The organism is Allofranklinella schreckenbergeri, from assembly GCF_003703475.1.
Taxonomy (GTDB): Bacteria; Pseudomonadota; Gammaproteobacteria; order Burkholderiales; family Burkholderiaceae_C; genus Lampropedia; species Lampropedia schreckenbergeri.
On the sequence record NZ_RDQM01000001.1, the window covers coordinates 173015 to 373681 of the forward strand.

The following is a 200667-nucleotide window of genomic DNA, read 5'->3' on the forward strand; positions in this document are numbered from 1 at the left end:
ATTCAACAAAGTTGCATTATTCCAAAAATCCTGACCAGGATTATTTATATCAGCGCCACGTTTGGTGCATAAAGCATGGCGACATTTGGTGAGATTCACCGCATTAAGCTGCGCCAAAAGCGGCGTGATCTCTTCCGCACCCTGGGGAAAATACAAGGTATTGATCGCCCGGCAGCGGCTAGGGTTGCCTGCGCTTTTCACGCAAACAGTTCCATTAGGCCCTTGGCGCAAAATATCCAGCTCTGCATCCTGCAACATGGCTTGGGCGGCTGAAAATGCACGCTGGTAATCGGCGTCATTGCTAATAACCATTTGATTGAACAGCGCCGAGCGCGAAGCCCACAACGCCAAAAGCATGCCCAGCAAAACCATCACCAATACGATGAACAATGCAACGCCGCGCTGGCGCGCTGCCGGGGGTGAATAAGGGGTGTAATGCGTAATCATGGCTACGACGATTGAAATGGTTTGAACCCAGTGCTGTTATCAGCCCAAAACGCCTTGGCTGCGTAGCTGGAAAACGTTGCGGTACACCTGATGCAGGCGATTTCCATAGTTTACTTGCGTATTCTGGCAGTTCATGTACCGAGAAGCTGCAGGCACATCCACAGGGCGCGAACCCACCATATCCAGACAGACCTCCACCGCAATCACATCAGCCCAATTGGTCACTTCAGAGGCTAAAGCCCGCTGAATCGTGGGTGTGCCGCTGGCTGCACCAGCCTGAACGTAATAGCGAACCTGAAAATCCGCGACATCCTGAATAATGGCTTGAGGCTGCCCCCCCACGCCACTGCAAACCAACTCGTTACCGCGCAAAGCAAAGCGGCTGATAATTCGAGGGAAATTGGCGCCACCGGAAGAAGTGGCGCCCCCTCCTTCTCCAAGGCAATCTCTAAATAAGCTCCCTGGAGCAGAAGCGCCTGTTAATCGTTCTGCATAGTTTTGGTGCCCTACACTCAACGCAAATTCAGTGGCATTAGGCGCATCTATGCCATTAATGATTTGGCTCCATTGGTTATAGCCAACCTGAAACGCCACCTTCGTATTCGGCGATAAACTAGCGCTGGTCCCTTGGCCGGTTTCCACATCCAAATTCAGCTCCAACGAACCTGCTTGGCGGATTTGCTGCCCCAGCACACGGAAAGCATACGAAGCCTGCTGCTGAAGCTGGGCCGCCTCGCTCACCGTAGTGGTCGCCCCACGGGACACTATGACTGCACCCATTGCCACCGCCACAATCAGCATCCCGATGGTGATACCCACCATCAATTCCACAAGCGTCACGCCAGCTTGATGCCTCACAAAAGCTATTTCAGAATGCTCTCTTGGCAGGCCCGAAGTTATCAAGGATTTTCGCAACATATCAATCCCCCACCAATAAAAAACTCGATTTCAGGAGTTGTTAATCTGTTTCACGCTGCCATCTGCACAGTAAGGCCGTGCAACGCCTGAGTTTGAGTTGGCAGTGCAGCGCGCCGCCAATTGAATGAATTGAAGATAGCAGGTGCGCCCTGCAGGGCAGGCAACGACAGCCCCGCTTGCATTCCGACTGGAAAGCCGAAAATATTTATTGAAATTGGTTTCCTCAGAGACACCAGCAGATTCATTTTCTCTCCAGGAAATCATGACGCCAAGCTGGCGATTATTTCCGGCAGATGTCCCGCTTTCATCATTCACAAAAAATACATTTGCATCCGCCAAAGGCAAAATTTCCGTCACATTTTTTTTCCATTGCTCAATATCCCATTGAGCCAAGGTTGCAGAATCGCACCCATTCGTGCAATTGACCTGCGTCCCATTATCTCCCCAGCCAACCAGATACTTGGATGCTGTGCCAGAGGAAAAAGAATTGGGATTCATGCGCAAACGCTCACTCAGGTTTTCAACCAACCGAATAGCTTGCGCTTGCCGCACCGCAGCCTGCGTATTGTTCATGGTGCGCATCTGCATACCCAGTATGCCCAGAATGCCTAAAGCCGTCACCAAAACGGCAACCAGGGCCTCAATCAGAGAAACACCGTTTTGGCGTGCAATGGAGGGGAAATTTGGCTGTTTCATAAATGACTCACCCAATAAGTAGCCAATTAACAAGTCGACCCTGCCGAAGGATGGACGCGAACAGTGCCGCCTGGGCTGATACAAATATTCATCGCAGAAGGATCGCTCACCGTCTTGCCCGCCGGCGTCACGCTAAAACCAAATGCAGCGCCAAAAGTTCCACGGGAATCCACTCTGATCTTTCCGGTATCCGTACCAGTACGCGTAATCGCCACTTTGGCGGGAGCGTCGTAGCGCTGCAAAATGGGCACGCCGCTGTCACAGGCTTCATCGCCATTGGTATCGACGCAAACCTGCCACCCGCAATTCCATCCATTTGCACTACACGAACCGCTTGGCAAGCTCTCGATCACGGCCCCACCGCGCTTGATGGCTTCGGAGCGAGCGAAATACAGCGTGGACTGAAAAATTTCGCTGGCTTGACGAACGCGCCAGCGCTCCATCAAGGGAGTGAAGTTGGGCGCTGCAATTGCAGCCAGTATTGCGAGAATGGAGATCACCGTCAGCAACTCCACCAGCGTGAAACCTGCTGGCGACTGGATACGGCGAGGCGACAAGTGAAATAAGACAGTGGGACGCATGGCAATAACTCTCTATATCCCGAGCATTCTCCCTACAAACCGCCTTGGCTAGCCATGCCCCACCGACTAGCGGTAGGGCCTGTGTGATGAGTGGGCATATGCGCTTTTGGTGCCCCTGCAAAAAATGCCCACCACTCAAAACACAGCACAGCCGCATTTGCCATAGGGCTTCACGATCAAGACTCGTGACGTTGAAAGCCCTCTTGCAGCGCCGCCCAGCTCAGCCCAAAGCGGGCCAGGTATTTGCGCAGGCGGTCGCTGTCGTTGGCGGTGCTGCGCCGGGTGCGCGAGTGGTTGAAGAGCTGGCGGCCGGCGTCGGCCAGGCTGGCGCTGCGCTGGCACAGGGCGATAACGGCGCGCAGTTGCAGGCGGTCGAACAGGTCCAGCGCGGCCAGCCGTTCGGGCCCGAGCAGGGCGTTCAGGCGTGCGTCCAGCGCATCTTCGCCGCTGCCGTGGTTGGTGGCAGTGCTATCGGCGTCATTGCCAGCGGGCGCAGCGCCGACCCCGGCCTTGCCGTGCCACAGCCATTCGAGGCGGGCGATTTCGGCTTCGACCAGGGCGCTGCCGATGCGGCCGCCTTCGGCCAGAGTGGCCAGGCGGGTGATGCTGGCGGCCAGGTCGCGGAAGTTGCCGCGCCAGGGCGCCCTGGACGATTGGGCAAAGGCGAGATAGCGCGCCCGCGCCTCGCTGCTCAAGCGCGCCAGGCGGCCGTCTTCGCTGGCGTGGCGCGCGAGCAGGTGGTCGATGTTGGGCTCGATGTCCTCGGGCCGCTCGGCCAGGCCGGGCAGGTGGTAGGTCCAGAGGTTGATGCGCGCGAACAAGTCTTCGCGAAAACGCCCGGCGGCTACCTCGGCGCGCAGGTCGCGGTGGGTGCCAGCGATGAGCTGGAAGTCGCTTTCCACTTCCTGGTCGCTGCCCATCGGGTAGAAGCGTTTTTCTTCCACGGCCTTGAGCAGCATGGCCTGCTCGTCCAGGCCCAGCTCGCCGATTTCGTCGAGAAACAGCACCCCGCCATTGGCGCTGCGCAGCAGCCCGGCGCGGTCGGCGGCGGCGCCGGTGAAGGCGCCTTTTTTGTGGCCGAACAGGGTGGAGGCGGCGCCATCGCCGCGCAGGGTGGCGCAGTTGACTTCGACAAAGGCGCCTTGCACCTGGTGGCGGGCTTTTTTCAGCTCGTACATGCGCCGCGCCAGATGCGATTTGCCCGCGCCAGTGGGGCCAGCCAGCAGGATGGGCGCGCGCGAGCGCACCGCCACGCGCTCGATTTCGTCGATCAGCGCATTGAAGCGCGCATTGCGCGTGGCAATGCCGCTTTTGAGGTGCGTGCGCGCCTCGTGCCGGGCCTGACGAAAGCGCTGGGCCAGGGCGTCGTAGCGCGAAAGATCCAGGTCGATCAGGGTGAAGCTGCCGGGCAGCTGGCCGTTTTGCCGCCGGGGCGGGCTGGTTTGCAGCAGCACGCCGGGGATGAAGCGCGCCTCCACCAGCAGGAACAGGCAGATCTGCGCCACGTGGGTGCCGGTGGTGATGTGTACTCGGTAGTCTTCGCGCGCGCTGTCGAAGGGGTAGCTGCGCGCCCAGTCGTACAGGCCGGCATAGACCTCGCCGAAGTCCCAGGGGTCGCTCACCTCCATCGGGACGAGCTTGACCTGGGTCGCGGGCGACAGCTCGGCAATGTCGGCCAGCACGCGGTCGGCCAGGCGCTGATAGCGGCTGGCGTAGAACAACTCCAGACGGTCCACCGGCCAGGCCGTTTGCTGCACCAGCGACACCGTGGGCCGCCATTTCTCCCACCGGCCCCGGCCGCCGCCTGCATCAAGCTGTGTGCCTAGGTAGCCGATGACGACGTTTTTCTTGCGCATATCGAATCTAGATTAAAAGATAGAAATGATGAATTGATTCGCCAATATTCTATTTTCAGCCATGCAGCCCATCACCCTTGCGCCCTTTCCCGCTTCGGGTCATAAAAATAATTTCTCTTTCAAATCAATGGGTTGAAGATGATTTGCACCCGTTTGGGGCGACCTGGCACGGCCTTTGCAATTCACCAGAGCGTCAGGCGTATGCACCAGTCGCTCGCAGGCCAGGGTTGGGGCCAAAGGCCCGCCCTGCCGGTGCCGGTGGCCGCCCGCTGAGGCTGATGAGGCCGACATGGGCGTTGCGCATCCGGTATGCCGCGCGGCGTAGGCGTCTGACACGGCATGGGCCGTTTGGGGCCACCTTCGTGTCCGGTTCGACTCCGGGCATGCCTCCACTGGTAGCTCAGTTGGATAGAGCAACGTGCTGATAACACGTGTGTCGCGGGTTCGACTCCCGCCCATCCTTCCCCAGCTGCAAGGCTGGCTACAAGTGAAACGGTCGCAAGACCACCCGCCGAACCGTGGCGGGCCGGGCAGAGCAGGGCCTTTGGGCCTTGAGCTGCACCGGCCAGCCACACGCCCTGGCGGCTTTGCGCTGGCGGCGTCCGGTTACGTGCTTACACGCAACCGGGCGCAGGCCGCGGGGCCGCGGCGGCATGGCCAGCCGGGCCGGATGCGCGTGTTTTGTCGCGCCATCCCACCCCGGCCCGCCATGCCCCGCGCCCGCGCCACGCCAGCCCGTCGCCAGAGCCTGCTCAGCGTCTCGGAGCGAGTGGGCAAGAAGCGGTTTGGGATGGGCTGCAAGGCGCAAAACGCAGCCGGGCCGGTTGGCCCGGCGAGGCTTTGCAACGCAGCAGATCGCCCAAATCCGCTTCATGGCCCGCCGTGCAGAGACGTTGAACAGGCTCTCGGGCGAGGTTCGGCACCCTTTGACGTTGTTGTTGCGAGAGAGAAGAAAACCATGAAAACCTACGGCTACAAAACCTTCCAGGTGAACAAAAACGAGCGCGGCCTGTTGCTGCGCGGCGGCGACTTCGCGCGCGTGCTGGGCCCCGGCAAGCACCGCATCTGGGCCTTGGGCGAGGCGCTGCAGGTGCAGCGCTTCGGGCAGGACGCGCCAGCCTTCACCCACCCGCTGGCCGACTACCTGATGGCGCACGAGCCCGAGGTGCTGGCCCAGCACTTCGTGCGCGCCGAGCTGGGCGAATCGGAAGTGGGCTTGCGCTACGAGGACGGCCTGCTGGCCGAAGTGCTGCCTCCCGGCACCCGCCGCCTGTACTGGAAGCACCTGCACGAAGTGCGCGTGGAGGTGCTGCCACTGCCGGCTGACGCCCGCATCGCGCCCGAGCTGGCCGCGCGCCTGCAACAAATGGCCGAGCGCCGCGGCCCGGCCAGCCTGGCCGGCGGCGTGCTGCTGACGCAGGTGCCGCAGTTCCACACCGGCCTGCTGTGGCTGGACGGTCAGTTGCAGGCCGCGCTGGCGCCCGGCGTGCACGGCTTCTGGCGCTTTGGCCGCAGCCTGGCGGTGGAGGTGGTGGACCTGCGCGCCCAAACCGCCGAGGTCGCCGGGCAAGACATCCTCACCCGCGACAAAGTCGGCCTGCGCCTGAACCTGGCCGCCGTGTGGCGCTATGCCGACGTGCAGGCCGCCTTCGCACAACTGCCCAAGCCGGCCGAGCACGTTTACCGCGAGCTGCAATTCGCGCTGCGCGCCGCCGTCGGCCAGCGCACGCTCGATGTCCTGCTGGACGACAAGGCCGCCATCGACAGCGCCGTGCTGCAAGCCGTGCGCGCCAAGCTCGCCGACTGCGGCATCGCGCTGGAGAGCGTGGGCGTCAAAGACATCATCCTGCCCGGTGAGATGCGCAGCATCCTGGCGCAAGTGGTCGAGGCCGAAAAGGCCGCCCAGGCCAACGTCATCCGCCGCCGCGAGGAAACGGCGGCCACCCGCTCCCTGCTCAACACCGCCAAGGTCATGGAAGACAACCCCGTGGCCCTGCGCATGAAAGAGCTGGAAACCCTGGAGCGCGTGGCCGAGCGCATCGACAAGATCTCCGTCGTGGGCGGGCTGGATCAGGTCTTGAACGGGCTGGTCAAGCTGCGTTGAAGGGAGGTTGAACGTTGAACGTTCGGCGTTCAACCTGCCCCGACAGTTTTTTTGACACACAAAGGATTTCAGGGCGCGCTGGCACAGAAGGGAGCGCCACTGCCAAAAATGTTTGTGAACAACCGGCAGTCCGGGTAACACCGGGTGCGGCAGGCAAGTTGGTTGGCGAGCAAGGTTGAGGATGCAGGTGCTGGCTCCGATGACGGGTCTGTCACTGGCGCGCGTTTCCAATCGCCGACTGGGCCAGTGGATTCGAACACCCTGGTTGCTGCACTGATGCGGGTTCGAATCCCGTCGCGTCCACCAACACCCACAAGAAAAACACCATGAGGCACGCCCATGAAAAGCGCACGTAAACCCAAGCGTACCACAGCGCCAGACTGGACGCCACAGGCCATGGGTCTGGCAGAAGACAAATACCAGGCAGCCTTGCGCTACCTGTTCGACCGACCTGTGCCTGCCCGGCATGGGCAAGAGTGGTACTGGAACTGGGATGGAACGGAGGCCCCGTTCGACGCCACCCCGCTGGAGTGGACGCGCATCCAGACGGTGCTGTTTGCCAACGCGGGGCGCGACTTGGCGCCCTACAGCGACGAGCAAGTCGGCATGGGCCTGCACCATGTCATGAGCAACGATGCGGGCGATATTCCACTGGCCGCCATCGACCCCAGCGTACCGCTGGCCGAAGCCATGCGCATGATGCAGGCCTTCCCCAGGCTCTGGCAGGACTGCATCGGCCCGCGCCTGGCGCATGCGCGCACCGCCATCGGCCATGAGCCAGGGCGGCTGGGCTTTGTCTGCTACATGTGGTTCGACGTCTGGCCCACTTTCTACCTTGCCAGGCAGCGGTTCGAGAACCTGTCCGCGGTCTCGGCGCGAGAGGGCAAGGTATGGCGCGATGCGATGTGGCACGTGCTCTCGGCCATGCTGGACATGCCTTGCCGCGCCGTGCAAATCGCCGCCTTGCATGGACTGGGGCATGAGGGAGAGCATCTGCAACGCGAGCGGGAAATCCATGCGCGCATCGACGGCTTCATTCAATCACTGCGCGGCCAGGACCAGGAACTGGCCGACTACGCCCGCGCCGCCCGGTGTGGGCAAGTGCTGTGAGTACTTGAAGTCGACCAGCCGTCATGACACTGGGCATGCTTCCTCCGCAACAACAAGCCCGGGCCGGCTTTTGCGGGCGGCGAACAGAGCGTGTGCGGCTTTTTCAGGGCGCTTCGCGCGCCAGCACCGCAGCGGCCCGGGTTTGCCAGCCCTTGCCGGAGGCGCGCCAGCGCGCCAGCGCGTCGGGATCGAGCCGCAGCGTGACGGGCGTTTTGTGCACGGCCGCCACGCTGCCGACCGGGCGGCCTGCCTTGCGGCGCGCGGCAATGGCCTCGGGCGTGTGCACGGCGGCGGCCTCGCCGCGCGCGGCCTGGGCCAGCCCGCGCTCCAGCGAAGCCAGCAAGGCGGCGGTGTCGGCGTCCATGCCTTCTTCAATGGCAGGGGAGGTCGGTGTTTTAGACATCGTATTTCTCCGCAAGGGCGCGCAGCAGGTGCGCGGGAATGTTTTCAATGCGGCCCTTGGTATAAGCCGTGATCAGCACCAGCTCGCCACGGGCATTGCGCACGTAGTAGATCACGCGCGCGCCGCCGCGTTTGCCCTGCCCCTTGGCCGCCCAGCGCAGTTTGCGCAGGCCCTTGCTGTGCGGGATCAGATCGCCCGCATCGGGATGGCAGGACAACCAGTCAATCAGCGCCCAACGGTCTTGTTCGCTCCAGATGCTGGCGGCGCTGACCTGGAATTCGGGGCTTTCAATGACGGTGAGCATAAATTGATTGTACATTCAATTAATATGAATCGTGAACCGGCGAAACGGCCCATCCGTTTGACGGTTAAGCCTTCAAGCTGGAAAAACAGCGCCGCGCCCAACGACGCCGCCCATGGCGTGCGCAGGTGCGTTGCTTTATTGAAGAACGAGAAGCCAATCAACAGCCATGAACGCCATGTCTTCCGCCTTGGCAGCTGCCATTGAGCACGCCTACCGTGTTTTCAGCGCCTGCCCGCCGCCTGCCGGGCTGCTGGACGTGTGCACGCGCTGCTGCGTCGATCCGGAGGTGGAACTGCAAATGCGTACCCTGCCGCTGCGGCAACTGGGGCGCGAGCATTTCTTTGACTACAACTTCTCGGCCAAGAGCGAGGTGCAGCCCGCAGCCGAAATCCGGTACCTGCTGCCGCGCATGCTGGAGCTGATCGCCCAAGGGGTGGACATTCACCACTCGATAGAGCTTTACTTGGAACGGCTGGGCCGCTGTCCCAGAGGCAGCCTCAGCCCTACGCAATGGCTGGCCGTGCAAGCCGTGGCACAGGCATTGTTTGCCGATTGCCTGGCCCGCTATCCGTGGGAGCGCGGCGGGCCTTGGAACGGTTGCACGCTGTTTGACGTGCTGCGCATGCTGCACATCGGCGGGCTTGACATCCAGCCCTTGCTGGATCTTTGGCTGCGCACCGCCACGCCCCAAGCCACGCTGCATTACGCCAACGCGGCCTGGTTCGACTACTGGCTGGACGGGGGGCGCGTCAACAACGCTTTTGTTAAGGATCGGCCCGACTACATCACCTGCGTGGACAAATGGATGCGCCATGAAGCGCACCGCCTGATCTTCGCGCAACGATTGCTGGCGCTGGAGACGGCGCGCATCCCGCATTTCGATCAATGGAAATGCGGCTGTCGATTCACCCCCGCACAAGTCATCCAGAACTGCATCGACGCCATGCGCCTGGATGGGCCCGAAAGCGCCCGCCAACAGCGACCGAGCGATGAAAAAAGAAGACCATGAAAAACCAAGAAAACCTGAACCCCGAAGCCATCCGGCAAGAGCGCCTCGCCCGCCGCCTGGCCTCCGCGCAATCGCGCCATGCGCCTGCTGAAGAAAAGCCGCAGCCCGAGATCGTGGAAATCCAGGGCGAACACGGCCAGCACCTGCAAATGCAGCAAGGCAGTGGCGCGCCCGTGAAGATGTGGACGCAAGGCGTGCCCGTGGAAGACGAAGCGCGCAAGCAGCTGCTCAACGTGGCCAGCCTGCCCATCGTGTTCAAGCACGTGGCGGTGATGCCCGATGTGCACTACGGCATTGGGGCAACCATCGGCTCGGTGGTGCCCACGCTCAAAGCCATCATCCCCGCCGCCGTGGGCGTGGACATCGGCTGCGGCATGATGGCCTGCAAGACCACGCTGACGGCCAGCGACCTGCCCGACAACCTCGCCCCTTTGCGCGCGGCCATCGAAAAAGCCGTGCCGCACGGCATGACGCCCAAAAAATACGGCCGCGACAAGGGCGGCTGGGAAACCCCGCCCGAGGAAATCGACGCCGCCTGGGCGCGGCTGGTGGATGAGTTCAACGCCATCTGCGACAAGCACCCGCGCATCCGCAGCACCAACAACTACAAGCACCTGGGCACGCTGGGCGGCGGCAACCACTTCATCGAAATCTGCCTGGACGAGGCGCAAAGCGTGTGGATCATGCTGCACAGCGGCTCGCGCGGCGTGGGCAATGCCATCGGCACCCACTTCATCGAGCTGGCCAAGAAAGACGCCGAGCTGCACCAACGCAACCTGCCCGACGCCAATCTGGCCTACTTCGAGGAAGGCGCGCAGTACTTTGGCGACTACGTGCAGGCCGTGGGCTGGGCGCAAAAGTTTGCCTCCGCCAACCGCGAGGTGATGATGACGCGCGTCATCCACGCGCTGCGCAACGTCATCGCCAAGCCCTTCGACACGCATGTGGAAGCGGTCAACTGCCACCACAACTACGTGCAGAAAGAAACGCACTTCGGGCAAGACGTGTTCGTCACCCGCAAGGGCGCGGTCAACGCCGAAAAGGGGCGGCTGGGCATCATCCCGGGGAGCATGGGCGCCAAAAGCTACATCGTGCGCGGCAAGGGCAACCCCGACAGCTTCAACAGCTGCAGCCACGGCGCAGGCCGCACCATGAGCCGCACCCAGGCCAAAAAGCAATTCACCGTGGCCGACCAGATCGCCGCCACCGAAGGCGTGGAATGCCGCAAGGACGAAGCCGTGATCGACGAAATCCCGATGGCCTACAAAGACATCGACGCCGTGATGGCCGCCCAGCGCGACCTGGTGGATGTGGTGCACACGCTCAAGCAGGTGCTGTGCGTGAAGGGGTAAAGCAGCGCGCCGCTGCCGCTGTTGTTTGGCAGGGCCAACATGCCTGTTTTGGAGCGAGTGGCCACAGAGCTGCAACTGGTTCAGTAACCCGCCTGCAACCCACTTTAAATTCCAATTCAAAGGATAAAAAAATACCTTGCTACGGCAAGGTATTCATTGATTCCATTTTCCTTATTGGAAAACACTAGACCACACGCCTATAAGCCCAGCATCCTGGCAAGCCAGCCCTTCTGCGGCGCCTCAACGGCGGCGGGCGCAACCGCCACTGGCTCGGGCTGTGGGGCGGGCGCCAGCCCTTGCTTGATGAGCGCTTTGCGCTGGTAGGCCAGCACCGCCTCCACATAGCCGTGGTCTTCGTTGCGGATGTGGTTGAACAGCCAGCGCGAGAGCATGCCATGCAGCTCCTCGCTCACATCCTCGCCGCTGTCAAAGCGGCTTTGCATCTCGGCCACCCTGCGCGTGAACAGCTCGTGCACCTTTTTATGCGGGCCGCTGAAGACGTAGCCTGCCTCCTCGATCAGCGCCTCCTCAAAAGCGAAGTGGGAAATGGTGTAGTCCACCATCTCCGCAATCACTTCGCCCAGGCGCTGGCGATCGGGCGTTTGCCGCACCTCGTGCAGCATGTTGATGTATTCGACAATGCGCCGATGCTGGCCGTCGATTTCGGCAATGCCGGTATCCATATCCGGCGTCCATTCAAGAGTACTCATGACAATGCTGTGGTGAAAACAAAAAGCGCGCACACGCACGCATCGGCATGCCACTTTGTGTCGCGGCGCGGATTTTCTTACATTTTTTTGACGTTCTTGCCAATGGCATACCTCGCTGCTCGGAGACTGCCAGCCAGCCATCGTGCAGTTGTGGTATGGGATAGCCCCCATCATGCTCAAGCTCACTTTTCTTGGCACATCCGCAGGCGTGCCCACACGCACGCGCAATGTCTCCGCCCTGGCCGTACATGTCCCCATGACCGGGCCAGGCTGGTACCTGGTCGATTGCGGCGAAGGCACGCAACAGCAATTGCAACGCGCCCATTTATCGCTGCACCATCTGGCCGCCGTGTGCATCACCCACGTGCACGGCGACCATTGCTATGGCCTGCCTGGCCTGCTGGCCAGCGCCGGGCTGGGCCAGCGCCAGCGGCCCTTGCACCTGATTGCCCCGCCGCCCGTGTGGCAGTGGTTGCAGGCCACCCAGCAATGCACGGACTTGCATTTGCCCTATGCCCTGACCTTCACCGACATCGTCACGCTGCGCGAGCAGCCCTTGCATCTGGCCGCCAGCGGGCCAACATCACTGCGCCTGAGCGCCCACCCGCAACGGCACCGCTCGCCCAGCCACGCCTTTCGTTTTGAACTGCAACAGCGCCAGGCCAAGCTCGACGCCGCCGCGCTGCACGCCATCGGCCTGCCCCCAGGCCCCGCGTGGCGCGCGTTGCAAAGCGGGCAGAGCGTGATGCACCAGGGCCGCCCGTTGCACAGCCACGATTTCGTGCACACCCACACGCGCCACCTGGCTGCCGTGCTGGGCGGCGACAACGCCCAGCCCGATGTGCTGCGCAGCGCCTGCCAAGGTGCGCAACTGCTGGTGCATGAGGCCACCTACAGCCAGGCCGCGCTGCAAAAAGCCGGGCCAAACCCCATGCACAGCAGCGCGCACGCGGCTGCCAGCTTCGCCCAGTCGGCCAACCTGCCCAATCTCATCCTCACCCACTTCAGCCCACGTCACCACAGCCAGGCCGAGCAACGCCTGCTCATGCAAGAGGTACGCGCTGCCTACGGTGGCAACGCCTTTTTGGCACAAGACTTTGATCAGTTCACGCTGGATTTCGATGGCGGCCTGCACCGACACACCCTGCCGGCGCAACCGGGCACGCAGCCCACAAGCGCCTGCGCACAACCGCGATAGCGCAACGCCCCATCGGTTTTTGGCAGGGCGGGCACAATGGCGGTTTTTTTCAATTTTTCCCCTCTCATTTCAAGCCTGTCATGAGCCAAAACCACGATACCCCCACACGCCCGGCAGCCTCGCCCATCCCCGCAACCGCGCCAAGCGCATTCCCCGCCGACATCTACACCGAGCCACGCGGGGATGTGGACACACTGGCCAATCTGGGGCCGCTGGCACGCATGGCCGGCGTCTGGCAAGGCACGCGCGGGGTGGATGTCAAGCCCAAAGCGCAGGGGCCGAAAACCCAAGACTATGTTGAGCGCATCGAGCTGCAACCCATCGACGCACAAACCAATGGCCCGCAGTTGTTCTACGGTTTGCGCTACCACACCCACATCACCAAGCCCGATCAAGTCAAGACCTACCACGACCAAACCGGCCATTGGCTGTGGGAACCTGCCACGCACACCGTCATCCACACCTTGAGTATTCCGCGTGGCATGGTGGTGATGGCGGGCGGCATCGTCGCCCCCGATGCCGATGAGTTCGAGCTGGTTGCGCGCCTGGGCGACCCGGTCTTTGGCATCTGCTCCAACCCGTTTCTGGACCACGCCTTCAAAACCGTGGAGTTCCGCATCCAAGTCGGCTTCAACGCCGACGGCTCCTGGTGGTACGACGAAGATACGGTGATGCAAATCCTGGGGCAAAGCGAGCTGTTTCACCACACCGACCGCAACCACCTGACCAAAATCGCCGATGCCACCCCCAACCCCCTGGCGTTGGCGGCACAGCAAGGTGCGCAATAAAACAAATCAAAGGAAATAATCATCCTTTATTAAAATACCGAAACAAGGATGTTTTATTTCCTTTGATATAGAAATACCTGAGCAAAACGCCATGCAGCCCTCCCTGCTGTGCGAACACCGCGTCGATCCTGAGCAACGCCAGCGCATTCTCGAGGCCCTGGCGCAGATTGAGCGCACGCACGACGTGCGCGTACTGTTTGCATGCGAGTCCGGTAGCCGCGCCTGGGGCTTTGCCTCGCCCGACAGCGACTACGACGTGCGCTTTATCTACGTGCACCGCCTGCCCTGGTACGTCAGCGTAATGGCGCAGCGCGATGTGATTGAGCTGCCCATGGACGCTGTGCTGGATGTCAACGGCTGGGATTTGCGCAAAGCCCTGGGCTTGCTGCACCAATCCAACCCCACGCTGCTGGAGTGGTTGCGCTCGCCCATCGTCTATCGGCAGGACGAGGCCGCCATGGCCGATTTGCACGCGCTGGCGCACACGCATTTCTCGCGCGTGCGCGGCTGGTACCACTACGCCAGCATGGCGAAAAAGAACTTCCGCGAATACCTGCAAGGCCCGCAGGTGCGCACCAAGAAATACCTGTACGTGCTGCGCCCGCTGCTGGCCGCGCGCTGGATTGAGCAGCACGCGACAGGCACGCCGCCCATGGTGTTTGCCGAGCTGGCGCGCCAGACGCTGGATGCGCAGCGCGACGCCGCGCTGCTGGAGGCGATCAACGATTTGCTGGCCCTCAAGATGCGCGCTGGCGAAGCGGCTTTAGGCCCGCGCCGCCCGGCGCTGCACGCCTTCATCACCCAAGAGCTGGAGCGCCACGCCGCCCATGCGCTGCAAGCGCCGGCTCCGAGCGGCGACGCTTCGGCTTTGGACGCCTTTCTCTATCGCCATGCTTGCCGCTTTGAAGCCCAGGCGACGACGCATGACAGCCCCTGAATTTTACAAAACAATATAAAAACTATTTGAATACAGAATTGCCTAAATAAGGCAATTTTTTGTATTTTTGATATAGAAAATAACCCGGGAATGCACCTCGCACCCTGGCGGGCACGGTGCGCGATGGCGCCATGAGTCGGCAAGGGCGGCCAAAGTTTGGCTACAGCCACTTCGCGCCAGCCAACGCTACGCCCCCTGCCCTCTTTCAACCAAGTGCAGCGCCAGGCCGTACTTCTCCCACACCAGCGCCTCTTCTTGCAGCAGAAAGTGCGAGCGGGGGTGCTGCTGCGCCCAGGCCGCGTCCACATGCACTTCCAGGCGGTTTTTGCCCAGACGCCAGCCGATGGCGTCCAGCTCGGGCATGCGGCGCGCGTGGCACAGCAGCACGGCCAGGCGCAGGCACAGCAGTTGGCGGGCAAACACGGCATCGGCGGCGATGTCCTGCGCCACTTTTTTCAGCTTGCCGCGGTGGCCCACGATCAGGCTGGCCATGCGCTCGCGCTCGGAGGGCAAAAAGCCGGGGCAGTCGCCAAAGCGCAGGATGTAGGCGCCGTGGTGGTGAAAGCGCTCGTGCGCGATGCTGATGCCGATTTCGTGCAGTTGGCTGACCCAGCGCAGCAGTTGCAAATCGTCCGCCCGGCCCTGGCCGTCGTCCACTGCCAGCCAGATGGCCTCAGCCACTTCGGCCACGCGCTCGCCCTGGGCTTTGTCGTAGCCAAAGCGCTGGATCAGGCTGGCTACGGAGTTGTGGCGGATGTCGCGCTGTTTGGCGTCGTGGTCGTCGCGCTGCACCAAATCGAGCAGCGCGCCCTGGCGCAGCGCGCCGTCGGAGGCTTGCATGGCCTGGATGCCGAACATGCGCATGAGCGCCAGCAGCAGGGAGATGCCCCCGCCTATCACCGGCTTGCGGTCTTCGCGCAGCCCTTCAAATTGCAGGCGATCGACGTGCTGGGCTTCGATCAGCAGGCTTTTCAGGCGCTCCACGCCCGCGAGGGTGAGGCCCGGCTCACCCAGCGATTGCAGCACCTGGTTGACCGCGCCCATGGTGCCCGAAGCGCCATAGACGTGCTGGCGGGGATAGGGGTCAAAGCGCTCCAGGTATTCCTCGATCACCGCGCTGGCGGCCACTTCGGCTTTGGCAAAAGCTTTGGCGCTGAGCTTGCCCTCGGCGAAAAAACGCTGCGACCAGGAGACGCTGCCAAAGGGCAGCGAGACGGCCTCCAGCGAGCGCTGGCCCACGCCAGCGATGACTTCGGTAGAGCGCCCGCCAATGTCGATCACCAGGCGCTGCTCGTGCACGTTGCGCGGCAGCAGATAGGACACGCCCTGGTAGATCAGGCGCGCCTCCTCCTGCCCGGAGATGACTTCGATGGGATGGCCCAGCAATTGCTGGCCGCGGGCGATGAATTCGGCGCGGTTTCTGGCCTCGCGCAAGGTTTGCGTGGCCAGCGCGCTGACTTGCTCGGGCCGAAAGCCGCGCAGCCGCTCGCCAAAGCGGGCCAGGCACTGCCAGCCGCGCTCCATGGCCTCGCGGCTGAGGTAGTTGTCACCATCCAGGCCAGCGCCTTGGCGCACCGTCTCCTTCAAATACTCCACGCGCTGCAAATGGCCGTTGTGCAAGATGCTGATTTCAAGGCGGAAGCTGTTGGAGCCCAAGTCCACCGCCGCCAGGCGTTCGCCGTCTTTCATGGCTTTTCAAGGGGCAAAAGCGGCCGATTCTAGAGCGTGTTATGAACTTTGCGCCCCCCGAGAAAACGCCCAGCCGCGCCCGGGGCGATTTGCCCACATTCGCGGTGCAAAAAGCTGTGGATAAGGGGTTGGTAGCGCTGGGATGGCCCTATGAGCGCAGTTGGCGTGCCGCTTTTTTAGGCAGGGCTTGCGCAAGCGCTGCCTGCCTGGGCCAGCCTTGGGCGCCTTGACCGTTCAGCGCCCTTGCAGCAGGCGCTCTTTGCGCTGGCGCTCGGCCTCGGCTTCGGCCAGGGCGGCGGGCGTCATCAGGCGCGTGGAGGGCAAATCGATTTGAAAGCACGAACCTTCGCCGACGGTGCTCTGGATGCGCAAATCCCCGCCGTGGCGCTGGGCCACGTGTTTGACGATGGCCAACCCCAGGCCGGTGCCGCCGGTTTCGCGCGAGCGGCTGCGATCCACCCGGTAAAACCGCTCGGCCAGGCGCGGCAGGTGCTCGGGCGCGATGCCCGGGCCGGTGTCGCGCACGGCAAAGCTGGCGCTGCCGTCGGGCCGCCAACGCCAGAGCAGCTCGATCACGCCGCCCGCAGGCGTGTAGCGCACGGCGTTGGCCACCAGATTGGCAAATGCGCTGTGCAGCTCTTTTTCCACGCCTGCCAGTTGGCCCATGACGGGCCAGGCCTGCGGCTGGGCGGCATCCAGCGCGCTCAGGTCGTGGCGCTGGCCGCGCTCATCTTCGTAGTACAGGTGCACGGCGTGCACGGGGGCATCGGCCTCGGGCGCAAGCGCGCACGAGAGGGCCTGCGCCTCGTCACGGCAACCGCGCAGCAGCGCGGTCATGTCCACGCATTCGCTCAAATCGGGCAGCGGGCTGCCTTCCAGGCGAGAGAGCATGAGCAAGTCTTCCACCAGCAGTTGCATGCGCCGCGCTTGCTGCTGCATGCGCGCGTAGTACTGCTCGCGCTCGGCCTGCTCCAGCGGCAGGGTTTGCAGGGTTTCAACGTAACCGGCAAAAATCGTCAGCGGGGTGCGGATTTCGTGCGAGACGTTGGCGATGAAGTCGCGCCGCATGGCATCGGCGTGCTGCAAGTGGGTGATGTCGCTGGAGAGCAGCAGGCGCTTGCCGCCTTCGCCATAGGGGAAGATCTGGATCGCCAAGCGCCTGCGGCCCATGTCCGAGAGGCTGACGCTGCGCCCGTCCATCCTGAGCACTTCGCGAAAGTCGCCCACCGCGCAGTAGCTGGCCAATTCGGGGTCGCGCACCAGCGTCAGCAGGTTTTGGCCTTCATCCCTGGGGTTGAGGCCAAAGTGCTCGCAACTCATGCGGTTGAGCCATGCGATGTGCCAATCGGCTTCGAGCAGCACCACGCCGTTGGGCGAGGCTTGCACTGCCATGCGCAGCTCATCAAGGCTGGAGCTCAGGCGCTCCAGGCGCACTTGCTGCTTGCGCTGTTGCTTGCGCCAAAAGTATTGCAAATCGGCCCACAGGCCCACGAAGCGGCGCGGCGCGGCGCCCTCCTCCCTGGCCCAGCGGTGAAAGTGCATGCCCTGCCACAGCCAGCCCAGCCACCACAGCCACGCCGCCGCCAGCGCCGCCGCCAGAAGGTGCAGCCAGGAGGGCGACCACCACAGCGTCGCCAGCACGGCAACGATTTGCAGGATTACGAAGTTCATCCACATCATGGGCACATCCTAATCGCGCCAGGCCCGGCCCCGGGGCGCGCCAGGGCGTGCAGCGCGCCAAATGGGCGCACATAGCCTGCCAACGCCACAGCCCGCCAGGGCTCTTATTTTACAAATCAAAGGAATAATAATCACCCTGTTTTGGCAACATGGCAATCAAGTTGAATTCACTTTGTTTTGCAATCATTACAACTCCAGGCCACCCTGCTGGGCCGGGGGCGTTTTGCGGCGCACGGCGCGGGGTTTGGGCACCTGTAGCGCCACTTGCCCTTGCGCCAGGCGCGCTTGCACCGTCTGCCCGGGCTGCAAGGCGGCCGCATCGCGCACCACCTGGCCTGTGGTTGTGGTCAGGATGGCATAGCCTCGCTCGAGTACCTGCTGCGGGTCGAGCATGCGCAGGCGCAGGGCGGCTTGCTCCAGCGCCCGGGCCTCTTGCAGCACGCGCTGCTGCGCGCCCGCCTGCCAGCGCTGGGCCAGCGCCTGCAAGGCCTGGCTGTGCTGTTGCCCCTGGCGTTGCACCTGCCATTGCAGGCGCTGGGCGGCGCTGGCCAGCGCGCTTTGGTGGCGCAGCAATGCCAGCGAGGGGCGCGCCAGGGTGCGGGCGGCTTGCTGCAAGCGCTGGCTGTGGCGCTGCAAAGGCTCGTCCACCGCCTGCGCCAGCCGGTCGTGCGCCTGCTGGCAGGCTGCCAGGGCCTGGGCCTGTGGGATGGCCGCCAGCTCGGCGGCGGCTGTGGGCGTGGGCGCGCGCACATCGGCGCACCAGTCGGCGATGGTGACATCGCTCTCATGCCCCACGCCGGCGATCACGGGCACCGGGCTTTGCACGATCAGCCGCGCCAGCGCGGGGTCATTGAAGGCCCACAAATCTTCCATTGAGCCGCCGCCGCGCACCAGCAAGATGGTGTCCACCTCCACCACGCCGCCGTCTTGCCGGGGCCAGCGCCGCTGCGCGTACAAGGTGCGCAGCGCCTGGCACAGCGATTGCGGCGCCCCCGCGCCCTGCACCAGCGCGGGGGCCAGCAGCACGGGCACGTGGGGGGCGCGGCGGCGCAAGGCGCTGATGACGTCGCGCAGCGCCGCCGCGTTGGGCGAGGTGACCACGGCCACGCCGCGCGGCACGGCGACCGGGGTACGCTTGCGGGCGGTGTCGAACAAGCCCTCTTGCTGCAAGGCGTCTTTCAGGCGCAAAAACTGCTCGTACAACTGCCCCAGCCCGGCGCGGCGCATGTGCTCGACCACCAACTGCAAATCGCCGCGCGCGCCATACACGCCCACCCGGCCCTGCACGACGACGCGCTCGCCCTCGCGCGGAGTAAAGCCCAGCAGGCTGGCCGCGCGCCGGAACATGGCGCAGCGCAACTGGCCTTGCGCATCTTTGAGGGTGAAGTACCAGTGGCCGCTGCCCGCTTGCGTCAGGGAGCTGATTTCGCCCTCCACCGCCACGGCGCCAAAGCGCGCCTGCAAGGCATCGCCAATGGCCAGGCACAGCGCGCCCACGGGCCAGATGTGGGGCGCGCCTCGCGCGGCGGTGGCGGCGGTGGCACCCTCGCCCGGGCCCCAAGGGTTATGCATCATCTTGGGTTTCGTCCTTGTTCAAGCTTGGTGCGGCCGCCCGCCCTTCGGGCAAGTCACCGGGCAGATCTCCAGGCAAGTGGGCGCGCGGGTGGGCGGCGTCGTAGATTTTGGCCAGATGTTGAAAGTCCAAACGGGTATAGACCTGGGTGGTGCCGATGTTGGCGTGGCCCAGCAGCTCCTGCACGCCGCGCAAGTCGCCGCTCGATTGCAGCACGTGGCTGGCAAACGAGTGGCGCAGCATGTGCGGGTGCACGGGCGCGCTCAGGCCCGCCCGCTGGCTGCGCTGGCGCAGGCGCTTCCAGGCGTTTTGCGCGCTCAGGCGCTGGCCGCGGCGGCCGATGAACAGGGCTGGCTCGTCCGCACTGCCAGGGGCCAGCAGCAGCGCCCGCGCCGCGCGCCAGGCCTGCAACGCCTGCATGGCCGCGCGACCAATGGGCACGCTGCGGCGCTTGCTGCCTTTGCCGATGACGTGGGCTTGCGCATCGTGCCAATCCACCCAGCCGCGCCCCTGCTGCTCAGCCGCTGCGCTGGCTTGCACATCCAAGCCCAGCAGCTCGCCAATGCGCAAGCCGCTGCTGTAGAGCAGCTCGGTCAGCGCCGCATCGCGCAGCTCCAGCGCCTGTTCCTCTGCGCTGGCTGCCGCGCTTGCATCGCCGCCCGCACTTGTTCCTGCACCTGTAGCCGCAGGGCTGCGCCAGGCGGCCAGTTGCACCGCCTCATCCACCCCCAGCGCCTTGGGCAAAGGCCGCGGGGCTTTGGGCGCGCGCACATCTTGCACCGGGTTGGCTTGCAACCAGCCCTGCCGCACCGCCCAACGGTAAAACCCGCGCCAGCCGCTCAAGATGAGCGCAATGCCGCGCGCACTGCGCCCCTGGCTGTGCATGGCCGCCACCTGCTGGCGGATGTGAAAGGGCTGCAAGTGCAAAACATCCACCCCGACGGCATTGGCTGCCTGCTGCAAGCGCAGCAAATCGCCGTGGTAGAGCGTGACGGTGCGCGCGGCCAGGCGTTTGTCCACACGCACATAGTCCAGGTATTGCCGAAGCTGCGGCGCCAGCGGCGGGGGGGACGGGGGCGGTTGGTCGTGGCGCTGGGGCGCCCGGGAGAGGCGGTTTTTCATGGTCGGGCATCTTGCCATTGATGCTGGCCCTGAAACGCTCAACGGTGATGTCGGCAGTGCGGCCCCTTTCGCACCCGCACCAGGATGTCGGCCTTGGCAGGCACGGCAAAAACAGCCCGCTTATGCCCAATACCTTTGCGCTAGCATCGCGCCCCTATGTTGTTCACCTCACCCCCTCCCCTCTCCCGCCGAGCCCTGCTGGTTGCGGGCGCAGCCTGGCCTTTCATCCCCGCCACCGCGCAACACGCGCCAGGCCCCAACGCGCAGGGCGCACAGCCGCAGCGCCTGAGCCTGCACGAACTCACCCACGATGCGCTGCTGCCCACGCTGGGCAACCCACAAGGGGACGCCACCATCGTCAAGTTCTCCGACTTTCAATGCGCTTACTGCAAGCGCAGCTACGCCAGCCTCCAGACGCTGCTGGAGCAGGACGCCAAGCTGCGCGTGGTGATACGCGATTTGTTTGTGTATGGCGAAAGCTCCCGCCATGCCGCCCGCATGGCGCTGGCCAGCGCCCAGCAAGGCCGCTATGCCCAGGTGGTCAAGGCGTTGTTCTCGCATTCGGGCCGTTTGAATGAGGAGCGTGTCGAGGCTTTACTCACCGCGCAGGGCGTGAACGTGCCCGCCGCCAACCAGTGGGTGGCCAGCCAGCGCGACCGGCTGGATGCCTTGTTTGATCGCAATGTGGAGCTGGCGCGCACGCTGGGCTTCAGGGGCACGCCCAGCTATGTGATTGGCCGCGTGACGGTGCCCGGTGGCATCCCGCAAGACAAAATGCGCGAGCTGGTGGCGCAGGCGCGCACAGAGCTGGCGGCGCGATAAAACACGCCCTTGCCCCTGCCTGCGCTCCAAGGGCACGGGATTGTTGAGCAGCCCGCCCGGACTGCACCGAACAAGCGCGGGTTTTGCTCCACAATCGCGCCCTTTTTCTGTAGAAAACTGTCAACCTGGGCCGCCCCAGGCCCACAAAGGCGGGCATCGCATTAGGATGCCCGCCTTGTTCGCTTCATCTTCCCCAAAAGAGACCAGCCGTGAATAGCGAGAGCCGCGAAAGCCAGACCTTCAACCAGCGTTTTGACCAGTACGGGCAGTGGCGTGCCTCATTCGGGCAGGAGCTGGCAGGCTTTGCCGGCTGGCTGGAAACCCAGGGCCTGCTCAACAGCGCCACCCAGGAGCGCCTGAGCCGCCTGCAAGAGCAAGCGGCGGCAGACAAAATCACCGTCGCCTTCGTGGCCGAATACTCGCGCGGCAAGTCGGAGATGATCAACGCGCTGTTTTTTGCCAGCTACGGTCGGCGCATCATGCCCGCCAGCGCCGGGCGCACGACGATGTGCCCCGTGGAGCTGACCTGGGACGCCTCCTATCCCCCCGGCGTGCGCCTGCTGCCCATCGAAACGCGCAAGCTCAGCGCCAGCCTGGCCGACTGGAAACTCAAGCCCAGCGCCTGGGACAACGTGGCGCTGGATGCGCGCTCGGCCGACAGCGTGGCCGACGCCTTGCAGCGCGTCACCGAAGTCATCGAAGTCAACCAGGACGAAGCCCGCCGCCTGGGGTTCTGGAACGATGAGGACGCATCGGACAACCCGCCCGTCAACGCCGCAGGCGCCGTCGAAGTGCCCAAATGGCGCCACGCTGTCATCAACTTCCCCCATCCGCTGCTCAAGCGCGGCATGGTGATTTTGGACACCCCCGGCCTGAACGCCATCGGCGCCGAGCCGGAGCTGACCGTCAACCTGCTGCCCCAGGCGCAAGCGGTCATCTTCATCCTGGGCACGGACACGGGCGTGACCCGCTCGGATCAGCAAATCTGGCAAGAGCACCTCTCGCGCCATGTGGACTCGCTGGGCCTGCGCCTGATCGTGCTCAACAAAATCGACATGCTGTGGGACGGCCTGACCTCGCCCCAGGAGCAGGCCGAGCAAATCAAGCGCCAGCGCCGCAGCGTGGCGCAAACGCTGGGCGTGCCGCCCAACCACGTCATCGCCGTCTCGGCGCAAAAAGCGCTGCTGGCCAAGATCAACAAAGACGAGCAACTGCTGCGCGCCAGCTCCATCCGCCAGCTTGAATCCATCCTGGTGGACACCCTGCTTGGCCAGCGCCACGTCATCCTCTACCGCGCGCTGCTGCGCGGGCTGAGCGACATCCGCAACGAAGCCAAGCAACTGCTGGGCTTTCGCCTGCGCGATTTGACCGAGCGCATCCAGGAGCTGGGCAGCCTGCAAGGCAAGAACAACAGCGCGCGGCGCAGCATCCGCATGCGCATCGCGCGCGAGCGCAAAGAGTTCGACAACAGCGTCAGCAAAATCCTCAGCCTGCGCGCCGCGCAAAACAAACTGCTCAACGACGCCTTCCACCAACTGGGCGCCAAAACCATCAAAAACGAACTCAACCAGCTTGGCGAAGCCCTGCAAGGCAAGATCCTCACACTGGGCTTTCAAAAGCGCTTTCTGGAGACGTTTGCCAACCTCAAGGAAGTGATCGAGAGCTGCCAGGCCATTGCCGACCAGATGCAGCGCATGCTGGCCGACTCCTACGACAGCCTCAATACCGAATTCGGCTTTGCGCTGCAACCGCCCACGGAAGTGGATTTGCGCCAGTTCATGCTGGACCTGGACAAAATCGCCGACGGCAACAAGCACCACTTCAGCGTCACCAACGCGCTGAAGTTTTCCTCCAGCGAATTCAGCGCACGGCTGGTTTCGGCCATCTCCATGCGGCTGCGCTCGGTGTTTGAAGCCGCCTCCAGCGAGCTGGAGCTGTGGAGCAAGACCGCCACCGCGCCGCTGGATGTGCAGCTCAAAGAGCGACGCCACAACTTCATCAACCGCAGCGAAACCATTGAGCGCATCGAAAAGGCCGACCTCGATTTGACCGAGCGCCTCAAGGAATTGCACGAAGAAGCAGGCGGACTCAAACACATCGCCGACCAATTGCAGCAGCGCTGCGAGCAGCTCGAACTCTCGCTGCACACCATCACCCGCACGCTCAACATCGAAACCGGCGCCAGCGCAGCGCAGCCCGCCCCAGCACAGCCGCGGCCACCAGCAGAGGCATAGCGCACGATATCCAAATTTACAAATCAAAAAGACACAAAATCACCCAATTTCGGCAACGCGGCATTAAAATCAAATTTCCAATGAAATGGAATTGATGCACCCGATGCCGCGCCACGCCCCTTGCCCATGCCCCCCGCGCCCCTGCCCTCTTTTGCCACCCGCCTGATCGACTGGCAACGCACGCACGGCCGCCACGGCCTGCCCTGGCAAGGCACACGCGATCCCTATCGCGTCTGGCTCTCGGAGATCATGCTCCAGCAAACCCAGGTGCAAACCGTGCTGGCGTACTTCCCGCGCTTTATCCAGCGCTTTGCCGATGTGCAAGCGCTGGCCGCCGCCAGCGCCGATGAAGTCATGCAACTGTGGAGCGGCCTGGGCTACTACAGCCGCGCGCGCAACCTGCACCGCGCCGCCGGGCAAGTCGTGGCGCAGTTTGGCGGGCAATTTCCCACCCAAGTCCAGGCCCTGCAAAGCCTGCCAGGCATTGGCCGCTCCACCGCCCACGCCATCGCCGCCTTTTGCGCGGGCGAGCGCGTCTCCATCTTCGATGCCAACGTCCAGCGCGTCGTCGCCCGCTACCTCGCCTTTGAGGGCGACCTGGCGCAAGCAGCCCATGTGCGCCAGCTCTGGGCCTTGGCCGATGGCCTGCTGCCCGCGCCCGATACCGATTTGCGCCAGGCCATGCCCGCCTACACCCAGGGCCTGATGGATCTGGGCGCCACCACATGCACACCCCGCCGCCCGCAGTGCCCGCGCTGCCCCGTGGCGCAAGACTGCCGCGCGCTGCGCACCGAGCGCGTGCTGAGCTACCCCGTCAAAACCCGCAAACTCAAACGCAGCAGCGAGACCTGGTACTGGCTGGTGCTGGCCGACGGCCCATTGCACGCGCCCGGCACGCATGTGCTGCTGGAAAAGCGCCCCGAGCGCGGCATTTGGGCGGGGCTGCATTGCTTTGCCGTGCTGCCCAGCCAAGAGGCGCTGCTGGCCCGCCTGACCCATTACACCGAAGCCGCTGCCCTGGCCGGTTGGCCTGGTTGTGCCGGTGGCGCCGATCAGGCGGCGCGCCCGGCCCCTGCGGTGCAATGGCACAGCGGCTTTCGGCATGTGCTCACGCACAAGGATTTGCTGCTCATCCCCGCCCTGGCCCGCCTGCCGCACGCTGGCGCACAGCCCCGCCCCGCGCTCTGCGTCGGGCCGCAAGAGAATGGCGCGCCGCTGCGCTGGGTGGCCGTGGGCAACATCCTCAGCGGCGCTGTGGCCACGCCCGCGCCTTTGCTGGCCTGGCTGAAGGCGCAGCAGAGCTGCACCAGCAGCAGAATTACCAATCAAATTTGAATAAAAAAACCGGGAATTTCAATACCATATTGCCAAAGCAATGATTGAACATTTCCTTTGATCGGGAAAGCAGCGCCACCAGAATCAACGCCGCCAGAACGAAGGCATGAGCAGCACCATCATGCTGAGAATCTCCAGCCGCCCCAGCAGCATGGCGAACGAGCAGACGGTGAGCTGGAAGCTGTTCATCACCGCATACGTCGAGGATGGCCCCACCAGCCCCAGCCCAGGGCCGGTGCAGTTGATGCTGGCGATCACGGCGGAAAAGGCGGTGACCAAATCCAGATCGGTAAACACCAGCACCAGCCCCAGCAGCACGATGGCAGTGATGTAGAACATCATGAACGCCAGCACGGAGAAAATCACCTTGCTCTCCACGATGTTCTGGTTGAGGCGCACGGGATTGAGCACGGTAGGATGCACCAGGCGCGTCAGCTCCCGCGCCGCCTGCTGCACCAGAATCAGCACGCGCAGCATTTTCACTCCCCCGCCCGTCGAACCTGCGCTGCTGGCCACCCCCGAGAGCAGCAGCATCAGCAGCGGCGCAAACGCGGGCCAGCTCAAATAATCCGTGGTGGCATAACCCGTGGTCGTCGCCAGCGAAATGGTATTGAACATGCCAAACCGCAGCGCATCGGCAAACGCATAGGTATTCTTCGACCACAAAAACAAGCTCACCAGCAGGCCCGAGCCGACCAGCGCCAGCAGCGTCGCGCGCAGCTCCGCATTGCGCCAGGCCCCGCGCAGGCTGCGCTTGCGCACCGCCACGAAATACAACGCGAAGTTGCAGCTTGCAATGAGCATGAAACCTACCGCAATGGCCTCCAGCAGGGGCGAGTCGAAATAGCCAAAGCTCGTGTCGTGCGGCGACAGCCCGCCCAGGCTGACGGTGGTGAACATGTGCATCAGCGCATCGGCCGCATCCATGCCGCCAGCCCAGAACGCCACGAAACACGCCAGCGACAGCCCCAGATACACCGACCACAAGCCCTTGGCCGTGTGGGTAATGCGCGGGGTGAGCTTGGTGTCCTTGATCGGGCCGGCCACCTCGGCCTTGAACACCTGGCTGCCGCCCACGCCCAGCATGGGCAGAATCGCCACCGCCAAAATCAGAATCCCCATGCCGCCGAGCCACTGCATGAAGGTGCGCCACAGGTTGAGCGACAACGGCAGCGACTGCAAGCTGCTGAGCACCGTGGCGCCACTGGTGGTCAAGCCGGAAACGCCCTCGAAAAATGCGCCCGCAAAGCCCGGGTCCTGCCCCACCTGCCGCAAGGCCAGCCAAATCGGCACGCTGGCAAACAGCGGCAGCAGCAGCCACACGCAAGTCACCAACAGCACGCCGTGGCGCGGCTGCAATTCCTGCCGGTGCCGGCGCAGCTTGTAAAAAACCACCCCCCCAATGGCGCAACCGCCCAGCAAACTGCCCGCGTAATCCAGCCACAAGCCATCTTGCTGCCAAAGCGATACGGCCAGGGGTGCACTCAGGCACAGGGAAAAAATCACCAGCAAACCAGCAAACAGGCGGGCTACGGGTTTGACATCACTCATGAAAGACCACTATTTCTATAGCAAGCGCAACGGCGCTGGATTGTCGCCGCTGCCAGGGCTTTGCCGGAGCAAAGCTGCCCCATCCGTCACAACGGCGCGCCAGGCGCTGCAAAAGGCTGTAGCGGGGACGATGACGGGGATGCTTGCAGGCAGGAGGCGTGCAGCCCGCCTGCGAACGCGCTTGGGTAACGCCATTGCAGGCCCAGCTCGCGCTTGATGCGGGTGTTGGGCAGGCGGCGCGATTCGCGCAAAAAGCTCATGCGGTTTGCGCCCAGCGCCTGCTCGGCCTCGGCCAACGAAAGGCGCGGCGGGCGCGGCAGGCCCAGCACGTCTGCGGCCTGATCGAAAAACTCGCCCAGCTTCATCACGGCATCGTCCACCGCGTTAAACACCCGCATGGCGCGCACACGCCAGACGGCCAGCCAGCAGGCACGGGCCAGGTCGTCGGCGTGGATGCGGCTGATATACACATCCTCGCGCGCATGCAGCACCGGCGCGCCGCTGCGCAGGCGTTGTGCGGGCGAGCCGAGGGCGCGATCGGGGGCGTAAATACCAGGCGCGCGCAAGATGGCCACAGCCACGCCACGGCGGGCCAGCGCACGCATGCGGCGCTCGGCATCGACGCGGCGCACCGCCCGCGCGCTGCCGGGGGCCACGGGGCGGGTTTCGGGCGCCCAGTCGCCGCCGCAATCGCCATACACGCCGGTGGTGGAGACATAGGCCAGCGCACGCAAGCCTGCGGCCACAGGCGCGCCAGAGCGTGTGTGACGGGCAGAGGCAGAGGCAGAGGCAGAGGCAGAAGCGGCAGAGGCAGCGCGGTAGCGACGCCATTGGCGCACGAAGTGGGTGGCGCGCTGGTCCGTCACGCCCGTAGGCTGCGGCGGCGCCAAATAAAGCACGCGGGTGGCCCATGCGGCCACGCGGCGCAGTGAGGCGGGTTGGTCCAGATTGCCCAGCACCGGAGTGATGCCCGCCGCACGCAGCAGGGGCTGGCGCGCAGCCTGGGAGGTCAGCGCCAGCCAATGCGGGCGGGCGGGCGCGGCAGATTGGGCAAACTGGCGCACGGCGCGCAGGCCCACATCGCCGCACCCAATCACCAGCACCCGCTCGCGCCGAAAACGCGCGGGCAGGCCGCGCCTGGGCCGGGTGCCTGGGGCGGAGCGAACAGCAGCGGAGCGGGCAAACCGGCGAGTCAAACGGCCAGAGGCAGGCATGGCAAGACGTGCAAAAGGGCGGCAAAAAGGGGCAAAGGGAGGGGTTGAGCCAAAAGCCTGTTCAAAGGCAGGGCCTGCGGCGACAAATACCCATCAATCAAATCAAAGGAAAATCAAACTCAACACCATCATGCCGAAATAGGCATGAATTTTTTCCTTTTGATTGATAAAAAATCACACTCAAAGGCACTCCAAGCCTGCAAAAGGCTGAACGGGCGCCCGCCCCTCCTTGCGCCTTATTTCTCGGCAAAGGCGCGTTCGACCACGAAATCGCCCGGCGTGGAGGTGTTGCCCTCCACAAAGCCGCGCTGTTCGAACAGCTCTTTCAAATCCGCCAGCATGGCCGGGCTGCCGCAAATCATGACGCGGTCTTCCTCGCGGCTGATCTCGGGCAGGCCCAGATCGGCAAACAGCTTGCCGTTTTCGATCAGCGTGGTGATGCGCCCCTGGTTGCGAAACGGCTCGCGCGTGACGGTGGGGTAGTACAGCAGCTTGCCCTTGATGTATTCGCCCAGCAGTTCATGCTCGGGCAGGGTGTGGCAAATCAGCTCCTGATACGCCAGCTCGTTCACAAAGCGCGTGCCGTGCACCAGGATGACTTGCTCAAAACGTTCGTAGGTTTCCGGATCGCGGATGGTGCTGAGAAACGGCGCCAGGCCGGTGCCGGTGGAGAGCAAATACAAACGCTTGCCCGGGCGCAGGTAGTTGAGCAGCAGCGTGCCCGTGGGCTTGCGCCCCACCAGCAGGGTGTCGCCGGGCTGGATGTGTTGCAGGCGCGAAGTCAACGGGCCGTCGGGCACTTTGATGCTGAAAAACTCCAGATGGTCTTCGTAATTGGCGCTGGCAATGCTGTAGGCGCGCAACAAGGGCTTGCCATCGACGCGCAGGCCGATCATGGTGAAGTGCCCGTTGGAAAAACGCAGCGACGGATCGCGCGTGGTGGTGAAACTGAACAGCGTGTCGTTCCAGTGGTGGATGGAGAGGACTTTTTCTTCGTTGAATGCGCTCATTGGTCAGGCTTTCGGAAGGGACGCCACGGGCGTCAAAACAGGCGCGGATTCTCCCCGTTTTTAGGTGTTCTTTTGCCAGAGAGCGCATTCGCGCCGTGGTCTTTCCCTCCCCCTGGCGCAGCCATGAAAAACGGCGTGTTTCAGGCACGCCGATCAGGCCAAAAATGAGCGCCTGCGCAAAGGCTCACTTCAAGTTGCCAGACAGGAAGCGCGCCAGGCGCTCGCTGCGCGGGTTGCTCAGCACATCCCGCGGGCAGCCCTGCTCTTCCACCAAGCCCTGGTGCAAAAAGACCAAGTGGTTGGAGACTTCACGCGCAAAGCCCATTTCATGGGTGACGATGATCATGGTGCGCCCTTGCTGCGCCAGCAATTGCATGATGCGCAACACCTCGCCCACCAGCTCGGGGTCCAGCGCGCTGGTAGGTTCGTCAAACAGCATGACCTCCGGCTCCACCGCCAGTGCGCGGGCGATGGCCACGCGCTGCTGCTGCCCGCCCGAGAGTTGGCTGGGGTATTTGTCTTCATGCCCTTTGAGGCCGACCATGTCCAGGTAACGCCGCGCGGTTTCGATGGCGGCGGCCTTGGGCTGCTTGAGCACATGCACGGGCGCTTCGATGATGTTTTGCAGCACCGTCATGTGCGCCCACAAGTTGAAGTGCTGGAACACCATCGTGAGCTTGGTGCGAAAACGCTGGAGCTGGGCAATATCGGCCGCGTGCAGCTCGCCATCGCGGGCATCGCGCTGGAGGGCCAGCTCCTCGCCAGTGAGCACGATGCGCCCTTCATTGGGGCGCTCCAGCAGGTTCATGCAACGCAAAAACGTGCTTTTGCCCGAACCGGAACTGCCAATGATGCTGATGACATCGCCCGCCCTGGCGGCCAGCGACACGCCTTTGAGCACTTCGTTGGCGCCGTATCGCTTGTGGATGTTCTCCACCTGGAGCTTGATGTCTTTGGGGGATGGGGTCATATGCAGGTGCTCAATGCTCCAGATAAGAGGTGTAGCGTTTTTCCGCCAGACGGAACAAGGCCATCATGGCAAAGGTAATCGCGAGGTACAGGCCCGCCGCCACGAGGAAGGCTTCGAACGTCAGATAGTAGTCGCTGTTGATCGTCTTGGCCGCGGCGGTGATTTCCAGCAGGGCGGGCACGGTGCTGGCCAGGCTGGTGCCATGCATCATCTGCATCACTTCATTGCTGTAGGGTGGCAGCGCGCGGCGCATGGCGCTGGGCAGGATGATGCGGCGCATGGCTTGCCAGCGCCCCATGCCCATGGCGTAGGCAGCCTCCACCTCGCCACGGCGCGTGTCGCGAATGGCGCCGGCGAGGATTTCCGCCAGATAGCCGCCGTGGTTGAGGCTGAAGGCCAGCATGGCGCAGAACACGGAGCTTTTGAACAGGCCGAAAATCCACCAGTCGTCCCACAGCGCCTGCACCCAGGCCAGTTGGGCAATGCCGTAATAAATCAGGTAAATCTGGATCAGCAGCGGCGTGCCGCGGATGACGTAGGTAAAGCTCGACGCCACGGCCTTGAGCGCCCGCGAGCGCGACACCAGCATCAGCGCCCCCGCCACACCCAGCACGCCGCCAAACACCAGCAGGCCCGCCAGCATGGCGAACGTGCCCCACATGCCGCGCAAATAAAGCTGCCAGGTGGCGCCTTCGGAAAAAATGCTCCAGTCCATGAACGGCTCTCCTTACAGGCGCACTTCTTCCGTGCCCAGGCTGTAGCGCGCGTGGATTTTGCGCAGCGCCCAGAGCGAGACGGTCGTCATCAGCAAATACAGCACCGCCGTCATCAGCACAAAGCTGAAAGGCTCGCGCGTGGCCGCGCCGGCTTTGTTGGCCAGATAGGTCATGTCGTGCAGGTTGATCAGGCTCACCAGCGCCGTGGCCTTGAGCAGCGCCATCCAGCTATTGGTGAAGCCGGGCACGACGTAGCGAATCATTTGCGGCAAGGTGATGCGGAAAAACACCTGCCAGCGCCCCATGCCAAAGGCCAGCCCGGCCTCGCGCTGGCCTATGGGGATGGCCTTGATGGCGCCACGGAAGTTCTCCGTCATGTAAGCGCCGTAAATAAAACCAATGGTCAGCACCCCCGCCAGCATCGGGTTGATGCGCACGCCGGCGCTGTAGCCCAGCTTTTCCAGCGTCAGATTCAGCACGGTGCTGCCGCCGTAGAACACCAGCAGCATCAAGATCAGCTCCGGAATGCCGCGCACCACCGTGGTGTAGAGCTGGCCCAGCAGCATCAGCGGACGATTGCGCGAGAGCTTGGCCGCTGCCCCCAGCAGCCCCAGCACAATGGCGACGGCCAGCGACAGCAAGGCCACCTCCACGGTCACGAGCGCGCCTTTGAGGATGGAGAGGTAATAAGCGGAATGGATCACGGCAAGGCCATCTAAGTCAGGGCGCCAAGTCTGAAAAAGGAAAAAGGGCGGGCATAGGCACCCGCCCAGAGCAAGCGCTTACGCGCGCACCGGCAAGGTTTCAACCCGTAAAGGGCTTAATCCGTGCCGTAGGGGTCGAAGTCGAAGTATTTTTTCGCAATTTCGGCGTATTGGCCGTTTTCGCGCAGCTTTTTGATGGTTTGGTTGAGCTGCTCTTTCAGCTCCGGCTGGCCTTTGCGCAGGGCGATGCCCATGCCGGCGCCGAAGTATTTGTCGTCGAACAGGTCATTGCCCACGGTGGTGTAGCCCTGCCCTTCGGGCTTGCGCAGGAAAGCGCCGGTGACTTCCACCTTGTCGGCCACCGTGCCGTCGAGGCGGCCGGCGTTGATGTCCAGATAAACCTGGTCTTGCGCTTCGTAGGAAACGATCTTCACGCCTTTGGGCGCCAGCTCGCCGTTGGCGTAGCGCTCTTGCGTGCTGCCTTTGAGCACGCCCATGGACAGGCCCTTGAGCGATTCATGACCTTTGTAGTCCAGCGTTTTCTTGACCACGATGGCGCTGGGCGTTTTGTAGTAACGGTCGGTGAAGTCCACCACGCGCTGGCGCTCCTTGGTGATGGACATGTCGCTGATGATGACGTCGTAGTGACGGCTTTGCAGGCCGGGGATCATGCTGTCCCAGACCTGTTCGACGAAGACGCATTTGCGCTTGAGTTCGGCGCACACGGCTTCGGAGAAATCGATGTTGAAGCCGACCAGCTTGCCTTGCCCGTCCTTGTACACGAAAGGCTCATAGGTGGGATCGACGGCGACGCGCAAATCCTGCGCGGCAGCGCCCAGCGATACCGCAGAGAGTGCGCCCAGCAAGACGGCCTGGATGATGTGCTTTGTCATGAAAACTCCTGTGGGAGGGTTGCGTAATAAGCCGGCGATTCTAGTGCGAGCGCGACACGCCCTGGCCCGGGGAAAACCGCTAGAGCGTGTTCGGCGTCTTGGCGCGCAAGCTCAGCGGCCAAATGGGCCATGCGGCCATGCGGCGCAGCGCCTGGCCACTTGCTCCAGGCGTGGCAAGCCGTACATTTCATCTATCAAAAGGAAAACAAATGCCCTGTTTTCGGCAAGATAGGCAAGCACCCTCTTTTCCTTTGATTGAAATTTCAGAATAACCAATCAAAGGAAAACCAGCTTCAATCACAACATGCCGAAAACGGGCGGTTTACTTTCCTGATGATCTGGAATAAGAAACGGATTTTCAAACCTGGCGAAGCACTTGCGCGGGCTTGAAGCCGAAGTCGCCCTTCTTGCCCTTTTGGCCGCGCTTGCCCTGGGCATTGGCGAGGCTGCGCAGCTCCAGCGTTTCCTCGCGCTCCTTGCCGCCGCGGCCCACGCCAGCGATGCGCACGCTGCGCGCGTAGGCGGCGGCGCCGGCCAGGCGGTCTTGCGCCTCCAGCGACAGCAGCAGCAGGCCGCGCCCGCCTTTGGGCTGGTGTTTCAACTCGGTCAGCGCAAAGGTCAGGATGCGCCCGGCGGTGGAGACGGCGCACACGCTGCTGGCTGGTTCGGCCTGGCCGGGACTGCCCGCCAGCGAGGGGGCGCACAGGCTTTCGCCTTCGGCCAGGGTGACAAAGACTTTGCCCGCTTTCTGGCGCGAAACCATGTCGCCCACTTTGGCCAAAAAGCCGTAGCCGCCCGAGCTGCACAGCAGCAGTTGGGCCTCGGCCGGGCCGGCGAAGTAGTGCTGCACGGCGCTTCCAGGCTCCAGCTCGATGAAGGCGGTCAGGGGCTGGCCGTCGCCGCGCGCGCCGGGCAGCGCGGCCACGGGCACGGAGTACACGCGGCCATTGCCGCCAAAGGCGAGCAGCACGTCCACCGTGCGGCATTCGAAGGTGCCGTAAAGCGCGTCGCCCGCCTTGAAGTGAAAGCCTTGCGGATCATGGCCGTGGCCGCTGCGCGCGCGCACCCAGCCTTTGCGCGAGACGACGACGGTGACGGGCTCGTCGATGATTTTGATCTCGGCCACGCTGCGCTTTTCTTCCTGGATCAGGGTGCGGCGCGCGTCGGCGAATTCTTTGGCATCGGCCTCGATTTCCCTGACCATCAGGCGCTTGAGGCTGGCGGGGTTGGCCAGCACGTCCTCCAGCTTGGCTTGCTCGGCGCGCAGCTCGGCCAGTTCCTGCTCGATCTTGATGGCTTCCAGCCGCGCCAGTTGGCGCAGGCGGATTTCCAGGATGTCCTCAGCCTGGCGCTCGGTCAGCGCAAAGTGCGCCATCAGGGCGGCTTTGGGCTCGTCGCTGTGGCGGATGATGGCGATGACTTCATCGATGTTGAGCAGAACGAGCTGGCGCCCTTCGAGCACGTGGATGCGATCGCGCACCTTGCCCAGCCGGTGCTGGCTGCGCCGCTCGATGGTGCGCTGGCGAAAGGCAATCCACTCCTGCAACACCTGGCGCAGCGATTTTTGCGCGGGCTTGCCATCCAGGCCCACCATCGTGAGGTTGATGCTGCATGAGCTCTCCAGGCTGGTGTGCGCCAGCAGCGTGCCGATCAGCTCCTGCGCGCTGGTGCGGCTGGATTTGGGTTCGATGACGATGCGCACGGGCGCATCCTTGTTGGATTCGTCGCGCACGCCATCGAGCACGGCCTGCACCGTGGCCTTGAGCTGAAGCTGCTCTTGCGTCAGCGACTTTTTGCCCGCCTTGAGCTTGGGGTTCATCAGCTCCTCGATTTCTTCGAGGATGCGCCGCGCGCTCACATTGGGCGGCAGCTCGGTGACCACCATTTGCCACTGGCCGCGCGCCAATTCCTCCATCACCCAGCGCGCGCGCACCTTGAGCGAGCCGCGCCCGCTTTGGTAGGCGGCGGCGATCTCGCTGGCGGCGCTGATGATGTGGCCGCCGCCGGGGAAATCCGGCCCGGGCAGCAGCGCCAGCAGGGCCTCGTCGCTCACATCGGGCGTTTTGATCAGGGCCACGGCCGCATCGGCCACTTCGCGCAAGTTGTGGCTGGGGATTTCGGTTGCCATGCCCACGGCAATGCCGCTGGCGCCGTTGAGCAGCGTAAAGGGCAGGCGCGCGGGCAGTTGGCTGGGCTCCTCAAACGCGCCGTCGTAATTGGGGGTGAAATCCACCGTGCCCTGGTCGATCTCCTGCAACAGCAGGCGCGCGATTTTGCTCAGCCGCGCCTCGGTGTAGCGCATGGCGGCTGCGCCATCGCCATCGCGGCTACCGAAGTTGCCCTGGCCGTCGATGAGCGGGTAACGCTGGCTGAAATCCTGCGCCATGCGCACCAGCGCGTCGTAGGCGGCGCTGTCGCCATGCGGGTGGTATTTGCCCAGCACATCGCCCACCACGCGCGCGCTCTTGACCGGCTTGGCCGCCGTATTGCCGCCATAGGCCAGGCCCATTTGCTCCATCGTGTAGAGAATGCGCCGCTGCACCGGCTTTTGCCCGTCGGCCACATCGGGCAAGGCGCGGCCCTTGACCACCGAGAGCGCATATTCCAGATACGCCCGCTGGGCATAGGCGGCCAGGGAGCTGTCATCGCCATCGCCCACGCGCGGCGGCTGCGCCGCAGCGGGCGGCCCGGCGGCATCGCGCTCGCTTTCAGCCAAAAAAACAGGCGCATCCTCGGCGCCCAGGGCCTGCGCGGCCTGATCGGTATTCATCGTTTGCATGCAATAGGGGGAAATCCGCCGCCCGCTGGCGCAGCCAGCCTGGGCATGAATTGAACGCGGCAATTGAAGTGCGGCGATTGTAGTGACACGCCCTGCCGGGCCAGACGCCCCGCGCCAGCGCAACCAGAAAACCCCTTTCAACGCATTTTGATGCTGCTTGACCATGAGGCGGCGTCAACCTCTGGCGCGGCTTTTGCGTTTTTTTGCACTGCAACATATATTTGTATTTTGCAAAAGCGCCAGGGAGGGACTGGCCGCTTTTTTGCCCTTCAGCAGGCCATTGGCCACAAGCCATTCAATGCCTGCGCAAGGTTCACCGTTCTGACCCCATAACGCACTATGCCTGAAGTGAAAACACCAACGCCAACCACCAACTCCTCCGCCCCCGCAAGCGCCAAGCAGGCCGCTGCCCCGGCACCCGCGCAGACCACGCCCGCTGCAACGCTCAAGGAAAAGCCTCAGCCGCTGCACATCCCCATCCGCTCGCTGGGGCCTGTGCATCGCCCGCAAATCCTGGAGCATTTGCTGAACCTGAGCGACCGCGACCGCTATTTGCGCTTTGGCTACCCGGCCTCCAACACGCAAGTGGAGCGCTACGTGGAAAACTTGGATTTCCAGCGCGACGAGATTTACGGCATCCACAACCGCAAGCTGGAGCTGATTGCCATGGCCCACTTGGCCTTTGACCCGCCTGCGGAGGGCAAACCCCGCGCGGCGGAGTTCGGGGTATCCGTCTCGGGCGCTTACCGTGGCCGCCATCTGGGCAAGCGCCTGTACGACCGCGCCATGATGCACGCCCGCAATGAAGGGGCGGAGATCATGTACATCCACGCCCTGAGCGAAAACGCGCCCATGCTCAAGATCGCCCGCAATGCCGGTGCGGTCGTGCAGCGCGAAGGGGGCGAATCCGAAGCCTATCTGCGCCTGCCGCCTGCCAACCTCAACTCCCGCCTGACGGAAGTGTTCGAGGATCAATTCGGCGAAATGGATTACCGCATGAAAGTGCAGGCCTACCAATTCCAGGCCTTTCTGGACGGCTTGCAACGCTGGAGCGACCCGGCCCGCCTGGGCAAGAAAAAAGAAGACGAAGCCCCAGACCAAAACCCATAACGCCTTCGTTCAGCCTGCCGCCACGCCCGCGCCCAGCGGGCGTTTTTCATGGACGCGCACCATCGCGCCAGCGCTCCGCCCCCGGTTTGCACCGCCTTGGCCGGTGCGAAAATCGCCCCTCATGAAAAACATCGTCATCCTCATCTCCGGCACTGGCTCCAACATGGCAGCCATTGTCCAGGCCCAGCGCCAGCAGCAATGGCGCGAGCGGCACCAGGCCGAAGTCGTCGCCGTCATCAGCAACCGCGCCGATGCCGCCGGTTTGCAAAAAGCCCAGGAGGCGGGCCTGGCCACGCAAGTGGTGGAGCACAAGAGCTTCCCCACCCGCGAAGCCTTCGATGCCGAGCTGGCCCGCGCCGTGCAAGCCTACGACCCCGCCCTGGTGGTGCTGGCGGGCTTCATGCGCGTGCTCACGCCCGTGTTCGTGGAGCCGTTCGAGCGGCGGCTGATCAACATCCACCCCTCGCTGCTGCCAGCTTTTCCCGGCCTGCACACCCACCAAAGGGCGCTGGATGCAGGCTGCCGCTTCACCGGCGCCACCGTGCATTGGGTCACGCCCGAGCTGGATGCCGGCCCCATCATCGACCAGGTGGCCGTGCCCATCCTGCCCGGCGATACGGCCCAAAGCCTCACGGCCCGCGTGCAGACGCAGGAATACCTGCTCTACCCCCGCGCCATTCTTCAGGCGCTCCAGACGATTACAGCCTAACCACCCAATCAAAGGAAAAACAACTCAATACCCATCATGCCAAAACAGACATCTTTGTTTTCCTTTTGAATTATAAAATCCTTCGCTGCCTGGCGCAGCCATGCCACTGTTACTCTTTTTATGATCCCTGCCACACCCACTTTCGTCCTGACCCTCTCCTGCCCCGATCGCAAAGGGCTGGTGCACGCCGTCTCCGGCTTTTTGCTCGAGCAAGGCGGCAACATCGAAGAAGCCGCCCAGTTCAACGACCACAGCACCGGCCTGTTCTTCATGCGCCTGCAATTTCGCGCCCCCGAGCGCAGCCTGGAGCAATTGCAGCAAGCCTTGGGCGAATTCGCCCCGCCGCTGCAAATCACCTGGAGCCTGCACGACGCCTGCACACCCGTGCCCACCGTCGTCTTCGTCAGCCGCGAGGGGCATTGCCTCAACGATTTGCTGTTTCGCTTCAAAAGCGGCCTGCTGCCCATCGACATCCGCGCCATCATCAGCAACCACCGCGATTTCTACCAACTGGCGGCCAGCTACAACGTGCCCTTCCACCACATCCCCGTCACCAAGGACAACAAAGCCCAGGCCGAAGCGCGCCAATACGAAATCATCCAGGGCGAAGGCGCCGAACTGGTGGTGCTGGCGCGCTACATGCAAATCCTCTCGGACGATTTCAGCCAGAAACTCGCCGGCCGCGCCATCAACATCCACCACAGCTTCCTGCCCAGCTTCAAAGGCGCCAAGCCCTATTACCAGGCGCACGACCGCGGCGTGAAGCTCATTGGCGCCACCGCCCACTACGTCACCGCCGATCTGGACGAAGGCCCCATCATCGAGCAGGACGTCGCCCGCGTGGACCACAGCCTGACCGTGGAAGACCTCACCGCCATCGGCCGTGACACCGAAAGCCAGGTGCTGGCGCGCGCCGTCAAATGGCACAGCGAGCACCGCATCCTCATCAACGGCCAGAAAACCGTGGTATTTCGCTAAGGCGCATGGGAGCGCAACGCAACGCATGGCCCGTAAAATGGCCGATTTTTTCGGCCCGCCATGCCCGCCAAAGCCCGCGCCCCGCTGCCCAGCACCTACGAAGCCGCCCTGGAGGAACTGGAGCAATTGCTCGCCCAAATTGAGTCCGGCCAATTGCCGCTGGAGCAGTTGCTGGCCGGCTACCAACGCGGCGCACAATTGCTGGCGTTTTGCCGCAGCCGGCTGCAAGCGGTGCAACAGCAAATCCAGGTGCTCGATGGCGACATCGCCCGCAGCCTGGACGAAACCGCCATCGCCGCCCCCGATCAAGCCGCTAATTAACCGTTGATGAATTAACCGCTTGATTGACCTCTGGTCAACCGCCGCTTCGCCCTGCAGACCGCCGCCGTGCCGCAGCGCCGCCTGCCCGCCACGGGGAAAGGCCGCAACTGCCACGCCCCATCACACAGGAACCCCGCTTTGAACCCAGCCGCCCCCACGCCACCCGCCCCCGACAACGGCCCGCGCGACTTCGCTGCCTGGATGCAGGCCCGCCGCGCCCAGGTCGAGGCCGCGCTAGAGCAAAGCCTGGCCCCCGCGCTCTGGCCCGCCGCGGTTGCGCCTTTGGTGCAGGCCATGCGCTACGGTGCGCTCGGCGGCGGCAAACGCCTGCGCGCCCTGCTGACGCTGGCCGCGCACGAAGCCCTCTGCACCCAGGCAGACATCCCCAGCGCGCAGCGCAGCGCCTGGGCGCAAACCGCCATCCGTGCCGCCTGCGCTGTGGAGCTGATCCACGCCTATTCGCTGATCCACGACGACATGCCCTGCATGGACAACGATGTGCTGCGCCGTGGCAAGCCCACCGTACACGTACAGTTTGGCCAGGCCACCGCCTTGCTGGCGGGCGATGCCATGCAGGCGCTGGCGTTCGAGTGGCTGACCCCCCCCACGGACGCCACGCCCACTGAAACCGCCCTGCCCCCCGCTCAACAATGGGCGGCCCAGGCCCGCCTGTGCAGCCTGCTGGCCCGCGCCGCTGGCCCCAGCGGCATGGCAGGCGGCCAGGCCATCGACCTGGCCCACGTCGGCCTGGCCATGAACCAGGCCCAACTGCAACACATGCACGAACTGAAAACCGGCGCACTGCTGCTGGCCAGCGTGCAAATGGGCGCGGCCTGCGCCCCCAGCGCTTCGCCCGCCATCGGGCAAGCCTTGCACCAATACGGCCAGGCCCTGGGCCTGGCCTTCCAGGTGGTGGATGACGTGCTCGATGCCACCGCCGATTCGGCCACGCTGGGCAAAACGGCAGGCAAGGACGCTGCCGACAACAAGCCCACCTACGTCTCCATCATGGGCGTGCAAGCCGCGCGCGCCTATGCGGACGAGCTGCATGCGCGCGCCTGCGCCGCGCTGGAGGCCGCACCCGCCCTGGCCGCCTCCCCCTTGCGCGGCCTGGCCGATCTGGTGGTGCAGCGCGCGCACTGAGCGCAGCCCCCGCCCCATGCGTTGACGCATCCGCCATGCCACCTTCCCCCGCCGAGCCATCGCACAACAGGACTCCCCACATGACCGGCCCAGCCAGCTCCCCCCTCGACGCCTTTCCCCTGCTGGAATCCATCAACGACCCGCAGGACTTGCGCCGCCTGCCGCGCGAGCGCCTCAAACCCCTGGCCGAGCAGTTGCGCGCCTTCTTGCTCGCCAGCGTCGCCCGCACCGGCGGGCACCTCAGCTCCAACCTCGGCACGGTGGAGCTGACGCTGGCGCTGCACTACGTCTTTGCCACACCCCACGACCGCCTGGTGTGGGATGTAGGGCACCAGACCTACCCGCACAAAATCCTCACCGGCCGGCGCGAGCGCATGGCCACGCTGCGCCAGTTGGGCGGCATCTCCGGCTTTCCCGTGCGCAGCGAAAGCGAGTACGACACCTTTGGCACCGCCCACTCCAGCACCAGCATTTCCGCCGCCCTGGGCATGGCGCTGGCCGCCGCGCGGCGCGGCGAAGACCGCTGGAGCGTGGCCATCATTGGCGACGGCGCGATGACCGCCGGCATGGCCTTTGAAGCCATGAACAACGCGGGCGTGGAGCGCGACGCGCGCCTGCTGGTGGTGCTCAACGACAACGACATGAGCATCAGCCCCCCCGTGGGCGCGCTCAACCGCTACCTGGCCCAGTTGATGAGCGGCCAGTTCTACGCCGCCGCCAAAAACGTCGGCAAAGCCGTGCTGCAACCCGTTCCGCCCCTGTTCGATCTGGCCAAGCGCCTCAAGCAACAGGCCAAAGGCATGGTGCTGCCCGCCACGCTGTTCGAGAAATTCGGCTTCAACTACATCGGCCCCATCGACGGCCACGATCTGGACGCGCTCATCCCCACGCTGGAAAACCTGCGCCAGCTCAAAGGCCCGCAGTTTCTGCACGTCGTCACCAAAAAAGGCCAAGGCTACAAACTGGCCGAGGCCGACCCTGTGGCCTACCACGGCCCCTCCAAATTCGACCCCGCCGTAGGCATCGTCAAACCCCAAACGGCGCCCAAACCCACCTTCACCCAAATCTTCGGCCAATGGCTGTGCGACATGGCCGCGCAAGACGAGCGCCTCATCGGCATCACCCCCGCCATGCGCGAAGGCTCGGGCATGGTGGAGTTCCACCAGCGCTTTCCCGAGCGCTACTTTGATGCGGGCATTGCCGAGCAACACGCCGTCACCTTCGCCGCAGGCCTGGCCACGGAAGGCTTCAAACCCGTGGTCGCCATTTACTCCACCTTCTTGCAACGCGCCTACGACCAGATGATCCACGACGTGGCGCTGCAAAACCTGCCCGTGGTGTTCGCGCTGGACCGCGCGGGCCTGGTCGGCGCCGATGGCGCCACCCACGCCGGGGCCTACGACATCCCCTTCGTGCGCTGCATCCCCCACATGGCCCTGGCCTGCCCGGCCGATGAGCGCGAATGCCGCCAACTGCTCAGCACCGCTTACGCGCAAAACCACCCCGTGTGCGTGCGCTACCCGCGCGGCGCAGGCGCAGGCGTGGAGCCACTGGCCGACCTGGAGCCGCTGCCCTACGGCAAGGGCGAAGTGCGCCGCACCTCCAGCCAGCCTGCCCGCAGCCAGGAAAGCGGCCAGGAGCACACGCCCGGCCAGCCCCCGCGCATCGCCATCCTCGCCTTCGGCACCCTGCTCTACCCCGCGCTGCAAGCCGCCGAGCGGCTGGATGCCACCGTCGTCAACATGCGCTGGGCCAAACCGCTCGATGAAGCCCTGCTGCACGAGATCGCCCGCACGCACGACGCGCTGGTCACACTGGAAGAAGGCGCCCTCATGGGCGGCGCAGGCAGCGCCGTGCTGGAATCGCTGCACCAGGCCGGGCTGCTGCGCCCCGTACTGCAACTGGGCCTGAAGGACGAATTCATCCCCCACGGCGACCCGGCCAAGCTGCTGGCCCTGCAAGGGCTGGATGCGTCAGGCATCGAGCAAAGCATCCGCAGCCGGTTTCTGGCCTGAAAGCGGCCTGAGCGCCACTGGCGTAAGAGGCTGTTCAAAATCTCGGCGCGAGTGGACAAGAAGCGGTTTGGGATGGGCTGCAAGGCGCAAAACACAGCCATAGCGCCCGCTATGGCGAGGCTTTGCGGGCGCCGCAGACCGCCCAAATCCGCTCTCTTGACCGCCGCGCAAAGATTTTGAACAGGCTCTCAGAGGCTGCGCACGCTGGCAAACGCTGGCAAGGGCAGCGCCGCCCCTGTCAGCGTCGCTGACTGAACACCCGCCTGCGCCGGTGTGACGAGAACAAGCGGCGCGTCTTGCAGGAAATGTCTTTATGAGAATCTACAGGTCGACCTGCCAAGGGTCGATCACGGCCACGCCTGCCGCTTTGAATGGCGCGGTGTCGCGGCTGCGACTTGACGGCGCCTTCCAGGATGCTGCGCACCTCCGCCTCGGTGCTGCGCCCATGCTCGGCCGCACGCTGCGGCAGCGCCAAGCCAGCGACGTGATCGAGCAACTGCTGGCCCGGCTCGGGTAAGGGCTGGCCGCCGGAGCTTTTTCGCCGGGGCCAACCGCATGCCCAGCGCCGCCGTGGGCGTGAGCGGTAGCGCATGCGCTGGCAAGGGCTTCGCCTGTTCACACCTGCCACCATCGCCGATCTTTTGCTGCACAGTAAAAATTGCCATTTAAATAAATATTCGATAGATTCGTCGTGTTTACTGAACAGAAAATCATCTAAACCACTGGCATGCAGCAATTCCCCCCGACCGAACAGGCGCTGATCGCGCACTTGCTCGACGCCCTGCGCGCGCTGCCCGACGTGCGCGCTGATCTCTCCCCGGAAGCGGCCGATCCGAAAGGCCCACAAGGCCAGCCCAGCGGGCGCGGATACGACGCCCGGCTGGAGCTGCACCTTGCCGGGCAGTCCTTGCTCCTGCTGCTTGCCGTCAGAAAGGCCGTTTTCCCGCGCGATGTGCGCCAACTGATCTGGCAGCTGCAGGCCACCAGCCACGGCACGCCCACCGCACAGGGGGCAAACGCCTTGCCACTGCTCATCGCCCAGTCCATCTCCCCCGGCGCCAAAGAAACGCTGCGCAGCCAGCGCGTTGGCTACTACGACAGCGGCGGCAGCCTGTACCTGTGCGCACCCGGCGTGTATGTGTACATCGACAAACCGCCGCCCAAAAGCCTGGCAAAAACCGTGCGGGCGCTGTTTGCCGGGCGGCGCGCCCAGGTCCTGCACGCCTTGCTGATGCAGCCGCAGGACTGGTTTGGCGTCACCGAGCTGGCCCAGCAGGCCATGGTCTCCACCGCCACCGCCTCCCAGGTGCTGGGCGAGCTGGAGCGCCTGGACTGGCTGGCGGTGCGCGGGCAAGGCCCTGGCAAGCAGCGCCAACTGCGCGAGCCAACCGCCCTGCTGGACGCCTGGGCCAAGCAGCTGGCCACCCTCCCGCCCCAGGCTGTGCAACGCTACTACGTGCCGGGCGCCAAGGCCGACACGCTGGCCACGCGGCTCGGCCGGGTTTGCCACGCCTACCAGGCCCCATACGCCATCACCCACGAAGCGGCCGCGCAGCGCCTGGCGCCCTTTCTCTCCCATGTCCCCCAAGTGCGGGTGCGCCTGCCAGGCGGCGCCAGCGCCGATGCTGCGCTGGCCGAGCTGGGCGCGCGCCCCGTCCACGAAGGCGCCAACCTGGGAATCATCGAAACCAAGCCGCCTGGCGAGCTGCTCTTTAGCCAGCCAATCGACGGCCTCTGGCTGGCCAGCCCCATCCAGATCTACCTCGACCTGCTGCGCGGCGAAGGCCGCGCCAAGGAAATGGCCGAACACTTCCGCCAGGAAAGGATTGGTTTTTGATGCCCAAGCCCGCAACACTTGGCGGCTACAGCGACCGCTACACCGTGGACTGCGAGCGCGTCCTCGTCACGCTCCTGCGCGGCCTGGGGCCGTGGAAGGAATCGGTCTACCTAATCGGCGGGCTTGTGCCACGCTATCTCGTGGCCGCGCGGCCACCTGCCGTGCCAGCGCATGCGGGCACGCTGGACGTAGACATCGTGATCGACCTGCACATCCTGGCCGACACCGAGGCCTATCACACGCTGGAGGACAACCTCAGAAAAATGGGCTTCGAGCGCGCCGAAAACGCCGCTGGCCAAAAGCTCTCGTGGCGTTGGCAAACCCGCACCGAACACGGCGCGCTGATGGTGCTCGAACTGCTGACCGATGCACCGCACCTCAGCGGCGGCAAAGTGCGCCCACTGCCCACCGAAGGCGCCATCTCGGCCCTGAACATCCCGCATGCGTCCATCGTCTTCGACCTGCACCAAGTCACTGAAATCCAGGCCGAGCTATTGGGCGGCAACGGCATCGCCAGCGAAAAGGTCAGGCACGCCAACCTCGTCAGCTTCACCTGCCTGAAAGCCTTTGCCTTCGAGCAGCGCTTTGCGCGCAAGGACGCACACGACCTCGTCTACTGCCTCGAACACGCCCCCCGGCGGCATGGACGGCGTGGCCCAGGCCTTTCGCAACGCACGCGGCGGCCGGCACCGCGCCGTCATCGACGCTGCGCTGGCCGTCCTGCACCAACGCTTTGCAAGCGGCGAAACCGCCGAGGGCTACCGCAAGGATGGCCCGGTATCGGTCGCCAAATTCGAGCTGGGCGAAGGCCATGCGCCAGAACTGCGCGAAGCCCGGGCGCTGCGGCAGCGGCAAGCCAGCGAGGTGATCGAGCAACTGCTGGCCCGGCTTGGGTAAAGGCTGACCGCATGCCCGCCGCCTTCGACGCCATCGAGGCCGCCGCCCGTGAAGCGCTGTCCACACCAGCGCTGCCAAGGGCCGCGCCTGTTTTCACCAGCCCAGCGCTACAATCGTCCATCAAGCGATGAACAAACGAGGTACAAAATGGCAAACAGTGTATTGATCAGCGTGCGCATCGATCCGGCCATCAAGCAACAAGCCAGCGAGGTGCTGGCCGGTGCGGGCCTGAGCATTTCCGACGTCATGCGCATGACCCTGACCAAGATCGCCAGCGAGCGCCGCTTCAGCTTCGAATACCAGCCCAACGCGCAAACTGCCGCCGTCATGCAGGCCGTGCGCGATGGCCAGGCCCCCATGCAGCGCGCCGCCGACATCGACGCCCTGCTGGAGCAGCTCAATGCTGCCGATTGACTACACGCGGGCTTTCAAACGCGACTTCAAAAAGCAGGCCACGCTCGCCCTGTCGCACCACTGGATCGAAGCGCTGTACTGCCTGTGCCAGCGCCAGCCCCTACCCGCGCGCTACCGCGACCATGCCCTGGGCGGGGATTGGCAGGGCTTTCGCGACTGTCACATCGAACCCGATTTGGTGCTGATCTACCGCCAGACCGAGCAGGCGCTGGAGCTGGTGCGCATCGGCAGCCATGCCGAATTGTTTGGCTGAGCGCCTTTTTACCCCCCTCTGCAAAGGCGCTCTCAGGCATCCCCTCATGCCCAAATGCCTGGCGCGACATGCATCGGTTTTATTCGTGCAGTTATCTGCGGGGCAGCACACCAAAACAATTGGTTTGGCAAGTGTGAGCGCCGCCTGGAAATCCCTTTAATACAAGGCACTCTGCCTCAAGCCTGTCCTTCTCAGCCGGGTTCCTGATCAACTCGACAAGGTTTCGACACTCCTGCATGACATTTCTGTACAAGCTCTGGCATGCCTGCTGGCACGGGTATCTTTCCATGCTGATCACATGGCCCCGATGGCTTTGTAACGGGGGGTAGTAAGAGGCACAGCCAGCAACCATCGCCAGCAAGCTAGAAAGTGTGGCGCATTTCAAAAAACAATTGATCATTTTCATCAAAGCCTCCTTCCTGCAAACACCTCGCCCTTTTCTCAAGAATAAACGGCTGGCCCGCATTATTCTCGCGCCTTGCAATTTTGAGCGCCTTTTCCGTGCAAATGGAATAGTGATTGTTGATTCTTTGCTCAAAATCCCTTAATGCAAATTCACCATCTATATTGTTTCGGGCAATAAAATCATTGACACGGAACATCCTGTACTCTACCCGCCCATTCCTTACCACTCTGACCTCAAGCTCCCCGGTATCATGGTTGACTGAAGTCACAAAACGCCCAATACCCAGGAGTTCATAAGTCCGCATCATTTCTTCCCTCTCATCGGAGCCCTGATGATCCGCATGCCCCCTCAAGAACTCCGATTCAATGCTCTTGCATTCATCGGCATTCGATCCAAAAACAATGTTTTGAATCGTGCCGGTTATTTTTAACTTTACATATTTCTTCCTGAAGTCCACATGATAGATGGATGGGTCGGCAGGGTTCAAGACGCAAAATTCGTCGCTATCGACAAAAAAAGCATAGTTTTCCCCCTTGCTCTCCACCAGAAGGAATGAGCCCACTGATTTCTCGTCAAAATCCGCCGAAGGCTCTGAGCCATAATGCGCACGATAGAAAATCCGGGTAAATTCCTTGAAGTCCACCACTGGCGCTTGCGCCCCCATTTTGAGGCCGTTTCTGGCAACCCTGGATTCCAGCGCAATCATCGCCTTCCCGTCAGAAATGGAAAAAACAGCAGGCAATCGGGGAAAGCTTCTGATAGGGAGCGCCACAGTGCCAAAAGCAGAAGCCAAATCAAGCAAACTTCTTGCCACGCGAGCAGGCTCCGATGTATCCCACTCCTTATTCAGGAAACCCAAAACTGAGGCAGCGACAATAACAGGCCCCAAGCCCCATGCCCATTTGGACGCAGACATACGATTCCCTCCAAAAATTGCACCAGATTTTTCAAGCCCCCACAGCGGCGGGCATGGGGCCTCGCTTGCCGCTGCGGCGCTGCGCGCCCTGGGCTGAAAAACACCCCAAGGCGGCTGCGCCGCCCCCAATCACTGACTGGCTCGCACCAACCGCACCGGACCACCGCCGCCGACGTAGCGGTGGAGGTGGTAGTCGACGAAGCCGCTGCCGAAATAGACGAACCAGGCGCGGCGTGGAGCACGTCCAAAAGGCGTCGCTGTCAAATATTCCATATCCATACCGAATGCGGTATTCGGGAATATGGCGGCATCAATAGCCGGATTCACGCAGCTTCGGTCCGCTAGGCTGGAGAGTTCCTTCACGTTGGGCAGGCGCCAGCCTGCCTGCTCTTTGGCGTGTGCCAAGGCGGCTTCATGTGTCATTCGGCTGGCCGTGCCGGTGCAAGTCATGCCGTCCCAACTCTGGCCCACGCTGCACCGCGCCCAGGTCAGGCCGGTTTCCATGTCTTTCACTTCATTGCCGTTGACACCTGTTGGCACAAAACGCCCCGATGCGCTGCTGGGACACGTAGCTTGCACGGGGGGCGCTGCGCCACGCACTAAGCGAACCGCCCCCTGTATGTAGCCACGGCTATGGCGCTCAAGCCAGCTTGTGGCCCCGTGTCTGAAATCGACGAACCAAGCGTAGGCAGGTTCACTTGCATATGAGTCTGAAGCCCAATGGGCAGCCCAATAGGTGTTGGAATCATCCCAAGTGTGCGGGAACCAGTCCGTGTTGATAGCGGGGTCGGGGTAGGGTTTGCTGTAATCCACCAGGCCTTGCAACTCCCGCACGGTGGGCAGGCGCCAGTCGTTGAAGCCGCACAGGCCCTGGGCGTTGACCTGGGCCACGTATTCACTGGTATCGCGCGCTCGGCCGTCGCCATAGTTGGTGTAGCGCTTGGCGTAATGGCGCAGGTGGCTGCTGTCATCGACCTTGCCTTCCCAGATCAGGCCGGTGACCGTGTCCTTGACGCATTCGGTCTTGTCGTAATGGCCGCCGCCGGGCTTGGGTACGTGGGCATAGCTCATGGGGTTGATGTGGCGGCGCATGCCGTCTTGTTTTTCCCCGCCGCTCAGGGCAATGGCCTCGGGGCTGTCGCAGGCCACCAGGTTGTGGCTGCCCGCCTCGTAACACTGCTGGTCAGTGATGCCGGTGTGGGGCAGTTTGGGGACGAAAGGTGGCGGTGGCGGTGGCGGCGGCGGTGGTGGCGGTGTGAACGATTCGGCGGTCACGGTGTAGACGCCGTCGATGAGTGTGCCGCCGTTGGCCTGCTCATCGGTGCGCACGCGCGCGAGGCGCTGGCCAGGCTGGCCGCTCAGGGTGCAGCTTTGCTTGAAGCCGCTGCCATCGGGCTGCACGTCGGTGGGGGCTGTGCAGCGGGTTTCGGGGATTTGCAGGGTGGCCGTGGCGGGCAGATCGCGGCCTTTGACGGTAAAGACGGTGGCATGCCCGAGCGCGACGCGCCAGGGCATGATGCTGTCGAGTTTGGGGATGGGGGTGGGTTGGGGCGGCTGCGGTTCAGGGTTGGGGGCCGCGCTGGTGGCCTGGATGGTTTTGCGGTCGATGGCCTGGCCGCTTTCCGCGGTTTGCACGGTGGCCGTGCGTTTGCCTGCATCGCCGCCCAAGGTGCAGTTTTGGGTGAAGCCGCTGCCGTTGCATTGCACTTGTACGGGGGCGTCGCATTGGGCGTTGCCAATGTTCAGCCGTGCGGTGCTGGGCAGGTGTTGGCCCCGGATGGTGAAGCGGGTGGCTTGCCCTGCCTGGGCTTGGTCGGGGGTGAGGCTGGCCAGTTGGGGCTTGGCTTGTGTTTGGCGCAGGGAGTCGCTGGGGGCGGCGACTTGGCCGCGCATGAAGTCGCGCACTTGCTCGGGCGTGGGGACGACGGCGGCGGTGATGGCCTGCATCCATTGGCGCACGGTTTCTTCGTCTTTGGCGTCGTAGGTGGCTTGCTGGTTTGTGCCGTCCAGGTCGGCATCGACGGTGCGGGTGAAGAAGTTGGCGGCGGCCAGTTTGTGCTCGATGGCGCGTTTGTCGTCGTTTTGCGCGCCTTGCAGGATGCGGTAGGCCAGGTCGGCGGCGCTGTAGCGCCCGTCACGGTAGCCGTCGATGTAGTGTTGTTTGCCTTCGGCGTCGGGGGCTTTGCCAAAGAGGGCCTGGTAAATCTTGTCGATGGCATCGCCGATGGTTTCTGGCGTGATGTCGCCGTAGAGGCGCTTGGCTTCTGCGGAGTTGCCAAAGTCGGCCAGGATGGTGGTGATGTCGCCTCCTGCTTTTTCTGCCCAGTAGCGCAGCCCGGCGGGGTCGCCGGGGCGCAGGTAGAAGGCGAGGTAGACGGCCTGGATGTCCTGGTAGCCGCTGGGCAGGGGCTGGGCGACGCAGGTGGCGACGCTGATGGGCGATGCGGCAGGCGCAGCGGGTTGGGTGGCGGTGCTGGCGACCTGGGCGGACAAGGCCAGGCCAGCGCCAAGCGCGGCAACGCTTAACCCGTGGCGGCGAAATGGGGGGATGGACATGGCGAAGACTCCTCCTTGATGGTGGGGCGGTCAGGGTTGAGAGGGAAGGCGCGAGAGCGAAGCGGACGCAAGAACCCGGCGACGCCTATGGCGTGGCCGGGTGTGTAGAGAGCAATCCAGTGGAGTGTAGCGATTGCTTGTATGCGGGTAAGTTCTGCAAGCTGCTTTTTTGCCGATGAAGAGGTCAGGAAAACCCTGACGCCCTGGCGCCCCCCGGCACCCTGCCCTCTCTATTGCCGGCGGGAGAGGGCTTGGCAGCTACCAAAGCGATCTTTTATTTCAAATCAAAAGCAAAAAAATCACTCCATTTCGGCAATTCAGTTATGGAGTTATTTTTATCTTGATATGAAATTCTTGAGAGGATGCATGCAAGCTCACACCAGCACCAGGTTATCGCGGTGCACCATCTCCGGCTCAGCCACGTAGCCCAGCAGGCCTTCGATGTCGTCGGAGCTGTGGCGGCAGAGTTTGCGCGCCTCCTGATCGTTGTAATTGGCCAGGCCGCGCCCGATCTGGCGGCCCGATTCGTCTTCGATCGCAATCACTTCGCCGCGCGTGAAGGCCCCGCGCACAGCCACCATGCCCACGGGCAGCAGGCTTTTGCCCTCGCTGGCGATTTTGCTGACCGCGCCTGCGTCGATCACCACCGCGCCGTGCAGTTGCAAATGGTCGGCCAGCCATTGCTTGCGCGCTTGCAGTTTGTGCATGGGGGCGTAGAGCAGCGAGCCGATGTTGTGCTCGCCGCCCATCAGGCGCGGCAGGATGTCGCGCTCGCGCCCCCAGGCGATGATGGTGGATGCGCCCGAGCGCGCCGCGCGCTTGGCCGCCAGCACTTTGGTGAGCATGCCGCCGGTGCCGATGGCTGAGCCGGCCCCGCCCGCCATGGCCTCCAGCGCCACATCGCCCGCCTGGGCCAGATGCACCTTGGTGGCCTCGGGGTGCTTGCGCGGATCGGCGGTGTAAAAGCCGTTCTGGTCGGTGAGGATGATGAGCAAATCGGCCACCACCAGATTGGCTACCAGCGCCGCCAGCGTGTCGTTGTCGCCAAAGCGGATTTCGTCGTTGACCACCGTGTCGTTCTCGTTGATGACGGGCACGATGCCGCGTTTGAGCAGCGTCAGCAGCGTGACGCGGGCGTTGAGGTAGCGCTCGCGGTCGGCCATGTCGGCGTGGGTCAGCAGCACCTGCGCGCTGCCGAGCTGGTAATGGCGCAGCATGGTTTCGTACATCTGCACCAGGCCCATTTGCCCCACGGCGGCGGCGGCTTGCAATTCGTGCAGCTCGCGCGGGCGGCGGGCCATGCCCATGCGCTTCATGCCCTCGGCAATGGCGCCGCTGGAGACCATGATGACTTCGCGCCGCTGGCCATTGTCCGTGCCCTTACCTGCACCGCCCTGCGGGCCGCCGCGCACGATCAGGCTCAACTGCCGCGCCCATTCGCTGATCGCCGCCGCATCCAGCCCCTGGCCCTGGTTGGTGACCAGGCTGGAGCCGACCTTGACCACGATGCGCCGTGCATGGCGCACCTGATCCCAGGCGTTGGCGCCATCGGTGGAGGGATGGGAGTGAGAAAAAGCCTTGTCCTGCTGCTGCATATCCATCATCGGCTGGCACCTGCTGCACCCGTCAAGCATGGGGGGCAGCAGGCGCAAATATTGCGAAAAAAGCCCGCGATTCTGGCATAGGGCTTGACTGGCGCCTGCAAGCCAGAGCGTGTGCTGTTTTGCAGGTGATGGCGATTGATTCCGCTTGCGCAGCCTGAATGTCCGTCTGGATTTGGTCGAGCGCGAGCGGTTCAAGCTCGCCAGCGCGTGCAGCGCGCATGGCATCGGAGAGCGTCAACCCCATGACTGCCAGCACAGCCGCTGCTTCTTTCTTCACCTGTCCGTTGATGCGGGCCTGAACCACCGGGTCAGAAGTCAAAGCCATTTTTCTCCTTCTGCAACCATCATGCAGCTTTTTTTGCAAAACAAAAGGATAAAAAATCAACCTATTTCGGCAATATAGTAAATTAATCTAATTTACTATTGATTTGCAATTCATCCATACACCATCTGCACCCCAACGCCGCCGTTGAGCACGCGCAGGGCGTGCAGGGCTTCTTCACTGGGGAAGATGGCCTGGGCGGGCGGCGCAAGCAGGGCGACGGTGGCGCTGTCTGTCCCGGCCTGGCATTGCATGTGCAGGCGCAGGCGCACGCCTGCCGGGCGGGCGGGGGCATCCTCCTCCGGGTGGACTGTGCTGGCCGGGGCTTCTTCCTGGGCGATGGCGTGCAGGATGGCGTTGGGGTCCATGGGGGCGTCGCCTTCGGCTTCGGCAAGAACGGCCAGGCGGGCGTCGAAGGCGTCTTCGGGGGCCACGGTCTGGGGGCCGGAAGCGCTTGGGGCCGGGCCGGGTTTGGCGGGCGCTGCGGCGGCGGCTGGCCGGGGGCGGTGCGCTTGCAGCCAGGCGTCCAGTTGTTGCAGGGCATCGGGCTTGGTGGCGATGGCGTCGTCCCAGTCCAGGCGCAGCCAGCGGCCAAAGGCGCAGCGCGCCTGGGGCAAGTCCATGACGTCGATAACGCTCAGGCGCGGCTCGAAGCCGTTGCGCCCGGGCTGGTAGCGGACGTTGAGGATGACGAGTTCGTCTTCGCGGATGTAGTCGCCGCTGCGCGCCATGAGGGCTTCGTCCACCACGGCTTCGATGCCGCCGCTTTTGTCATCAAGCTGGAAGATGAAGACTTTGCCGCGCTGGCCGTTGACGCTGCGCAGCTCGCCAACGATGCCTGCCACGCGTTGGGGTTCGCGGCTGTCTTGCAGGTCGGCGATGGGGGTGCGGGCGAATTGGCGCACTTCGGCCTCGTATTCGTCGAACAAGTGGCCGGAGAGGAAAAACCCCAGCGCGGTTTTCTCGTGCAGCAGGCGCTCGCGCACGCCCCAGGGCAGCACGGTTTGCAAGGGCGGCTCCTGGCCGCTGGCACCGATGGCGTCGTCGCCGAGCATGTCGAACAGGCCGCCCTGGTTGGCGTTGGCCAGTTGGGTGGCGGCCCATTCAAAGGCGATATCCAGCGTGCCCAGCAAGGCGGCGCGGTTGGGCTCCAGGCGGTCGAATGCACCGGCTTTGATGAGGGCTTCGACGGTGCGCTTGTTGATCTTGTGCTTGTCCACGCGCAGGCAGAAGTCGAACAGGCTTTTGAACGGCCCGCTTTGGCGGCCTTTGTCGCCTTCGCCCCGGCCTTCGCGCGCGGCGATGATGGCTTCGATGGCGGCCTGGCCCGTGCCTTTGACGGCGCCCAGGCCGTAGCGAATGAGGCGGTCGCTGACGGGTTCAAAGCGCCAGGCGCCGTGGTTGATGTCGGGCGACTCGAAACGGATGCCGAATTTCTGCGCATCGGCCAGCAGCACGGCGAGTTTGTCCGTGTCGTCCATTTCCACGGTCATGTTGGCGCAGAAGAATTCGGCCGTGTAATGCACCTTCAGCCAGGCCGTGTGGTAGGCCAGCAGCGAGTAGGCGGCGGCGTGCGATTTGTTGAAGCCGTAGCCGGCGAACTTCTCCATCAAGTCGAAGACTTCGTCGGCCTTGGCCTCGCTGATGCCGTTCTTGGCCGCGCCCTCGCGGAAGATCAGGCGGTGCTTGGCCATTTCCTCGGGCTTTTTCTTGCCCATGGCGCGGCGCAGCAAGTCGGCGCCGCCCAGCGAGTAGCCGCCCAGGATCTGCGCGGTCTGCATCACCTGCTCCTGATAGACCATGATGCCGTAGGTTTCGCTCAGCACCTTCTCCACCAGCGGGTGCGGGTACTCGACCTCCTCCTTGCCGTGCTTGCGCGCCACGAAGCTGGGGATCAGGTCCATCGGGCCGGGGCGGTACAGGGCGTTGAGGGCGATGAGGTCTTCCAGGCGGCTGGGGCGCGCTTCCTTGAGCATGCCTTGCATGCCGCGGCTTTCGAACTGGAACACGGCCTCGGTCTTGCCTTCCTGAAACAGCTTGTAGGTGGCCTTGTCGTCCAGCGGCAGCTTTTCAAAGGCGAAGTCCTGCTGGCCGGGGTGGCGGGCGATGATGAACTGGCGCGCCAGCTCCAGGATGGTGAGCGTGGCCAGGCCCAGAAAGTCGAACTTGACCAGGCCGATGGCCTCCACGTCGTCCTTGTCGTACTGGCTCACGGCCGCATCGCTGCCGGGCTGCTGGTACAGCGGGCAGAAATCGGTGAGCTTGCCCGGCGCGATCAGCACGCCGCCGGCGTGCATGCCGATGTTGCGTGTCAGCCCTTCGAGCTTTTGCGCCATCTCGATCAGGGATTTGACTTCCTCCTCGTTCTTGATGCGCGCGGCCAGCAGCGGCTCGGCGGCGAGGGCGTATTTCTCCTTGTCGGCCTCGCTGAGGTTTTCCGGCGGGTATTGCAAGGTGACGGGCTTGCCCGGCTTGTTGGGGATGAGCTTGCTGATGCCGTCGCAGAAGGTGTAGCTCATGTCCATCACCCGGCCCACGTCGCGGATGGCCGCGCGCGCGGCCATGGTGCCGAAGGTGGCGATCTGGCTGACGGCCTCGCGCCCGTACTTTTGCTTGACGTACTCGATCACGCGATCGCGGTTGGTCTGGCAAAAGTCGATGTCGAAGTCGGGCATGGAGACCCGCTCGGGGTTCAGAAAGCGCTCGAACAGCAGGTTGTATTGCAGCGGGTCCAGATCGGTGATGGACAGCGCATAGGCCACCAGCGAGCCCGCGCCCGAGCCGCGCCCCGGCCCCACCGGGCAGCCGTTGGCCTTGGCCCACTGGATGAAGTCCGACACGATCAGGAAGTAGCCGGGAAAGCCCATTTTCAGGATCGTCTCCAGCTCGAACTCCAGCCGCTGCACGTAGCGAGGGCGCTCGGCTTCCCGCCGGGCGGCGTCGGGGTACAGCAGCGCCAGGCGCTGCTCCAGCCCGGCGTGCGATTGCTGGCGGAAGTAGCTCTCGATGGTTTCCCCCTCGGGGATGGGGAAGTCCGGCAGGCGCGGCTTGCCCAGCACCAGCGTCAGATTGCAGCGCTTGGCGATCTCCACCGTGTTGGCGATGGCGCTGGGGATGTCGGCAAACAGCGCCTGCATTTGCGCGGCGGTCTTGAAATGCTGCTCGGGCGTGAAGCGGCGCTGGCGCTTTTGATCGCCCAGGATTTCGCCCTCGGCAATGCACACGCGCGCCTCATGGGCCTCGAACTCATCGGCATCGAGAAACTGGATCGGGTGCGTGGCCACCACCGGCAGCCCCGCCTTGGCCGCCAACTGCACGGCCTGGGCGATGTAGCGCTCGTCATCGCGGCGGCCCGCGCGTTGCAGCTCGATGTAAAAGCGCCGGGGGAAGATGCGCGCCAGCTCCATCGCCCGCTCGAACGCCTGCGGGAAATCGCCATTGAGCAAGCTGCGCCCCACCGCCCCCTGCTGCGCGCCCGAGAGTGCAATCAGCCCCTGGCTGTGCTGCTCCAGTTGCGCCATGCTCACCTGCCCCATGCCCTGGGCCTGCGCGGCGGCGTGCTGCTTGTCCGTCCAGGCCAGCGCCAGCAGCGCGTTCAGGCTCAAATAGCCCTGCCAGTCCTGCACCAGCAGCAGCAGCCGCGTGGGCGCATCGCCAGGCGCCCCGGCCACCACCACCTCCGCGCCCAAAATGGGCTTGAGCCCCTTGCCGCGCGCCTTGGTATAGAACTTGACGGCGCCAAACAGATTGTTCAAATCGCTGATGGCCAGGGCCGGCTGCCCATCCTTGGCCGCACGCGCGACCACATCGCCAATGCGGGCCGTGCCATCGACGACGGAAAACTCAGTGTGCAAACGCAGGTGAATAAACATGGGGCGCGATTGTAGGAGGGGGGCTGGCCTGCCGGAAAAGCAAGGCATCACGCCGCCCACAGCGCGGGCTTGTTCACCATCAGCCAATACACCAGCGCCATGGCGATAAAGGCCGGGTAGCCCAGCGCCTCCCACCAGCGGGCCAGGCGTGCGTATTCATGGGGCAGGGCGCTGCCGCTGGCGTGGGCGGCCTGGGCCATGCGCGCCATGCGCAGTTGCAGCCACAGCACGGGTAGCCAGCAGGCGCCGGCCAGCGCGTACAGCGCCAGCGAGGCGGCCAGCCACGGCGTGCTCAGCGGCCAGCCGGCCCAGTAGGCCAGCAGCACGCCGGTGACGGGCTGCACGATGACGGCCGGCGTGGTGAACCAGGTGTCGGCGCGCACCACCAGGCGGCTGACCACGGCCTGTGCGGCCACGTTGCCCGAGCGGTTGGCGAAAAACATGTAGAAGGCCGAGCCAAAACCCGTGCCCACCATGAGCACGCTGCTGAGGATGTGCAGCCATTTGACGATGAGGTAGCTGTTCATGGGGCGCTCCGGTAGAGGACGAAAAGAATGGCCAGGATGGGCAGGTTCTTGCTCAGCGGGCCGATGGGGTGCAGCCACAGCGTGGGCAGCAGTGCGGTGGCGGCCAGCGTCAGGCCCAACACGGCCAGGGCCGTGAGGGCGTAGGTGGCGCGGGTGGGCCGCCAGGTCAGCGCCAGCGCCAGGGCGATGTCCAGCGCCACGCCGCTGCCGATGAGCGCGTGCGCCAGCGGCCCCGGCGGCACGCCGCCGGCGCGCAGCAGCGCCAGGCTTTGGCCGTTCCACTCGATCAGGCTGGCGGCCACGGTGAGCCAGCACACGGCGATCAGGCTGGCGCGCAGCAGGCGCAGTGCGCCAGGGGCGTGGAGGCCATGCGGGCCGTGGCTGGCGGGGCCTGCGGGCGGGGTTGCAGATGGGGCTTCGAATGGGGTTGCAGGCGTGCGGCGCATGTCAGCCTCCGGCGAATGCGGCCAGGCCCGCGATGAAGCGCGCCGGGGGCGTGGCCGGGCGGCCCAGCAGCGCGGGCAGGGTGTGGGCGTCGGCCACGTTGTCGCTGGCCAGCAGGGCCAGCGATTGGCTGCACCAGGGGGAAAAGGGCAGCGCATCGCCCAGGCGCGCGCTGGCGCGGGTCAGCCAATGGGGCAGAGGCCAGACCCGGGCGGGGCGGGCGGGGCCTTTGCCGCCCTGTTCGCCCAGTTGCGTGCGCAGCAGCGCGATGTACTCGGCCATCGTCATGGCCTGCGGGCCAGCCAGATCGGCCAGGCCGGTGAACGCGGCGGTGCCGTCGGTGGCGTTGTTGGCGGTGAAGTCAGTGGTGGCGCTTGTGCCCGTGGCGATGCCAGCGGGCGGCGGCAGCAGGCGCGCCACGGCATCGGCCAGGTCCCACACGGCCAGGGGCTGCACGCGCGCTTGCAGCACCGGGCGTGGTAGGGCCAGCCAGGGCAGGCGCGCCAGCGCCATGAACAGGCGCGTGCTCTCGCCGCCCGCACCAAACACCAGGCTGGGGCGCAGTACCACGCCATCGAGCTGGCCGGCCTCGGTCAGCGCCAGCAGGTGGGCGTCGGCGGCGCGCTTGGTGCGGGCGTAGGCAGTGTCACCGTGGGCGATGCCCAGCGCGGAGATCTGCACCACGCGGCGCAGGCCGTGGGCGGCGCAGGCGTCGAACAGGGCGCGCGGGGCGGCATCGTGCACCAGCGCCATGGGCCGTGCGCGGCTGTCGCGCAGCAGGCCCACGGCGTTGACCACGGCCTGCACGCCGTGCAGCAGCGGCGCCCAGTGAGCTGGCGTGCTGGCCTGGGTGAAATCCACGGCCGGGCTGCTGTGGCGGCTGGCGGCGCGCACCTGCCAGCCTGCGCGGCGCAGGGCCTGGGCGATGTGGCGGCCGATGAAGCCGTTGGCGCCGCACAGCAGCACGGTGGGGGCGGTGGATGGGGTGGAGGATGCAGGGGCGGTCATGGCAAGGCTCCTTTCAATGGCGTGGAGGGTGAACAGGCCCTACTTTGGGGACGGTTGACGGGGCGCGCCGCTTTCATCCAGTCGGCAAGCGCCCGCCGGGCCGCAGCGCTGGCTGGCATGGCGGGCGGCGTGGGCCTGTGCCTCCTGCAGGGGCTGTGCCAGGGGGCGCGCGAACAGCCAGCGCGCCAGCGAGCGGGGCAGGCGCTGGCGGTGGCGCGCCAGGTGCGGGTAGAGCGCGCGGGCCAGCCGGCCCAGCAGCGGATGGCGCAGGGCGCTTGCCACGCGGTGGCGGCCCACGGCGGCGTAGGCGGCCTCGAACGCGGGCACGCCCACCAGCACGCGGCCGTCGGCGGTCTGGGCGTGCATCAGGCGCATCAGCTCGGCCTGGGTGCAGCCGGCGGGCGCGCCGTCAAAGCCGGGGGGCGAACAGTCCACCAGCCGCAGGCGGCCGTGTGCGTCGCGCTGCAAGAGCGCGTGCATCTCCGCTGCGCACAGCGGGCAGGAGGCGTCGTAGTACAGCGTCAGGGGGTAGGTGGCGGGCATGGTGATCTCCTTGGTTTTTAAAAATGGATATTTCAGAAAAAAGTGAAATCAAGGCGCAAAAAAGGGGCGCGGCGGCTTGTGCTGCTTTTGCTGCTTTCGCGGCCTGGGCATGGCTCCAGGCTTTCGGCCAGGCGCTTGAGGGCGCGCAGGCGCTGGCGCGATTGGCGCTGCACGTAGCGGCCCACCAGCGGCGTGAGCAGCCAGGCCACGGCCCGGTGCAGGCGCAGGTGGTAAGTGAAGTGCACGCGGCAGCGCCCCGGCCCATCGGGCACGAAGCGCCAGCTGCCCGCCAGCGCGGCAAACAGCCAGGGCCCGCGCAGCAGGCGGAAGGCGGCCACGCGCGGGCGCTGGAAGCTGACGTAAGCCACGTCAAACGCCATGCCCAGCGGGGCCGGGCAGTGCGCCACGCGCGTGCCGTCGGCTGCGGTGGCGGGCCGGGCGTGCGGAGTCAGGCTGTCCCACAGCGGGCGCAGGGCGTAGTCCTGGCTCAGATCGAAGCAGGTGGCGGCGCTGGCCGCGATGTCGATGTGGGTCTGAATGCGCATGGGCGGCTCCTGGTCGGTTAAGGGTTCAGCGCACCAGCTTCTGCACGCTGGCGCCGAGCTTGAGCACCTTCTCCAGCGTGCTGGGCGACAGGCGCAGCATCTCCTCGCTCCAGGCGCCCAGCGCCTGCATGAAGCGCAGGGTCTCGCGCAGGCGGTCCTGCGCGTCTGGCGGCTCGGCGGCGAAGTCCTCGCGCGCCACCAGCTCGGCCAGCAGGCGCGTGGTGGGGTCGAACTCGCGCTCCTTGCGTTCGCGCACGATGGTGCGAAACAGCGCCCACACGTCGCTGGAGGTTTCAAAGTAATCGCGCCGGTCGCCCAGCACATGGGTGACGCGGATCAGGTTCCAGTTTTGCAGCTCCTTGAGGCTGTTGCTCACGTTCGAGCGCGCCACGCCCAGGGTCTCGGCCAGCGCCTCGGCATGCAGCGGGCGGCCGTGGATGAACAGCAGCGCATGGATTTGCGCCACCGTGCGGTTAACGCCCCAGGCGGAGCCCATTTCGCCCCAGTGGACGACGAAGCGGCGTGCGATGTCAGTTAGTTCCATAAGCCGGGAATGTATAGCAACTGAAATTTCTGTCAAGACAGAAATTTAGTACTGATAGGGAGGCAAAATCTTGAAACCATCGTCATCCAAGAGCACGTTGCGAACTTTGCGTCCACCTGCTGGCCCGAAACCGTGTGATCGCAAGGCTGCACATACCGCCAAAGCTGAAGGTTCCCACGCCCAAACCTACCCAACGCAAGCTTGTTTTGCTTCTTCTACACCACAGTTCACACTGACACCCTCTGGTTTGGCAGGTTCGTCCTCATGGCAGTCTTGCCCAACTGGAGCTTGCGTCGCTAGACTTCGCACTTTCGTTTTGCGCCTTGTGCGCCCATCCTCCGGCCATGCCCCACTGCGCGGGCTGCGCCTTCACCCCACGTTGCAAAGGAGCTTCCCATGACCCGACGCCATGCCATCGCACTTTGCAACCTGGCTGCGCTGGCCGCCGCCTGAAAACCTCCGCGCCTCCACTACCTTTTGCGCTCGCAAGCCAACGCGGCTTGACCGCTTGGCCTGTCTGGTCGGCGTTGGCCGCTGCACCAAGCAGCGTGGTTTTCAGCTTTTGCGCCCGCATTTTTACCAATCAAAGAAAACAAAATCCATTGCTTTCGGCATGATAGCAATAGATTGATTTTTACTTTTGATTGGTAAGTGCATCAGCCTCACATTCGCTGCCGCATGCCTGCGTCTGGCTTGCGTCTGCCCAGGTTGCCCTGTTTCTTTTTTGATTTCCCTTTCATTCAAGGATTTCTATGGGCAATTCTTTGCAGGCAAACCTGCGCGACAAAGTGCGCGTGTTTGCCAATCAACAAGTTTGGCTGGAAGCCAATGCCGTGGCGCAGTTACGCACCACGGCGCAACTGCCGCACATGCACGCAGCGGTCGGGCTGCCGGATTTGCACGCGGGCCGCGGCTATCCCATTGGCGCGGCGTTTTTCAGCATCGGGCACTTCTACCCCGCGCTGGTGGGGGGCGATATCGGCTGCGGCATGGCCTTGTGGCGCACCGATTTGAAGGCGCACAAAACCTCCCCCGCCAAACTGGAAAAGCGGCTGGGCAGCCAGGAGGGGCCGCTGCCCGAGGCGCTGCTGCACGAAGCCCAGGCGCAAGCGTCCTGGCGCGCAGTGCAAGCGCTGGCCGATGCCAGGGCGTTGCCGAGCACGACGGCGATGCTGGAGGGCAGCCTGGGCACCATCGGCGGGGGCAACCACTTTGCGGAGCTGCTGGCGTGCGATCGCCTCTACCCCGATCCCGCCAATGGCGATGAGGGCAGCGCAGACGGCGCACCGGCTCTGGCGCTGGATCCACGCGGCGTGTATCTGCTGGTGCACAGCGGCTCGCGCGGGCTGGGCGGAGCCATCTTGCGCGAGCATGTGCAAGCCCACGGCCACGCGGGCTTGCGTGCGGGCAGCGCGGCCGCGCAAGACTATTTGCGCCAGCACGATGCCGCCCTGGCTTACGCCCAGCTCAACCGCGCCTGCATCGCGCAGCGCTTTTTGCGCGCGTTGCGCGCCGAGGGCGAGTTGCTGCTGGATGTAAGCCACAACCACGTGCACGCGGCCTGCATTGATGGCTTGCCAGGCTATCTGCACCGCAAGGGGGCCACGCCTGCCGATGCGGGGCCGGTCGTCATTCCCGGCTCGCGCGGCGATTACAGCTATGTGGTGCAGCCCGTTGCCGGGCGGCACGAAGCGCTGGATTCGCTGGCCCACGGCGCGGGGCGCAAATGGGCGCGCAGCGACTGCGCGGGGCGGCTGGCGCGCTTTCATGCCGACGATTTGCGCAAAACGCGCCTGGGCAGCGCCGTCGTGTGCAGCGACAAGGAGCTGCTGTTCGAGGAAGCGCCGCAGGCGTACAAGGAAGTCGATGCCGTCGTCGCCAGCCTGGTCGAGGCGGGCCTGATCCGGCTGCTGGCGCGCCTGCGCCCTTTGCTGACTTACAAGAAAGGCGCCGCCCCATGCTGCTGATCCAAATCACCGCCGCCCAAGGCCCCGCCGAGTGCGAGCTGGCCGTGCGCCTGACTTTGCGCGAATTGCTGCGCGATGCCGAGCGCGCCGGCGTGCAGTTGCACCAAGTGCAGGCCGTGCGCACGGCGGCTGGCTACAAATCCGTGGTTTTGCAGGTGCGGCCTGCGCCGCAAAGGCATGCCCGGGGGCAGGCGCAAGATGACGCCACCCTGCTCCAGCCCTGGCTGCAAAGCTGGCTGGGCAGCATCCAATGGGTGTTCGCCAGCCCGCTGCGCCCGGGCCATCGGCGCAAAAACTGGTTTGTGGCCGTGCAGCGCTGCCCGGATTGGGAGCCAGGCGAACAGCCGCCCGACCACGCCGATGCGCAAGGTATTGGTGACGATGCCATCGTCTTTACCGCCTGCCGCGCAGCGGGCAAAGGCGGCCAGCACGTCAACACGACCGCCTCTGCCGTACACGCCGTGCACCAAACCAGCGGCATCGCCATCAAGGTGATGGCGGAGCGCAGCCAGCATGCCAACAAAAAGCTGGCCCGCGCGCTGATCGCCCTCAGGCTGGCCGAGCGCGCGCAGGCCGCCCAAGCCCACGCACGCCAGGCCCGCGCGCAACTGCACTGGCGCGTCGATCGCGGCAACCCGGTGCGCGTGTTCCACGCCAAAGCGCCGCTGTAGAGGCCCCAAGCGCCCCGGCGTCCGGTCGCCGGGGGCGCTCTAGAATCGAATCACCGCAATCACCGCCGCTGCCAGCGGCATTGTTGCCATTGCTATTGCTACCGAAAGGAGAACACCATGCTTTCACCACAAAAGCTCACGCGCTGCACCGGCGCTGTTTGGGGCAGCCTCGCCCTGGCCTGCGCGCTGGCGGGCTGCTCCAGCGTCCCCGCGCCTACGGCCGAGATGGCCGTAGCCCGCTCCACGCTGGATCGCGTCGTCACCCAGCCTTCGGTCGCCGCCGCCGCGCCTGTGGAGCTGCAACAGGCCCGCGAAAAGCTCGCCCGCGCCGAGCAGGCCTTGGCTGAGAAAAAGCACCTGCAAGCGCGCCGCCTGGCGCAAGAAGCCCAGGCCGATGCCCAATTGGCCGAAAGCAAAGCCAACGCCGCCAAAAACCAGGCCGCGCTGGATGAAGTGCGCCGCGCCAACCAAGCCCTCAGCGACGAGCTGCTGCGCCAACCCGCACGCTAGAGCGTGTTATGCACTTTTCGCCCCCCGCGAGAGCGCCCCGGCGTGTGCAGTGCAAGGCGCCGTCCCCGCCGCAGCCTGATGGGCTGCAAGGGGACGGCAACGCCGCAATGCGCATGCCGGGGCGCTTCTCCCTTCGGGCTGGCCCCGAAACCATGCACTCGCCGCGTTGCCACGCTTGCCAAGGCAGCCAGCCTTGGCGGCGCGTGACGCCTTGCGATTACACGGTTTCGGGGCCAGCGCGGGGGAGCGCAAAGTGCATAACACGCTCTAGAAGCCATTCCATTCCCCGGTTCTCACATCAAAGGAGTGCACACATGAACAAGCCTATGCAATGGACGCTGTGGGCCGCCGCCGCTGCCGTCCTGACCGCCTGCGCCGCCACAGGCGTCAACCCCGCGCTGGAGCAAGCGCGCCAGCTCGTGACCGCCACCGGCTCCAATGCCGACGTGGCCCGCTTCGCGCAACTGGAGCTCAAATCCGCTTCCGACACCATTGCCCAGGCCGACCGCATCTGGCGCAAAGACGGCGACGAGGCCGAAGTCCGCCACCTGGCCTACCTGGCCACCCAGCAAGCGCAAACGGCCCAACTGGTGGCCCAGGCCCGCTCGGCCGAGCAAGCCTTTGGCCAGGCCCGCAGCGAAGCCGACCGCCTGCGCCTGCAAACGCGCACGCGCCAGCTCGAATCGGCACAGGCCGCCGCCCAGGCTGCGCAAGCCGAAGCTGCCTCCGCCCAGGCCAGGGCCGCAGCCGCCCAGGCGGAAAACGAGGCGCTGCAAGCGCGCCTGCGCGAGATGCAGGCCGAGCAAACCGAGCGCGGCCTGCTGGTCACGCTGGGCGATGTGCTGTTCGAGTTCGGCAAGAGCGATTTGCTGCCCTCAGCCAACCCGCGCATGGACAAGCTCGCTGCGTTCTTGCAGCAATTCCCCGAGCGTCGCCTGCGCATTGAGGGCTATACCGACTCGGTCGGCTCCGAGGCCTTCAATCAGGCCCTCTCCGAACGCCGCGCCGCCGCCGTGCAATCGGCCCTGGTCAGCCGTGGCGTCAACCCCGCACGCATCACCGTGCAGGGCTATGGCAAAAACCACCCCGTCGCCAGCAACGCCACCCCCGAAGGCCGGGCCATGAACCGCCGCGTTGAGGTAGTGATTGCCGACGAACAGGGCAATTTGCGCTCGCGTTAAGCACGCACTGCACGCACACCACGCCCTGCACATGAAAAAACCGCGCCAGGCCAAGCGCCCGCGCGGTTTTTTTTCGTGGTTTCTCCATCCTCTCAATTACTCATCAAAGGAAAATCAACTTCAATACTATCAAGCCTAAATATGGCTATTTTTTATTCCTTTTGATTTGTAAATACATGCTTATTGCGTAAAGACATGCCCACCGCCCTGGCGCATCGGGCCTTTGATGGCTGGCTCCAGCGCGCCGGGCTTGGGCTGAGTGGGGGGTGTGGGTTTGAAAGCGGGCAGCTCCAGCTCCAGCTCCGCGCCCTGGGCAGGCTGCAAATAGGCTTTGCGCCCTTGCAGCTTGCGCAGATACGGCCCGCCCTCGCCCACCTGGGCGCCCACGCGGTACATGCGGGCGCTCTGGCCGTTGATGGCAATCAGCGCCGCGCCTTGCCCGCTGGCCGTGCCTGCCATCACGCCCACCAACTCGTAACGGGCATCGGGCATCGCCTCGGTGGCGGGCGCTTGCGCGGCAGCCGCTGGGCCTTGTGCCCCCAGCAGCGCGCGCAAGCCCTGAGCATCGGCCGTCCAAAACTGTTGGCCGGCCACAGCAGCGGGCGGGCCATCTTGCAAGGCGGGCTGCACCAGCACCCAAAAGGCGGCGCTGCCCCCCGCCAGCGCCCAAACGGCGCTGGTGAGCAGGCGTTGCGCCCACGGCGATTGAAGAAAAGGCTTGCGCATGGGGCGCGATTATGATCGACGGCCATGCGCCCCCGCGCCAGTCAGCAGGCCTTCAGCGCCTGCCCAGCCAGGGTCGATTGAGGCCAGATCGAGGCCCATTTGTGGGCCAAAATCACGCCCCTTGCGCGCTGGCCGCGCGCCCAACAGCCTGTTTTTGTCATGACTTTTCCTGCCTCCCCCCTGCCCGCCTCCGCCCCCCGCCCGCACTGCAGCGCGCGTTTGCAGCGCGGTTTCACGCTGATTGAGATCATGGTGGTGGTGGTCATTTTGGGCGTGCTGGTCGCGCTGGTAGCCCCCAACATCCTGGGCCGCACCGACGAGGCGCGCCAAACCGCCGCGCGCGCGCAAATCAACACCATCGTCACCGCGCTGAAGTTCTATCGCAACGACAACATGCGCTACCCCACGGCCCAGCAAGGCTTGCAGGCGCTGATCGAGCGCCCCACGACCGAGCCTGTGCCCGCCAAGTGGAGCCGCCCGTATCTGGACAATGGCAAGCTGCCGCTGGACCCCTGGGGCAACCCCTACCAATACCTGCAACCGGGCCTGCATGGCGAGGTGGATGTGTTTTCCTACGGCGCCGATGGCCAGCCCGGCGGCGAAGGGGCCGATGCCGATATCGGCAGTTGGCAATAAGCGCCGCCGCCCTTTCCCGCCCACCTCACCCCGCCACCACCCCAATCAAAGGAAAACCAACTCGTTTCAAAATATGCCGAAAAGGCATATTTTGTTGCCTTTTGATTGATAAAAACACCCTCCCACCGTAGCCTGCAAACGACGCAATGACCCTCTCCCCCCCCGCTTCCGCCTGCTCCCCTTCCGACCAGCCAGCCCAGTTGCTGGCCAAATCCGACGACAACCTGATCTGGCTCGATTGCGAGATGAGCGGGCTGGACCCCGAGCGCGAGCGCCTGCTGGAAATCGCCGTCATCGTCACCGGCCCGCAATTGCAGCCGCGCGTGGAAGGCCCCGTCATCGTGCTGCACCAAAGCGACGAGGTGCTGGACAAGATGGACGCCTGGAACAAAGGCACGCACGGGCGCAGCGGCCTGATCGACAAGGTGCGCGCCTCCACCATCGACGAGGAGCAGGCCCAGGCGCAATTGCTGAGCTTTCTGCGCCGCTATGTGGGCAAGAACAAATCGCCCATGTGCGGCAACACCATCGGGCAAGACCGGCGCTTTCTCGTCAAATACATGCCAAAGCTGGAGGCGTATTTCCACTACCGCAACGTGGATGTCAGCACCCTCAAGGAGCTGACGCGGCGCTGGCAACCCGAGATCGCCCAGGCCTTCAAAAAAGCGCAAAAACACACCGCGCTGGCCGATGTGCACGAATCCATCGACGAGTTGCAGTACTACCGCGCGCAGGTGATGAAGATTTGAGCGCCCGCCAAGGCGGCCCGCTCGGGGGGCGGAGAGTGCATAACACGCTCTAGAGCGTGTTATGCACTTTGCGCACCCCCGCGCTGGCCCCAAAACCGTGTAATCGCAAGGCGGCGCGCGCCGCCAAGGCCGGCTGCCTTGGCAAGCGGGCCAACGCGGCGAGTGCATGGTTTTGGGGCCAGCCCGAAGGGAGAAGCGCCCCGGCATGCGCATTGTGGCGTTGCCGCCCCCTTGCAGCCCATCAGGCTGCGGCGGGGACGGCGCCTTGCACTGCACACGCCGGGGCGCTCTCGCGGGGGGCGGAAAGTGCATAACACGCTCTAGAATGCGCCTTTTGCTTTTACCCCTCTCTTCCCCTCTATGGCATCTCCTGCAACGGCCCTCACTGGCAGCATCGTGGCCCTGGTCACCCCCTTGCACGAAGACGGAAGCGTCGATTTCGACACCCTGCGCAAGCTGGTGGATTGGCATATCGACCAAGGCACCGATTGCATCAGCGTCACCGGCACCACTGGCGAATCCCCCACGCTCACGCATGAGGAGCACCAGGAAGTCATCAAAGCCGTCGTCGAACACACCGCCAGGCGCGTGCCCGTGATGGCTGGCTGCGGCTCCAACGCCACCGCTGAAGCCATCGCCCTGGCCCGCTACGCCCAGCAAGTCGGCGCCGACAGCCAACTGCAAATCGCCCCCTACTACAACAAGCCCACGCAGGAGGGGATGTACCAGCACTTCAAAGCCATCGCCGAGGCCGTGCCCGAGCTGCCCATGTACCTCTACAACGTGCCCGGGCGCACAGTGGCCGATCTCCAGCACGACACCGTGCTGCGCCTGGCGCAAATCCCCAGCATCATCGGCATCAAGGAAGCCACGGGCGACATCGCCCGCGCCCAGCGTCTCATCCAGGAAGCGCCCGAGGGCTTTGCCATCTTCTCAGGCGACGACCTCACCGCCATCGCCCTCATGCTCTGCGGCGGCCACGGCAACATCAGCGTCACCGCCAACATCGCCCCCGCCCTCATGAGCCAACTGTGCAAAGCCGCCATTGCAGGCGATGCGCCGCAAGCCAACGCCATCCAGAAGCGCCTGATGCCACTGCATCGCCACTTGTTCAACGAGGCCAACCCCATCCCGCTGAAATGGGCCATGCAACGCCTGGGCCTGTGCGGCGGCACCTTGCGCCTGCCGCTCACGCCCCTCTCGCAGCCCCACCAGGCCCCGCTGGAAGCCGCGTTGCGCAGCGCGCAGTTGCTGGCATAACCGCTGGCCTGAGGCTGACCTGACGCAGGCTCAACACAGGCAGAACGCGCCGTGGCATCCCGCACTGCAAACGCCAGCGCTGCCCCGTCATTGCCCTCCCCTGCCCTATGGCCCTGGTCCGCCCTTTTCCTCATCCATCGGCAGCGGCGGTGCATGGCACCCGCCGCACCGCCACCCGCCCTTTCGCCCTGAACCCATGACCAGACCCATTGCCCAGTCCATCCGCCCTGTTGCACGGCACGCCCTCACTCTGGCCGCTGCGCTCTCCCTTGCGGCCTGCTCCGTCATGGAGGGCGACAAGATCGACTACAAAAGCGCCTCCCGTGGCACCGCGCTGGAAGTGCCCCCCGATTTGACGCAACTGACCCCCGACGCGCGCTACACCCTCTCCGGCGGCGCAGTCTCCGCCAACGCCTTGCTGGCCGCGCAAATCCGCCAAGGCCAAAGCGGCAACCAGGTCGCAGGCGACCAAATGGCCGATGTGCGCATCCACCGCGAAGGCAACACCCGCTGGCTCAGCGTGCCCCGCAGCCCCGATGCGCTGTGGGATCCCGTGCGCCAGTTCTGGCTCGACAACGGCTTCACCCTGGTGATGGATCAGCCCGCCATCGGCATCATGGAAACCGACTGGGCGGAAAACCGCGCCAAGCTGCCGCAAGACATCATCCGCAACACGCTGGGCAAAGTCATCGACGCGCTGTACTCCACCGGCGAGCGCGACAAATTCCGCACCCGCCTGGAGCGCCGCCCCGATGGCGGTACCGACATCTACATCACCCACCGCGGCATGGTGGAAGAATTCACCGACCGCACCCAGCAACTCACCATGTGGCAGCCCCGCAGCGCCGATGCCGAGCTGGAAACCGAATTCCTGCGCCGCCTGATGGTGCGCCTAGGCGTGAGTGAAGAACAATCGCGCGCCATTGCCGCCGCCAGCGGCCAAGCCACCCCTGGCGCGAGCGCCAGCACCTTCACCGGCGCCCAAATGGTGCAGCTCGCCGCCGCGCCCGCCCTGCAACTGCAAGACGACTTTGACCGCGCCTGGCGTCGCGTCGGCACCGCGCTGGATCGCACCGGCTTCACCGTCGAAGACCGCGACCGCTCCCAGGGCCTGTACTTCGTGCGCTACATCGCGCCCGACGCCCAGCGCGAAAAACCCGGCTTCTTTGGCCGCCTCATCGGTCGCGAAGCCTCGGCCCCGCAACCCGTGCGTTACCGCATCTTCGTGCACACACAAGGCGGCGCCTCCTACGCCCAAGTGCAAACCGAAGCCGGCCAACCCGCCCCCGCCGAGCAGGCCCAGCGCATCATCGGCCTGCTGCACGAAGACTTGAAATAAGCGCCTATTCAAAGCCCTTGGCTTGAGGATGCCAGGCAGGCAGCGGCCGCGCCGCGCCGGCCAGACATCCTTTTTTTACAAATCAAAAAGATAAAAAATACCCATGTTTCGGCAACATGGGTAATAAGTTAATTTTTCATCGATTTGGAATTGAAACCCCCTCCCCCATTGCGCTTTCGCAGCCTGGCCAGCGGCAGTTCAGGCAACGCCACCTTGGTGCAAGGGCGTGCAGCCGATGGTCAAGCCCCCTTTTATGCCCTGATCGACTGCGGCCTGCCGCTGCGCCAACTGCGCGCGCAACTGCAAACCTGCGCACTCACGCCCGAAGATCTGCATGCCATCTTCGTCACGCACGAGCACGCCGACCACGTTGGCCCCTGCTTCGATCTGGCGCGCCGCCTGCACATCCCCATCTGGAGCAGCTACGGCACCTGGCTAGGCGCAGGCCGCCCCGATTGCGACGGCATGTGGCAGTGCGCGCGCGACGGCCAAACCATCACCTGGGGCCGCATGCAAGCCCTGCCCTTCACCGTCCCGCACGACGCGCGCGAACCCCTGCAACTGCGCATCAGCCAAGAGGGCCTGGACATCGCCTTGCTCACCGACCTGGGCCACATCACCCCCCACGTGCTGGCGCACGCGCGCGATTGCCAAGCCCTGCTGCTGGAGTTCAACCACGAGCCCGATTTGCTGGCCGCCTCCCGCTATCCCCCCTTTCTCAAACGCCGCATCGCCGGGCCGCAAGGCCACCTGGCCAACGCCACCGCCGCGCAATTGCTGTCGCAAGTCCTGCACAGCGGGCTGCAACACGTCGTGGCCGCCCACCTCAGCCAGCAAAACAACCGCCCCGAGCATGCCTTGCGCTGGATGCAACAGGCCATCGGCACGCACCCCATCGCCTTGCACATTGCTACCCAAGAGGCTGGCTGCGATTGGATCAACCCCTCTTCGTGATGGCATTTAACCTCAAACAACCATCAACCAACATTAAAATGCGATAACTTTGTTGATGCATAAAAAAAAATTTAAAAACCCCGCATTGCCACTTCTCAGCAAGACACCACATTGTTAATTTTTTATTACAATACCGCCTGAAAATTTCATCACAGGCGTGCAAACCGATTACCCCCTTTGACCGAGTAAAGCAGAAAATGAGAATCGCAATATTGGATGATGACCCGCTGGTTCAGGGAATGGAACGCGCCACCGTCGAAAAAATGGGCCACACCGCCTATTTGTATGGCGATGGAACCAGCCTGTTAAAAGATTTGCGTCGGCAAACGTTCGATTTAATCATTATCGATTGGATGCTTCCCGATATGGATGGCCCCGCCGTGGTTGACGCCATCCGCAAAAGCATTGGCTCCAGCACACCCATTTTGTTTGTGACGCAGCGCAATAGCGAAAGCGACGTTATCGCGGGCTTGAGCTGCGGCGCGGACGACTTCATGGCCAAACCCATTCGCATCGGCGAACTTACCGCCCGCGTAAGTGCCCTGTTGCGGCGCGCTTACCCCGCCTCGCAAAACGGATCGGGCATTTTGGAGTTCGGCATTTACACCTTCGATACCGAAAATCGCACGCTGGCCGTGCGGGGCGAGCCCGTGGAAATGAAAGCGCGGGAATTCGATTTGGCCCTGTTCATGTTCCAAAATGCCGGGCGCCTGCTCTCGCGCGATCATGTCCGTGAGCTGGTTTGGGGCCAGGCCAACCAAGTGCCCTCGCGCTCGCTGGATACCCACGTTTCGCGCTTGCGCACCAAACTGGGGTTGCATCCTGAAAATGGCTACGTGGTCAATGCCGTATATGGTGTTGGCTATCGCCTTGAGGCCTGCAAATCGGATACCGATCACGCCTGATTTTCAAATCCAGAAAAATAAAAAACCGATTTTCACAATTGAAAAAGCCGCTTGATCAAGCGGCTTTTTTCTTTCAGGCATTGAAAAACGCGAAAAAACTCAGAGCGCGACCACTTTATAACCAGCCTCCTCAATCGCCGCAATCAACGCGCTGCGCGGCTGTGTTGTGCCCACGCTGACCAGGCCCGTGCCCAAATCGATTTGAATCTTCGCCGTATTGTCCAGACTGAGAACCGCTTTCTGGACCGCATTGACGCAGTGCTGGCATGTCATGCCTGTCACTTTGAATGTCTGATTCATTGAAACCTCCTTGAAAAAGGCGATACGCCATTAACGAACAATCAGGCAAAGGCGGGCTGATCCACGCTCTGCACGCTTGGAGCCATTGTAGGCAGAGTTCGCCAACCCTCACCCCTACAATCGCGCCCCATGATCTCTTTCTTGCGGCTTTCCAGTTGTTGCAGGCGTCACAGACGTTATGGGCGCATTTTTCCGATTTTGCTGGCAGCGTTTGCCGCCATCGCCCAACCGTGTTTGGCCCAAGATACCAAAGCGGAAACGCCGCCATCCGTGCCCGCAGCCGAAACCCTGACCGATGCCAGCCCGGCTGCCCAGCGCGTCTATGCCCAGGCGCGTGAGCAATTGGTGCAAGTGCGCACGCTGGTCAAAGGCAGCGATAGCCAAAGCAGCGTTGGCTCGGGTTTTCTGATTGAGGCCGACGCCAACGCCCGGCTACTGCTGACCAATTACCACGTCATCAGCACGGCACTGCTGGAGCCTCAGCGCCACCGCCTCGTTTACACCACCGGTGCAGGCCAACAAGGCGCCTTGAGCATTGTGGCGTTCGATGTCGTGCACGATCTTGCCCTGTTGCGTATCGAAGGCGAGCATTTCGCCCACACACCGCCTTTGCGTTTCCGCCCCGCTCACCAGGCCATGCAGCGCGGCGAGCGCATTTTTGCCCTGGGCAATCCGCTGGATGTGGGTTTTGCCGTGATGGAGGGGCATTACAACGGTGAGGTCGAACGCGCGTTTTACCCCCATATTTTTTTCGGCGGCTCGCTCAGCGGCGGCATGAGCGGCGGGCCTGCGCTGGACGAAAACGGCCAAGTCATCGGGGTCAACGTCGCCACCCGCCGCGATGGCGAGCAGATCAGCTTTCTTGTGCCCAGCCAGTTCGCGCAGCCTTTGCTGGAGCGCGCGCGCGCCGCTTTGGCCACCAGCTCCACGCCAACGCCGCTCAAGGCCTCGCAAGCCTATGCCGAAATCACCCGGCAACTGCTGGCCCACCAGGAGCTGCTGACCGAGCGTTTCATCGCCCTGCCTTGGCAAGCCCAGCCCGACGCAGAAGCGCCCAGCCGCTACCAGGCGCCCATTCCGCAGGAAGTCTTCATGCGCTGCTGGGGCAACTCCTCGCGCGACGACGAGACGGACATGCGCTCGCGCGAGTCGGAATGCACCATGGATTGGGGCATTTTCGTGCGCCGCAACAACACCCTGGGCACCTTGAACGTCAGCCACACCTGGCTGGATGGCCGCACCATCGGGCCTTGGCGGTTTGCGCAGCAGTATTCCGACTTGTTTGGCAGCCAGGTCGCCGACAACTACAGGGGCAAAGACGTGCCCCGCCGCTGCCATGAGCGCTTTGTGGAGCACAACCACCTGCCCATGCGGGCGGTGCTGTGCATCGACGGCTTGCGCAAGCTGCCCGGCCTGTACACGCTGCACCTGATTACCGCCTCCGTCAACCAAGACACCCAAGGCCTGCTCAGCTCCTTGCAGGTCGAGGGCGTGAGCTACGCCAACGCCATGCGTTTGACCGAACATTTCCTGAAGGGCTTTGCATGGAAAGACTAGGCATTCTCGAAGTCCTCGACCGCGACGGGCACGCGCGCAGCAGTTGGCCGCTGCACCAGTGGCCCGTCACCGTCGGGCGCGATGTGGGCAACGATGTCGTCCTGGACGACCCGCACCTGGCCGCACATCACTTCACCCTGGAGGCCACAACGGCTGCGCCCGACAGCCCCCAGCCTGGCAGCGTTGAGCCGGATGAGCCGGGCGCAACACCCACGCCGCCGCACATTGTTGCCACCGTCTCCGCCAGCACCCGCAACGGCCTGCGCCAGGGGCGCAAGGTGTACCGCGCCGGCCAGCTCCTGCCCTTGCACAGCGGCAGCGAATGGCACGCGGGCGCCACCCGCCTGCGCCTGCGCCTGGCCGGTGCGCCTGTGAGCGAGGAGCTGCCGCTGCTGACGCGCACCTGGTGGTCGCTGCTCAACCCTGCGCTGGCCTTGCTCGGCATCGTTTTGCTGCACGCCTTGCACGTTTACCTGCAATACGACGAGATCAGCACGCGCCTGGTGCTGGAAGAAACGATGCCCAACCTCATCACCCTCGGCGTCTGGGCACTGCTGTGGGCCATCGTCACGCGCATCTTCCGCCACCAGATGTTTTTCTGGCGGCACACCGGCATCATGTCCTGGGCCGTCCTGGTCATGCTGGCGCTGAACTACGTCATGGCGGGCCTGTCCTTTAGCTGGTCGCTGCCCTGGCTCAACATGGCTTGGGAAGAATGGGAATGGCTGCCGTTGGCCGTCGCCGTCTGGGCGCACCTGCGCATCGTGCTCTACACCCGCACTCGCGTGCGCGTGGCCACCGCGCTCGTGCTGGCCCTTGCCCTGGCGCTGGCGCTGATTCCGCCGCTCCTGCGCTACGCCGATACGGGCCAGCTCTGGACGCCCTGGTATGGCAAATCCCTGGGGCCGCCCTGGCTGCGCGCCAGCCCAACCATCAGCGTTGAACAATTCCGCCTGGAAGCCGAGGAGCTGGAAGCGCCGCTGCGCCGCAAGCTGGAAAAACTCAACGCAAAAGAAACGTCCAAAGACCTGCCATGAACCCTGCCGCCCTCCCGCCCAGCCCACGCCCGCTCATCCTTGGCTCCACCTCGCCCTACCGGCGCGCCTTGCTGGAGCGGCTGGGCCTGCCCTTTGACATCGCCCGCCCCGAGGTGGATGAAACCCCCTTGCCCGGCGAAGCCCCGCAAGCGCTCGCCATCCGCCTGGCGCTGGCCAAGGCGCAGGACGTGGCCGCGCGCCACCCCGAGGCCATCGTCATCGGCAGCGACCAAGTGGCCGATTTGAACGGCCAAAGCCTGGGCAAGCCCCACACCCACGAGCGCGCCGTGGCGCAATTGAGCCGCATGAGCGGACAAACCGTCGTTTTTCACACCGCCATCGCCGTGGTCTGCCAGGCCAGCCATTTGGTGTTGCAGGACCTGGCTGCCGTTCGTACCCGTTTTCGTCCGCTGGATGCCGCCGAGATCGAGCGCTATTTGCGCGCCGAACAGCCCTACGACTGCGCAGGCAGCGCCAAAAGCGAGGGGCTAGGCATCAGCCTGCTCGATGCCATCGACAACGACGACCCCACCGCCCTCATCGGCTTGCCCCTGATCCGCACCTGCCGCATGCTGCGCGCTGCGGGTCTGGCCATTCCCTGACGCCTGCAAACCATGACAACGCCCCCCCGAAAAGGTCGGCTGCTGCTGGTGCCCGCGCCGCTGGATTTTGGCTGCGCCCAGCAAATGCCCCTCAGCCACACGCTGCCCGAGCACACCCTGCGCCAAGCCGCCGCCACTGGCCACTGGATTGTCGAAAACGCCAAAACCGCCCGCGCCTACCTCAAGCGCATCGACGCGCTCTACCCCTTGTGCCAGCCGCTGCAAGCCATGCAGATGGCCGAGCTGCCGCGCGAAATCCATAAAAGCGGCGACCACGCAAGCGCGCCATCCAGCGCTGGCAACCCACGCCAGACCAAGGGCATGAAAGGCCAAGCCGCCTTGGGCAAAAACGCCAGCCGACACCACCAACACCAACACCGCGCCATCCCAGAGCGCGGCGTGGGCTACGACCCCGCCGCCCTCTTGCAACCCGCCCTGGAGGGGCACGACATCGGCCTGCTCAGCGAAGCGGGCATGCCCGGCGTGGCCGATCCTGGCTCCTCCATCGTGCGCGCCGCGCATCAACTGGGGCTGTGCGTCGTGCCGCTGGTCGGCCCCGTTTCACTGCTGATGGCGCTGGCCGCCTCCGGGCTGAACGGGCAGAACTTCGCATTCACGGGCTATCTGCCCGTGGCCGAAGGCGAGCGCGCCGCGCGCATCAAGCAACTCGACAGCTTCAGCCGCCACAGCGGCCAGGCGCAAATCCTCATCGAAACGCCCTACCGCAACGCCCGCCTGTGGCAAGCCTTGCTGCAACACCTGCGTCCAGACACCTGGCTTTCCATCAGCGCCGGCCTGAGCCTGGAGAGCGCCATCAGCCAAACGCGCACCGTCGCCCAGTGGCGCCAGCACAGCCCCGCCTGCCCGGCCGACGGGAAAACGCCTGCGGTGTTCGTTTTCGGCTGCTGAACTGCGCTCTGCGTTTTCCCCCAATCGATAGGAAAACACACACATTGCCTATCAAGCCGAAACAGGCGATTTTTCAACTCCATCGAAATGGAAATTCTGCCTTGCGCCGATTTCCCCAATACAGATCAAAGTAAAATCACCATACCAACCACCATGCCGAAAGAGGCATGTTTGCATTCCGATGGTTTGGAAAACTGGGAAGAATCACCCAACCCCCGGCAAAAAATCGCATCCTGCGGTGGTGTGGGGCAGCCCCCAATGCGCCTCGTAACGCGGCCCCAGAAAGTACAGCCCGTCGGGCGCAAACGTAGGCGCCGCCGCATCGCGCGAGCGGGCCGCCAACACCTGCGCCATCCATTCGGGCGGATATTGCCCCTGCCCAATGGCGACCAGGCAACCCATGATGTTGCGAATCATGTGATGCAAAAAAGCGTTCGCCTCGAACTCGAAACGCCAATAACACGTAGGCACGCGCGTGAATGCCTTGGCCGCGCTGGCCCCGGCCGCCTCCCGCACAATTGGCGCGGCAGGCGCTGAAGTCGGCCAATGCCCGCGCCGCAAGGGCGTGGCCGTAATGGCGGCACGCAGCATCGTCTTCACCGGCGTATGCGACTGGCACGCCGCAGCGCGAAACGAGCTGAAATCGTGCTCGCCCAGCAAATACGCCGCGCCTTGGCGCATCGCCTGCCCATCCAGCGGCAAAAACGTCCAGCCCACGCGCCCGGCCTCAATGCTGGGCCGGACGGGCGATTGCAGCAGCACGTAGGCATAACTGCGGCTTTGCGCCCGGTTGCGGGCGTGGAAGTCGTCGGGCACGACGCGCGCCCATTGAATCGCTACATCGCCGGGCAAATAGCGGTTCACGCCACGCACCCAAGACATTTCCTCGCGCTGCACCGGCGAATCGAAATGCACCACCTGCATCAGCCCGTGCACCCCCGCATCCGTGCGCCCCGCACACACTGTGGACACTCGCTGACCAATGAATTGCGCCAGCGCCGCCTCCAGGCGATCCTGCACGGTTTGCCCATCGGGCTGGCTTTGCCAACCGTGGTAAGCCTTGCCGTCGTAACTCAAGCCCAATGCTATACGCATAGAAAATCAGGATAAAGTCGCAGAGTTATCAATCAATAGGAAATTTTATATGCATGTTAAGGCAATTCCATCAATGATATGAATTTCCTATGATGTGAACATCAATGCCAAAAACAAACGCCGAAGCGCATGCGCTTCGGCGTTTGTTTTCAAGGGCAAAAGACTGTGAGAGCCTCTGGCCCCAAGCGCTGTTTCAAGTCAGCCCCGGTTTTGAAGTCGACTTTCAGGAATTCAACCCATCCAGCATGGCTTGCGCCTTGGCCTTGAGCGGCCCATCCGCCTGGGCAATCACCTCTTGCAGCAAAGCACGCGCGCCTTCGCTATCGCCCAAACCCTGAAATTCGCGGGCCAAAGCGAGCTTGGTGGCCAGCGGATCTTCATCGGCCATCGTTTCGGGGCCCAAATCCAGCTCACCCAGGAAGCTGCGCTCGCCCTCCAGGGGATTGACCGTCTCCATCGGCCTGGACTGCGGCTCCGGCTCAATCGGCGGCAGGCTGAAATCCATATCGGACAGATCAAATTCCAGCGAACTCTTAGGCCCTTCCTCGCTGGGCGACTCGAGCTGCGACACGCTCGCGGGTACGGTAGAGGAAGTCTCCTCTTGCGCGCTTGGCAAGGTGGGGATAGCAGCGTGCGCAGCGTCTTCATGCGGCAGTCCGGCGGAAACCGACGAGGGCGCTTCGATATCGCCCAGGTTCAGATCCAGGCCCAAATCCGCCAACCCGGCCGGAGATGGTGCAGACGCGGGGCCAGTAGGCCGCTCGCCTTGCTCGGTGTCCGGGCCATCGCTCACCGGCGCGAGGGAAGATTGCTGGAAGTCGAAATCCAGGCCAGAGAGCGGCCCAAAGCCCGACAGCAGGCTGGAATCGGCCCCGGCATTGGGATCTTCCACGCCACCAGCTTCTTGCTGGGGGGTTTGGTAGAGCGGATTGGTGGGATCCAGATTGCGGCCCAACTCGGCCACTTTGGCCCAATCGGTGCCCGTTTGCTGCGTCAGCTTGGCCAGCTCGCTGGCCTTGGCTTCAAACAGCAAACGATCTTGCCGCGAGGCATAGATCTCGGCCAAGCGCACCTTGATGGCGGCGCGCGTCGGATTGTTGATTTCCGCCTCCTTGAGCACTTCTTCAGCCTGCTGGTCGCGGCCATAGGCCAGCAGCACATCGGCTTCCAGCACCGGATCGCCCTCGCCCGTCGCATCGATCTGGCTAGGCGAATACGACATGGAAGACACGGCAGTGGACAAGCCCGACGAAGCCGACTGGGTTGAAGCGGCAGAGGAGCCGCCCTGGGTGTCGCCCCCTCTGCTGCTGGCGAAGAAGGAGTCGGGGATGTTGCTGTTTTCGTACACCACATCATCCCCGCTGCGCCCTTTGCGGTAGCGGTAGTACAGCCCCAAGCCGAGCAGCGCGAGCAAACCGCCGCCCATGTACGGCAGCCAGGGGTTGGCCAGCAAGGAATCCAGGAAGCTTTCCTCCACCACAGGGGCTGGCGCGGGCGCTGGCCTGGGCTTCTCCGCAGGCTTAGGCGGCTCTGGCGGTGGCTCGACGGGTTTGGGCGGCTCCACTGGCTGCACAGGCTCGACGGGTGCGGGCGGCTCAGCAGGTACTGGCTCAACGGGCACGGGCGCAGGCTCGGGGATTTCGACCGCTTTGGCAGGCTCTGCCGGGAGTTTGACCTCATCCATAGGCACTGCGTCTGACGCAGCCGCGGGCGTCTCGGCGGGCGTTTCAGTAGGTGCCTGCGGCAGCGGCACGGGCGGCGGCGCTTCAATGGGCACAATGCCCGCCGACTCTTTGGCAGCGCCAGCGCCATTGCCGTTGAGTTCCTTGGCTTGCTCCAGCAGCTCCTTGGCCTTTTGGGCATTGGTTTCGGCTTCCAGCCTGCGGGCCTCGTCCTCCTCTTTCTGGCGCTGCATGACCAATTGCTGCTCCATGCGTTTTTGCGCCTGTGAGGCTTGCTGCGACGAAAGCTTGAGCGTATCGCCCTGCGGTGCGGCAGGTGCCGTCACAGGCGCAGTCACTCGGCCCACGGTGGTGTCGCTCTTGTGCTTTGCCGTGGGCACGGTGGCGACGCGGGCGGCCGCACGGTTGCGGTATTGATTGAAGTCGCGCGTCTGGGCCACGATCTGGCGGCGCGCATCATGCGCGGAGACGGCCTGCACTTCGGCGAGATCGGGGATCTCCAGCGTCACACCCGAGCGCAGCAGGTTGACGTTATCGCGGATGAAGGCATGGGGGTTGGCGCGTTGCAGGGCAACCAGCATTTGATCCAGCGATACGCCGCTGGGCAAATGGCGGCGAGCGATGGAGCTGGCGGTGTCGCCGCGCCGCGTCCTGACCGCGCCCTCTGCACCTGCTGCGGGCATGCTGCTGGCCCGCGCTTTGCCACCTGCACGGCTCGCCGCCGCACGGGATGGCTTGGGTGCGGGCGCCACCGCGCCCGAGACCGTCTGGCCCTGGCTTTGCATCCAGTTCCTGGCGCGCTGGTACACATCATCGCCTTGTACACGGGTAGAGGTGCGCGGCGCTACGACAGGCGCCATTGCGGGTGCGGGCCGCGTCGGCATGGTGGTAGCCACAGGTGCCTCTGCGGGCGTCGCCGCGGATTGCGCGCCTGCGCTGCCAGCCGCTGCACTGCGCTTGGGCGAGATGGGGGGATCCAGCAGTACAGCGTAGCTGCGCACCGCGTTGCCGCCATTCCAGGTGGCGCTAAGCACCAGGTCCACAAACGGCTCGTTCACCGGCGTGGGCGTGCTGAGCAGCAACTGCGCCGAGCCATCGGCTTTGCGCTGCAAGGTCACTTGCAGGCGGGTCATGATGCTGGAGTAGTTGGCGCCGTGGGCGTTGAAGACGTCGGGGGAGGCCGGGTTGGCCTGGAGGGTCTGCGCCTCGTCTGCCGTGAGATTGCTCACTGGAATCGTGGCGCGCAAGGGTTCGCCCAAGTGCGACTGCACACGAATTTGCCCCAACGTCAAAGCCGCCGCAGGTCCATGCAAGCCAGCGGTTAGCGCCACTGCAGCGGCCAGGGCAGAGTGTTTCCAACGATGCATGTTTGCCATTTGCTTCTTTATAAATGTAAAAAAATGATTGGTTGTGCTCTTGGCGTGGCAGGCTCAGGTTGGCCCCGCGCCGAAGCCGCCCCACGCGGCCAATTCACAGTTGTGTCGTTCGACGATAACAGTATTGAAATGCACTGACAAGGAGATTACCCGAGTTTCAATGTTACGATTGAAAACACTTTGTGGCATGTTGCCCCTCGACAACGCATGCCCCAAACCTTTTGAAATCATGGGCTTACCTTGGGTTTCTCGAACGTTTTTGAGCTTGGAGCGCGTGATGCACTTTGCGCCCCCGCGAGAGCGCAAAGTGCATGACACGCTCTAGAGCCGATATTTCAAACGCAAAGTGCTTTGCAAACGCTCGGCTTCGGCCAATGCGCCGCGCAGCACGCGCTGCTCCAGGGGGTTGAGGGCGCTGGCGTCGATGCGGTTGTCCAGCGCCTGCCCCGCTTGCAGTTGCTGCTGGTGGTGGTGCAGGCGCAGTTGTTGCAGATAGTTGAACGCCTCTTCATAGGTTTGCGCCCGCACTTCGGGCAAATGGCCTTGCTGGCCCAGGCTGCGCAGCCGCTCCACCGTGGAGGCGGCGCGGATGCCGTGCCCCAGCGCCAGAATGCGCACGGCATCCACAAACAGCGCCAGCGCCTGCGTTTTCAAATCAATGGTTTGTTCGCCGCCGCCCAGTGCGTGCTTGAGGCGATGGCGCAAGCCGCCGAGCTGGCTGGCCGCAGGCGGGCTGCGATCGAGCGCCTGGGCGGCCATCAGGCGCAAAAAGGCTTCGTCTTGCCCGGCCGTTTGCAGCGCATGGGCTTGTACTTCGGCCAGCCCGGCGTCATCGCCCCAGACCAGCCGCTGATCGAAATAAATCGTCGAGTGCAGCAAATCCTGCGGGCTGCCGCTGAGCACCATGCGGTTGTAAAACGCCTTCCACTGGAAATCGGCCAGGCACAAATCGGGGTTGCTGGCCATCACATTGCCTGTGCACCAGCTCATGCCGCACGCGTCCAGCGCGGTGTTGATGGCGTGAGCCAGCGGCAGCAGCCGGGCCTGGCAGGCGCGCGCTTCCTCCACATCGCTGGCGCGGAAGATGATGCCGTTGTCCTGGTCGCTCAACAGGGTTTGCTCGCCGCGCGCCTCGCTGCCAAAGGCAATCCAGCCAAAGGCGATGCCGGGATCGCCGTGCTCGGCCAGCACCAGCTCGATCACGCGCGCGACGGTGTGGTCATTGAGCTGCGTCACGATGCGCAGCAGTTGCTCGGCGCTGGCGCCGTGCGCCAGCATTTTGGCCACCAGCTTGGGGATTTCGCCGCGGATGGCCGTCATGGCCTCAACCGATTGGGCGCTGCGGATGGCCCTGGCCTGATGCACCAAATCCACGCGTTGCAGGGCGAACAAATCGCGCTCGGAAATCACCCCGCGCAGCCGCCCGTCCTCCACGATGCAGACGTGGGCGAAGTGGTGCTGGGCCATCAGCTCCGTGGCGTCAAACGCCGTGGCCGTGGGCGGCAGGTGGTAGGGCTTGCGCGTCATCACCTGCTCGATGGGCCCATCCAGATTGGCTTGCGGGTCGATCACCAGGCCGCGCAGATCGCGCAGCGTGAAGATGCCTGCCAGCCGCTGCTGAGCGTCCACCACCGCGATGCTGCCCGCGCGCTTGTCGTGCATGCGGCGCACCGCCTCACGCACGCTGGTCTCGGGCGTGCAGGTAATCGGTTCGCGCGTGAGCATCTCCGCCAGCGGGGTAGCCAGCGATTCGCTCTCGCTCAAGGTCTGCGCCGCGCTGGCCTGCAAGCGGTTGCCGATGCGCCCCAGCAGGCTGCTGACGCCGCGCATGGCGTATTGGCCGAAGGCTTCGGAAGTTTCCGCCAGGCGTGCGAAATCGGGCACGGGCAATTGCAGGCAAAACGTATCTTCCACTGCAGTGTAGGTGCGGCGCGAGGCGCGCTCGCCGATGATGGCGGCAAACGGAAAGCCGTCGCCAGGCAGCAGGTTCAGCGGCACATCCGGCTCCTCGCGGCCATCGCCGCGCAAGCCCTGCACATGGCCCTGGCGCACCACATACCAGAACCGCACCTTGCCATCGGCGGGGGTGATGATGGGCTGGCCTGCGGCGAAAAACACCAACCGGCTGCGCTCGAGCAAAAACAGCACATGCGCCTGCTCCATCGCGTCAAAAGGCGGGTAGTGCTTGAGAAAGCCCGCCAGCGCCTGGATGTTTTGCGCCACGGCCTGCTGACCGGCTTTTTGCAGGCTGGGCGTTTGGGGATGGGTCATGAGGCGGTCGCTCCCGGAGAAAGTTGGCTGGCCTGCCCGGCAGGCAGGGCGCGGGCAGGAGCGCAACATTGTTCCACGCCCCATGCCGCCAAACGCCTTGCGGCACAATCGCCGTTTTGCATTTTTTCCAGGGAAATCGAACATGGCCGAGGACATCGTGGTTTTCACCGGCGCGGGCATCAGCGCCGAGAGCGGCTTGCGCACCTTCCGCGATATGGACGGCTACTGGAACGAGCACCGCATTGAAGACGTCGCCACCCCCGAGGGCTACGCCGCCAACCCCGCGCTGGTGCTGGAGTTTTACAACCAGCGCCGCCGCGAAGTGCGTCAGGCCCAACCCAACGCGGCCCACCTGGCCATTGCGCAATTGCAGCAGCGCCACCGCGTCACCGTCATCACGCAAAACATCGACGATTTGCACGAGCGGGCTGGCTCGCGCAACGTCATCCACGTGCACGGCGAAATCACCAAGGGCCAAAGCAGTGTGGACGACACGCTGATCGTGCCGCTGCAAGGCGCCGACATCGCCCTGGGCGATCTGGCGCCCGATGGCAGCCAACTGCGCCCGCACGTGGTGTGGTTTGGCGAGGCCGTGCTGCGCCTGGATGAGGCGCTGGAAGCCATCTGCCAGGCCGATCGCGTGCTGGTCGTGGGCACCTCGCTTTCGGTCTTTCCCGTCGCCGCGCTGGTGCAGGAAGCGCCCGCGCACGCGGAGAAGGTGCTGATCGCGCTGGAGATGCAACGCACCCCCGCCCACTACCACTTCCTGCAAGGCCGCGCCACCGATCTGGTGCCACCGCTGGTGGCGCAGTGGCTGCCTTGATCCTCGAAATTTCAAATCAAAAAGAAACAAAATAACCTTGTTATGGCAATACAATCAATCCATAACATTTACAATGATTTGTAAAAAACACAACCCCGCCCGTGGCCATCCCGCAAAGCTTTCTGGACGAACTCAACGCCCGCACCGACATCGTCGAGGTCGTGGGGCGTTACGTCACGCTGAAAAAAGGCGGCGCCAACCTGCTGGGGCTGTGCCCGTTTCACGAGGAAAAATCCCCCTCCTTCACCGTCAGCCCCAGCAAGCAGTTCTATCACTGCTTTGGCTGCGGCGCGCACGGCAACGCCATCCACTTCCTGATGAACTACGCGGGCATGGGCTTTGTCGATGCCGTCAAGGAGCTGGCCCACCACGCCGGCCTGCCCATGCCGCAGCAAGAGCGCCTCTCGCCCGCCCAGGCGGCCGAGCGCCAGCAGCAGCGCGAGCAAAAGAAAACTCTGGCCGAGATCAACGCCCAGGCCGCGCGCGCCTACAAAAACTTCCTGAAAACCGCGCCCGAAGCCATCCTCTACCTCAAAGGCCGAGGCGTGAGCGGGGCCATCGCCGCGCAATTCATGCTCGGCTACGCCCCGGCGGGCGAGCATGCGCTCTCCTCCGTCTTTGCCGACTATGCCGACCCGCTGCTCGAAGAAGCGGGCCTGGTCATCTACAAGGAAGAAACCGGCCGCCGCTACGACCGCTTCCGCGAGCGGCTGATCTTCCCCATCCGCAACGTGCGCGGCGAAACCATCGGCTTTGGCGGGCGCATTCTGGGCAGCGGCCAGCCCAAATACCTCAACTCGCCCGAAACGCCCATCTTCCACAAAGGCCAGGAGCTGTACGGCCTGTACGAAGCGCGCGCAGCCATCCGCAGCCAAGGCTACGCGCTGGTGTGCGAAGGCTATATGGACGTCGTCGCCCTGGCCCAATGGGGCTTTGCCAACGCCGTCGCCACGCTGGGCACCGCCTGCACCGAAGCGCACGTGCAACTGCTGCTGCGCCACACCGAGCACATCGTCTTTGCCTTCGACGGCGACACCGCCGGGCGCAAAGCCGCCGCCAAAGCCCTGGCCTGCGCCCTGCCCTTTGCCAGCGACACGCGCAGCATCCGCTTTCTCTTTCTGCCCAAAGAGCACGACCCCGACAGCTACATCCGCGAGCGCGGCCAAAACGCCTTTGCCGAACAAGTCGAACTGGCCCTGCCCCTGAGCCAATACCTGCTGCAAGTGGCCAGCCAGGACTGCACCCTCGCCACCGCCGAAGGCCGCGCACGCATGGCCCACCAGGCCTACCCGCTGTGGGCCTTGCTGCCCGAAAGCGCACTGAAAATCCAGATTCGCAGCGAAATCGCCCGCATCGCCCAGATGGAGCGCGACGACTTGCTGCACCTGTGGCAAAGCATGGCCGCCGACCCGCGCCACGCCCCCAGGCGCAGCCAGCCACTGCGCCCGCCCAGCCCGTCCAGCGCCCCCGCCGCTGGCGAGCCCCCCTCCGACGCTGACAACATCCCCCCGTCCGCCTGGCTGGATGACAACCTCGAGCCGCTCGACCCGCTGGAGACTTTCGCGCCCATTGAATCCTTGGAGCCGCCCCCCGCGCCTGACTGGCCCCCGCCCGGCCCCGATGCCCCCCCCGCCAGCGATTACCACCCCGCCGCCTGGCCCAGCCGCCATGACGGCGAGCGCCGCTATGGCGACAGCAGCCGCCAGGAGCGCGACACCCGCTTCAGCCGCCGCGCCTTTGAGCCGCGCCCGGCACGCCCCCCCCGCGCGCCCCTGCGCCAGCGCCCGCTGCGCCGCGAAGAACACGCCGCCAGCATCCTGCTGGCCCACATGCCTCTGGCCGAACGCCTGGGCGAGCGCAACATGACGCTGCTGTGCCGCCTGCCCGAGCCGGACGGGCGCCTGTTCGCCTGGGTGGACGACCACCTCCAGCACCACGGCGCGCAACCCTGGGCCGAGATCAAGCCCCTGCTGCAACAAGCCGCGCTCGCCCCCATCCAGCGCCTGTTGCCCCATATCGAAGATTTGGCCGCCCAGCCCATGGAAAACTACCGCGACGAGCTGGACAACGCCCTCAAGCACATCATGATCCGCCAGCTCCAATACGAAATCGAGCAAGTCACCCGCCATTACGACACCGACAGCCAGGCCGGCGCCCGCCTGCGCCAGCTCACCGCCCACCTGGCCACCCTCAAATAAACCCGAACCGAAGTCCGCACCAAAAAATCCAACCAAAGGAAAACCCGCTTATTGCGGGACATACCGAAACAGAGCAAATTCATTTCCTTTGAAATACAATTTTCCAGCCCTGAGTCACACCACCATTAGCAAACCAAAGGAAAACACACCCTTTTCCCAACTTGCAAAAACAAGGCGATTTCATTTCCTTTTGATCAAGAATAAAAAAGCAAAAACCACCGCAATCAGCCGCCCACCAAGCCCCGCACGCTTGCCCCTCGACCTCCCACCAGCGCTTTTTTCATGCCCCCCTTCTTGAGCGGCCTGGCCGCCAGCCTCTCCATCGCCACGGGCTACTTTCCCGTGGCCATCTCCTTTGGCCTTTCTGCCGTCGAAGCCGGGCTGGCCCCCGGCATCGCCGTGCTCATCTCCGTGCTCGTCTATGCGGGCGCCAGCCAGTTCTTGCTCATCAGCCTGCTGGCCTCCGGCGCGGGCCTGCCCGCCAGTGTTTCCACCATCTTGCTGATGAATGCCCGCCACCTGTTTTACGGCCCGGCGCTGGCCCGCCTGCTCCAACCCGCCTTGCCCGCCAACGGGGCCAACACTCCCGCTCCCCTTGTTCCCGTACCCGCCCTGGCCTTTGGGCTGACCGACGAAGTCTTTGCCACCGCCATGAGCCGCATAGGGCGCATCCCGCCCGCCGCGCGCCCGCTGTGGTTTCTGGGCCTGTCCTGCGGCTCCTACGCCGCCTGGGTGCTGGGCAGCGCCACGGGCGCTTTTGTGGTGGGCGATATCAGCCAATGGCCACTGTGGCTGCGCCAGGCACTGGGCTTTGTGCTCCCGGCGCTGTTTTTCACCCTGTTGCTGGAAAACGGCATCCGTCCCTGGCGCTTTGCCATCGGCGCAGCCGCCCTTTGCGCCCTGGCCGCGCTACCTTGGTTGCCCGGCCACCACGCTTTGTTGCTGGCCATTGCGGGCGGGGCCATCGGCCATAGCCTCGCCCTGCGCCTGGGCCATGCAATCGCACCTGCACCATCCTCCATCGAATCCGCCCAACCATGAATACCGTCTTGTGGATCATCGGCTTGAGCGCCGCTGGCACCTTTGCCCTGCGCTGGCTGCCGCTGCGCCAGGCCCTGCGCCCCCGCCCCGCCCAGCCGCCAAGCAGCGCCCCCCAGCCGCTGCGCCGCCTGCTGCAATCCTTGCTGGCAGGCGTTGGCCCGGCGGCCATCACGGCGCTGCTCGTCGTCTCCCTCTGGGGGCTGGCTGGCTCCGGCGCTGGCGCAAGCCCATCCGTGGCGGCGCTCATGGCCATCATGGCGGGCCTGTGCGCCTTGCTGCTCACGCGCCGCTGGGTCAAAGGCATTGCCGCGCCCACCCTGGCGGGCGCGTGCGTGTATGGGCTGTGCATGCAGTGGCTGATGGGGTGAGGCGGACCGCCTGTTTGCCGACTGGCTCAGCGGCCAAAGGAAGGGGCGAAATTGGCATAAGCTCCCGCACTTTCGCCTTGGCGCTCTGGCGCCAGGGCTTGTTCAACCCATTGCGAATTTTTGCGAGGTCCCTCCATGTTCCAAAAACTCATCACCGGCGCGGCCATCGGCCTGGCCAGCCTGAGCCTGCTCTCCAGCGCCGCGGCCCAGAACACGCAGCCAGACGCCCAGGCCAACAGCGCCCAGAACTGGCCCGCCAAGCCCATCCGCATGATCGTCCCCTTCCCGCCCGGCGGCGGCACCGACACCTTGGCGCGGCTGATTTCCGCCAAGCTCGGCGAGGCCAAGGGCTGGAACATCGTGGCCGATAACAAGCCCGGCGTGGGCGGCACGCTCGGCATTGGCGAAGCGGTGAAAGCCGCAGCCGAAGGCTACGACTTCGTGCTGGGGCAAAAGGACAACCTCGTCATCGGCCCCTGGCTGTATAAAAACCTGAGCTGGAACCCCGTCAAAGACCTCACCCCCATTGCCCACGTGGCTTACTCGCCCGTGCTCATCTCCACCAGCGTCGATTCCCCCTTCAAAACCCTGGCAGACGTGGTCGCCGCAGCCAAAGCCCAGCCTGGCGCCATCACCTACGGCTCGCCCGGCAACGGCACCTCCATCCACCTGGCCGGGCAAATGCTGGAAACCGCCGCGGGCATCGACCTCATCCACGTGCCCTACAAAGGCTCCAGCCCCGCGCTGGTGGATGTCATCGCGGGCAACGTGCATTTGATGGCCTCCTCCGTGCCCTCGGCCATGTCGCAAATCAAGGCCGGCAAGCTGCGCCCGCTGGCCGTCACCTCCGCCACGCGCAGCTCCTCCCTGCCCGATGTGCCCACGGTGGCCGAATCGGGCATTGCAGGCGTGGCCCAATTCGATGTCAGCACCTGGTACGGCGTCATGGCCCCCGCAGGCTTGCCCCAGCCCATCGCCGATGCCATGCACGGCGCCGTCAATACGCTGCTGCAAACCGATGCCGTGCGCCAAGCCATTCAGAAACAAGGTGCAGAAGCCAAAGCCATGGGCCGCGCCGAATTCGCCGCCTTCCTGAAACAAGACTACGAAGCGTGGAAAAGCATCGTCGAAGCATCGGGCGTTCAACTGGATTGACGCCTCTCAAAATTCCATATCAAGAGAAATAAAATACCTGTATTTTGGCAAATTGGTATTTATTCCAATATTCTCTTGATATGGAATATGGCATAAAAAAGCGACGCTGCGCATGGGGCCAACATAGCGCCAACACAGGCGCAGCCCCAGGCAGCGCCCGTGTTCACAGGCAAGCCAGCAGCGTCAGGTAAAAACCCAGCTCCCCCACCTGCTGCGCCGCGCCCAGCCCATCGCCCGTAAAGCCGCGCAAGCGCACTTTCAAGCGCCAGCCCACCCAAGCCGCGCCCACGGCGCAGCCCAAGGCTGGCCACCACCACGGCACGCCAGGCGCCACCCAGCACAACGCCAGCAAAACCCCGCACGTAACACCCGTCGCCAAAGCCAAGGCAGGCCACGTCACCCCCTGCGTCACGGATTGGGATTTGGAGAGCGCCGCCACCCCCGCATACGGCAGCCACGCCGCAATCCACACCGGCGGCAGGCGCGAGAGCACATGCCCGCCCACCAAGGCAGCACAAGGCAACAACCACCCCGGCGCGGACAAGGCGGAGGAAGCCGCCGCCAGCCATTCGCCCGCCCCGGCCGCCGGCAACGCCTGGCCCGTCGCCCGCACCGCAGCGGCCTGCACCAGCGCCGCCAGCAAAGCCACTTTCAAGCCCAGCGCCACCACCAAGGCCATGGCGCCAAAAGCCCCGATGCGGGAATCCTTCATGATCTCCAGCGCGCGCTCGGCGCTCGCCCCGCCGCCCAGGCCGTCGGCCAAATCGGCCAGGCCATCCTCATGCAATGCGCCGGTCACCAGCAAGCCGCCCAGCACCGCCAGTGAAGCCGCCACCCAGGCCACCGCAGGCACTGCGCCCACCGCAGGCAGCAGTGCCAACGCCAGCGCCAGCGCCAGCGCCGAGAGCAAGCCCACCAGCGCGCCCACCAGCGGCAAATGGCCAAAGGCGCGCGACAGCATGGCAGGCGTATAGCCCACCCATTGCGCCAGCGCGCCGGTGACGGGAAGACGGGTGAAGTACTGCACAGCCAGCAACCAATGGCGTAGCGCTTGCATAAAGGGCTATTGCATCAAGAGCTATTGCATGTGGGAGTTGGGGAGCCGGTGCGCGGGCGCGCGCAGGTTGGCGGGCAAGGCTGCCAAGCAGGCTCCCAAACAATTGGAAATTTCAATCAAAGGAAAATATAAACACCATCCATCATGCCAATATAAGGTTATTTTATTTCCTTTGATTTATAAATTAAGCAATAAACAACGCCTCAAGCACTCTGCCCGGAAACCTGGGCCGAATCAAAGCTGGCCATCTCGCGCAAGATGCGGCAGGCCGACTCCAACAGCGGCCAAGCCAGCGCCGCGCCAGAGGCTTCGCCCAGGCGCATATCCATTTGCAGCAAAGGCTTGGCATCCAGCGCTTGCAGCATCAGGCGGTGGCCCTGCTCATGCGAGAGGTGCGAGAACACGCAGCGTTGCAGCACGTGGGGCTGCATGCGCGCGGCCACCAACACCGCCGCGCCGGTGACGAAGCCATCCACCACAATCACCCGCCGTTGCAGCGCCGCCTCCAAAGTCGCCCCCACCATGGCGGCAATTTCCAGCCCGCCCATGCACGCCAGCACCTCCAGCGGCTCGCGCACCTGGGCATGGCGATCCAGCACTTTTTGCAGCACCTGCAATTTGCGCGCAAAAGCCTCGCCCACCACGCCCGTACCCGCACCCGCACAGACGGCGATGGGCTGATCGGTCAAACGCGCCAGCAACAAAGCCGCCGCCGAAGTGTTGCCAATGCCCATTTCGCCCAACAGGATGGCATTGCCCGGGCAAGCGCGCACCGCCTCTCGCCCAGCCTCTATCGCGGCCAGGCACTGCTCTCGCGTCATGGCCGGGCCTTCGCTGGCATCGGCAGTGCCCTGGGCCACCTTGAAATCAAACAAGTCCGCATGGGCAGGCAGCGTATGGGCCACGCCGCAATCGACCAACTTGAGTGCAATGCCATGCTGGCGCGTCAACACGCTGATCGCCGCCCCGCCCGCCAGCATGTTGTGCACCATCTGCCAGGTCACATCGCTGGGAAAAGCCGACACCCCTTGGCGTGCCAGGCCGTGATCGGCCGCAAAAATCAGGCAATGCGGCTGCTCCAACACAGGCTCAGCCGTGCCCAGGATGCAGCCCAACTGCGAGGCCAAATCCTCCAAACGCCCCAACGAGCGCAAGGGTTTGGTTTTGTTGTCCAGCAAGTGGCCGATGCGGACAGCCAATTCGGTTTGCGAGAGATCGTCGATGACGGGTAAAGATGCTTGGGTCATGAATGCTCAAATGGCGTTGGAAGTGAACGACAGGCGCCACTTCTCGCCCCAAGCGGAAGCGGCGCAAAACAGGCAGCGAGATGCGTTTTGCAACGCTTCAAAGTTTTTTGGCTGGCCTCACACCCGTTTCCAAACGGGCTGGGCTGCATCGTATTGCTCTTGCGGCACATCAAAAGGCAGGCGGGCCAGCGAAACCGCAAACTTTTTATTTGCAGTGTGAATACTCCAAATCACTTCCACCAATGCTCGGTTATTCAACAAAGGCTCACCGCCCAAAATAAACCAATAACCGACCTCATTCACCCAAAATGGCACCATCGTCGTGCTGGGCAAAAGCATATCGATGCCATCGTAAAACGAAATCGAGCTATTGCTATTCCAGCCACGGCGTTTTTGGCGACGCATGAACTCGAAAAACTCCACCGTAATGGCAGAGAGAATTTCCGCTTCGGACGCGTCGTAACCAGAGCGAGCCAGGCAAAAACCATCGTCCGATGCCAGGGCCGCCATGCGGGTACTGGATAAACCCGCAATGGCATGGGGCAAATAATGATCCAGGCGCGCATCCGGCGCCTGAAGTTCGCGCTCGACCTCATGCACCCACCCCTCTTGCATTGCCTGGGTTAATACAGCTTCATGCTCAGGCGCTTGTGCCAACCACACACTGCGCCGCAGCGCTGTAGAGGCAGGCAAAAGGGTTTGCAAGACGGTGGCGGTTTGATTGGGCGTGCGCTCAGCATGGGCATACATGGCACCCGTGGGGGTAAGCATCAAAAACGGATCCTCTGCCACCGATGCGTCTGTGCCCGTACTGCATTCATTCATCTTGCTATCCATTTGAACCGTTGAAAGGGTCGATGCTGAATATCAACGATTTCACCAAAGCCGCCATGTGAGGACGGCTGCGCGCGTCGATATCCATCACGGTGGGTGGCAGCCCCATTTCACCCAAAGCCTTGGACAGCTCCAGGCGCGGTTGCGGGCCACTGACATCGGTATGGGTAACCCCTACGACCAAGGCTGTTTGGTCAATGAATTCACGAAACTCATCCACATACAACCGCAAATCGGCCACAGGGTCTTTCGCACTGCCATTGAGCATCAACACCATGCCCAAGGCATTTTCAGTGAGAATTTCCCACATGAAATCAAAACGCTTTTGCCCCGGCGTCCCATAAAGCCGCACCTGGTCGCCACTGGCCAATTTCATCAAACCATAATCCATGGCCACGGTCGTCGTCTGCTTGAGCAAACGGATTTCATCCGAAGCGTTCGCTTCCGTGCTAACGACTTCAATATCGGAAAGCGTCCGAATAGCTGTGGTTTTACCCGCTCCCACGGGGCCAGCAAATACAATTTTGTAGGTATTAGGCATAGTTCAATGAAACCATCAATGCGCTGTAGCGTACCAGCGAGACAATCACCCTCAAAAAAATTGATAATCAGACCGTATCACTGCAATTAAAACAATTTATCCAGCAGCGATTTGAAAAATCCACGGCGAACGGCGACTTTTTCGCGTCCGCTCACGGAAACAGGCTGTTGGGGGGCAGATGGCTGCGCTGGCATAGGAACCACTGCCGCAAGCCCGGAAATGACAGACAAAACGATAAAGCGCAAAACGTCTTGCTCGTTTTTCGGAAATGCGCGCACCAAATCCTCAATGGATTGCGGCATGCGCGCGCAAATGGCAGCCAGTTGCACATCCAAAGGCCCCACTTGTTCGATTTGCGAAAAGTTGGGGAACCGCCGCAATTGGAAAGAAAGGTTTTCTTTGGCCTGGAGCCGGACATCCAGCAAGGCGTCGCTTACCAACTCCCACACCAAAACATCCAAGGGTTTGCGGTTGCGCGCATTGCTTTTACCGAAATGTTGACGGGCCACGTCTTCTGCCACGATAGAAAGCAAAGGCTGCATTTCCATGGCCTCTAACACGCCTGGCGTTTGCACCATTTTGCGAATAGAGGAAACCGAAGACAGGGACACAATCCAGCCCGCCTGACTATCCAGCACAAAGATGGAAGGCCCCACGCGCAGCAAATACGCTCCGCCTAATAACTTGCCAATAAAGCGCACCAAAGCCATTTGGCGCAATGCGGGGAACACAGCCTGCAAACGCTCCAGCACATCCTGATTGATCCCACGCGCTTCAACCGACAGGCGCACAACAGGCGGAGCCACGGAAAGAGAAGCCTGAGGCTGACGTGTGGCTTCAGCCTTTTTACCCGTACCCAGCAACTCCTCTGCTCGGCTGGCAGGCGTCGCAGGTTCTGGCTTTTGGGGCACAGCGACGGCGGGCGCTGGCGCGGGCGCCGGCGTCGCAGAAGGAGGCGTTTCCTCCGCTGGCTTGCGCCCAACCATCAACAAGGCGCGGCGCCAAGCGGGCATTTTGGCCTGCTCGTCCGCTTCTTTTTGCGCTTCGGAGACTTCGGCGGGAGCGGCTGGAATGTCAGGCGCAGAAGCGCCTTTCAGAAGAGAACGCGTCAAAGATCCGGGGCCAGAATGGATCACCGCAGGGGCTGGTTCAGGTGCAGGCGCAGGCGCAGGCGGCTCGGAAGCGGTCGTAAAGGCCTCTGTCCTGATCGACTTGAGCGCATCGCGCAACCCCATACTCGTATAGGGCATAGCCAGCCAGGCCAGTTGCTGCCCCTCTTGCAGCGGCAACTTGGCCTCTTGCCAACCGCTGGTGCTGCCTCGAAACAGCAAGACGGCCGAACGGCCATCCAGAAATTCCAATAAACGCACTTGGGTTTCAGGCGTGTGCTTTCGCATCCCCAAGCTAAACAAGTCAACAACGCAATAGCGGCAAGCCAAGGCTTGAGGCGTTTGTACAGGAGCGCTCATCGTCAAATCGCGCTTGAGTACAACGCATTTATTGTCACGCCACGTCATGCCAATCATGATCTCGATGGCTGCCGCTTCGTGATCCGTCAGTCCTGCCAATAAGACGTGTTTGTCATTCAGTACGTGCTTATTCATTGGTTTATCCTCTTTTGCAAAGCTTCCATGACTTCCTCCCACTGCGGGGAAAGCGCCCTGCCGCGGCGCCCAAGTTCCTTTCTTGCGAGCATGAAAGCCAGCACATCGTTGGAACTGACACAATGGTCAAGGAAATGCATCTCCGCCTCCACATCCCCCTCCAACAAAGCCTGTATGGCATTGGCCACAATGGTGCGAGAGTCGTCCGTACCACATAACAGCGCACGCGGCGAAACATCCAACGACGGCGTAGCCAACACACACCAACGCGTAGCCAGCTTATTGACTCTGGGCAGCGGCTCACCGCTGCTGACCTGCGCCAGCATGGCCCCTAAAACCAAAGGAGACAAGCGCTCCTGCACTTTGCGTTGCAAGAACACTTTCGACAATGCCGAATCAGACGCACATCCCACCAGCATATCGACCAGTGCGCCTTGCAGCGGCTCCACGCCATCCAACGCCAATGCCTGCTTGACCCGATCCTCGTGAGCTAAGCGATCCGCCGGTTTTTGCAATACCAGGCGACTGGCCCGTCGAAAGAACAACCGCGCCGCCACTGCGGCTGGCAGCGGCGGCGTATGGATAGTTTGTTGGGTCATAGCCTTAGGCCGAGATCGAAATGACCTGACTCAATCGAGCAAGGTTTCCATCAAATCGATCATGAACTCGGCATCTTCAGCCGTCATGCTTTCAAAGCCGCCAGAGATGCCCAGCTCGTCCAATACGGGCTGGCCATCGGGCGTACCCGTCAAGCCCGTGAGCGCGTCCTGGATCAGCTTTTCATGCTCAATCGCCTTGGCACTCATCAAGAACACATGCACGATGTCCGTGAGCTTGCTTTCAATCAAAGGCTTGAGCTGCGTTTTTGTCAAACGCGACAGAGAGTGGTAGGCCTCCGCCAAGAAGAAGCTGGCATCGACCTCGCCCTTGATCGCCAAGCGGGCCGCAGCTTGGTAGTTCTCCACCAGTTGCCACTGCACATCGGCTTCCGTCAAATCGGCAGGCTCAAGCAAACGCAAGCCAATGAGCTTGACATCCTTGTTATCCGTCAAAGCGATTTTGCAACCAGGCTTGAGGTCTTCCACCACATTCAAAGCAGAGTCAGCCCCCGTTGCGATCACCATCTCATCGGATTTGCCAACCGGGCGAGCTACCGCCTGGTAGCCAGAGTCACGCACCATCGAAGCAGCGTCGAAAGGGTTGGCATAAACCATGTCCACATCACCCTTGGCAATCAGATCGGCTTGTTCAGCCGCAGATGCTGGTGTGAGCAAATGCAAATGCAGACCCGATTTCTTTTGCAGCAATGTATTGAGCATATGCCAGCCAGCAAAACGCTCTGGCGAAAAATCAGGGGCAATCAATAGGTTCAACGTCATTTCATGCTCCCTTTTCAGCAGCCAACCATTGTTTATACAAAGCCGTCATTTCTTCGATTTTCTTGCGCGAAGGCTTGCGACGCACAGAGGTGTAACCCACCACCTGGCCGCCGCGCTTATTGGGAACGGCTGTCGCGTAAACCCAATAATGCGAGCCGTCTTTGCGCAAGTTTTTGACGTAACCATGCCATTTCTTGCCTGCCAGCATGGTTTCCCACAAATCCTTGAATGCGGCTTTAGGCATGTCAGGGTGGCGCAAGATGCAATGCGGCTGACCAATCAGCTCTTCACGCTCATAACCGGAAAGCTCAATAAACGCATCGTTGGCATGCGTCAAAATGCCATTGAGATCGGTGCGCGAAATAATCAAGCGCCCCTCCGGATACGGGATTTCCCGGTCGCTGACTTTTACCGTGCGAGTCGTGCCGTCGTAAAACGTAATTTCGTGCGTATGCACCGCATCTGCTGCGGGCTGCTGAAGTGGCATTGCCATAGCTTGCCCCCCTTACACGAGCTTAGACAGCGCCTCGGCGGCACGCTTGATGTCCAAGAACAACAGACCCAATTTGGCGTTTTGCTTGGCCAACACCGTCAGCACGGCCTCGCTGCCGGCCGAACTCATGATCACATAGCCACGCTCGCCTTGCAGCAACACGCGCTCCAGCGTGCCGCGCGCCAGCTCACGCGCTGCGCGATCACCCAGAGAGAGCAGCGCAGCCGACATGGCGCCCACGCGGTCCTCGTCCATGCCTTGGGGCAGCGCCGAGGCGATCATCAAACCGTCTGTAGAGATCAGCGCCGATGCTTCCACGTCAGCAGACGAGCCTTTAAGTTCTTCCAGCACTTGCTGGAGCATATCTGTACGCATAGGGTCGTTCCTTTTCAACGTTGTTGTGAGTCCTTGCACCAAAGGTGGCGCAAAGGGGTTGCATTTAAATACAAATTGAAGACAAATGAAATATGTCCATGTTTCAGGGATACAACATTTAACAATTTTTAAAAAATAGTATCCCTACTACCTTCTTCAAAAAAGCGCTCCCTCTCAAGCCAGGCAGCATTCCGCTTTTCCGAAAGAGAGGGCAAAACCCAGTAGCGCCTCTGAATACTCGATTGCCTTGGAGCCTGACATTAGCCACGCACATGAACCCGCGCAAACTTGCGCTTGCCCACTTGCACTACATAAGTTCCTGCTTCCAGCTTCAAGGCCCGGTCCCTGACCACACCGCCATCAATACGCACGCCTGCGCCATCAATCAAGCGATTAGCCTCGCCGGTAGAAGCCGTCAGGCCCGCCATTTTCAATACCTGCCCCACACCCAAAGGGGCTCCACTCAACTCGACATCAGGCAAGTCATCTGGAACGCCGCCTTTGCTGCGATTGATGAAATCCTGCTCAGCAGCATCTGCAGCCTGCGCAGAGTGAAAACGAGAGGTGATTTCTTTGGCCAGCATCACCTTCGCCTCTTTGGGGTTACGCCCTTGCGCCACCTCTTTCTTCAAAGCATCAATCGCATCCAAAGAGCGGAAAGAGAGCAGCGTAAACCAATCCCACATCAGCTCATCCGAGATGGAAAGCACTTTGGCAAACATGCTATTGGCATCCTCCGTGATGCCAATGTAGTTGTTCTTGGACTTGGACATTTTGTCCACTCCATCCAGGCCAACCAGCAAGGGCATAGTCAGCACGCATTGCGGCTCCTGCCCGTATTCCTGCTGCAAATGCCGCCCCATCAGCAAATTGAACTTTTGATCGGTGCCGCCCAGCTCCAAATCCGCCTGCAGCGCCACCGAGTCGTACCCTTGCATCAATGGATAGAGAAATTCATGGATGCTGATGGATTGCCCGGCATGGAAGCGCTTGTGGAAGTCGTCGCGCTCCATCATGCGCGCCACGGTGTATTTAGCTGCCAGGGAAATCATGTCCGTCGCGCTCAGCTTGTCATTCCACTGGCTGTTGTAGCGAATCTCAGCCCGATCCAGATCCAGCACTAATCCCGCTTGCTGGTAATAAGTTTGCGCATTGGCCTCGATTTGTTCGGCCGTCAAGGGCGGCCGCGTCGTATTGCGCCCCGATGGATCACCGATGCGCCCCGTGAAATCCCCAATCAGAAAAATGACCGTGTGACCCAAGTCCTGCAGTTGCCGCATCTTGTTGAGCACGACTGTGTGGCCCAAATGGATATCGGGCGCCGTAGGGTCCAAACCCAATTTAATGCGCAGCGGCTTGCCCGACGCTTGGGCACGTTGGAGTTTTTGCAACCAATCTGCCTGCGGCAGCAACTCCTGAACGCCCCGCATGGTCACGCGCATGGCCTCCTGCACGGCGTCGCTCATAACGGGGGATAGGGGATTTTCAGAAGCAGGCATAAGAAGGCGTTTTGATCGAAAAAAAATGCAGCTTTGGGTATATAGGCCAAAGCTTTGTAAAGCTGCTTGGCAGGAAAGCGTTTTTGACTATACTGCCAAGGTTTTTGCGGGCTTATTGTATGAAAGCCTAGGCTTTGCATAAGCGATAGCCGCATTTTTTTGTGATTTCGTCCAAGTTTGCATTGATCGCCCTTTGGCCAAGCCAACGGAGCGATAAAAAGGCAAGCGCAAAACATTGATAAGAGGGAGCACTCCCGCCCCGCCGGGAGTGCTTTTTATTGTGTTTGCGCGCATGCCCAACACCTGCAAACTGAGGCCATCTGCTAGGACTTTCCCTTGAACTACGAGCAGCCTGAATCCCAACATCCAGCAATGCCCATCGTCCAGGTCGAAAGCAAAGATCCCCCGCCAGATGGTCTATCCGCCGCGTCATTGGCATCTTCGGCGGATACGGCAGGTGAAGTCCTTGCCCCTGAACAATGCGCTCCTGCACTTGCATCGGCACCCTCTCGCTCCACTTCGAAATACCTGGCTGCCGGCCTTCTGGCCTTGCTGGGCGGCGGCGCGTTCGCCGTGGCCAATATGCAAGTCACCGATCAGCCCATCTTTCAGCGGCTGAGCAGTCACGACATCCCTTCGCTTGTCTCTGGCCGCAACTTGGCTAGCCTCACGCCGGAGAAAGACCATTTCCTGCTCTATCGCAGCGCGCGCGTGCGGGCCAATGAAACCGCCGAGGGCCTGCTGGAGCGCCTGGGCATCAGCGATCCTGCCGCTGCCACGTTCCTGCGGCGCAACCCTCTCGCGCACAAAAACCTCTGGGGCAGAAACGGGCGCTTCGTTACAGCCGAAGCCAACGCCGACCATGAGCTGGTGCGGCTGACAGCCCGCTGGGTGACCGATAGCGACAGCACGGATTTTCAGCGCCTGGTGGTCAGTCGCGATGAGGACGGCCAATTCACCGCCGTACTGGAAAAAGGCCAGCTCAAGAAAAACGTGCGCATGGCCTCAGGGAAAATCCAAAGTTCCTTGTTCGCCGCCACCGATGCGGTCAACCTGCCCGATCCCGTCGCCGTGCAAATCGCTGAAATGTTTTCTACCGATGTGGACTTTCACAAGGATTTGCGCAAAGGCGATCGCTTCACCGTCGTGTACGAAACGCTGGAAGCCGACGGCGAACCTTTGCGCAGCGGTCGCGTTCTCAGCGCTGAATTCGTCAACAAAGGCAAGGCCTACCAGGCGCTGTGGTTCCAGGAAGACGAAAGCGCCAAAGGGGCATATTACGCACTGGATGGCTCCAACCTGCGCCGCGCCTTTCTGGCATCGCCGCTGGAGTTTTCGCGTGTCTCCAGCAGCTTTGGCAGCCGGTTCCACCCCATCAAAAAGACTTGGCGCAACCACAATGGCATCGACTACGCCGCCCGCCCCGGCACACCCATCCGCAGCGTGGGCGATGGCGTGGTGCAGGAATCGAAATGGAGCGATAGCTACGGCAACGTCGTCTATATCGACCACGGCGAAGGCCAGGTCACCGTATATGCCCACATGACGCGCCGCGATGTGCAAAAGGGCGACAAGGTCAGCCAGGGCCAATTCATCGGCACCGTAGGCTCCACGGGCATGTCCACCGGGCCGCATTTGCATTTTGAGTTCCGCGTCCATGGCGAATTCAAAGACCCGCAAATCATTGCCCAGGGCAGCGCCGCCGCCGCCCCCATCACCAAGAAAATCCGCGAACGCTTTGACGCCCTGGCTGCCGAGGCGCGCCTGAATTTCGAGCACGCCCCCTTGATGACGCAAGCCAGCGTCGAATAACGCAGGCGCCCTGCCCCAAACCCCTTGCGCACAAAAAAGGTCGGTTTCATCCGACCTTTTTTACAAATCAAAAAGAAAAAAAATAACCCTATTCCGGCAACGTAGAAAAATGCCGACTTTTCTTATGATTTGAAAATCAAGAGGCGCCTTGCGTACCGATGCGCCCATACGTGTCCTCAAAGCGCACGATATCGTCCTCGCCCAGGTAGCTGCCCGATTGCACTTCGATGATCTCCAGCGGCACCTTGCCCGGATTGCGTAGCCGGTGCACATTGCCCAAGGGGATGTAGGTGGATTGGTTTTCTGTCAGCAACGTGACTTTGTCGCCATTGGTGACTTCGGCCGTACCGCTGACGACCACCCAATGCTCCGCGCGATGGTGGTGCATTTGCAGGCTGAGCGAGGCGCCAGGGTTGACCACAATGCGCTTGACTTGAAAGCGCGCGCCAACGTCCAGGCTGTCGTACCAGCCCCAGGGCCGGTACACCTTGCGATGGGTATCCGCCAGCCCCTGGCCCGCTTGCCTGCCCTGCCGCAGCGCGCCAACGATTTTCTTGACCTCTTGCGCGCGGCTTTTATCCGCCACCAGCACGGCATCGGGCGTCTCCACCACCACCACATCCTGCAAGCCCACGCCGGCAATCAAGCGACCGCTGGAAAACAGCAGCGTGCCGCTGCACGACTCCAGCAAGGCGCTGCCGCGCGTGGCATTGCCTTGCGCGTCGTGCGGCAATACATCCCACAGGGAATCCCAAGCGCCCAGATCCGACCAGCCCGCATCCAGCGCCAGCACGCCTGCGGGCACGCCCGCCGTGCTGTCGCGCGGCAAGCGCTCCATCACCGCATAGTCGATGGAATCGCTGGGGCAGGCAGCAAATGCAGCCTCGTCGGGGCGGATGAAATCCAAATCCCGCCGGGCTTGCGCCATCGCCTGCTGGCAGGCTTGCAGGATATCGGGCCGGTACAGGCCAATGGCTTTCAGCCACACGCTGGCGCGCACCATGAAAAGCCCGCTGTTCCAGTAATAGCGGCCGCTGGCGATGTATTGGCCGGCCGTGGCCGCATCGGGCTTTTCCGTAAAGCTGGCGATGTGATGGCCTGCGCCCAGCGCGTGGTCGGAGCGCTCGATATAGCCGTAGCCCGTTTCCGGCGTGCGCGCCACTACGCCGAAAGTCAGCATGGCGCCATCCGCAGCCAGGGGCAGGCCGGCCTCGACGGTGCGTAAAAAAGCCGCCTGATCCGTCATCACATGATCGGCCGGCATGGCCAGCAAGATGGGATCGCACGTCTGCTGCGCCCCCACCTCGCTGCCTTGCGTGGCCGCGAGCGCCGCCAGCGTCAACGCAGGCGCTGTGTTGCGCCCTTCAGGCTCCAGCACGATGCTGGCCGCCGCGCCTGCGCCTTGCGCTTGCAGCCATTCCTGCAACTGGCTGGCCACCAGAAAACGATGCGCTTTGTTGCACACCAGGATGGGCGCTTGCACATGCGCAGCTTGCGGCGAAAGCCCCTCCAGCCGCCGCAGCGTTTGCTGCAACATGCTGTGCTCGCCCACAAGGCTCAGGAATTGCTTGGGATAGGCCTCGCGCGAGAGCGGCCACAGGCGCGTGCCCGAGCCGCCACACAAGACGACAGGGGCCAGGGTGAGTGTGTTCATGAACGACCCGAAAAACTTGGCTCAAAAGTGCCGCAGACTATAACGCCTGTTGCCACCGCGCCGCCCTTGCCCGCCTTACTCACGCGTTGGCTTCAAAGCATTTTTTATACTTCAAAGGAAAATAAATATTGGCATTTAGGCAATTCATAAATGAAATTACTTTTCCTTATTGGAAAACCAACTCCTGCCAGCGCCGCCCTCTCTCCCAAAGCAAAAAATGGCATGCATAGGCTTGGGCAGAAGGCCCATGCCACGACCCTTTGATGTGCAAGCTCACCCGGCGGCACCCAGCCGCATGCGCCTGCGCGCATGGTGCAATCGATAAAATCTGCGCATGCTGGATGAACGCGCCAAGGTTCTGCTGACCACTCTGATCGAACGCTATATCGAAGACGGGCAACCCGTGGGCTCGCGCACGCTTGCCAAGTCTTCCGGGCTGGAGCTTTCGGCGGCCACCATCCGCAACGTCATGGCCGATCTGGAGGACTTGGGCCTGGTTGCCAGCCCCCACACTTCAGCAGGGCGCGTGCCCACCCCCAAGGGCTATCGCCTGTTCGTCGATGGCCTGATGACGGTGCAGCGCGAGCAACTGCCCGGCGCGCACCTGCACACGCCCCATGCGCCCCAGCTCTCGCCTGATCAGCCCCAGCGCGTGATCGCCAACGCAGCGCAAATGCTCTCGGACATGTCGCAATTCGTCGGCGTGGTCGTAGCGCCGCAGAAAAGCAGCGTTTTCCACCATATCGAGTTTTTGCGCCTCTCTGCGCAACGCGTGCTGGTGATTTTGGTCTCGCCCGATGGCAATGTGCAAAACAAGGTGGTGCTCACCGATGCCGACATCGCGCCAGAGCATTTGCAGCAAGCGAGCAATTACCTCAACGCCCACTACTGCGGGCTGACCATCGACCAGGTACGCGAGCGCCTGCGCCGCGAGATCGACCGCCTGCGCGCCGAAATCGCCTCGTTGATGGAAGCGGCCATTGGCGAGCCTGCCGACGCGGGCGAAGACGCGCAGCAAGACGTCGTCATCTCTGGCGAGCGCAACCTGCTGGCGGTAAGCGATTTCTCCCGCGATATGGACAGCATCCGCCGCGCCTTCGATCTGTTCGAGCAGAAAAGCCAAATCCTGCAACTGCTCGACGTCACCGGCCAAGCCCAGGGCGTGAAAATCTACATCGGCGGTGAAAGCCACATCGTGCCTGTTTCAGAGCTTTCCGTCGTCAGCGCGCCTTATGAAGTCGATGGCCAAATCGTCGGCACGCTGGGCGTGATTGGCCCCACACGCATGCCCTACGAGCGCATGGTGCACATCGTGGACATCACCTCGCGCTTGCTGACCAACGCTCTAAGCCGCTCCAAATAACGCCTGCCCTTATGCCCCCTAACGACGACCCCATCATCGACATTCCCGCCCGCGAGATCGACCCGGAAACCCTCGATGGCCTGCGGCTGCTGAGCTGGATCAGCTATGGCATGCATCTGGCGGTGGCCGTTTGCGCCGTGGTGCCTGGGCTGGAGCCCAGCATGGTGCTGCTGCTGTTGGCGCTGGTGCTGGATCTGGTCAAGCGCGACGACGCCCTGGGCACCTGGCAGTGCAGCCATTTCGACTGGCGTATCCGCAGCGTTGGCTGGGCCATCGTCTGGTACGCCCTCACCTCGCCCCTGTACCTGCTGCTTTACGTACCCGGCAAAATCGCCTGGTTCTTCGTCTCGCTGTGGTTTCTGGTGCGCATCGTCAAAGGCATGATCGCCATGAACCAGCAGCAGATCGTCGAGAGCACCTAACTCCGCATCACGCACGCGTGCCGTTTGGGAGGAACTGAAAAACGGCACGACCTTTGCGCCACACCCTCTGGCCGAGGGAGAGGCGCGCCACTACCAACCTGAGAACACAAGATGGACAAAAAGAAAAAGCACACCATCAACCTCGCCCTGCAAGGCGGCGGCTCGCATGGCGCATTCACCTGGGGCGTACTTGATGCCCTGCTGGAAGATGGGCGCCTGCGCTTTGACGGCATCAGCGGCACCAGCGCTGGCGCCATGAATGCCACCGTGCTGGCCAGCGGCTTTGCCGCCGCTGCCGAGCTGGGCCTGCCGCGCGAGCAGGCACAACAACACGGCTGCGAACTGGCTCGCAAGGCCTTGCGCAAATTCTGGGAAGCCGTCGGCACGCTGGGCACCTTTTTTGCCGCCACCCCTTCCAACGTTGCCGCGCAATGGATGCCCTGGCTCAAGCCCTTCATGGCCCCCTCGCTCACGCCCGCGCAGAGCAACCCGATGGACATCAACCCGCTGCGCTCCCTGCTCAGGCAAAACGTGGACTTTCAAGCCATCGCACGCCACCAAGGCAAAGGGCTGGTGCCGCGCCTGTTCATTGGCGCCACCAACGTGCGCACCGGGCGCAGCAAAGTCTTTCAAGACAGTGAAATCACGCTCGATGCGCTGATGGCATCGGCCTGCTTGCCCCAAATTTTCAACGCCGTGGAAATTGATGGCGAGCACTACTGGGATGGCGGCTACTCCGGCAACCCCGCCATCTACCCCTTGATTTACAACACCAAAAGCGACGACGTGCTGCTGGTGCAAATCAACCCCATCGAAACCGGCGCGATGCCCCAAACCATGTCGGAAATCCAGGAGCGCATCAACGAAGTCACCTTCAACTCCAGCCTGCTGGCCGAGCTGCGCGCCATTGAATTCGTGCGTCGCCTGCTGAGCGAAGGCCGCCTGGACGACTCGCGCTACAAAGACATGCACATGCACCGCATCGACGGCGGCGCCTTTTTGCAAACCTTTGGCAGCGACAGCAAGCTGCGCGCCGACATCGGCTTTTTGCACAAGCTCTTTGCTGGCGGCCGCGCCTGTGCCGAGCAATGGCTGAGCGCCCATCGCGGCGATCTGGGCGTGCGCTCCACACTGTGAGCAGCCGTGCCCACCCGCCGCTCGGGAACGCCTCCACAAAATTCAATCAAAGGAAAAACAGCTTTATGCCTATCATGCCGAAACAAGGTTGATTTATTTCCTTTTGATTGATAAAAAGCATCCCTTCCGCGTTCTGGCGGTTTCGCCATAGCGCCCCTGCAAACCCCGCAAAATATCGCCCCCAAGCATGGCCCGCACAAGCGGGCCATGCGCTTTGGCAACTTCAACCTCTCCCCCACCCCCTGCCACGCCCATGTCCGTCTTCAACTTCACCTTCGTCCCGTGGTTTCGCTCGGTTGCGCCCTACATCCACAAATTCCGCAACCAAACCTTTGTCGTCGGCGTATGCGGCGAAGCCATTGCCGCAGGCAAGCTGCAAAACCTGGTGCAAGACCTGGCCCTGCTGCACAGCATGGGCTTGAAAATCGTCCTCGTGCACGGCTTTCGCCCGCAAGTCAACGAGCAACTGCTGGCCAAAGGCCACCAACCGCGCTACTACAAAGGCCACCGCATCACCGACCCCGCCGCGCTGGACGCCGCGCAGGAAGCCGCCGGGCAATTACGCTTTGAAATCGAAGCCTGCTTCAGCCAGGGCCTGCCCAACACGCCCATGGCCGGCTCCAAAATCCGCGTCATCTCCGGCAACTTCATCACCGCCCGCCCCATGGGCATTCTGGACGGGGTGGACTTTCAACACACCGGCAAGGTGCGCAAAATCGACGTCGACGGCATGCGCCATGCGCTGGAGACCGACTCCATCGTGCTGCTCTCGCCCTTTGGCTTCTCGCCCACGGGCGAGGCCTTTAACCTGGCGATGGAGGAAGTGGCCAGCTCCATTGCCATCGCCCTCAAGGCCGACAAACTGCTCTTCGTCAGCGAAGTGCCCGGCATCCGCGAAAAACCGCAAGCCGCGCCAGGCGAAGACAACCCCATCGTCACCGAAATGACGCTGGCCGACGCGCGCGAGCTGCTGCAAAACACGCCCGAGGCCGAGCACCCCACCGACGCAGGCTTTTATCTCAAATACTGCATCAAAGCCTGCGAAGGCGGCGTCGAGCGCAGCCACATCATCCCCTTTGCGGTCGATGGCTCCATCCTGCTGGAAATCTACGTGCACGACGGCATCGGCACCATGGTGGTGGACGAGCGGCTGGAAGAAGTGCGCCAAGCCACCGCCGACGACGTGGGCGGCATCCTGCAACTGATCGAGCCGTTTGAAAACGACGGCACGCTGGTGCGCCGCAGCCGCACCGAGATCGAGCGCGACATCGCCAGCTACACCATCATCGAGCACGACGGCGTGATTTTCGGCTGCGCCGCGCTCTACCCCTACCCCGAAGCGAGCACGGGCGAAATGGCCGCCGTCACCGTCTCGCCCCACGTGCAAGGCCAGGGCGACGGCGAAAAGCTGCTGCGCCGCATTGAGCAGCGCGCCCGCGCGCTGGGGCTGAAAAGCATTTTCGTGCTGACCACGCGCACCATGCACTGGTTCATCAAACGCGGCTTTGAAGCCGTCGATCCCGACTGGCTGCCGCAGGCGCGCAAGGACAAATACAACTGGGATCGCAAAAGCCGCGTGCTGGTCAAAAAGCTGTGATGCGAGCGCGCCCTGCACGCACTGACCATGGAAAAGAAAGAGCAAGGTCGGGGGGCGCAAGCCATATGGACCGTGATGGCAACAGCAGGCTACGCCTGCCCTCTCTTCTCTTTTGCCACCGACTGCATGCCGTGTTTCTGCACGCAAGCCGAAAGCAACTGGAATGCCCTGGAGTTCTTGGCTCAATGGATTTTGTTACGCTGCCAGTAGTCGAAGGCTTCATCGGCTCCGCCCACTTGCATGTAGCCTGCAAACAGTTCCTCTCTTTTGGGGCGCACGTGGCGTGACTTCAACAGCTCCACCGCCACATTCGGCCCATATCGGAGCGCCTGGAGCAGGCTTTGCTCAGCCTCTTCATCCCGAGCAAGCTGCAACAGCGCCACTACTTTGGAATAAGCCATGTCCGGCCCACAATCCTCGGGATAACGCTGGCTCAACTCAACGGCAGCCTGCCAATCTTCGGTTTCCAAATAACATCCCATCAACACATAGCGCGCGCCCAAGTTGTCATTGGGGCAAACGGATACCAGGCGAGCGAGTATTTCCATCGCTTCCGCCATCGCCCCATCGCCATGCTTTTGCTCCAACAACGCCAAGGCCAGCGCGTGGCAAGCTCGCAGAAATGCGCGGTTTTCAAAAAAACCCCATTCCAGGCGGCTGCGCAACCAAGAAAACGATGGAGGCAAGGCCGCCTGGCCCAGGCGCACCGCCTCTCGCCAGCAAAGATAGGCTTGCTGCGGGCGCTTTTGCGCAACCTGCATCAAACCCAGCTGATGCCAGACATCAAGGTCGTCCGGACAGGTCTTGAGCAAAGTCCAAAGCGCCTGCTCGGCTTGCCGCCGCTGACCGTCCTCCCATAGTTCCATCGCAGCCTCAAACGCCTGCTCTGCCTGATCTGGGCGCTCGCAGTCCATGCGCCAGGAGTTTGGGAACACTTCGGTACAAGTCAGCATATTGGCACCCGCTTTCACAATGTCTTGAAATCAAAAATATAAATCAAAATAAAAATTAAATATCAAAAACATTGCCAAAACAGGCCATTTTCATTTCTCTTGATTTGCAAAAATCAGCCCCGCTGCGCCGCCAACTCATCTGGGCGCAACACCGGCGCCAAGGCGTGCAAAACGGCGTTGACGTATTTATGGCCATCCGTGCCGCCAAAGGATTTGGCCAGCTCCACGTATTCATTGATGACGACCTTCCACGGCACGTCCAGCTCATGGCGGTATTCGTAAACCCCCAGCCACATGGTGGCGCGCTCGATGGGCGAGATTTCGGCCAGCGGGCGGTCCAGCACCGGCTCGATGGCTGCGTCCAGCGACTGGGCCTCATCAATGCAGCCGTACACCAGCCGGTCGTAGAGCACCGAATCGGCTTTGTGAAAGCCGCTGAGCTGGCGCGTGAACATATCGATGGCGCGCGCCTCGTTCTTGCCCACGATGTGCTGGTACAGCGCCTGCAAGGCGAATTCGCGGGCGCGGCTACGGGCACTTTTCTTGCTGCTGGTGCGCGGCGCACGCGGCATGGCTTTGTCCATATCCGCTTTGTTCGCTTGGCCCGCCTCGCCCGGGGCCTGGGGTGCAAAGCCCGCCGCGTCGTTGGCGTGCTCAGGGTGATCGGCAGGCATGCTCATACGCCCCCATCCACCATGCCGTTGGCCTCTGCGGCTTGCAGGTACACCGCGTTGCACAACTGGGCCATTTCCACCGCCACACGGGCGGCGTCGCGACCTTTCTCCTCCTGGCGAGCCTGGGCTTGCGCCAGGTTTTCCACCGTCAAAATGGCATTGGCAATGGGGATATCCAAATCCAGCCCCACGCGCGTCACGCCCGCACCCGATTCATTGGCCACCAATTCGAAGTGATAAGTCTCGCCACGGATGATGCAGCCCAGGGCGATGGCGGCGTCGTAATCGTCTGCGCTCAGCAGGGCTTGCAGCGCGATCGGCACTTCCAGCGCGCCGGGGACGGTGACGTGGGTGATATCACCTTCGGCCACGCCCAGAGCCAGCAGCTCGGCGCGGGCGGCGGCATACAGGGCGTTGGTGATGTCTTCATTGAAGCGCGCCTGCACGATGGCAATGCGCATGGCTTCGCCCTGCAATTGCGGGGCGGCGCCTTTGTTGGCGTGGAGCATGAGGGATTCCTTGAATAGGGGGAACAAAAAAAGCCGGGCCTACACGGCCTGGCTGTGAAGGGGGTTGAAGCTGCGCTCAATCCTTGTGGATAAAGCGCGTGACTTCCAGGCGATAGCCCGCTGCCATGCTAGGCAGGCGGCGCGGCTGGCCAAGCAAGGCCATGCGCGCCACGCCGAGGTTGCGCAGGATTTGCGCGCCAATGCCGTAGGTGCGCAAATCCATATTGCCGCGCGCGGGCGCATGGCTGGGCACGGCGCGGCCTTCGAGCTGGGCCAGGAGTTGGGCGCTGTCTTCACCGCAATTGAGCATCACCATCACGCCTTTGCCGTGCTGGTCGATGTAGCGCAGGCTTTCATGCAGGCTCCAGGAGTGCATGCCGCGCTGGGCGTCGAGCACGTCGAGCACGGACAGCGGCTCGTGCACGCGCACGGGGATTTCTTCCTCCCCCGTCCACTGCCCCTTGACCAGCGCCAGATGCAGGGCGTTGCTGGGGCTGTCGCGGAAGATGTGCACGGTGAACTCGCCCCAATGCGTTGTCATCGGGCGGCTGCCTGCATGCTCGATCAGCGATTCGTGCGCGCTGCGGTACTGAATCAAATCGGCAATGGTGCCAATCTTCAAGCCGTGCGCGGCCGCGAACAACTGCAAGTCGGGCAGGCGCGCCATCGTGCCGTCGTCCTTCATCACCTCGCAAATCACGCTGGCGGGCGTCAGGCCCGCCAGGCGCGTGAGGTCGCAACCCGCTTCGGTATGGCCTGCGCGCACCAGCACACCGCCATCCACCGCCTGGATGGGGAACACATGGCCGGGCTGCACCAAATCGGTGGGCTGCACATCGGGCGCCACGGCCACGCTGACGGTGCGGGCGCGGTCAGCGGCGGAGATGCCGGTGGTCACGCCCTCGGCCGCTTCGATGGAGACGGTAAAGGCCGTGTCAAAACGGGTGCCGTTTTTCTTGGCCATGGGCGGCAGGTTGAGGCGCTCGCAGCGCTCGCGCGTGAGCGTCAGGCAAATCAGGCCCCGCGCGTGTTTGGCCATGAAGTTGATGGCCTCGGGGGTGACATGCTCGGCTGCGATCAGCAAATCGCCTTCGTTCTCACGGTCCTCTTCGTCCACGAGGATGACCATGCGCCCGGCGCGGATGTCGTCAATGATGTCTTCAATAGGGGAGATGGCAGCGGGCTGTAAATCGGTCGCGGGAGCGGTCACGGGCATGGCAAAGAGCAGAAATGGGGCTAAAACAAGGCGCGAATTGTAGCCAAAGGCTAACCCGCCTCCCGGGGCAAGGAGGCATTGCCCCCAGCGGCGCCAAGCTCTCTCCCGTTTTCAATTGCGCCTTCAAATTTCAATCAAAGGAAATCTGCATGTATGAAAAATATGCCAAAAAAATATCGTTTTTTATCCTTTGATTTGGAAAAAATCAACCGCCACGCTTCAAACGGCGCGCATTCGCCGTGGCGCGGCGATGCACGGGCGCCAAGCCCCGCGCGGCGGTTTCCAGCGCAGCCTTCTCCAACTGCTTGCCTGCGCCCGTGGAGAGCTGCCCCAGCGTTGCCCAAGGCTGCATCCAGCCGCCCGCCACCCACTGCCACCAGGCGCTGGCCCACCACGTCATCAGTTGCTGCTGTTGCGCCAGGCTATGCACCGCCATGGCCTGCCACGATTCGTTGAACGCCGCCAGCTTTTCCGCCCCCATGCGGTGAAACTCGCGCCGATCGCGCGCGCTCGGCACAGGCCCGGCCGTCATCATGCGCCCCAGGCGCATCGCCACAACCTGCGGCGCCGCCTGCGCCAGCTCTTGCGTTTGTCGCGCCAACTTGGCTTTTTTCGTCTGTGTCCGTTTTTGCATGGCAGCACTCCTTTATCAATGACCAAGCGTGATTTGAAAAACCACCCTCATTCGCCCATTCTCCATTTAATCCGGAAAACGATACACCAAAAATGCAAATAATCCATTATTTAATTCAGAAACTATAAAAACCATTTCCCATACATCTAAAATTCAGCGGCTTTGCGCCCGGTTTTTCATCGCTATACTAGCTGCCGCATTCTCCCTGGCGGCGGCCATGTGTTGGCGATCTGTTGGCACTGTGGCCGGGCCTTTTCCTTTCCCCCTTCCCTCTTTGTAGGAAATCAGCCCATGACCATCAAACTCGGCATCAACGGATTTGGCCGCATCGGCCGCAACGTGCTGCGCGCAGCCGTGCAAAGCTTTGACGACATTGAAGTCGTCGGCATCAACGATCTGCTCGAACCCAACTATTTGGCCTACATGCTGCAATACGACAGTGTGCATGGCCGCTTCAAGGGCGAAGTCGCCGTCGAAGGCAACACCCTGATCGTCAACGGCAAGAAAATCCGCCTGACGCAAGAGCGCGATCCCGCCGCTCTGAAGTGGGGCGATATCGGCGCCGATGTGGTGCTGGAATCGACCGGCCTGTTCCTGACCAAGGAAACCGCGCAAAAGCACATCGACGCAGGCGCGAAAAAAGTCATCATGTCCGCCCCGTCCAAGGACGACACCCCCATGTTCGTCTTCGGCGTGAACTGCAAAACCTATGCCGGCCAGGCCATCATCTCCAACGCGAGCTGCACCACCAACTGCCTGGCGCCCGTGGCCAAAGTCCTGCACGACAAATGGGGCATCAAGCGCGGCCTGATGACCACCGTGCATGCCGCCACGGCAACGCAAAAAACCGTCGATGGCCCCTCCGCCAAAGACTGGCGCGGCGGTCGCGGCATTCTGGAAAACATCATCCCCTCCTCCACTGGCGCGGCCAAGGCGGTGGGCGTGGTGATTCCCTCGCTGAACAAGAAGCTCACCGGCATGTCCTTCCGCGTGCCCACTTCGGATGTCTCCGTCGTCGATCTGACCGCCGAGCTGGAACACCCCGCCAGCTACGAAGACATCAAGGCCGAAATGAAGGCCCAATCCGAAGGCGCGCTCAAAGGCGTGCTGGGCTACACGGAAGATGCCGTCGTCGCCACCGACTTCCGTGGCGATCCCCGCACCTCCATTTTTGATGCCAATGCCGGCATCCAACTGGACTCCACCTTCGTCAAAATCGTCGCTTGGTACGACAACGAATGGGGCTACTCCAACAAATGCCTGGATATGGTGCGCGTGGTCAGCAAGTGATTGCGATAAGCGACTGGCAATAGCGCCAACATCGAAAAGGGCGTGCACAGCACGCCCTTTTTTATCTCCATCTCCCCAAAAACGGCAGCCCAAGGCTGCCGTTTTCTTGTTCATCCGCCATCAAAACCAATCAAAAGAAAAAAAACCACCCTGTTTCGGCATGATGACAAACAAATTATTTTTATTTTGATTTGAAAATCAACGAGGCGGTATATTCAACCCCCGCTGAACGGCAGGCCGCTGCAAAAATGCGCTTAACACGCGCTGCACCTGCTTGAACTCGGAGAAGCCCACCAATTCACCAGCCTCGTAAAACCCGATGAGATTATTCACCCACGGGAAAATGGCAATATCGGCCACACTGTAAGCAGCTTCGCCTTGCCCCAGCATCCAGTCACGCCCTTGCAAATGGCGATCCAGCACCCCGAGCAGGCGGCGCGATTCGCTGACATAACGATCACGCGGGCGCTTATCTTCATATTCGCTACCGGCGAACTTATGGAAAAAACCCAACTGGCCAAACATCGGCCCCAGCCCGCCCATTTGCCACATCAGCCATTGCAGCGCCTGATAACGCAGCGCCCCTTCTGCCGGCAATAAGCGGCCCGTTTTTTCTGCCAGGTAAATCAAAATGGCCCCGCTTTCAAAAACCCCCAGCGCCTCCCCCTGCGGGCCGTGGGGATCGATCATGGCGGGGATTTTGTTATTGGGATTAAGCGATAAAAACTCCGGCGTCAATTGCGCCTGAGTGGAAAAATCCACTTTATGGGCTTCATAAGGCAAGCCCAATTCCTCCAGCGCAATGGAGATTTTCACGCCATTGGGCGTTGCCAATGAATAAAGCTGAATGCGATCCGGATGCTGGGGCGGCCACTGCTTGGCAATAGGAAAATCCGCTGGAAATGAAGACATCAAACACTCCTCACAATTGAAAAAAGGCTTGCGAAAGGGCACATTAAGGGCGCATTACGGGCACTTTACACAAATCGCACAGGCCCAATGGGCAGGGCAATTGGTGCAGAAGTCTCTTGAATGCAAATCGGCCCGCCTAAAGCGGGCCGATGAAAACAAGCTCCAAGCCATTTGTGCTTTCCATTGTTCATGGCGTCGGCACCCATCACGCCAGCAAACTGCCATGTAGGGAAAGGAGGGAGCTCGCCACAAACACAAGCGCCCTCTTTTCTCGTGATTGCGTTATGGCTTGGCTTCTTCAGCCGCAGCGGCCGCTGGTTTGCCATCAGCCGTATTCGCTGCGGGAGCTTGCGGCTCCGCTGTCTGGGCAGAGGCGGCCTCGGCAGGCTTGTCGCCAGCAGCAGGCTGCTCAGCGGGTGGTTGGGCAGGCGCTTTCTCTGCCTCTGCGGTGCTGGCATTGGGCGTTGCTACAGGCGCGAGCACCGACCCATCAGCGCCAGGGATGGCCGACGACGCAGCATTGTCCGGCTGGGGCGCGGTGAGCGGCACGGCGCTGTCAAACACGCTGGCGCCACCACTTTCATCCGGGGTGCGCTGCATGCCCGAGCTGGCCATGAACGCCATCAACAAGGTGGAGGCAAAGAAAACCGTCGCCGCCACAGCCGTCATGCGCGAGAGAAAGTTGGCGCTACCGGAAGCGCCAAACAAACTGCCCGCGCTGCCGCTGCCAAATGCGGCGCCCATATCGGCGCCTTTGCCATGCTGCACCAGAATCAGGCCACTCATCACCAGCGCAGCAATGATCTGCACCATGAGCACTACCGTCATAGACATTTGCATGTGTGTACCTCTGAATTGACTCAAATACTGAAAATCGGTTGATGAAAGACAGGCTCAGCCGCAATGCTTCAGCCCGCTGCTGCCACGATGGCCAAAAAGTCCGCCGCCTTGAGCGCTGCACCGCCAATCAAGCCACCGTCGATATCGGGCTGCGCCAGCAGCTCTGCGGCATTGCCTGGATTCATGCTGCCGCCGTAGAGAATGCGCACCTGCGCAGCCTTCTCGCCCAACACGGCGCGCAACTGGCCGCGCAGCGCTGCATGCACTTCTTGCGCCTGCTCCGGCGTGGCCGTGCGGCCCGTGCCAATGGCCCAAACGGGCTCATAGGCAAGCACTACGCGGCTGGCATCGAGCTCCGGCACAGCCAATACGGCTTGCAACTGGCGCTCGACCACAGCCAATGCCTGGCCAGCGTCGCGCTCAGGCAAGGTTTCACCCAGGCACACAATGGGGGTCATGCCCGCCTTCTGGGCGGCAAGGGCTTTTTGCGCCACGGCAGCATCGCTCTCACCTTGGTATTTGCGACGCTCGGAATGGCCCACGATGACGTAGGCCACGCCAAACTCCTGGAGCATGGCGGACGAAACGTCGCCCGTGAAGGCGCCGCTCGCATGTGCGGAAACATCCTGCGCGCCCAAGCACAACAGCGCCTGCCCATCGGCGCGGCGGCTGCGATCCTGCCAGTCCTGCACCTGCACCAAGTATGGGAACGGCGGGCAAACCGCCACATCGCATTGCGGCGGCTGGGCCTGCAAACCGGCCAGCACTTCGTCCAGCAAGCGTTTGTTGGCATCCAAGCTGCCATTCATCTTCCAGTTGCCTGCGACCAATTTGCGGGCCATGGTTTGCCTTTCTTGCGAATGCTGTTGCGATTAGGGAAAGATGAGAAGCGCCAAGCACAGCCGCCCAAGCGGGCTGCCTTGGCGCGGCCGGGGATCAAGCCTGGGAGTCGGCGCTGCCGTCCACACGAGGCGGCTCGCCCCGCTCAGCGCGTTCGCCGCGCTCGGGCCGTTCTGCACGTTCGCCGCGTTCCTGGCGCTCGCCCCTCTCGGCCCGCTCGGCCCGCTGTTCTGAACGCTCTGCCCGCTCGGCACGCTCAGGCCGTTCCAGCAAAGCCTTCATCGAGAGCTTGATGCGGCCCTTGTCATCGGTCTCCAGCACCTTCACGCGCACGACCTGCCCTTCTTGCAGGTAATCGCTGACTTTCTCCACACGCTCATGGGCGATTTGACTGATGTGCAGCAGACCATCCTTGCCGGGCAAGATGTTGATGAGCGCGCCAAAGTCGAGGATTTTGGTCACCGGCCCTTCATAGATCTGGCCAACTTCAGCTTCAGCCGTGATTTCTTCGATTCGGCGTTTGGCTTCATCAGCGCGTGCCGCCTCAACCGCAGCGATGGTGATGGTGCCGTCTTCGGCGATATCGATGGTGGTGCCGGTTTCTTCCGTCAACTGGCGGATGGTGGCACCGCCCTTGCCGATTACGTCGCGGATTTTCTCGGGATTGATCTTGAGCGTATAGAGCTTGGGCGCCCAGGCGGAAACATCGGCCTTGGCCTCACCCATGGATTCACGCATCTTGCCCAGGATGTGCAGGCGCGCTTCTTGCGCTTGCGCCAGGGCCACTTGCATGATTTCACGCGTAATGCCTTGAATCTTGATATCCATCTGCAAGGCCGTGATACCTGCGGTGGTGCCTGCAACCTTGAAATCCATATCGCCCAGGTGATCCTCATCGCCCAGGATGTCGGTCAGCACGGCAAAACGGGTGTCGTCTTTGATCAGGCCCATGGCGATACCAGCCACATGGGCTTTGAGCGGCACGCCCGCATCCATCAAGGAGAGGCAGCCGCCGCACACGGAGGCCATGGAGGATGAGCCGTTGGACTCGGTGATTTCCGACACCACGCGCATGACGTAGGGGAACTCATCGCGCGAGGGCAGCACGGCTTCCAGCGCGCGCTTGGCCAGGCGACCATGACCAATTTCGCGGCGCTTGGTCGAACCCATGCGCCCCGCCTCGCCTGTCGCAAACGGCGGCATGTTGTAGTGGAGCATGAAGCGCTCTTCGTACTCGCCGGCCAGGGCGTCGATGCGCTGGGCGTCGCGGTCCGTGCCCAGCGTGGTTACGACCAAAGCCTGCGTTTCGCCACGCGTAAACAGGCTGGAGCCGTGCGCACGCGGCAGCACGCTGTTGCGGATTTCAATGGGACGCACCGTGCGCGTATCACGCCCGTCGATGCGCGGCTCGCCATTGAGGATTTGGCCGCGCACGATAGCCGCTTCCATATCAAAAAGAATGTTATCGACGTGGACTTCGTCGAACTCCACACCTTCAGCACCCAAGGCTTCTTTCACTTGCGCATAAACGGCGCGCGTGGCCTGCACACGCTCTTGTTTGGAGCGGATTTGGTAGGCTGCACGCAGACCTTCGCCGCCCAGCTCGCCCACCTTGGCGATGAAGGCGTGGTCTTTTTCCGGCGCCTGCCAATCCCAGACGGGCTTGCCGGCATCGCGGATCAGCTCGTGAATGGCTTCGATAGCGACCTTGCCTTGCTCATGACCAAACACCACGGCGCCCAGCATCACGTCTTCGCTGAGCTGATCGGCTTCCGATTCCACCATCAGCACAGCGCTTTCCGTGCCGGCCACAACCAGATCCAGGCGGCTGTTCTTGCGCGCCGTCTTGCCCGGGTTGAGCACGTACTGGCCGTTGATATAGCCCACGCGCGCTGCACCAATGGGGCCATTGAAAGGAATGCCCGAAATACCCAGCGCCGCGCTCACGGCGATCATGGCCGCAATGTCGGCATCCACCTCCGGATTCAGCGACAGCGTGTGCACGACCACATGCACCTCGTTGTAGAACCCTTCGGGAAACAGCGGACGGATAGGGCGGTCGATCAGGCGGGAGGTCAAGGTCTCCAACTCGCTGGGCTTGGCCTCGCGTTTGAAAAAGCTGCCGGGGATCTTGCCTGCGGCATAGGTTTTTTCGATGTAATCCACCGTCAGTGGGAAGAAATCCTGCCCGGGTTTGGCTTGCTTGCTGGCCACCACTGTGGCCAACACCACGGTGTCCTCGATATTGACCAGCACCGCGCCTGTGGCCTGGCGGGCGATCTCACCCGTCTCCATGACGACCTTGTGGTCGCCCCATTGAAATTCCTTAACGACTTTATTGAAGATAGACATATTCGGTGTTCCTTTCACTCACATAAAACAGGGCGCGAAGCCTGCATCAAGCCGAGATTTGCAACAGAACACGATGCCATTCCAGCATGGCCTTGGTCGCATCAAACAACCAAGGGCATGTTGGAATGACACAGCTTCGCTCTGCAACAAAACAACGGCACACACCCGCAACCCAATCTCACAACACGGCGTAACGCCTGCGCCAACATGCAAAACGCCTGAGCGCCAGGAGCACCCCTTTACAGGGATACGCCCTTGGCAAACCCAGGCGCTTGCATTGTCATGCGCGCAGCTTCACGCAGCTTATTTACGCAGACCGAGCTTGGCGATCAAAGCGGTGTAACGGTCGGCATCCTTGCGCTTGAGGTAGTCCAGCAGCTTGCGGCGGCGGCTGACCATACGCAGCAGGCCACGGCGGCCGTGGTGGTCCTTGGCGTGTTGCTTGAAGTGGGGGGTGAGTTCGTTGATGCGCGCAGTGAGCAAAGCCACCTGCACTTCAGGGCTGCCTGTGTCGTTGGCGGCACGGGCGTTGTTCTTGATGACCTCTGCTTTAGCGGTCGATGTAATCATGATGAGAGCTTCCTGGATAAGACTGCGCCCGCCATGAATCACTCACGAATAGGCGCATCGTTGCACATGCGCCGCAACTGGAAAGGGTCGCGGCGTGAAAAACGGCGGATTATAGCTTGAATGCGTTGCCGTACCGCCCGCCATCCGCCTCCAAGGCAGGTAGCGCCGCACTGCCCGCAGGCACGAAGAGCACGATGGCTTCATCGCCCGTCGGGCGCTCCACACGGGCCAACGGCCGCCAGCCCGCCGCCTGTAAAGCAGGCTGCACCGCAGACAGTCGCGCAGCCGCCACCATGCTCCAGCGGCAGGCTTGCTGTGCCTTCTCACCTGCTGCCACGCCCTGTTGAGGCAACGCCAGCAAGGGCCAGGCGGCCTGCATCTTGAATGCCGCCAACTGCGCGCGCGAAAGGCCATACGGCCAAATGCAATCGCCCCGGGCCAGGCTTTGGGCCGTGGCTGGCGCATCCAAACCTTCGGGCAGGTGCGCGCGCATTTTTTCAATCTGCGGCTGATAGCTGCGGCCGTAATCGAGCATGGGCAGCCACAGCGTCATCACCAGCACCAGGCACCAAGTTGCGCCCCCTGCGGGCAGCACCAGGCTTTTCCACAGCGCGGCGCGGTGCCGCCCCGTACGCCATACCACCACCGCCAGCCAAACCAGCGTCGCCAGCAAGGCCAACGCCAGCAACCAGGGGGAGAACACGGGCACGTACTCGGGCGCCAGCTTGGCCACATTGGCGGCGGGCTTGGCAGGAAAGCCCGTTTGCGTGGCCATCCAGATCACCCAGATGGCCAGCCCGCACGCGGTAAAAAACAGCATCGTGAACCAATCGATGAGCGAGGACACCGTGCGCCGCATGGTCGGCAGCGCAAACGCCGCCAGCGTCGCCGCCATGGGCAGGCTTAAAAACAGCATGCGGTCGCGCGCGGCCCCTGCGGCGCACAGCGCCCAGGCCAGCGTCACCAACAAAAAAACCAGCGGCAAGGCCAAATGCCAGCTCGGCTTGCGCGTGAAAACATGCTTGCGCCAGCGGTACAGCGCCCAGCACACCAAGGGCCAGGCTGGCCACCCGAACCAGATCAAAACGCGCGCCGTGCTTTGCCAATACGCCCTGTCAAACGCGGGCCACGCCAGAGGCCAACCGGGCGTGGCGCCCTGCCACGCGGCGGCGGCCAATCCCGACAGCGCCAACAGCCCCAGCACAGGCAGCCAGCGCCGAGGCGGCTGGCGTTGCACCGCCAGCCACCCCAGCGCCAGCGTGGCACATACCGACAACATCCAGAAAAACGCCCCGCTCAACGCCAGCACGGCCGCGCCCAAAGCGCCCACTGCATAGGCCCCTGCGCCGCGCTGGTGGGCGGCCAGCGCCAGAAAAACCGCACTGCCGCCAAACAGTTGCACCACGCTGGCCGTCGTCTCATGCGAAAACTGCACCAGGCCAAAACACGCCACCAGCGCCAGCACGCTGCCATCGGCAATGGCGCGGGCGTAATCCACAGGATGCGCCTCGCCCCCGAAGGCAAATGGCACGGGCTGCGCTTGCGGGCGGCGGGCCAGGGCGTACGTGGCGTGCCAGGTCGCCGCAAAGCCCAGCCACATCAAGGCCATGAAGGGCAGGCGCACAACGAGTTGCGGATCGGCCCAGGCCGGGCTTAGCAGCAAGGCCCACGCCCCCAGCCATACGGGCAACAAAGCGCCTGCTGGCTCCAACGCCTGGCCGAGCAACTGCGGCTCCAGCCAGCTTGTATGGCCTTGCGCCAGGGCTTGCATGTAGCCATAGGCCGCCATGTCCTCGCTTTTCCAGGGGTGGCGCCCCAGAAAGCCTGCACAGACATAAACCAGAACCAGCCCCCACAAGGCCGGGCGCGGGAGCGTGCGCACGGCGTTTTGGCTGACGATGGCGGGGGATGGGCGGCGCGGGGCGTTCACGGCGATCAGCAATGCAAAGGGGCGGGAGAAAAGAAAGCGGGCGATTATGGACTGGTGTTCGCACCGCAGCGGGAGCGCTTTTAGAGCCCTGCTTCAACCGCCGCCCCGGGCCATCAGGAAAAAAGAATTTATAAATCAATAGAAAAATAATTTATTTACTATCATGCCAAAATAACATGATTTTATTTCCTATTGATTGATAATTTTTATCCATCGAGCGCAACACATGCGCAGCATGCCTTAGAACCTGTTCAAAATCTTTTTGCCAATTTGTTTATGCTCGTTGCATGAGAGCGAAATACCCAAGCGACATCAGCCCAGAGCAATTTGAGCATGTGCGCCCTTTGCTGGAGAGCGCGCGCAAAAGCACCCGCCCGCGCACGGTGGATCTGTATGAGGTGTTCTGCGCCGTGCTGTACCTGCTGCGCACAGGTTGCCAATGGAGAGCTCTGCCGAGTGACTTTCCCAAATGGCGCACCGTACACGCCTACTTCCAGATCTGGAGCCAGCCCAATGAACAAGGCACCAGCTTGCTGCAGCAGGCTTTAAAAAAATCAAGTTGGCGCGGCCCGCGAGAAACAGGCGCGCAACGCATGCAGCGCCTTCTTGATCGTGGACGCACAGAGCGTCAAGGGCAGTGACACCGCCCGCCACAAAGGCTATGACGCAGGCAAGAAAGTCTCGGGTATCAAACGTCACATCGCGGTCGATACCCAAGGTCTGCCTCACGCCATTGCTGTGACCACAGCCAATGTGACGGATCGCCAAGGCGCGCTACAGGCGCTCATGCGTTGTAGCCCCGCACTCAAGCGCGTACAAAGTTTGCTGTGTGACAGTGGCTACGTGGGCAAGCCTTTTGCACAGGGCGTGCAAGCCATTTTGGGAGCGCACGTCAATGTGCAGATTGCCAAGCGCAGCCAGTTGCACACCTTCAAGGTGATGCCCAAGCGCTGGGTTGTGGAGCGCAGCTTTGCCTGGCTGGACAAGAACAGACGCTTGTGGAAGAACTGCGAGCGCCTGCTCAATACCAGCTTGCAGTTCATCCACTTGGCTTTCCTGGCGCTTATCCTAAAAAGATTTTGAACAGGCTCTTAGAGCGTGTTATGCACTTTGCGCTCCCCCGCGCTGGCCCCAAAACCGTGTAATCGCAAGGCGGCGCGCCGCCAAGGCTGGCTGCCTTGGTAAGCGGGCCAACGCGGCGAGTGCATGGTTTTGGGGCCAGCCCGAAGGGAGAGCGCCCCAGCATGCGCATTGCGGCGTTGCCGTCCCCTTGCAGCCCGCCAGGCTGCGGCGGGGACGGCGCCTTGCACTGCACACGCCGGGGCGCTCTCGCGGGGGGCGAAAAGTGCATAACACGCTCTAAATAGCTTGCCCCGCCACGAGCGCCGCTTGCTCGCCCGATGCGGCATGGCGCGGCGGCGTTGGCAGGGCCTGCAAATGCCCTACATCGCCCCAGGCCAGCAGGCGCAGATGCTGGGGCGTCCACAGCATGCGGTGGATGGAGGTGTTGTCGATCGCCCACGTGCGCGGGGCATCCAAGGGCAAGCCCGTCGCCTGGCGATACAGCGTATCGAGCACGCCGCCGTGGCTGACGATGGCGATGTGCCCGCCCAGGTGCGCGGCGGCCAGGGTGGCGATGGCAGCCAGCACACGCGCCTGCAATTGCAGCAGGCTTTCACCCTCGGGCGGCTGGTAGTGCGGATCGCGGGCGTGAAAGGCCTGGGCCTGCTCCGGCGCTTGCGTGCGCAGGGCCTCCAGCGTCAGGCCTTGCCAGCGGCCAAAGTGGCGCTCGCGCAGGCCTGCATGGGCCTGCAAAGGCTTGTGGCTGCGCTGGTGCAGCGCCTGGGCGGTTTGCCACGCGCGGGCCAGGTCGCTGCTGTAGATGGCGTCGATATCGCTGTCGGCCAGCGCCTGGGCCATGCACTGGGCCTGGGCCAGGCCCTGGGGGTTGAGCGGCACATCGGTATGGCCCTGGATGCGCCGATCCTGGTTCCACGCCGTTTCGCCGTGGCGGATGAGGGTCAGGCGGGTGCTGGCGTGCGGGGCGGGCACGACGTGGGCATGCGATACATCTTGGGTGGGCATGGGGTGTGATGAGAGAGCAAGCAAAGAGCAATGGCAAGAGCCATCAAAGGCAGCACCATAGCGACACGAAGAAAAGGCACTGTGCCAGAACCGCGCTGGCGGGCGGCGCAGCTTCACCGATAATCCTCGGCTTTGCCAGCGCGCGCTGGCGGCAGGCCCGCCGCTGTGGATCGCTCCAAAAATTCCATTTCAAAAAAATAAAAAAAAGAAAAAATACACCCGTTTCGGCATGACTGCATTAAAGCGGGTTTTCTTGAGATTTCCCTTGATTTGAAAGATAAAGCAGAACCGCCATGTCCCAATTGATGATCGTTTCGATGCTGATCTTCTTTGCCTTGTCGCTGCCTGTGGCGGTGGCCATTGGTTTGGCGAGCCTGACGGGGATTGCATTCGCAGGCATCAACTGGCTGGTGTTTCCGCAGCAAATTTTTGCCGCGCTGGACAAGTTCCCGCTCATGGCCATCCCCTTTTTCATCCTGGCCGGGCATTTGATGGAGGCGGGCGGCATCTCTCAGCGCATGGTGGATTTCGCCAAAAGCCTGGTGGGCGGCATCCAGGGCGGCCTGGCCATGACCTGCGTGCTCACCTGCATGATTTTTGCGGCCGTGGCCGGCTCCAGCGTGGCAACGACCTTTGCGGTCGGCGCCATCCTCATCCCGGCGATGGTGCGCCACGGCTACCCCACGCCGTTTGCCGCCTCGCTGCAAGCCACGGGCGCCGAGCTGGGCGTCATCATTCCGCCGTCCGTGCCGATGATTTTGTATGCCGTCTCGACCGAGACATCCACCGGCGAGGTGTTCATCGGCGGCATCCTGCCGGGCCTGCTCATCAGCGGCGCCTTGATGCTGTATGTGTGGCTGTACGCCCGCCGGCACGGGCTGGGCCAGCGCGATGGCGAAGATCGCCTGCCCGTGCTGAAAGCGCTGGCGCGCTCCTGGCTGGCGCTGTTGATGCCCATCATCATCCTGGGTGGCATTTATGGCGGTGTTTTCACGCCGACGGAGGCCTCCGTCGTCGCCGTGGTGTATGCGCTGGCGCTGAGCCTGTTCGTGTACCGCACGCTGCGCTGGCGCGCGCTGGGGCAGGTATTCCACCGCGCGGTGGTGGGCACGGCCATCATCATGTTCATCATCGCCAATGCGGGGGTGTTCAGCTTTTTGCTCAACCGCGCAGGCGTGCCCGATGCGCTGGGGCAGTGGCTGGGCAGCCTGTTCGAGAGCAAATACCTGTTTTTGCTGGGCTTGAACGTGGCGCTGCTGGTCATCGGCATGTTTATTGAGACTTCGGCCTCCATCGTCGTGCTGGCGCCGCTGTTGATGCCGGTAGCGCAGCAGTTCGGCATCGATCCGGTGCACTTTGGCATCATCATGATCGTCAACCTGGCGCTGGGCATGGTCACGCCGCCCATGGGGGTGAACCTGTTTGCCGCCTGTGCCATCGCGCGCATTTCGCTGGAGCAAATGGTGCGCCCGTTGCTGCCCTTCGTGGCGCTGGTGCTGGGCTGCCTGATGCTGATTACATACGTGCCCGCACTGTCGCTGCTGCTGCGCGACTGGGTGTATCGCTGATTGGCCGCCCTGCTTTCCCCGTCTTTCGCCTGCCGCCCTCGCTGCCAGCCGCCATGTCCGAACGCTTGCGCCCGCCATTTGCCATCTTGCGCCCTGGCGACCCCTTCCCCGACTACGGCTCGGTGACGGAAGCGCAAGGGCCGCTGGCCATTGGCGGCGATCTTTCCACGGCGACGCTCAAGGCGGCTTACAGCCGCGGGATTTTTCCCTGGTTCAGCGAGCCGCCCGTCCTGTGGTGGTCGCTCAATCCGCGCATGGTGCTGCGCACCGAGGCTTTTCGCCTGCACACATCGCTGCGCAAAACCATCACCCGGCTGCACCGCAGCGGCCGTTTGCTCATCCGCATGGACTATGACGTCGCCAGCGTGCTCGCCCATTGCGCGCATATCGCACGCCCCGGGCAGGATGGCACCTGGCTCAATCGTTATATGCAACGCGCGTATCTGGACTGGCACGCCGCAGGGCATGTGCACAGTGTGGAGACATGGCTTGACGGCCAGCTCGCTGGCGGGCTGTATTGCGTGAACATCGGTCAGGCGGTGTTTGGCGAATCCATGTTCAGCCTGCAACGCGATGCATCCAAAATCGCCTTGGCGGCTCTGGTGGCCTTTTGCCGCAAGCACGGCATCGGCTGGATCGATTGCCAGCAAAACACACCGCATCTGGCCTCGCTGGGCGCTGGGGAAATCCAGCGCACTGGCTTTTTGCACCTGCTGCGCCACAGCCTGGTGCAACCCGCACCCATCTGGCAATGGGCGGCGCAAGATTGGCGCTGGCTGACGCCAAGCATCACCGATCAAGCCCTTTAAGAGCCTGTTCAAAATCTTTGCACGGCGGCCAAGAGAGCGGATTTGGGCGGTCTGCTGCGTTGCAAAGCCTCGCCATAGCGGGCGCTATGGCTGTGTTTTGCGCCTTGCAGCCCATCCCAAACCGCTTCTTGTCCACTCGCGCCGAGATTTTGAACAGGCTCTAAGAACAATTTAATTACAAATCAAAAGAAAATTAACAACCCCTTTTTGGCAAAACTGCACTCAAAGGAAAAATACATTGATTTGTAATTAAGGCATATCTTCCAACGGCATCACAACCGGCGGCTCAAAGCTGGCATCTGGAGTCTGAGCGGCGGTTTGGCAATCTTCCTGCATTTCACGCACGACCTGGCCTGAGGCAGTCTCGAACCACACACCCACACGTTGGCCCTGGCTGTTGACGGCCTGGGCACGCCAATTACGGCCATGCACACGGATCTCATGCACACGCCCATAACCCGCCTTTTCCAAGGCCAAGCGTACTTGTATCGGCGTCATTGGTTGCTGCGCTGTGGGAGCGGCGGCTGCCACCGCAACCGCCGTTTGACGCAGGCAACGTCTTTTTTCTGCGAATGCCACAGCCGAGAAAACGAATGCAATCACGATGATCACGCCCAGCACGCCAAGGGAAGCGGTCTTGGGGAGATGTCCCATGTTGCGCGCAGCTAAGGCTTAATCGTCCCTGCGCTCTCGCAGCACGGCCCCCGAGTGGGGATCGATGCGCAAATCCACGCGCTGCCCCGCCCTGTTCACGGCATCGGCCTCCCAATAGCCGTCGTCGTCGTAATCCACATCATGGATGCCTGTGTAGCCAGCTTTTTCCAACCGCGCGCGCACTTGCTCCGCCGTCAAGGAAGGCGCTGCCGCACGGGCCGGTTGCTGGGCCAAAGGCGTGGGCTGCGCAGCATCGCGGCGCGATGAGCGCATTGCATCGTCATCGGGCTGCTCGCGCAACACCGTGCCCGTGCGCGGATCCACACGCAAGTCCACAGCCTGCCCTGCAGCATTGACGGCATCGGCCTCCCAATAGCCATCGTCGTCATAGTCCAGATCGTGCACGTGGGTGTAGCCCGCTTTCTCCAGCGCGCCACGCACTTGCTCAGCACTCAAACCCGAGGCGTACGCCGCAGGCAGCGCCACCAAACTTGCACTCAGAACCCACAAGGTCAAAGGTTTCATGGTCATTTCCCTCCAATATTTGCTGTTTTCAAAACTTTTTTATGGCCCGCTCAAAAGCGGCTGCACTTAATCGTCCAGGTGCTCGCGCACGACTGCGCCAGTAAACGGATCAACGCGCACATCCACACGTTGGCCTACGGCGTTGACCGCTTCAGCCTCCCAGTGGCCGCCTTCAAACTCCAGATCGTGAATGTGGCGATAGCCTGCATTGGCCAGCGCGGCGTAGATTTGCTGTGCGGTCAACAGCGGGTTGCCCACGCCGGGCACCGCCGACCCCAAGCCGTCAATCTTGTCGTTCAGCACCTCCAGCGTCAGCGGGTGCAACACCAATTCGACTTCGAAGCCAGCGAGGTTGCGCGCTTCCGCTTTCCAGAAGCCATCGTCCATTTCCACATCGTGTACGTTGCGGTAGCCCAGGTTGTACAAATGCTGGGTCACGCGCTGCCAGCCCACTTGGGCAGCGGTTGCCGCTGTCACTTCGCTCACGTGGTTGTTCGCGTCCAGCAGCAAATCGACGCGCGCGCCAGACAGCGTGGTGCCTTCGGCCGTCCAGACGCCGTGGCGCAGCTCAAGGTCGTAAATCGCCTGGTAGCCCTGGGCCTGGAACGCCTGCAGGGCTTCGACCGCATTGGTGGCAGCCTGAGCCTGACCGGCAAAAAGAGTGGCACCCAATGCCACAGCAGCAGCCAAACGCAAGGAAGTTTTTTTCATGAGAGGACTCCTTTAAAAAGCAGGAACAAAAACGTGATGGAAGCCATTGTGCAAAGCCCCCGCTAAACGCTGCTTGAAGCGGTTATTCATGCTTTGTTTAAGAAGGCCCGCCATCATGCTCGGCCATGCGAAATTGCCCCCTTGTCTGCCTTGGCCTTGCGCTTTGCGCCAGCATGAACTGCGCCGCAGAGTCATACCCCGTTGCATCGCCTGTTGCCAGTGAACAACACAGCGTGCGCCAAGCTGTCTCCAGCGGGCGCTACAAACCTCTGGCAGAAATCCTGCGCACGGTGGAGCGCCATGTCCCCGGGCGTGTGGTGGAAATCGAGATCGAAACGCACCCACTGTATGGCACGGTATACGAAGTGGAGGTGCTCGACGCGCAACACCGCAAACGCGAAGTTTCCATCCATGCAGAAACAGGCCGACTGGTGGAAATCGACGAGCGCCCCGTCACGCCCGAGCGCCTCATCCCCCTGCCCCAATTGCTGGAGCAATTGCACAAGCAGTACCCCGGCTATGTGGAGGATGCCGAGTTGGAGTTAAGCGGCGATGGGCGCAGTCTTTACGCCATCAAAGTCATCCAGCCCACGGGCCAGTTGCTGGGCGTGCTGGTGGATGCCAGTAGCGGCAAAGTGCTGCAAACCTACCCGCCACTGGGCAGCACCCCTCAGCCCATGCGCCCGCTGCATGAACTGCTCGATGAAGTGCTCAAGCGCTACCCCGGCATCGTGCAGGAAGCCGAAGTGGAACGCCAACGCCACGACAACCGCTGGCACTACGAAATCGACATCCGGCAGACCGACAATACCGTCACCCTGCACGTAGACCCCTACAGCGGCCACGTTTTGCGCGAGCAGCGCAAAAAACACAAATAGCCCTGCCCCACTGCCCCTTCCCATGCGCATTCTGATCGTAGAAGACGATGCCGCCCTGGCCGCCAGCTTGCAACAAGTGCTGGGCCAGGCAGGCTTCGTCGCCGAAACCTGTGCCGACGGCAACGAAGCCATCTTCCTGGGCGAAACCGAGAGCTACGACGCTGCCGTGCTCGATTTGGGCCTGCCCGGCATGGATGGCATTTCCGTGCTGCACCACTGGCGCGAAGCGGGCTGCCACATGCCCGTGCTCATCCTCACAGGGCGCAGCCGCTGGAGCGACAAGCTCGCGGGCTTTCAAGCCGGCGCTGATGACTACCTCACCAAGCCTTTCGTGCATGAGGAAGTCGTGCTGCGCCTGCGCGCCCTGTTGCGCCGCGCCGCGCCTGCGCCCAGCCAGGGGCAGGCATTGCTCAAAGTGCGCGAGCTGGAATACGACACCCTGGCCCAGCGCGTCAGCCTGGCCGGGCGCAGCATCGCGCTGACGGCGCAGGAGCTGAAAATCCTCGCCTATCTCATGCACCGCCCCGGCGTCACCGTCGCCCGCACAGAGATTGCCGAGCACGTGTACTCGCGCGATCTGGATCCCGACTCCAACTCCATCGACGTACTCATTGGCCGCATCCGCCGCAAAATTGGCGCTGAGTACATCGAAACCCAGCGCGGGCTGGGCTTTCGCATGATCCAGGGCTAGCCCCCCCCAGAGACGGTGACAATGACACGGTGATGTTTGCATTCAGAAACGGCATCAGCCTCACCACGCGGCTGCTGTGGCTAGGCCCGCTGCCCGCCATGCTGCTGCTCATCGTGCTGGGCAGCCTGCTTTACAACCGGCTGAGTGAAAGCCTGCACGGCGGTCTGGTACAACGCCTGGAGGAGAGGGCCGACGCCCTCCAGGCCGATTTCCTCCTCACTCCCAACGGCCAGTGGAAATACCAAGACGGCTCGCGCGATGGTGAGTTCACGCAAATTTTCTCCGGCTGGTACTGGGTGCTCCAGCCCCTGCCGCCCACGCCTGCCGCACAGTCCGGCCAGCCCCAAAGCACCTCGGCCGCCGCCATCTCGCAAAACACCTTGTACTCGCGCTCGTTGTGGGACGGCAGTCTCAGCGGCCCGCCCCGCCCTGCGCGCGCGGGACTGTTCAGCCAGACTGATCCGCGCGGGCGCCCTTTGCTGGGCATTGCCCGGCCTGTCAGCATCGATGGCCCTGCCGGCCCACGCCACGCCCTGTTGCACGTTTACACCTTGGCTGAGCCGCTGCACGGCGACCTGGCCCGCATTCGGCGCAGCCTGTGGCTTGCCCTGCTGCTGTTCCTGCTCGGGCTGGCCGCCAGCACCTGGCTGCAATTGCGGGTGGGTCTGCGCCCCTTGCAGCAATTGCAGCAGCGCCTCTCACGCATGCACGATGCCAGTCAGGCCGAACTCGAGCGCCTGGGCCAGGGCTACGGCCCCGAGCTGGATCCGCTGGCGCAGGAAATCGACGCCCTGCTGGAGCGCAACGCCCGCATGCTCGCACGCGGACGCACCTACGCTGCCGACCTCAGCCACGCCATCAAAACCCCGCTGGCGCGCCTGAGCGCCCAAGCCAGCGCCCAGCCCAGCCTGCCCAGCGCGCTGGTGCTGGAGCAGGTACACAGCATCCACGGCTTGATCGAACGCCACATGAGCCGCACCAGCAACGCCAGCGATAGTGCGCCAGGCCTGCTGCAACGCATTGCCGTGCTGGAGGTGGTGCAGGCGCTGGTGCAGCTCATGCAGCACATCCATGCCGAGCGCGCGCTGCAATGGCAGGTGGATGCCGACGCGCTCGCCCACACCCTGCGCTGGCGCGGGGAGCAAAGCGACCTGGAAGAAATGTTGGGCAATTTGCTGGACAACGCCGGGAAATGGGCCCGCAGCCAAGTGCGCGTGCACCTGGAACTGCAAGCGCCCCCCACGCCCGGCGCCCGCCCCACGCTGTGCATTGGCATTGCCGATGACGGCCCCGGCATTGCCGACGAAAACCTGGCCCTGGCAGGCCAGCGCGGCCAGCGCTTTGACGAGCGCACCCCCGGCAGCGGCCTGGGCCTGAGCCTGGCGGCGGAAATCGCCCACAGTTGGGGCGGCGCCCTGGAGCTGGGCCGCAGCGCCGATCTGGGCGGCTTGCAGGCGCGACTACGCCTGCCCACGAGCTAGCGCCTGCCCTCAATAGGCCACCCAATCGATTCAATCAATAGTAAAAACAAACCCAATACTATCATGCCTAAACAAGGTTGTTTTATTTCCTATTGATTTATAAATAAAAAGCCTTCCGTCTTTAAACAGACCCCCAACGCGCTCACGTCGCCCCCAACAAATCCTTCAGCGCATACAACTGCGCCTGCGCCTGGCGGGGCGAGAGCGCATCGATATCCAATGCGGCCAAGGCCTGCTCCACCGCGCTGGGCGCTTGGGCGCTTGCGCCCTCCTCGCCCGCTGCCCCATCGGCTCCCCACGCCGGCGCCCCATCGCCCGGCCCGGTCGCAACCAGGCCATCGTCCAGCGCGGCGCTGAACAAATCGCCCTGCGCCTGCGTGCCTTGGCTTTGCAAATGCTCCAGCGTGGCGCGCGCGTGCTGGATCACGCCCGCAGGCATTCCCGCCAAACGGGCGACGTGGATGCCGTAACTGCGGCTGGCCGGGCCGGGCTGCAATTCGTGCAAAAAGACGATGTGCGAGCCTGTCTCGGCCGCCGCCACGTGGGTGTTGATAGCGTGTGCCAGCTTGGCGGGCAGCTCCGTCAGCTCGAAGTAATGGGTGGCAAACAGGGTGAACGCCTGGGTTTTGTCGTGCAAATAGGTGGCAATGCTGCCCGCCAGCGCCAGGCCGTCGTAGGTGCTGGTGCCGCGGCCGATTTCGTCCATCAACACCAGCGAATGCGCCGTGGCGCTGTGCAGGATTTGCGCCGCCTCGGTCATCTCCAGCATGAAGGTCGATTGCGCGTTGGCCAGGTCATCGGCCGCACCGATGCGGGTGTGGATGGCATCGATGGGGCCGATGCGGCAGCTTTGCGCGGGCACGTAGCTGCCCATGCTGGCCAGCAAGGCGATCAGGGCCACTTGCCGCATATAGGTCGATTTGCCGCCCATGTTGGGGCCGGTGATGATTTGCATGCGCCGCTTGCCGCCCAGGGCCGTGTCGTTGGCGATGAAGCTGGTTTGCGCGGTTTGCGCCAGCCGCATTTCCACCACGGGGTGGCGGCCTTGCACGATGTCGATGCACGGCTCGATGGCAAATTGCGGCGCGCACCAGCCCAGCGTGGCCGAGCGCTCGGCCAGCGCGCACAGCGCGTCCAGTTGCGCCAGCGCCCCGGCGATGCGGTAGAGCGCGGGGATGTGCGCCTGCAATTGCTCCAGCAGTTGCTGGTAGAGGTGCTTCTCGCGCGCCAGCGCACGCTCCTGAGCGGAGAGGGCTTTGTCCTCGAACGTTTTGAGTTCCGGGGTGATGAAGCGCTCGGCGTTTTTGAGCGTCTGGCGGCGCTTGTAATCCACAGGCACGCGGTGCAACTGGCCTTGCGAGACTTCAATGTAAAAGCCGTGCACCTTGTTGTATTGCACGCGCAGGTTGGCAATGCCGGTGCGCTCGCGCTCACGCGCTTCCAGCGCCAGCAAAAAGGTGTCGGCGCTGTCTTGCAGGGCGCGCAGTTCATCGAGCTCGGCGTCAAACCCTTGGGCGATGACGCCGCCATCGCGCACCAACGCGGCAGGCTCTTGCACGATGGCCGCTTGCAGCAGGTCGATCAAGCCTTCGGGCGCAGCCAGTGCGGCCAACAGGCTGTCGAGGCAAAAGGCGCTGTTCTCCGTCGCTGCGGTGGCTTCGGCAACTCCGGAGGCTTCGGCAACCTCGGCGCTCTGGCGGCCATTGGCCAGCGCCAGCGCCTGGCGCAAGGTGTTTTTCAGCGCCACCAGCTCGCGCGGGCGCACCTGCTCCAGCGCAATACGGGCGCTGATGCGCTCCACATCGGCCGCGCCCTGCAACGCGCCGCGGTAGTGCTGCCACAGCGGCAGCGCCGCGCCTGCGCGCAAGGCGCCAATGCGCTCCAGCCGCTGGGCGGCGATGCGGCGATCGCGCGGCGGGTTGAGCAGCCATTGCTTGAGCTGGCGGCTGCCCATGCTGGTGGCGCAGGTATCCAGCAGGGAAAACAGCGTCGGGCTGCTCTCGCCGCGCAGGGTTTGCACCAGCTCCAGATTGCGCCGCGTGGTCGCGGGCAGATGCAACGTGGCGTCGTCGCGCTCGACTTCGATGCCTTGCAAATGCTGCAAATCGCGCCCCTGGGTGTGGGCCGTGTAATGCAGCAGCGCAGCGGCGGCGGCGTGGGCCAGGGGCAGATCGGCCGCCTCCCAGGCGTGCAGGCTGGCCACCTGCAAATGCCCGGTGAGCTTGCGCACCCCCAGCGCCGCATCAAACTGCCAGGCGGGCAAGGCCTGGGCGGCGCTGCCCTGGCCGCTGAGCTGGCGCTGGGCCAGCAGGGCATCCAGGCTGCGCGCGCTCTGGGTCGGCGCGCCTGCGCTGTACAGCGTCTCGCTGGCGCCAATGCGGTCCAGCCAGCCGTTCAACGCCCCCGCGCTGCATTGCGCCAAATGCACCACGCCCTGGGTGATGCTCAGCCACGCCAGGCCATAGCGCGCCTGCCCCTTGGCCTGGCGGCCCTGCGCTTCGTGGATGGCCAGTAGCACCGCCTCCTGCTTGTCGGGCAGCAAGGCCGCATCGGTGAGCGTGCCGGGGGTGACGATGCGCACCACCTTGCGCTCCACCGGGCCTTTGCTGGCCGCCGGATCGCCAATTTGCTCGCAAATGGCCACCGATTCGCCCAGCTTGATCAGCCGCGCCAGATAGGTATCGACCGAGTGAAACGGCACGCCCGCCATGGGCACGGGCTGCCCTGCCGATTGCCCGCGCTGCGTCAAAGTAATGTTCAACAACCGCGCCGCCTTGTGCGCATCTTCGTAGAACATTTCATAAAAATCGCCCATGCGGTAGAAGAGCAGCGTGTCCGGGTGCTGGGCTTTGAGCGCCAGATACTGGGCCATCATCGGCGTGTGGCCGCTGAAGTCGTTGGCAGCGTTGGAGTCGTGGGTAGAAGCAGCGCGCATGGGCTTTCGGGCAATGCAAAAGGGTGGCGATTGTAGGCAGCGCCACTGGCGGGAATTTTTCAGCGCTGGCCGTCCAGGCTTTGCAGCATCGCCATTTCCAAATCGTCAAAACCAGCCTGCAAACGCGCCTGCATATTGAACGGGCCTTTGATTTTGGCGCGCAAATAGCCCGTCAATAAGGATTCAAAGGTTTTTCGATAATCCAGTTGGCGCTGCACACAGCAGTATTTGAACCAATGCGAGCCAATGGCAACGTGGCCGTGCTCATCACGGTAAATCACATCCAATAACCGGGCGGTGCGGTTCTCCCCCGCCTGGCGTAGTTTCTCCTGAATATGGGGCGTGACATCCAGCCCGCGCGCCTCCATCACGCGCGGCACCAGGGCCATGCGCACCATCACATCGTGCTCGGTTTCCACGCAGGCTTCCCACAAACCGGCATGGGCGGGGAAGTCGCCGTAATCGGCGCCCACATCGCGCAAGCGTTGCAGCATCAGGCTGAAGTGGTAGGCCTCCTCCTTGGCCACGCGAATCCAGTCGCGGTAAAAATCCTCCGGCATATCCTGGAAGCGGTAGGCCGCATCCAGCGCCAGATTCATGGCATTGAATTCAATATGCGCAATGGCGTGCAGCATGGCCTGCAAACCTTCCACGCTGCCCAGCCCGCGCTGGCGCACGTCGCGTGGCGCCACCAAGGGCGGTTTGGCAGGCCGCCCCGCATCGGGCACGGAAACCACCGGGATTTTCTCGCGGTGAAACAAACCATCGCGATAGCCATAATAAATGGCGTAAATCTGGCGGATTTTTTCATCCACGTCGCAACACATCAGTGCGCGATAAAGGGCTGGATAAAGATTTTCAGTCGTCATTCAAGAAAAAATCCCTGCATATTCAGGCCGCCGCAAGCGGCGCGCGCACTATAGATCAGCTCCCGGGCCTTGGATGGGTTTATGCCCGGCTATGGCAAACTCGCGCGTTTTTCTTTTTCCCCACCGATTGCCCATGTCCTCTGCCCCTCTCGCTGACGCAGCCCAACAAGCCATCCACCGACTGATTGCGCAGGAGCTGGGCGCGGCTGTGCGCCAGGTCGAAGCGGCCGTCAAGCTGCTGGACGAAGGCGCGACCGTGCCCTTCATCGCGCGCTACCGCAAGGAAGCCACCGGCGGGCTGGATGATGCCCAACTGCGCACGCTGCAAGAGCGCCTAGGCTACTTGCGCGAGCTGGAAGAGCGCCGCCGGGCGGTGCTCAAGAGCATTGAGGAGCAAGGCAAGCTCACGCCCCAACTGGCCGCCTCCATCGCCCAGGTGCAGACCAAGCAGGAGCTGGAAGACCTGTACCTGCCCTACAAGCCCAAGCGCCGCACCAAGGGCCAGATCGCGCGCGAAGCCGGGTTGGAGCCGCTGGCAGATGTGCTGTTTGCCGACCCGAACCTCACCCCCGCCGAGGCCGCGCAGCCCTACGTCAAAGCCGAAAAAGGCGAGGACGGCAGCGACTTCACCACCGTGCAGGCAGTGCTCGACGGCGCACGCGACATCCTGGCCGAGCGCTGGGCCGAGGACGCGGCGCTGGTGCAGGCCATGCGCCAGTGGCTGTGGGAAGGCGGCGTGCTCAGCAGCCGCTTGATCGAGGGCAAGAACCCGCAAGACCCCGAAATCGCCAAGTTCAAGGACTACCACGAATACGACGAGCCGATCGCCCAGGTCCCCTCACACCGCGCCCTGGCCGTGTTCCGTGGCCGCGCGCAGGACATCCTGCACCTGCGCCTGGCCCAGCCGCAAGAACCCGAAGCGGGCCAGCCCAGCCTGGCCGAAGGCCACATCGCCCTGCAACTGAAGTGGAGCCACCAGGGCCGCCCGGCCGACGACTGGCTGCGCAAGGTGGTGGCCTGGACCTGGCGCGTCAAGCTCAGCCTGTCGCTGGAGCGCGATTTGTTCGCCCGCCTGCGCGAAGCGGCCGAGGCCGTGGCCATCAAGGTCTTTGCCGACAACCTGCGCGATTTGCTGCTGGCCGCGCCCGCGGGCGCGCACACCGTGATGGGGCTGGATCCGGGCATCCGCACCGGCGTCAAAGTCGCCGTGGTGGACGCCACCGGCAAGCTGCTGGACACGGCCACCGTCTACCCGCACGAGCCGCGCCGCGACTGGCAAGGCAGCCTGCACACCCTGGCCGCGCTGTGCGCCAAGCACCAGGTGGCGCTGATCGCCATCGGCAACGGCACGGCCAGCCGCGAGACGGACAAGCTCGCCGGCGAGCTGGTCAAGCTCCTGGCCGACAAGGCCGGCCAGCGCGTGCAGAAAGTCGTCGTCAGCGAGGCCGGGGCCTCCGTCTATTCCGCCAGCGCCTTTGCCAGCGAGGAAATGCCCGACGTGGATGTGAGCCTGCGCGGCGCAGCCAGCATCGCCCGCCGCCTGCAAGACCCGCTGGCCGAGCTGGTCAAGATCGACCCTAAATCCATCGGCGTGGGCCAGTACCAGCACGATGTGAACCAGACTGAGCTGGCCCGCACCCTGGGCGCGGTGGTGGAGGACTGCGTCAACGGCGTGGGCGTGGACCTGAACACCGCCAGCGTGCCGCTGCTCTCGCGCGTCTCCGGCCTGAGCGCCTCGGTGGCGCGCTCGGTGGTGCGCTGGCGCGAAGCGCACGGCGCGTTCAAGAACCGCCAGCAACTGCTCAAGGTCACCGGCCTGGGGCCCAAAGCCTTCGAGCAAAGCGCGGGCTTCTTGCGCATTCGCGGCGGCGACAACCCGCTGGACATGACCGGCGTGCACCCCGAAACCTACCCTGTGGTGCAGTCCATCCTGGACGGCACGGGCAAATCCGTCGAGCAAATCATGGGCGATACCGCCTTGCTCAAAAGCCTCAAGCCCGAGCAATTCGCGCGCGAAGGCTTTGGCGCCATCACCGTCAAGGACATCCTCGCCGAGCTGGAAAAGCCCGGCCGCGACCCGCGCCCGGACTTCGTTGTGGCGCGCTTCAACGAAGGCGTGCAGGACATTGCCGACCTGAAACCCGACATGGTGCTCGAAGGCACGGTCAGCAACGTCGCCCAGTTCGGCGCCTTCGTCGATCTGGGCGTGCACCAGGACGGGCTGGTGCACGTGAGCCAACTGGCCAACAAATTCGTCGCTGATGCGCGCGAAATCGTCAAGACCGGCCAGGTCGTCAAAGTCAAGGTGTTGGAAGTGGACGTGCCGCGCAAGCGCATCAGCCTGACCATGCGCCTGGACGCCAGCGCCGCCAGCCACAGCCAAGGCGCTGGCGCGCGCGGCGAACGCGGCCGCAGCCCCGCTGGCGCGCGCAACGCCGCGCGCCAGGCCCAGCCGCAATCGGCCATGCAATCGGCCTTTGCCAAGTTGCAGGGGTTGAAAAAGTAAGCGCGCCCAAAAACGCAAAACACCAATCAAAGGAAAATCAATATCAATGCAGAATTGCCGAAACAAGTTGATTTATTTTCCTTTGATTGATAATAAAAAGATATTACACACACTCAATCTGCCTTTCACCCCATCCGCACCATGAAGGCCGCATGCACGCCACCGCTGGAGCATTGCCCTGAACGCAGCTTCTCAGTGGCGGATTTCCACCAGTTCGGCCAGCGCAACGCATTCGGTTACCGCTTCCCGCAACTGGACGCCGCGCTGGAGCGCAAGGGCTGCGACCCCGCCCACTGCTGCGTTGCCAAGGGGCGGGTGCTTGAGTGTGCGATTCGCCCTGGCCTGTGCCTGGTGCTCTCGGACATTGACGTGCTCCAGCCCTATCAGTCCACTTCCCAGGTGCACAGCGAATTCGCCGTGTGCTTTCTTCTGCAAGGCCAGGCGGACGTGCGCTTGCACACCCGTGAAGAACAAATCCTGCGCCTTCAGCCCAGCCTGGCCATGAGCGCCCAGTACGGCGAGGGCGCTGCCATCAGCGGCCTGCACGCCGCCGGCCAGCGCCTGCGCAGCGTCTCCGTAGCCCTCACCGATGCCCACGCCTTGCAGGAAGACAGTGCGCTGGCAGCCTGTGCACATCTGGCGGCGTGCCATACCAGCCGCCCCCAGGTTCGCGCCTGGCGCACCAGCACCCACGTGCGTCAGATCGTCTCCGGCCTGCTCCAGCCCCCGTGGCACGGCCCCCTGCAAAAGCTCTATATGGAAGGCGCGACCCTGCAATTGCTGGCCTGTGGGCTTGGCCACTGGGTGCAAGGACAGGCTCAAGGGCAAGGGCCTGACCTGCCCGCAACGGCTGCGCGCGCCGGCGGTTCGCCCACGGCGCGCGACATGCGACGCCTGGAACAAGTCCGCGCCCTGCTGCACGAGCAGCCCGAGCAAGCGCATTCCCTGCACGCCCTGGCCCGGCTGGCCTGCATGAGCGTCAGCACCCTTGGCCTGAAATTTGCGCAGGCCTATGGCTGTTCCGTGTTTCAGTACCTGCGCAAGCGCCGATTGGAGCTGGCGCGCGAGCAGCTCCAGCAGGGCATCAGCGTGGCCCAGGCCGCCGCCAGCGCGGGCTACCGCCATCCGGCCAGCTTCTCGGCAGCCTTTCGCGCGCATTTCGGGCACTCCCCCACCGCAGCATGCAAGCGGGCGTGGGTGGATAGCCTGCCTTGCCGGGCCTGAGCAGGCCGCCAGCCACGCTTTCCGGGCCTTGCGCCCCTGCCCCAACAATGCGCATTTTCGGGATTGCGCCATGTTTTTTCGTGTTTGCGCCAACGTCGGCGCACAGGGCAATTTTTAGAGTCAGGGATCCCCTATCGCCTGCGGCGCACGCGCATCCACTCGCGCGCGCGGACACCGCAGCTTTTTCGATCCCCTGCACCTTGATCTGCCATGTCCCCGACATTTGCTGCCTTCCCCTCCATGCATCCCGCTCCCCCCGTCCCCCCTGCCGCGCGACGTTTGTCCGCACTGGCCTGCGCATGCGCTTGTCTGGCTGCTGGCGCGGCATGGGCGCAAGCGGACCAAAGCGCTGCATCGCCTGCCATGCCATCCCTCGCGTCACCGCAGCAGCGGATCGGGGCGCAAACGCCTGACGATCAGGCCAGCGTCGCAGGAGTCCTCCAGGCTGTCACCGTCACCGGCAGTTTTCTGACCACGGAAGGCACGCCTTCCTACACCGCCACGCTGACCAATTCCACCACCGGCATGGCGCAGGAGCTCAAGGACAGCACCCAGTCGGTCAGCATCATCACCAACCGCCGCATGCAGGACCAGCCCGAGCTGGGCCGCATCATCGACGTGATTGGCAACGCCACGGGCCTGAGCTTGCAGCAAAGCGAGACCAACCGCTTCAGCATCTCCTCGCGCGGCATGAACGTGAGCAGCGTGTCCTACGACGGGGTCACCACCTACTACGACACGCGCTTCAACTTTGGCGACAACCTGATGGACACCGCCCTGTACGACCGCGTGGAAGTGGTGCGCGGCGCCACCGGCTTCATGACCGGGCCCGGCAACCCGTCAGCCTCCATCAACCTGGTGCGCAAGCGCGCCAGCTACCGTGGCCCAGGTGTGCAAGGCAGCGCGGCGCTGGGGCTGGGATCATGGCAATTGCGGCGCGGCCAGCTTGATGCGTCCACAGCCCTGACTACCGATGGCAGCGTGCGCGCCCGGCTGGTGGGCGCCGCGCAACACCGCAACGGCTTTCTGCACCGCCACGGTGAGCAACGCCATGTGCTGTTCGGCACGCTGGAAGCCGATCTGGGCGCCGCCACCCAGCTTCGTCTGGGCGCGGACTGGCAGCGCAACCGCAGCCACGGCGTCATGAGCGGCGGCCTGCCCCTGTTCTACAGTGACGGGAGCCTCACCCATTTCGACCGCGCCACCAACATCGCCCCACGCTGGGCCGAAGACCATAACCACAACCGCAGCGCCTACGTCGTCGCATCGCACCAATTCGCCAGCGGCTGGAAGGCCGAAACCAGCTACACCCACGCCAGCGCCAAGCGCGACTTTGACAATACCTATGCCTTTGGCAGCCCCGCCCCATTGACGCATACCGGGCTGCAAACCTCTGCCATGAACCGAATCCTCGGCAGCCGCGTACAAAGCAGCTGGGATGGCAAGCTCAACGGCCATTTCGACGCCTGGGGTCGCACCCACTTCGTGCGCCTGAACGCCAGCTTCAACCGCAACCGCTACCACAACGCCTACCACGCCCCCTTGCCCGGCCAGTTACCGCGCACGTGGGGCGACTTCACCCAACCCGGCTTCGATTTGCCTGCACCCCAATACCAGAGCGAGAGCTTCACCACCCAGCGCGGCACCCGTACGCAGTACGCCCTCTCTGGCATTACCGAGCTGTCCGTGACCGATGCCCTGGCGCTGACCCTGGGCCTGCGCCTGAGCCGTTATCAAGTGCGCGACGACAGCTTCGGCCCCTACTTCAAGCCGCACAACCAGCGCCTGAGCCAGCCCTCGCGCTACCTGGCGCTGAGCTACAAGCTCACCCCGGAACATTCGCTTTACACCAGCTACACCGACATCTTCCAGCCCCAGACGGCCATGGATGCCAGCGGCGCTTATCTGGAACCCGTGATGGGCCGCAATTACGAAGTCGGCTTCAAATCCGGCCTGTATGGCGGACGGCTCAACACCGCCATCGCCCTGTTCGAAATCCGGCGCGACAACGTTGCCATCGCCACCGGCGACACCGGCCCCGGCGGCCAGGCCATCTACCGCCCGGTCGATGGGGCCAGAACACGCGGGCTGGATGCCGAAATCTCAGGCGCCATCACACCGCGCTGGAATGTGCAAGCCGGTTTGACTACCTTTGTGGCCCACGATGCGCAAGGCCAGCGCATCAGCCGCGAAAGCGCCAACCGCAGCTTCAAGCTCTTTACCACCTATACCTTTGCTGGCAGCGCCCTGCACAACCTCACCATCGGCGGCGGCTTGAACTGGTACGGCCCTACCCTACGCAGCGTGCGCAACCCGGCACGGCAAAGCGTGGACATCCGCCAGCCTTCACGGGCCATTGCCAGCTTGATGCTGCAATACCGGCTGCACCCGCAGGCCATGCTATCGCTGCACGTCAACAACCTGTTCAATCAGCGCTACTACACCAGCTACGGCGCATTCACGCAGTATCAGTGGGGCACCCCACGCAACGTGCAGCTGGGATTCAATTACAGCTTTTAGAGCGTGTACGCACTTTCGCCCTTGGCACGGAAGCCCACGGACACGTATCACGTATCGCTGGCAGCGCCACACACGCTCACGCAAAACTTATTGCTGTGCTGACCGGGCGTGTGTAGCGTCCTGACCGCTGCGGCGCTGCAAGCCGCCGCCCAGGGCTTTGTAGAGATCGGCCAGGTTCTCCAGTTGGGTCAATTGGGTGGCCAACAGGCCCATATTGGCGGCGTAGCTGCTGCGCTCGGCGTCGAGCAAGTCCAGCGCGCTGGCCACGCCGTGCTGGTAGCGCAAGCGCACCAGATGCAAGGCCTCGGTGTAGGCCTGGCTTTGGCGGCTGGTGGCTTGCAGGCGTTGTTCGAGCTGCGTGCGGGCGGCCAGTGCGTCGGCCACGTCGCGGAAGGCCGCTTGCACGGCGGCTTCGTAGTTCACCACCTGGATTTGCTGGCGGACTTTGGCCACATCCAGATTGGCTTGCAGGCTGCCCCAGTTGAAGATGGGCAGGTTGATGGAGGGCATGAAACTCCAGGTGCCATTGCCACCGCTGAACAACTGGCCCAGCTCATTGGAGCCAGCGCCCACCGATCCCGTCAGGCGGATGCTGGGAAAGAACGCCGAGCGCGCTGCGCCAATGTGGGCGTTGGCCTGTTTCAGCGCAAATTCGGCCGCGCGGATGTCCGGGCGTTGCAGCAGCACTTCGGAGCTGAGGCCAGCGGGCAAATGCGCCATGGGCAATTGCTGCGCCAAGGGCAGCGCCTCTGGCAGATCTGCGGGCACCGGCTGGTTGATGAGCAGCGCCAAGGCGTTGCGCGCCCGCTCGCGCGCTTGCACGGCGTTGGCATAGTCGGCCTTGGCCGATTCGATCAGCGCTTCTTGCTGGCGCAAATCGATGGCGGAAACCACCCCGGAGCGGTGTTTGAGCTGTGTCAGCTCGTAGGTCTGCTCGCGGCTTTTCAGCACGCTTTGCGCCAGCGCCATGGCGTTTTCGGCATAGCGTTCGTTGAAATACGCTTTGGCCACCGAGGCCACCAGGCTCAAATGCGCGGCGTCCTGCATGGCGGCGCTGCCCAGGTAGCTTTGCAATGCGGCATCGTTGGCGCTGCGCAGCTTGCCAAACAGGTCGATTTCATAAGCGGCAATGCCCAGGCCCACGCTGTAGGAGGCATTGATCGCCGAGCGGCCCGTAGGACTGAGGTCTTGCGCCACACGCATGCGCGAGCCGCTGGCGGTGCCCGCCAACTGGGGCAACCTATCGGCCCGCGTAATCAGGTATTGCTGGCGCACGGCCTCGGCATTGAGGGCAGCCTTGCGCAAATCGGTGTTGCGCGCAAGCGCCAGCTCGATCAGGCGGTGCAGGCGCGCATCGGCAAAAAAGTCCTGCCAGCCCAGCGATGCGGCCTGGATGCCGCCTGGCTCGTCGCCGGGCTGCGTGGCGTAGGAGAAGGTTTGCGGCACATCAACCGCAGGTTGTTCATAGACCGGCGCCAGGGTGCAGCCGCCCAGGGTGCACAGGGCCGCCACTGCGACCAGACCAAGGGGGGATCGGGTGAATGTCATGGATGAAATCCTCCTGGGGCCATCAGGCCGCCGTATCAGGCTGCACACGCGCACCGCCCTTGAAGAGCTTGCGCACGACGACGTAGAACATCGGCACGAAGAACACCGACAGCAAGGTGCCCACCAACATGCCCCACAGCACGGGCGTGCCGATGGCGCGCTGGCTGGCGGCGCTGGCGCCGCTGGCCAGATACAGCGGCACCACGCCCAGGATGAAGGCCAGCGATGTCATCAAAATGGGCCTGAAGCGCAGGTGCGCGGCTTCCAGTGCAGCCTCCAGCGCGCTGCGGCCGGCTTGCTGCAAGTCTTTGGCGAACTCGATGATGAGGATGGCATTTTTGGCCGACAGGCCAATGACCGTGATCAGGCCGACCTGAAAATAAATGTCGTTGAGGTAGGTTGCGGGCAGGCCGAAGAGCTGGGCGTTGAACCAGTTGCGCCCCAGCGCGCCCAGCACCACGCCCAGAAAGCCCAGCGGCACCACCAGGATCACCGCCAGCGGGATGGACCAGCTCTCATACAAAGCGGCCAACGCCAGGAACACGGCCAGGATGGCAAAGCCGTACAGCAGCATGGTTTGCGTGCTGCCCTTGGCCTCCTCGCGCGATTGGCCGGCCCACTCCAGGCTGAAGCCGGGCATTTCATCGACCAGGCGCTGCACCTCGGCCATCAAATCGCCCGAGGAATAGCCCGAGCCGGGCCGGGCCGCGCCTTCGAGCTTCATGGCCGGATAGCCGTTGAAGCGCACGCTTTGCTGCATGCCCTTTTGCCAACTGGCGCTGGCGATGGTGGCCAGCGGCACGGCCTGGCCGGCGCTGTTGGGCACGGTCAGCGCCAGAATGTCCTCGGGCTGCATGCGCGCCGTGGCCTCGGCCTGCACGATGACGCGCTGCAAGCGGCCGTTGTTGGGAAAGTCGTTGACGTAGGACGAGCCCAGCGCCGTGGCCAGCACGCTGCGGATGCTGGCGAAGTCGATACCCTGCGCGGCAGCGGCCTCGCGGTTGATCTCGATCTTCACCTGCGGCGCGTCCTCCAGGCCGGAGGCGCGCGTTTGGCTGGGGTCGAACATGGGGTTCTGGCGCAGTTTGCCCAGCAGCTCATTGCGCTTGGCCAGCAGGGCCTCGTGGCCGGCGTTGCTGCGGTCTTGCAGGTACATCTCAAAGCCCGAGCTGTTGCCCAGCTCGAAGATGGCCGGCGGGTTGATGACCAGCGCAAAGCCATCGCTGACGCTGCCCATCAGCGCGCCGGTGAACTTGCCCGCCACCGAGGCGGCGTCGCTGCCCGGCGCGGTGCGCTGCTGCCAGTCGGTCAGGGTCAGAAAGCCCATGCCGGTGTTTTGCGCCGCGCCCGAGAAGCTGAAGCCGGAGACGCCCACAAAGCTCTGCACTTCCGGCAGTTTGTTGGCAATCTGACTGGCCACGGCCAGCGTGGCGTCGGTGCGCTCCTTGGTCGCGCCCGAGGGCAGTTGCACGATCATCATCAGCGAGCCTTGGTCTTCCTCTGGCAGGAAGGAGGTGGGCAGGCGCGTGAACATCCACGCCGCGCCAGCGGCCAGCGCCAAATACACCACCATCAGGCTGGCCGAGCGGCGCAGCAGCCGCGCCACCACGCCTTCATAGCCGTGGTTGAGCTTGCTGAAGTTGCGGTTGAACCAGCCGAAAAAGCCGCGCTTTTCCATGTGGTGGCCCTTGGCCACGGGCTTGAGCAAGGTGGCCGCCAGCGCGGGCGTGAGCGACAGCGCCAGAAAGGCCGAGAAGGCAATGGCCAGCGCCATGGTCAGCGCGAACTGGCGGTAGATGTTGCCCGTGGCGCCGCTGAACATGGCCAGCGGCACGAACACCGAGATCAGCACCGCTGTGATGCCGATCACCGCGCCAGAGATCTGGCCCATGGCCTTGCGCGTGGCTTGCAGGGGCGGCAGCCCCTCCTCGCTCATGATGCGCTCGACGTTTTCCACCACCACGATGGCGTCGTCCACCACGATGCCGATCACCAGCACCATGGCAAACATGGTCAGCACGTTGATGGACAGGCCCAGATACCAAATGCCCGCAAACGCCCCCATCAGCGAGATGGGCACGACGATGGTGGGGATCAGCGTGTAGCGGATGTTCTGCAGGAAGATGAACATCACGATGAACACCAGCACGATGGCTTCGAGCAAGGTCTTGACCACCGCCTCGATGGAGAGCTTGACGAAGGTGGAGGTGTCATACGGGGCCGACCATTGCAGATCAGCGGGGAAGAACTTTTGCAGCTCCTCCATCTTCGCACGCACTGCCTGGGCCGTGGCCATGGCATTGCCGCTGTTGGAGAGCATCACCGCCATGCCCACGGCCGATTGGCCGTTGAGGGTGGTGGAAGAGCCATAACTCTGGCTGCCCAGCTCGATGCGCGCCACGTCCTTCAAATACACATTGGCCCCGCCCGTGGTGGAGCGCAGCATGATGTTGCCGAACTGCTCGGGCGTGCGCAACTGCCCGTCCACGGCCACGGTGGCCGTGATGGTCTGGCCCTGGGCCACGGGTTGCTCGCCAATGGCGCCAGCGGAAATCTGCGCGTTCTGCGCGGCGATGGCCGCCGTCACGTTGGCAAACGAGAGGTTGTAGTTCTGCAGCTTGGCCGGATCGACCCAGACACGCATGGCCCGCTCGGAGCCAAACAGCCGCGCCTCGCCCACGCCGTCGATGCGCTGGATGGCGGGCTTGATATTGCGCTCGATGTAGTCGGAGACTTCCTCGCTGCCCATGGTTTGCGAGGACATCATCAGCACCATCAGGAAGTTCGAGCGCGACTTGTTCACCCGCACGCCGTTTTGCTGCACGGTGGCGGGCAGCAGGGCCGTGACTTCAGAGAGCTTGTTCTGCACGCTCACCTGCGCCAGGTCTTCGTCGGTCTCGGGCGTGAAGGTCAGGCTGACCGAGCCCGTGCCGTCCGCCGTGGCGCTGGTGCTCATGTAATCCAGCCCTTCCAGGCCGTTCATGTTGCGCTCGATCACGGCCAGCACGCTGTCCTCCATCACCTGGGCCGAAGCGCCAGGATAGGCGGCCGACAAGGTGATGGTGGGCGCGCCCACGGCCGGGTATTGCGACACCGGCAGATTGCGGATGCCGATCACGCCCGCAATGACGATGAAAATCGAAATGACCCACGCAAAAATGGGCCGATTGATGAAAAACTGGGCCATGCAAGCTCCTGACTCTGAACGGGGGGCGGTATGGCCTGTTTACTGCGCGGCGGCGCCGGGCTTGGCCGCTGCGTCTGCGCCAGCCGGGGCGGCGCCTGCGTTGCTGGCTGCGTTAGCGCCAGGGGCAGCGGGCGCCGCCGCGCCGGGGGGCGTCCACTCGCGCGTTTGCACCTGCTTGGCGCCGCTCATGCCCGCAATCATGGTGCCATCGACGATCACCTTGTCCCCATCCTGCAGGCCGCCGGTGACGATCCAATACGCGCCCTGCTGGCCGCCCACCGTCACCATGCGCAGTTGCATCTGGCCTTGCTCATCGACGATCAGCGCCACATCCTGCTTGCCGCGCGTGATGGCCTGCTGCGGCACCAGGAAGGCATTGCCGATGTCACCCTGGGGCAGGCCCACGCGCACGTACAGGCCGGGCAGCAGCACGTTGTCGGGGTTGGGGATTTCCGCGCGCAGCGTCACCTGGCCGGTCGATTCATTGACCGTCAAATCGGCAAACAGCAAGCTGCCCTTGTGCGGGTACTCCTTGCCGTTTTCAAACTTGATGCCCACCTGCATCGCCCCATCGACCAACTGACGCTTGCCATCGGCAACGTCCTGCTTGAGCTGCATCACCTCGTTGGCCGATTGCGTCACGTTCACGTACATCGGGTGGGTCTGCTGGATGGTGGCCAGCTTGTTGGCGTCACCGGCCGTCACCAGCGCCCCTTCGGAGACGTAGGACTGGCCGATATAGCCCGAAATCGGCGCCGTGATGCGCGAATAGTTCACATTGATCTGCGCCGACTTGATCGCCGCATGGGCCGCCTTCACGCTGGCCTCGGCCGAGCGCTGCGTGGCCACGGCCGAGTCGTACTCCTGCTGGCTGATGGCATTGGCCGCCACCAGCGGCTTGTAGCGCAGCAAATCGGCCTTGGCCTTGGCCAGCGCCGCCTGGGCCGAAGCCAGTTGCGCGCGGGCGCTCTCCAGCGCCGCCACGTAGGGCGCGTCATCGAGCTGGTACAGCGCCTGCCCGGCCTTGACGTAGCTGCCCTCCTTGAACAGGCGCTTTTGGATGATGCCGCCCACGCGCGGCCGCACATCGGCCACGCGGTGCGCAGCCAAGCGACCGGGCAAATCGGTGTGGGTGCCCACCGATTGCGCACGCACCGTCACCACGCGCACCTCGGGCAGCCGCGCCTGCCCTCCTGGCCGTTGGCCTTGTTGCTGGCCTTGCTGGGCCTGCTCCTGCGGCCCGCTGGCGCGGCTCTCGCCACAGGCGCAGAGAACCAAAGCGCCGGAAATCGCCGCCACCACGACGGCCATGCGGCCCAGTTGAGGGGAAAGAGAGAGCGCCATAAAGCTATTTCCTGTTCTTGATTTTTTCGCTGCGGGTGCGAAGGGTTGTTGTGTGTTTTGGTTGTGTCGCCCGCAAAGGGCGTGGCGCAGGCGCTGCGCCCGCCCGTGCGACCGTGGCGCGCTACAGAGAAACCCAATAAAGCTCCCATGCAGCCCCCACGCAGCAGCCCCTTCGGGCATGCACCCCATCTCACAAAAAACGGGCATTATACATACATGACTGCATGTATTGTCGCGACGCAGTCTGCCTTCACAGCAAGCCGCCCACCCGCATTATTATCCATCAAAAGAAAATCAACCCCATGTCTATCATGCCAAAACAAGGTAATTTATTTTCTTTTTGATATGAAATAGAAGCGCAAACGGGCTTCAAACGGTAAAACGCCCGCGCGCTGGCAAGCCTGCACCACGCCCGGCGAAGGGGAGTGGAAACGATAAACTAGCCGCCTTCATCCCTTCCCTCCCTGGAGTACACGAAATGGCATTTTCTTGGAGCCGTTGCACCGCCAGCATTGCCGCTGCCTGCCTGGCCGCCCTGGGCCTGAGCGCCTGCGGATCGGGCGACGTGGTATCGGCATTGCAGCCTGCGCGCATCGTTTCTTTTGGCGACGGACACAGCGACATTGGCCAAAGCGGCACGCGCTACACCGTCAACGGCGCCAGCGACCACTTGAACTGGACCGAGCAACTGGCCCACGAATACGGCCTGCGCCTGCAACCGGCCGCGCAAGCGGGGTTGTCCTACGCCCAGGGCAATGCCCGCATCCAGGCCAAGGCGGATGGCGCGGGCCAGGCCAGCGCGGCCACGCTGGCCGAGCAAATCGACCAATTCCTGGGCAACCAGGCCATTGGCGAGCGCGATTTGCTGCTGGTCAGCGGCGGCACGAGCGACCTGATCGCCCTGGCGCGCGCTGCGCTGGACGGGCGCATCACGCGCGTGCAAGCGATTGCCCAAGCCGCCGAGGCAGGCCAGGCTCTGTCCGCCCAGGTACAACGCCTGATTGCCAAGGGCGCGCAGCATGTGGCGGTCATCGGCACTTACAACCTGGGCGAGTCTTTGTGGGCGAACCATCTGCGCGAAAAAGCCTTTTTGACCGAGCTTTCGCGCAAGTTCAACGAGAGTTTCAAAATCGCCATGGATAAAGAAGGCTTTGGCAACAGCGCCTTGTATCTGGACTTTGAATACTTCATCAACAACATCGTCAACGGCCCGCAATACTTTGGCATCGAGCACATGGATCGGCCGGTGTGCACCTCCATCGACGCTGGCGCGGGCATCGGCATTGGCGCGGGGCAAATCAACTCGGGCCTTTGCAACCTCTCCACCGTTGCCTCTGATCGCATCGACCGCTACGGCTTTGCCGATTGGGTGTACTTCACCCCCACCGTGCAACGCCAATTCGGCATTTGGGCCACAGGGCGGATTCGCGACCGCTGGTAAAGCCAGGCCGCCCGCCCAGGGCGGCAGTACTGCCCCGGCAGGTGCTTCACGCAAGCGCTTGGGGCTTCTGGCCGAAACCCAAATCATCAATCAAAAGAAATAAATCATGCCTATTATGGCAACATAGCATTGAAATCAATTTTCTTTTTGATTGAAAAACAAAAGCCGCTGGCGACCCAGCGGCTTTTTGCCTGCATCTGCGAGGATGCAGGCCCATTACTCCAGCAAAGAAATCTTCTTGGCCGTATAGACGTTGGAGCCAGAGCGGTCGAACTCCACGCTGACTTTCTGCCCCGCCTGCAAGGTGGCAAACGACTTCAGCGCGCCGCCGTAGGCCGTCTCCGTCGTGGTCTGGAAGGTGATGCCCGCAACCACCAGGGTTTGGTTGCTTTGGTTGGCCACATCCACACGCCCTTTCAGGGTTTCGGCAAAGCTGGCGGTCGTGGCGCAAGCGGCCAATAACACGCCAGCCAGCGCGATCGCGGGCTGTTTGGGGGAAAAACGTTGCAGGGAAAAACGCATCTCTTGCTCCTCTCTTGCGTCAAAGTCTCGCGTGAAAACCGCGACTTTTGGGGCATCGATTGTGCCCGCGAAAGTCAATCCTTAGAAACCGACACCACCACGTAGCGCCCGCCATCGCGCTCGAACTCCAGCCTCACGCGGTCGCCCTGCTTGAGCGTCTGAAACCCGCCCCCGTCGTACTGGGTATTGCCCGTGGTCTGGAAGGTGATGCCGTTGAGCTGAATGGTTTTGGCGCCGCTATCCACCGCGTCGATACGCCCCTTCATGGTTTCCGCAGCGGCGCTGGTGCACACGGCAACAGATGCGGCCAAAGCGGCAATGCGAATGGTGTTGGGGATGCCCATGGCGATACCTCCTGCAAAACATGGCAAAAACACAGCGCCCGCGCGGGGCGCTGCAAAAATTCTAGCGATGGCGCGCAAGCCGCTTTGGCCCGCATGCAAAGCTGCGGTAAAGCCGCCCTGCCCCGTGGGCAGGCGCTGTCACTTGAACCACAGCAGCATGGAATCCCACATGCGGCCGAAAAAGCCCGCTTCTTCCACGCTTTCCAGGGCCACGACGGGCACTTCCTTGACCACCTTCTGGCCTACGCTGACTTTGAGCGTGCCCACCGATTGGTCCACATGAATGGGCGCCAGCAAGGGATCGGGGCGCTCCATCGTGGTACGCACCTGGCCCGTCGTGCCGGTGGGCAAGGCCAGGTAAACGGCTTCATGGCTGCCGACTTTGACCGTGTTTTGCGCCCCTTTCCACAGCTCGGGCGATTCCATCGACTGGCCAGCATCAAATAGCTTGACCATGTCGAACGCGGTATAGCCCCAATTGAGCAGCTTTTGGCTTTCATTGGCGCGTGCGGCTTCGCTGGCCGCGCCCAGCACGATGGAGAGCAGGCGGCGGTTGCCCACGCCCGGAAAATCGCGCTTGGCGGTGGACACCAGGCAAAAGCCAGCGGCTTCGGTGTAGCCGGTTTTCAGGCCGTCCACGCTGGGATCGCGAAACAGCAGCAGGTTGCGGTTTTTGGTGTTGGCCGCGGGCGTGCCGGGATAGCGATACTCCTTGGTGGCGTAGTAGTGCATGAACTCGGGGAACTCGCGCATCAGGCTGGTGGCCAGGATGCTCAAATCGCGCGCTGTCGTCAGGTGTCCAGGCGCCGTCAGGCCCTCGGGGTTCATGTAGCGCGTGTTGTTCATACCCAGCGCTTTGGCCTGGTTGTTCATCAGCGTGACGAAATGCTCCACCGTGCCGCCCACGCCTTCGGCCAGCGCCACCGTGGCATCGTTGCCCGATTGCACGATCATGCCTTTGAGCAAATCGTCCACGCTCACTTGCATCTTGGGGTCGATAAACATGCGAGAGCCGGGCATCTTCCAGGCCTTTTCGCTCACGGGCAGGGTTTGCTCCAGCGTGACCTTGCGCGCGCGCAGCGCGTCGAAGACGACGTAGGCGCTCATGAGCTTGGTCAGCGAAGCCTGCTCCACCGGGGCATCGATGTCCTTGGCCGCCAGGATCTGGTTGGCCGTCACATCCAGCAACAGGTAATTGCGCGCCACGATTTCCGGCGGTTGCGGCATTTGCGCCTGCGCAGGCGCGCCCGACAAACAGGCTACGGCGGCCACAAAACCCAGCACACCATTGCGGCAATATTTCAACAAATTCATAGAGTTACAAAACAACATCAAAGACCCATGCAGGCCGCTTCAACACAACAGGGGGGCGTTCAGAGGGCTATCGCCAAGGGTGCGCTGCACGCCCCTGACCTATCACCTTTGCGCGCCCATGCAAGCCACCGCCTGCATATGCCGCACCACCAAATCCTTGAGCTGCACCTGGCGGCCGTGGAAGAAATGCTCGCACCCGGGCAAGACCAGCATCGGCAGCGATTGCGCTCGCGCCCAATCCATCACCGGGCCGATGGGCACGGTGTCGTCCTGCTCGCCATGCACCACCAGGCTGCGCACATGCAACGCGGCGGGGATGGGCTCGACCTGGAAGCGGCTGGCCGCAGTGCCCACAAAAACCACGGCTTGAATCTCCCGCTGCGCATGCACCTGCGCCAGCACCCGGCTGGCCACGTAAGTGCCAAAGGAGAAGCCCGCCAACACCAGCGGCCCTTCGGGCGCCGCCTGCTCGATCACGCGCAGCAGGTCTTCAGCCTCGCCCACGCCACCATCGTGCTCGCCAGCCGAGAGGCCCACGCCACGAAAATTGAAACGCCAGGCATCCCAGCCCGTGGCGACCATCGCGCGCGCCAGGGTTTGCACCACTTTGTTGTTCATCGTGCCCGCAAACAGCGGGTGAGGGTGGCAAATGATGGCTGTGCCCTTGCGCTCTGTGCCCAGAGCCAGGTCTTTCAGGGCTTCGATCGCGCCAGCGGCGCCGTTCAGCGTGTGTTTTTCAGTCTGCGCGTTCACGGTCGGAGAAAAAGAGGGAGTCGAGAAAAAAAGGGCTATGGCCATGCAGGCGCACAAGGCTTAGCGCACAGGTGTATCTGGCGCATCCGCCGCAGGCGAAAGCGGCGCGGCAGGCTCCACAGGTTGGGCAGCGGGTGGCTCTGGCGATGGTTGCGCCGGGGCGGCGGTTTCGGCCTGGGCATCGGGCGTGACGACCGCAGCGGCTTCATCGGCCTGGCCGGGCAAGTTGGGCTGCCCGGCGGCTGGCTCCGCCAAGGCAGGCGGGGCAGGCGGAGCGGGCTGGGGCTGGGGCTGGGCCGCGTCCAATTCGCCCGCCGCAGGCTGATAGCGGTCTTGCGGCGCGGGCGCTGGTTGCTGCTGCGGCGGCGGTGGCGGTGGCTCGACACGCAACAACCGCCCGTTCGGCCCATCGGTGAGCACGTACAGCAAGCCGTCATGCCCTTGGCGTACATCGCGCACGCGCTGCCCCTTGGGCAAGCTGAACCAGGCTTCCTCCTGCACGGCCTGGTCCTGCACCCGCAAGCGCACCAAAGCGCCGTGCTGCAACGATCCGGCCACAAAACTGCCCTGCCATGCCGCGCCGTAACGTTCGCTGTGCATATACAGCAGGCTGGAGGGCTGGATGGGCGCGCGCCAGTAATGCACGGGCGCGATCATGGCTGTTTGGCGCGCCCGCGCCGCGCTGGCAGCGTAGCCACGGCCAAAGGTCTGCGCGGGCCAGCCGTAGTTGCCGCCAGGGCGCACCCAATTGAACTCATCGCCGCCTTGCGGCCCAGGCTCGTGCGCCCACAGTTGGCCTTCGGGCGTCAAGGCAATGCCTTGGGGATTGCGGTGGCCCCAGCTCCAGATTTCCGGCTTGCCGCCGCCTTTGCGGGCGAAGGGGTTGTCTGGATGGGGTTTGCCATCGGTTTGCACCCGCACGATCGTGCCCAAATGGTTGCTGGTGCGCTGGGCTTGCTCGGGTGCAATCGAGCGCTCGCCCAGCGTCAGAAACAGCGAGCCATCGCCGCTTTGCACAATGCGGCAGCCAAAGTGCGCGCCGCTGCGCACGCGTGGCATTTGATGGAACAGCACGCGCACATCCTCCAGCCGGTCGGCGCGTTCGGACAGCGTGGCCGATGCCAGCGCGGTGCTGCTGCGGCTTTCATTGCCGGGGTCAGGCTCGGCAAAGCAGAAGAACACCCGCCGGTTGGCGGCAAAGTCGCGGTCCAGCACCAAGTCCAGCAGGCCGCCTGCACCTTCCGCCGCCACGGTCGGCACGCCTTGCAGTGTAGGGCCTACGCGGCCATGGGCATCAACGATGCGCATCGCGCCTGCGCGCTCGGTCACCAGAAAGTCCCCGTTGGGCAAGGGGGCAAATGCCCACGGTTGGCGCAGGCCGTAGGCCAGCTCGGTCACAGGCAGCGGCTGCGCCTTGGCGGCATCGTAGGTGGAGGAGCTGGGTTCGGAAGGGCCTGGGCCTTGTGCCGCCGCGCTGCCCCAGGCCAGCGGGAGCGCAAGCGCTGCAAAAGCGAAGGTGGGCAAAGCGCTGGCGCCTGAAGCCTTGCGCCATCCATGCAAACGGGCGAAGCCAAAGAGATGGCGTGTAAGTGAGAGGCTGAATGTTTTTTGCATACCTTTTGCCGCACGTGTCGGCCCTTTTGGGGCGTGGCGCGCCTGTGTTGTGGCGCTGCCCATCATGGCGGCGGGAGTCACGAAAAGGCGCCCATCCTAGCGCAATGCTTCGCCCCACCGCGCCAAGTACCGTCGCCACACGCCCTGCGGCATTTCACAATGTTACAAATCAAACTGAATTCGACTTGATTACCAACATGCCGAAACAGGCATTTTTTATTTCCTTTTGATTGATAAAATTAATCAACCCCACGGCGCCAATAGCGCGGCGCATCCTGGCGCAGGCAGTCCAGCGCCTGCGGGCGCTGCGAGTGCCAGGCCATCGCCCCGCACTGGGCCGAGCTGCGCAGGGCCACGCCCGCCGCCTGATAGCGCTGCACCACCTGGGCATGCGGATGCCCGAAGCGGTTGCGATAGCCCGCCTGGGCCACGGCGTGCCGGGGCTGCACGGCCTGCAAAAACGCCTGCGAGGAAGAGCTGCGGCTACCGTGGTGCGGCGCCAGCAGCCAGTCGGCGCGCAAGCGCTCGCCGTATTGCAGGCGCAGCTCCAGCTCCTGCAACCAGCCGATATCGCCCGTGAGCAAGGCCGCGCGCCCATCGCCGGCCTGCACGTGCAGCACGCAGCTATAGGCGTTGCGCGCGCCGCTGGCGGCCAGCGCACCCGCAGGCGCTGGCTCCGCCACTTGCAAACGGCGCTGCAACGCCTGCGCGGGCGGGGCCAAAAAGGCAAAACGCACGCCATCCCACTGCCAGGCCACGCCCGCGTGGCACAGCCGCCAATCGGCCGCCGCAGCGCCCGCGTGCGCCAGCGCGCCGGGGGCGAACGAGGCATACACCGGCCCATCGACGCCATAGGCCAACACCGCCGCAGCGCCGCCAATGTGGTCGCTATCGGCATGGCTGAGCGCCAGGCCCTGCAAACGCCAGCCCTGGGCCTGCAAAAACGGCACGATCACGCTCTGCCCCGCATCGCTGCCGGGGCCGTAGCGCGGCCCTGCGTCGTAGAGAAAGCTATGGCCGTGCGTGCGCACCAGCACGGCCGCGCCCTGCCCCACATCCAGCGCCACAACCTGGAACTGCCCTGGCGCTGGCACGCTCGGACGCCATAGCAGCGCGGCCACCAGCCACAGCCCCCCTTGCACGCGCAGCCAAGGCGGCAAACGGCTGACCGCCAAAGCCGCGCCCGCCAAACCCAGCGCCGCCCAGAGCACGGGCAACTGCGGCCAATGGCTGGCGGCATGGGGCCAGCTCGCCATCCATTGCAGGCATTGCAGCAAGCCTTGCATCGACCAGCCCGCCAGCGGCAGCAGCGGCTCGACCACGGCAGCCAGCAAGGCCAGCGGCGTCACCCACAGCGTCACCAGCGGAATCGCCACCATATTGGCCAGCAAGCCCACCCAACTGACTTGCCCGAACAAGGCGATGGTCAGCGGCATCAGCACCAGCGAAAGCCGCCATTGCAGCTGCCACAAGGCCAGCGCCTTGCGCCCCAGGCTCAGGCCCAGTTGCCGCACCCAGGCCCCCAGCCCAACCAGGCGGCGGGGGCGCAACGCCGAGCCGGCACTGCCGCTCTGCCCGGCAGCCGCCTCAGCACCGGCCGACTCCTCCAAGGCCATCACCACACCGGCATTGCGCGCTGGCGCCCAAGCCCCCGCCCACTGCTGCGCGCCCGCCACGCTGGCGGGCTCGGGCGCCAGCCGCAGCAGCACCGCCACCGCCACAAAGCTCAGCCAAAACCCGGCCTGTTGCAAAGCCCAGGGGTCGATCACCAACACCACGGCCGCCGCCAGCGCCAGCGTGGCATGCCAGGGCCAGCGCACGCCCCAGGTGCGCAGCGCCACCACGGTGGCCAGCATCCATATCGTGCGTTGGGCGGGCAACTGCCAGCCGCTGAAGACGGCATAGGCACACGCCAGCGCCAGCCCGCCCCACTGCGCGGCCGTGGGCGCCGCCGCCAGCCGCATGGCCAGCGGCCATTGTCGCCACAAACGGTTGAGCAGCCCCATCGCCAGCCAGGCGAACAAGGTGATGTGCAAGCCGGAAATGGCCATCAAATGGCTGACGCCGGTAATGCGGAAAACCTCCCAGTCGCCCGCCTCAATGCTGCGCTGATCGCCCGTGACCAGCGCCGCCAGCACGGCCGCACTGCGCTGGGCCAGCGGATCGGCCTGCGCTGCTGCACCCGGCCCGCCCAGGCGCGCCAGGATGCGATCGCGCACCCGCTGACGCCAGCGCTCGATCCGGTAGCGGCCCGAATCCCCCAGCAACGCCGCCTCGCCCCCATCGCGCACCACCGCCGTGGCCTGCACGCCTTGCAGCCACAGCCATTGCTCATAGTCGAACAGGCCCGGATTGAGCCGCCCCGCAGGCATGCGCAAACGCAGCCGCAACCGCACCCGATCGCCCGCCTGCAAGGCAGCAATGGGCGCGGCAGACGGGCGCGGTGCGGGCTGCGCGTTGGGCGTTTGGCCGGTTGGATTTGCTGGATTGGCTGGTTTTGTTTGGATCGGCGCGCCTGGCGGCGATTCACCGTGCGCTGGGGCAGCCTGCGCGCTTTGCGCCGGCGCGCGCTCGCCATACCAGGCCACATCCAGCCGCTGCACCAGCGCCACCGGCCCCTTGGGTGTTTCCGCCGCATCTGCCCATTGAGCCGATTCCGGCTGCAAGCGAAAGCGCACGCCATCGGCCTGCCAGCGCGGCATGGCCGCCACCACGCCGATCACATCCACTTCCTGCCCGGCCCACGCAGGCGGCAATGCGGTGCGCTGCACCCAAGCCGCGCGCAGCCCGGGCCAGGCAAAGCCCGCGCCCAGCGCCGCCAGGCACAACAGCACACTGCTTAGGAATGTGACAGAAAAAAACGTCGCAGAGGCCGCAGCCCCCTCGGGCGCCAATGCCATGCCGCGCCGCCAGAGCAGGCACGCCAGCCCCGCCGCGCCACAGGCCGCCAGCAGCCCTGCATACACTGCCAACGGCCACAGCCGGGGCTGCTGCCATTGCCAAGCCATGCCCAAAGCCAGGGCCAGCAATAACGCCGGGGCGCGGCCCCCATAGCCCGCCAGGCGCTGAAAAAGCTGGGAAAGCTGAAAAAAAACGGCGGCGGACATGCTGCTGTGCCCCCTTCATCAAGCGTGTGCAGCAAGGGCCTCCAGAGGCGGTTGCTGCCTCAGCCGCCCGCGATGGTCATCCGTTCGATCAGCACGGAGCCGGTGGTCTTGGCGCCGTAGTTGTAAGCGTCCGCGCCAATGGCGGCGATGCCCATGAACATCTCTTTGAGGTTGCCCGCGATGGTGATTTCCTGCACGGGGTAGGCAATCTCGCCGTTTTCCACCCAAAAGCCGCTGGCGCCGCGCGAGTAATCGCCCGTGACGGCATTCACCCCATGCCCCATCAGCTCGATCACGAACAGGCCCGTGCCCAGCTTTTGCAGCATGGCGGGCAGCTCGTCATCGGCCTGGGTGTGCTTGGAATTGAGCGTGAGGTTGTGCGAGCCGCCTGCGTTGCCCGTGGTGCGCATGCCCAGCTTGCGCGCGGTGTAGCTGGAGAGCAAATAGCCCTGCACGCGCCCATCGCGCACCAGCTTGCGCGGCTGCACGCGCACGCCCTCGGCATCGAAAGGCGAGCTGCCCTTGCCGCCGAGGATGAAGGGGTTTTCCTCTACCTCCACATGCGCGGGGAAAACCTGCTTGCCCAGCGAATCCATCAAAAAACTGCTTTGGCGATACAGCGCGCCGCCGTTGATGGCCTGGGCAAACGCCCCTAGCAGCCCGGCCGCCAGCGGCGACTCAAACAGCACCGGGCACTGGCGCGTGGAAATGCGCCGACTGCCCAGGCGTGAGAGCGCACGCTCGGCCGCATAGCGGCCCACCGCCTCGGGCCGCGCCAGGCGCTGGGCATCGCGCATGGAGCTGTACCAGTGATCGCGCTGCATCGCCTCGCCCTTGCCCGCAATGGGCGCCACCGAAATGCCGTGGCGCGAGCTGGCATAGCCGCCCTCGAAACCATTGGTGTAAGCGGCATAAAAATGGCCGTGCTGCGCCGAAACCGACGCGCCTTCGCTGTTGGTGATGAGGCGGTCGGTCGCCAGCGCCGCCTGCTCGCAGCGCAGCGCCAGCGCGACCGCATCCTCACTGCCAATATCCCAGGGGTGGTACAGATCCAAATCCAAATGCGTGCCCGGCGCGGCAATATCGGCTGCATCGGGCAGCCCCGCGTGCGGGTCCTCGGCCGTGTAGCGGGCGATGTCGTAAGCCGCCTGCACGGTGCGAGCGATGGCCGCCTCGGAGAAATCGGAGGTGTTGGCGCTGCCCCGGCGCTGGCCCAGATACACCGTCACACCCAGACCCTTGTCGCGGTTGCGCTCCACCGTCTCCAGCTCGCCCATGCGCACGCTCACGGACAGGCCACTGCTCTCGGACACCTCCACCGCCGCATCGCTGGCGCCCAGGCGCTTGGCGTGCGCCAGCGCCTGGTGCGTCAGGGCCTGGAATTGTTCGCGCGTGTACGCAAACGCCTGAAATGATGGCGCTGGCGCGGCCTTCGCCTTGCGCCGGGGGCGCGCAGGCGCGCCTGTGGCAAAGCCGTCGGCCAAAGGCTCGGAAGAGGTCAAAGTGTGGCTGGCATGATTTTTCATGGCCGGTATGATACTTGGCGCATTTAGACGCTGTATTTGGGCGCCGTATTCGTGCGCTGATTTGGGCGCTGCCTTGGCCAAGGCGGCGACTGCCTCCCTCCCCCCACTTCCCCATTTTGTGCAGCCGCCAGCCGCGCTGGCCCTGCCCTCTTGTGTTTTCTTATGAGCAGAAAAACCCGCAAAGGCTACTTCGTGCGCGGCCAATTCATTGCCGAAGGCAGCGAAGAAGACCTGCAATTCAAAGCCGAACTCAAAGGCCGTGACACCAGCAAAAGCGACAAAAAACGCGAAAGCCAGGCCTTGCAGGCCCTGGGCGAGGAGCTGCTGAGCCTGCGCAGCGACTTGTTCGACGCCCTGGAGCTGGATGAGGAGCTGGTCGATGCCCTGGCCCAAGTGCGCCGCATCAGCGACTTTGAAGGCCGCCGCCGCCAACTGCAATACGTGGGCAAACTCATGCGCCGCCTGGACGAGGCGGAGATCGCCGCCATCCGCGACGCGCTGGACGTGCAGCGCCAGGGCAGCGCCGAACAAACCCAGGCCCTGCACTGGGCCGAGCAGTGGCGCGAGCGCCTGATTGCCGACGACGCCGCGCTGGCGCAATGGCTGCAAGAGCACCCCGACGACGAAATCCAGCCCCTGCGCGCCCTCATCCGCCAGGCCCGCAAAGATGCCGACGCTGTTGACCCCGCCAGCGTCAGCATGGGGCTGGCCCCGCGCAAAGGCAAAGCCTATCGCGAGCTATTCCAGTGGATTCAACGCGCCCAGCAGCGCCAGACTACGCCAGAAGCATCAGAATAGCTTCCAATCACAAATCAAAAAGAAATAAAATCACTTGGTTTTGGCAACATGAGCATTCAATTCAATTTACATTGATTTGTAAAATAACCCTCTTGCCTAACCGCCTTCGCCCGCCCCGTTGCGCCCCCATCTCTCGCCCTTCTGCCCCGCTTCTTCTCCCACCCTGACCCATGCCCCCCGATTTGCACGCCCTGGCCCGCTGGCCCGCCATGCTGGCCGCCGCCGTGCTGCTGGCCCTGCTGGGCGCTTGCAGCAAGCCCGAGCCCACGCCCCCTGTGGTGCGCGCCGTCAAACTGCTCACCGCAGGCGCTTCCCCCCACGTGGCGCATACGGAATACGCAGGCGTCGTCACCGCCCGCAGCGAGGCCACGCTGGGCTTTCGCGTGGCGGGCAAGCTGCTCGAGCGCCCCGTGGCGATGGGCCAGGCCGTGCGCAAAGGCCAATTGCTGGCGCAGTTGGATGCCAGCGATTACCGCCTCTCCGCCGCTGCGGCCGCAGCCCAGTTGCGCGCCGCCGTCACCGAGCGCGATGTGCTCGCCGCCGACCTCAAACGCTTTGAGGCGCTGCGCGCGCAAAACTTCATCAGCGCCGCCGAGCTGGAGCGGCGCAGCGCCGCGCTCAAAGCCGCGCAATCGCGCGTCGCCCAGGCTCAGGCGCAACTGACCGCCCAGGGCAATCAGACCGAATACACCCGCCTGGTGGCGCACGCCGATGCCATCGTCACCGCCACCCTGGCCGAGCCGGGCCAGGTCGTGGGCGCTGGCACGCCCGTCGTGCGCCTGGCCCTGGACGGCCCGCGCGAGGTCAGCTTCGCCGTGCCCGAGCAGCGCCTGGCCCAAGTGCAGCCTGGCCAGCAGGTGCAGGTGCGCGCCTGGGGCGGCCAGGCCCAACCACTGTTGCCCGCGCGGGTGCGCGAAATTGCCGCCAGCGCCGACCCGGCCACCCGCACCTTCGCCGTGAAGGTGGAAATCCTGGGCGAGCGCCAGCCGCCGCTGGGCGCCACCATCACCGTCATCTGGCCGCAAGCGGCCAGCGACAGCGCGCCCCTCATCCACCTGCCGGGCACGGCGCTATGGCGCAACCAGGCCGGGCGCAATGCCGTCTGGGTGTTCGAGCCGCAAGGCGATGGCAGCAGCGGCACTTTGGCGGAAAGAGAAGTCGAGCTGGCAGGGCCGGATGCCAACGGCTGGATCGTGCGCAGCGGCCTGCGCGCGGGCGAGCGCGTAGTCGCCACAGGCGCGCATGTGCTGCAAGCGGGCGAACGCGTGCGCGTTTACGCCAGCGGCCCCCAGACCCATGCAGGCGCTATGGGCACTACGGGTGCTGCGGTCGAGGCCGATCAGGCAATCGCCGCCCAGCCCACCCCGGCCAGGGAGCAGCCATGAGCAGCCCCAGCCCCCCGGTTTCGCGCCACAACATCTCGCGCTGGGCGCTCGAGCATGCGGCGCTGACGCGCTATCTGCTGGTGGTGCTGATGCTGCTGGGCAGCCTGGCGTACTTCCAGCTCGGGCAGGATGAAGATCCGCCATTTACTTTCCGCGTCATGGTGATCCAGGCGCACTGGCCCGGCGCCACCGCGCACGAGGTGGCCGAGCAAGTCACCAGCCGCATCGAGCGCACCTTGCAAGAGGTGCCCTATGCCGACACCATCAGCAGCTACTCCAAGCCTGGCCACGCGCAAATCCTGCTGCAACTGGCCGACCACAGCCCGCCGGGCGAGGTGCCGCACCTTTGGTACACCGTGCGCAAAAAAGTCGGCGACATGCGCGCCCAATTGCCCCAGGGCGTGCACGGCCCCTACTTTCTCGACGACTTCGGCGATGTGTATGGCGTGATCTACGCCCTCAGCGGCGAGGGCTTCAGCGACGCCGAACTCAAAACCCAGGCCGAGGCCGTGCGCCAGCGCTTGCTGCGCGTGCCCGATGTCGCCAAGGTGGAGCTGTTTGGCCAACAGCAGGAGCGCCTGTATATCGAAGCGCCTCAGCGCCGCCTGGCGCAATTGGGGTTGAACATGAACGCCGTGCTGGCGCAGCTCGGCCAGCAAAACACCGTGGCCGACGGCGGCTATGTGCAGGCCGATGGCGAACAGGTGCGCGTGCGCGTGCAAGGCCCTTTTACTGCCATCGAGGAGCTGCGCGCCATGCCTATCCGCGCCGCCAATGGCCAGCAACTGCGCTTGGGCGATATCGCCGAAATCTGGCGCGGCTATGAAGACCCCGCCGCCATCACCGTGCGCTTTGGCGGCCAGCGGGCCATCGCCCTGGGCATCTCCATGGTCAAAGGCGGCGACATCGTGGCCCTGGGCCAGGCTCTTCGCGCCGAAGCCGAGCGCATCGGCCACAGCCTGCCCGCGGGCATGCAATTGCAAAACGTGCAAGATCAGCCCAAGGCCGTAACCAGCGCTGTCAACGAATTCGTCGCCGTGCTGATCGAGGCCGTCACCATCGTGCTGGCGGTGAGCTTTCTCAGCCTGGGCCTGCAACAGCGCCCCGGCCCCGCAGGCCAAAGCTGGCTGCCCTGGCGGCGCTGGAGCCTGGACATGCGCCCCGGCCTGGTGGTGGCCATCACCATCCCGCTGGTGCTGGCGATGACGTTTCTGGCCATGCTGTACTGGGGCATTGGCCTGCACAAAATCTCCCTGGGCTCGCTCATCATCGCCCTGGGCCTGTTGGTGGACGACGCCATCATCGCCGTGGAAATGATGGTGCGCAAAATGGAGGAGGGCTACAGCAAATACCGCTCGGCCCTGTTCGCCTACGACATCACGGCCAAGCCCATGCTCACCGGCACGCTGATTACCGCCGCAGGCTTTTTGCCCATTGGCATTGCGCGCTCCACCACGGGGGAATACACCTTTGCCATTTTTGGCGTCACCGTCGTGGCGCTGCTGCTCTCGTGGTTGGTGTCGGTCTATTTCGTGCCCTACCTGGGCGTGCTCCTGCTGAAAGCCCCAGCGAACGCGCCGCGCCGCGCCGATGGCGACGACGATGGCGCAGGCGCCAGCCATGACGAGCACAGCAGCCAGGCCGACCATGACAGCGATGCCGCTGTTTACAACACCCCCTTCTATCAGCGCTTTCGCCGCCTGCTCGACTGGTGCATCGCGCACCGCTGGATCACCATCGCCATTACCCTGGCGCTCTTTGGCGCAGGCCTGGCGGGCATGGGGCGCGTACAGCAGCAGTTCTTTCCCGATTCCAGCCGCCCGGAAATCATGATCGACCTGTGGCTGCCTGAGGGCGCCGCGATTGCGGCCACGCAAGACGTGGCTTTGCGCGCAGAAAAAGCCCTGGGCGAGCAGCCCGGCGTGCAAAGCGTGGCGACCTGGATCGGCTCCGGCGTGCCGCGCTTTTATCTGCCGCTCGATCAAATCTTCCCCCAATCCAACGTGGCGCAATTCATCGTCATGCCCCGCAGCCTGGCCGAGCGCGACGCGCTGCTGCGCAGCCTGCCGCAGTACATGGCCAGCCACTTCCCCGAAGTGCGCGCGCGCATCAAGCTGCTGCCCATGGGGCCGCCCGTGCCTTATCCCGTGCAGTTCCGCGTGCTCGGCCCCGAGCCAGAGCAACTGCGCCGCTACGCCAATGAGGTACAGGCCGCCCTGCGCGCCAACCCCCATATGCGCGGCGTGAACGACAACTGGAACCAGCCCATCAAAGCCTGGCGTCTGCACATCGACCAAGACAAGGCCCTGGCCCTGGGCGTGAGCAGCCAGGCCATCGCCCGCAGCGCCCACACGATTTTGGAAGGCGAAACCATCGGCCAATACCGTGAGGGCGACCAGCTCATCCCCATCGTGCTGCGCCCGCCGCTGCAAGAGCGCCAAAGCCTGCCCGATCTGGCCAACGCCTACATCCACACCAACCAGGGCAAGGCCATCCCCCTCGCCCAGATCGCCGAGCCGCAACTGGCCTGGGAGCACGGCGTACTCTGGCGCCACAACCGTGAATACGCCATCACCGTGCAAGGCGATGTGGTCGAGGGCCTGCAAGGCGCCACCGTCACGCAGGCGTTATTGCCCACGCTGCGCGAGCTGGAGGCGCGCTGGCACGCCAGCGGCCACGGCGACTACCGCATCGAAGTCGCTGGCGCCATCGCCGAAAGCGCCAAAGGCTCGGCTTCCATCGCCGCAGGCGTGCCGCTGATGCTGTTCATCGTTTTCACGCTGCTGGTGGTGCAGCTCAAGAGCTTTTCGCGCGCGCTGCTGGTCTTTCTCACCGGGCCGATGGGCATCACCGGCGTGGCGGCTGCCTTGCTGCTGTTTGGGCAGCCCTTTGGCTTCGTGGCCTTGCTGGGCGTCATCGCCCTGATGGGCATGATCCAGCGCAACGCCGTCATCCTTATCGACCAAATCGAGCTGGAACGCGCCGCAGGCACTCCCGCGTGGGACGCCATCCTCAACGCTGCCACCCACCGCTTGCGCCCCATCGCGCTCACCGCCGCCGCCGCCGTGCTCGCCATGATCCCGCTCTCGCGCAGCGTGTTCTGGGGACCGATGGCCGTTGCCATCATGGGCGGTCTCATCGTCGCCACCGTGCTCACCCTGCTGGCCCTGCCCGCCATGTACGCCGCTTGGTTCCGCGTGCGCCGCCCAGGCACGGCTTGAATCTGCGCGGCGCGCACAAACGCCCCAAGCGGAGAAACAAAAAGGGCAGCCGATGAAGGCTGCCCTTGTCTTTTTGGTGCCGCTTGCCGGATTTGAACTGGCGACCTTTTCATTACGAATGAACTGCTCTACCAACTGAGCTAAAGCGGCGAAATGTGCAAACTTTCCATGCTTGCCAGCATCGCATCGCTGTTGATGCGGCCCGCTTCGCAGGAAAGATGCGCATTCTAGCAGCTATTTCCTTGCTGACCTTCCTCCAACGCAGCCAAGATTCCGATTCTTGTTGATATTGATAATAACTATCGATTCAATTATTGATAAAATATTAATTTCGAACCTTATGCGAAGTTTTTTCGCTTTTCGTAACAACCATGGAATGCCACTTGCCCTTGCCGGGCAGAGAGCAGTGCGTGCGGTGCTAGGACAAGCAGGCTCTGCGTGGCGAAAGGAAACGGAACTCATGCGATTCACAAAAACTCCACTAGCTCTTCTAGCCGCTCAGGTGTGCTGCCACGCCGTTTGGGCCCAGGCGCCCGCCGCGCCTGCTACTGCCACCGCCGCTGCGCCCGCATTGCCTGCCGTAACCGTGTTGGGTCACATAGATGGCGACCGTATCGGCCAAGAAACGCTAGAAAAAGAGCCGCCAAAGAACATCCGTGACTTGTTCAAGCAAACCGTAGGCGTTGACTTCTCGGCCACCGGCCCGGGGCGTCAATTGGGTGATATTGAAGTGCGAGGCATGGGCGGCCTAGGCTCATCACTGGGCGTTGGCAGCAACCGCGTCACACTGGAAGTTGACGGCATGGATATCAGCCAGAGCTTCCAATTCGGGCACAACATGCGCCAGGGGCGTCAATATTTCGATCCGGCTGATCTCAAAGCCGTCGAAATCCACAAAGGCCCTGGTGCCAACGGCCTGGCCGGTAACGTGCAGATGCGCACCAAAGACCCCGTGGATTACCTGCGCACGGGGCAGAACGTTGGCGGCGAAGTGCGCGCTGGCTACAGCGGCGACACCCGCGAAGGCTCCGTCGGGGCGAGCATTGCCGCGCGCATCAACAACGCCAACAGCGCCTCACTCAGCTACACACGCCGCAGCTTCCACGAACTGGATAACAAAGATGGCATCGCCATGGATGGCCCACAGCGCAGCAAGCTCAACCCCATGGATGGCACAAGCCATTCCCTGAACGGCAAATGGGTCATTCAGCCCAACGCCCAACACAAGCTGACCGTAGCCGCACAGCATTTCAATACCAAATACGACACCGACCAACGCAGCAGCCTGGGCGTCTCGCGCGGAACAACGACTTACGCCTACCGCAACATCCAGAAAAACGAGCGCAACGCCCTCTCGCTCATCCATGAGGGGCAAGCAGAGGCTGCGGCCTTCGACCGCTTCCAGTGGCAGATCTCCGCCCAGCGCACTGCCAGTGAGGGACGCAATGCCTACTCGCGCCGCAATGCGGCAGGCGTTGAAAGCCATTTGCAAGACAACAACGACTTCACCGTCAAGGCTTATGCCCTCAAAGCCGATTTCGATAAAACCCTGGGCGGGCACGCAACCCAGGGCGGGCTGCAACACGATCTGCGATACGGCCTGAAGTTACAGCACGGCGAACTGGAGATGACAACGGTGGGCATCGGCAGCGATGGCGTGGCCAAGGCGCGCAGCTTCTTCCCCAAAAACAAGCAGTGGCAAGCGCAACTGCATGTGGCCGATCGCATGCAATGGGGCTTGAGCGGCTTCAGCCTCACCCCCTCTTTGAGCTTGACACACATTCGCATTGATCCCTCGATGCCTGCTGGCGTTGCCCCCCAGCCGGGCACCCAGGCCTATCGCAAGACAGCCCCGGGCGCGGGTTTGTTGCTGGAGTGGCAGCCCAACGAGCAACACCTGCTTTCAGCCAGCTACCAGCGCGCCACGCGCATGCCCGGCTTTGGCGAAACCAACGGCCAGAACTACGGGCACTGGCTAGGCCGCCCCAACCCCGACCTCAAGCCCGAAGCCGCCGATGCCGTGGAGCTGGGCTGGAGCAGCTTCAGCCCGCTGGGCCAGCAAAAAACGGCTGTGTTCTACAACCGTTACAACGACATGATCGACGTGACGTGCGAGAGCAACCGCAATACGGGCAACTACTGCGACATCTTCAACCGCCCAGGCCGCGTCAAGCTTTACGGCCTGGAATGGGAAGGTCGCCTCCAGCTCGATGCGCTGGGCGCGCCGCGCGGCCTGGCGCTGGAGGGCGGCATGATTTACACCAAAGGCAGCAGCGCCAATGGCTACGCAGAAGGCCGAGCCAACCCATTCAACGGCCACGTAGGCCTGCGCTACAACCACCCTGCCGATATCTGGGGCGTTATCGCACGGCTGAATTTCTCCCAAGGCAAGAAAACCAAGGATCTGCCCAAGGGCTACCACGGCACGGCAGGCTACGGCGTTTTGGACCTCGTTGCCCACTACAAGCCCACCGAGCAGCTCACGCTCAGCGCAGGCATTTACAACGTGGGCGACAAACGCTATGTGCGCTGGAGCAACTACCGCAGCGCCGCCACGCGCCCCGACGGCGCTTACACCGAGGCTGGTCGCTATTTCGGCTTGAACGTGCGCTACCAGTTCTGAGAACGCGCTTAAAGAGTCCACTCTAATTAGGAATACGAATTTGTATCACCCATAATAAGAAGTGGATTGCCCAGGGATGAGGGCCTGTCATCAAAATTGCCGTGCATAGCCCCCAAAAGACGGGGGTAGGCACGTTGCGAGGTTTTTGGGTGACAGACCCCTGGCCCTGGGCTGTTGTGTCCATGCCAGGACGATAACTTAGGAGTACCTTACAGATGAATACACGCTTACCGCGCCGTTTCGCCCTTTGCCTGCTGCCCTTGGCGGTTGCGGCCTGCACCGCCACTGCGCCAGAGCAAAAAAGCAGCGCGCAGCAACCAGCCAACGCCTTGAGCACCCAGCAACCCGCCCAGGCCAAAGCCCCGCGGGCCTCTGTCGGGCATGGCAACGATATTGGCACCTACATCCAAGTCATGGACTTGAACAAAGACGGCGCCGTCACCCCTGACGAAGTGCAAGCGCAACGCATGCAGCAATTCCAGACGCTGGATGCCAACGGCGACGGCAAAGTCAGCATGAAGGAATACACGGACGAATTCCGCCAACGCATGCAAGGCATGATCGAAGCCGACCGCCAGGAGATCGACCGCATGACCGATGTGCGCTTTGAATCCATGGCCGGCAAGGAAAGCCACATCAGCCGCGCCCGCTACGACCAGGCCAGCGAGCGCGCCTACAGCGCCTTCACGCAGGGCAAGATGCCCGAAAAACTCACGCCACAAGCGCCCAAAGAAGCCAAGGAGCACAAACAAGCCAAACAGCACGGCCAACAAGCCCAGCGCAGCGGCGGCATGCTCACCATGCCCACCAACCACACCAAGGCCGGCATGATGGCTTTGTACGACCAGAACCGCGACGGCCAAATCACGCGCGAGGAGTTCAATCAAGTGCGCGAGGAGCAATTCAAGCGCACCGACAGCAACCGTGACGGGCGCTTGAGCCGCGAGGAATACGCCACCGAATTCGACCAGCGCGTGGATGCCCGCCAGCACGAAGTCGTCAGCGGGCAAATGCGCCAGGCGCGCGTGCGCTTTGGCATTCTGGATGCGGACAAGAGCGATTTCATCGAGCCGCAAGAACTCATCCACAGCGGCCAGCAAATGTTCCAGCGCGTTGACCGCAACAACGACGGGCGCGTCGATCAAGTCGATGCCTCGCTGCCTGCACCCAAGCGCGGCGCAGAGGCGAGCCAAGACGGCAAGAAGAAAGCCAACTAAACCGCTGGAAAGCGCTTCAGCGCCGCAGCTTCAGCGGTGGCGCTACCCTTGGGAGCCTCAGGCTCTGAGGCCAAGCATCAAAAAACCTCCCCGCATCCACTGCCTGGGAGGTTTTTTTGATGCCGCGCGGCGCTCCATCACGCTGGCTCAACAGCCTTGCCTCTTCCATAAAATTACAAATCAAAGAAAAATCTATTTTATTACCATGTTGCCAAAACATGGTAATTTTATTTCCCATTGATATAAAAAAGGCGCCAAACCGGCGCCTTTTTTTGAGTCTTTCGGCCAGCAGCGCGATCAGCGGCCGGGAGCGATGGCCGGGTTGCGCATGGCACCAAAGAAGTTGGATTCCTTGGGATCAAGCACCAGCACATCGCCCGGCAACCCCAGGCTGTTGCGATACGCCTCCAGGCTGCGGTAGAACTGGGCAAATTCCGCATCCTGGCCGTAGGCTTTGGCAAACGTGCTGGCCGCCGAGCTGTCGCCCTTGGCGCGAATCTCCTGGGCTTTGCGATAAGCCTCCGCGCGGGTCTGGATGCTTTGGCGGTCGGCATTGGCGCGGATGCGCTCGCCTTCGGCCTGGCCCTCGGAGCGCAAACGGTTGGCCTCACGCGTGCGTTCAGCGCGCATGCGGGTGAAGACGGATTCGGTGATGTCCTTGGAGTAATCCACGCGCGTGATGCGCACGTCCGCAATCTCGATGCCCCAGGAGCCAACCACGGCGCTGGTTTCGCCGCCTTCGCCCGTGGTTTGGCGCACGCCGCCAACGCTTTGCGAGACTTGCTTGAGCACCGCATCCATCAGCTCCTGGCGCTGCTCGGAGAGCAACTGGCGCACGGTGCGGCGGTTGACTTCCTCCTGGAAGGCACTGCGCACCACGCGGCTGAGCTGGGCCGCGCCCGCTTCTTCCGAGCGGCCCACGTTGTCGATATACGTCTCGGGATCGACGATGCGCCAGCGCACATACCAGTCGATCACCACCCATTGCTTTTCGGCCGTGAGCGAAGGCTCGGTCGAATTGCTCTTGAGCATCAGCAAACGCTTGTCGAGGTATTCCACGGTTTGCAGCGGCGCGGGCATGAGCTTGAAGTGCAGCCCCGGCTCTTTGACGACGCGATCGATCTTGCCGAAGCGATAGACCACGCCATAGTTGCGTTCGTTGACGGTGAAAAGCAGCGAGCTGGCCATGACCAGCGCGATGAGCAGCAGCCCGCCCCAAAATCCCATGCGATTCATTTGCGATTGTTCCTTGTGTGCGAGAGCGCCTGCGGCGTTAGCGGATGTCGCGACCGGGCCTGCGCTGGCTGGCCTGCGCGGCGGGGGCGGTTTGGGCGCTGGCGTCTTGCGCGGCAGCGGGCGCCGCTTGCAGCGCCGGGGCGCCTGTCGCGGTCGCGGGCGACTCCAGCCATTTATCCAACGGCAGGTACATCAGGTTGCTGCTGCTGCCGGAATCAACCAGCACTTTGCGGCTTTTGCCATAGACGTCTTCCATCGTCTCCAGGTACATGCGCTCGCGCGTGACTTGCGGCGCTTTGCGGTATTCGGCCAACACGGCGTTAAAGCGCGCGGCATCGCCCTCGGCGCGGGCGGTGATTTGCTCGCGGTAGCCTTCGGCCTCCTCCACCATGCGGGCGGCCTCGCCCACGGCAAGGGGCACGACTTTGTTGGCATAGGCTTCGGCGTCGTTTTTCAGGCGCTCGCGCTCCTGGTCGGCGCGCAGCACGTCGTCAAAAGCCGCGCGCACCATATCGGGCGGGCGCACGCCGCTGGGCTGCATGTTGATGGCCACGACTTCCACGCCAAGCTGGTAGCGCTCCAGAATTTCCTGCGTGAGCTTGCGCAGCGCCGGGGCGATGTCCTCACGGCGGTCGGCCAGGGCCTGGTCCATCGACATCTTGCCCACCACTTCGCGCACGGCCGATTCGGCCGCCTCGGCAATGGCGCCGAGCTGGTTTTGCGTGTTGAAAAGCCACTGCTCGGCGTTGTTGATGCGGTATTGCACCGTGAACAGCACTTCGATGATGTTCTCATCCTGCGTGAGCATGGCGTATTCGTTCAGCCCCGTCTCGGGCAAGGTGCGGCCGCTGCCGATGTCCATGGTCTTGATGCGCATGTCCACCATTTCATGGCGGCCAATGGGCGTGGGCCAGCGCCAATTCAGGCCAGCGCCCACGGTGTTCTGGTATTTGCCAAACAGCGTGACAACGCCGCGATGGCCTTCTTGCACGATGAAAAAGCCCGTGCCCAGCCACAGCGCGGCCAGCAAGATGCCGCCAGTGGCAATGAGCGAGCCGGAGATGGCCGGGCGGCGTGGGCCTGTCGGCTGGCCTCGTCCGCCGCTGTTGCCATTGCCGCCATTGCCCAGCAGCTTGCCCAGCTTCTGGCTCAAATCGCCCATCAGCTCGCTCAAATCCGGAGGCTCCTGCCCCTTGCCGCCCGTGGGACGCTGGGGCGTGGGCGTGGGCGGTGGCAAAGGCGGGCCGCCTTGCGGGCGCGGCGGCGTGGGCGCATCACCATCGCCAGGGCGGGCCTGACCAGGTTGTTCATCCTGGCTGCCGCTGCCGGCGGGGCGCTCAGGCTCGCGGCCCCAGCCCGGATCGTTCAAATTGAAAAGCGCATGCAGTCGCTTGGGTAAGCGCGCCAGCAGGCCTTGGCTGCGTGATGTTGCCGTCATTCACTTCCGTTTCATTGGTTTTTTGTCGATCACAAGGCCTTGCCGCCGGGATCGCGCGAAAGGTGCCGATTGTGCCCAAATCATGGCCCAGTCGGGTATTTCAAGGGGGATATTCCATTTCTAAAAGTCTGTTTAGCGCGCATCTTCAGCACGGGGTGCTGCGTTGGTTGGCACTTGATCCAAAGTGGGGGCATCCGCCGGGGGCGAAGCTGCGGGCGCAGAGGTAACGCCTGGCGCATCAGTCGATCCAGCCGGGGCGGATGCCTCCCCTTCAGCAGCAGCAGGGGCTGGCGCAAGCGCCTGGGCGGGCATCTCGGCGGGCGCATTCGGCATGACGGGGGCCGCACTGGCGTCGGCCTGCTCGCCCTGCCCTGGCACTGCGTCTGCTCCGGCCTCTGGCTCTGTTGCCTGACTGGCAGGTGCGGGCGCTTCGGTGCGCGGGGCGGTTTCGGGCAAAGCCTGATTGAGGGCGCGCAGCACATCGGTCTGGGTGATGATGCCCATCAGGCGCTGGTGCTCGCCCACCACGGGCAGGTGGTACACGCCGCCCTGGCACAGCAGGCCCAGCAGCTCCATCACGGGCTGATCGCCATGGGCTACGGCGACTGAGGGCACCATGATGTCGCGCACGCGCTGCGGCGCGGGCGGTTCGATGGTTGGCGGGGCGCTGCTGCCGCCCAGCGCCTTCCACGATTGGCGCATCCACTGCCGCCAGCGGCTGCCTGCGGCATGTGCTGCGATATTGGCCGAGGCGTTTGCCGCCCCCGCCGCGCCGCCTGCGCTGGCTTCGGCTGGGAACTGCAACTGCATCCATTGCGCCAGCCCCACCATGCCCAGCAAATGGCCTTGGGCGTCGATCACGGGCAGCTCGCGGTGCTGGTGCTGGCGCATGTAGTCCTGAAACGCCTCCAGCGCCATATCGGCCTGCACGCAGTGCACCTGGGTGGTCATGATGTCGGCGCAACGCATTTCGCCGAAGGCGCGCTCATATGCCGCACCGCTGGCTTGTTGCAGCATTTGCGTCAAGTCGTTGCGGCTGATGGCCAGTAGCTCGTTGTGGCGCGCCAGCACTTGATCGACATCGGTTTGCGTCAGCAGGCGCTTGCCTTCGTCCTGCTCGACCTGGCTGACGCTGACCTGGCGATGCGGGTAGCGTCGCCCCGTGGCGTGGTTGTAGAGCATGGCGATGACGATCAGCAGCAGCGCGTTGAAGCCGATGGGAAACACCAGCACGCCAGGCGAGTGGATGTGCTGGAGCACCGCGTACAGCGCCAGCGAGGTGGCGGGCGGGTGCACGGCGCGCAGGTAAATCATGGCGACGATGGCCAGCGGCACGGCCAGGCTGGCGGCCAGCACCGTGGGGCCGATCAGCCACGAGCACACCATGCCCACGGCCGTGCACACCAGGCTGCCCGTGAGCACGGCCCAGGGCTGGGCCATCGGGCTGAAGGGCAGCGCAAACACCAGCAGCGCCGACGAGGCCAGCACGGCCCCGTGCCAAAACACCTCCAGCCGGCTTTGCGCCAGCCACTGCGCCGCCAGCGCCACCACCGCGATCGAGAGGGCGCAACCGCCCATGATGCGCACGCACTCTTGCAGGGCGATGCCTGTGGGCGCAGGGCGCAGGTCAAGCAAAAACTGCCGCAGGCGATCAAGCGAGGAGGAGAGAAAAGACATGGCCATCTTTTATATTTCAAACCAAAAGAAAATCAAATCCATACCCATCATGCCGAAACATGCAATTTTATTTTCCTTTTGATTTGCAATAAAACAGCGTAAAGCAACAAAAACGGGCGAAATTGTGCACCTTCTTCGCGCCTTTCATGCCCTCTGAGCCGCACCTGCCCGCTCTGGCGCGCGTGGCTTTGGCGCGGCTTGGAACAGGTCATGAGGGCTTGCGATATAGGGGTACACCCCTAATACCAAAGTCGTCTGGAGTCCAAACGGCGATACGGCTACATTGCGCGCAGCCGTGCATGGCGCGGCTGCGGTTGCACAGGGCCAGCCCCGGCGGCACGGGCAACCGCTTCTCGTCAATCCATAAAACGGAGACAAGGCCATGAGTACCTCGCCCTCATCGGAGCACATCGTCCAGCGTGTGCAGCAAAACCCCACCTACCAGCGCCTGCGCAGCAAGCGCACCAGCTTTGCCTGGGTGCTGACCATCCTGATGCTGGTGGTCTATTACGGCTACATCGGGCTGATCGCCTTCAACAAGGCCGCGCTGGCCAAGCCCATTGGCGATGGCGTGACCACCTGGGGCATCCCCATTGGCTTGGGGGTGATCGTGTTCACCATCGTCATCACGGGCATTTACGTCTATCGCGCCAATACCGAGTTTGATGCCATGACGGCCGAAATCCTGGAGGACTGCACCAAATGACTGCCACCAAACACACCACTTTCGGCCTGCAGGCCCTGCTGGGCGCGGGCCTGGCACTGCTGGCTGGCAGCGCATTTGCCGCAGGCGGCGATCTGGGCGAGCTGCAAAAGCAATCCACCAACTGGACGGCGATCATCATGTTCGGCGTGTTCGTTGCGGGCACGCTGTGGATCACCAAGTGGGCGGCGGCGCGCACCAAATCGGCGGCCGATTTCTACACCGCAGGCGGCGGTATCACGGGCTTTCAGAATGGCCTGGCGATTGCGGGCGATTACATGTCGGCCGCGTCCTTTCTGGGCATTTCGGCGGCAGTGATGGCCAATGGCTATGACGGGCTGATTTATTCCATCGGCTTTTTGGTGGGCTGGCCGGTCATTACCTTTTTGATGGCCGAGAAGCTGCGCAACCTGGGCAAGTTCACCTTTGCCGATGTGGCGGGCTACCGCTTCCAGCAAGGGCCGATCCGCGCCTTTGCCGCCAGCGGCACGCTGGTGGTGGTGGCGTTCTACCTGATTGCGCAAATGGTGGGCGCGGGCCAGCTCATCAAGCTGCTGTTCGGGCTGGATTACATCTATGCCGTCATCATCGTGGGCATTTTGATGATGGTGTACGTGCTGTTTGGCGGCATGACGGCCACGACCTGGGTGCAGATCATCAAGGCCTGCCTGCTGCTGGCGGGCGCGAGCTTCATGGCCTTCATGGTGATGCAGGCTTATGGCTTCAGCTTTGAAAACCTGTTCAAGGCCTCGGTCGAGGTCAAGGGCTCGAACTCCATCATGGGGCCGGGCAATTTCATCAAGGATCCGATCTCGGCCATCAGCTTCGGCATGGCGCTGATGTTCGGCACCGCTGGCCTGCCGCACGTGCTGATGCGCTTTTTCACCGTGCCCAACGCCAAGGAGGCGCGCAAGAGCGTGTTCTGGGCCACAACCTGGATTGGCTACTTCTACATCCTGACCTTCATCATCGGCTTTGGCGCCATCGTGCTGGTGAGCACCAACCCGCAATTCCTGGACGCCAAAGGCGGCCTGATCGGCGGCAGCAACATGGCCGCCGTGCATCTGGCCAGCGCGGTGGGCGGCAACGTGTTCCTGGGCTTTATCTCGGCCGTAGCCTTTGCCACCATCCTGGCCGTGGTGGCGGGGCTGACGCTCTCGGGCGCTTCGGCGGTGTCGCACGATTTGTATGCCACCGTGTTCAAGCATGGCAAGGCCGACAGCGCGGCAGAACTCAAAGTCTCACGCATCACCACCCTGGTGCTGGGCGTGGTGGCGGTGCTGCTGGGCATTGTGTTCGAGAAGCAAAACATCGCCTTCATGGTTTCGCTGGCCTTTGCGGTGGCGGCCTCGGCCAACTTCCCGGTGCTGTTTCTCTCCATCCTGTGGAAGGACATGACCACACGCGGCGCGGTGATCGGCGGCTTCTTGGGGCTGATCTCCTCGGTGGTGCTGACGGTGCTCTCCCCCTCGGTGTGGGAGGCCGTGCTGGGCAACGCCAAAGGCTCGGCGCCCTTCCCCTACGCCTCGCCTGCGCTGTTCTCCATGACCATCGCCTTCATCGGCATCTGGCTGTTCTCCATCCTGGACAAGAGCGCCAACGCCGAGCGCGAGCGCGCTGCCTTCGCTGCACAATTGGTGCGTTCGGAAACCGGCCTGGGCGCCGCCAAGGCATCCTCGCACTGATGGCCACTTTGCGCCCGGCGTGTCCTTGTTGGCCGCCGGGCCGCTGCGTTTTTTTTGTTTCAATCCCCATGGATGCTCCATCCATTCAACGATGAGAGAGGTATCACTATGAGTCAACAAGACCTGTACCCCGTCAACCCGGCCCTGGCCGGCCCAAACACCATCACGGCCGAGAAATACCAGCAGATGTATGACGAATCCGTCAACGACCCTGCGGCTTTTTGGGGCAAGATGGCCAAGCGCCTGACCTGGTTCAAGGAGCCCACCGTCATCAAGGACACCAGCTTCGACCCCAACCACTTCCACACCCGCTGGTTTGCCGATGGCGAGCTCAACGTCAGCGTCAACTGCCTCGATCGCCACCTGGCCGAGCGCGGCGACAAGGTCGCCATCATCTGGGAGCCTGACAGCCCCGACACCCCAGCGCAGAAAATCACCTACCGCCAGCTCTACGAGCGCGTGTGCAAGCTGGGCAACGCGCTGCGCAAGCTGGGCGTGCAAAAGGGCGACCGCGTCACCATCTACCTGCCCATGGTGCCCGATGCCGCCGTGGCCCTGCTGGCCTGCGCGCGCATTGGCGCCATCCATAACGTAGTGTTCGGCGGCTTCTCGCCCGGCTCCGTGGCCGACCGCGTGCGCGACAGCAGCGCCAAAGTCATCATTACCGCCGATGAGGGCCTGCGCGCCGGGCGCAAGGTGCCGCTCAAGGCCAACGTGGATGCCGCCTTGCAGCAAGAAGGCACGGATACGGTGGAGAAAGTCATCGTGCTCCAGCACACCGGCGGCGACGTGACCATGCAGGACGGGCGCGACCTCTGGCTGCACGAGATCACCGCCAGCGAGAGCGCCGAGTGCGAACCCGAGCGCATGAACGCCGAAGACCCGCTGTTCATCCTCTACACCTCCGGCTCCACCGGCAAGCCCAAGGGCGTGGTGCACTCCACCGGCGGCTACCTGGTGCATGCCAGCCTCAGCCACGAGGCCGTCTTCGACCTGCGCGAGGACGACATCTACTGGTGCACCGCCGATGTGGGCTGGGTCACCGGCCACAGCTACATCGTCTATGGCCCGCTGGCCAACGGCGCCACCTCGCTGATTTTCGAGGGCGTGCCCAGCTACCCGGACGGCTCGCGCTTCTGGCAAGTGGTGGACAAGCACCAGGTCACCATCTTCTACACCGCGCCCACGGCCATCCGCGCCCTGATGCGCGACGGCGACGAGCTGGTGAAGAAAACCTCGCGCCAAAGCCTGCGCCTGCTGGGCTCCGTGGGCGAGCCGATCAACCCCGAAGCCTGGCGCTGGTACCACGACGTGGTCGGCAACGGCAAGCTGCCCATCGTCGATACCTGGTGGCAGACCGAGACCGGCGGCTTCATGATCGCGCCGCTGCCCGGCGCCACCGCCCTCAAGCCCGGCTCGGCCACCAAGCCCTTCTTTGGCGTGCAGCCCGCGCTGGTCGATGCCGAAGGCCAGTTCATCGAAGGCGAGGGCGAGGGCAACCTGGTCATCCTCGACTCCTGGCCCGGCCAGGCGCGCACCGTATTCGGCGACCACCAGCGCTTCATCGACACCTACTTCAAGGCCTACCCCGGCATGTACTTCACCGGCGACGGCTGCCGCCGCGACGCCGATGGCTACTACTGGATCACCGGCCGGGTGGACGACGTCATCAACGTCAGCGGCCACCGCATCGGCACCGCCGAGCTGGAAAGCGCCCTGGTGCTGCACGACAAGGTGGCCGAAGCCGCTGCCGTGGGCTATCCGCATGACCTCAAGGGCCAGGGCATTTACGTGTACGTCACCTTGGTGGCGGGCGTGGAGGGCACGGACGAGTTGAAAAAAGAACTCGTCGCCCACGTGCGCAAGGTCATCGGCCCCATCGCCACGCCCGACCACCTGCAATGGGCGCCGGCCCTGCCCAAGACGCGCTCGGGCAAGATCATGCGCCGCATCCTGCGCAAGATCGCCGAAAACGCGCCCGAGCAACTGGGCGACACCAGCACGCTGGCCGATCCTTCGGTGGTCGATTCCCTGGTCAGCCAGCGTTTGAACACCTGAGGCCCAGCGCCCATGCCTGAGCCATCAGGCTGAATCCCCTCACGCAACCTGCCCTGTGCCCTGGCACAGGGCAGGTTTTTTGATGCCCTGAGCTTGACCCTCGGCATCAAAACAAAAACAGGCCAAATACCAACAAATGCACACCAAAGAAAATTCAAGTCATTACCTATCATGCCAAAATGGCATTATTTTATTTCCTTTGGTTTGTAAACTTGTAACCACTCCAGGTACCTCCCGTTCACTTCGCGCGCTACAAGGGCCACAGCGCCGATGGAATAATGCGCGCTTTTTGCCCGGCGCGCGGTGGCTGCGTCGGGGGCGAATTGCACCCTCACCACCCCTCACAATGGCTTTATTGCTCCCTTCCCTGCCCGACTCCCACCCCACCGGGGCGCGCCGCCTGGCGCGGCTCTTCCCGATGCAGCGCCCCGCTGCGCTCATGCTGCTGGCGCTGCTGGCTTTGGCGCTGTGGCCCAGCCAAGCCCAGGCCGCCAGCCTCAATGGCGCGGAGCTGGCGCTGTGGTGGGGCGTGCCGTTTGCGGGGATTTTGCTCTCCATCGCCTTGATGCCGCTGCTGGCCGCCCCAGTCTGGCACCACCACTACGGCAAGATCACGGCGGCCTGGGCGCTGGCTTTTCTGGCGCCGTTTGCGCTGACGTTTGGCTGGCATGCGGCAGCCGCTGGCGTGGTGCATGCCTTGCTGGCCGAATACATCCCCTTCGTGCTGTTGCTGGTGGCGCTGTTCACGGTTTCGGGCGGGATTTTTCTGCGCGGCAACTTGCGCGGCACGCCTGCGCTGAATACGGCCATGCTGGCGCTGGGCACGCTGCTGGCGAGCGTGATGGGCACGACGGGCGCCTCCATGCTGCTGATTCGCCCGCTGCTGCGCGCCAACGACGATCGCGCCCACCGCGCCCATGTGGTGGTGTTTTTCATCTTTTTGGTTTCCAACATCGGCGGCGCGCTGACGCCGCTGGGCGATCCGCCGCTGTTTCTGGGCTTTCTCAAGGGCGTGTCGTTTTTCTGGACGCTGGAGAATTTGTGGTCGCAAACGCTGCTGCTCAGCGCCGCCCTGCTGGCGGTGTTTTACGCGCTCGATAGCTGGTTCTACCGCAACGAGGGCCGCAGCCGCTTCGACCCCACGCCCACCGATGCCGAAAGCCTGCGCATTGAAGGCGGCTTCAACTTCCTGCTGCTGGGCGGCGTGGTGGCGCTGGTGCTGATGAGCGGGCTGTACAAACCAGGCATTGCCTGGAATGTGATGGGCACCGAAGTGCCGCTGCAAAGCGTGCTGCGCGATGCGGGCTTTGTCGCCATCAGCCTGCTGTCACTGTGGCTGACGCCGCGCGCCATCCACGAGGCCAACCAGTTCAATTGGGAGCCGATTCTGGAAGTCGCCAAGCTGTTTGCGGGCATTTTCATCACCATCATCCCCGTCATCGCCATGTTGCAGGCGGGCGTGCTGGGGCCGTTTTCGGTGGTGGTCAACGCGGTGACGGATAGCAGCGGCCAGCCCATTGCCAGCATGTATTTCTGGGCCACGGGCGTGCTCAGCGGCTTTTTGGATAACGCGCCCACGTATCTGGTGTTTTTCAACACCGCCGGCGGCGATGCCCCCACGCTGATGGGGCCGCAAGCCGCAACCTTGGCCGCCATATCCGCTGGCGCGGTGTTCATGGGCGCACTCAGCTACATCGGCAATGCGCCCAATTTGATGGTCAAGGCCATTGCCGAAAACCGGGGCGTGCGCATGCCCAGCTTTTTTGGCTACATGGCCTGGTCGTTCGGAGTGCTGACGCCGCTGCTGTTGCTGGTCACGTTCATTTGGCACCGTTGAGCGCCGCGAAATACCCAAAAAATACCAATCAAAGGAAATGAAATCACCAAATTTCGGCAACTCATACAATAATTTGATTTTCCTTTGATTTGAAATCTACAGGAGATGCCTGCCATGCCCACCCGCCCTGACCTTTCCTGGCTCAACCAGCGCCCCCATCACGCCCAGCGCCCCATTCGGGTCTTGATGGTGTGCATGGGCAACATTTGCCGCAGCCCCACGGCGCACGGCGTGCTGCAAGCCCTGATTGAGCGCGCGGGCCTGCGCGGGCAGATCGAGGTGGATTCGGCCGGAACGCACGATTACCACGTGGGCGAGCCGCCCGATGGCCGCGCCCAGCGCCACGCCGCCCTGCGCGGCTACGACCTCAGCGCCCAGCGCGCACGGCATTTGCAGGCGCAGGATTTCGAACAGTTCGATTTGGTGCTGGTCATGGATGCGGCCAATGAACAAGCCGCCGCCGCACTGTGCCCGCCAGAGCTGCGCCAGCGGCTGCACCGCCTGACCGATTTCGCCACCCGGCACAGCGCGGGCGAAGTGCCCGATCCGTATTACGGCGGTGCCACGGGGTTTGAATACGTGCTGGATTTGGTCGAGGATGCCTGCGAAGGCTTGCTCACGCGCCTGCACCCCTATCTGCCCTCTGCGCGCGGCTGAGCGACCGACTTGGCGGCCATGCCCAAAGGCCGCAAAAAAGCCTGGCGCTTGCAAATGCAAACGCCAGGCTGAGCGCATGTCGGGCGAGCCGGATCAGCGCGCCATCAGTGGTCGTGATCGTGCTTGGACTCAAAGCTCAGCGAGGCCATCATGTTGACCGTATCGGCCTCGCTCTTATTGCTGTGGGCGACGCTGTGCTCCACCGCCAGCACATTGAAGCCTTCGCGCGCCACCTTCAGCTCGGCGCGGCCTTCGGCATCGGTGGTGACTTCGTCGGCATCGTGGTCGAAGAAATCGACGCTGACCTTGGCGCCCGCCAGCGGCTTGCCTTCATACAACACCTGTACGCTCAGCTTGTCGCCCTCCTCCAGCTTGGCGGGGTTGACGGCGGGCACGATCTCCAGCGCGTAACCCAAGGCTTTGACCGGCTCGCGGGCGTTCTGGTAGCTGACCGAGTACATCACCCCCAGCATGGCTTTTTCCACCTTGGCCGGATCGGCGGCGGCGCTGCGCGGCTGGTTGTGCCATTTGCCGTCCGCACCCTTGTGCCAGAAGCCGCTGCGCAGCGTATAGCCCAGCACGCCAGGCTTGTCGGCCTCCAGCGTGGCGTAGCGCTGCTCGTGCGGCACGACCTTGGCCTCCACGGCATTGCCGTTCTTGTGGGCGCGGGCGTCGATCACCTTGGCCGGGTCATAGGCATCGGTATCCGCCCCGTCGTGGCCGTACATCACGGTGCTTTGTCCGTGGATATGGGCCAGCCACGTGCCATGCGCATGCGCAGCGCTGGCCAACAGGCCCGCTCCAGCCAGTGCCAATGCCAAAGGAAGGCGGCGCAACGAGAAATGAATCATGCAAAACTCCTTTTCTTCAATGAACAATGAGAGATGAGAATGACTTTCATCCATAATAATGCCTGAAAAATTCCATCGCTCCGCGCTCCTGCGGTTTTTTTGATTGCATTGAGGACGCCCACACCATGCTCACCTCTTTCCGCTCAGGGCCGCTGCGCCCATTCGCCTGGGGCCTTTCGCTGGCCTTGCTGCTGGGATCTGCATCGGCGCTGGCCCATGCGCCGCGCCTGAAGTGCCAGCCCGATGGCAGCACGCACGTGCAGTGCGAGGGCGGCTTTTCGGATGGCAGCGATGCCAAGGGCGTGGAAATCTCCGTGCTCTCCTACGAGGACAAGCCGCTGTGGAAGGGCGCGCTGGACGCCCAATCGCGCGTGCGCTTTGAGCGCCCCAAGCAGGACTTCTATGTGCGTTTTGAAGGCGGCGAAGGCCATACGCTGGAAGTCGATCAGGATGACATCCGCTGAGGCTTGCGCGGTGCTGCCCGGCGGCTGCGTGCAGCAGGTGCCACCTGCCAATGCGCGCCAGGAGGCGCGCTGGGTGCTGGCCACCGCCGCCTTGGTGGTGGCGTGCAGCGCCCTGGTGGTGCTGTGGCACCACCGGCACGGCCCCGGCCACACGGCCTTGCAGGCCCACCGGGTGGATCTGGCGCTGGATCTCTCCGCCGCCGAACAGGGCGCTTACACCGATTTGCAGGCCGTGCTGGATGAATGGCTGGCCGCAGGCGCTGCGCTGCCCCCGCCCGAGCCTGGGCATTGGGCCAGTGAGGGCTGGGCGCCCTTTGCCAATGATTTGACCGCCCAGCAGCGCGGCCCGCGCCAGTGGGCGCTGCTGCACAGCCAGGGCCGCTATGCCTATCTGGGCGTGCCTGTCGCTGCCCACAACGCCAGTGCGGCCAGCCACGCGGCGGCGCGCGCCTGGCTTTGGCGCCTGCCCTCAGCCGGGGCCGAAGCTGACGCCAACGTGGTCGATGTGTGGCTGCATGCCCTGCCTGCCCATCCAACGCCTGCTGCGCTCACCCCCGCAGGGCTGGACGATGCCAGCCTGATCGAGCAAGGCTGGCAACAGGTGGCCGCGCACCTGCACGCCCATTTGCATGGGCAGCCGCAATCGGCGCAGTCCAGCGCACGCGACCATTGAGTCGCCGTCCCAGAGGCAATCCAGCGTCGATCTTCCCTTTCACACCTCTTGCTCTGACACAGGCATGAACGCTTTGCCCCCCCACCTCCTTCCTCGTGCGCCACGGGCTGGTGCGCCTGCCATCACCCGCCGCCGCGCCGCCGCCAGCCTGGCCGCGCTGGCCGCCAGCGCCTGTCTGCCTGGCCGCGCTGCCCGTGCGGATCAGCCCATGCGCGTGGGCATCACGCTGCACCCGTATTTCAGCTTCGTCAGCCACATCGTGGGCGATCGCGCCCAGGTGCTGCCGCTGATCGACGCGGGCTTCAACCCGCACGCCTATGAGCCGCGCGCCGAGGACATCAAGCGCATTGGCCAGATGGACGTGGTGGTGCTCAACGCCATCGGCCACGACGACTTCGCCAAGCGCATGATCGCCGCCAGCGACAAGCCCCAACTGCCCACCATCAACGCCAATGCCGACGTGCCGCTGCTGTCCACTATGGCGCTGGGCACGCCGCAGGGCCGGGCGGTGAACCCGCACACCTTCATCTCCATCAGCGCGTCGATGATCCAGGTCAGCACCATCGCGCGCGAGCTGGGCAAGCTCGCCCCCGCGCACGCGGCCTTCTTCTCGGACAACGCCCGCGCCTACAACCGCCGCCTGCGCAAGCTGCGCGCCGATGCGCTGGCCCAGGTCACGCAGGCGCCCGATGCCAGCTTTCGCGTGGCCACCGTGCACGGCGCCTACGACTATTTGCTGCGCGAATTTGGCTTGGAGGTCAGCGCCGTGGTGGAGCCCGCGCACGGCATGGAGCCCAGCGCCGCCCAGCTCAAAAGCATGGTCGAGCGCATGCGCGCGCAGAACATCCGCGTGCTGTTTGCCGAGCAGGACAACCCCGGCGGCTTCGTGCAGACCTTGGTGCGCGAGACCGGCGTGCGCGTCTACCCGCTCACGCACATCTCGCACGGCCCCTACACAGCGGGCAAGTTCGAGCAGGACATGGCGCACAACCTGAACACCGTGGTGCGCGCCATCCAGGAATCGCGGGGGCCGCGCGCATGAACGCTCCCTTGAGGGCCCCGATGACGGCCCCCGTGCCCCCGGCCGCTGGCCCGGCCGTGCGATTGCAAGGCGTGGGCCTGCAACTGGGCGCCACGCGCATCCTGCAAGGCATCGACTGGCAGGTGCAACCCGGCCAGGTGCACGCGTTGGTCGGCCCCAATGGCTGTGGCAAGAGCAGCCTCATCAAGACCGTGCTGGGCCTGATGCCGCACGAGGGCCAGGTCACCCTGCACTGGCCCGGCGCCGCGCCCGGCGTGCTGGCCTATGTGCCGCAGGCCATCGAGTGCGACCGAACCCTGCCCATGACGGTGCAGGACTTCATGGCCTGCATGCTGCAAACGCGCCCGCTGTACTGGGGCATCCGCCGCAGCGTGCGCGAGCGCATCGCCGCCGCGCTGGCCCAGGTGGGCATGGCGCACAAGGCCAGCCGCCGCATGGGCGACCTCTCCGGCGGCGAGCGCCAGCGCGTGCTGCTGGCGCAGAGCCTGGTGCCGCCGGCGCAACTGGTGCTGCTGGACGAGCCCATGGCCGCGCTCGACCAGGCGGGCATTGCCGTATTCGAAAGCCTGCTGGCCGCCTGGCGGCAGGCGCGCGCCACTGTGCTGTGGGTGGAGCACGACCTGGGCGCCGTGCGCCGCCTAGCCGATCACGTCACCGCGCTGCGCCAGGGCCGCCTGCTCTGGAGCCGCCCGCCCGCCGCGCTGCACGATGCCGAAGTGGTGCTGCAACTGTTTGCCCGCCGCGGTCCGGCCAGCGAGCAGGCCGATGGCAACACCGAAACCGACGCCGAAACGGCTGCGCACAGCGCCGCCCGCTCGCCCGCACATCCCCCCGCCGAGGAGCTGGCCGCATGAACACGCCCCACTTGCTCGACACCGTGCATCAGGCCCTGCAATCGGGCGTGGCCGCCGGCTGGCTGCCCGCCATGCTGCAATACGGCTTCGTCGTCAACGCGCTGCTGGCCGGCCTGCTGCTGGGGCCGCTGCTGGGCGGCCTGGGCACGCTGGTGGTCGTCAAACGCTTTGCCTTCTTCTCCGAAGCCGTGGGCCACGCCGCGCTGACCGGCATCGCCATCGGCATCATGCTGGGCGAGCCGCCCGCCAACCCCTATGGCAGCCTGTTCGGTTTTTGCATCCTGTTCGGCCTGCTGCTGAACTACCTGCGCGGGCGCACCGGCCTCTCGCCCGACACGCTGATCGGCGTGTTCCTGGCCGTCTCGCTGGCGCTGGGCTCCAGCCTGCTGCTGTTGCTGGCCGCGCGCATCAACATCCACATTCTGGAAAACGTGCTGTTCGGCTCCGTGCTCACCGTCGATGGACGCGATCTGAGCGTGCTGCTGGCCATCACCGTGCTCACGCTGGCCGCGCTGCACCGCAGCTACAACCAGGCCATGCTGGCGAGCTTTCACGCCCCGCTGGCGCAGGCGCGCAAGCTGCCCGTGCAGTGGCTGGACTACCTGTTCGTAATGCTGGTCACGCTGGTCACCGTGGCCGCCGTCAAAGTCATCGGCGCCATCCTCGTGGGTGCGCTGCTGGTCATCCCCGCCGCTGCCGCCCGGCTGCTGGCGCACTCCATGCGCAGCTTCTTCTGGCTGACCGTGGCCTTTGCCTGCGCCTGCACCCTGGTGGGCATCGCCGTGCCCGTGGCGCTGGACATTCCCGTGCCCTCCGGCGCCGCCATCATCCTCTGCGCCGGCGCGCTGTTCGCGCTGGCCGTGCTGCTGCGCCTGCGCGTGGCGCAGCCGGCCGTGTAGCGCCCCGCTGCCCGCTGCCTCTTGTGCCACGCCCCCACCGCCTGCCTGAAAGATCCGTCATGAGACCTGCCATGCCCCAGACGCGCCCCCGCTTGCTTGCCCTGACCACACTGGCCGCCCTGGCCTCGGCCCTGCTCGCAACGCCTGCCTTGGCCACCCACTCGGCCGCCAGCCCGGCAACCAGCGCTCCAGCCAGCGCCCCCGCCAACGCATCCGCCACAGCCCCAAGCGCCAGCCCTGCCACAGCGCCTGCCGCCGCCCCGCTGCGCGTGCTGGCCGCCCACCCTGTCGTGCATGGCCTAGCCCAGCAACTGCTGCAAGGCAGCGGCATCGAGCTGCTGCGCATGGCCCCCGCGCGCCTGCCCGCCAACCGCCTGCCCGCCTACCTGGCCGGGCGCGGGCAAGACGAACTGCTGGCCGCCGCGGCGCAGGCGCACGCCGCGCTCACGCTGCGCTCCATCTGGCCCGATGACCAGCTCTACCCGCTGGCGCGGCGCGCCAACATCCGCATCGTGGAAATCGACGTGGCCCACCCCATCGAAGGCGATCTGCCCGGCGTGACCTTGCCCGCGCACCAGGGCGACCAGGGCGACGCCCCCGGCCATGCCGCCGCCAGCGTGCTGCACAACCCGCCTTGGCAAGACAGCGCCAACCTGGCCCGCATGGCCACGCTCATGGCTGACGCACTGGCGCGCCTGGCGCCCGAGGCCGCGCCGCGCCTGCAAGCCAACCTGGCCGCCATCCAGCAACACCTGCAACAGGCCGAAGCCCAGGCCAGCCGCGCCCTGGCCCAGGCCAGCGACGTCTCCGTGCTGCTGCTCTCACCCCGCATGCAGGCCCTGGCCACCGCCTTGCAACTGGAGGCCGTGCCCTGGCAAGCCCCGGAAAAAGACGACGCGCTGCCCAAAGCCTTGGCCGAAGCCCTGGCACGCGAGAAACCACGCGCCGTGCTGGCCCACGCCGCGCCTGACGACGCCGTGGCCCAGGCCATCGCCGCCAGTGGCGCGCAGCTGGTAGTGCTCAGCGAAAGCGCCCCCGACCCCGTGGCCGCGCTGGCCGAGGCCATGCAGGCCGTGGCACAGGCCATGATGATGGCCTCCAAACCTTGAGCGCTTGCAGGCGGTGGAAAAGGCCGCCGGGATAGCCATGGGCGCGCGCTATCATGCTGCCCCATGTCCGATACCCCTCCCATTGCCAACATCCCGCGTAAAACCGGCTGGGCGCGTTTGCAAGCTGCGGCCTGCAACTCCTGGGTAGGGCTGCGCGCAGCGGGCAAACAAGCTGCTTTTCGACAAGAACTTGTTTTGGCCGTCGTGCTGATCCCCGCTGCATTTTGGGTCGGTCGCAACTGGCTGGAAGTGGCATTTCTCGCCAGCGTCGTTGTGCTGGTATTGGTGGTGGAAGTACTCAACTCTGCGATAGAGGCGGTAGTTGATCGTATTGGCCCCGAATGGCATCCCCTCTCCAAGGACGCCAAAGATTTAGGCAGCGCCGCCGTGCTGCTGTGTTTGTTGTTTGCCTTTGCAACATGGACTTGGGCCTTGTACGTGCGCTGGTTTGCGTGACATGTCAGCTTCGCAACTCAGCCGCCCACACATACGCTCCATGCATGGCATAGGGACAGCTTGCGCAACCAAATTCAATCTTTACAAAGGTGTTTGATGGCTTCCCCCGCTTTTTCTCTTTGTGTGTATTGCGGCTCGCGCGATGGCAGCAACCCGGCCATGCAAGCGGCGGCGCAGACGGTCGGCCACTGGATTGGCGCGCATGGCGGCCAGTTGGTTTATGGCGGTGGTCGAACGGGCTTGATGGGCCTGGTTGCCCAGGCCACCAAAACCGCAGGCGGACGCGTTGTGGGCGTTATTCCCACTGCTCTGGTGGATCGGGAACTGGCCAACCCGGACTGCGATGAGTTACACGTTGTGGACACCATGCACCAACGCAAAGCCATGATGGCCGAGCGCAGCGATGCTTTTCTGGCCTTGCCTGGGGGCATCGGCACATTCGAGGAACTCTTCGAGGTATGGACCTGGCGGCAACTGGGCTACCACGATAAGCCCATTGGCATCCTCAATGCCGAGGGCTATTACGACGCCCTGCACGTGTTCCTGCAAAACTGCATCCACAACGGCTATATCAGCGAGTGGCAAATGGAGTTGATCCAATTCAACAACAATGCCACCGCCCTGCTACAAGAATTGGTGCAAATGGCCGGCACCAATGCAGCAGATCCGCAATTGCTCAACCGCAATTTGTGATGCTTCGCGGGTTTTTGCCCGGAAAACCGCCCTCCGTGGGCAAATCGGCATCCTGGCGCGATCTGCCGCGTTTAAGCCCATGCACCCGCTGCCGCTTCAAAAACAAACCTCAATGAAATTGAGTTGAGTTCCTATCTCTCGCTCAAGCCCTTTTTAAGCTCTTTGAGCATCAAAACCACTTGGCCTGATGCGAGGCGATAGCTGCCATTGAGAATGCGGCGGGCTTCCTCTTCATTGCCGCCTTGGGCTTGCGCCACAACAGTAGAGGCTTGCACGTGGAAATACTTGTGCTTGGCCACCAAAACCGAGAAGGAGGGGTAGCGGCCCAGTCTCTCCCGCCCGGGGCCATGTAGCCATTTTCCCAGATCGCAGCGGTCGTCCTGGCAAATCACTTCCGGCCTCAAATCTTCGCTCGACTTGCCATCAAGATAATTTTGCAGGCGAAGCTTCCAGTTTTCATGTGCGGCAATGGCCGTATCGATGTCGATTTCTGCCAGCACCTGCGCAGCCAAGCGTTCATCTGGAGGCGTTTCTGCTCCAGCTCCGGGCTGAGTCGACTGCTTATTCGCTCCACCTATAGCGCCAAAAAAGCGACTGAAAAACCCCATCTCAAACCTCCTCACAGCCTTGTCGGGATGGTCCCGCGCCAGCCATTGCATTTCCCAATGACATCCGCTCGCGCCACATCAGAGCAAACGCGCAATGACCAAAGCGCGCGATAACGTGATGACTCGATTCAAAACTGAACACCAAACCGCTTGACGGTGAAAACGCCAAACTTTTTGATCCGAGCCTATACCAAAACAAGGGCATAACCCTGATCGATTCGTTGCAAAGCTACCCTGCCCGCAAGTTCCTCTTCAACTCTCTGAGCATCAGAATCACTTGGTTGGACGCCAGGCGGTAGCTGCCATTAAGGACGCGGCGCGCCTCCTCCTGATTGCCGCCCAGAGCCTGCGCCACGACGATCGCAGCCTGCACATGAAAGTATTTGTGCCGGGCGACCAGAATCGAGAAGGCGGGATAGCGGCTAAATCTTTTCTGTCCAGGCCCGTACAGCCATTTGCCCAAATCGCAGCAATCGTCCCGGCAAATCACGTCTGGTCGATAGTCTTCGTGCAGCTTGCCATCCATGTTTTCCAGATAGTCCAGCAAGCGCTGCTTCCATTCCTCATGTGCGGCAATGGCGGTGGCGATATCCATTTCCGCCAAAGCCAAAAGCGCATCCACGTCAGTCTGGGCCGACGGAGCCGACTGGCCCTCCCGGGCGGTTGCATTGGCATCAAAAAAACGGCTAAAAATTTTCATGTCAAACACCCTGAAGGCATGTAGACCACGAAAGCAGCACTGCGTCAGCGCAGGATCAATGTAAAAAAACTTTAACTCATTTGGATAAGCCTGTCTCAAAAACTTTGAAAAAAATCCTGCGTCAACGGTGCCTCACCGTCCCATAAGCGGGCATATCGGCCTTCACATCATCAAAAAAGCCGCTTCCGGCCTTGTGGCCCGAAGCGGCTTGGTTTTTTAGCGGTTCATGCGCCGTTGTCACACGTCAATGCCACAGCGCGTCAAAACGCCCAATCTTCATCGGCGGTGGCTTCGGCTTTGCCCATGACGTAGCTGGAGCCGCTGCCGGAGAAAAAGTCGTGGTTTTCTTCCGAGCCGGGGTTCAGGCTGGCCAGAATGGCAGGATTGACATCGGTCATGCTGCTGGGGAACAGCGCTTCAAAGCCCAGGTTCATCAGCGCTTTGTTGGCGTTGTAGTGCAGGAATTTCTTGACGTCCTCCGTCCAGCCTACGCCGTCGTACAAATCTTCGGTGTATTTGACTTCGTTGTCATACAGATCGTGCAGCAGCTCATAGGCGTAGCTTTTGACTTCCTCCCGCTTGGCCTCAGGGGCTTGACGCCAGGCTTGCTGGAATTTGTAGCCGATGTAAAAGCCATGCACGGCCTCGTCGCGGATGATGAGGCGAATCAGATCGGCGGTGTTGGTGAGCTTGCCGCGGCTGCTCCAGTACATGGGCAGGTAGAAGCCGCTGTAGAACAAAAAGGATTCCAGAAACACGCTGGCAACCTTGCGCATCAGCGGGTCATCGCCCCGGTAATGGCCGATGACGATCTTGGCCTTGTTTTGCAGATAGGGGTTCTCCAGGCTCCAGCGGAAGGCTTCGTCCACATCGCTCATGGAGCACAGGGTGGAGAAGATGGAGCTGTAGCTTTTGGCGTGCACGGCCTCCATGAAGCTGATATTGGTGAGCACGGCCTCTTCGTGCGGCGTCACCGCATCGGGGATGAGGCTTAAAGCGCCCACTGTGTTTTGCACCGTATCCAGCAGCGTCAGCCCGGTAAAGACGCGGATGGTGAGCTGCTGCTCCTGCGGCGTCAGCGTGGCCCAGGAAGGGATGTCGTTGGACAGGGGCACCTTTTCAGGCAGCCAAAAGTTGGCGGTGAGCCGGTTCCACACCTCCAGGTCTTTGTCGTCCTGGATGCGGTTCCAGTTGATGGCTTCCACCAGGTTGGGCAGCAGGGAGGGTTCGTTCAGTGGGGGGATAGACATGGGGCGTATGGATCCACAAAAAAGTTGCAATAAAGAAAATCCGGCACAACCGATTTACGGCAGCTTGTGCAGCCACTCTTGCGTGGCAAATTTGCTGTGTGCCAGTTCCTGGGCGGCGGCCATTTCCGCTTCGGTGATGTAGCCCATCTGACCGCCGTAGAGCTGCATGAAGGTCTGTTTCATGCACTCAATGATGTCCGCGCGGGGCAGGCCCGTCTGGCTGCGCAGGGGATCTACGCGCTTGACGGCGCTGAGCGTGCCTTTGTCGCTGAGCTTTTCGCGGCCGATGCGCAACACCTCGGTCATTTTCTGGGCATCCATGTCGTAGGCCATGGTGACGTGGTGCAGCACCGTATGGCCGCTGCGAAAACGCTTTTGCGCCGCACCGCCGATCTTTCCGTGCTCACTGCTGATGTCGTTCAGGGGCTTGTAAAACGCCTCCACGCCCAGGGATTTGAGCGCTTGCAGCACCCAGTCGTCCAAAAAAGCGTAGGAGTCGGCAATGCTCAGCTCCGAGACCAAGGCCTCGGGCGCGTAGAGCGAATAGGTGATGCTGTTGCCTGCCTCAATGAACATGGCGCCGCCGCCAGTGATGCGGCGCACCACGGTAGCGCCGTGGCGCCGGGCGGCCTCCACATCCACCTCGTTGCGCAGCGACTGGAACACGCCCAACACAACGGCGGTGCTGTCCCACTCCCAAATGCGCAAGGTGGGCGGGCGGCGGCCTGCTGCCACCTCCTGGCTGAGCACTTCATCCAATGCGGCGTGCAGGTAGGGGGAAACAGCCGTGTCGTGCACGATTTGCCATTCGTAATCGCGCCAGGTTTTGGCCACGCCCAGCGCGCGGCGCACGGCGATGCCCACGGCTTCGGGGCTGAAGCCAAACAGTGCAGCGCCTTCGGGCAAGGCCGCGCGCACCGCAGCGGCCAGTTGCTCGGTGCCAGCCTCGGCGCTTTGGCCGTTGAGCGAAGCGCTGATGGCCTCCAGCGCTTCTTCAGGGTCGAGGAAAAAATCACCTGTCACCTGTACGTCATGCAGCCGCCCATCCTGCACTTGCAAATCGACTACGACCAGCTTTCCGCCGGGCACTTTGTATTCGCCATGAAATGCGTTCATGAATGTCACCTTTGAGGGGAGATTGAAGAGCCTGTTCAAAGTCTCTAGAGCGTGTGATGCACTTTGCACTCTCGCGGGGGCGGACAGTTCATAACAGGCTCCAAGAACAAATCTTTGCAAAACCCTGCCCCCAGCACGGCCGGGGCAGAGAGGATTCTCGCGGCCTGGATTGCACCATGTTTTCCCACCAAGCGCGGCGAAGGCCGCCAGCCTTGGCTTGAAGCGGCCAACAGGCAAAAGCGCAGCGGTGTTTTCGGGGCCTCAACCGCTTCGCAAGCCCAACACAACAAACCCAGACGGAGCTAGCCGACGCCCGCTTGGGCAGCTTCAGCAGGTCGAGAGAGGGTGCAAAAGTGCGCTTGGCGGCTTGTCAAATCAATCAAATTACAAATCAATAAGAAACAAAATAACCTTTTTATGGCTTTATATTAATAAAGTCATTTTTATTATGTTATGCAATATCCGCATGCGAAGATTTTCCTGATCTGCCCAGGCCAGCGGGCGAATGAAGCCACAATCGCGCTCTCCCTTGCCGTTTGCAACGATCTCCCCCGCCATGGCGCACTTTTTCATCCATCGCCCCGTTTTTGCCTGGGTTCTGGCGATTTTCATCACTCTGGCGGGGGCGTTATCGCTGCGCTGGCTGCCGCTGGAGCAGTACCCCGATATTGCGCCGCCGCAGATATCGGTGGTGGCGCGCTACTTCGGCGCCTCGGCCGAGACGGTGCACGACTCGGTCACGCAGGTGATTGAGCAGCAATTGCGCGGCCTCAAGGGGATGATGTACGTGCACTCCTCGGCCGATTCTTCCGGCGCCTCGCGCACGGCCATCACTTTTGAGCCGGGCACGGATATCGACATGGCGCTGGTGCAGGTGCAAAACGCCTTGCAGCGCGCCGAAGCGCAACTGCCCCAGGCGGTGCGCAACTACGGCTTGCAGGTCACCCAGGGCGGGCAGGATAGCCTGGTGACGTGGATGTTTGTAACCGAGGAGGAGGTGCCCCGCGTCGCCATCACGGATTACCTCTCCAGCCACGTGGTGGACGCGCTGGCGCGCATCGAGGGCGTGGCCGAAGTGACGCTGTACGGCAGCCCTTACGCCATGCGCATCTGGCTGGATCCGCACAAGCTGGCGGCCTACCAGCTCATGCCCTCGGATGTCAGCCGCGCCATCGAGCAGCAAAACACGCAGGTGGCCGCCGGGCAATTGGGGCAACTGCCCGCCGTGCCGGGGCAAATGCTCAATGCGCCGGTGCAAGCGCGCGGGCGTTTGCAGACGGTGGCGCAGTTTGAAGCCATCATCCTCAAAAGCCAGGCATCGGGCGCGCTGGTGCGCATCAAGGATGTGGCACGGGTCGAACTGGCCGAGGAAAACGCTGGCGTGCGCGGCCAGCTCAACGGCCGCGACGCGGGCACGGTGGCCATCGTGCTGGCCGATGGCGCCAACGCGCTGGAGGTGGCCGCGGCCGTGGAGGCGCGCATCCGCGCGCTGGAGCCGGGCTTTCCCTATGGCATGAAGGCGCAAACCAGCCAGGACAGCACGCCCTTTGTGCGCGCCTCGCTCAACGAGGTGCTGAAAACCTTGCTCGAAGCCATCGCCCTGGTGGTGGCGGTGATGTATCTGTTCCTGCAAAGCTGGCGCGCCACGCTCATCCCCGCCATTGCGGTGCCGGTGGTGCTGATGGGCACGCTGGGCGTGCTGGCCGCGCTGGGCTACTCCATCAACATGCTGACCATGTTTGCCATGGTGCTGGCCATCGGCTTGCTGGTGGACGATGCCATCGTGGTGGTGGAAAACGTCGAGCGCGTCATGCACGAGCAAGGCGTGGATGCGCGCACGGCCACCGAGCAATCCATGCGCGAAATCTCCCCCGCGCTGGTGGGCGTGGGCACCGTGCTTTCGGTGGTGTTTGTGCCCATGGCGTTTTTTCCCGGCACCACGGGGGTGATTTACCGCCAGTTCTCCATCACGCTGGTGGCCGCCATGGGCTTTTCGGTGCTGGTGGCGCTCACCCTCTCGCCCGCCATGTGCGCGCAGTTGCTGCGCCCCAAAGCGCACCCAGACCGAGCTGGCCGGGGCATGCGCGGCGGGCTATTGCGGCGCGCGCTGGTGGCCTTCAACCGGGGCTTTGCCTGGCTTGGCCAACGCTACGCCCGCACCGTGCAGGCGCTACTGCCCCGCCACGGCTGGATGCTGCTGGCCTTCGCAGGCGTGCTGGCGCTGTGCGCTGTGCTGCTGGCCCGCTTGCCCACGTCTTTTTTGCCGGAAGAAGACCAGGGCTTTCTCACCGTGCGCGTGACCATGCCGCCAGGCAGCACCAACGAGCGCACCCAGCACGTGGTGAGCGAAATCGCCCAGTACCTGCGCCAGCAGCCCGAAATCGCCACCGTGCACACGCTCACCGGCCTGGGCGGCAACCAGGGCGCGGGCTTGCTCAACGTGCGCCTGACGCCCTGGGAGCAACGCCACGGCGCGCAGCACTCCGCCGCCGCGCTGGCCAGCCGCATCGGCCGCACCCTGCGCAACCGCAGCGATGCGCGCGTCTTCGTCAGCCTGCCCTCGGTGGTGCGCGGGCTGGGCTCGGCGGGCGGGCTGAGCTTTGTCATCAAAGACATGCACGGCGCAGGCTATGAAGCGCTGATGGCAGCCAAAGACCAATTCGTCGCGCTGGCGGCGCGCAGCCCGCAATTGCGCAGCGTGCGCATCGTCAACCAAGAGCCACGCAGCCAATTGACGGTGGAGATCGACGACGCCCAAGCCGCCGCCCACGGCATCGACGCCGCGGCCATCAACGCCTTGCTGGACCAGGCCCTGGGCGGCCAGTACGTCAACGACTTCGTGCTGGGCGGGCGCATCAAACGCGTCTATGTACAAGCCGACGCCCCCTTTCGCATGCAGCCGCAGGACATCGGGCAATGGCAGGTGCGCAACGGCCACGGGCAGATGATCGCCCTCTCCGCCTTCAGCCGCGTGCGCTGGGACAGCGCACCGCCGCAACTGCTGCGCTTTAACGGCAGCCCGATGGTGGAAGTGCAGGCCAATGCGGGCGATGGCGTCAGCTCCGGCCAGGCCATGCAGGCGGTGCAGGCCATCATGGCGCAATTGCCCGCAGGCTTTGAGCTGGAGTGGACGGGCGCCTCCCTGCAAGAAGTGCGCGCGGGCGCGCAGGCGCCGCTGCTGTATGCGCTCTCCATCGTCTGCGTGTTTTTATGCTTGGCCGCCCTGTACGAGAGCTGGAGCGTGCCGCTGGCCGTCCTCCTCAGCGCCGCGCTGGGCCTGCTGGGCGCGCTGGCGGCCACCGCCTGGCGCGGGCTGGATAACGATGTGTTCTTCCAGGTTGGGCTGCTGGTCACCATCGGCCTGGCAGCCAAAAACGCCATCCTCATCGTCGAATTCGCCCTGCAATGGCAGCGGCGCGGCCACAGCGCCGCCCAGGCCGTGCGGGAAGCCGCGCGCTTGCGCCTGCGCCCCATCGTCATGACCTCGCTGGCCTTTGGCTTGGGCGTTCTGCCCCTGGCGCTGGCCTCGGGCGCAGGCGCGGCCGGGCGCATCGCCATTGGCACGGCGGTGCTCGGCGGCGCGCTGCTCTCCACCGTGTTGGGTTTGTTGTTCGTGCCCGTGTTCTTTGTATGGGTGCGCAAGCTGGCGCGCGACGCATGACATGTAAAAAATCCAAAAACCTGTTTTTTGATTACATGTAATGACCTTACAATCCCCCGCATGGAACGCAAATCTTCTGCCTACTACCAGCGCCTGCACCGCCAGCGCTTGCGTGAGAAAGGCCTGGTGAAAAAGGAGCTGTGGGTTTTGCCCGAATATGCGCAAGACCTGCTCGCGGTAGAAAAACGCATGCGCCAGCCGCGTGGCGCGCTCACATCCAACGAGGAGAACATGATGGGCAGCACAACCCCTTGGACGATCGACACCTTGCACCAGGCGCTTGCCAGCGCCGAGCTGTTTGCCGACGGCAGCGCCACGCTGGAGCTGCTCGATGGCACCGAAGCCAGCCTGCTGCTCACCATGCACAGCCACGGCGATTTGCCGCTGTTTCTGGCCGTGGCGGGCGGGCAAATCGTCATCGAAGCCTACCTGTGGCCCGCCAGCCAAATTCAAGACCAGGCGCGCTTTAACGAGCAGGCGCTGCGCATGCAAAAGGTCTTTCCGCTCTCCACCATCGGGCTGGAGGGCTTTGCCAACGGCGAAAGCGCCTACATCGCTTTTGGCGCATTGAGCGCAGCCTCCACCCTGACCAACGTGCTCTACGAAATCGAAACCCTCGCAGACAACGTCATCCAGATGACCGAAGCCTTCGAGCCGCTGCTGAGCGCCGCTGCCGCCGATTAACCCCGCCCCTGAAGAAGGACATCCCCATGACCGTATGGAGCAAACTCATCACCGCCCTGCGCGGCAGCGCCCACGAAGCGGGCGAAGCCCTGATCGACAGCCAGGCCCTGCGCATTCTTGACCAGGAAATCCGCGATGCCGACGCCGATTTGCGCAAGAGCAAAGAGGCCCTGGCCGAAATCATCGCCAAGGAAAAACTCGCCCGCGGCAAGCTGGAGCAAGCCGCGCAAAAAATCGCCCAATACGAGGGCTACGCCGTCAAAGCGCTGGAAGCGGGCGACGAGCCGCTGGCGCTGGATGTGGCCGCCAAAATCGCCGCGCTGGAAGCCGCCCAGGGCGAAGACCAAACCCAGGCCGAGCAGTTTGCCCACAGTGCCAGCCAATTGCGCCAAGCCATCGCCCAGGCCGAAGCGCACATCCGCCGCCTCAAGCAACAGGCCGACACCGTCAAGGCCACCGAAAACGTGCAGCGCGCCCAGGCCACCGTGGCCGAGCGCTACAGCGGCGGGCAATCGCGCGTGCAAACCGCGCTGGATTCACTGGAGCGCATCAAGCAAAAACAGGCCGAGCGCGGCGCGCGTCTGCAAGCGGCCGCCGAGCTGGCGCAGGAAAATGCCGAGGACGCCCTGCAAGCGCGCCTGCGCAGCGCCGGCATCACCCCCGAGGCGCAAGGCGCCAGCGCCGTGCTGGAGCGGCTCAAGGCTCGCCAGAACGCCCCCCATGACACGGGCGATGCCGCAGCCTGAAGCGCCAATCCATATTACATTTCAAGGGAAATTTCACCCATTGTCCAATATGCCGAAACAAGGCGGTTATTTTTCCTGTTGAAATGTAATTTTACAAAACCAGCCTATCCACCCCGTCCAGAGGCTTCGCCATGCACAGCTTTTTGCAGATCGTCACCAGCTTCCCCACCGTGGTCTTCAGCATCCTGCTGGCCGTGGTCGTGCTGTATTGGCTGGTCGTGGCCCTGGGCCTGCTGGAGACCGAAGTGCTCGACAGCCTGTTCTTCGACGCCGACGGGCTGGACGGCGCCGATGCCGGCGCGCTGGCCGGCCTGCTCTCGCGCCTGGGGCTGGGCGGCGTGCCGCTGACCGTCATCCTCAGCCTCATCGTGCTCTTTGGCTGGCTGGCCAGCTACTTTGCCGTTTTGATTGCGCTGCCGCTGCTGGGCCACCCTGCCGTGCATTTCGCGCTGGGCGCAGCGGTGTTTGCCGCCGCCAGCCTGGCCGCCATTGCGCTGACCAGCCTGGCGCTCAAGCCCGTGCGCGCCCTGCTGCGCAAGATCCCGCAGGAAGAACCCAAAACCCTGCTCGGGCGCGTGGGCGTGGTGCGCAGCGCCAGCGTCAACGCCCAAAGCGGCTATGCCGCCGTGGACGATGGCGGCGCGGGCCTGGTGCTGCAAATCCGCACCCACGGCGATGAGCTGCCGCGCGGCAGCCGCGTGGTGCTGATCGAGCCGCTGCCCGAGCAGCGCGCCTGGCGCGTCGTTTCCGAAGAAGAATTCAACACCGGCGCGCTGCCATAAAACCCGCGCCACTGCACATCCCTTTCCTTTCACACACACCCTTGGGAGAACACCGATGAACTTGGCCTGGATCATGCCCCTGCTGCTGGGCATTGGCGTCGTCGTCGTCATCGTCGTCGCCTTGCTGGCGATGTTCAAAGCCTTCTACGTCAAAGTGCCGCAGGGCACGGCGCTGATCATCAACGACATGAGCTCCACGCCCAAGGTCAAATTCACCGGCGGCCTGGTCTATCCGGTGATCCACAAGAAGGAGTTCATGAAGATCTCCCTCATCACGCTGGAGGTGGACCGCCGTGGCAAGGAAGGGCTGATCTGCAAGGACAACATGCGCGCCGACATCACCGTGGCCTTTTATCTGCGCGTCAATGAAACGCCCGAGGACGTGCTCAAGGTCGCCAAGTCCATCGGCGTCGATCGCGCCTCGGACAAGGCCGCCGTCAACGAGCTGTTCAACGCCAAGTTCTCCGAGGCGCTCAAGACCGTGGGCAAGCAAATCGAGTTCGTCAAACTGTTCGAGAACCGCCAGGAGTTCCGCGACCGCATCGTGCAAGTCATCGGCGAAGACCTCAACGGCTACGCGCTCGAAGACGTGGCCATCGACTACCTGGAGCAAACCCCCAAGGCCGCGCTGGATCCCCACAACATCCTGGACGCCGAAGGCATCCGCAAGATCACTGAGCTGACCGCGGCGCAAAACGTGGTGACCAACGAACTCGAACGCAACGAGGAAATGGCCATCACCAAGAAGAATGTCGAAACCAAGGAGGCCCTGCTGGCGCTGGAGCGCCAGCAAGCCGACGCCGAGGCGCGCCAGAAGCGCGAAATCGCCACCATCCAGGCGCGCGAAGAAGCCGAAACCCGCAAGGTGCAGGAGGAAGAGCGCCTCAAGGCCGAGCAGGCCCGCATCGCCACGCAGGAGCAAGTGGACATCCGCGAGGAAAACCGCCTGCGCGAAGTGGAAGTGGCCCAGCAAAACCGCCAGCGGGCCGTGGTCATCGAAGCGGAAAAAGTCACCCGAGCGCGCGATCTGGAAATCGTCTCGCGCGAGCGCGAAGTCGAGCTGCAACGCATCGAGAAGGAAAAAGCCCTGGAAGTGGAAAAAGCCCACATCGCCAACGTCGTGCGCGAGCGCGTGGCGGTGGAGAAAACCGTCGCCCAGGAAGAAGAGCGCATCAAGGAAGTGCGCCAGGTCTCCGAGGCCGACCGCCTCAAGCAAGTGGCCGTGCTGCAAGCCCAGGCCGAAGCCGAAGAGGCCCTGGTCAAACAGGTGAAAAAAGCCGAGGCCGACGAAGCCGCCTCGCGCCACAAGGCGGTGGAAATCACCGTCGTCGCCCAGGCTGAGCTGGAAGCGGCCACGCAGCAGGCCGAGGCCAAGAAGCGCCTGGCCGAAGGCGTGCAGGCCGAGCGCGCCGCCCCCGGCCTGGCCGATGCCCGCGTGCGCGAAGTGGCCGCCGCCGCGCTGGAAAAAGAAGGCTTGGCGCAGGCCAAAGTCACCGCCGAGCAACTCATGGCCGAGGCCAAAGGCCTGGAAGAAAAAGGCCTGGCCGAAGCGCGCGTGATCGACGCCAGGGCCGATGCCGTCGAAAAGCAGGGTTTGGCCGAAGCCAAGGTGGAAGCCGAAAAACTCATTGCCATCGCCAAGGGCGAGCAGGAGCAAGGCCTGGCGCGCGCCAAGGTCACCAGCGAAGTGGGCAATGCCGAGGCCGCCGTGCTGCTGGAAAAGCTCATGGCCGAAGCCAAGGGCCTGGCCGAGAAATTCGCCACCCTGGGCCAACTGGGCGACACCGCCCGCGCGCACGAGGAATTTCGCATGCAACTGGAAAAAAGCTTCGAGCAGGCCATTGCCGGCATCGAGGCCAGCAAGCACATCGCGCGCGAGCAGGCCGAGGTGCTGTCCTCGGCGCTATCCAAGGCCAACATCGACATCGTTGGCGGCGAAGGCGCGTTCTTCGACAAATTCGCCAGCGGCCTGTCCATGGGCAAATTCCTCGAAGGCGCGGCGGGCAAAAGCCCCATCGTCAACGACCTGCTGCAAAAGTTCATCGGCGGCAGCGCCAAAGGCGCGGACGAAGCCCAGGCGGCCAGCGCGCTGCAACGCCTGCTGCAATCCCCCCCGCCGGGCAACAGCAACAGCGCGGATAAGCCCGTATGAGCGGCCAAACCCTGCTGCTGATCGCCCTGGGCGCAACCCTGTTGGCAAGCTGGGGCTGGGTCATCCTGCTGGCCATGCGCCGGGGCACGGGCTGGGGTGCGGTGGCGATTTTTTTCTCGCCCATCGTCGCCCTCTCTCTGCTGGTGCGCCAGCCGCACACGACCTGGAAAGCGGCGGTGCTGCACCTGCTCGCCTTTGCCTGTTTCTGGACGCTGGCCATCCACATGCTGGCCGAAGTGGGCCGCGACTTTGCGCGCATGCAGCCCTCCTTGCTGGCTGCCGCGCGCGAGCGCTGCACCCAGCACGCCGCAGCCGCCAGCCCCACCGCGCAAGCCTGCCTGAGCGCCATCGAGCGCAACCGCCCCGACTGCACCCAGCAAGCGGCGCGCTATTGGCCCCAAAGCGGCGATTTGACGCTGATTGATGAAGCCACCAAGCGCCACACCGCCTGCCTGCTGCACCAGGCGCTGCCCGCCCCGCCCGCGCAGTAACCCACCCGCCATCACGCCATGCCATGCCTGCACACGCCCAACCAAAAAGCGGTGATGGACATCACCGCACAACTGCGCGCTGGCGCGGCCTGCGTGCAGTTGCCGCTGGAACTCCAACGCAACAGCCTTTGGCCGCGCTGGGGCCTGGAAATCCTGCTGCCCTTCCTGGCGATTTTTACGCTCGAGCGCTGGGGCCTCACCTGGGCTTTGACCATTGCCATTGCTGCGGCCGTGCCGTCAGTGCTCTTGACGCGGCGGATGCATCGCCGCCAGCTTGCCAGCGCCTCCATCCGCCGCCCCAACGCCCGCCATCCGGGCTGGCGCGTGGAGTTCCATCCCGCCCGCCTTTACCCCATCGGGCAGCCCAAGATGGCAATCATCCAGGGGCTGGATGCCGCCTGGAGCCTTGGCTGCTACCCGGTAGGCATGGACTTTCGCATCGAACTGCGCCACCAAGACCGCGGCCCCGTCGCCCTGCTATGCACCGTGCTGCAAGATGCGGCAGACCCTCAAGCGGCTGCGGCGCTGCCGCCTTTGACCGATGCGCTGGTCGATCAACTGGCCGCCCGCTTGGGCGTGCGCCGCTCGGGCGGGCGGCTCACGCCTGCCGCCAATGCGCAGCCAGAGCGCTCCGCCCAGCCCCCCTCTCCCACCATCACCTACACCACTGCACCATGCCTACGCCACCTCAATCGCCTAACCTCTCGCCCTGGACTGTAGGGGCCATTGCTGTGGCGGTGGCCATCGTCGCCATTGGGGCCTACCACTTCCTGCTGCGCCAGCCCGAGCGCGAGGCGGCGATGGAAACGGTGCGCGAAGTCGCCACCGCCATGCAGGCGCAAAAAGAACAGGAGCAAGGCCAAGCCGTTGCCCAGGCCCTGCGCGAAGAACGCTTGCGGCAAGGCTTTCTCATCGGCTCCACCCTGCGCACCTGGATCGCCGAATACCTCGTCACCCAGGGCAGGCTACCCGAAAGCCTGAACGAGTTGCGCTTTGACCTGCCCTACGATCACGTTTTGCAATCGCTGGACATCGGCCCCAGCGGCGCCATCGTCATGCACTTTCTGCCCCAACTGGGCCTGGATGGCGCCGTCACCCTCACACCCAGGGTCGATCTGAACACCGGCATGGTGCTGGACTGGAGCTGCACCAGCGCAGATTTCGACTTTATCGCCCGCGCCCTGCCTGGCTGCGCCCATACCGGAAACCACTGAATATTACAATTCAAAGGAAAAACAACTTCATAAATAACATGCCGAAACATCGATATTATTTTTCTTTTGATTTGTAAAAATTCATCCGCTTACCCAAGCCCATCGGAAGAAAACCCATCCGCCATGCCGCTCACCTCGTTTTTCAGCACGCTGAAAGAAAAGCTTTTCCCCAGCCCGCTCACATTCCAGACGGAAACCATTACCAACGAATGGTTCCGGGCACATTTTTTTTACGCCGCCGATCTGATTCACGATTGGCTCAAACGGGATATTGATTTACCCACCGCCAAAATGCTCAATTTCGGCTGCGGCGATGGCATCAGCGATTTGGCGCTGATGCTGCGCCACGGCGCAACCAAAATCCACGGCATCGATATTCGCCGCGAATATGAAAAACTCCCCGGCATTGCACGCGAGCAAATCCAGCTCAAGCGACTGCCGCCAGGGCTGAGCTTTGAGACCATTGAACCCGCCGCCGCTTTGGCGCCCCGGCATCGGCCCGTGGACGTCATCATGAGCTGGTCCACCTTCGAGCACGTGCAGCGCGATCAGCTCACCCCTATTGCGAAAGACCTGTTCGAATGCCTGCGCCCCGGCGGGCTGTTTTTCCTGCAAATCGAGCCGCTGTACTACTCCGCCTGGGGTTCACATTTGCGCCGCTACATCCAGGAGCCTTGGGCGCATCTGCTGCTGTCGGAGGACGAGCTATGGCAACGCATCCAAGCCTACGACGGTGAATTGATTGCCGAAGAAGTCGATTTCGGCTTTGCCGATTTTGGAGTGGAGGGCTACAAGCGCTTTGTTTTCAATGAATATCTGAACCTGAATCGCCTCAGCGCCGACGAACTCGTCCAATTAATGCAAAGCGTGGGCTTTGTGGCCGAACGCGTGCAGAAAAACCTCATGCAAGACATCCACCCTCCCGCCCCATTATTGGAGCAATATCCCCAAGAGCTGCTGCTGAATAACGAAGTGATATTGCTGCTGCGCAAACCCGGTTAACTGCCGATTGGAAACCGCGCCTGAAACCTGTGATTTCAGGCCATGATTCGCGAAAGCCTCCAATGTACCCCCTCCTTGCTGCCCGCAACCCTTGGCCCAAAGCCCTTCTCTACGCCAGCCTGGCCGCCTGCGCGCTGTTTACCGCCCCCGCATCGGCGCATTTCAAATGCGTGAACGCGGCTGGCAAAACCATGTACCAGGACACGCCCTGCCCTGCGGGCACCCAGCCCGTCTCCCGCGCATCCAAAGCCCCGCCGCCGCCTGAACCCGCGCAGGCCCCAGCCCCCCAAAAAACCCAGCCCATGCGCAGCGGGCCCGGCGCGAATGACGCCAGTGCGGACACAGCCATCTTGCCGCTGGTGACCCAGCAGGCCTTGTTCGACACCTGCTCCAGCGCCCAACCCGATCGTTATCTGGAAGTGCACAAGCGCTGGCGCACCCAGCACCAAGCGGCACTGGAGCAATACGAAAAAAGCGACCGCTACCAAAGCCTGCGCCGCAAAGCCGGCCAGCAGGCCCAGGAGCAGTGGAGCCTGGCCGGCGCCGAGGCCAAAGCCCAGTACTGCAAAGGCCAGGCGTTGCAGATGCTGGAGCAGGGGCTGAAGTAAACAGCGTATCAAGGCCGGAACCCGATCATGAGCTCCGCTCCCTCTCAACTGGCGTTATTCATTGATGCGGACAATTTCCGTGATTGCGATGCACTCAAGCAGGCCATGCAGAAAGTCTTCACAGAAGGCGAGCCGATACTCAAGCACGCTTATGGCGATGCAGTCAGCCTGAAAAACCTTGAAGCACTGCTGGCTGAGTACGGCATTCGTCCTGTCTGCAATGTGTCGGTCAGCAAAAACACAACTGATGTGGCACTTGCCATCGCGGCAATGGAGGCCGTTTGCCGCAATCCCGCCATCAAAACCGTCGTGATTTGTTCGGGTGATGCCGACTTCGCACCACTGGCCATGCGCTTACGGGAGCTTGGCTGCAAGATGGTGTGCTACGGCATGGAGGGCATCGTGTTCAAGGCCGCCAGCCGGTTTTTTGATGAGGTGGAAGGCTTTAAATCGTCCGACGGAGATACCTCTCGATTGCCCAGCGCCCTTCAAGCATCGTCCCACACGCCAGCGCAGCCACTCTTGCCCAAGCCTGTTACCGGTGTGTCCGCCGCTGATTTGCCATCGCATCCTTCCGTCCAGCAAGTGCTGCAAGCCTGGCCCGACTTGCGCAGCGGTCAGTGGCAACCACTTTCGCAAGTTGTTGGGCACATGCGCAGGCTGGGGTTTCTGGGAGCTAACACCAAATTGACGCGATGGCTTCCCCCCTTGCAACAGAGCTTCGAGGTGCAAACTGGAACCCAAAAACCACATCAGATTCGCTATCTGAAAGCTGGTGCACGGAGCGTGGCAAACGCTCCAGCGTTGACGAGAGCGCAACTCTTGCAAGCCTGGCCTGATTTACACGACGGGCGCTGGCATCCTCTGCCTCCGGTGGTCTGCGCTCTGCGTCAGCGTGGCGATCTGGGCAAAAACAGCAAGATCGGGCGCTGGATCGGCCCAGAGTTCGAGTTGCACCCTGGCTACAAGCCAACACTGATTCGTTACCGAGTAGCCAATGCAGAGTTTGCAACCGCACAGAATGCTACAGACAAGAGTGGCAAACGCTCCCCCTTGCCCGTGCTGCCGGAAAAATTGCACCAGTTGCGACAAATACTGCTGCAATTGGCGGTCCAACGCACCAGTGACACGCTGGTATTGATTGCCGCGCCCTGCTTGATGGCTGGCAATTGGTGTACTTACACCACTGTCGCCAGCGATTTGCGTGCGCAAGGAGTCTTGCACCCAAGCGTCTCCTTGCTACGCGTTTTGCGCAACCGACCCGAGCGCTGGGAGCTAGCCCCTGTCGAGCAGCCCCAGCAATTGCGTTACCTGGGCCATGTGAGGATGCACAAAACGCCGTGAAGCACAGCCGCGCCACGCCCGCCCGCAACAACTTTCACACACGATCGTCACCGGCACCATTTGCGCCATTGACGCCAAGGACAAGCCCCCTCATGACTACCAACCAACACCACTCCGATCACGCCGTGGACCAGGCCGTCGCCAGCGGCGGCGCGTATGAGGTTTTGCGCAAGCGCCTGGCCGAGCAGGGCGCCAGTTTGCAGGCGCTGGCGGCGGACTTGAACGCGCAGCGCCTGGCCGAGTTCGGCGCCAGCCAGATGGGCCTGCTGGGCCGCGTACGGGTGCGCACCGAGCACAACTGCGTGGGGCGCGACATCGTGCAGCTGGGCGAGCTGATGGTGTTTGGCTACAACGTGTTCCTGGGCATCAAGCAGGAGACGCGCGTTGAGGATGTGTTCGCCGTCTATCGCCTGCACGAAGGCGCGGCGGGTTCTGCCGGCGATGGCAGCGAAGGCGGCGCGGGCTACGACGTGGTGCCGGTCGATGCGGCGCAGACTTTTCTGGGCCAGCAGAGCTTTGTGCAGGACTTCCGCGAGCTCTACACCTACTACAAGGGCGCGCGGCTGCTGCAATTGCGCGTCAAGGACGGCAAGCTGCTGGCGGCGTTTCAGATTGGCGAGCGGCTCTCGGACGTGCGGGTGTTCCGCTGGTCGGTCTCGCCCGATGGCCGCCAGGTGCAGTACATCGACAACCGCGGCGAGCGCGACATCGCCCTGCCCGCACCCTACGATTTCGAATGGACAGCGGCGGGCCGCGCCGACGTGGTGCAGGGCCGCCACCCGCACATCAATGTGCTGGATACGGTGTTCATCGACACGCTGGGCGGCGAGCTGACGGTCAAGATCGAGAACAACACCAACGATGGCCTGGGCATCTGGCGCGAGGCCGTGCAGGACGCCACCCAGTCGCTGGACGACGCCAGGCTGGAATACGCCCGCGTGGGCAGCCTGATCCTGCTGAAGGTGCTGCCCTACCGCGAGGAGCAGTGGCGTTATCTGGTCTACAACACGCTGACACAGAAGGTGCAGCGCATTGATGCCATTGGCCTGGCCTGCATCCAGTTGCCCGAGGACCACGGCATCATCTTCCCCGGTGGCTACTACCTGCAAAACGGCGAGAGCCGCAGCTTCGGCCAGGACATGGGCGGCATGCGCTTCAAGCGCAGCTATCGCTCGCCCAACGGCGAGGACGTGCTCTACGTGTTCTACGAGCCCGAAGGCGGGCGCGTGGCGCTGTTCACCTACAACCTGATCGCGCGCGAGCTGCAAGCGCCGCTGATCGGCCACGGCTACGCGCTGCTGGAGGACGGGCGCATGGTGCTGTTCAGCTCCGAGTCCGACGAGCCCACGCGCATCCACCCGATGCAGATCTGGCGCACGCCGTTCGCCACTGAGGAATACGCCGCGCGCCAGCCCGCGCGCCACACGCCGCTGGGGCGCATCGGCAACGCCGAGCTGGTGCGCGGCATCTCCGAGCTGTACAGCCTCACGCGCGAGATTGAGGCCGAGGAGATCTCCAGCGGCCGCTACGGGCGGCTGATCGACACCACGCGCCGCCTGTTCGAGCGCTACCACTGGATGGAGCAGGGGCTGGAGGGCGCACTGCCGGGGCTGCCCCGCGTGCTGCACGAGATCGTCGCCAGCGGCGAGGCGGTGCTGGACGAGTACGAAAAGGTCGAGAGCATCCGCAGCGACACGCAGCGCCAGATGAACGAGGCCGCCACGCGCCAGCGCAGCCTGCTGGGCGAGATCCGCCGCGGCGATTTGCGCCACACGCGCGATTACGTGCAGGCCTTGGCCAGCCTGGGCGCGCAGCGCGGTCGGTTGATGAGCGTGCGCGAGCTGCGCTACGTCGATGCCGCCGCCGTGGATGCCCTGCAGGCCGAGCTGGACGCCGCCCACGCCGAGACGGCCCAGCGCACGGCCGAATTCCTCGCCAGCGACGAGGCCCTGGCCCCCTACACCGAGGGCCTCAAGCAACTGGATGAGCAAGTCGCCAAGGCCCAGACCACGCCCCAATTGCAAGAGCCGCTGGCGGCCATGCAGGCCATGTCGGTCGAGCTGGACACGCTCTCCGAGCTGATGGCCGTGCTGCGCGTGGACGACCCCACGCAGCGCACCCGCATCGTGCAGGGCATCTCCGAGATTTATGCCGCGCTCAACCAAAGCCGCGCCCGCGCCGAGCAGAAAAAGCGCGGCATGGGCGCGGCCGAGCAGGTGGCGCAGTTTGGCGCGCAGTTCGCGCTGTTTGGCCAAAGCATCGCCAGCGCCCTGGCCCTGGCCACCGACCCGGAAAAATGCGACGAGCAACTGGCCCGCCTGCTGGTGCAGCTCGAAGAGCTGGAGAGCCAGTATGGCGAGCACGAGCAGTTCCTGACCGACATCATCGCCAAGCGCGAGGAGCTGCTGGAGACTTTCGAAACCCACAAACAAGCCCTGCTGGACGATCGCCAACGCCGCGCCCAGGGCGTGTTCGACGCTGCGCTGCGCATTCTAGAAGGGCTGCCGCGCCGCACCGAGCGCATGGACGGGCAGGACGCGCTCAACGCCTTCTTCGCCGGCGATGCGCTGATCCTCAAGCTGCGCGAGCTGGCCGGACGCCTGCGCGCGCTGCACGACCACGTCAAGGCCGACGACATCGAGGCGCGCCTCAAAGGCATCCGCGACCAGGCCCTGCGCGCGCTGCGCGACAAGAGCGAGTTGTTCGAAGGCGACGGCAGCGTCATCCGCCTGGGGCGGCACCGCTTTTCCGTCAACACCCAGGCGCTGGATTTGACTCTGATGCCGCGCGGCGACACCCTGCACCTGCACCTGACGGGCACGGACTTCATGGAGCCGCTGCACGCGCCCGAGCTGGCCGCGCTGCGCCCGTTCTGGGACGTCTCGCTCGAATCCGAATCGCCCCAATTGAGCCGCGCCGAATATCTGGCCCTGCAAATGCTGCAAGCAGCGCGCCAAACAGGGGTGGGAGCAGTGGGCACCACAGGCACCACCAGCCAGGGCGGCGAGCCAGGCGAAGAAGCCAGCGCCGCCGCCCCCAGCCGAGACCAGCTCATGGCCTTGCTGCCCAAGCCCGAGGAGCTGGTGCGCGCCGTGCGCGAATTTGCCGCGCCGCGCTACCGCGAAGGCTATGAGCGCGGCATCCACGATCACGATGCCGCCCTCATCCTGCAAGCGCTGCTGCCGCTGCAGGAGCAGGCCGGCGTGCTGGCCCACGACGCCCGCGCCCGCGCCCTGGCCGTGCTGCTGTGGAGCAGCCTGAGTGCGGGCCTGGATGGCGGCGCGGAGCCGGGCTTCAAACTGGCCGCCCAAGCGCGCCATTGGCCCAGCCGCGCCCAGGGCGCCGCCACCATGCAGCAACTGCTGGGCAGCGCCCAGGCGCGCACCGCGCTGGAGCAGGAAATGGCCCAGGCCCTGCTGGCCTTTGCGCGCAGCCAGCAGCTTGAAGCCGTGTTTGCGCCGGCCGACCTGGCCGCCCAAACCAACTTGGACGATCCGACCCAGCCCAGGCCACAGCACAGCAATACCGCCCTGCAATCCCTGGCCGCCCAGGCCGCGACCTATCTGGCCGAGGAGCTGGCCGGCCCTGCCAGCGGCGGCGCAGCGCGGCTGCACTTCTCCAGCCAGGCGGCAGCCTTGCTGCACAGCCTGCAAGAGCGCCTGCAACCCCAGGGCCGATGGGCCGAGCTGCACGCCACCCTGCACGATGCCGAGCAGCCGCTGGCCGTGCGCTTTGCCCTGGCCGTCCAGTGGCTGAACGCCATCGCCCAGGCCGAGGCCAGCGCATCGGCCCAGAACGCCCAGGCCGCGCTGGACTACGTGCCCGAAGCCGCCGCCCTGGCCCTGCTGCACGAGGGCACGGCGCACGAGGTGCTGCACGTGCCGCTGCGCACCACTGTCACCGGCCTGCTGGGCCAGCACCCGCGCATCCACGATGGCGCGCTGGAGCTGGGCGTGGACGACTTCGCGCGCCGCGCCCACTGGCACACCAACCACTTCGTGCCCGGCCTGCGCCGCTACCAGCAATTGCGCCAGGACATCCTGGCCGAGCAGCGCGCGGCCATGCGGCTGGACGAGTTCAAGCCCCGGCCGCTGGCCAGCTTCGTGCGCAACAAGCTCATCAACGACGTGTACCTGAGCGTCATCGGCGACAACCTGGCCAAGCAAATGGGCACCGTGGGCGAGCACAAGCGCACCGACCTGATGGGCCTGCTGATGATGATCTCCCCACCCGGCTACGGCAAAACCACGCTGATGGAATACGTCGCCAGCCGCCTGGGGCTGATCTTCATGAAGATCAACGGCCCGGCGCTGGGCCACGAAGTGCGCAGCATCGACCCCGCCCAGGCGCCCGACGCCACCAGCCGCCAGGAGCTGGAAAAGCTCAACCTCGCGCTGGAGATGGGCAACAACGTCATGCTCTACATCGACGACATCCAGCACACCCACCCGGAGTTTTTGCAGCGCTTTATCTCGCTGTCGGACGGCACGCGCCGCATCGAGGGCGTCTGGCGCGGGCGCACCAAGACCTACGACATGCGCGGCAAGAAGTTCTGCATCGTCATGGCCGGCAACCCCTACACCGAATCGGGCGAGGTCTTCAAGATTCCCGACATGCTGGCCAACCGCGCCGACGTCTACAACCTGGGCGACGTGCTCGGCGGCATGGAGGAGACCTTCAAGCTCAGCTACATCGAAAACAGCCTGACCAGCAACCCCACGCTGGCGCCGCTGGCCACGCGCGATCTCAAGGACCTGTACCTGCTCATCGGCAAGGCGCAGGGCCGGGAATTCTCCGCAGGTGACCTCAGCCACGACTACAGCGCCGCCGAGCTGCGCGAGATCGACGCCGTGCTCCAGCGCATGCTGGCCGTGCGCGAAATCGTCTACCGCGTCAACCAGCAATACATCGCCAGCGCCGCCCAGGCCGACGCCAACCGCACCGAGCCGCCCTTCAAGCTGCAAGGCTCCTACCGCAACATGAACAAGCTGGCCGAGAAAATCACCAGCGTCATGAACGAAGCCGAAATGCAGCAACTGCTGGACGACCACTACCTGGGCGAAGCGCAGCTGCTGACCACCGGCGCCGAAGAAAACCTGCTCAAGCTCGCCGAGCTGCGCGGCCACATGAGCCAAGCGCAGCAGGCGCGCTGGCGCGAAATCCAGCTCAACTACCAGCGCACGCAAGCCATGGGCGGCGCCGATGCCGACACCGGCGGGCAAATCGTCGCCCAACTCATCGACCTGGTGCGCGCCACCCGTGCCCAGGCCGAAGCCAGCGCCAACCAGTCCGCCGCCCCCTGGGCCGAGCTGCTGGCCAGCCTGCAACAACTGGCCGCCGCCCAGCCACCTGCCGCACAGGCTGACGCCGCCAGCCCAAGCCAGGCAGAAAAAGACCTGGCCGAACAAACCAGCCGCCTGCTGGCCACGCGAGAGCTGGGCCACCTGGTGGCCAGGGCCCTGCAACCCGTGCAAGACCACCTGGCCAACAGCCGCCGCCAGCAGCTGGGCCTGCACCGCGTCATGCTGCAAATCGCCGCCGCCATCCAGGAGCAGCTCGACCTGCTCAACAGCTTGTCGGCAGGCTCAACTAAACCCTTGGTGAAACACACTGAGAACGTCCATCGTGCGTTTGAGAAGATGGAGCGTGCATTTTCCCTTTCTACGACCTCGCCAGGTCGGACTCCACAGTGAGAGATGACGGCTGTACGTGTATCCGTTTAGCACGGTTTAAAAGCTGTGGACTTAGGTTATTTGCGCGCAATTTATTTGGAGGAATAGATTTTTTATGTCTGGATTGATGGGTATTGGGCGATTTTTATTTTTCATAAGTAAAACCCCTCAAGGCTTGATGTCTTGAGGG

171 protein-coding genes and 2 tRNA genes (1 of these 173 running past the window's edge) are annotated in these 200667 nt (G+C 63.5%); 89 read left to right on the top strand and 84 right to left on the bottom strand.

Translation table 11 applies throughout. The annotated features are described in order from the left end of the window. The 5 genes from EBQ26_RS00720 to rtcR form a co-directional block, all read right to left on the bottom strand. On the bottom strand, positions 1-447 hold the 5' portion of the coding sequence (locus EBQ26_RS00720) for a pilus assembly PilX family protein (protein WP_122237110.1). It extends 330 nt beyond the left edge of the window; 447 of the gene's 777 nt are visible here — the first part of the coding sequence; it begins with the start codon at positions 445-447; the stop codon falls past the left edge of the window. 39 nt (positions 448-486) lie between these two features. Continuing rightward, positions 487-1365, bottom strand: a complete 879-nt coding sequence (locus EBQ26_RS00725) for a PilW family protein (RefSeq protein WP_122237111.1) — start codon at positions 1363-1365, stop codon at positions 487-489. 30 nt (positions 1366-1395) lie between these two features. Then, complete coding sequence (pilV, locus tag EBQ26_RS00730; RefSeq protein WP_122237112.1) at positions 1396-2061, bottom strand: type IV pilus modification protein PilV; 666 nt, start codon at positions 2059-2061, stop codon at positions 1396-1398. Positions 2062-2087: 26 nt separating this feature from the next. After that, the gene (locus EBQ26_RS00735; RefSeq protein WP_122237113.1) at positions 2088-2642 is read right to left on the bottom strand and encodes a GspH/FimT family pseudopilin; all 555 of its coding nucleotides are present in this window, start codon (positions 2640-2642) and stop codon (positions 2088-2090) included. Between the two features lie 176 nt (positions 2643-2818). Then, on the bottom strand, positions 2819-4498 hold the full coding sequence (gene rtcR, locus EBQ26_RS00740; RefSeq protein WP_122237114.1) for an RNA repair transcriptional activator RtcR: 1680 nt from the start codon (positions 4496-4498) through the stop codon (positions 2819-2821). Between the two features lie 394 nt (positions 4499-4892). Between rtcR and EBQ26_RS00745 the strand changes: the two genes are divergently transcribed. The 3 genes from EBQ26_RS00745 (at position 4893) to EBQ26_RS00755 (ending at position 7712) form a co-directional block, all read left to right on the top strand. Continuing rightward, positions 4893-4966, top strand: a tRNA-Ile gene (locus EBQ26_RS00745). A 490-nt stretch (positions 4967-5456) separates the two neighbouring features. After that, the gene (locus EBQ26_RS00750; protein WP_122237115.1) at positions 5457-6602 is read left to right on the top strand and encodes a slipin family protein; all 1146 of its coding nucleotides are present in this window, start codon (positions 5457-5459) and stop codon (positions 6600-6602) included. A gap of 339 nt (positions 6603-6941) precedes the next feature. After that, the gene (locus tag EBQ26_RS00755; RefSeq protein ID WP_122237116.1) at positions 6942-7712 is read left to right on the top strand and encodes a hypothetical protein; all 771 of its coding nucleotides are present in this window, start codon (positions 6942-6944) and stop codon (positions 7710-7712) included. A 103-nt stretch (positions 7713-7815) separates the two neighbouring features. Here EBQ26_RS00755 and EBQ26_RS00760 read toward each other — a convergent pair whose 3' ends face one another. Beyond that, positions 7816-8115, bottom strand: a complete 300-nt coding sequence (locus EBQ26_RS00760; protein ID WP_238944039.1) for a BrnA antitoxin family protein — start codon at positions 8113-8115, stop codon at positions 7816-7818. Continuing rightward, positions 8108-8434, bottom strand: a complete 327-nt coding sequence (locus tag EBQ26_RS00765; protein ID WP_238944040.1) for a type VI secretion system membrane subunit TssM — start codon at positions 8432-8434, stop codon at positions 8108-8110. Before EBQ26_RS00765 ends, EBQ26_RS00760 begins: the two co-directional genes overlap by 8 nt. A 151-nt stretch (positions 8435-8585) precedes the next feature. Here EBQ26_RS00765 and EBQ26_RS00770 point away from each other — a divergent pair, with 151 nt between their 5' ends. Both EBQ26_RS00770 and EBQ26_RS00775 read left to right on the top strand, forming a co-directional pair. Then, positions 8586-9428 carry a hypothetical protein gene (locus EBQ26_RS00770; protein ID WP_122237118.1) on the top strand — a complete coding sequence of 281 codons (843 nt, stop codon included), beginning with the start codon at positions 8586-8588 and terminating at the stop codon, positions 9426-9428. Between the two features lie 149 nt (positions 9429-9577). After that, a complete protein-coding gene (locus EBQ26_RS00775) occupies positions 9578-10780 on the top strand; it encodes an RtcB family protein (protein ID WP_122237276.1) in 1203 nt (400 codons plus the stop codon). 197 nt (positions 10781-10977) lie between these two features. Here EBQ26_RS00775 and EBQ26_RS00780 read toward each other — a convergent pair whose 3' ends face one another. Continuing rightward, complete coding sequence (locus EBQ26_RS00780; RefSeq protein ID WP_122237119.1) at positions 10978-11490, bottom strand: bacteriohemerythrin; 513 nt, start codon at positions 11488-11490, stop codon at positions 10978-10980. A 172-nt stretch (positions 11491-11662) separates the two neighbouring features. Here EBQ26_RS00780 and EBQ26_RS00785 point away from each other — a divergent pair, with 172 nt between their 5' ends. The 3 genes from EBQ26_RS00785 to EBQ26_RS00795 all read left to right on the top strand — a co-directional run bounded on the left by EBQ26_RS00785 (position 11663) and on the right by EBQ26_RS00795 (position 14413). Further along, complete coding sequence (locus tag EBQ26_RS00785) at positions 11663-12688, top strand: ribonuclease Z (protein WP_122237120.1); 1026 nt, start codon at positions 11663-11665, stop codon at positions 12686-12688. Positions 12689-12768: 80 nt separating this feature from the next. Continuing rightward, a complete protein-coding gene (locus tag EBQ26_RS00790) occupies positions 12769-13476 on the top strand; it encodes an FABP family protein (protein ID WP_122237121.1) in 708 nt (235 codons plus the stop codon). 91 nt (positions 13477-13567) lie between these two features. Next, complete coding sequence (locus tag EBQ26_RS00795) at positions 13568-14413, top strand: nucleotidyltransferase domain-containing protein (protein ID WP_122237122.1); 846 nt, start codon at positions 13568-13570, stop codon at positions 14411-14413. A 186-nt stretch (positions 14414-14599) separates the two neighbouring features. Here EBQ26_RS00795 and EBQ26_RS00800 read toward each other — a convergent pair whose 3' ends face one another. The 4 genes from EBQ26_RS00800 to EBQ26_RS00820 form a co-directional block, all read right to left on the bottom strand. Next, the gene (locus EBQ26_RS00800) at positions 14600-16102 is read right to left on the bottom strand and encodes a Ppx/GppA phosphatase family protein (protein ID WP_122237123.1); all 1503 of its coding nucleotides are present in this window, start codon (positions 16100-16102) and stop codon (positions 14600-14602) included. Between the two features lie 234 nt (positions 16103-16336). Next, on the bottom strand, positions 16337-17782 hold the full coding sequence (locus tag EBQ26_RS00810; RefSeq protein WP_122237125.1) for an ATP-binding protein: 1446 nt from the start codon (positions 17780-17782) through the stop codon (positions 16337-16339). 186 nt (positions 17783-17968) lie between these two features. Beyond that, complete coding sequence (xseA, locus tag EBQ26_RS00815) at positions 17969-19354, bottom strand: exodeoxyribonuclease VII large subunit (protein ID WP_122237126.1); 1386 nt, start codon at positions 19352-19354, stop codon at positions 17969-17971. Next, entirely contained in the window at positions 19347-20477 is a 1131-nt protein-coding gene (locus EBQ26_RS00820) for a tyrosine recombinase XerC (RefSeq protein ID WP_122237127.1), read from the bottom strand. Before EBQ26_RS00820 ends, xseA begins: the two co-directional genes overlap by 8 nt. A 156-nt stretch (positions 20478-20633) precedes the next feature. Between EBQ26_RS00820 and EBQ26_RS00825 the strand changes: the two genes are divergently transcribed. From EBQ26_RS00825 to mutY, 3 genes are all read left to right on the top strand, one after another. Beyond that, positions 20634-21299 (top strand): DsbA family protein, encoded by a 666-nt coding sequence (locus tag EBQ26_RS00825; RefSeq protein WP_122237128.1) that lies wholly within the window; start codon positions 20634-20636, stop codon positions 21297-21299. A gap of 209 nt (positions 21300-21508) precedes the next feature. Further along, on the top strand, positions 21509-23533 hold the full coding sequence (locus tag EBQ26_RS00830; RefSeq protein WP_122237129.1) for a dynamin family protein: 2025 nt from the start codon (positions 21509-21511) through the stop codon (positions 23531-23533). A 126-nt stretch (positions 23534-23659) separates the two neighbouring features. Further along, positions 23660-24868 (top strand): A/G-specific adenine glycosylase, encoded by a 1209-nt coding sequence (gene mutY, locus EBQ26_RS00835; RefSeq protein ID WP_122237130.1) that lies wholly within the window; start codon positions 23660-23662, stop codon positions 24866-24868. A gap of 84 nt (positions 24869-24952) precedes the next feature. Here the strand turns inward: mutY and EBQ26_RS00840 are convergent, their stop codons facing one another. The 8 genes from EBQ26_RS00840 to parC all read right to left on the bottom strand — a co-directional run bounded on the left by EBQ26_RS00840 (position 24953) and on the right by parC (position 34696). Further along, positions 24953-26419 carry a TrkH family potassium uptake protein gene (locus EBQ26_RS00840; protein ID WP_122237131.1) on the bottom strand — a complete coding sequence of 489 codons (1467 nt, stop codon included), beginning with the start codon at positions 26417-26419 and terminating at the stop codon, positions 24953-24955. 86 nt (positions 26420-26505) lie between these two features. Beyond that, a complete protein-coding gene (locus EBQ26_RS00845; RefSeq protein ID WP_122237132.1) occupies positions 26506-27633 on the bottom strand; it encodes an NAD-dependent epimerase/dehydratase family protein in 1128 nt (375 codons plus the stop codon). Between the two features lie 236 nt (positions 27634-27869). Next, positions 27870-28643: a ferredoxin--NADP reductase gene (locus EBQ26_RS00850; RefSeq protein WP_122237133.1), complete on the bottom strand. Its 774-nt coding sequence runs from the start codon at positions 28641-28643 to the stop codon at positions 27870-27872. Positions 28644-28827: 184 nt separating this feature from the next. Then, complete coding sequence (locus tag EBQ26_RS00855; protein WP_122237134.1) at positions 28828-29613, bottom strand: ABC transporter ATP-binding protein; 786 nt, start codon at positions 29611-29613, stop codon at positions 28828-28830. Positions 29614-29623: 10 nt separating this feature from the next. Continuing rightward, complete coding sequence (locus EBQ26_RS00860; protein WP_122237135.1) at positions 29624-30328, bottom strand: ABC transporter permease; 705 nt, start codon at positions 30326-30328, stop codon at positions 29624-29626. A gap of 12 nt (positions 30329-30340) precedes the next feature. Next, positions 30341-31033 (bottom strand): ABC transporter permease, encoded by a 693-nt coding sequence (locus EBQ26_RS00865; protein ID WP_390614151.1) that lies wholly within the window; start codon positions 31031-31033, stop codon positions 30341-30343. Positions 31034-31149: 116 nt separating this feature from the next. Next, positions 31150-31926 carry a transporter substrate-binding domain-containing protein gene (locus EBQ26_RS00870; protein WP_122237136.1) on the bottom strand — a complete coding sequence of 259 codons (777 nt, stop codon included), beginning with the start codon at positions 31924-31926 and terminating at the stop codon, positions 31150-31152. Between the two features lie 358 nt (positions 31927-32284). After that, entirely contained in the window at positions 32285-34696 is a 2412-nt protein-coding gene (gene parC / locus EBQ26_RS00875) for a DNA topoisomerase IV subunit A (RefSeq protein WP_122237278.1), read from the bottom strand. A 348-nt stretch (positions 34697-35044) separates the two neighbouring features. Between parC and EBQ26_RS00880 the strand changes: the two genes are divergently transcribed. The 6 genes from EBQ26_RS00880 (at position 35045) to dxs (ending at position 40981) form a co-directional block, all read left to right on the top strand. Continuing rightward, positions 35045-35815, top strand: a complete 771-nt coding sequence (locus tag EBQ26_RS00880) for a GNAT family N-acetyltransferase (protein ID WP_122237137.1) — start codon at positions 35045-35047, stop codon at positions 35813-35815. Between the two features lie 121 nt (positions 35816-35936). Then, complete coding sequence (gene purN / locus EBQ26_RS00885; RefSeq protein WP_122237138.1) at positions 35937-36524, top strand: phosphoribosylglycinamide formyltransferase; 588 nt, start codon at positions 35937-35939, stop codon at positions 36522-36524. Positions 36525-36644: 120 nt separating this feature from the next. Next, on the top strand, positions 36645-37502 hold the full coding sequence (purU, locus tag EBQ26_RS00890) for a formyltetrahydrofolate deformylase (RefSeq protein WP_122237139.1): 858 nt from the start codon (positions 36645-36647) through the stop codon (positions 37500-37502). Between the two features lie 60 nt (positions 37503-37562). Further along, entirely contained in the window at positions 37563-37823 is a 261-nt protein-coding gene (locus EBQ26_RS00895; protein WP_122237140.1) for an exodeoxyribonuclease VII small subunit, read from the top strand. A gap of 201 nt (positions 37824-38024) precedes the next feature. Next, positions 38025-38966 carry a polyprenyl synthetase family protein gene (locus EBQ26_RS00900; protein WP_122237279.1) on the top strand — a complete coding sequence of 314 codons (942 nt, stop codon included), beginning with the start codon at positions 38025-38027 and terminating at the stop codon, positions 38964-38966. An 80-nt stretch (positions 38967-39046) separates the two neighbouring features. Continuing rightward, positions 39047-40981, top strand: coding sequence for a 1-deoxy-D-xylulose-5-phosphate synthase (dxs, locus tag EBQ26_RS00905; protein WP_122237141.1), 1935 nt, complete (start codon positions 39047-39049; stop codon positions 40979-40981). 238 nt (positions 40982-41219) lie between these two features. Here the strand turns inward: dxs and EBQ26_RS13180 are convergent, their stop codons facing one another. After that, positions 41220-41477 (bottom strand): FitA-like ribbon-helix-helix domain-containing protein, encoded by a 258-nt coding sequence (locus EBQ26_RS13180; RefSeq protein WP_122237280.1) that lies wholly within the window; start codon positions 41475-41477, stop codon positions 41220-41222. Between the two features lie 231 nt (positions 41478-41708). Here EBQ26_RS13180 and EBQ26_RS00915 point away from each other — a divergent pair, with 231 nt between their 5' ends. The 4 genes from EBQ26_RS00915 to EBQ26_RS00930 are packed head-to-tail and all read left to right on the top strand — an operon-like array spanning position 41709 to position 44382. Beyond that, complete coding sequence (locus EBQ26_RS00915) at positions 41709-42818, top strand: helix-turn-helix domain-containing protein (protein ID WP_122237142.1); 1110 nt, start codon at positions 41709-41711, stop codon at positions 42816-42818. Beyond that, a complete protein-coding gene (locus EBQ26_RS00920; protein ID WP_238944041.1) occupies positions 42818-43846 on the top strand; it encodes a hypothetical protein in 1029 nt (342 codons plus the stop codon). Before EBQ26_RS00915 ends, EBQ26_RS00920 begins: the two co-directional genes overlap by 1 nt. A gap of 16 nt (positions 43847-43862) precedes the next feature. Next, complete coding sequence (locus EBQ26_RS00925) at positions 43863-44129, top strand: type II toxin-antitoxin system RelB/DinJ family antitoxin (RefSeq protein WP_122237143.1); 267 nt, start codon at positions 43863-43865, stop codon at positions 44127-44129. Then, positions 44116-44382, top strand: a complete 267-nt coding sequence (locus EBQ26_RS00930) for a type II toxin-antitoxin system RelE/ParE family toxin (RefSeq protein WP_122237144.1) — start codon at positions 44116-44118, stop codon at positions 44380-44382. Before EBQ26_RS00925 ends, EBQ26_RS00930 begins: the two co-directional genes overlap by 14 nt. A 362-nt stretch (positions 44383-44744) precedes the next feature. On the opposite strand, the gene EBQ26_RS00935 is transcribed toward EBQ26_RS00930, so the two are convergent. From EBQ26_RS00935 to EBQ26_RS00985, 11 genes are all read right to left on the bottom strand, one after another. Continuing rightward, a complete protein-coding gene (locus tag EBQ26_RS00935) occupies positions 44745-45704 on the bottom strand; it encodes a hypothetical protein (protein WP_147473967.1) in 960 nt (319 codons plus the stop codon). 129 nt (positions 45705-45833) lie between these two features. Continuing rightward, on the bottom strand, positions 45834-48260 hold the full coding sequence (locus EBQ26_RS00940; RefSeq protein ID WP_147473968.1) for an Lcl C-terminal domain-containing protein: 2427 nt from the start codon (positions 48258-48260) through the stop codon (positions 45834-45836). A gap of 374 nt (positions 48261-48634) precedes the next feature. Next, a complete protein-coding gene (proB, locus tag EBQ26_RS00945) occupies positions 48635-49864 on the bottom strand; it encodes a glutamate 5-kinase (protein WP_390614152.1) in 1230 nt (409 codons plus the stop codon). A gap of 22 nt (positions 49865-49886) precedes the next feature. After that, entirely contained in the window at positions 49887-50249 is a 363-nt protein-coding gene (locus EBQ26_RS00950; RefSeq protein ID WP_238944042.1) for a type II toxin-antitoxin system RelB/DinJ family antitoxin, read from the bottom strand. A 50-nt stretch (positions 50250-50299) separates the two neighbouring features. Next, positions 50300-54058, bottom strand: a complete 3759-nt coding sequence (dnaE, locus tag EBQ26_RS00955) for a DNA polymerase III subunit alpha (protein WP_390614153.1) — start codon at positions 54056-54058, stop codon at positions 50300-50302. Positions 54059-54105: 47 nt separating this feature from the next. Further along, positions 54106-54585 carry a DUF2269 family protein gene (locus EBQ26_RS00960; protein ID WP_122237147.1) on the bottom strand — a complete coding sequence of 160 codons (480 nt, stop codon included), beginning with the start codon at positions 54583-54585 and terminating at the stop codon, positions 54106-54108. After that, the gene (locus EBQ26_RS00965; RefSeq protein WP_122237148.1) at positions 54582-55031 is read right to left on the bottom strand and encodes a DoxX-like family protein; all 450 of its coding nucleotides are present in this window, start codon (positions 55029-55031) and stop codon (positions 54582-54584) included. The genes EBQ26_RS00960 and EBQ26_RS00965 overlap by 4 nt, the downstream gene beginning before the upstream one ends. 1 nt (position 55032) lies before the next feature. Further along, entirely contained in the window at positions 55033-56037 is a 1005-nt protein-coding gene (locus EBQ26_RS00970) for an NAD-dependent epimerase/dehydratase family protein (RefSeq protein WP_122237149.1), read from the bottom strand. A 39-nt stretch (positions 56038-56076) separates the two neighbouring features. Continuing rightward, the gene (locus EBQ26_RS00975; RefSeq protein ID WP_122237150.1) at positions 56077-56580 is read right to left on the bottom strand and encodes a thiol-disulfide oxidoreductase DCC family protein; all 504 of its coding nucleotides are present in this window, start codon (positions 56578-56580) and stop codon (positions 56077-56079) included. A gap of 32 nt (positions 56581-56612) precedes the next feature. Next, positions 56613-57125, bottom strand: coding sequence for a type II toxin-antitoxin system RatA family toxin (locus tag EBQ26_RS00980; protein WP_122237151.1), 513 nt, complete (start codon positions 57123-57125; stop codon positions 56613-56615). 25 nt (positions 57126-57150) lie between these two features. Next, positions 57151-57669, bottom strand: a complete 519-nt coding sequence (locus EBQ26_RS00985; RefSeq protein ID WP_095538306.1) for a GbsR/MarR family transcriptional regulator — start codon at positions 57667-57669, stop codon at positions 57151-57153. Positions 57670-58078: 409 nt separating this feature from the next. Between EBQ26_RS00985 and EBQ26_RS12520 the strand changes: the two genes are divergently transcribed. The 5 genes from EBQ26_RS12520 to EBQ26_RS01005 all read left to right on the top strand — a co-directional run bounded on the left by EBQ26_RS12520 (position 58079) and on the right by EBQ26_RS01005 (position 61998). After that, complete coding sequence (locus EBQ26_RS12520; protein WP_147473969.1) at positions 58079-58300, top strand: hypothetical protein; 222 nt, start codon at positions 58079-58081, stop codon at positions 58298-58300. Between the two features lie 121 nt (positions 58301-58421). Beyond that, on the top strand, positions 58422-59636 hold the full coding sequence (locus tag EBQ26_RS00990) for an RNA ligase RtcB family protein (RefSeq protein ID WP_122237152.1): 1215 nt from the start codon (positions 58422-58424) through the stop codon (positions 59634-59636). Further along, positions 59627-60307 carry a peptide chain release factor H gene (gene prfH / locus EBQ26_RS00995; protein ID WP_122237153.1) on the top strand — a complete coding sequence of 227 codons (681 nt, stop codon included), beginning with the start codon at positions 59627-59629 and terminating at the stop codon, positions 60305-60307. Before EBQ26_RS00990 ends, prfH begins: the two co-directional genes overlap by 10 nt. 117 nt (positions 60308-60424) lie before the next feature. Beyond that, positions 60425-60817 (top strand): DUF4398 domain-containing protein, encoded by a 393-nt coding sequence (locus EBQ26_RS01000; RefSeq protein WP_122237154.1) that lies wholly within the window; start codon positions 60425-60427, stop codon positions 60815-60817. Between the two features lie 314 nt (positions 60818-61131). Next, positions 61132-61998: an OmpA family protein gene (locus EBQ26_RS01005; protein ID WP_122237155.1), complete on the top strand. Its 867-nt coding sequence runs from the start codon at positions 61132-61134 to the stop codon at positions 61996-61998. A 180-nt stretch (positions 61999-62178) separates the two neighbouring features. Here EBQ26_RS01005 and EBQ26_RS01010 read toward each other — a convergent pair whose 3' ends face one another. After that, positions 62179-62724: a type II secretion system protein N gene (locus EBQ26_RS01010; RefSeq protein WP_122237156.1), complete on the bottom strand. Its 546-nt coding sequence runs from the start codon at positions 62722-62724 to the stop codon at positions 62179-62181. Between the two features lie 159 nt (positions 62725-62883). Here EBQ26_RS01010 and gspG point away from each other — a divergent pair, with 159 nt between their 5' ends. The 6 genes from gspG to EBQ26_RS01040 all read left to right on the top strand — a co-directional run bounded on the left by gspG (position 62884) and on the right by EBQ26_RS01040 (position 68567). Continuing rightward, positions 62884-63360 (top strand): type II secretion system major pseudopilin GspG, encoded by a 477-nt coding sequence (gspG, locus tag EBQ26_RS01015; RefSeq protein WP_122237283.1) that lies wholly within the window; start codon positions 62884-62886, stop codon positions 63358-63360. Positions 63361-63506: 146 nt separating this feature from the next. Further along, positions 63507-64109 (top strand): oligoribonuclease, encoded by a 603-nt coding sequence (gene orn / locus EBQ26_RS01020; protein ID WP_122237157.1) that lies wholly within the window; start codon positions 63507-63509, stop codon positions 64107-64109. A gap of 360 nt (positions 64110-64469) precedes the next feature. Next, positions 64470-65369, top strand: a complete 900-nt coding sequence (gene dapA, locus EBQ26_RS01025) for a 4-hydroxy-tetrahydrodipicolinate synthase (RefSeq protein ID WP_122237158.1) — start codon at positions 64470-64472, stop codon at positions 65367-65369. A 196-nt stretch (positions 65370-65565) separates the two neighbouring features. Continuing rightward, entirely contained in the window at positions 65566-66708 is a 1143-nt protein-coding gene (gene bamC, locus EBQ26_RS01030; protein WP_122237159.1) for an outer membrane protein assembly factor BamC, read from the top strand. Between the two features lie 150 nt (positions 66709-66858). Next, complete coding sequence (locus EBQ26_RS01035) at positions 66859-67662, top strand: MBL fold metallo-hydrolase (protein ID WP_238944043.1); 804 nt, start codon at positions 66859-66861, stop codon at positions 67660-67662. A gap of 197 nt (positions 67663-67859) precedes the next feature. Beyond that, positions 67860-68567: a response regulator transcription factor gene (locus EBQ26_RS01040; protein ID WP_122237161.1), complete on the top strand. Its 708-nt coding sequence runs from the start codon at positions 67860-67862 to the stop codon at positions 68565-68567. 99 nt (positions 68568-68666) lie between these two features. Here the strand turns inward: EBQ26_RS01040 and EBQ26_RS01045 are convergent, their stop codons facing one another. Continuing rightward, positions 68667-68867, bottom strand: coding sequence for a heavy-metal-associated domain-containing protein (locus EBQ26_RS01045; protein ID WP_122237162.1), 201 nt, complete (start codon positions 68865-68867; stop codon positions 68667-68669). Between the two features lie 234 nt (positions 68868-69101). On the opposite strand from EBQ26_RS01045, the gene EBQ26_RS01050 reads away from it, so the two are divergent. Genes EBQ26_RS01050 through EBQ26_RS01065 form a run of 4 tightly spaced genes read left to right on the top strand, consistent with a single transcriptional unit; the run spans position 69102 to position 72972 of the window. Then, complete coding sequence (locus EBQ26_RS01050; RefSeq protein ID WP_238944044.1) at positions 69102-70424, top strand: S1 family peptidase; 1323 nt, start codon at positions 69102-69104, stop codon at positions 70422-70424. Then, positions 70412-71461: an FHA domain-containing protein gene (locus tag EBQ26_RS01055; RefSeq protein ID WP_122237164.1), complete on the top strand. Its 1050-nt coding sequence runs from the start codon at positions 70412-70414 to the stop codon at positions 71459-71461. Before EBQ26_RS01050 ends, EBQ26_RS01055 begins: the two co-directional genes overlap by 13 nt. After that, positions 71458-72063 (top strand): Maf family protein, encoded by a 606-nt coding sequence (locus EBQ26_RS01060; RefSeq protein WP_122237165.1) that lies wholly within the window; start codon positions 71458-71460, stop codon positions 72061-72063. Before EBQ26_RS01055 ends, EBQ26_RS01060 begins: the two co-directional genes overlap by 4 nt. A 12-nt stretch (positions 72064-72075) precedes the next feature. Next, positions 72076-72972: an SAM-dependent methyltransferase gene (locus EBQ26_RS01065; protein WP_122237166.1), complete on the top strand. Its 897-nt coding sequence runs from the start codon at positions 72076-72078 to the stop codon at positions 72970-72972. A gap of 204 nt (positions 72973-73176) precedes the next feature. Here EBQ26_RS01065 and truA read toward each other — a convergent pair whose 3' ends face one another. From truA to EBQ26_RS01080, 3 genes are all read right to left on the bottom strand, one after another. Next, complete coding sequence (truA, locus tag EBQ26_RS01070; RefSeq protein ID WP_122237167.1) at positions 73177-74067, bottom strand: tRNA pseudouridine(38-40) synthase TruA; 891 nt, start codon at positions 74065-74067, stop codon at positions 73177-73179. A gap of 223 nt (positions 74068-74290) precedes the next feature. Continuing rightward, positions 74291-77116 (bottom strand): FimV/HubP family polar landmark protein, encoded by a 2826-nt coding sequence (locus EBQ26_RS01075; RefSeq protein ID WP_238944045.1) that lies wholly within the window; start codon positions 77114-77116, stop codon positions 74291-74293. A gap of 330 nt (positions 77117-77446) precedes the next feature. Continuing rightward, positions 77447-79396 carry a DUF294 nucleotidyltransferase-like domain-containing protein gene (locus tag EBQ26_RS01080; protein WP_238944046.1) on the bottom strand — a complete coding sequence of 650 codons (1950 nt, stop codon included), beginning with the start codon at positions 79394-79396 and terminating at the stop codon, positions 77447-77449. A gap of 142 nt (positions 79397-79538) precedes the next feature. On the opposite strand from EBQ26_RS01080, the gene EBQ26_RS01085 reads away from it, so the two are divergent. From EBQ26_RS01085 to EBQ26_RS01105, 5 genes are all read left to right on the top strand, one after another. Next, positions 79539-80219 carry an SIR2 family NAD-dependent protein deacylase gene (locus tag EBQ26_RS01085; protein ID WP_122237284.1) on the top strand — a complete coding sequence of 227 codons (681 nt, stop codon included), beginning with the start codon at positions 79539-79541 and terminating at the stop codon, positions 80217-80219. Positions 80220-80320: 101 nt separating this feature from the next. Next, complete coding sequence (dnaG, locus tag EBQ26_RS01090; protein WP_122237170.1) at positions 80321-82417, top strand: DNA primase; 2097 nt, start codon at positions 80321-80323, stop codon at positions 82415-82417. A gap of 282 nt (positions 82418-82699) precedes the next feature. Then, positions 82700-83458 carry an AzlC family ABC transporter permease gene (locus EBQ26_RS01095; protein WP_122237171.1) on the top strand — a complete coding sequence of 253 codons (759 nt, stop codon included), beginning with the start codon at positions 82700-82702 and terminating at the stop codon, positions 83456-83458. Further along, a complete protein-coding gene (locus tag EBQ26_RS01100; protein WP_122237172.1) occupies positions 83455-83826 on the top strand; it encodes an AzlD domain-containing protein in 372 nt (123 codons plus the stop codon). Before EBQ26_RS01095 ends, EBQ26_RS01100 begins: the two co-directional genes overlap by 4 nt. Positions 83827-83961: 135 nt before the next feature. Then, entirely contained in the window at positions 83962-84981 is a 1020-nt protein-coding gene (locus EBQ26_RS01105; protein ID WP_122237173.1) for a Bug family tripartite tricarboxylate transporter substrate binding protein, read from the top strand. Positions 84982-85144: 163 nt separating this feature from the next. On the opposite strand, the gene EBQ26_RS01110 is transcribed toward EBQ26_RS01105, so the two are convergent. The 10 genes from EBQ26_RS01110 to tyrS form a co-directional block, all read right to left on the bottom strand. Then, positions 85145-86038: an adenosylcobinamide-GDP ribazoletransferase gene (locus EBQ26_RS01110; RefSeq protein ID WP_122237174.1), complete on the bottom strand. Its 894-nt coding sequence runs from the start codon at positions 86036-86038 to the stop codon at positions 85145-85147. A gap of 203 nt (positions 86039-86241) precedes the next feature. Further along, entirely contained in the window at positions 86242-87285 is a 1044-nt protein-coding gene (gene cobT, locus EBQ26_RS01115) for a nicotinate-nucleotide--dimethylbenzimidazole phosphoribosyltransferase (RefSeq protein ID WP_122237175.1), read from the bottom strand. Between the two features lie 117 nt (positions 87286-87402). Then, the gene (locus EBQ26_RS01120; protein WP_238944047.1) at positions 87403-88122 is read right to left on the bottom strand and encodes a hypothetical protein; all 720 of its coding nucleotides are present in this window, start codon (positions 88120-88122) and stop codon (positions 87403-87405) included. After that, positions 88115-88660, bottom strand: coding sequence for a GTP-binding protein (locus EBQ26_RS01125; protein ID WP_122237177.1), 546 nt, complete (start codon positions 88658-88660; stop codon positions 88115-88117). Before EBQ26_RS01125 ends, EBQ26_RS01120 begins: the two co-directional genes overlap by 8 nt. An 86-nt stretch (positions 88661-88746) precedes the next feature. After that, positions 88747-90306: a hypothetical protein gene (locus tag EBQ26_RS01130; RefSeq protein WP_124779912.1), complete on the bottom strand. Its 1560-nt coding sequence runs from the start codon at positions 90304-90306 to the stop codon at positions 88747-88749. Further along, positions 90261-90863 carry a hypothetical protein gene (locus EBQ26_RS01135; protein WP_122237179.1) on the bottom strand — a complete coding sequence of 201 codons (603 nt, stop codon included), beginning with the start codon at positions 90861-90863 and terminating at the stop codon, positions 90261-90263. The genes EBQ26_RS01130 and EBQ26_RS01135 overlap by 46 nt, the downstream gene beginning before the upstream one ends. 30 nt (positions 90864-90893) lie before the next feature. Further along, positions 90894-91643: a phosphate/phosphite/phosphonate ABC transporter substrate-binding protein gene (locus EBQ26_RS01140; protein ID WP_122237180.1), complete on the bottom strand. Its 750-nt coding sequence runs from the start codon at positions 91641-91643 to the stop codon at positions 90894-90896. A 1-nt stretch (position 91644) separates the two neighbouring features. Further along, positions 91645-92136 carry a PAS domain-containing protein gene (locus tag EBQ26_RS01145; RefSeq protein ID WP_122237181.1) on the bottom strand — a complete coding sequence of 164 codons (492 nt, stop codon included), beginning with the start codon at positions 92134-92136 and terminating at the stop codon, positions 91645-91647. 12 nt (positions 92137-92148) lie between these two features. Continuing rightward, a complete protein-coding gene (locus tag EBQ26_RS01150; protein ID WP_122237182.1) occupies positions 92149-92511 on the bottom strand; it encodes a roadblock/LC7 domain-containing protein in 363 nt (120 codons plus the stop codon). A 260-nt stretch (positions 92512-92771) separates the two neighbouring features. After that, entirely contained in the window at positions 92772-93977 is a 1206-nt protein-coding gene (gene tyrS / locus EBQ26_RS01155; RefSeq protein ID WP_390614154.1) for a tyrosine--tRNA ligase, read from the bottom strand. Positions 93978-94346: 369 nt separating this feature from the next. Here tyrS and EBQ26_RS01160 point away from each other — a divergent pair, with 369 nt between their 5' ends. Further along, on the top strand, positions 94347-95822 hold the full coding sequence (locus tag EBQ26_RS01160) for a M23 family metallopeptidase (protein WP_238944048.1): 1476 nt from the start codon (positions 94347-94349) through the stop codon (positions 95820-95822). Between the two features lie 136 nt (positions 95823-95958). Here EBQ26_RS01160 and EBQ26_RS01165 read toward each other — a convergent pair whose 3' ends face one another. After that, entirely contained in the window at positions 95959-97476 is a 1518-nt protein-coding gene (locus EBQ26_RS01165; RefSeq protein WP_122237184.1) for a mannose-1-phosphate guanylyltransferase/mannose-6-phosphate isomerase, read from the bottom strand. A 334-nt stretch (positions 97477-97810) separates the two neighbouring features. On the opposite strand from EBQ26_RS01165, the gene hrcA reads away from it, so the two are divergent. The 4 genes from hrcA (at position 97811) to argA (ending at position 101995) form a co-directional block, all read left to right on the top strand. Beyond that, complete coding sequence (gene hrcA / locus EBQ26_RS01170; RefSeq protein ID WP_122237185.1) at positions 97811-98839, top strand: heat-inducible transcriptional repressor HrcA; 1029 nt, start codon at positions 97811-97813, stop codon at positions 98837-98839. 11 nt (positions 98840-98850) lie between these two features. Next, on the top strand, positions 98851-99261 hold the full coding sequence (locus EBQ26_RS01175; protein WP_122237186.1) for a DUF4870 family protein: 411 nt from the start codon (positions 98851-98853) through the stop codon (positions 99259-99261). Between the two features lie 111 nt (positions 99262-99372). Beyond that, positions 99373-100398, top strand: coding sequence for a patatin-like phospholipase family protein (locus EBQ26_RS01180; protein WP_122237187.1), 1026 nt, complete (start codon positions 99373-99375; stop codon positions 100396-100398). 253 nt (positions 100399-100651) lie between these two features. Then, on the top strand, positions 100652-101995 hold the full coding sequence (argA, locus tag EBQ26_RS01185) for an amino-acid N-acetyltransferase (RefSeq protein WP_122237188.1): 1344 nt from the start codon (positions 100652-100654) through the stop codon (positions 101993-101995). 182 nt (positions 101996-102177) lie between these two features. Here argA and EBQ26_RS01190 read toward each other — a convergent pair whose 3' ends face one another. From EBQ26_RS01190 to EBQ26_RS01210, 5 genes are all read right to left on the bottom strand, one after another. After that, entirely contained in the window at positions 102178-102966 is a 789-nt protein-coding gene (locus EBQ26_RS01190) for a tetratricopeptide repeat protein (RefSeq protein WP_147473972.1), read from the bottom strand. A gap of 95 nt (positions 102967-103061) precedes the next feature. Then, entirely contained in the window at positions 103062-103622 is a 561-nt protein-coding gene (gene nusB / locus EBQ26_RS01195; RefSeq protein ID WP_390614156.1) for a transcription antitermination factor NusB, read from the bottom strand. Positions 103623-103624: 2 nt separating this feature from the next. Continuing rightward, on the bottom strand, positions 103625-104131 hold the full coding sequence (ribH, locus tag EBQ26_RS01200; RefSeq protein WP_122237190.1) for a 6,7-dimethyl-8-ribityllumazine synthase: 507 nt from the start codon (positions 104129-104131) through the stop codon (positions 103625-103627). Positions 104132-104207: 76 nt separating this feature from the next. After that, positions 104208-105347: a bifunctional 3,4-dihydroxy-2-butanone-4-phosphate synthase/GTP cyclohydrolase II gene (gene ribBA / locus EBQ26_RS01205; RefSeq protein ID WP_122237191.1), complete on the bottom strand. Its 1140-nt coding sequence runs from the start codon at positions 105345-105347 to the stop codon at positions 104208-104210. A 205-nt stretch (positions 105348-105552) separates the two neighbouring features. Continuing rightward, positions 105553-105981 (bottom strand): polyhydroxyalkanoate granule-associated phasin, encoded by a 429-nt coding sequence (locus EBQ26_RS01210; protein ID WP_122237192.1) that lies wholly within the window; start codon positions 105979-105981, stop codon positions 105553-105555. A gap of 291 nt (positions 105982-106272) precedes the next feature. On the opposite strand from EBQ26_RS01210, the gene gap reads away from it, so the two are divergent. Both gap and EBQ26_RS12805 read left to right on the top strand, forming a co-directional pair. Further along, a complete protein-coding gene (gene gap / locus EBQ26_RS01215; RefSeq protein WP_122237193.1) occupies positions 106273-107271 on the top strand; it encodes a type I glyceraldehyde-3-phosphate dehydrogenase in 999 nt (332 codons plus the stop codon). A 42-nt stretch (positions 107272-107313) separates the two neighbouring features. Beyond that, entirely contained in the window at positions 107314-107466 is a 153-nt protein-coding gene (locus tag EBQ26_RS12805) for a hypothetical protein (protein WP_238944049.1), read from the top strand. A gap of 3 nt (positions 107467-107469) precedes the next feature. On the opposite strand, the gene EBQ26_RS01220 is transcribed toward EBQ26_RS12805, so the two are convergent. From EBQ26_RS01220 to EBQ26_RS01245, 6 genes are all read right to left on the bottom strand, one after another. After that, on the bottom strand, positions 107470-108183 hold the full coding sequence (locus EBQ26_RS01220) for a glutathione S-transferase N-terminal domain-containing protein (protein ID WP_122237194.1): 714 nt from the start codon (positions 108181-108183) through the stop codon (positions 107470-107472). A 282-nt stretch (positions 108184-108465) separates the two neighbouring features. Next, on the bottom strand, positions 108466-109023 hold the full coding sequence (secG, locus tag EBQ26_RS01225) for a preprotein translocase subunit SecG (protein ID WP_122237195.1): 558 nt from the start codon (positions 109021-109023) through the stop codon (positions 108466-108468). Between the two features lie 68 nt (positions 109024-109091). Then, a complete protein-coding gene (gene tpiA, locus EBQ26_RS01230; protein WP_122237196.1) occupies positions 109092-109865 on the bottom strand; it encodes a triose-phosphate isomerase in 774 nt (257 codons plus the stop codon). A 94-nt stretch (positions 109866-109959) separates the two neighbouring features. Then, positions 109960-112215, bottom strand: coding sequence for a polyribonucleotide nucleotidyltransferase (gene pnp / locus EBQ26_RS01235; RefSeq protein ID WP_122237197.1), 2256 nt, complete (start codon positions 112213-112215; stop codon positions 109960-109962). 303 nt (positions 112216-112518) lie between these two features. Further along, the gene (gene rpsO, locus EBQ26_RS01240) at positions 112519-112785 is read right to left on the bottom strand and encodes a 30S ribosomal protein S15 (RefSeq protein WP_122237198.1); all 267 of its coding nucleotides are present in this window, start codon (positions 112783-112785) and stop codon (positions 112519-112521) included. Positions 112786-112894: 109 nt separating this feature from the next. Beyond that, positions 112895-114715: a hypothetical protein gene (locus EBQ26_RS01245; RefSeq protein WP_238944050.1), complete on the bottom strand. Its 1821-nt coding sequence runs from the start codon at positions 114713-114715 to the stop codon at positions 112895-112897. Positions 114716-115002: 287 nt separating this feature from the next. On the opposite strand from EBQ26_RS01245, the gene EBQ26_RS01250 reads away from it, so the two are divergent. Next, positions 115003-115798, top strand: a protein-coding gene (locus EBQ26_RS01250) for an IS5 family transposase (RefSeq protein WP_122237199.1) whose coding sequence is annotated in 2 segments (ribosomal slippage) — positions 115003-115265 and positions 115264-115798 — 798 coding nt in all. Because the reading frame shifts where the segments join, the coding sequence is not laid out codon by codon here. 276 nt (positions 115799-116074) lie between these two features. Here the strand turns inward: EBQ26_RS01250 and EBQ26_RS01255 are convergent. Continuing rightward, positions 116075-116800 carry a histidine phosphatase family protein gene (locus EBQ26_RS01255; protein WP_122237200.1) on the bottom strand — a complete coding sequence of 242 codons (726 nt, stop codon included), beginning with the start codon at positions 116798-116800 and terminating at the stop codon, positions 116075-116077. A gap of 8 nt (positions 116801-116808) precedes the next feature. Here EBQ26_RS01255 and EBQ26_RS12525 point away from each other — a divergent pair, with 8 nt between their 5' ends. Genes EBQ26_RS12525 through aat form a run of 3 tightly spaced genes read left to right on the top strand, consistent with a single transcriptional unit; the run spans position 116809 to position 119177 of the window. Then, complete coding sequence (locus tag EBQ26_RS12525; protein WP_147473392.1) at positions 116809-117033, top strand: hypothetical protein; 225 nt, start codon at positions 116809-116811, stop codon at positions 117031-117033. Between the two features lie 60 nt (positions 117034-117093). Beyond that, positions 117094-118368, top strand: a complete 1275-nt coding sequence (locus EBQ26_RS01260) for a TRAP transporter large permease (protein ID WP_122237201.1) — start codon at positions 117094-117096, stop codon at positions 118366-118368. 53 nt (positions 118369-118421) lie between these two features. After that, positions 118422-119177, top strand: a complete 756-nt coding sequence (gene aat, locus EBQ26_RS01265) for a leucyl/phenylalanyl-tRNA--protein transferase (protein WP_122237202.1) — start codon at positions 118422-118424, stop codon at positions 119175-119177. Positions 119178-119426: 249 nt separating this feature from the next. Here aat and EBQ26_RS01270 read toward each other — a convergent pair whose 3' ends face one another. From EBQ26_RS01270 to EBQ26_RS01280, 3 genes are all read right to left on the bottom strand, one after another. Next, positions 119427-119831: a PepSY domain-containing protein gene (locus EBQ26_RS01270; protein ID WP_122237203.1), complete on the bottom strand. Its 405-nt coding sequence runs from the start codon at positions 119829-119831 to the stop codon at positions 119427-119429. A gap of 18 nt (positions 119832-119849) precedes the next feature. Beyond that, positions 119850-120356, bottom strand: a complete 507-nt coding sequence (locus EBQ26_RS01275) for a PepSY domain-containing protein (protein WP_238944051.1) — start codon at positions 120354-120356, stop codon at positions 119850-119852. 66 nt (positions 120357-120422) lie between these two features. Further along, positions 120423-121067, bottom strand: coding sequence for a PepSY domain-containing protein (locus EBQ26_RS01280; RefSeq protein ID WP_122237205.1), 645 nt, complete (start codon positions 121065-121067; stop codon positions 120423-120425). A 173-nt stretch (positions 121068-121240) separates the two neighbouring features. On the opposite strand from EBQ26_RS01280, the gene EBQ26_RS01285 reads away from it, so the two are divergent. Genes EBQ26_RS01285 through EBQ26_RS01295 form a run of 3 tightly spaced genes read left to right on the top strand, consistent with a single transcriptional unit; the run spans position 121241 to position 124117 of the window. Beyond that, positions 121241-121945 carry a PepSY domain-containing protein gene (locus EBQ26_RS01285; protein ID WP_238944052.1) on the top strand — a complete coding sequence of 235 codons (705 nt, stop codon included), beginning with the start codon at positions 121241-121243 and terminating at the stop codon, positions 121943-121945. Positions 121946-121967: 22 nt separating this feature from the next. Continuing rightward, entirely contained in the window at positions 121968-122636 is a 669-nt protein-coding gene (locus tag EBQ26_RS01290) for a response regulator transcription factor (protein WP_122237207.1), read from the top strand. Positions 122637-122668: 32 nt separating this feature from the next. Continuing rightward, a complete protein-coding gene (locus tag EBQ26_RS01295) occupies positions 122669-124117 on the top strand; it encodes a sensor histidine kinase (RefSeq protein WP_122237208.1) in 1449 nt (482 codons plus the stop codon). Positions 124118-124259: 142 nt separating this feature from the next. On the opposite strand, the gene mutS is transcribed toward EBQ26_RS01295, so the two are convergent. Next, positions 124260-127052 (bottom strand): DNA mismatch repair protein MutS, encoded by a 2793-nt coding sequence (mutS, locus tag EBQ26_RS01300; RefSeq protein ID WP_238944053.1) that lies wholly within the window; start codon positions 127050-127052, stop codon positions 124260-124262. Positions 127053-127111: 59 nt separating this feature from the next. Beyond that, positions 127112-127921: a ferritin-like domain-containing protein gene (locus tag EBQ26_RS01305; RefSeq protein ID WP_238944054.1), complete on the bottom strand. Its 810-nt coding sequence runs from the start codon at positions 127919-127921 to the stop codon at positions 127112-127114. 133 nt (positions 127922-128054) lie between these two features. Here EBQ26_RS01305 and EBQ26_RS01310 point away from each other — a divergent pair, with 133 nt between their 5' ends. The 3 genes from EBQ26_RS01310 to EBQ26_RS01320 all read left to right on the top strand — a co-directional run bounded on the left by EBQ26_RS01310 (position 128055) and on the right by EBQ26_RS01320 (position 134171). Beyond that, complete coding sequence (locus tag EBQ26_RS01310) at positions 128055-130427, top strand: Tex family protein (RefSeq protein ID WP_122237210.1); 2373 nt, start codon at positions 128055-128057, stop codon at positions 130425-130427. A gap of 141 nt (positions 130428-130568) precedes the next feature. After that, the gene (locus EBQ26_RS01315) at positions 130569-131651 is read left to right on the top strand and encodes a helix-turn-helix transcriptional regulator (RefSeq protein WP_122237211.1); all 1083 of its coding nucleotides are present in this window, start codon (positions 130569-130571) and stop codon (positions 131649-131651) included. A 363-nt stretch (positions 131652-132014) separates the two neighbouring features. Next, a complete protein-coding gene (locus tag EBQ26_RS01320; RefSeq protein WP_238944056.1) occupies positions 132015-134171 on the top strand; it encodes a TonB-dependent siderophore receptor in 2157 nt (718 codons plus the stop codon). An 87-nt stretch (positions 134172-134258) separates the two neighbouring features. On the opposite strand, the gene EBQ26_RS01325 is transcribed toward EBQ26_RS01320, so the two are convergent. The 3 genes from EBQ26_RS01325 to EBQ26_RS01335 are packed head-to-tail and all read right to left on the bottom strand — an operon-like array spanning position 134259 to position 140250. Continuing rightward, the gene (locus tag EBQ26_RS01325) at positions 134259-135719 is read right to left on the bottom strand and encodes an efflux transporter outer membrane subunit (protein WP_122237213.1); all 1461 of its coding nucleotides are present in this window, start codon (positions 135717-135719) and stop codon (positions 134259-134261) included. A gap of 22 nt (positions 135720-135741) precedes the next feature. Next, positions 135742-138906 carry an efflux RND transporter permease subunit gene (locus tag EBQ26_RS01330; RefSeq protein WP_122237214.1) on the bottom strand — a complete coding sequence of 1055 codons (3165 nt, stop codon included), beginning with the start codon at positions 138904-138906 and terminating at the stop codon, positions 135742-135744. 39 nt (positions 138907-138945) lie between these two features. After that, positions 138946-140250, bottom strand: coding sequence for an efflux RND transporter periplasmic adaptor subunit (locus tag EBQ26_RS01335; RefSeq protein ID WP_122237215.1), 1305 nt, complete (start codon positions 140248-140250; stop codon positions 138946-138948). Between the two features lie 478 nt (positions 140251-140728). Here EBQ26_RS01335 and EBQ26_RS01340 point away from each other — a divergent pair, with 478 nt between their 5' ends. Continuing rightward, entirely contained in the window at positions 140729-141691 is a 963-nt protein-coding gene (locus tag EBQ26_RS01340) for an SGNH/GDSL hydrolase family protein (RefSeq protein ID WP_122237216.1), read from the top strand. 216 nt (positions 141692-141907) lie between these two features. Here EBQ26_RS01340 and EBQ26_RS01345 read toward each other — a convergent pair whose 3' ends face one another. From EBQ26_RS01345 to pmbA, 7 genes are all read right to left on the bottom strand, one after another. After that, a complete protein-coding gene (locus EBQ26_RS01345; protein ID WP_122237217.1) occupies positions 141908-142213 on the bottom strand; it encodes a DUF5666 domain-containing protein in 306 nt (101 codons plus the stop codon). A 74-nt stretch (positions 142214-142287) separates the two neighbouring features. Beyond that, positions 142288-142557 carry a DUF5666 domain-containing protein gene (locus tag EBQ26_RS01350; protein ID WP_122237218.1) on the bottom strand — a complete coding sequence of 90 codons (270 nt, stop codon included), beginning with the start codon at positions 142555-142557 and terminating at the stop codon, positions 142288-142290. A 138-nt stretch (positions 142558-142695) separates the two neighbouring features. Further along, positions 142696-143784, bottom strand: a complete 1089-nt coding sequence (locus EBQ26_RS01355) for a D-alanyl-D-alanine carboxypeptidase family protein (RefSeq protein WP_238944071.1) — start codon at positions 143782-143784, stop codon at positions 142696-142698. Between the two features lie 189 nt (positions 143785-143973). After that, positions 143974-144624 (bottom strand): alpha/beta hydrolase, encoded by a 651-nt coding sequence (locus EBQ26_RS01360; protein ID WP_122237220.1) that lies wholly within the window; start codon positions 144622-144624, stop codon positions 143974-143976. Positions 144625-144684: 60 nt separating this feature from the next. Then, positions 144685-146148 carry a PQQ-dependent sugar dehydrogenase gene (locus EBQ26_RS01365; RefSeq protein ID WP_238944057.1) on the bottom strand — a complete coding sequence of 488 codons (1464 nt, stop codon included), beginning with the start codon at positions 146146-146148 and terminating at the stop codon, positions 144685-144687. Between the two features lie 329 nt (positions 146149-146477). Further along, positions 146478-149345 carry a DNA internalization-related competence protein ComEC/Rec2 gene (locus EBQ26_RS01370; RefSeq protein ID WP_122237221.1) on the bottom strand — a complete coding sequence of 956 codons (2868 nt, stop codon included), beginning with the start codon at positions 149343-149345 and terminating at the stop codon, positions 146478-146480. 59 nt (positions 149346-149404) lie between these two features. After that, positions 149405-150871, bottom strand: coding sequence for a metalloprotease PmbA (gene pmbA, locus EBQ26_RS01375; protein ID WP_122237222.1), 1467 nt, complete (start codon positions 150869-150871; stop codon positions 149405-149407). A 162-nt stretch (positions 150872-151033) separates the two neighbouring features. Here pmbA and yjgA point away from each other — a divergent pair, with 162 nt between their 5' ends. The 3 genes from yjgA to EBQ26_RS01390 all read left to right on the top strand — a co-directional run bounded on the left by yjgA (position 151034) and on the right by EBQ26_RS01390 (position 156275). Continuing rightward, the gene (gene yjgA / locus EBQ26_RS01380) at positions 151034-151669 is read left to right on the top strand and encodes a ribosome biogenesis factor YjgA (protein WP_122237223.1); all 636 of its coding nucleotides are present in this window, start codon (positions 151034-151036) and stop codon (positions 151667-151669) included. A gap of 170 nt (positions 151670-151839) precedes the next feature. Next, a complete protein-coding gene (locus EBQ26_RS01385) occupies positions 151840-153054 on the top strand; it encodes an efflux RND transporter periplasmic adaptor subunit (protein ID WP_238944058.1) in 1215 nt (404 codons plus the stop codon). After that, positions 153051-156275: an efflux RND transporter permease subunit gene (locus EBQ26_RS01390; protein ID WP_122237224.1), complete on the top strand. Its 3225-nt coding sequence runs from the start codon at positions 153051-153053 to the stop codon at positions 156273-156275. The genes EBQ26_RS01385 and EBQ26_RS01390 overlap by 4 nt, the downstream gene beginning before the upstream one ends. A gap of 74 nt (positions 156276-156349) precedes the next feature. Here EBQ26_RS01390 and EBQ26_RS01395 read toward each other — a convergent pair. Further along, a tRNA-Thr gene (locus tag EBQ26_RS01395) sits at positions 156350-156425 on the bottom strand. Between the two features lie 310 nt (positions 156426-156735). Here EBQ26_RS01395 and EBQ26_RS01400 point away from each other — a divergent pair. Further along, entirely contained in the window at positions 156736-158898 is a 2163-nt protein-coding gene (locus EBQ26_RS01400) for a TonB-dependent receptor domain-containing protein (RefSeq protein WP_238944059.1), read from the top strand. A 215-nt stretch (positions 158899-159113) separates the two neighbouring features. After that, positions 159114-160115 (top strand): CREC-EF hand family protein, encoded by a 1002-nt coding sequence (locus tag EBQ26_RS01405; RefSeq protein ID WP_122237226.1) that lies wholly within the window; start codon positions 159114-159116, stop codon positions 160113-160115. Positions 160116-160412: 297 nt separating this feature from the next. On the opposite strand, the gene hflC is transcribed toward EBQ26_RS01405, so the two are convergent. From hflC to EBQ26_RS01420, 3 genes are all read right to left on the bottom strand, one after another. After that, positions 160413-161351: a protease modulator HflC gene (hflC, locus tag EBQ26_RS01410; RefSeq protein WP_122237227.1), complete on the bottom strand. Its 939-nt coding sequence runs from the start codon at positions 161349-161351 to the stop codon at positions 160413-160415. 37 nt (positions 161352-161388) lie between these two features. Next, the gene (hflK, locus tag EBQ26_RS01415; RefSeq protein WP_122237228.1) at positions 161389-162789 is read right to left on the bottom strand and encodes an FtsH protease activity modulator HflK; all 1401 of its coding nucleotides are present in this window, start codon (positions 162787-162789) and stop codon (positions 161389-161391) included. A gap of 132 nt (positions 162790-162921) precedes the next feature. Next, on the bottom strand, positions 162922-164466 hold the full coding sequence (locus EBQ26_RS01420; RefSeq protein WP_238944060.1) for an HPP family protein: 1545 nt from the start codon (positions 164464-164466) through the stop codon (positions 162922-162924). A 382-nt stretch (positions 164467-164848) separates the two neighbouring features. Here EBQ26_RS01420 and EBQ26_RS01425 point away from each other — a divergent pair, with 382 nt between their 5' ends. The 5 genes from EBQ26_RS01425 (at position 164849) to EBQ26_RS01445 (ending at position 171406) form a co-directional block, all read left to right on the top strand. Next, positions 164849-165172, top strand: a complete 324-nt coding sequence (locus tag EBQ26_RS01425) for a DUF485 domain-containing protein (protein WP_122237230.1) — start codon at positions 164849-164851, stop codon at positions 165170-165172. Beyond that, positions 165169-166854, top strand: coding sequence for a cation acetate symporter (locus EBQ26_RS01430; protein ID WP_122237231.1), 1686 nt, complete (start codon positions 165169-165171; stop codon positions 166852-166854). The genes EBQ26_RS01425 and EBQ26_RS01430 overlap by 4 nt, the downstream gene beginning before the upstream one ends. A 108-nt stretch (positions 166855-166962) precedes the next feature. Then, positions 166963-168912, top strand: a complete 1950-nt coding sequence (gene acs / locus EBQ26_RS01435; protein WP_122237232.1) for an acetate--CoA ligase — start codon at positions 166963-166965, stop codon at positions 168910-168912. Between the two features lie 418 nt (positions 168913-169330). Beyond that, a complete protein-coding gene (locus EBQ26_RS01440; RefSeq protein ID WP_122237290.1) occupies positions 169331-170749 on the top strand; it encodes a sodium:proton antiporter in 1419 nt (472 codons plus the stop codon). Positions 170750-170863: 114 nt separating this feature from the next. After that, complete coding sequence (locus EBQ26_RS01445; RefSeq protein ID WP_452038975.1) at positions 170864-171406, top strand: low molecular weight protein-tyrosine-phosphatase; 543 nt, start codon at positions 170864-170866, stop codon at positions 171404-171406. Between the two features lie 104 nt (positions 171407-171510). Here EBQ26_RS01445 and EBQ26_RS01450 read toward each other — a convergent pair whose 3' ends face one another. Continuing rightward, positions 171511-172257, bottom strand: coding sequence for a DUF4198 domain-containing protein (locus EBQ26_RS01450; protein ID WP_238944061.1), 747 nt, complete (start codon positions 172255-172257; stop codon positions 171511-171513). A 125-nt stretch (positions 172258-172382) separates the two neighbouring features. On the opposite strand from EBQ26_RS01450, the gene EBQ26_RS01455 reads away from it, so the two are divergent. The 8 genes from EBQ26_RS01455 to EBQ26_RS01490 all read left to right on the top strand — a co-directional run bounded on the left by EBQ26_RS01455 (position 172383) and on the right by EBQ26_RS01490 (position 178447). Then, positions 172383-172721, top strand: a complete 339-nt coding sequence (locus EBQ26_RS01455; protein ID WP_122237234.1) for a hypothetical protein — start codon at positions 172383-172385, stop codon at positions 172719-172721. After that, entirely contained in the window at positions 172708-173394 is a 687-nt protein-coding gene (locus EBQ26_RS01460) for a DUF6162 family protein (protein WP_147473973.1), read from the top strand. The genes EBQ26_RS01455 and EBQ26_RS01460 overlap by 14 nt, the downstream gene beginning before the upstream one ends. Positions 173395-173458: 64 nt before the next feature. Next, positions 173459-174436 (top strand): metal ABC transporter solute-binding protein, Zn/Mn family, encoded by a 978-nt coding sequence (locus EBQ26_RS01465; protein ID WP_095555900.1) that lies wholly within the window; start codon positions 173459-173461, stop codon positions 174434-174436. Between the two features lie 20 nt (positions 174437-174456). Continuing rightward, a complete protein-coding gene (locus EBQ26_RS01470; protein WP_122237236.1) occupies positions 174457-175290 on the top strand; it encodes a metal ABC transporter ATP-binding protein in 834 nt (277 codons plus the stop codon). Then, on the top strand, positions 175287-176189 hold the full coding sequence (locus EBQ26_RS01475) for a metal ABC transporter permease (RefSeq protein WP_122237237.1): 903 nt from the start codon (positions 175287-175289) through the stop codon (positions 176187-176189). Before EBQ26_RS01470 ends, EBQ26_RS01475 begins: the two co-directional genes overlap by 4 nt. A 71-nt stretch (positions 176190-176260) precedes the next feature. Further along, positions 176261-177298 carry a metal ABC transporter solute-binding protein, Zn/Mn family gene (locus EBQ26_RS01480; RefSeq protein ID WP_147473974.1) on the top strand — a complete coding sequence of 346 codons (1038 nt, stop codon included), beginning with the start codon at positions 176261-176263 and terminating at the stop codon, positions 177296-177298. Positions 177299-177361: 63 nt separating this feature from the next. After that, on the top strand, positions 177362-177754 hold the full coding sequence (locus tag EBQ26_RS01485; protein WP_122237239.1) for a diacylglycerol kinase: 393 nt from the start codon (positions 177362-177364) through the stop codon (positions 177752-177754). Between the two features lie 96 nt (positions 177755-177850). Continuing rightward, positions 177851-178447 carry an LOG family protein gene (locus EBQ26_RS01490; RefSeq protein WP_122237240.1) on the top strand — a complete coding sequence of 199 codons (597 nt, stop codon included), beginning with the start codon at positions 177851-177853 and terminating at the stop codon, positions 178445-178447. Between the two features lie 131 nt (positions 178448-178578). Here the strand turns inward: EBQ26_RS01490 and EBQ26_RS01495 are convergent, their stop codons facing one another. From EBQ26_RS01495 to EBQ26_RS01510, 4 genes are all read right to left on the bottom strand, one after another. Beyond that, positions 178579-179055: a CZB domain-containing protein gene (locus EBQ26_RS01495; RefSeq protein WP_238944062.1), complete on the bottom strand. Its 477-nt coding sequence runs from the start codon at positions 179053-179055 to the stop codon at positions 178579-178581. Positions 179056-179284: 229 nt separating this feature from the next. Beyond that, positions 179285-179755 carry a CZB domain-containing protein gene (locus EBQ26_RS01500; protein ID WP_124779281.1) on the bottom strand — a complete coding sequence of 157 codons (471 nt, stop codon included), beginning with the start codon at positions 179753-179755 and terminating at the stop codon, positions 179285-179287. A gap of 260 nt (positions 179756-180015) precedes the next feature. After that, positions 180016-181005, bottom strand: coding sequence for a class 1b ribonucleoside-diphosphate reductase subunit beta (gene nrdF / locus EBQ26_RS01505; RefSeq protein WP_238944063.1), 990 nt, complete (start codon positions 181003-181005; stop codon positions 180016-180018). 54 nt (positions 181006-181059) lie between these two features. Further along, positions 181060-181839 carry a lipoate--protein ligase family protein gene (locus EBQ26_RS01510; protein WP_238944072.1) on the bottom strand — a complete coding sequence of 260 codons (780 nt, stop codon included), beginning with the start codon at positions 181837-181839 and terminating at the stop codon, positions 181060-181062. An 838-nt stretch (positions 181840-182677) separates the two neighbouring features. Here EBQ26_RS01510 and EBQ26_RS01515 point away from each other — a divergent pair. The 12 genes from EBQ26_RS01515 to EBQ26_RS01570 all read left to right on the top strand — a co-directional run bounded on the left by EBQ26_RS01515 (position 182678) and on the right by EBQ26_RS01570 (position 200498). Beyond that, entirely contained in the window at positions 182678-185782 is a 3105-nt protein-coding gene (locus EBQ26_RS01515; protein ID WP_122237244.1) for a multidrug efflux RND transporter permease subunit, read from the top strand. A gap of 60 nt (positions 185783-185842) precedes the next feature. After that, positions 185843-186466, top strand: coding sequence for a biofilm formation regulator BacA (gene bacA / locus EBQ26_RS01520; protein ID WP_122237245.1), 624 nt, complete (start codon positions 185843-185845; stop codon positions 186464-186466). A 26-nt stretch (positions 186467-186492) separates the two neighbouring features. Then, a complete protein-coding gene (locus EBQ26_RS01525) occupies positions 186493-187212 on the top strand; it encodes a PspA/IM30 family protein (RefSeq protein WP_122237246.1) in 720 nt (239 codons plus the stop codon). A gap of 131 nt (positions 187213-187343) precedes the next feature. Continuing rightward, entirely contained in the window at positions 187344-187994 is a 651-nt protein-coding gene (locus EBQ26_RS01530) for an OB-fold-containig protein (RefSeq protein WP_122237247.1), read from the top strand. Positions 187995-188049: 55 nt separating this feature from the next. Beyond that, positions 188050-190146 (top strand): flotillin family protein, encoded by a 2097-nt coding sequence (locus EBQ26_RS01535; protein WP_122237248.1) that lies wholly within the window; start codon positions 188050-188052, stop codon positions 190144-190146. Then, a complete protein-coding gene (locus EBQ26_RS01540; protein ID WP_122237249.1) occupies positions 190143-190637 on the top strand; it encodes a hypothetical protein in 495 nt (164 codons plus the stop codon). The genes EBQ26_RS01535 and EBQ26_RS01540 overlap by 4 nt, the downstream gene beginning before the upstream one ends. An 18-nt stretch (positions 190638-190655) precedes the next feature. Then, the gene (locus tag EBQ26_RS01545) at positions 190656-191357 is read left to right on the top strand and encodes a hypothetical protein (protein ID WP_122237250.1); all 702 of its coding nucleotides are present in this window, start codon (positions 190656-190658) and stop codon (positions 191355-191357) included. Next, complete coding sequence (locus tag EBQ26_RS01550) at positions 191312-191851, top strand: hypothetical protein (RefSeq protein ID WP_147473385.1); 540 nt, start codon at positions 191312-191314, stop codon at positions 191849-191851. The genes EBQ26_RS01545 and EBQ26_RS01550 overlap by 46 nt, the downstream gene beginning before the upstream one ends. Before the next feature lie 123 nt (positions 191852-191974). Then, a complete protein-coding gene (locus EBQ26_RS01555) occupies positions 191975-192853 on the top strand; it encodes a class I SAM-dependent methyltransferase (RefSeq protein ID WP_122237252.1) in 879 nt (292 codons plus the stop codon). 62 nt (positions 192854-192915) lie between these two features. Next, the gene (locus EBQ26_RS01560; protein WP_122237253.1) at positions 192916-193461 is read left to right on the top strand and encodes a DUF4124 domain-containing protein; all 546 of its coding nucleotides are present in this window, start codon (positions 192916-192918) and stop codon (positions 193459-193461) included. 27 nt (positions 193462-193488) lie between these two features. Beyond that, positions 193489-194805 (top strand): NYN domain-containing protein, encoded by a 1317-nt coding sequence (locus EBQ26_RS01565; RefSeq protein WP_122237254.1) that lies wholly within the window; start codon positions 193489-193491, stop codon positions 194803-194805. A gap of 92 nt (positions 194806-194897) precedes the next feature. Further along, positions 194898-200498, top strand: coding sequence for a DNA repair ATPase (locus EBQ26_RS01570; protein ID WP_122237255.1), 5601 nt, complete (start codon positions 194898-194900; stop codon positions 200496-200498). Positions 200499-200667: the final 169 nt, after the last annotated feature.

What these genes read in the sequence shown, in the direction of transcription:
- EBQ26_RS00725 (WP_122237111.1), bottom strand. Translation starts at nt 1,365, where the DNA reads ATGTTGCGAAAATCCTTGATAACTTCGGGCCTGCCAAGAGAGCATTCT.
- pilV (WP_122237112.1), bottom strand. Translation starts at nt 2,061, where the DNA reads ATGAAACAGCCAAATTTCCCCTCCATTGCACGCCAAAACGGTGTTTCT.
- EBQ26_RS00735 (WP_122237113.1), bottom strand. Translation starts at nt 2,642, where the DNA reads ATGCGTCCCACTGTCTTATTTCACTTGTCGCCTCGCCGTATCCAGTCG.
- rtcR (WP_122237114.1), bottom strand. Translation starts at nt 4,498, where the DNA reads ATGCGCAAGAAAAACGTCGTCATCGGCTACCTAGGCACACAGCTTGAT.
- EBQ26_RS00750 (WP_122237115.1), top strand. Translation starts at nt 5,457, where the DNA reads ATGAAAACCTACGGCTACAAAACCTTCCAGGTGAACAAAAACGAGCGC.
- EBQ26_RS00755 (WP_122237116.1), top strand. Translation starts at nt 6,942, where the DNA reads ATGAAAAGCGCACGTAAACCCAAGCGTACCACAGCGCCAGACTGGACG.
- EBQ26_RS00760 (WP_238944039.1), bottom strand. Translation starts at nt 8,115, where the DNA reads ATGTCTAAAACACCGACCTCCCCTGCCATTGAAGAAGGCATGGACGCC.
- EBQ26_RS00765 (WP_238944040.1), bottom strand. Translation starts at nt 8,434, where the DNA reads ATGTACAATCAATTTATGCTCACCGTCATTGAAAGCCCCGAATTCCAG.
- EBQ26_RS00770 (WP_122237118.1), top strand. Translation starts at nt 8,586, where the DNA reads ATGAACGCCATGTCTTCCGCCTTGGCAGCTGCCATTGAGCACGCCTAC.
- EBQ26_RS00775 (WP_122237276.1), top strand. Translation starts at nt 9,578, where the DNA reads ATGCAGCAAGGCAGTGGCGCGCCCGTGAAGATGTGGACGCAAGGCGTG.
- EBQ26_RS00780 (WP_122237119.1), bottom strand. Translation starts at nt 11,490, where the DNA reads ATGAGTACTCTTGAATGGACGCCGGATATGGATACCGGCATTGCCGAA.
- EBQ26_RS00785 (WP_122237120.1), top strand. Translation starts at nt 11,663, where the DNA reads ATGCTCAAGCTCACTTTTCTTGGCACATCCGCAGGCGTGCCCACACGC.
- EBQ26_RS00790 (WP_122237121.1), top strand. Translation starts at nt 12,769, where the DNA reads ATGAGCCAAAACCACGATACCCCCACACGCCCGGCAGCCTCGCCCATC.
- EBQ26_RS00795 (WP_122237122.1), top strand. Translation starts at nt 13,568, where the DNA reads ATGCAGCCCTCCCTGCTGTGCGAACACCGCGTCGATCCTGAGCAACGC.
- EBQ26_RS00800 (WP_122237123.1), bottom strand. Translation starts at nt 16,102, where the DNA reads ATGAAAGACGGCGAACGCCTGGCGGCGGTGGACTTGGGCTCCAACAGC.
- EBQ26_RS00810 (WP_122237125.1), bottom strand. Translation starts at nt 17,782, where the DNA reads ATGATGTGGATGAACTTCGTAATCCTGCAAATCGTTGCCGTGCTGGCG.
- xseA (WP_122237126.1), bottom strand. Translation starts at nt 19,354, where the DNA reads ATGCATAACCCTTGGGGCCCGGGCGAGGGTGCCACCGCCGCCACCGCC.
- EBQ26_RS00820 (WP_122237127.1), bottom strand. Translation starts at nt 20,477, where the DNA reads ATGAAAAACCGCCTCTCCCGGGCGCCCCAGCGCCACGACCAACCGCCC.
- EBQ26_RS00825 (WP_122237128.1), top strand. Translation starts at nt 20,634, where the DNA reads ATGTTGTTCACCTCACCCCCTCCCCTCTCCCGCCGAGCCCTGCTGGTT.
- mutY (WP_122237130.1), top strand. Translation starts at nt 23,660, where the DNA reads ATGCCCCCCGCGCCCCTGCCCTCTTTTGCCACCCGCCTGATCGACTGG.
- EBQ26_RS00840 (WP_122237131.1), bottom strand. Translation starts at nt 26,419, where the DNA reads ATGAGTGATGTCAAACCCGTAGCCCGCCTGTTTGCTGGTTTGCTGGTG.
- EBQ26_RS00845 (WP_122237132.1), bottom strand. Translation starts at nt 27,633, where the DNA reads ATGCCTGCCTCTGGCCGTTTGACTCGCCGGTTTGCCCGCTCCGCTGCT.
- EBQ26_RS00850 (WP_122237133.1), bottom strand. Translation starts at nt 28,643, where the DNA reads ATGAGCGCATTCAACGAAGAAAAAGTCCTCTCCATCCACCACTGGAAC.
- EBQ26_RS00855 (WP_122237134.1), bottom strand. Translation starts at nt 29,613, where the DNA reads ATGACCCCATCCCCCAAAGACATCAAGCTCCAGGTGGAGAACATCCAC.
- EBQ26_RS00860 (WP_122237135.1), bottom strand. Translation starts at nt 30,328, where the DNA reads ATGGACTGGAGCATTTTTTCCGAAGGCGCCACCTGGCAGCTTTATTTG.
- EBQ26_RS00870 (WP_122237136.1), bottom strand. Translation starts at nt 31,926, where the DNA reads ATGACAAAGCACATCATCCAGGCCGTCTTGCTGGGCGCACTCTCTGCG.
- parC (WP_122237278.1), bottom strand. Translation starts at nt 34,696, where the DNA reads ATGAATACCGATCAGGCCGCGCAGGCCCTGGGCGCCGAGGATGCGCCT.
- EBQ26_RS00880 (WP_122237137.1), top strand. Translation starts at nt 35,045, where the DNA reads ATGCCTGAAGTGAAAACACCAACGCCAACCACCAACTCCTCCGCCCCC.
- purN (WP_122237138.1), top strand. Translation starts at nt 35,937, where the DNA reads ATGAAAAACATCGTCATCCTCATCTCCGGCACTGGCTCCAACATGGCA.
- purU (WP_122237139.1), top strand. Translation starts at nt 36,645, where the DNA reads ATGATCCCTGCCACACCCACTTTCGTCCTGACCCTCTCCTGCCCCGAT.
- EBQ26_RS00895 (WP_122237140.1), top strand. Translation starts at nt 37,563, where the DNA reads ATGCCCGCCAAAGCCCGCGCCCCGCTGCCCAGCACCTACGAAGCCGCC.
- EBQ26_RS00900 (WP_122237279.1), top strand. Translation starts at nt 38,025, where the DNA reads ATGCAGGCCCGCCGCGCCCAGGTCGAGGCCGCGCTAGAGCAAAGCCTG.
- dxs (WP_122237141.1), top strand. Translation starts at nt 39,047, where the DNA reads ATGACCGGCCCAGCCAGCTCCCCCCTCGACGCCTTTCCCCTGCTGGAA.
- EBQ26_RS00915 (WP_122237142.1), top strand. Translation starts at nt 41,709, where the DNA reads ATGCAGCAATTCCCCCCGACCGAACAGGCGCTGATCGCGCACTTGCTC.
- EBQ26_RS00920 (WP_238944041.1), top strand. Translation starts at nt 42,818, where the DNA reads ATGCCCAAGCCCGCAACACTTGGCGGCTACAGCGACCGCTACACCGTG.
- EBQ26_RS00925 (WP_122237143.1), top strand. Translation starts at nt 43,863, where the DNA reads ATGGCAAACAGTGTATTGATCAGCGTGCGCATCGATCCGGCCATCAAG.
- EBQ26_RS00930 (WP_122237144.1), top strand. Translation starts at nt 44,116, where the DNA reads ATGCTGCCGATTGACTACACGCGGGCTTTCAAACGCGACTTCAAAAAG.
- EBQ26_RS00935 (WP_147473967.1), bottom strand. Translation starts at nt 45,704, where the DNA reads ATGTCTGCGTCCAAATGGGCATGGGGCTTGGGGCCTGTTATTGTCGCT.
- EBQ26_RS00940 (WP_147473968.1), bottom strand. Translation starts at nt 48,260, where the DNA reads ATGTCCATCCCCCCATTTCGCCGCCACGGGTTAAGCGTTGCCGCGCTT.
- proB (WP_390614152.1), bottom strand. Translation starts at nt 49,864, where the DNA reads ATGATGGATATGCAGCAGCAGGACAAGGCTTTTTCTCACTCCCATCCC.
- dnaE (WP_390614153.1), bottom strand. Translation starts at nt 54,058, where the DNA reads ATGTTTATTCACCTGCGTTTGCACACTGAGTTTTCCGTCGTCGATGGC.
- EBQ26_RS00960 (WP_122237147.1), bottom strand. Translation starts at nt 54,585, where the DNA reads ATGAACAGCTACCTCATCGTCAAATGGCTGCACATCCTCAGCAGCGTG.
- EBQ26_RS00965 (WP_122237148.1), bottom strand. Translation starts at nt 55,031, where the DNA reads ATGCGCCGCACGCCTGCAACCCCATTCGAAGCCCCATCTGCAACCCCG.
- EBQ26_RS00970 (WP_122237149.1), bottom strand. Translation starts at nt 56,037, where the DNA reads ATGACCGCCCCTGCATCCTCCACCCCATCCACCGCCCCCACCGTGCTG.
- EBQ26_RS00975 (WP_122237150.1), bottom strand. Translation starts at nt 56,580, where the DNA reads ATGCCCGCCACCTACCCCCTGACGCTGTACTACGACGCCTCCTGCCCG.
- EBQ26_RS00980 (WP_122237151.1), bottom strand. Translation starts at nt 57,125, where the DNA reads ATGCGCATTCAGACCCACATCGACATCGCGGCCAGCGCCGCCACCTGC.
- EBQ26_RS00985 (WP_095538306.1), bottom strand. Translation starts at nt 57,669, where the DNA reads ATGGAACTAACTGACATCGCACGCCGCTTCGTCGTCCACTGGGGCGAA.
- EBQ26_RS12520 (WP_147473969.1), top strand. Translation starts at nt 58,079, where the DNA reads ATGCCATCGCACTTTGCAACCTGGCTGCGCTGGCCGCCGCCTGAAAAC.
- EBQ26_RS00990 (WP_122237152.1), top strand. Translation starts at nt 58,422, where the DNA reads ATGGGCAATTCTTTGCAGGCAAACCTGCGCGACAAAGTGCGCGTGTTT.
- prfH (WP_122237153.1), top strand. Translation starts at nt 59,627, where the DNA reads ATGCTGCTGATCCAAATCACCGCCGCCCAAGGCCCCGCCGAGTGCGAG.
- EBQ26_RS01000 (WP_122237154.1), top strand. Translation starts at nt 60,425, where the DNA reads ATGCTTTCACCACAAAAGCTCACGCGCTGCACCGGCGCTGTTTGGGGC.
- EBQ26_RS01005 (WP_122237155.1), top strand. Translation starts at nt 61,132, where the DNA reads ATGAACAAGCCTATGCAATGGACGCTGTGGGCCGCCGCCGCTGCCGTC.
- EBQ26_RS01010 (WP_122237156.1), bottom strand. Translation starts at nt 62,724, where the DNA reads ATGCGCAAGCCTTTTCTTCAATCGCCGTGGGCGCAACGCCTGCTCACC.
- gspG (WP_122237283.1), top strand. Translation starts at nt 62,884, where the DNA reads ATGACTTTTCCTGCCTCCCCCCTGCCCGCCTCCGCCCCCCGCCCGCAC.
- orn (WP_122237157.1), top strand. Translation starts at nt 63,507, where the DNA reads ATGACCCTCTCCCCCCCCGCTTCCGCCTGCTCCCCTTCCGACCAGCCA.
- dapA (WP_122237158.1), top strand. Translation starts at nt 64,470, where the DNA reads ATGGCATCTCCTGCAACGGCCCTCACTGGCAGCATCGTGGCCCTGGTC.
- bamC (WP_122237159.1), top strand. Translation starts at nt 65,566, where the DNA reads ATGACCAGACCCATTGCCCAGTCCATCCGCCCTGTTGCACGGCACGCC.
- EBQ26_RS01040 (WP_122237161.1), top strand. Translation starts at nt 67,860, where the DNA reads ATGAGAATCGCAATATTGGATGATGACCCGCTGGTTCAGGGAATGGAA.
- EBQ26_RS01045 (WP_122237162.1), bottom strand. Translation starts at nt 68,867, where the DNA reads ATGAATCAGACATTCAAAGTGACAGGCATGACATGCCAGCACTGCGTC.
- EBQ26_RS01055 (WP_122237164.1), top strand. Translation starts at nt 70,412, where the DNA reads ATGGAAAGACTAGGCATTCTCGAAGTCCTCGACCGCGACGGGCACGCG.
- EBQ26_RS01060 (WP_122237165.1), top strand. Translation starts at nt 71,458, where the DNA reads ATGAACCCTGCCGCCCTCCCGCCCAGCCCACGCCCGCTCATCCTTGGC.
- EBQ26_RS01065 (WP_122237166.1), top strand. Translation starts at nt 72,076, where the DNA reads ATGACAACGCCCCCCCGAAAAGGTCGGCTGCTGCTGGTGCCCGCGCCG.
- truA (WP_122237167.1), bottom strand. Translation starts at nt 74,067, where the DNA reads ATGCGTATAGCATTGGGCTTGAGTTACGACGGCAAGGCTTACCACGGT.
- EBQ26_RS01075 (WP_238944045.1), bottom strand. Translation starts at nt 77,116, where the DNA reads ATGCATCGTTGGAAACACTCTGCCCTGGCCGCTGCAGTGGCGCTAACC.
- EBQ26_RS01080 (WP_238944046.1), bottom strand. Translation starts at nt 79,396, where the DNA reads ATGACCCATCCCCAAACGCCCAGCCTGCAAAAAGCCGGTCAGCAGGCC.
- EBQ26_RS01085 (WP_122237284.1), top strand. Translation starts at nt 79,539, where the DNA reads ATGGCCGAGGACATCGTGGTTTTCACCGGCGCGGGCATCAGCGCCGAG.
- EBQ26_RS01095 (WP_122237171.1), top strand. Translation starts at nt 82,700, where the DNA reads ATGCCCCCCTTCTTGAGCGGCCTGGCCGCCAGCCTCTCCATCGCCACG.
- EBQ26_RS01100 (WP_122237172.1), top strand. Translation starts at nt 83,455, where the DNA reads ATGAATACCGTCTTGTGGATCATCGGCTTGAGCGCCGCTGGCACCTTT.
- EBQ26_RS01105 (WP_122237173.1), top strand. Translation starts at nt 83,962, where the DNA reads ATGTTCCAAAAACTCATCACCGGCGCGGCCATCGGCCTGGCCAGCCTG.
- EBQ26_RS01110 (WP_122237174.1), bottom strand. Translation starts at nt 86,038, where the DNA reads ATGCAAGCGCTACGCCATTGGTTGCTGGCTGTGCAGTACTTCACCCGT.
- cobT (WP_122237175.1), bottom strand. Translation starts at nt 87,285, where the DNA reads ATGACCCAAGCATCTTTACCCGTCATCGACGATCTCTCGCAAACCGAA.
- EBQ26_RS01120 (WP_238944047.1), bottom strand. Translation starts at nt 88,122, where the DNA reads ATGGATAGCAAGATGAATGAATGCAGTACGGGCACAGACGCATCGGTG.
- EBQ26_RS01125 (WP_122237177.1), bottom strand. Translation starts at nt 88,660, where the DNA reads ATGCCTAATACCTACAAAATTGTATTTGCTGGCCCCGTGGGAGCGGGT.
- EBQ26_RS01135 (WP_122237179.1), bottom strand. Translation starts at nt 90,863, where the DNA reads ATGACCCAACAAACTATCCATACGCCGCCGCTGCCAGCCGCAGTGGCG.
- EBQ26_RS01140 (WP_122237180.1), bottom strand. Translation starts at nt 91,643, where the DNA reads ATGACGTTGAACCTATTGATTGCCCCTGATTTTTCGCCAGAGCGTTTT.
- EBQ26_RS01145 (WP_122237181.1), bottom strand. Translation starts at nt 92,136, where the DNA reads ATGGCAATGCCACTTCAGCAGCCCGCAGCAGATGCGGTGCATACGCAC.
- EBQ26_RS01150 (WP_122237182.1), bottom strand. Translation starts at nt 92,511, where the DNA reads ATGCGTACAGATATGCTCCAGCAAGTGCTGGAAGAACTTAAAGGCTCG.
- tyrS (WP_390614154.1), bottom strand. Translation starts at nt 93,977, where the DNA reads ATGAGCGACGCCGTGCAGGAGGCCATGCGCGTGACCATGCGGGGCGTT.
- EBQ26_RS01165 (WP_122237184.1), bottom strand. Translation starts at nt 97,476, where the DNA reads ATGAACACACTCACCCTGGCCCCTGTCGTCTTGTGTGGCGGCTCGGGC.
- hrcA (WP_122237185.1), top strand. Translation starts at nt 97,811, where the DNA reads ATGCTGGATGAACGCGCCAAGGTTCTGCTGACCACTCTGATCGAACGC.
- EBQ26_RS01175 (WP_122237186.1), top strand. Translation starts at nt 98,851, where the DNA reads ATGCCCCCTAACGACGACCCCATCATCGACATTCCCGCCCGCGAGATC.
- EBQ26_RS01180 (WP_122237187.1), top strand. Translation starts at nt 99,373, where the DNA reads ATGGACAAAAAGAAAAAGCACACCATCAACCTCGCCCTGCAAGGCGGC.
- argA (WP_122237188.1), top strand. Translation starts at nt 100,652, where the DNA reads ATGTCCGTCTTCAACTTCACCTTCGTCCCGTGGTTTCGCTCGGTTGCG.
- nusB (WP_390614156.1), bottom strand. Translation starts at nt 103,622, where the DNA reads ATGCCTGCCGATCACCCTGAGCACGCCAACGACGCGGCGGGCTTTGCA.
- ribH (WP_122237190.1), bottom strand. Translation starts at nt 104,131, where the DNA reads ATGCTCCACGCCAACAAAGGCGCCGCCCCGCAATTGCAGGGCGAAGCC.
- ribBA (WP_122237191.1), bottom strand. Translation starts at nt 105,347, where the DNA reads ATGCCCGTGACCGCTCCCGCGACCGATTTACAGCCCGCTGCCATCTCC.
- EBQ26_RS01210 (WP_122237192.1), bottom strand. Translation starts at nt 105,981, where the DNA reads ATGCAAAAACGGACACAGACGAAAAAAGCCAAGTTGGCGCGACAAACG.
- gap (WP_122237193.1), top strand. Translation starts at nt 106,273, where the DNA reads ATGACCATCAAACTCGGCATCAACGGATTTGGCCGCATCGGCCGCAAC.
- EBQ26_RS01220 (WP_122237194.1), bottom strand. Translation starts at nt 108,183, where the DNA reads ATGTCTTCATTTCCAGCGGATTTTCCTATTGCCAAGCAGTGGCCGCCC.
- secG (WP_122237195.1), bottom strand. Translation starts at nt 109,023, where the DNA reads ATGCAAATGTCTATGACGGTAGTGCTCATGGTGCAGATCATTGCTGCG.
- tpiA (WP_122237196.1), bottom strand. Translation starts at nt 109,865, where the DNA reads ATGGCCCGCAAATTGGTCGCAGGCAACTGGAAGATGAATGGCAGCTTG.
- pnp (WP_122237197.1), bottom strand. Translation starts at nt 112,215, where the DNA reads ATGTCTATCTTCAATAAAGTCGTTAAGGAATTTCAATGGGGCGACCAC.
- rpsO (WP_122237198.1), bottom strand. Translation starts at nt 112,785, where the DNA reads ATGATTACATCGACCGCTAAAGCAGAGGTCATCAAGAACAACGCCCGT.
- EBQ26_RS01255 (WP_122237200.1), bottom strand. Translation starts at nt 116,800, where the DNA reads ATGCCCACCCAAGATGTATCGCATGCCCACGTCGTGCCCGCCCCGCAC.
- EBQ26_RS12525 (WP_147473392.1), top strand. Translation starts at nt 116,809, where the DNA reads ATGAGAGAGCAAGCAAAGAGCAATGGCAAGAGCCATCAAAGGCAGCAC.
- EBQ26_RS01260 (WP_122237201.1), top strand. Translation starts at nt 117,094, where the DNA reads ATGTCCCAATTGATGATCGTTTCGATGCTGATCTTCTTTGCCTTGTCG.
- aat (WP_122237202.1), top strand. Translation starts at nt 118,422, where the DNA reads ATGTCCGAACGCTTGCGCCCGCCATTTGCCATCTTGCGCCCTGGCGAC.
- EBQ26_RS01270 (WP_122237203.1), bottom strand. Translation starts at nt 119,831, where the DNA reads ATGGGACATCTCCCCAAGACCGCTTCCCTTGGCGTGCTGGGCGTGATC.
- EBQ26_RS01275 (WP_238944051.1), bottom strand. Translation starts at nt 120,356, where the DNA reads ATGAAACCTTTGACCTTGTGGGTTCTGAGTGCAAGTTTGGTGGCGCTG.
- EBQ26_RS01280 (WP_122237205.1), bottom strand. Translation starts at nt 121,067, where the DNA reads ATGAAAAAAACTTCCTTGCGTTTGGCTGCTGCTGTGGCATTGGGTGCC.
- EBQ26_RS01285 (WP_238944052.1), top strand. Translation starts at nt 121,241, where the DNA reads ATGAACTGCGCCGCAGAGTCATACCCCGTTGCATCGCCTGTTGCCAGT.
- EBQ26_RS01290 (WP_122237207.1), top strand. Translation starts at nt 121,968, where the DNA reads ATGCGCATTCTGATCGTAGAAGACGATGCCGCCCTGGCCGCCAGCTTG.
- EBQ26_RS01295 (WP_122237208.1), top strand. Translation starts at nt 122,669, where the DNA reads ATGTTTGCATTCAGAAACGGCATCAGCCTCACCACGCGGCTGCTGTGG.
- mutS (WP_238944053.1), bottom strand. Translation starts at nt 127,052, where the DNA reads ATGCGCGCTGCTTCTACCCACGACTCCAACGCTGCCAACGACTTCAGC.
- EBQ26_RS01305 (WP_238944054.1), bottom strand. Translation starts at nt 127,921, where the DNA reads ATGACGACTGAAAATCTTTATCCAGCCCTTTATCGCGCACTGATGTGT.
- EBQ26_RS01310 (WP_122237210.1), top strand. Translation starts at nt 128,055, where the DNA reads ATGTCCTCTGCCCCTCTCGCTGACGCAGCCCAACAAGCCATCCACCGA.
- EBQ26_RS01315 (WP_122237211.1), top strand. Translation starts at nt 130,569, where the DNA reads ATGAAGGCCGCATGCACGCCACCGCTGGAGCATTGCCCTGAACGCAGC.
- EBQ26_RS01320 (WP_238944056.1), top strand. Translation starts at nt 132,015, where the DNA reads ATGCCATCCCTCGCGTCACCGCAGCAGCGGATCGGGGCGCAAACGCCT.
- EBQ26_RS01325 (WP_122237213.1), bottom strand. Translation starts at nt 135,719, where the DNA reads ATGACATTCACCCGATCCCCCCTTGGTCTGGTCGCAGTGGCGGCCCTG.
- EBQ26_RS01330 (WP_122237214.1), bottom strand. Translation starts at nt 138,906, where the DNA reads ATGGCCCAGTTTTTCATCAATCGGCCCATTTTTGCGTGGGTCATTTCG.
- EBQ26_RS01335 (WP_122237215.1), bottom strand. Translation starts at nt 140,250, where the DNA reads ATGGCGCTCTCTCTTTCCCCTCAACTGGGCCGCATGGCCGTCGTGGTG.
- EBQ26_RS01340 (WP_122237216.1), top strand. Translation starts at nt 140,729, where the DNA reads ATGGCATTTTCTTGGAGCCGTTGCACCGCCAGCATTGCCGCTGCCTGC.
- EBQ26_RS01345 (WP_122237217.1), bottom strand. Translation starts at nt 142,213, where the DNA reads ATGCGTTTTTCCCTGCAACGTTTTTCCCCCAAACAGCCCGCGATCGCG.
- EBQ26_RS01350 (WP_122237218.1), bottom strand. Translation starts at nt 142,557, where the DNA reads ATGGGCATCCCCAACACCATTCGCATTGCCGCTTTGGCCGCATCTGTT.
- EBQ26_RS01355 (WP_238944071.1), bottom strand. Translation starts at nt 143,784, where the DNA reads ATGCCGCAACCGCCGGAAATCGTGGCGCGCAATTACCTGTTGCTGGAT.
- EBQ26_RS01370 (WP_122237221.1), bottom strand. Translation starts at nt 149,345, where the DNA reads ATGTCCGCCGCCGTTTTTTTTCAGCTTTCCCAGCTTTTTCAGCGCCTG.
- pmbA (WP_122237222.1), bottom strand. Translation starts at nt 150,871, where the DNA reads ATGAAAAATCATGCCAGCCACACTTTGACCTCTTCCGAGCCTTTGGCC.
- yjgA (WP_122237223.1), top strand. Translation starts at nt 151,034, where the DNA reads ATGAGCAGAAAAACCCGCAAAGGCTACTTCGTGCGCGGCCAATTCATT.
- EBQ26_RS01385 (WP_238944058.1), top strand. Translation starts at nt 151,840, where the DNA reads ATGCCCCCCGATTTGCACGCCCTGGCCCGCTGGCCCGCCATGCTGGCC.
- EBQ26_RS01390 (WP_122237224.1), top strand. Translation starts at nt 153,051, where the DNA reads ATGAGCAGCCCCAGCCCCCCGGTTTCGCGCCACAACATCTCGCGCTGG.
- EBQ26_RS01400 (WP_238944059.1), top strand. Translation starts at nt 156,736, where the DNA reads ATGCGATTCACAAAAACTCCACTAGCTCTTCTAGCCGCTCAGGTGTGC.
- EBQ26_RS01405 (WP_122237226.1), top strand. Translation starts at nt 159,114, where the DNA reads ATGAATACACGCTTACCGCGCCGTTTCGCCCTTTGCCTGCTGCCCTTG.
- hflC (WP_122237227.1), bottom strand. Translation starts at nt 161,351, where the DNA reads ATGAATCGCATGGGATTTTGGGGCGGGCTGCTGCTCATCGCGCTGGTC.
- hflK (WP_122237228.1), bottom strand. Translation starts at nt 162,789, where the DNA reads ATGACGGCAACATCACGCAGCCAAGGCCTGCTGGCGCGCTTACCCAAG.
- EBQ26_RS01420 (WP_238944060.1), bottom strand. Translation starts at nt 164,466, where the DNA reads ATGTCTTTTCTCTCCTCCTCGCTTGATCGCCTGCGGCAGTTTTTGCTT.
- EBQ26_RS01425 (WP_122237230.1), top strand. Translation starts at nt 164,849, where the DNA reads ATGAGTACCTCGCCCTCATCGGAGCACATCGTCCAGCGTGTGCAGCAA.
- EBQ26_RS01430 (WP_122237231.1), top strand. Translation starts at nt 165,169, where the DNA reads ATGACTGCCACCAAACACACCACTTTCGGCCTGCAGGCCCTGCTGGGC.
- acs (WP_122237232.1), top strand. Translation starts at nt 166,963, where the DNA reads ATGAGTCAACAAGACCTGTACCCCGTCAACCCGGCCCTGGCCGGCCCA.
- EBQ26_RS01440 (WP_122237290.1), top strand. Translation starts at nt 169,331, where the DNA reads ATGCAGCGCCCCGCTGCGCTCATGCTGCTGGCGCTGCTGGCTTTGGCG.
- EBQ26_RS01445 (WP_452038975.1), top strand. Translation starts at nt 170,864, where the DNA reads ATGCCCACCCGCCCTGACCTTTCCTGGCTCAACCAGCGCCCCCATCAC.
- EBQ26_RS01450 (WP_238944061.1), bottom strand. Translation starts at nt 172,257, where the DNA reads ATGATTCATTTCTCGTTGCGCCGCCTTCCTTTGGCATTGGCACTGGCT.
- EBQ26_RS01455 (WP_122237234.1), top strand. Translation starts at nt 172,383, where the DNA reads ATGCTCACCTCTTTCCGCTCAGGGCCGCTGCGCCCATTCGCCTGGGGC.
- EBQ26_RS01460 (WP_147473973.1), top strand. Translation starts at nt 172,708, where the DNA reads ATGACATCCGCTGAGGCTTGCGCGGTGCTGCCCGGCGGCTGCGTGCAG.
- EBQ26_RS01465 (WP_095555900.1), top strand. Translation starts at nt 173,459, where the DNA reads ATGAACGCTTTGCCCCCCCACCTCCTTCCTCGTGCGCCACGGGCTGGT.
- EBQ26_RS01470 (WP_122237236.1), top strand. Translation starts at nt 174,457, where the DNA reads ATGACGGCCCCCGTGCCCCCGGCCGCTGGCCCGGCCGTGCGATTGCAA.
- EBQ26_RS01475 (WP_122237237.1), top strand. Translation starts at nt 175,287, where the DNA reads ATGAACACGCCCCACTTGCTCGACACCGTGCATCAGGCCCTGCAATCG.
- EBQ26_RS01480 (WP_147473974.1), top strand. Translation starts at nt 176,261, where the DNA reads ATGCCCCAGACGCGCCCCCGCTTGCTTGCCCTGACCACACTGGCCGCC.
- EBQ26_RS01485 (WP_122237239.1), top strand. Translation starts at nt 177,362, where the DNA reads ATGTCCGATACCCCTCCCATTGCCAACATCCCGCGTAAAACCGGCTGG.
- EBQ26_RS01490 (WP_122237240.1), top strand. Translation starts at nt 177,851, where the DNA reads ATGGCTTCCCCCGCTTTTTCTCTTTGTGTGTATTGCGGCTCGCGCGAT.
- EBQ26_RS01495 (WP_238944062.1), bottom strand. Translation starts at nt 179,055, where the DNA reads ATGGGGTTTTTCAGTCGCTTTTTTGGCGCTATAGGTGGAGCGAATAAG.
- EBQ26_RS01500 (WP_124779281.1), bottom strand. Translation starts at nt 179,755, where the DNA reads ATGAAAATTTTTAGCCGTTTTTTTGATGCCAATGCAACCGCCCGGGAG.
- nrdF (WP_238944063.1), bottom strand. Translation starts at nt 181,005, where the DNA reads ATGTCTATCCCCCCACTGAACGAACCCTCCCTGCTGCCCAACCTGGTG.
- EBQ26_RS01515 (WP_122237244.1), top strand. Translation starts at nt 182,678, where the DNA reads ATGGCGCACTTTTTCATCCATCGCCCCGTTTTTGCCTGGGTTCTGGCG.
- bacA (WP_122237245.1), top strand. Translation starts at nt 185,843, where the DNA reads ATGGAACGCAAATCTTCTGCCTACTACCAGCGCCTGCACCGCCAGCGC.
- EBQ26_RS01525 (WP_122237246.1), top strand. Translation starts at nt 186,493, where the DNA reads ATGACCGTATGGAGCAAACTCATCACCGCCCTGCGCGGCAGCGCCCAC.
- EBQ26_RS01530 (WP_122237247.1), top strand. Translation starts at nt 187,344, where the DNA reads ATGCACAGCTTTTTGCAGATCGTCACCAGCTTCCCCACCGTGGTCTTC.
- EBQ26_RS01535 (WP_122237248.1), top strand. Translation starts at nt 188,050, where the DNA reads ATGAACTTGGCCTGGATCATGCCCCTGCTGCTGGGCATTGGCGTCGTC.
- EBQ26_RS01540 (WP_122237249.1), top strand. Translation starts at nt 190,143, where the DNA reads ATGAGCGGCCAAACCCTGCTGCTGATCGCCCTGGGCGCAACCCTGTTG.
- EBQ26_RS01545 (WP_122237250.1), top strand. Translation starts at nt 190,656, where the DNA reads ATGCCATGCCTGCACACGCCCAACCAAAAAGCGGTGATGGACATCACC.
- EBQ26_RS01550 (WP_147473385.1), top strand. Translation starts at nt 191,312, where the DNA reads ATGCCTACGCCACCTCAATCGCCTAACCTCTCGCCCTGGACTGTAGGG.
- EBQ26_RS01555 (WP_122237252.1), top strand. Translation starts at nt 191,975, where the DNA reads ATGCCGCTCACCTCGTTTTTCAGCACGCTGAAAGAAAAGCTTTTCCCC.
- EBQ26_RS01560 (WP_122237253.1), top strand. Translation starts at nt 192,916, where the DNA reads ATGTACCCCCTCCTTGCTGCCCGCAACCCTTGGCCCAAAGCCCTTCTC.
- EBQ26_RS01565 (WP_122237254.1), top strand. Translation starts at nt 193,489, where the DNA reads ATGAGCTCCGCTCCCTCTCAACTGGCGTTATTCATTGATGCGGACAAT.
- EBQ26_RS01570 (WP_122237255.1), top strand. Translation starts at nt 194,898, where the DNA reads ATGACTACCAACCAACACCACTCCGATCACGCCGTGGACCAGGCCGTC.